Origin of the sequence: Demequina aurantiaca, assembly GCF_050598105.1 — a bacterium.
GTDB lineage: Bacteria > Actinomycetota > Actinomycetes > Actinomycetales > Demequinaceae > Demequina > Demequina aurantiaca_A.
In genome coordinates this window covers 1-230686 of record NZ_CP192436.1, presented here as the reverse complement: position 1 = coordinate 230686, position 230686 = coordinate 1, and the positions used below count along the sequence as shown (strand labels likewise).

The 230686-nt window shown below is 66.9% G+C and carries 196 protein-coding genes, 6 tRNA genes and 1 pseudogene (1 of these 203 cut by a window edge); 83 read left to right on the top strand and 120 right to left on the bottom strand.

The features are described from left to right. From ACQU6B_RS01015 to ACQU6B_RS00995, 5 genes are all read right to left on the bottom strand, one after another. Window positions 1-25 carry the beginning of a hypothetical protein gene (locus ACQU6B_RS01015; protein ID WP_430868191.1) on the bottom strand. It extends 413 nt beyond the left edge of the window, so only the first 25 of its 438 coding nucleotides appear in the window; the start codon lies at window positions 23-25; its stop codon lies beyond the left edge, outside the window. Window positions 26-71: 46 nt separating this feature from the next. Beyond that, window positions 72-1013 carry a carbohydrate ABC transporter permease gene (locus ACQU6B_RS01010; protein ID WP_430868190.1) on the bottom strand — a complete coding sequence of 314 codons (942 nt, stop codon included), beginning with the start codon at window positions 1011-1013 and terminating at the stop codon, window positions 72-74. Continuing rightward, window positions 1013-2041: a carbohydrate ABC transporter permease gene (locus tag ACQU6B_RS01005; RefSeq protein WP_430868189.1), complete on the bottom strand. Its 1029-nt coding sequence runs from the start codon at window positions 2039-2041 to the stop codon at window positions 1013-1015. The genes ACQU6B_RS01010 and ACQU6B_RS01005 overlap by 1 nt, the downstream gene beginning before the upstream one ends. Before the next feature lie 145 nt (window positions 2042-2186). Then, window positions 2187-3434 (bottom strand): ABC transporter substrate-binding protein, encoded by a 1248-nt coding sequence (locus ACQU6B_RS01000; RefSeq protein ID WP_430868188.1) that lies wholly within the window; start codon window positions 3432-3434, stop codon window positions 2187-2189. Window positions 3435-3832: 398 nt separating this feature from the next. Next, window positions 3833-4684 (bottom strand): glycoside hydrolase family 6 protein, encoded by an 852-nt coding sequence (locus ACQU6B_RS00995; protein ID WP_430868187.1) that lies wholly within the window; start codon window positions 4682-4684, stop codon window positions 3833-3835. On the opposite strand from ACQU6B_RS00995, the gene ACQU6B_RS00990 reads away from it, so the two are divergent. Beyond that, window positions 4683-4967, top strand: coding sequence for a hypothetical protein (locus tag ACQU6B_RS00990; protein ID WP_430868186.1), 285 nt, complete (start codon window positions 4683-4685; stop codon window positions 4965-4967). The genes ACQU6B_RS00995 and ACQU6B_RS00990 overlap by 2 nt on opposite strands. Before the next feature lie 8 nt (window positions 4968-4975). On the opposite strand, the gene ACQU6B_RS00985 is transcribed toward ACQU6B_RS00990, so the two are convergent. From ACQU6B_RS00985 to ACQU6B_RS00975, 3 genes are all read right to left on the bottom strand, one after another. Further along, window positions 4976-5467, bottom strand: coding sequence for a sterol carrier family protein (locus ACQU6B_RS00985; RefSeq protein ID WP_430868185.1), 492 nt, complete (start codon window positions 5465-5467; stop codon window positions 4976-4978). Window positions 5468-5659: 192 nt separating this feature from the next. Further along, window positions 5660-8005 (bottom strand): phosphoribosylformylglycinamidine synthase subunit PurL, encoded by a 2346-nt coding sequence (gene purL / locus ACQU6B_RS00980; RefSeq protein WP_430868184.1) that lies wholly within the window; start codon window positions 8003-8005, stop codon window positions 5660-5662. Between the two features lie 268 nt (window positions 8006-8273). Beyond that, window positions 8274-8708: a hypothetical protein gene (locus ACQU6B_RS00975; RefSeq protein WP_430868183.1), complete on the bottom strand. Its 435-nt coding sequence runs from the start codon at window positions 8706-8708 to the stop codon at window positions 8274-8276. A gap of 196 nt (window positions 8709-8904) precedes the next feature. Here ACQU6B_RS00975 and ACQU6B_RS00970 point away from each other — a divergent pair, with 196 nt between their 5' ends. The 8 genes from ACQU6B_RS00970 to ACQU6B_RS00935 all read left to right on the top strand — a co-directional run bounded on the left by ACQU6B_RS00970 (window position 8905) and on the right by ACQU6B_RS00935 (window position 18378). Then, window positions 8905-9792: a sensor histidine kinase gene (locus tag ACQU6B_RS00970; protein ID WP_430868182.1), complete on the top strand. Its 888-nt coding sequence runs from the start codon at window positions 8905-8907 to the stop codon at window positions 9790-9792. After that, window positions 9789-10292 (top strand): phosphoribosyltransferase, encoded by a 504-nt coding sequence (locus tag ACQU6B_RS00965; protein WP_430868181.1) that lies wholly within the window; start codon window positions 9789-9791, stop codon window positions 10290-10292. The genes ACQU6B_RS00970 and ACQU6B_RS00965 overlap by 4 nt, the downstream gene beginning before the upstream one ends. Before the next feature lie 61 nt (window positions 10293-10353). Continuing rightward, entirely contained in the window at window positions 10354-10950 is a 597-nt protein-coding gene (locus tag ACQU6B_RS00960) for a response regulator (RefSeq protein ID WP_430869256.1), read from the top strand. Between the two features lie 85 nt (window positions 10951-11035). Further along, entirely contained in the window at window positions 11036-11803 is a 768-nt protein-coding gene (locus ACQU6B_RS00955) for an ABC transporter ATP-binding protein (protein WP_430868180.1), read from the top strand. Further along, on the top strand, window positions 11800-13785 hold the full coding sequence (locus tag ACQU6B_RS00950; RefSeq protein WP_430868179.1) for an FtsX-like permease family protein: 1986 nt from the start codon (window positions 11800-11802) through the stop codon (window positions 13783-13785). The genes ACQU6B_RS00955 and ACQU6B_RS00950 overlap by 4 nt, the downstream gene beginning before the upstream one ends. After that, window positions 13782-15788: an FtsX-like permease family protein gene (locus ACQU6B_RS00945; RefSeq protein WP_430868178.1), complete on the top strand. Its 2007-nt coding sequence runs from the start codon at window positions 13782-13784 to the stop codon at window positions 15786-15788. The genes ACQU6B_RS00950 and ACQU6B_RS00945 overlap by 4 nt, the downstream gene beginning before the upstream one ends. Then, on the top strand, window positions 15785-17887 hold the full coding sequence (locus ACQU6B_RS00940; protein ID WP_430868177.1) for an FtsX-like permease family protein: 2103 nt from the start codon (window positions 15785-15787) through the stop codon (window positions 17885-17887). Before ACQU6B_RS00945 ends, ACQU6B_RS00940 begins: the two co-directional genes overlap by 4 nt. 68 nt (window positions 17888-17955) lie before the next feature. After that, on the top strand, window positions 17956-18378 hold the full coding sequence (locus ACQU6B_RS00935) for a rhodanese-like domain-containing protein (protein WP_430868176.1): 423 nt from the start codon (window positions 17956-17958) through the stop codon (window positions 18376-18378). Window positions 18379-18522: 144 nt separating this feature from the next. On the opposite strand, the gene ACQU6B_RS00930 is transcribed toward ACQU6B_RS00935, so the two are convergent. Then, a complete protein-coding gene (locus ACQU6B_RS00930; protein ID WP_430868175.1) occupies window positions 18523-19242 on the bottom strand; it encodes a hypothetical protein in 720 nt (239 codons plus the stop codon). 293 nt (window positions 19243-19535) lie between these two features. On the opposite strand from ACQU6B_RS00930, the gene ACQU6B_RS00925 reads away from it, so the two are divergent. From ACQU6B_RS00925 to ACQU6B_RS00910, 4 genes are all read left to right on the top strand, one after another. Continuing rightward, window positions 19536-22772, top strand: a complete 3237-nt coding sequence (locus tag ACQU6B_RS00925) for a lamin tail domain-containing protein (protein ID WP_430868174.1) — start codon at window positions 19536-19538, stop codon at window positions 22770-22772. A gap of 170 nt (window positions 22773-22942) precedes the next feature. Beyond that, window positions 22943-24166, top strand: coding sequence for an O-succinylhomoserine sulfhydrylase (gene metZ / locus ACQU6B_RS00920; RefSeq protein WP_430868173.1), 1224 nt, complete (start codon window positions 22943-22945; stop codon window positions 24164-24166). Window positions 24167-24183: 17 nt separating this feature from the next. Beyond that, window positions 24184-24774 (top strand): hypothetical protein, encoded by a 591-nt coding sequence (locus tag ACQU6B_RS00915; protein WP_430868172.1) that lies wholly within the window; start codon window positions 24184-24186, stop codon window positions 24772-24774. Between the two features lie 83 nt (window positions 24775-24857). Continuing rightward, window positions 24858-25961 (top strand): PrsW family intramembrane metalloprotease, encoded by a 1104-nt coding sequence (locus tag ACQU6B_RS00910; protein WP_430868171.1) that lies wholly within the window; start codon window positions 24858-24860, stop codon window positions 25959-25961. On the opposite strand, the gene ACQU6B_RS00905 is transcribed toward ACQU6B_RS00910, so the two are convergent. The 5 genes from ACQU6B_RS00905 to ACQU6B_RS00885 all read right to left on the bottom strand — a co-directional run bounded on the left by ACQU6B_RS00905 (window position 25958) and on the right by ACQU6B_RS00885 (window position 32280). Next, a complete protein-coding gene (locus tag ACQU6B_RS00905) occupies window positions 25958-28306 on the bottom strand; it encodes a heavy metal translocating P-type ATPase (RefSeq protein WP_430868170.1) in 2349 nt (782 codons plus the stop codon). The genes ACQU6B_RS00910 and ACQU6B_RS00905 overlap by 4 nt on opposite strands. Before the next feature lie 8 nt (window positions 28307-28314). Further along, window positions 28315-28545 carry a heavy-metal-associated domain-containing protein gene (locus tag ACQU6B_RS00900; protein WP_430868169.1) on the bottom strand — a complete coding sequence of 77 codons (231 nt, stop codon included), beginning with the start codon at window positions 28543-28545 and terminating at the stop codon, window positions 28315-28317. A gap of 53 nt (window positions 28546-28598) precedes the next feature. Further along, window positions 28599-30017 (bottom strand): Re/Si-specific NAD(P)(+) transhydrogenase subunit beta, encoded by a 1419-nt coding sequence (pntB, locus tag ACQU6B_RS00895; RefSeq protein WP_430868168.1) that lies wholly within the window; start codon window positions 30015-30017, stop codon window positions 28599-28601. A 4-nt stretch (window positions 30018-30021) separates the two neighbouring features. After that, window positions 30022-31581 carry a Re/Si-specific NAD(P)(+) transhydrogenase subunit alpha gene (locus ACQU6B_RS00890; RefSeq protein WP_430868167.1) on the bottom strand — a complete coding sequence of 520 codons (1560 nt, stop codon included), beginning with the start codon at window positions 31579-31581 and terminating at the stop codon, window positions 30022-30024. Window positions 31582-31836: 255 nt separating this feature from the next. Beyond that, window positions 31837-32280: a heavy metal-responsive transcriptional regulator gene (locus ACQU6B_RS00885; protein WP_430868166.1), complete on the bottom strand. Its 444-nt coding sequence runs from the start codon at window positions 32278-32280 to the stop codon at window positions 31837-31839. A gap of 103 nt (window positions 32281-32383) precedes the next feature. On the opposite strand from ACQU6B_RS00885, the gene ACQU6B_RS00880 reads away from it, so the two are divergent. Continuing rightward, a complete protein-coding gene (locus tag ACQU6B_RS00880; RefSeq protein WP_430868165.1) occupies window positions 32384-33088 on the top strand; it encodes an aspartate/glutamate racemase family protein in 705 nt (234 codons plus the stop codon). 23 nt (window positions 33089-33111) lie between these two features. Here ACQU6B_RS00880 and ACQU6B_RS00875 read toward each other — a convergent pair whose 3' ends face one another. Both ACQU6B_RS00875 and ACQU6B_RS00870 read right to left on the bottom strand, forming a co-directional pair. Next, a complete protein-coding gene (locus ACQU6B_RS00875) occupies window positions 33112-34122 on the bottom strand; it encodes a GNAT family N-acetyltransferase (RefSeq protein ID WP_430868164.1) in 1011 nt (336 codons plus the stop codon). A 56-nt stretch (window positions 34123-34178) separates the two neighbouring features. Beyond that, complete coding sequence (locus tag ACQU6B_RS00870) at window positions 34179-34712, bottom strand: ferritin (protein ID WP_430868163.1); 534 nt, start codon at window positions 34710-34712, stop codon at window positions 34179-34181. Between the two features lie 161 nt (window positions 34713-34873). Here ACQU6B_RS00870 and ACQU6B_RS00865 point away from each other — a divergent pair, with 161 nt between their 5' ends. Both ACQU6B_RS00865 and ACQU6B_RS00860 read left to right on the top strand, forming a co-directional pair. After that, entirely contained in the window at window positions 34874-35902 is a 1029-nt protein-coding gene (locus ACQU6B_RS00865) for an LLM class flavin-dependent oxidoreductase (protein ID WP_430868162.1), read from the top strand. A 60-nt stretch (window positions 35903-35962) separates the two neighbouring features. After that, complete coding sequence (locus ACQU6B_RS00860; protein ID WP_430868161.1) at window positions 35963-36439, top strand: GNAT family N-acetyltransferase; 477 nt, start codon at window positions 35963-35965, stop codon at window positions 36437-36439. On the opposite strand, the gene ACQU6B_RS00855 is transcribed toward ACQU6B_RS00860, so the two are convergent. From ACQU6B_RS00855 to ACQU6B_RS00835, 5 genes are all read right to left on the bottom strand, one after another. Beyond that, window positions 36429-36752 carry an antibiotic biosynthesis monooxygenase family protein gene (locus ACQU6B_RS00855; protein WP_430868160.1) on the bottom strand — a complete coding sequence of 108 codons (324 nt, stop codon included), beginning with the start codon at window positions 36750-36752 and terminating at the stop codon, window positions 36429-36431. The genes ACQU6B_RS00860 and ACQU6B_RS00855 overlap by 11 nt on opposite strands. A gap of 13 nt (window positions 36753-36765) precedes the next feature. Further along, a complete protein-coding gene (gene purQ / locus ACQU6B_RS00850) occupies window positions 36766-37470 on the bottom strand; it encodes a phosphoribosylformylglycinamidine synthase subunit PurQ (protein WP_430868159.1) in 705 nt (234 codons plus the stop codon). Beyond that, entirely contained in the window at window positions 37471-37722 is a 252-nt protein-coding gene (gene purS / locus ACQU6B_RS00845) for a phosphoribosylformylglycinamidine synthase subunit PurS (RefSeq protein WP_430868158.1), read from the bottom strand. It abuts the gene before it with no gap. A 77-nt stretch (window positions 37723-37799) separates the two neighbouring features. Next, a complete protein-coding gene (locus tag ACQU6B_RS00840; RefSeq protein ID WP_430868157.1) occupies window positions 37800-38321 on the bottom strand; it encodes a hypothetical protein in 522 nt (173 codons plus the stop codon). A 394-nt stretch (window positions 38322-38715) separates the two neighbouring features. Next, a complete protein-coding gene (locus ACQU6B_RS00835) occupies window positions 38716-39201 on the bottom strand; it encodes a MarR family winged helix-turn-helix transcriptional regulator (RefSeq protein ID WP_430868156.1) in 486 nt (161 codons plus the stop codon). Between the two features lie 132 nt (window positions 39202-39333). Between ACQU6B_RS00835 and ACQU6B_RS00830 the strand changes: the two genes are divergently transcribed. Both ACQU6B_RS00830 and ACQU6B_RS00825 read left to right on the top strand, forming a co-directional pair. Next, on the top strand, window positions 39334-40125 hold the full coding sequence (locus ACQU6B_RS00830; protein WP_430868155.1) for an SDR family NAD(P)-dependent oxidoreductase: 792 nt from the start codon (window positions 39334-39336) through the stop codon (window positions 40123-40125). A gap of 99 nt (window positions 40126-40224) precedes the next feature. Continuing rightward, window positions 40225-40818 (top strand): hypothetical protein, encoded by a 594-nt coding sequence (locus ACQU6B_RS00825; RefSeq protein WP_430868154.1) that lies wholly within the window; start codon window positions 40225-40227, stop codon window positions 40816-40818. On the opposite strand, the gene ACQU6B_RS00820 is transcribed toward ACQU6B_RS00825, so the two are convergent. The 9 genes from ACQU6B_RS00820 to ACQU6B_RS00780 form a co-directional block, all read right to left on the bottom strand. Beyond that, complete coding sequence (locus ACQU6B_RS00820) at window positions 40815-41708, bottom strand: phosphoribosylaminoimidazolesuccinocarboxamide synthase (RefSeq protein WP_430868153.1); 894 nt, start codon at window positions 41706-41708, stop codon at window positions 40815-40817. The genes ACQU6B_RS00825 and ACQU6B_RS00820 overlap by 4 nt on opposite strands. 2 nt (window positions 41709-41710) lie before the next feature. Beyond that, on the bottom strand, window positions 41711-42973 hold the full coding sequence (gene purD / locus ACQU6B_RS00815) for a phosphoribosylamine--glycine ligase (RefSeq protein WP_430868152.1): 1263 nt from the start codon (window positions 42971-42973) through the stop codon (window positions 41711-41713). A gap of 92 nt (window positions 42974-43065) precedes the next feature. Further along, window positions 43066-50043 (bottom strand): DUF5979 domain-containing protein, encoded by a 6978-nt coding sequence (locus ACQU6B_RS00810; RefSeq protein WP_430868151.1) that lies wholly within the window; start codon window positions 50041-50043, stop codon window positions 43066-43068. A 218-nt stretch (window positions 50044-50261) separates the two neighbouring features. Then, window positions 50262-51560, bottom strand: coding sequence for an adenylosuccinate synthase (locus ACQU6B_RS00805; protein WP_430868150.1), 1299 nt, complete (start codon window positions 51558-51560; stop codon window positions 50262-50264). 145 nt (window positions 51561-51705) lie between these two features. Then, window positions 51706-52725, bottom strand: coding sequence for a class II fructose-bisphosphate aldolase (fbaA, locus tag ACQU6B_RS00800; protein WP_430868149.1), 1020 nt, complete (start codon window positions 52723-52725; stop codon window positions 51706-51708). A gap of 88 nt (window positions 52726-52813) precedes the next feature. Continuing rightward, window positions 52814-54085, bottom strand: coding sequence for an RNA polymerase sigma factor (locus tag ACQU6B_RS00795; RefSeq protein ID WP_430868148.1), 1272 nt, complete (start codon window positions 54083-54085; stop codon window positions 52814-52816). A 44-nt stretch (window positions 54086-54129) separates the two neighbouring features. Further along, on the bottom strand, window positions 54130-54489 hold the full coding sequence (locus ACQU6B_RS00790) for a YciI family protein (RefSeq protein WP_430868147.1): 360 nt from the start codon (window positions 54487-54489) through the stop codon (window positions 54130-54132). Between the two features lie 133 nt (window positions 54490-54622). Then, complete coding sequence (locus tag ACQU6B_RS00785) at window positions 54623-55030, bottom strand: hypothetical protein (RefSeq protein WP_430868146.1); 408 nt, start codon at window positions 55028-55030, stop codon at window positions 54623-54625. Window positions 55031-55094: 64 nt separating this feature from the next. After that, window positions 55095-55700 carry a TrmH family RNA methyltransferase gene (locus tag ACQU6B_RS00780; RefSeq protein ID WP_430869255.1) on the bottom strand — a complete coding sequence of 202 codons (606 nt, stop codon included), beginning with the start codon at window positions 55698-55700 and terminating at the stop codon, window positions 55095-55097. A gap of 122 nt (window positions 55701-55822) precedes the next feature. Here ACQU6B_RS00780 and ACQU6B_RS00775 point away from each other — a divergent pair, with 122 nt between their 5' ends. Beyond that, on the top strand, window positions 55823-56524 hold the full coding sequence (locus tag ACQU6B_RS00775; protein ID WP_430868145.1) for a VTT domain-containing protein: 702 nt from the start codon (window positions 55823-55825) through the stop codon (window positions 56522-56524). A 33-nt stretch (window positions 56525-56557) separates the two neighbouring features. Here the strand turns inward: ACQU6B_RS00775 and ACQU6B_RS00770 are convergent, their stop codons facing one another. The 5 genes from ACQU6B_RS00770 to ACQU6B_RS00750 all read right to left on the bottom strand — a co-directional run bounded on the left by ACQU6B_RS00770 (window position 56558) and on the right by ACQU6B_RS00750 (window position 60288). Then, window positions 56558-57265: a hypothetical protein gene (locus ACQU6B_RS00770; protein WP_430868144.1), complete on the bottom strand. Its 708-nt coding sequence runs from the start codon at window positions 57263-57265 to the stop codon at window positions 56558-56560. A 44-nt stretch (window positions 57266-57309) separates the two neighbouring features. After that, window positions 57310-57870 (bottom strand): LemA family protein, encoded by a 561-nt coding sequence (locus ACQU6B_RS00765; RefSeq protein ID WP_430868143.1) that lies wholly within the window; start codon window positions 57868-57870, stop codon window positions 57310-57312. 99 nt (window positions 57871-57969) lie between these two features. Further along, entirely contained in the window at window positions 57970-58875 is a 906-nt protein-coding gene (locus tag ACQU6B_RS00760) for a hypothetical protein (protein ID WP_430868142.1), read from the bottom strand. A gap of 43 nt (window positions 58876-58918) precedes the next feature. Further along, window positions 58919-59485, bottom strand: a complete 567-nt coding sequence (gene pyrE / locus ACQU6B_RS00755; protein WP_430868141.1) for an orotate phosphoribosyltransferase — start codon at window positions 59483-59485, stop codon at window positions 58919-58921. A gap of 44 nt (window positions 59486-59529) precedes the next feature. Further along, the gene (locus tag ACQU6B_RS00750) at window positions 59530-60288 is read right to left on the bottom strand and encodes an SDR family NAD(P)-dependent oxidoreductase (protein WP_430868140.1); all 759 of its coding nucleotides are present in this window, start codon (window positions 60286-60288) and stop codon (window positions 59530-59532) included. Between the two features lie 53 nt (window positions 60289-60341). Between ACQU6B_RS00750 and ACQU6B_RS00745 the strand changes: the two genes are divergently transcribed. Together ACQU6B_RS00745 and ACQU6B_RS00740 are read left to right on the top strand one after the other, a co-directional pair. After that, complete coding sequence (locus ACQU6B_RS00745; RefSeq protein WP_430868139.1) at window positions 60342-61145, top strand: exodeoxyribonuclease III; 804 nt, start codon at window positions 60342-60344, stop codon at window positions 61143-61145. Further along, window positions 61142-61906, top strand: coding sequence for a hypothetical protein (locus ACQU6B_RS00740; RefSeq protein WP_430868138.1), 765 nt, complete (start codon window positions 61142-61144; stop codon window positions 61904-61906). Before ACQU6B_RS00745 ends, ACQU6B_RS00740 begins: the two co-directional genes overlap by 4 nt. A 28-nt stretch (window positions 61907-61934) precedes the next feature. Here the strand turns inward: ACQU6B_RS00740 and ACQU6B_RS00735 are convergent, their stop codons facing one another. Further along, window positions 61935-62618 (bottom strand): hypothetical protein, encoded by a 684-nt coding sequence (locus ACQU6B_RS00735; RefSeq protein ID WP_430868137.1) that lies wholly within the window; start codon window positions 62616-62618, stop codon window positions 61935-61937. Between the two features lie 189 nt (window positions 62619-62807). Between ACQU6B_RS00735 and ACQU6B_RS00730 the strand changes: the two genes are divergently transcribed. Genes ACQU6B_RS00730 through ACQU6B_RS00720 form a run of 3 tightly spaced genes read left to right on the top strand, consistent with a single transcriptional unit; the run spans window position 62808 to window position 65754 of the window. Next, entirely contained in the window at window positions 62808-63452 is a 645-nt protein-coding gene (locus ACQU6B_RS00730; protein ID WP_430868136.1) for a response regulator transcription factor, read from the top strand. Then, window positions 63449-64687: a sensor histidine kinase gene (locus tag ACQU6B_RS00725; protein WP_430868135.1), complete on the top strand. Its 1239-nt coding sequence runs from the start codon at window positions 63449-63451 to the stop codon at window positions 64685-64687. The genes ACQU6B_RS00730 and ACQU6B_RS00725 overlap by 4 nt, the downstream gene beginning before the upstream one ends. Further along, window positions 64684-65754 carry a hypothetical protein gene (locus tag ACQU6B_RS00720; protein WP_430868134.1) on the top strand — a complete coding sequence of 357 codons (1071 nt, stop codon included), beginning with the start codon at window positions 64684-64686 and terminating at the stop codon, window positions 65752-65754. The genes ACQU6B_RS00725 and ACQU6B_RS00720 overlap by 4 nt, the downstream gene beginning before the upstream one ends. A 107-nt stretch (window positions 65755-65861) precedes the next feature. Here the strand turns inward: ACQU6B_RS00720 and ACQU6B_RS00715 are convergent, their stop codons facing one another. From ACQU6B_RS00715 to ACQU6B_RS00700, 4 genes are all read right to left on the bottom strand, one after another. Continuing rightward, entirely contained in the window at window positions 65862-66254 is a 393-nt protein-coding gene (locus ACQU6B_RS00715; protein WP_430868133.1) for a PLD nuclease N-terminal domain-containing protein, read from the bottom strand. A gap of 104 nt (window positions 66255-66358) precedes the next feature. Beyond that, window positions 66359-67300, bottom strand: coding sequence for an aldose 1-epimerase family protein (locus ACQU6B_RS00710; RefSeq protein WP_430868132.1), 942 nt, complete (start codon window positions 67298-67300; stop codon window positions 66359-66361). Window positions 67301-67372: 72 nt separating this feature from the next. Further along, window positions 67373-68062 carry a haloacid dehalogenase type II gene (locus ACQU6B_RS00705; protein ID WP_430868131.1) on the bottom strand — a complete coding sequence of 230 codons (690 nt, stop codon included), beginning with the start codon at window positions 68060-68062 and terminating at the stop codon, window positions 67373-67375. A gap of 62 nt (window positions 68063-68124) precedes the next feature. Further along, window positions 68125-68730 carry a TetR/AcrR family transcriptional regulator gene (locus ACQU6B_RS00700; RefSeq protein ID WP_430868130.1) on the bottom strand — a complete coding sequence of 202 codons (606 nt, stop codon included), beginning with the start codon at window positions 68728-68730 and terminating at the stop codon, window positions 68125-68127. A gap of 136 nt (window positions 68731-68866) precedes the next feature. Here ACQU6B_RS00700 and ACQU6B_RS00695 point away from each other — a divergent pair, with 136 nt between their 5' ends. Then, window positions 68867-69430 (top strand): carboxymuconolactone decarboxylase family protein, encoded by a 564-nt coding sequence (locus ACQU6B_RS00695; protein ID WP_430868129.1) that lies wholly within the window; start codon window positions 68867-68869, stop codon window positions 69428-69430. An 89-nt stretch (window positions 69431-69519) separates the two neighbouring features. Here the strand turns inward: ACQU6B_RS00695 and ACQU6B_RS00690 are convergent, their stop codons facing one another. The 13 genes from ACQU6B_RS00690 to ACQU6B_RS00630 form a co-directional block, all read right to left on the bottom strand. Further along, window positions 69520-75069, bottom strand: coding sequence for an SdrD B-like domain-containing protein (locus tag ACQU6B_RS00690; RefSeq protein ID WP_430868128.1), 5550 nt, complete (start codon window positions 75067-75069; stop codon window positions 69520-69522). Window positions 75070-75180: 111 nt separating this feature from the next. Then, window positions 75181-77679 (bottom strand): LuxR C-terminal-related transcriptional regulator, encoded by a 2499-nt coding sequence (locus ACQU6B_RS00685; RefSeq protein ID WP_430868127.1) that lies wholly within the window; start codon window positions 77677-77679, stop codon window positions 75181-75183. Between the two features lie 153 nt (window positions 77680-77832). After that, window positions 77833-78771 carry a DUF1214 domain-containing protein gene (locus ACQU6B_RS00680; RefSeq protein WP_430868126.1) on the bottom strand — a complete coding sequence of 313 codons (939 nt, stop codon included), beginning with the start codon at window positions 78769-78771 and terminating at the stop codon, window positions 77833-77835. A gap of 174 nt (window positions 78772-78945) precedes the next feature. Further along, window positions 78946-79018, bottom strand: a tRNA-Arg gene (locus ACQU6B_RS00675). Window positions 79019-79122: 104 nt separating this feature from the next. After that, window positions 79123-80946 (bottom strand): glycoside hydrolase family 15 protein, encoded by a 1824-nt coding sequence (locus ACQU6B_RS00670; RefSeq protein WP_430868125.1) that lies wholly within the window; start codon window positions 80944-80946, stop codon window positions 79123-79125. A 78-nt stretch (window positions 80947-81024) separates the two neighbouring features. After that, window positions 81025-81498 carry a hypothetical protein gene (locus ACQU6B_RS00665; protein ID WP_430868124.1) on the bottom strand — a complete coding sequence of 158 codons (474 nt, stop codon included), beginning with the start codon at window positions 81496-81498 and terminating at the stop codon, window positions 81025-81027. Between the two features lie 191 nt (window positions 81499-81689). Further along, window positions 81690-81781 (bottom strand) — tRNA-Ser (locus ACQU6B_RS00660). Between the two features lie 61 nt (window positions 81782-81842). Continuing rightward, window positions 81843-81930: transfer RNA gene (locus ACQU6B_RS00655), tRNA-Ser, on the bottom strand. 72 nt (window positions 81931-82002) lie between these two features. Further along, window positions 82003-82434: a PIN domain-containing protein gene (locus tag ACQU6B_RS00650; RefSeq protein WP_430868123.1), complete on the bottom strand. Its 432-nt coding sequence runs from the start codon at window positions 82432-82434 to the stop codon at window positions 82003-82005. Between the two features lie 76 nt (window positions 82435-82510). Then, window positions 82511-83113 carry a GTP-binding protein gene (locus ACQU6B_RS00645; protein ID WP_430868122.1) on the bottom strand — a complete coding sequence of 201 codons (603 nt, stop codon included), beginning with the start codon at window positions 83111-83113 and terminating at the stop codon, window positions 82511-82513. Next, window positions 83094-83480: a DUF742 domain-containing protein gene (locus ACQU6B_RS00640; protein WP_430868121.1), complete on the bottom strand. Its 387-nt coding sequence runs from the start codon at window positions 83478-83480 to the stop codon at window positions 83094-83096. The genes ACQU6B_RS00645 and ACQU6B_RS00640 overlap by 20 nt, the downstream gene beginning before the upstream one ends. Window positions 83481-83501: 21 nt before the next feature. Then, complete coding sequence (locus ACQU6B_RS00635) at window positions 83502-83942, bottom strand: roadblock/LC7 domain-containing protein (RefSeq protein WP_061963129.1); 441 nt, start codon at window positions 83940-83942, stop codon at window positions 83502-83504. Between the two features lie 63 nt (window positions 83943-84005). Continuing rightward, window positions 84006-88664, bottom strand: coding sequence for an ATP-binding protein (locus ACQU6B_RS00630; protein WP_430868120.1), 4659 nt, complete (start codon window positions 88662-88664; stop codon window positions 84006-84008). Window positions 88665-88848: 184 nt separating this feature from the next. On the opposite strand from ACQU6B_RS00630, the gene ACQU6B_RS00625 reads away from it, so the two are divergent. Continuing rightward, a complete protein-coding gene (locus ACQU6B_RS00625) occupies window positions 88849-89805 on the top strand; it encodes an NAD(P)H-quinone oxidoreductase (RefSeq protein WP_430868119.1) in 957 nt (318 codons plus the stop codon). Here ACQU6B_RS00625 and ACQU6B_RS00620 read toward each other — a convergent pair. The 4 genes from ACQU6B_RS00620 to serS all read right to left on the bottom strand — a co-directional run bounded on the left by ACQU6B_RS00620 (window position 89802) and on the right by serS (window position 94199). Next, window positions 89802-91082: an MFS transporter gene (locus ACQU6B_RS00620; RefSeq protein WP_430868118.1), complete on the bottom strand. Its 1281-nt coding sequence runs from the start codon at window positions 91080-91082 to the stop codon at window positions 89802-89804. The two genes, ACQU6B_RS00625 and ACQU6B_RS00620, sit on opposite strands and share 4 nt — an antisense overlap. Then, complete coding sequence (locus ACQU6B_RS00615) at window positions 91079-91939, bottom strand: HAD family hydrolase (RefSeq protein WP_430868117.1); 861 nt, start codon at window positions 91937-91939, stop codon at window positions 91079-91081. Before ACQU6B_RS00615 ends, ACQU6B_RS00620 begins: the two co-directional genes overlap by 4 nt. Window positions 91940-92055: 116 nt before the next feature. Then, complete coding sequence (locus tag ACQU6B_RS00610; RefSeq protein ID WP_430868116.1) at window positions 92056-92916, bottom strand: HAD family hydrolase; 861 nt, start codon at window positions 92914-92916, stop codon at window positions 92056-92058. An 11-nt stretch (window positions 92917-92927) separates the two neighbouring features. Then, entirely contained in the window at window positions 92928-94199 is a 1272-nt protein-coding gene (serS, locus tag ACQU6B_RS00605; protein WP_430868115.1) for a serine--tRNA ligase, read from the bottom strand. A gap of 36 nt (window positions 94200-94235) precedes the next feature. On the opposite strand from serS, the gene ACQU6B_RS00600 reads away from it, so the two are divergent. After that, a complete protein-coding gene (locus tag ACQU6B_RS00600) occupies window positions 94236-95504 on the top strand; it encodes a diacylglycerol/lipid kinase family protein (protein ID WP_430868114.1) in 1269 nt (422 codons plus the stop codon). A gap of 17 nt (window positions 95505-95521) precedes the next feature. Here the strand turns inward: ACQU6B_RS00600 and pheA are convergent, their stop codons facing one another. Further along, window positions 95522-96469, bottom strand: a complete 948-nt coding sequence (pheA, locus tag ACQU6B_RS00595) for a prephenate dehydratase (RefSeq protein WP_430868113.1) — start codon at window positions 96467-96469, stop codon at window positions 95522-95524. Beyond that, on the bottom strand, window positions 96466-97587 hold the full coding sequence (locus ACQU6B_RS00590) for a glycosyltransferase (protein ID WP_430868112.1): 1122 nt from the start codon (window positions 97585-97587) through the stop codon (window positions 96466-96468). Before ACQU6B_RS00590 ends, pheA begins: the two co-directional genes overlap by 4 nt. Before the next feature lie 143 nt (window positions 97588-97730). Between ACQU6B_RS00590 and pgm the strand changes: the two genes are divergently transcribed. From pgm to ACQU6B_RS00560, 6 genes are all read left to right on the top strand, one after another. Beyond that, the gene (pgm, locus tag ACQU6B_RS00585) at window positions 97731-99407 is read left to right on the top strand and encodes a phosphoglucomutase (alpha-D-glucose-1,6-bisphosphate-dependent) (RefSeq protein WP_430868111.1); all 1677 of its coding nucleotides are present in this window, start codon (window positions 97731-97733) and stop codon (window positions 99405-99407) included. 79 nt (window positions 99408-99486) lie between these two features. Continuing rightward, window positions 99487-100218, top strand: a complete 732-nt coding sequence (locus ACQU6B_RS00580; RefSeq protein WP_430868110.1) for an LppM family (lipo)protein — start codon at window positions 99487-99489, stop codon at window positions 100216-100218. Continuing rightward, window positions 100215-101099, top strand: coding sequence for an LppM family (lipo)protein (locus tag ACQU6B_RS00575; RefSeq protein ID WP_430868109.1), 885 nt, complete (start codon window positions 100215-100217; stop codon window positions 101097-101099). The genes ACQU6B_RS00580 and ACQU6B_RS00575 overlap by 4 nt, the downstream gene beginning before the upstream one ends. Window positions 101100-101117: 18 nt before the next feature. Continuing rightward, complete coding sequence (locus tag ACQU6B_RS00570; RefSeq protein ID WP_430868108.1) at window positions 101118-102401, top strand: MFS transporter; 1284 nt, start codon at window positions 101118-101120, stop codon at window positions 102399-102401. 40 nt (window positions 102402-102441) lie between these two features. Further along, a complete protein-coding gene (locus ACQU6B_RS00565) occupies window positions 102442-103227 on the top strand; it encodes a phosphotransferase (RefSeq protein ID WP_430868107.1) in 786 nt (261 codons plus the stop codon). 9 nt (window positions 103228-103236) lie between these two features. Next, a complete protein-coding gene (locus tag ACQU6B_RS00560) occupies window positions 103237-104088 on the top strand; it encodes an ATP-grasp domain-containing protein (RefSeq protein WP_430868106.1) in 852 nt (283 codons plus the stop codon). A gap of 19 nt (window positions 104089-104107) precedes the next feature. Here the strand turns inward: ACQU6B_RS00560 and ACQU6B_RS00555 are convergent, their stop codons facing one another. Further along, window positions 104108-104683 carry a GNAT family N-acetyltransferase gene (locus ACQU6B_RS00555; protein ID WP_430868105.1) on the bottom strand — a complete coding sequence of 192 codons (576 nt, stop codon included), beginning with the start codon at window positions 104681-104683 and terminating at the stop codon, window positions 104108-104110. Between the two features lie 128 nt (window positions 104684-104811). On the opposite strand from ACQU6B_RS00555, the gene ACQU6B_RS00550 reads away from it, so the two are divergent. Then, the gene (locus ACQU6B_RS00550; RefSeq protein WP_430868104.1) at window positions 104812-105312 is read left to right on the top strand and encodes an SRPBCC domain-containing protein; all 501 of its coding nucleotides are present in this window, start codon (window positions 104812-104814) and stop codon (window positions 105310-105312) included. Between the two features lie 28 nt (window positions 105313-105340). Here ACQU6B_RS00550 and ACQU6B_RS00545 read toward each other — a convergent pair whose 3' ends face one another. Then, window positions 105341-105625, bottom strand: a complete 285-nt coding sequence (locus ACQU6B_RS00545; protein ID WP_430868103.1) for a putative quinol monooxygenase — start codon at window positions 105623-105625, stop codon at window positions 105341-105343. Between the two features lie 111 nt (window positions 105626-105736). Here ACQU6B_RS00545 and ACQU6B_RS00540 point away from each other — a divergent pair, with 111 nt between their 5' ends. From ACQU6B_RS00540 to ACQU6B_RS00515, 6 genes are all read left to right on the top strand, one after another. Continuing rightward, window positions 105737-106912 carry a MalY/PatB family protein gene (locus ACQU6B_RS00540; RefSeq protein WP_430868102.1) on the top strand — a complete coding sequence of 392 codons (1176 nt, stop codon included), beginning with the start codon at window positions 105737-105739 and terminating at the stop codon, window positions 106910-106912. Between the two features lie 46 nt (window positions 106913-106958). Then, entirely contained in the window at window positions 106959-107579 is a 621-nt protein-coding gene (locus tag ACQU6B_RS00535) for a hypothetical protein (protein WP_430868101.1), read from the top strand. A 101-nt stretch (window positions 107580-107680) separates the two neighbouring features. Next, on the top strand, window positions 107681-108328 hold the full coding sequence (locus ACQU6B_RS00530) for a copper chaperone PCu(A)C (RefSeq protein WP_430868100.1): 648 nt from the start codon (window positions 107681-107683) through the stop codon (window positions 108326-108328). Between the two features lie 3 nt (window positions 108329-108331). Beyond that, window positions 108332-109585: a Dyp-type peroxidase gene (locus ACQU6B_RS00525; protein WP_430868099.1), complete on the top strand. Its 1254-nt coding sequence runs from the start codon at window positions 108332-108334 to the stop codon at window positions 109583-109585. 55 nt (window positions 109586-109640) lie between these two features. Then, entirely contained in the window at window positions 109641-111323 is a 1683-nt protein-coding gene (locus ACQU6B_RS00520; protein ID WP_430868098.1) for an ABC-F family ATP-binding cassette domain-containing protein, read from the top strand. A gap of 67 nt (window positions 111324-111390) precedes the next feature. Then, window positions 111391-111951 carry a GNAT family N-acetyltransferase gene (locus tag ACQU6B_RS00515; RefSeq protein WP_430868097.1) on the top strand — a complete coding sequence of 187 codons (561 nt, stop codon included), beginning with the start codon at window positions 111391-111393 and terminating at the stop codon, window positions 111949-111951. On the opposite strand, the gene ACQU6B_RS00510 is transcribed toward ACQU6B_RS00515, so the two are convergent. Both ACQU6B_RS00510 and ACQU6B_RS00505 read right to left on the bottom strand, forming a co-directional pair. Further along, window positions 111940-113010: a P1 family peptidase gene (locus ACQU6B_RS00510; RefSeq protein ID WP_430868096.1), complete on the bottom strand. Its 1071-nt coding sequence runs from the start codon at window positions 113008-113010 to the stop codon at window positions 111940-111942. The genes ACQU6B_RS00515 and ACQU6B_RS00510 overlap by 12 nt on opposite strands. Next, window positions 113007-113645, bottom strand: coding sequence for a class I SAM-dependent methyltransferase (locus ACQU6B_RS00505; RefSeq protein WP_430868095.1), 639 nt, complete (start codon window positions 113643-113645; stop codon window positions 113007-113009). Before ACQU6B_RS00505 ends, ACQU6B_RS00510 begins: the two co-directional genes overlap by 4 nt. Window positions 113646-113736: 91 nt before the next feature. Here ACQU6B_RS00505 and ACQU6B_RS00500 point away from each other — a divergent pair, with 91 nt between their 5' ends. The 7 genes from ACQU6B_RS00500 (at window position 113737) to ACQU6B_RS00470 (ending at window position 128476) form a co-directional block, all read left to right on the top strand. After that, window positions 113737-113901 (top strand): hypothetical protein, encoded by a 165-nt coding sequence (locus ACQU6B_RS00500; protein ID WP_430868094.1) that lies wholly within the window; start codon window positions 113737-113739, stop codon window positions 113899-113901. 62 nt (window positions 113902-113963) lie between these two features. Further along, window positions 113964-114869 carry a phosphotransferase gene (locus ACQU6B_RS00495; RefSeq protein WP_430868093.1) on the top strand — a complete coding sequence of 302 codons (906 nt, stop codon included), beginning with the start codon at window positions 113964-113966 and terminating at the stop codon, window positions 114867-114869. 34 nt (window positions 114870-114903) lie between these two features. Continuing rightward, window positions 114904-115383, top strand: a complete 480-nt coding sequence (locus ACQU6B_RS00490) for a cation:proton antiporter regulatory subunit (protein ID WP_430868092.1) — start codon at window positions 114904-114906, stop codon at window positions 115381-115383. Window positions 115384-115387: 4 nt separating this feature from the next. Continuing rightward, a complete protein-coding gene (locus tag ACQU6B_RS00485; protein WP_430868091.1) occupies window positions 115388-116650 on the top strand; it encodes a cation:proton antiporter in 1263 nt (420 codons plus the stop codon). Window positions 116651-116763: 113 nt separating this feature from the next. Continuing rightward, entirely contained in the window at window positions 116764-124932 is an 8169-nt protein-coding gene (locus ACQU6B_RS00480) for a hypothetical protein (RefSeq protein ID WP_430869254.1), read from the top strand. 105 nt (window positions 124933-125037) lie between these two features. Further along, the gene (locus ACQU6B_RS00475; protein ID WP_430868090.1) at window positions 125038-128007 is read left to right on the top strand and encodes a fibronectin type III domain-containing protein; all 2970 of its coding nucleotides are present in this window, start codon (window positions 125038-125040) and stop codon (window positions 128005-128007) included. Window positions 128008-128080: 73 nt separating this feature from the next. Continuing rightward, a complete protein-coding gene (locus ACQU6B_RS00470) occupies window positions 128081-128476 on the top strand; it encodes a hypothetical protein (RefSeq protein WP_430868089.1) in 396 nt (131 codons plus the stop codon). Between the two features lie 83 nt (window positions 128477-128559). Here the strand turns inward: ACQU6B_RS00470 and ACQU6B_RS00465 are convergent, their stop codons facing one another. Then, a complete protein-coding gene (locus ACQU6B_RS00465; RefSeq protein WP_430868088.1) occupies window positions 128560-129093 on the bottom strand; it encodes a hypothetical protein in 534 nt (177 codons plus the stop codon). Window positions 129094-129149: 56 nt separating this feature from the next. Between ACQU6B_RS00465 and ACQU6B_RS00460 the strand changes: the two genes are divergently transcribed. Next, complete coding sequence (locus tag ACQU6B_RS00460) at window positions 129150-129653, top strand: GNAT family N-acetyltransferase (protein WP_430868087.1); 504 nt, start codon at window positions 129150-129152, stop codon at window positions 129651-129653. A gap of 60 nt (window positions 129654-129713) precedes the next feature. On the opposite strand, the pseudogene ACQU6B_RS00455 reads toward ACQU6B_RS00460, so the two are convergent. Continuing rightward, window positions 129714-130199: pseudogene (locus ACQU6B_RS00455) on the bottom strand (5-methyltetrahydropteroyltriglutamate--homocysteine S-methyltransferase); the annotation flags it as partial. A gap of 303 nt (window positions 130200-130502) precedes the next feature. Between ACQU6B_RS00455 and ACQU6B_RS00450 the strand changes: the two are divergent. Beyond that, window positions 130503-130802, top strand: coding sequence for a hypothetical protein (locus tag ACQU6B_RS00450; RefSeq protein ID WP_430868086.1), 300 nt, complete (start codon window positions 130503-130505; stop codon window positions 130800-130802). 28 nt (window positions 130803-130830) lie between these two features. Here ACQU6B_RS00450 and ACQU6B_RS00445 read toward each other — a convergent pair whose 3' ends face one another. The 4 genes from ACQU6B_RS00445 to ACQU6B_RS00430 all read right to left on the bottom strand — a co-directional run bounded on the left by ACQU6B_RS00445 (window position 130831) and on the right by ACQU6B_RS00430 (window position 135228). Further along, entirely contained in the window at window positions 130831-131379 is a 549-nt protein-coding gene (locus ACQU6B_RS00445; RefSeq protein ID WP_430868085.1) for a hypothetical protein, read from the bottom strand. A 332-nt stretch (window positions 131380-131711) separates the two neighbouring features. After that, window positions 131712-132119 (bottom strand): hypothetical protein, encoded by a 408-nt coding sequence (locus tag ACQU6B_RS00440; RefSeq protein ID WP_430868084.1) that lies wholly within the window; start codon window positions 132117-132119, stop codon window positions 131712-131714. A 170-nt stretch (window positions 132120-132289) separates the two neighbouring features. Then, on the bottom strand, window positions 132290-134617 hold the full coding sequence (metE, locus tag ACQU6B_RS00435) for a 5-methyltetrahydropteroyltriglutamate--homocysteine S-methyltransferase (protein WP_430868083.1): 2328 nt from the start codon (window positions 134615-134617) through the stop codon (window positions 132290-132292). A 191-nt stretch (window positions 134618-134808) separates the two neighbouring features. Then, the gene (locus tag ACQU6B_RS00430; RefSeq protein ID WP_430868082.1) at window positions 134809-135228 is read right to left on the bottom strand and encodes an OsmC family protein; all 420 of its coding nucleotides are present in this window, start codon (window positions 135226-135228) and stop codon (window positions 134809-134811) included. A 196-nt stretch (window positions 135229-135424) separates the two neighbouring features. Between ACQU6B_RS00430 and ACQU6B_RS00425 the strand changes: the two genes are divergently transcribed. Then, window positions 135425-135601, top strand: coding sequence for a hypothetical protein (locus ACQU6B_RS00425; RefSeq protein WP_430868081.1), 177 nt, complete (start codon window positions 135425-135427; stop codon window positions 135599-135601). A 50-nt stretch (window positions 135602-135651) separates the two neighbouring features. Here ACQU6B_RS00425 and ACQU6B_RS00420 read toward each other — a convergent pair whose 3' ends face one another. Further along, window positions 135652-136536, bottom strand: a complete 885-nt coding sequence (locus ACQU6B_RS00420; RefSeq protein WP_430868080.1) for a methylenetetrahydrofolate reductase — start codon at window positions 136534-136536, stop codon at window positions 135652-135654. A 139-nt stretch (window positions 136537-136675) separates the two neighbouring features. On the opposite strand from ACQU6B_RS00420, the gene ACQU6B_RS00415 reads away from it, so the two are divergent. Beyond that, window positions 136676-137245 carry a DNA-3-methyladenine glycosylase I gene (locus tag ACQU6B_RS00415; RefSeq protein WP_430868079.1) on the top strand — a complete coding sequence of 190 codons (570 nt, stop codon included), beginning with the start codon at window positions 136676-136678 and terminating at the stop codon, window positions 137243-137245. 13 nt (window positions 137246-137258) lie between these two features. Here the strand turns inward: ACQU6B_RS00415 and ACQU6B_RS00410 are convergent, their stop codons facing one another. The 15 genes from ACQU6B_RS00410 to ACQU6B_RS00340 form a co-directional block, all read right to left on the bottom strand. Further along, a complete protein-coding gene (locus tag ACQU6B_RS00410) occupies window positions 137259-137777 on the bottom strand; it encodes a (deoxy)nucleoside triphosphate pyrophosphohydrolase (protein WP_430868078.1) in 519 nt (172 codons plus the stop codon). A gap of 9 nt (window positions 137778-137786) precedes the next feature. Continuing rightward, window positions 137787-138170, bottom strand: a complete 384-nt coding sequence (gene gcvH, locus ACQU6B_RS00405) for a glycine cleavage system protein GcvH (RefSeq protein ID WP_430868077.1) — start codon at window positions 138168-138170, stop codon at window positions 137787-137789. A gap of 86 nt (window positions 138171-138256) precedes the next feature. Then, complete coding sequence (gene gcvT / locus ACQU6B_RS00400; RefSeq protein WP_430868076.1) at window positions 138257-139381, bottom strand: glycine cleavage system aminomethyltransferase GcvT; 1125 nt, start codon at window positions 139379-139381, stop codon at window positions 138257-138259. Between the two features lie 99 nt (window positions 139382-139480). After that, the gene (locus tag ACQU6B_RS00395) at window positions 139481-140146 is read right to left on the bottom strand and encodes a hypothetical protein (protein ID WP_430869253.1); all 666 of its coding nucleotides are present in this window, start codon (window positions 140144-140146) and stop codon (window positions 139481-139483) included. 44 nt (window positions 140147-140190) lie between these two features. Further along, complete coding sequence (locus ACQU6B_RS00390) at window positions 140191-140922, bottom strand: hypothetical protein (protein ID WP_430868075.1); 732 nt, start codon at window positions 140920-140922, stop codon at window positions 140191-140193. After that, on the bottom strand, window positions 140919-141743 hold the full coding sequence (locus ACQU6B_RS00385) for a PP2C family protein-serine/threonine phosphatase (RefSeq protein ID WP_430868074.1): 825 nt from the start codon (window positions 141741-141743) through the stop codon (window positions 140919-140921). The genes ACQU6B_RS00390 and ACQU6B_RS00385 overlap by 4 nt, the downstream gene beginning before the upstream one ends. A 5-nt stretch (window positions 141744-141748) precedes the next feature. After that, a complete protein-coding gene (locus ACQU6B_RS00380) occupies window positions 141749-143482 on the bottom strand; it encodes an FHA domain-containing protein (protein ID WP_430868073.1) in 1734 nt (577 codons plus the stop codon). After that, complete coding sequence (locus ACQU6B_RS00375; protein ID WP_430868072.1) at window positions 143479-146133, bottom strand: transglutaminase domain-containing protein; 2655 nt, start codon at window positions 146131-146133, stop codon at window positions 143479-143481. The genes ACQU6B_RS00380 and ACQU6B_RS00375 overlap by 4 nt, the downstream gene beginning before the upstream one ends. Beyond that, window positions 146130-147443 (bottom strand): DUF58 domain-containing protein, encoded by a 1314-nt coding sequence (locus tag ACQU6B_RS00370; protein ID WP_430868071.1) that lies wholly within the window; start codon window positions 147441-147443, stop codon window positions 146130-146132. The genes ACQU6B_RS00375 and ACQU6B_RS00370 overlap by 4 nt, the downstream gene beginning before the upstream one ends. A 74-nt stretch (window positions 147444-147517) precedes the next feature. Next, a complete protein-coding gene (locus ACQU6B_RS00365) occupies window positions 147518-148483 on the bottom strand; it encodes an AAA family ATPase (protein ID WP_430868070.1) in 966 nt (321 codons plus the stop codon). A gap of 65 nt (window positions 148484-148548) precedes the next feature. Further along, window positions 148549-154566 (bottom strand): Ig-like domain-containing protein, encoded by a 6018-nt coding sequence (locus ACQU6B_RS00360; protein ID WP_430868069.1) that lies wholly within the window; start codon window positions 154564-154566, stop codon window positions 148549-148551. A 3-nt stretch (window positions 154567-154569) separates the two neighbouring features. Next, window positions 154570-155685: a serine/threonine-protein kinase gene (locus ACQU6B_RS00355; protein ID WP_430868068.1), complete on the bottom strand. Its 1116-nt coding sequence runs from the start codon at window positions 155683-155685 to the stop codon at window positions 154570-154572. 172 nt (window positions 155686-155857) lie between these two features. Further along, window positions 155858-158731, bottom strand: coding sequence for an aminomethyl-transferring glycine dehydrogenase (gene gcvP, locus ACQU6B_RS00350; protein ID WP_430868067.1), 2874 nt, complete (start codon window positions 158729-158731; stop codon window positions 155858-155860). A 107-nt stretch (window positions 158732-158838) separates the two neighbouring features. Further along, entirely contained in the window at window positions 158839-161148 is a 2310-nt protein-coding gene (locus ACQU6B_RS00345; protein WP_430868066.1) for a 5'-nucleotidase C-terminal domain-containing protein, read from the bottom strand. Between the two features lie 631 nt (window positions 161149-161779). Then, window positions 161780-162226 carry a hypothetical protein gene (locus ACQU6B_RS00340; protein ID WP_430868065.1) on the bottom strand — a complete coding sequence of 149 codons (447 nt, stop codon included), beginning with the start codon at window positions 162224-162226 and terminating at the stop codon, window positions 161780-161782. A gap of 213 nt (window positions 162227-162439) precedes the next feature. Between ACQU6B_RS00340 and ACQU6B_RS00335 the strand changes: the two genes are divergently transcribed. Genes ACQU6B_RS00335 through ACQU6B_RS00320 form a run of 4 tightly spaced genes read left to right on the top strand, consistent with a single transcriptional unit; the run spans window position 162440 to window position 166838 of the window. Next, on the top strand, window positions 162440-163447 hold the full coding sequence (locus ACQU6B_RS00335) for a glycosyltransferase family 2 protein (protein ID WP_430868064.1): 1008 nt from the start codon (window positions 162440-162442) through the stop codon (window positions 163445-163447). Then, window positions 163444-164589 (top strand): nitroreductase family protein, encoded by a 1146-nt coding sequence (locus ACQU6B_RS00330; protein ID WP_430868063.1) that lies wholly within the window; start codon window positions 163444-163446, stop codon window positions 164587-164589. The genes ACQU6B_RS00335 and ACQU6B_RS00330 overlap by 4 nt, the downstream gene beginning before the upstream one ends. A 3-nt stretch (window positions 164590-164592) precedes the next feature. Continuing rightward, window positions 164593-165606 carry a lysylphosphatidylglycerol synthase domain-containing protein gene (locus ACQU6B_RS00325; protein ID WP_430868062.1) on the top strand — a complete coding sequence of 338 codons (1014 nt, stop codon included), beginning with the start codon at window positions 164593-164595 and terminating at the stop codon, window positions 165604-165606. Further along, window positions 165603-166838 carry a polysaccharide pyruvyl transferase family protein gene (locus ACQU6B_RS00320; RefSeq protein ID WP_430868061.1) on the top strand — a complete coding sequence of 412 codons (1236 nt, stop codon included), beginning with the start codon at window positions 165603-165605 and terminating at the stop codon, window positions 166836-166838. The genes ACQU6B_RS00325 and ACQU6B_RS00320 overlap by 4 nt, the downstream gene beginning before the upstream one ends. Window positions 166839-166864: 26 nt before the next feature. Here ACQU6B_RS00320 and ACQU6B_RS00315 read toward each other — a convergent pair whose 3' ends face one another. After that, a complete protein-coding gene (locus ACQU6B_RS00315; RefSeq protein WP_430868060.1) occupies window positions 166865-167236 on the bottom strand; it encodes an RNA-binding S4 domain-containing protein in 372 nt (123 codons plus the stop codon). A 37-nt stretch (window positions 167237-167273) separates the two neighbouring features. Between ACQU6B_RS00315 and ACQU6B_RS00310 the strand changes: the two genes are divergently transcribed. The 4 genes from ACQU6B_RS00310 (at window position 167274) to ACQU6B_RS00295 (ending at window position 169841) form a co-directional block, all read left to right on the top strand. Next, entirely contained in the window at window positions 167274-167921 is a 648-nt protein-coding gene (locus tag ACQU6B_RS00310) for a hypothetical protein (RefSeq protein ID WP_430868059.1), read from the top strand. 95 nt (window positions 167922-168016) lie between these two features. After that, window positions 168017-168298, top strand: a complete 282-nt coding sequence (locus ACQU6B_RS00305) for a YchJ family protein (protein ID WP_430868058.1) — start codon at window positions 168017-168019, stop codon at window positions 168296-168298. Between the two features lie 77 nt (window positions 168299-168375). Next, window positions 168376-169599, top strand: a complete 1224-nt coding sequence (locus ACQU6B_RS00300; RefSeq protein WP_430868057.1) for an inorganic phosphate transporter — start codon at window positions 168376-168378, stop codon at window positions 169597-169599. A 5-nt stretch (window positions 169600-169604) separates the two neighbouring features. Beyond that, the gene (locus ACQU6B_RS00295) at window positions 169605-169841 is read left to right on the top strand and encodes a hypothetical protein (protein ID WP_430868056.1); all 237 of its coding nucleotides are present in this window, start codon (window positions 169605-169607) and stop codon (window positions 169839-169841) included. Between the two features lie 34 nt (window positions 169842-169875). Here ACQU6B_RS00295 and ACQU6B_RS00290 read toward each other — a convergent pair whose 3' ends face one another. The 3 genes from ACQU6B_RS00290 to ACQU6B_RS00280 are packed head-to-tail and all read right to left on the bottom strand — an operon-like array spanning window position 169876 to window position 173356. After that, window positions 169876-171156 (bottom strand): AGE family epimerase/isomerase, encoded by a 1281-nt coding sequence (locus ACQU6B_RS00290; RefSeq protein ID WP_430868055.1) that lies wholly within the window; start codon window positions 171154-171156, stop codon window positions 169876-169878. 32 nt (window positions 171157-171188) lie between these two features. After that, a complete protein-coding gene (locus ACQU6B_RS00285; protein WP_430868054.1) occupies window positions 171189-172658 on the bottom strand; it encodes a mannitol dehydrogenase family protein in 1470 nt (489 codons plus the stop codon). Then, window positions 172655-173356 (bottom strand): nucleoside/nucleotide kinase family protein, encoded by a 702-nt coding sequence (locus ACQU6B_RS00280; protein ID WP_430868053.1) that lies wholly within the window; start codon window positions 173354-173356, stop codon window positions 172655-172657. The genes ACQU6B_RS00285 and ACQU6B_RS00280 overlap by 4 nt, the downstream gene beginning before the upstream one ends. A gap of 176 nt (window positions 173357-173532) precedes the next feature. Between ACQU6B_RS00280 and ACQU6B_RS00275 the strand changes: the two genes are divergently transcribed. Together ACQU6B_RS00275 and ACQU6B_RS00270 are read left to right on the top strand one after the other, a co-directional pair. Beyond that, entirely contained in the window at window positions 173533-174261 is a 729-nt protein-coding gene (locus ACQU6B_RS00275; RefSeq protein WP_430868052.1) for an SDR family oxidoreductase, read from the top strand. A 76-nt stretch (window positions 174262-174337) separates the two neighbouring features. Further along, window positions 174338-175327 (top strand): LacI family DNA-binding transcriptional regulator, encoded by a 990-nt coding sequence (locus ACQU6B_RS00270; RefSeq protein ID WP_430868051.1) that lies wholly within the window; start codon window positions 174338-174340, stop codon window positions 175325-175327. A 35-nt stretch (window positions 175328-175362) separates the two neighbouring features. Here ACQU6B_RS00270 and ACQU6B_RS00265 read toward each other — a convergent pair whose 3' ends face one another. From ACQU6B_RS00265 to ACQU6B_RS00235, 7 genes are all read right to left on the bottom strand, one after another. Further along, window positions 175363-176253, bottom strand: coding sequence for a hypothetical protein (locus ACQU6B_RS00265; RefSeq protein WP_430868050.1), 891 nt, complete (start codon window positions 176251-176253; stop codon window positions 175363-175365). 50 nt (window positions 176254-176303) lie between these two features. Beyond that, window positions 176304-177668 carry an FGGY family carbohydrate kinase gene (locus tag ACQU6B_RS00260; protein WP_430868049.1) on the bottom strand — a complete coding sequence of 455 codons (1365 nt, stop codon included), beginning with the start codon at window positions 177666-177668 and terminating at the stop codon, window positions 176304-176306. Window positions 177669-177786: 118 nt separating this feature from the next. Further along, window positions 177787-178812 (bottom strand): ABC transporter substrate-binding protein, encoded by a 1026-nt coding sequence (locus tag ACQU6B_RS00255; RefSeq protein ID WP_430868048.1) that lies wholly within the window; start codon window positions 178810-178812, stop codon window positions 177787-177789. 2 nt (window positions 178813-178814) lie between these two features. After that, a complete protein-coding gene (locus ACQU6B_RS00250; RefSeq protein ID WP_430868047.1) occupies window positions 178815-179930 on the bottom strand; it encodes an ABC transporter permease in 1116 nt (371 codons plus the stop codon). Then, window positions 179927-180691, bottom strand: coding sequence for an ATP-binding cassette domain-containing protein (locus ACQU6B_RS00245; RefSeq protein WP_430868046.1), 765 nt, complete (start codon window positions 180689-180691; stop codon window positions 179927-179929). Before ACQU6B_RS00245 ends, ACQU6B_RS00250 begins: the two co-directional genes overlap by 4 nt. Before the next feature lie 65 nt (window positions 180692-180756). Continuing rightward, window positions 180757-181812, bottom strand: coding sequence for a LacI family DNA-binding transcriptional regulator (locus ACQU6B_RS00240; RefSeq protein WP_430868045.1), 1056 nt, complete (start codon window positions 181810-181812; stop codon window positions 180757-180759). A 271-nt stretch (window positions 181813-182083) separates the two neighbouring features. Next, the gene (locus ACQU6B_RS00235) at window positions 182084-182653 is read right to left on the bottom strand and encodes an AAA family ATPase (protein ID WP_430868044.1); all 570 of its coding nucleotides are present in this window, start codon (window positions 182651-182653) and stop codon (window positions 182084-182086) included. Window positions 182654-182781: 128 nt separating this feature from the next. Between ACQU6B_RS00235 and ACQU6B_RS00230 the strand changes: the two genes are divergently transcribed. Beyond that, the gene (locus ACQU6B_RS00230) at window positions 182782-183315 is read left to right on the top strand and encodes a type 1 glutamine amidotransferase domain-containing protein (RefSeq protein WP_430868043.1); all 534 of its coding nucleotides are present in this window, start codon (window positions 182782-182784) and stop codon (window positions 183313-183315) included. A gap of 32 nt (window positions 183316-183347) precedes the next feature. Here ACQU6B_RS00230 and uvrA read toward each other — a convergent pair whose 3' ends face one another. The 3 genes from uvrA to ACQU6B_RS00215 all read right to left on the bottom strand — a co-directional run bounded on the left by uvrA (window position 183348) and on the right by ACQU6B_RS00215 (window position 187525). Beyond that, window positions 183348-185807, bottom strand: coding sequence for an excinuclease ABC subunit UvrA (uvrA, locus tag ACQU6B_RS00225; protein WP_430868042.1), 2460 nt, complete (start codon window positions 185805-185807; stop codon window positions 183348-183350). Between the two features lie 125 nt (window positions 185808-185932). Next, complete coding sequence (locus ACQU6B_RS00220) at window positions 185933-187300, bottom strand: amidohydrolase family protein (RefSeq protein WP_430868041.1); 1368 nt, start codon at window positions 187298-187300, stop codon at window positions 185933-185935. Between the two features lie 141 nt (window positions 187301-187441). After that, window positions 187442-187525 (bottom strand) — tRNA-Leu (locus tag ACQU6B_RS00215). A gap of 46 nt (window positions 187526-187571) precedes the next feature. On the opposite strand from ACQU6B_RS00215, the gene ACQU6B_RS00210 reads away from it, so the two are divergent. The 13 genes from ACQU6B_RS00210 to ACQU6B_RS00150 all read left to right on the top strand — a co-directional run bounded on the left by ACQU6B_RS00210 (window position 187572) and on the right by ACQU6B_RS00150 (window position 201381). Beyond that, on the top strand, window positions 187572-188279 hold the full coding sequence (locus tag ACQU6B_RS00210; protein WP_430868040.1) for an FhaA domain-containing protein: 708 nt from the start codon (window positions 187572-187574) through the stop codon (window positions 188277-188279). Between the two features lie 3 nt (window positions 188280-188282). Then, window positions 188283-188804 (top strand): FHA domain-containing protein FhaB/FipA, encoded by a 522-nt coding sequence (locus ACQU6B_RS00205; protein WP_430868039.1) that lies wholly within the window; start codon window positions 188283-188285, stop codon window positions 188802-188804. Between the two features lies 1 nt (window position 188805). Beyond that, complete coding sequence (locus ACQU6B_RS00200) at window positions 188806-190011, top strand: PP2C family protein-serine/threonine phosphatase (protein WP_430868038.1); 1206 nt, start codon at window positions 188806-188808, stop codon at window positions 190009-190011. Further along, entirely contained in the window at window positions 190011-191354 is a 1344-nt protein-coding gene (locus ACQU6B_RS00195) for an FtsW/RodA/SpoVE family cell cycle protein (protein ID WP_430868037.1), read from the top strand. Before ACQU6B_RS00200 ends, ACQU6B_RS00195 begins: the two co-directional genes overlap by 1 nt. After that, entirely contained in the window at window positions 191355-192827 is a 1473-nt protein-coding gene (locus ACQU6B_RS00190; protein ID WP_430868036.1) for a peptidoglycan D,D-transpeptidase FtsI family protein, read from the top strand. It begins immediately after the preceding gene. Then, on the top strand, window positions 192827-193804 hold the full coding sequence (locus tag ACQU6B_RS00185; RefSeq protein ID WP_430868035.1) for a serine/threonine-protein kinase: 978 nt from the start codon (window positions 192827-192829) through the stop codon (window positions 193802-193804). The genes ACQU6B_RS00190 and ACQU6B_RS00185 overlap by 1 nt, the downstream gene beginning before the upstream one ends. Before the next feature lie 64 nt (window positions 193805-193868). Continuing rightward, a complete protein-coding gene (gene pknB, locus ACQU6B_RS00180; protein WP_430868034.1) occupies window positions 193869-195983 on the top strand; it encodes a Stk1 family PASTA domain-containing Ser/Thr kinase in 2115 nt (704 codons plus the stop codon). A 130-nt stretch (window positions 195984-196113) separates the two neighbouring features. Further along, window positions 196114-197196, top strand: a complete 1083-nt coding sequence (locus ACQU6B_RS00175) for a polyprenyl synthetase family protein (protein WP_430868033.1) — start codon at window positions 196114-196116, stop codon at window positions 197194-197196. After that, the gene (locus ACQU6B_RS00170) at window positions 197193-198092 is read left to right on the top strand and encodes a phytoene/squalene synthase family protein (RefSeq protein ID WP_430868032.1); all 900 of its coding nucleotides are present in this window, start codon (window positions 197193-197195) and stop codon (window positions 198090-198092) included. The genes ACQU6B_RS00175 and ACQU6B_RS00170 overlap by 4 nt, the downstream gene beginning before the upstream one ends. Further along, the gene (crtI, locus tag ACQU6B_RS00165) at window positions 198082-199812 is read left to right on the top strand and encodes a phytoene desaturase family protein (protein ID WP_430868031.1); all 1731 of its coding nucleotides are present in this window, start codon (window positions 198082-198084) and stop codon (window positions 199810-199812) included. Before ACQU6B_RS00170 ends, crtI begins: the two co-directional genes overlap by 11 nt. After that, window positions 199809-200138 (top strand): lycopene cyclase domain-containing protein, encoded by a 330-nt coding sequence (locus ACQU6B_RS00160; RefSeq protein WP_430868030.1) that lies wholly within the window; start codon window positions 199809-199811, stop codon window positions 200136-200138. Before crtI ends, ACQU6B_RS00160 begins: the two co-directional genes overlap by 4 nt. Beyond that, complete coding sequence (locus tag ACQU6B_RS00155) at window positions 200135-200506, top strand: lycopene cyclase domain-containing protein (protein ID WP_430868029.1); 372 nt, start codon at window positions 200135-200137, stop codon at window positions 200504-200506. Before ACQU6B_RS00160 ends, ACQU6B_RS00155 begins: the two co-directional genes overlap by 4 nt. Further along, on the top strand, window positions 200503-201381 hold the full coding sequence (locus ACQU6B_RS00150; protein WP_430868028.1) for a prenyltransferase: 879 nt from the start codon (window positions 200503-200505) through the stop codon (window positions 201379-201381). The genes ACQU6B_RS00155 and ACQU6B_RS00150 overlap by 4 nt, the downstream gene beginning before the upstream one ends. A 36-nt stretch (window positions 201382-201417) precedes the next feature. On the opposite strand, the gene ACQU6B_RS00145 is transcribed toward ACQU6B_RS00150, so the two are convergent. The 3 genes from ACQU6B_RS00145 to ACQU6B_RS00135 are packed head-to-tail and all read right to left on the bottom strand — an operon-like array spanning window position 201418 to window position 202987. Beyond that, on the bottom strand, window positions 201418-202044 hold the full coding sequence (locus ACQU6B_RS00145; protein ID WP_430868027.1) for an aminodeoxychorismate/anthranilate synthase component II: 627 nt from the start codon (window positions 202042-202044) through the stop codon (window positions 201418-201420). Next, window positions 202041-202214: a hypothetical protein gene (locus tag ACQU6B_RS00140; protein WP_430868026.1), complete on the bottom strand. Its 174-nt coding sequence runs from the start codon at window positions 202212-202214 to the stop codon at window positions 202041-202043. The genes ACQU6B_RS00145 and ACQU6B_RS00140 overlap by 4 nt, the downstream gene beginning before the upstream one ends. Continuing rightward, window positions 202211-202987 carry a class E sortase gene (locus ACQU6B_RS00135; RefSeq protein ID WP_430868025.1) on the bottom strand — a complete coding sequence of 259 codons (777 nt, stop codon included), beginning with the start codon at window positions 202985-202987 and terminating at the stop codon, window positions 202211-202213. Before ACQU6B_RS00135 ends, ACQU6B_RS00140 begins: the two co-directional genes overlap by 4 nt. A gap of 178 nt (window positions 202988-203165) precedes the next feature. Between ACQU6B_RS00135 and ACQU6B_RS00130 the strand changes: the two genes are divergently transcribed. After that, on the top strand, window positions 203166-203414 hold the full coding sequence (locus ACQU6B_RS00130; RefSeq protein ID WP_430868024.1) for a cell division protein CrgA: 249 nt from the start codon (window positions 203166-203168) through the stop codon (window positions 203412-203414). 106 nt (window positions 203415-203520) lie between these two features. Here ACQU6B_RS00130 and ACQU6B_RS00125 read toward each other — a convergent pair whose 3' ends face one another. Further along, on the bottom strand, window positions 203521-204378 hold the full coding sequence (locus ACQU6B_RS00125) for a rhomboid family intramembrane serine protease (RefSeq protein WP_430868023.1): 858 nt from the start codon (window positions 204376-204378) through the stop codon (window positions 203521-203523). Window positions 204379-204385: 7 nt separating this feature from the next. Next, window positions 204386-204925, bottom strand: coding sequence for a peptidylprolyl isomerase (locus ACQU6B_RS00120; protein ID WP_430868022.1), 540 nt, complete (start codon window positions 204923-204925; stop codon window positions 204386-204388). A gap of 113 nt (window positions 204926-205038) precedes the next feature. Between ACQU6B_RS00120 and ACQU6B_RS00115 the strand changes: the two genes are divergently transcribed. Further along, window positions 205039-206094 carry a hypothetical protein gene (locus ACQU6B_RS00115; protein WP_430868021.1) on the top strand — a complete coding sequence of 352 codons (1056 nt, stop codon included), beginning with the start codon at window positions 205039-205041 and terminating at the stop codon, window positions 206092-206094. Between the two features lie 196 nt (window positions 206095-206290). Beyond that, window positions 206291-206824, top strand: a complete 534-nt coding sequence (locus ACQU6B_RS00110) for a PH domain-containing protein (RefSeq protein ID WP_430868020.1) — start codon at window positions 206291-206293, stop codon at window positions 206822-206824. 4 nt (window positions 206825-206828) lie between these two features. Here the strand turns inward: ACQU6B_RS00110 and ACQU6B_RS00105 are convergent, their stop codons facing one another. Beyond that, window positions 206829-207383 carry a TetR/AcrR family transcriptional regulator gene (locus ACQU6B_RS00105; protein WP_430868019.1) on the bottom strand — a complete coding sequence of 185 codons (555 nt, stop codon included), beginning with the start codon at window positions 207381-207383 and terminating at the stop codon, window positions 206829-206831. Window positions 207384-207521: 138 nt separating this feature from the next. Between ACQU6B_RS00105 and ACQU6B_RS00100 the strand changes: the two genes are divergently transcribed. Beyond that, window positions 207522-208391, top strand: a complete 870-nt coding sequence (locus tag ACQU6B_RS00100; protein ID WP_430868018.1) for a hypothetical protein — start codon at window positions 207522-207524, stop codon at window positions 208389-208391. Window positions 208392-208518: 127 nt separating this feature from the next. On the opposite strand, the gene ACQU6B_RS00095 is transcribed toward ACQU6B_RS00100, so the two are convergent. The 5 genes from ACQU6B_RS00095 to ACQU6B_RS00075 form a co-directional block, all read right to left on the bottom strand. Continuing rightward, window positions 208519-208594, bottom strand: a tRNA-Ala gene (locus ACQU6B_RS00095). Between the two features lie 54 nt (window positions 208595-208648). Then, window positions 208649-208762 carry a DLW-39 family protein gene (locus ACQU6B_RS00090; RefSeq protein WP_430868017.1) on the bottom strand — a complete coding sequence of 38 codons (114 nt, stop codon included), beginning with the start codon at window positions 208760-208762 and terminating at the stop codon, window positions 208649-208651. Between the two features lie 12 nt (window positions 208763-208774). Then, window positions 208775-208848, bottom strand: a tRNA-Ile gene (locus ACQU6B_RS00085). An 86-nt stretch (window positions 208849-208934) separates the two neighbouring features. Continuing rightward, complete coding sequence (locus ACQU6B_RS00080; RefSeq protein ID WP_430868016.1) at window positions 208935-209717, bottom strand: DUF3566 domain-containing protein; 783 nt, start codon at window positions 209715-209717, stop codon at window positions 208935-208937. 93 nt (window positions 209718-209810) lie between these two features. Then, entirely contained in the window at window positions 209811-211424 is a 1614-nt protein-coding gene (locus ACQU6B_RS00075) for a SulP family inorganic anion transporter (protein ID WP_430868015.1), read from the bottom strand. A gap of 298 nt (window positions 211425-211722) precedes the next feature. On the opposite strand from ACQU6B_RS00075, the gene ACQU6B_RS00070 reads away from it, so the two are divergent. After that, window positions 211723-212421 (top strand): hypothetical protein, encoded by a 699-nt coding sequence (locus ACQU6B_RS00070; protein ID WP_430868014.1) that lies wholly within the window; start codon window positions 211723-211725, stop codon window positions 212419-212421. 97 nt (window positions 212422-212518) lie between these two features. Here the strand turns inward: ACQU6B_RS00070 and ACQU6B_RS00065 are convergent, their stop codons facing one another. Beyond that, a complete protein-coding gene (locus tag ACQU6B_RS00065) occupies window positions 212519-214030 on the bottom strand; it encodes a catalase (RefSeq protein ID WP_430868013.1) in 1512 nt (503 codons plus the stop codon). Between the two features lies 1 nt (window position 214031). Beyond that, a complete protein-coding gene (locus tag ACQU6B_RS00060; RefSeq protein WP_430868012.1) occupies window positions 214032-214529 on the bottom strand; it encodes a Fur family transcriptional regulator in 498 nt (165 codons plus the stop codon). A 129-nt stretch (window positions 214530-214658) separates the two neighbouring features. On the opposite strand from ACQU6B_RS00060, the gene ACQU6B_RS00055 reads away from it, so the two are divergent. Continuing rightward, a complete protein-coding gene (locus tag ACQU6B_RS00055) occupies window positions 214659-217160 on the top strand; it encodes an FAD-dependent oxidoreductase (protein ID WP_430868011.1) in 2502 nt (833 codons plus the stop codon). An 18-nt stretch (window positions 217161-217178) separates the two neighbouring features. On the opposite strand, the gene ACQU6B_RS00050 is transcribed toward ACQU6B_RS00055, so the two are convergent. After that, window positions 217179-217949: a glycerophosphodiester phosphodiesterase gene (locus ACQU6B_RS00050; protein WP_430868010.1), complete on the bottom strand. Its 771-nt coding sequence runs from the start codon at window positions 217947-217949 to the stop codon at window positions 217179-217181. A gap of 31 nt (window positions 217950-217980) precedes the next feature. Then, window positions 217981-218970 (bottom strand): serine aminopeptidase domain-containing protein, encoded by a 990-nt coding sequence (locus ACQU6B_RS00045; protein ID WP_430868009.1) that lies wholly within the window; start codon window positions 218968-218970, stop codon window positions 217981-217983. An 81-nt stretch (window positions 218971-219051) separates the two neighbouring features. Here ACQU6B_RS00045 and ACQU6B_RS00040 point away from each other — a divergent pair, with 81 nt between their 5' ends. Then, window positions 219052-220458 (top strand): MFS transporter, encoded by a 1407-nt coding sequence (locus ACQU6B_RS00040; protein WP_430868008.1) that lies wholly within the window; start codon window positions 219052-219054, stop codon window positions 220456-220458. A gap of 98 nt (window positions 220459-220556) precedes the next feature. Here the strand turns inward: ACQU6B_RS00040 and gyrA are convergent, their stop codons facing one another. From gyrA to dnaN, 5 genes are all read right to left on the bottom strand, one after another. Further along, the gene (gyrA, locus tag ACQU6B_RS00035; protein ID WP_430868007.1) at window positions 220557-223301 is read right to left on the bottom strand and encodes a DNA gyrase subunit A; all 2745 of its coding nucleotides are present in this window, start codon (window positions 223299-223301) and stop codon (window positions 220557-220559) included. Beyond that, entirely contained in the window at window positions 223291-225282 is a 1992-nt protein-coding gene (gyrB, locus tag ACQU6B_RS00030) for a DNA topoisomerase (ATP-hydrolyzing) subunit B (protein WP_430868006.1), read from the bottom strand. The genes gyrA and gyrB overlap by 11 nt, the downstream gene beginning before the upstream one ends. Window positions 225283-225418: 136 nt before the next feature. Then, a complete protein-coding gene (locus ACQU6B_RS00025; RefSeq protein ID WP_430868005.1) occupies window positions 225419-225997 on the bottom strand; it encodes a DUF721 domain-containing protein in 579 nt (192 codons plus the stop codon). Then, on the bottom strand, window positions 225969-227177 hold the full coding sequence (gene recF / locus ACQU6B_RS00020; protein WP_430868004.1) for a DNA replication/repair protein RecF: 1209 nt from the start codon (window positions 227175-227177) through the stop codon (window positions 225969-225971). Before recF ends, ACQU6B_RS00025 begins: the two co-directional genes overlap by 29 nt. A 10-nt stretch (window positions 227178-227187) precedes the next feature. Further along, window positions 227188-228315, bottom strand: a complete 1128-nt coding sequence (gene dnaN, locus ACQU6B_RS00015; protein WP_430868003.1) for a DNA polymerase III subunit beta — start codon at window positions 228313-228315, stop codon at window positions 227188-227190. A gap of 460 nt (window positions 228316-228775) precedes the next feature. On the opposite strand from dnaN, the gene ACQU6B_RS00010 reads away from it, so the two are divergent. Then, complete coding sequence (locus ACQU6B_RS00010) at window positions 228776-229294, top strand: tetratricopeptide repeat protein (protein WP_430868002.1); 519 nt, start codon at window positions 228776-228778, stop codon at window positions 229292-229294. A gap of 6 nt (window positions 229295-229300) precedes the next feature. Here the strand turns inward: ACQU6B_RS00010 and dnaA are convergent, their stop codons facing one another. After that, complete coding sequence (dnaA, locus tag ACQU6B_RS00005; RefSeq protein WP_430868001.1) at window positions 229301-230686, bottom strand: chromosomal replication initiator protein DnaA; 1386 nt, start codon at window positions 230684-230686, stop codon at window positions 229301-229303.

Sequence of the window (230686 nt, the reverse complement as noted above, 5' to 3'; positions counted from 1 at the left end):
GGTCTGGGGTGGGGGCGTCACTCACGGGTCAAGTCTAGGCGGTGGACCCGCCAAGCGAAGAACCGCAAGCGTCACCCCTTCGTCGATCCCGCCAGGAGTCCCCTGACGAAGTACCGCTGGAGGCTGAAGAACACGATCAGCGGGATGATCATCGAGATGAACGCCGCCGGCGGGACCAGGTAGGCGTACTGCCCATAGTCTCCGGCGAGGTTCGAGATCGGATACGTCATCGTGTAGGTATTCGCGGAACCGAAAACGGCCGACACCAGCAGGTCGTTCCACACCCATAGGAACTGGAAGATCGCGAGCGAGGCGACGGCCGGGAGCGACAGCGGGAAGATGATCTTGAAGAAGACCTGGGTGTGGCTCGCACCGTCCACCCGTGCGGCCTCGAGGACCTCCCGAGGTATATGAGAGACGAAGTTGTGTAACAGGAAGACAGCCAGTGGCAGCGCAAATATCGTGTGCGCTATCCAGACCCCGGGGAACTGCCCCGCGACCCCCAGGTTCTCGGGGCCGAGGAGGCGAAGTAGCGGGATCAGGGCCAGTTGCAGCGGCACCACCTGGAGCGCGAAGATCAGCACGAACAGGAAGCTCGAACCGCGGAATGGGATCCACGCGAAGGCGTAGGCGGCCATCAGCGCGAGCGCGATAGGGAACACCACCGACGGGACCGTCACCACTATGGAGTTGAACACGTACTCGAGCAGCGGCGGCGAGTTAGCGCTGTCCCCGAACGAGTCGAACAGGACCGTGTTGAAGTTTTCGAACGTCAGGTCTCCGTTCGCCATGACGCTCCACCACGGGTCGGTCCGGTAGAGGTCCCCCGGCACCAGCGAGTTCATGAAGAGCGCGACCGACGGGATGGTCCACAGGACCGCGATGATGATCCCGGCCGCGGTGGCCCACGGCGAGGTCAGGCGTTGCTTAGCGCGCTTGGCCGCGTTGCGGCGCTCGGCCTTTCCCAGGATCTTGGCCTCGGCGGGCTGCTGAGGAGGCGTCGTGATGCTCATCAGTGGTTCTCCTTCACCTTGTTGAGGGATCGCACGTTGTAGATCACGACGGGGATCACGAACACGAACAGGATGACGGCGAGCGCGGCGCCGAGCGCTTCCCGTCCCTCCACAAAGCTGAGGACGTACATGCGGTTCGCCACCACGTCAGTGTCGTCGCGCCCCTGAGTGACGGTGCGGACAATGTCATAGACCTTGAGGGCCATGATCGTGATCGTCGTCAACACCACCACGATGGTGCTGCGGATTGAGGGAATGGTGATCGACCAGAAACGCTGCCAGGCGCTCGCTCCGTCTAGGGACGCCGCCTCGTTCAACTCTATGGGCACGCCCTTGATAGCCGCGGACAGGATGACCATGGCGAACCCGACTTGGATCCACACCAGGATCACGATCAGCCAGAACGTGTTCCAGGGGTCGTCCGCCAAGAAGTTATAGGGCTCACCGCCAAAGAAGACCTTGAGCGCGTTGAGCATTCCCGTCTGCTGGCCAACCTGGTTGTAGTCGTACATGATGTTGCCCCAGATGACCGAGGCTCCCACCAGGGAGATCGCCATGGGCATGAACACCAGGGACTTGAGAACCTTCTCGCCCTTGGCGCGGTCGATGAACACGGCGTAGCCAAGGCCAATGCCGGTAGAAAGGATCGGCACCAGAATCATCCACACGAAGGTGTTGAGGACGGTGCGCACGGTGCTCGGATCCGTGAATGCGAAACGGTAGTTCTCGAGCCCGATGAACTGCATCGTCGTCGTGTAGATACCCGTATCGGGGTCGGGCGCGTCGGTGATGGAGTTAAAGGAGATCCAAAAAGTATCTAGCGCGGGGTAGACAAGGCCGATGCCCAGCAGGATCAGCACGGGCGAGATCAGCACGACCAGCTGCAGCTTGTCGCGGCCGCGACCCTTCACCAGGTCCGCGCCGTACATGATCAGCATGATCACCGTGATGAACACCACGATGGCGATCGCGCCCATCAGGAGGTTCTGACCCTGGGCGGCCCAGAACTGCGCATCCAGTCCAGACATCGGCAGCCCCCGCGGGGCCCCGCTTAGTACCTCAGTCGACAACACTGTCGACTCCTTTCGTCACATCACCCGGGTTCACTCATTTCAGCAACGCGGTTGGGCCCCCTGTGTCAGGGAGCCCAACCGGTCATTTACTGCTGATGGATCACGGCCACGAGTTGTCGATATTGGTCAATACCGTGTCAAGCGACGTGCCGCTCACATAGTCGTTCATTCCGGTCCAGAAGGATGAAGCACCCACCACTGCGGGCATCAGGTCAGATGCGTCGAAGCGGAAGAGGGTGTCGTCGCCCTGCAGGATCTCGATTGATGCCTGTCCGATGGGAGAGCTGGCGTTGGCCGGGTCGAGACCCTTGTTCGCCGAGATCACGCCGCCGATCGAGACACGCTCGTTCGCCCACGTGTCCGAGGAGAGGAACGCCTGCAGCGCTTCGGTCTCGGGGCTGTCGTTGAACGCGGCGACGAACTCGCCGCCTCCGGTGACTGCCGCCGGGTCCCCGTCGGCCACGTTCGGCGTCAGGAATGCCCAGATGTCGCCATCTTCAGCCACGGTGGTGCCTGCCGGCCACTGTGCCTCGTAGAACGAAGCCTGGTGGTGAAGCGAGCACGAGCCCTCAAGGATCTGGAGGCCAGCCTCTTGGAAGGAGGTGTCGACGATGGAGGCCGAGTCGCCCAGGCCGCCATTCACGTAGTCCGGGTTGAGTGCGATGTCACCGAACGACTCGAAGGCCGCGGTGATCTCGGGGGAAGTGAAGTCTAGATCCCCGTTAACCCACTGGTCGTAGGCGTCGGGGCCAGCCTGGCGAAGGACGAGGTCCTCGATCCAGTCAGTGCCGGCCCATCCCGTAGCGGTTCCCGATTCAAAACCGATGCACCAGGGCTTGTAGTTGGGGCCCGCGCCACCGGTCTCGGCCATCGTCGCCGTGAGAGTCATGAGCTCGTCCCAGGTGGTGGGGACCTCGTAACCGTTTTCCGCGAAGTCAGTAGGCGAGTACCAGACCCAGCCCTTGACGGACGCCATGAGCGGCGCCGCGTAGAAGGTAGTCCCGACCGTTCCGTAGTTCTTCCAGTCCTCGGACCAGAACTCGTCGACATTCGCGACAACCGACTCCGGCGCGGCGACGACCGCACCCGTGCCAACTACGCGCTGGAGGAGCCCGGGCTGCGGAATGATCGCGAGGTCGGGGGCGTTGCCGCCCTCAATTCGAATATTGATCTCGGTCTCGAACTCGTCCGAGCCGTTGTAGGTGACCGCGATTCCGGTGCACTCCTCGAAGGGGACGAGCGACTCCGAGAGCTGCTCTGACTCGACGCCGGAGATGGTGCCGTAGAGCTCCAGTTCGCTGCCTTCGAATGTGCCGTAGTCGCCGTAGTCCTCGCACCCTGCAGCCATCGCGTCTCCACCATCGCTGGTGGAAGCGCTTGCACCCGCGTCCGGATCGGTACTCGGGTCGGTGCCATCGCTTGATCCGCAACCAGCAATAAGTAGCCCTGAAACCGCGGCGACCGCGACTAGGCTCAATGAGCGTCTTTTCATGTGCAACATGCCTCCTCTTCGTTGAGTTGGACCTCGCCGCTACCCCGATGGAATCTCGGTAAGGCGGGCAAGCGCGATGTGCACGTCGGTGGGGGCCGACTACGCAAGCCATTGCATTCACCGTATGGAACTACGGGTCCCCTGGCAACCGCTCTGGCCCGATTGTCCAAATCGTTACGCAATTAGGACAAAAACCACGCGCGCAGTCAATGGCCCTGATGATCGCTCAAATGTCGCCGCGCGTTGCGCGTTCGCTACTGCCCGTTGCGGGCCAACTCGAGGGCGATCTCTTCCCACCACGCGCCTGCGGCGGGGCCGCCGTTGCACGTGCCGTCCGACTCCCCCGGCACCTTTGTCCAGACCGTGGCTATCATGCGGTCGCCGCCGAATACGGTGGGGTCTTCGCCGATGGCGCGGCCCCGCGGGTTGCACCACTCGCCGTTGGATCCGTTGCCGTTGCGCGACGTGTCCACCAGGTACGGCAGGCCGACGCCCGCGCTCACCTGGTCAGCCCAGGCCTGCTCGTCAGACGTCGAGTTGTAGTTCGAGGTGTTCGTCGCGAAGCCGGTGAGGTTCTCCGCACCCACCTTGCCGATCCGGGAGACTGCCTCGTCGGCACTGAGCCAGGTGGAGTGGCCCACGTCCAAGAACACCTTTGCCCCGGCATCGCTCAGTGCCTTGGCTGCGCCCGCGAGCAGGCCGACGCGGTCGCCCTGTCCGTCGCAGTCCCCGAGCTGGGGCAGAGCGTCCGGCTCCAGAATCACCCAGGCGTCGCTGCCCGCGACTGCGTTGCCGACGTTCGTCGCGAAGTCGATGTACTGCTCCTGAGGGAGCCCGCCGGCGCTGTAGAGCCCGCAGTCCCGACCCGGGATCGCGTACAGCACGAACACCGGGATCTGGCCGGCGGCCTTGGCTGCGGCCGCTACGGAGGCGGCCTCCGCTACGTCGCCGTCGCCGCCAATCCAGGTTGCCGTGGGCTGGTCGGCCAGCACCTTGAGAAGCGCGGCATCGTCGACGCGTCCCGCTTCCACCAGTTGCTGATACTCCCTGTCGGCCTTCTTTGGCGCGTTGAAGAACGTAGCCGATGCTTGGCTGTCGTTGGGCATGGTGACCTCCGTGGGAGTGGGTGCGGGTGTGTGCGATGGCTCGGTGGGCGGAGGCGAGGCGCTGACCGCCGCGGGATTCGGCGACGGCGCGGTTGCGCTGGGGTTCGCACCTGGAGACGCCGAGCACGAGGCGAGTGCCAAGGCCGCGACGACTACTCCGGCGGCCAGGCCCATCGAACGCAAGCGTGACGCGCGGGGCCGGGTCGCAGTGTGGTCGCGCCCAATGCTCGTCGTGCTGTCGCTGCTGGCCCGGTCGCTGCTGGACGGACCGTTCAGGTGCTGATTCGGCATCTACGCCCCCTTCAAAGGCAGCAAGTCGGAAAGATTGGCGCGCTCGCCCGACGCGCTGACATCGCCCGATGCGAGGGCCTCGTCCCAGGGACGCCGGCCGGTCACTACCTCGAGCCAGGTCTGGGGGGACATCTCAACTACTCCGGGCGGCGTGCCGCGGGTGTGGCGGGGCCCCTCGATGCACTGCGTGGCCCCAAATGGCGGCACCCGCACCTCGAGCGCCTGGCCGGGGGCGCGAGCGTTGAGCTCCTCGAGCGTGAAGCGCACCGCTGTCGCCACCGTGTTGCGGTCCGGCGAGGCGGACTGAGCGTTTCGCTCGGCTGGCGTTGCGCGTGGCTGGTCCGGCGCTCGTGGTCGGTCCTGCGCTCGTAGCTGGTCCTGAGCACCTGGCTGATCCTCCACACCGTGCGGCGTGGAGCCGCGCTGGGCGTCGAGCCATGCGGCGAGCGCGGCGCGGCCATCCACAGTGGCAATCCTTCGGCGCGAGGGCATGCTCCTAGCGTGGCACACCCGATTGCCCGACACGACACCTTTGAGAGTGATATTCGTAACGTTATGACTGCGTCAGATGACTGGGGCGGCAAAGTCGCCAGCGTGAGAAAAGAGACCAGCAGGATGCACTGGACTCAAGAAGCGTGCGAAATCGGACCCATAGCGCGACTCGGTGGGCAGCGATCCGGACGGCTAGCCGAAGTGGTGCAGGAGCGGGCCCTCCCAGGCGATGCCGAGCTCCGCGAGCGGCAGCGTGAACTGGTCCTGGACATCCAGCACCGCGCCGGCGCCGTCCGCTTCCAGCCCGTGCGGCGCCTCCTCGGTCACGCCGAGCCGGATCGCGGGAACGCCGCGGGCCTCGAGCATCGACACGAAGCGCGCTTCCTCGTTGCGTGGCAGCGCGACCAGCACGCGGCCCTGCGACTCGGAAAGCATCGCCTGCGCGGGCGTGACCCCGTCGCGCTCGCAGATCTCGTCGAGCACCACGCGGGCGCCGACGCCGTAGCGCAGGGCGCCGTAGCTCAGTGCCGCGGCCAGGCCGCCCTCGGAGACGTCGCGGGCCGCGTCGATCAGGCCGTCGCGCGAGGCGGACACCATGACCTCCGCGAGCACGCGCTCCTTCTCAAGATCCACGACGGGAGGCATTCCGCCCAGGTGGCCGCTCAGCGAGGCGAACTGCGAGCCGTTCAGCTCCGCGCGAGTCTCGCCCAGCAGGTACAGCAGCTGTCCGCCCTCGCGCCAGCCGGAGGGCGTCACGCGCTCGACGGTGTCGAGCACGCCCAGGATTCCCACGATTGCGGTGGGGTTGATCGACGAGTCGATCTTGCCCGGCTCGCCGGTGCCGTTGTACAGCGACACGTTGCCGCCGGTCACCGGCACGCCGAGCGTCTGGCACGCGTCGGCGAGGCCGCGGATGGCCTCCACGAACTGCCACATCGCGTCGGGGTCCTCGGGCGAACCAAAGTTGAGTCCGTCGGTCACCGCGAGCGGCACGGCCCCGGCGATGGCCACGCCGCGGTAGGCCGCCGCGATGGACTGCTGCGCGCCCGCGTACGGGTCGAGCTTGGTGTAGCGGTCGTTGGAGCGGGTCGCGATCGCGACGCCGCGACCGGTCGCCTCGTCCACGCGCACCACACCGACGGTGTCGGGGCGGGCCTGCGCGGTGTTGCCCTGGACGTAGCGGTCGTACTGGCCGTAGATCCACTCGCGCGACGACATGTTGACGCTGCCGATCAGCTCAAGAACCGTGGCGCGCAACTCGTCGCCGGTGGCCGGAAGCTCAAGCGAGGCAGCATCGTCCGCCTGCAGGCCGTCCATCCACGCGGGGCGCGCGAAGGGACGATCGTAGACGGGGCCGTCGTGGGCGACGGTCCGGGGGTCGACGTCGACGATCCGCTCGCCGTGGTGATCGATGGTCAGGCGGCCGGAGTCGTTGACCTCGCCCACCACGGAGGACTCGATGTCCCACTTGGCTGCGATCGCCATGAACGCGTCGAGCTTGTCGGGCGTGACGACCGCCATCATGCGCTCCTGCGACTCTGACATGAGGATCTCGCCGGCGTTGAGCGAGGGGTCGCGCAGCAGCACGTCGTCGAGCCACACGTGCATGCCGCCCGAACCATTGGAGGCCAATTCAGACGTCGCGCAGGAGATTCCCGCGGCGCCCAGGTCCTGGATGCCCTGCACCACGTCGGCCGCGAAGAGCTCGAGGCAGCACTCGATGAGCACCTTCTCCATGAAGGGGTCGCCCACCTGGACGGACGGGCGCTTGGTCGGCACGCCGTCCTCGAAGGTCTCCGAGGCGAGGATCGATGCCCCGCCGATGCCGTCGCCGCCGGTTCGTGCGCCGAATAGAACGACCTTGTTGCCCACGCCCTCGGCGGAGGCAAGGTGAATGTCCTCGTGCTTCATGACGCCGACGCAGAGCGCGTTGACCAGGGGGTTGCCCTGGTAGCAGGAGTCGAAGATTGCGCCGCCGCCGATGTTGGGCAGGCCCAGCGAGTTGCCGTAGCCACCCACGCCGCTGACCACGCCGTGGACCACTCGGGGGGTGTCGGGGTGGTCAATCTTTCCAAAGCGCAGCTCGTCCATGATGGCCACGGGGCGCGCGCCCATCGCGAGGATGTCGCGGACGATGCCGCCCACGCCGGTCGCGGCGCCCTGGTGGGGCTCGACGTAGCTGGGGTGGTTGTGGCTCTCGACCTTGAAGGTCACCGCCCAGTTGTCGCCGATGTCGACGACGCCGGCGTTCTCGCCGATGCCGACCATGAGGGACTTCTTCATCTCCTCGGTGGTCTTCTCGCCGAACTGGCGCAGGTGATTCTTGGAGGACTTGTAGGAGCAGTGCTCCGACCACATCACGGAGTACATGGCGAGCTCGGCGGCCGTGGGACGGCGTCCCAGCAGCTCCACGATCGACGCGTACTCGTCTGGCTTGAGGCCAAGAGCCGCGAAGGGCATCTCCTGGTCGGGGTTCGCGGCGGCGTTATCCACCGTGTCCAGGTGGGCGTTGGGCGATGCGGGCGCTTCGGAGCTCATGGGTTCCCTCGTGAGTGCGGGCGTTCAGGGGGTCTAGGGCAAGAGTACCGGGCGCGCGCGTTCTCAACGGCTATCAACCAAAACGTGAACCTCACGCAGGGGCACAGCCCAGAATCAACCATGCGGTGAACGCAGGGCGCGTGGACGCGGACTGGTCGGCGCAGCAGGTGGGGGTGGGGACTAGCCGGCGCGGCGGGTGGGGACTAGCCGGCGCGGCGGGTGGGGACTGGTCCGCGCAGCGGTGGGATGGGTGTGGCGCAGCGGGTGATCAGGCCAGAATCTCGTCGACGGCCGCCCGCGCGCCCTGGAGCAGGTCGTCCCAGTCGGAACCCGCGGCCCGCAGGTGCAAGCGGTCGCTCCCCTCCCACTCACAAGCGCTGACGCCAGGCATGCGTGCCACCGCATCGGAGAGTCGCTCGAGCCCGTCGGAGCCAAGGACTGCCGGTGCGCTCGGGGCTATCCACAGCACGTGCGAGTAGCCGGAACGGCGGGAGGTTCCGCAGTCGATGACGACTGACGCCGCGGCGCCCGCCGACTTGGCGTGTTCGGAAAGGCTCTGTCCGGGGTGGCGGCCGGGAAGCCCCGAGCCGCTAGGCGCTGCGCTCTGTTTGGCAGGCGTGAATTCGCTTGCGTGCTCGCCCAGTTGCTGGGCGAGGTCCTCGAGCGCGCCTGGGCGCGGTTCGTGTGCCGGCTGCGTTGCCATGATGCGTCCCGCCTTACCTGTCCTGGTGTCGCCTTGAGTCAATTCCACCATTTATCTTGTTTCTACTCTAAATGTCCGATTCCACTCCTATCAATCTGTCGGCACATTGATACCCCAGTATGAATTTCTCGCCCGGCGCCGCCTGTGGGCCAACGTCGCGAGCGCGAGGGCCTGCCCATCGTCCTACAGTGACCACATGGAGTTGCTGGCGTGGGTGATCGCGGGTGGTGCGGCGCTGACGGCCGTTTACCTGGCTCGACGCCTGCGTGGTGCCGTGCGGCGGGCGGAAGAACTCGAGCGCGAACTCGACGTCGACAAGGCCGCGGACCGGGCCCTCGCCGCGGCCGAGGAACGCGCAAGAATCGCACGCGAGATGCACGACGTGGTGGCCCACACCCTGTCGGTGATGGTCGCGCAGGCGGACGGCGGGCTCTTCGCCGGGGCCAACGACCCCAAGCAGGCGCAGCGGGCCCTAGAGACGATCGCGGACGTGGGCCGATCCGCGTTGACGGAGATGCGCTCCCTGCTCGGAGTACTCCGCGAGAGTAATTCCGACACCGCCATGGGGCCGCAGCCCGGCCTCGCCGACGTCCCCACGCTGGTCGCGGGCATGCGCGAGGGCGGCCTCGCGGTGTCGTTTGTCACCACCGGCACCCCGCACCCGCTGCCCATCGGCGCTGGGTTGGCGGTCTACCGGATCGTCCAGGAGGCCCTCACCAACGTCCTCAAACACGCGGGCCCGTCGGTCACCACATTCGTCCAGCTCCAATGGGAGGACGATGCCGTGACGGTCACCATCAGCGACGACGGCCGTGGCGCGGCCGCGCGCAGCGACGGTAAGGGCAGCGGCCTCGAAGGCATGCGCGAGCGCACCACCGTTTTCAGCGGCACCCTTGACGCGGGGCCAAAGGCCGGCGGCGGCTACCTGGTCCGCGCACGACTGCCGCTCGGCACTGGCATCGGCGGGTTGCGAACCGCCCTGCCGAGCGTGGCCCCGGGGCGTCAGCCTTCACGTCAGCCAGATCAGGACCCGCCGCCCAGTTCTTTGCCCGAAAATCTCAACCCCATCGAGGAGACACCATGACCGACACCACTGCCGTAGCAACCGAGCGCGAGATCCTGACGTGGCAGGCGTTCGGGGACGCCTCCCGCGAGATCGCCCAGGCGGTCGTGGACTCGGGCTTCGAGCCCGACATCGTGGTCGCCGTCGCCCGCGGCGGGCTGCCGGTGGGCGGCGCGGTGGCGTACGCGCTCGGCACCAAGGGAGTGGGCACCCTCAACGTCGAGTTCTACACGGGCGTCGACGAAAGGCTCCCCGCCCCGGTGCTGCTCCCACCGCTGCTGGACACCGACGCGATGAGCGGCCTCAAGGCGCTCGTGGTTGACGACGTCGCCGACACCGGTGAGACGCTGGCGCTCGTCAAGGCCCTGATGGACCTGCACTGCAAGGAGGTACGCACCGCCGTGCTCTACGCCAAGCCTCGCTCGATCATCGACCCCGACTACGTGTGGAAGCGCACCGATCTGTGGATCACGTTCCCCTGGTCCGCCCTGCCCCCCGTCACCCCTACCGCCCAGGCATAGCGTCGTGAGCATCCGCGTCGCGATAGTCGACGACCAGCAACTGATCCGCGCCGGCTTCGGGATGGTCGTGGACAGCCAACCGGACATGGAGGTGGTCGCGGAGGCCGGCGACGGCGCCGAGGCCGTGGCGGTGCTGGCGACGACCCCAGCCGACGTAGTGCTCATGGACGTGCGCATGCCCGGCCAGGACGGCATCGGCGCGTGCGCTGAGGTCACGGCGACGTCCGATGCGCGGGTGATCATCCTGACCACGTTCGACCTGGACGAGTACGTGGTCGCCGCCATCAAGGCGGGCGCGAGCGGATTCCTCCTCAAGGACGCGCCTCCCCAGGAGCTGCTCAGCGCGATCCGCACTGTGCACGCGGGCGACGCCGTGATCGCGCCATCGTCGACGCGCAGGTTACTCACGCGCCTGGCCGGGTCGCTGCCGGAGCCCACCGACGGCGCGGGCCTCGAGTGCCTTACCGACCGCGAGCGCGAGGTGCTGCTGTTGATGGCGCGCGGGCACTCCAACCAGGAGATCTGCAAAGAGCTGTTCCTCGCGGAGCCCACCGTGAAGTCGCACGTGGGCCGGGTGCTGTCCAAGTTGGGCGCGCGTGACCGCGTGCAGGCCGTCGTGATCGCGTACGAGACCGGGCTCGTGCGCCCTCAGGGTTAGGGGAAGGCGAGATACCTGGGTATCGGGCGAATTCCAGACCACGGGCCGATGCCCCGGGCGGGGTTGCGTCGCTAGCGTGAGCGGTATGGATGACACCACCGCATCACCGGTCGCCCCCGAGGGCAACGCGCTCACGGCGCGCGGACTCACCAAGACCTACGGGTCAGGGGATGCCTCGGTCACGGCGGTCGACCACGTCGACCTCGACATCCCGGCAGGTGTGCTGACCGCCGTCATGGGGCCCTCCGGCTCTGGCAAGACCACGCTGGTTCACCTGCTCGCGGGCCTCGACCGCCCCGACAGCGGCGACGTGTGGGTGGGCCAAGACCAGATCACCGCGCTCAAGGACAAGCAACTCGCCAAGGTACGCGGGCGCATCGTCGGGTTCGTGTTCCAGGGCTTCAACTTGTTGCAGACCATGAGCGCTCGGGACAACATCCTGCTACCGCTGCGGCTCAACGGGATCGAGCGGGACGACGCGTGGCTGGACTCGCTGGTGGACATGCTCGGCATCGGCCGCGAGCTGGACCGCAAGCCCTTCGAGATGTCCGGCGGCCAGCAGCAGCGCGTGGCCATCGCCCGCGCCCTGATCACGAGGCCGCAGGTGGTGCTCGCCGACGAGCCCACGGGAAACCTGGACACGCACGCGAGCGCGGAGATCCTCTCGCACCTGCGCCAGAGCTGCCGCGAACTAGGCCAGTCGGTGGTGATGGTCACGCACGACCCGACCGCGGCATCGTACGCGGGCAGGGTGTTGCTGTTCGCGAACGGCCGCGTCGACGGCCACATCACCGACCCGACGCCCGATGCGGTGCTGGCCGGCCTCGACGCCCTGGCCGGGGTGCAGCGATGAGACGGCTCGCGGCGATCCTAGCCGGGGTGGTGGCGCTGGGAGTCATGTGCTTGAGCCTGCCTTGGGACTCGTTCACCTGCCAACCGCCGGCGTGCAGCCAAAATTCGTTCAGCCAGATCTGGATGGGATTTGGGCCGATGCTGGCGGTGTTCCTGTTTTACGCCCTGGTGCCAGGCATCATTTTGACCTCGATCCTGGTGGGAGTGCTGCGCCTGCGCAATGCCGCAAGCCCTCAGGACACTGCGGTGCGGTCAGCCTTGGGAGAGACGCGGTCCCAGTCCGTTCGCGGCGCAGCCAAGCGCGGGCTCGCGGATGCGAGTGTCTGGGTGGGAGGCGCGTTCGTCATCACTGGAGTCGCTCATCTAGTCATGATCGCGAGCACGGGGGCTTATCCACTCACGCAGGATGGCGGACTGTGGCTGACCCGGCTCTCGGACGCCCTTGCCGCGGCGGCGTGCCTGGTGCTCGCCCACGTGATCGATGCCGCTAGAAGGCCCCGCACTCCAGTGGACCAACTTCGTCCCGAAGACGCGGAGCCCCGCGAACGGCGCGTGTCGCTGGCCCGACGGTCCGTGATCCTCGTGGTGGCGGCCGCCTGCGCCCTGGGCGTCCTGGTGGGAACCAATATGGCCTTCGCCGGCGGAAACCAGGTGGCACCGGCATCCACCTTTGTGGTGACGACCATCGCGGTCTGGGTGTTCACCCTTTCAGTGATCGCCTTCGCTTGGCTCGTCCTCTTTCCCCTTGCCCGCGACAGTGGCCCACGGCTGGTGGGCTGGGCCGGTCGCGCGGCAGAGCGTTCCGGAGCGCAGGAAGTCAGCGCCGTCCTCCATGTCCGGTCCAGCACGCGGTGGATGGCGGCCACCCGCGTACTCACCGTTCTCGCCGGGCTGGCGTTCCTCTTTGGCATTTCCGCTCAGTCGCAGCCCAACGCGGCTCACGCCGCCTATACGCCGATCGCCGTGGGCGTGCCGGTGGGCGCCGCTGTCAATACGGGAAACGATGACGAATCGAAAGACACTGAGGCGTGCACCACCGACTGCGAAAGTGTTGAGGCGAAACTCGCGGACGTCGAGGGTGTGGGGGCGGTTGTGCCGGCCGCGAGCGTTGGGGTCAACGACGGTATCAACTGGACGCGCGTCGCCCTCGTGGATCCCGCGGACCTCGACGGAGTCGACGACGTAATGGCCGACCAACTACGCGACGAGCCCTCGGTTGCGCTCGTCCACACTTACGAGACGTATCTCGATGTCGATACTTTCGACAGCTTGGGGGTGCAGGTCACCGGGATGCGCTCGCTACCGGCCGATGCGCCACGCACCATTTTGAATCGCGCGTGGGTTGAGGCGCAGGAAGGGGCACTTGATTCAGACTATTTCTATGTCTACGCGACCCAGGGCTCGAGCGTGCAGCAGACGGCGGATGCCGTCCACGTCACAGGCGCCGGGAGCGGCAAGTACGGGTTCGAATATGGCGGCGACACCGAGTGGTACGGCCCGGGCCAAGGCGGCGGTAGCGAGGTTCTTGACTCTGGCGACGCATCGCTGTTGATCCTGTGGATGATCGTCGGGGTATTGGTGATAGCGCCAATCGCGGCAGTCGCGGCGGCCGGAGTCGTGCGTCGGCGTCGCGATGACGCGACGCTCGCCGCTCTCGGCGCGTCCGTCAAGGCGCTGCGAATCTCGATCGTGGTCGAGTCTGTCGTCACCGGCGCGGCCGCACTGGCCGCTGGCCTGCTGGGCGGAGCACTGACCACCATGGCGCTAAGCATCAGTTTTGGTGCACTGTCTGGACTGTCCGGAATGTCGACCAACTACGTCCTCGGGGACGCCTTTGGCACGGTGATGTGGGGAGTCCTGCTCGCCGGTTTCGCGCTCGGGACCCTCGTGTTCGCCTTGGTGTCGTGGATCGCGTCGCGTGCGCTCAAGAAACTCTCCCCGGTAGAGGCGCTACGCCCCGCCGAGGAAGGGGCACTGCGATGAAGTGGGCGGCGTTCGTCACGATCGGCATCGCGACGACACTGGTCGCCCTTGTCGCGGGCCCGCTATGGGCAGCTCCTGTCGACTCGAACAACCCGCTAATTCCACCTTTCTACGATCTGCTGTTTCTGGCGATCTACCTGGTGCCCTGGTTCTTCATTGCGGGGCTGATTGCGCTGCTCTTCCTGAGGCTGGATCTGGCAGGAAAGCGACAAGGGATCGCCACCCGTATGGCGCTCGGCGAGCAACGCTCGACAATTCTGCGTAAGGCAACGCGAGAAGGTATTCGGTTCGGCGTGATCGCCGCCGGGTCGGGCGTGGCCGTGGGTTTGATATCTTCACAGGTCCTCGCCGGCGAAGGCCTACAAGGTGGTGAAGGGAAGCTCTCCGTGTCCGCCCTGTTAAGTAGCCTGCTCGTCTTCGTGGTCGCAGTCGCCACGGCGGCTCTGGTCAGCCTCCTGGCGATCGCTGCTGTCACGCGCGGCACGCCCGACCAGGTGGATGCAGCGGCGCTCGGTGCGCGCGTCATTGCCACCAACCCCTCCCGCAAGCGAGTCGTAGCGGAGCGGGTGGGGTGGATCACGTATGCGATCGCCTTCGTCCTTGCGACAATCAACAGGCTGGTGCCCCTAGACAACTGGGCGTTGCTCAATCTGAGCGAACCCGGTTGGCTGATGGTCCTCAAGAACCTGGCGCTCACCATCGCGCTTGTCGGGACTCTCTGGATGATCTTCCTGGTGAGCAAACGGCTCGTCGTGCGCGCCGTCCGCTGGGCCGCCGAGTTGCTGGAGGCAGGCAATTCCCGCGGGGGACGGTCGATTGCTGCCGATGGCCTGGCTCGCCCGTCAGACTCGCGTGTCCTCACGCTGAGTGTGTGCGCCATCGTTTCGCTAATCGTCGCCGTCTCGGTCGCGGGAGCGGGTCACGCTCAATCGCTAAGTTCGGCGGGAGCCGCCGCCAATCCGGAGGCTTTCCTGTTCTCCATCGACGTCGGAGAAGGCGTCGCACAGCCGCCCGGGTTCACTCAAGTTTCACTGGATGCCGACGCACTCGCCGCTCTGGTGGCGGATCCGCGCGTCGCCGTGGTTCCCATCTCGTTGTTCTACTCCGACCCTCTCGACGTCGCCTACCTGGGCCCTGACAGGAGCACCCACGATTCCCCGCAGAACCTGACGCTGGCCACCGACATCACGGCCAGCGATGCCGTCGCTCCGAACGCTCTGCGAACACTGGGCATGACCGGCGGGGTTGTGGTTGACGGACAGGATGCCTTGCTCGACGCCTACGACGGTGCCGGCGGCTACGGGGGCGTCTCCGCCCTCAGTGTTGAAGGCCAAGGCACTTCCGTCTACAGGATCGGCGCGCCGTTGCAGTTCACCGCGATGGACCGCTCGTGGGCGACGGAAATCTGGGGAGACGCCCCGATTAGCGCCGCCGGGCTGTTCCTCGCTGATGGGCTCCCGGCGCAGCCCAGTGCCATGGACATCGCTCGCGAGTACTTTCCCGAGGGAACTGCCTGGGGTTATGTCGGAGGGACCTACGGCTGGGGAACGACGTACGTGGGTATCAGCTTCGTGCTGGTAGCGATGACCATCGCCGTCGTGCTCATTGTTAGCGCGACACTCACCTCAGTCAGACTCCGCCGCAAGGACATCGCGACTTTCGCGGCCCTGGGCGCGAGCCCATCGGCGCTCCGGGCGGCCCCCGTGTGGGAAGCGAGCGCCCTTGCCGCATCGTCCTTTGTCACCGGCTCCGCCGTGGGCGTGGCGGTGTCCATCGTGGCTACCAACACGTTCCTGCTCAAGCCGGGCGCGCCAATCCAGGCGAGTGAGATCCTGTGGCACGCCTGGAGCGATCTAATCGCCGTCCCGTGGGGTTCGCTCGTTCTCGCGGGCGTCGCCACGACCGTGGTTGCAGCCCTTGTCGCGGCGGTGTTCGCCGCATCGATGGTGGGCAACACGCCGGTCGAAGAGCTCCGCGCCGCCGACAAGGAAGGTGTCCGATGATCTGGCAACTGGCCCGCGAGCAGCTTCGCTCGCAGCGGCGCTACCTAATCTGGACAGCCGCTCTCCTCACAGTCACCATGGCTCTCGCGTCCTTCTGGGCATTCTCGTACGCCACCCAGATCAAGGCCGACCAGGCTTACGCGCACGTCAGTGGCGACGACCGCGAATGGCACGGCGAAGTGTTGGTCGTCTCAGATCCCAAAAACGTCAGCGACGTGCACTACAGCGCCGATGGCACCGTCAGCGAGCTCAACACTGCTCTCACCTCGGCGTTTGACAACGGCTCGGACGTTCTCGCGCGCACAGACATAGACGTCGTTCTTGACACCCCAAACACCCACACTGGTGACGGTTACTATTACGCGCCAACGGTCTCCGCGCTGACTGGCGACGTGGACTGGGACGCGATCCTGGCTGAGGGTGCTGCGCCTCAGCAGGGCGAGGTGGTGATCAGCGCCGAGTTCGCGTCACAGCGTGACGTCAGGATCGGTGATTCCGTTCCGCTCTATGCAGTACTGGGCGAGGCCAGCGCCGACCCCGTTGCTCAACTGACCGTCTCGGGACTGGCGTACTCGCCGGTTCGTGGAACGAGTTTTGCGAACTGGACAGTTGGAAACTATGTTGCCTGGGAAGACGCAGCATCCATCGCCGAGACCGCGAATGACATCGCCTACCAGTCGACGGTAGATGGCTACGGACCCGGCTACTACTCTCCGGACGCGTCGATCTTCGTGTCGCTCGACTGGAACCAGGGCGATCCAGCCGTCGACGCGCTCGTTTACGCAAACGGGTCGACCACTCAGGGCACGCTCAGCTATGAGCGAAGCAGCAACGCCACCTACTACGCCCTGGTCGCTGGGGTCGCGATGCTGCTCGGCCTCGTCGCCATGGCCTTCGCGGTGGGTCGCTCGCAGGCGCAGGCCCGCATGACATGGGTCGCGACGGCGCGCACCCTCGGTGCGTCGCGCCGCACCATTGCCGCGGCCACGCTCGCTGAGACCCTGGTCGTGGGCCTCGTCGCCTCGGTCGTCGGCATCACCCTGGGCTACCTGGGCACCGCGCTCACCCTGGCTCAGGCCCGCTCTACCGTCGTGGAACCGGCGCTGCCGACCACCGTCAATGCGACGTGGGAACTCGTGGCGCTACTCCTCGCCTTCGGCATGCTGGTCGCCGGCATCGTCGGAATCATCCCCGCTTTCTGGGCCTCCCGCATCAGCCCCGTCGCGGCGCTCAAGCCCGTCGCGGATGTCAACGAGGCGCAGGCCTCGCGCAAGGTCAACCCGCGATACGCCACGCTCACGTGGTTTGTGGCCACCATCGCCCTCGCTCTGATCCGCTGGATTGCTGCGGACGCCTCATTACTCAAAGCGCTAGAAATCCTGCTCGCAATCGTGGTCGCAGTGCTGACCTTTGTGGTCCTGCTGGAAGCGCTGCGCTGGGCCATGCCGCGCATCGGCAGCCGTCTTGCGAGTTCGAGCAGACCCTGGGCGCTCGCGGCCGGAGACTCGCTGGTCGCACGCCCGCGCCAGGCCGCGATCCCGGCCTTCATCATCGCGCTCGGCGTCGCGGTGCTGACCACCCTCACCATGTCCACCTGGGCCAGCGGGTACCTCACCTTGCTGGCCTACGGCACCGGCGACCCCGCACTGACCATATGGGAGGATTCCCCACTCCAGACGCTGAGTGTGTTCGTGCCCATCACCTACGTGATTGTTGCGCTAATCACCATCGCGATTTGGGCGGCCTACCACCGCTCTAGCGCGGCCGATGCTGCCACCAGGGAGGCGCTAGGCCTCACCAAGGTGAGCAACTGCATCGCGGCCGGGGTGGGCTACGCGCTGCCGCTGCTCGCAGGGATAGTTGCCGGATGGTGCCTGGGTGTGTTCGCGTTCGCATGGTTCGTTCCGGGATTGACCAACCTCGACGTCAGCGATCCGCTCGACCTTTCCGAGCGACTCGGTGCCGTGGCGTCGTCACTGTGGCCGGTCGCGTTAGTTTTGCTCGCCGGCGCGGCGACCGTAGCCATCGGCGCCGTCGCCGTGAGCCTATCCACCTCGCGCGCCGCGACACCCATCCGTCAACTCCAGGAGACCCATTAACGGCCTACCGTGGCGGCGACCCTGCCCCTAGACTGGAGCGAGCATCGGCCGCCCGAAAGGATCCCAAAGTGAGCAACTACGCCGGAGACATCACGCCCCAGGAGGCGTGGGACATCCTCACCACCAACCCGGACGCGCGCCTCGTGGACGTGCGCACCGATGCGGAGTGGCGCTTCGTGGGCGTTCCCGACACGGCGTCCACCGGCAACGAACCGCTGTTCATCGAGTGGGTCAACTACCCCGAGGGTGAGCGCAACTATCAGTTCGCCGCGCAGCTCAAGGAGCAGGGCATCGAGGCCGGCACCGATGCGCCGATCATCTTCCTGTGCCGCTCGGGCCAGCGCTCAATCGGCGCGGCAGTCGCTGCGACCGATGCCGGAATCGGCCCGGCGTACAACATCCTCGAGGGCTTCGAGGGAGCGACGAATGACGAGGGTCACCGCGGCTGGCAGGGCTGGCGCGCGGCCGGTCTCCCCTGGCGTCAGGGCTAACCCTCACGCCACCTGCGGCGCTATCGCGCGACTGCACGACCTAACGGCGACGCGCCAGAAGCGTTCTACGCGACGCGACCCTCCTGCTCAAGGGGGATTCACGCGTCCGGGCGGCAAAATCGGTTCGCCGCCCGGAACCGGCTTCTAGCCGAGGGGCGTAGTCCACGTACGGGCGTAGGCGCGAGCACTCTCGACCGCCGCGCGGCGTGCCCGCAGCGCATCGGCGTCGGTGACGTCGTGCGTGGTGGTCTCGGCGTCGACCGATGTCGTGAGTCCCTGCAGCGCCTGCAGGCCCTGAACCGCGTTGGCCTTGCTCGCGGCGGATAGTCCGCCCTCGGCCAGCTCGTGAAGCTCGCGGTCGAGTTCCAGAATGCGCGGGCGCGCCGCCTGCCACAACGACGACGCCTCGGCGGCGGTCGGCTTTGACAGGACCTGGGGGATCAGCGAGTCCTCGACCCAGGAGAGCTCGGACTTCGTCTGCGCCAGGCGTCCCTCCCAGGCGTGACGGATGGAACGCTTGCGCAGCAGCACGCCGATGATGACGATCAGGAAGACACCCAGTAGGGCCCAGGGCCACCACACGGTCGTCGACTCATCCGCCGGCTCGCTCTCCGTCTCGGCGGGGGCGGGGTCAGCCGTGACCGTCTCGGCGGGTGCGGGGTCCGCCGTCACCGTCTCCGCCGGGGCGGGGGCCGTGGTCTCCTCGGGGGCGGGAGCGGTCGTCTCCTCCGGCGCCGCGGACCTGCTGATCTCGGGCAAGCGCGAGCCATCGATCTCGGGCAGGTTGCCATTGCAACCCGCGAGGCCCAGCGCCAGAGCGGCACCCACAGTCAAGGTCACGATCGGACGGATGAAAAGTTTCACAGGGTTCCCCTTCGCGGGATCGTTGTTGCGAATGACGCCGAGCCTAGCGGACGGCCCGCAGAGATCCCCTCGTGAGGCCCGCGTGCCGAGCACAAGGGGCGCGCAACGGGTCGACAACTGGCCCTGGCGGACCCGCGGCGAAGGCCTCGCGGACGCCACCGATACACGCACATATAAGCGCCAAACAGGAAGCGTCACCCGATCCTCACCCGGCGTTCATCCGATGTTTGCCCTGGCTCGCTAGGTTCGGTCGCGTCGACCCACCCCACGCTGAGTAACTACAGGAGTAGCGCATGCGCACTGGCCAGAATTCAACGAAATGGTGGGCCACGCTCGTGGTCACCGCCGTCGGAGTGACCCTTGCGGCACCCGCCGCTCAGGCCGCCGAGGCCCCCGCGGCCCCGAGCGTCGAGGACGCCCTCGTGATCAACGAGACCCAGTCCTCCGACCCCAGCGATGGCCCGGACTGGATCGAGCTCACCAACACCTCCGACCAGCCGGTCGACCCCAACGGCGTAGTAGTCCTCGACAACAAGGACACCGACCCCTACACGATCACGGGTAAGGACCCCATCGCCCCAGGCGGGCACCTGCTCCTGAGCAAGGACGCCGACTTTGGGTTCGGCCTGGGCAAGGGCGACTCCGTGCGCCTCTTCAGCGCCAGCACCACAGACTTCTCCGGCACCACCCCCTTCGACGCCACGACCTGGCCCGCCGACACCCACACCGACCCCTCCTGGGGCCGCTGCCCCGACGGCACCGGCGAGTTCGCGATGACCGGAGCCGCCACCCCCGGCGCCACCAACGACTGCTCGGAGCCCACCCCTGAGGTCGTCTTGGTCGAGGACGCCCTCGTGATCAACGAGACCCAGTCCTCCGACCCTAGCGACGCCCCGGACTGGATCGAGCTCACCAACACCTCCGACCAGCCGGTCGACCCCAACGGCGTAGTAGTCCTCGACAACAAGGACACCGACCCCTACACGATCACGGGTAAGGACCCCATCGCCCCAGGCGGGCACCTGCTCCTGAGCAAGGACGCCGACTTTGGGTTCGGCCTGGGCAAGGGCGACTCCGTGCGCCTCTTCAGCGCCAGCACCACAGACTTCTCCGGCACCACCCCCTTCGACGCCACGACCTGGCCCGCCGACACCCACACCGACCCCTCCTGGGGCCGCTGCCCCGACGGCACCGGCGAGTTCGCGATGACCGGAGCCGCCACCCCCGGCGCCACCAACGACTGCGTCGTAACCGAGCCCGAGCCGGGCACCGGCGGCATCATCGTCATCAACGAGGTCGAGTCCAACGGCGACGACACCGACTGGGTCGAGGTCATGAACATCGGCACCGACTCCGCGGACATCTCCGGCTACGTGATGATGGACAACAAGGACCGCGACGCGTACACGCTGCCCCAGGGCAGCATCGTTCCCGCCGGCAGCGTGTTCGTCATCGACCAGGAGACCACCGCATCGGCCGGCTTCACGTTCGGCCTGGGCGACCCCGACGAGGTGCGCCTGTTCGCCGCCGACGGCACCAGCCCCGTCGCGAACTTCGCCTACGACAGCCACGCCGCCGTCACCTGGGCACGCTGCCCCAACGGCACCGGAGACTTCGTCGACTCGAGCGTCTCCACCAAGGGCGAGCTCAACGACTGCTCCACCCCCATCCGCATCAACGAGATCGAGTCCAGCGACGCCAACGACGGTGCGGACTGGATCGAGCTGATCAACATCAGCGACGCCCCCGTGGACATCACGGGCCTCATCCTGAGCGACAACAAGGATGAAGACGTATTCTCCATCCCCGCGACCCCGGCGCTCGCCGCGGGCGCCATCGTCGTGTTCGAGCGCACCGACGACTCGGCCACGGGCTTCGACTACGGCCTGGGCGGCGGCGACAACGTGCGCCTGTTCGAGTCCGACGGGGTCACGCTGATCGACTCCTACGAATGGAACGAGCACGCCGCGACCACGTTCGGCCGATGCCCCGACGGCACCGGCGAGTTCGTCGCCACCGCGCAGCCCACCCCCGGGGCGGCCAACATCTGCGCGGGCATCGTGAACGCGCAGGCCTGGCCCGGCGGCGCCGACGTCTCGACCGTTGACGCGATGGACACCTACGCCGGCGACATGAGCGGCATCGACTACGACGCATCGACCGGCTCGCTGTGGGCGGTGCAGAACGGCGACGGTCTGCTCTACCGGATCGTTCAGGACGGCTCAGGAAACTGGGTCCCCGACGCCACCGATGGTTGGGCCGACGGCAAGACGCTGCGTTACCCCGGCGGCACCGGAACTGTCGACGCCGAGGGCGTCACTGTCACCGGAGCCGGCGCCTCCGCTGGCGTGTACGTCTCCTCGGAGCGCAACAACGACTCCAGCAGCACCAGCCGACCCTCGGTGCTGAAGTACGACGTCAGCGGCTCGGGGACCACCCTCACCGCATCGACCGAATGGAACCTCGCGGCCGACTTCCCCGGAATCGGCGCGAACGCGGGCATGGAGGGCATCACCTACATCCCCGACTCGTGGCTCACCGCGCGGGGCTTCCTCGACCAGAACACGTCCACCGCGTACTCCCCGGCGGACTACGCGGGCCACGGCGACGGCCTCTTCTTTGTGAGCATCGAGGGCACGGCGGGCGTGTACGCCTACGCACTCATGACCGGCGGCGCGTTCGAGCGCGTGGCCGAGCTGGACCTGTCCTCGCTGAGCTTCAGCAACGTGGCGGACGTGCAGTTCGACGCGGACCGCGACCTGCTCTGGGTGGTCTGCGATGACGCCTGCGACGGGCGCATCGCGACGTTCGAGCTCTCCGGTGAGGGAGACAGCGCGGGCGTATTCACCGCATCGGCGCTCTACGAGCGTCCCGCGGGCATGGCGAACGTCGCGAACGAGGGCTTCGCCATCGCCGATGCGGCGACCTGCACCGACGGGTCCGTCGCCACGTTCTACGTTGACGACGCCAACACCGACGGCTTCTCGATCCGCACCGGCACTCTCGATTGTGCGGGCGGCACGGACGGTGGCACTGATGGCGGCGACTCGGGCTCCGGCGACGGCGGCGACGCCGGCGCAGGCGAGGGCGACGGCGGCGAGGCGACCGGCCCCGGTCAGTCGCTCGAATGCGTCGTGACCGCTCCGGCATCCGCGACGCCGGGCCAGGCCATCGCGGTCACGGTGGACCCGGACTGCTCGGGTTCGACGGTGTCCGTGTACATGTTCTCGGAGCCCACGTTCGTCGGCACGTTCGCCGTCCCGGCCAACGGTGTGGTGTCGTTCACGGTGCCCGCGTCACTGCCTGCCGGTACGCACACCATCGTGCTGCAGCTCGCCGACGGCACCGTAGTGGGTTCGACGACCATCACCCTGACCGAGGTGGCGCCCGCGGGCGACACGGTGACGGTAGCGACGGGAGAACTGTCAGACACGGGCGCCCCCGTCGACGGCACCATCCTGCTCACAGTGATGCTGCTGCTCTCCGGCGCGGCGCTGGTGCTGGCGCGTCGCAAGGCCGCCAGCGTCTAACCCTCACCACAACCCTCTGCCTACGTCCGCACCGTAAATCGCATCCGGCCCGCTCCTGAGGAGCACGGCCGAAACAGAAACACTGCGATTCACGGTGCGGACGTGGTGGGGTTGGGCGGCGGCGCCGAGCGCTCCCCCGCAGGCACGGCCCTCGCGGCTACTCTTGGGGCATGACCAATGAAGATGCCGCTCGCTCGTACGGACCCGACACGCTCGCCCTCCACACGGGCATTCACCGCTCCGAGGCCAACGAGATGTCCGAGGGCCTGTACCTCACGCAGGGCTACGCCTACGACTCCGCTGAGCAGGCCGCCGCAGCCTTCGCCGGCGACATCGACGTCTACATGTACTCGCGTTACGCCAACCCCACGGTCACGGCCTTCCAGGAGCGGCTCGCCGCGATCGAGGGCGCCCCCGCGTGCTTCGCGACCTCGACCGGCATGGCCGCCGTGTTCGTGTCCCTGGCGTCGGTGCTCAAGCAGGGTGACCGCCTGGTGGCGGGACGCGCGCTGTTCGGCTCCAGCATCCAGGTGTTCACCAACTACTTCGAGAACTGGGGCATCACCGTCGACTACGTCGACGCCCACGACAATGACGACTGGGCGCGCGCGCTCGCGACTCCCGCCAAGGTGGTCTTCGTCGAGTCCCCCTCCAACCCCATGCAGGACGTCGTCGACATCTCCGCCGTCGCCGTCCTCGCCAAGGCCGCCGGGGCCCTCTTCGTGGTCGACAACGTTTTCGCCACCGCCATAGGCCAGAAGCCACTCGAGCTGGGCGCCGATGCGGTGGTCTACTCCGCGACCAAGCACATCGACGGCCAGGGCCGGGTGCTGGGCGGCGCCATCCTGGGCTCGGACGAGTACGTCAACGGCCCCGTCAAGCAGATGATCCGGCAGATGGGCGCGACCATGTCGCCGTTCAATGCGTGGGTCCTGCTGAAGTCCCTCGAGACCCTCAGCGTGCGCGTGAAGGCGCAGAGCGCATCGGCCGCGGATCTGGCCGCGTGGCTGGACACCCACCCCAAGGTGGCCGTGGCGCGCTACCCGCTGCTGCCGTCGCACCCGCAGTACGAGCTGGCTAGGTCGCAGATGACGCTGGGCGGCACCCTCGTCACGATCGACGTCGCCCTGCCCGAGGGCACCGACCCGGCCGGTCCCGAGGCACGCGCCGCGGCCTTCCGGTTCATGAACGCGCTCGACCTGTTCGAGGTGTCGAACAACCTGGGCGACGCGAAGTCGATCTCCACTCACCCGGCGACCACCACTCACAACAAGCTCACGCCGGCCGCGCGCGCCGCGGTCGGCATGTCCGAGGCCACCGTCCGCCTCAGCGTCGGCCTCGAGGAGCTCGAGGACCTTCGCGCTGACCTCGAGCGCGCCCTCGCGACGGTCTGAGCAGCGACAGGATTCCCATGGCGGCCGCCCACCAACGACGAAGCGCCGTCCCGTTGTCGGTCGCGCTGCTGAATAAGCAGTCGATAGGTGGCGCCGCCGCGATCCTGCTGTGCGCCCTCTTCTTCATCGTCGTGGTTCCGGCCATCAACGACTCCGTGCAGGGCGAGGACCTGACGGTCGGCACTTCGCTCGCGGTGGGAGAGGACCTCTCGGTCAACCCTCCACCCGGGTGGGTGCTGGACGAGGACCCCACTGCCGACTCCACCATCCTCATCAACAGCGGCGCGCAGATGGTCATCACCCCCGCCACCGACGCGTTCACGACCGTCGCGGACCAGATCACCACGATGGCGACCTCCCTCGCGGATGACCCGGACAACTCATGGGTGGTGACCCCTCCCACCACCTTCGTCACCACCGCGGGAGACCCGGGCGCCACCGTCACCGCGCAGTCCAAGGAGTCGGCCACGCAGATCTGGATCGTCTCCAACGGCGATCTCCAGACCACCCTGGTCCTCTCTTCCCCCCTCGCCGTGTGGGACGGCGTCGTCGACAGCGCCAACGCGATCGCGGCCTCGGTGAACTTCAACGGCGGGCAGCTCCCGTGAGCCGGCGCTCCCGGAGGGCCACGCCGCCACCTCCCACGATCCGGCGCTCGCCGCGCACGAGGTCCTTCGCCGACACCCATTCGATGGTGTTCTGGGTCTTTGTCCTGCTGTCCGGGTACGGCCTGATCCAGATCCAGCCGCTGCTGATGCGCGGTCTCCAGACGTACCCCGCCGCGGGCATGCTCGCGGCGATCCTGTGGGCCCTCTACGTGCTGACCTTCGCAGTGCTGGTCTACCGCCTGGAACTCTTCGAGCGACGCTCCGCCGTCACCGTGGTCGGCGCACTGGTGTGGGGCGCCGTGGTGTGCGCCGGCATCGGCGTGGTGGCGGCCCCCGCCATGCACGGCATCGTCGCGTCATGGCTTGGCGAGGGGTCGGCGTGGATCACGGCGGTGTCCGCGCCGCTGATCGAGGAGCCGATCAAGCTGCTGGGAGTGGTGGCCCTGGCGCTCATCCCCGGGGCACGCGTGCGCAGCGCGGCCGACGGCCTGTTCTACGGCGCGATCATCGGCCTCGGCTTCATGGTGGTAGAGAACTACCTGTACACGATGCAGGCGGCCACGGCATCGGACGGCAACTTCGACACGGTGTTCCAGCTGGTGATCCTGCGCGGGATTGTCACGGGGCTGTGGAGCCACGCGACGCTCACCGCCATAGCCGGCGCGGGGGTGGGGTACTTCTTCAACTCCACCAAGTCGCGCGGCATTCGCTGGGGGGTGATGCTCGGCGGCCTGGGCGTCGCGATGCTGCTCCACGCCTTCTTCGACTCGCCCCTGCTCGACACCAACGTCTACGCCGCGACCATCGTCAAGGGCATCCCGGTGTTCATCCTGCTGCTGCTCGTGCTGCGGATAGTCCACACCCGCGAGCGCGAGATCCTGGCCCACATCGCGCGCGAGACCGTCCCGGATCACCTGGTCAGCCCGCTCGACTTCGCGCTGCTGTCCAACCGCAGCGTCAGGCGCAACGTGCGCACCTCGGCTCGCAAGAGCCTGGGGCTGGCCGGCGCCTACTCGATGCGCCAGCTGCAGCAAGCCCAACTCGCGCTGCTCAGCGCCGCCCACGAGGACGGCATGGATTCGGATCGCGCGGACGATGCGACGGCCCTGGTCCTCGCGTCGCAGGCCGCGTTGGCACAGTTGCGTGCGGACGCGGCCGGCGACCCGCTCGAGAACGCCGCGCCCTAGCCCCGGTAGCCGGAGAAGCCGCGCAACCGCAGCGAGTTGCCCACCACGAACAGGCTCGACCCGCCCATGGCCGCGGCCGCGATCATCGGGTTGAGGATGCCGAAGGCGGCCAGCGGAATCGCCGCCGCGTTGTAGGCGAAGGCCCAGAACAGGTTGCCCCGAATGGTGCCGAGCGTGCGGCGCGAGAGCGCGATCGCGTCCGCGGCGGCCAGCAGGTCGCCGGAGACGATGGTGAGGTCCGAGGCCTCGCGCGCCACGTCGGTGCCGGTACCCACCGCGATTCCGAGGTCGGCCTGCGCGAGCGCGGGGGCGTCGTTGATGCCGTCGCCCACCATCGCGACGCGCTTACCGTCCGCCTGGAGCCTCTTGATGACGTCCGCCTTATCCCCGGGCAGGACCTGGGCGATCACCTCGTCGATGCCGACCTGAGCGGCGACTGCGCGTGCGGCCCGCTCGTTGTCGCCGGTGAGCAACACGACGTCGAGTCCCAGCTCGCGGAACGCCGCAATCGCGTCTCGCGACGTGGGCTTCACGGTGTCACTCACCGCGATGACGGCCTCCGCCGCCACCCCCACTGAGATCTCCACGAGGGAGGCGCCCTGGCCGGATCGCACCGGGGAGCGGCCCGCGAAGACGGCGGTGCGACCCGCTGCCTCCAGAGCGACGGCCGCCTCCTCGAGCTCGCTGTCGATGGAGTCGAACAGGCTGCGCGAGCCCACCCTGACGTCGGACGGGGCCCTGTCCGCGCACTCGTTGCCCATGCCGGTGGACTCCTTCGATCCCGCCACCGTGACGCTCACGCCTTGGCCAGCCATGCTCCGGAAGTTCTTCACCGGACGATGCGCGGCGGTGAGGGCCGCGATAGCTACCCCGACCGGGTGCTCCGAGCGCTTCTCGGCGGAGGCGACGGCCTCGATGAGGAACCGCCGAGCCTCGTCGTCGAATCCCGGTGCCACTACCTCGACGACCGACATCTTGCCCTCGGTCACGGTGCCGGTCTTGTCGAGCACGATGGTGCTGACGGAGCGGGTGTCCTCGAGCGCCTCGGGCCCTCGCACCAGCACGCCCAGTTGGGCGCCGCGGCCGGTGCCCACCATGATGGCGAGCGGTGTGGCGAGCCCCAGCGCGCAGGGGCAGCTGATGATGAGGACGGCGACGGCCGCGGTGAACGCCGCGTTGACGTCTCCGGTGATCGCGATCCACAGGAACAGGGTCACCAGCGCGATCGCGAGTACTACCGGCACAAAGATGCGCGAGATTCGGTCCGCGAGGCGCTGCACGCGCGCCCGACCGTTCTGCGCGTCGTCGACCATCTGGGCAATCTGGGCGAGCATGGTCTCGCTGCCCACCTTGGTCGCCTCGACGGTCAGGGCGCCGTCCGTCGCGACGGTTCCGCCGACCACCTCGGCACCTACCTCGACGCGCACGGGCACGGACTCGCCGGTCACGAGGCTGGCATCGACCGATGCCCCGCCCTCGACGACGGTGCCGTCGGTGGCGATGGTCTCGCCCGGTCGCGTCACGAACCGCATGCCGACCTCGAGTTCCTCGCGCGAGATCTCGGTCCCGTCCTCGAGGCGCGCTGTCGCGGACTGGCGCGAGCTGAGGGCGCGGATCGCGTCCCCGGCGCGCAGGGTGGAGCGGGTCTCGAGCCACTTGCCGAGCAGGATCAGCGAGATGATCACGCCCGCGGTCTCGTAGTACACATGGCCGCCCTCGAGCGCGGCGATGCCGGCGGCCCCGCCGAGCAGGACAACGGTGGACCAGACCCACGCGGCGCCCGTTCCCATCGTGACCAGGGTGTCCATGTTGGTGGCGCCGTGGCGCGCGCTCATGGCCGCGCTGCGATGGAACGGCCACGCGGAGTAGAACATGACGGGGGTCGCCAGCGCGAAGGCCGCCCACTCCCACCCGGCGAACTGCCACGCGGGGATCATCGAGATCAGCAGCAGCGGCACGCTGAGAGTCACGGCGACGATCAGCCTGCGCTTGTAGTCCGCGATGCGCGCGGCATCGGCGTTCATGTGCGCGGCGTGCTCGTCGCCCATCAAGTCGTGGTGCTTGCCGTCGGCGCCGTCGTGTTCACCGGACGCGGCGGCAGGAGTGAGGACCTGGTAGCCGAGCGACTCGATGGTCGCGCGCATCGACTCTTCGAGCGCGGCGCGGTCCATCGAGCCGTCGGCTTTGACCGTGGCCCGCCTGGTCGCGTAGTTCACGGTCGCGTCGGTGGTGCCGGGCAGCTTGGCGAGCCCGCCCTGAATGCTGGCGGCGCAACTCGAGCAGGTCATCCCGTCGACTGACAGGTTGATCGCGACGGCCTCGTGGGTGTCAGGTGCGGTTGCCACGGCGGACCCTAACTCGCGACGGTGTAGCCGGAGGCGGTGACGGCGTCGTCGATCGAGAACTCGAGGTCGTCGGTCGCGACGGTGCCGTCCGGGTGCACCTGCACTCGGCCGCTCGCGACGTCGATGTCCGCGGACGCGACGCCCGGGGTTTGGACGAGCGCGGTGCGCACGGTGTTCGCGCATCCCTCGCAGGTCATCCCGGTGACGCTGATGGTGATCGTGTTCGCTGATGTAGTCATGACACCAACATAAACCTTACAGCGCGCTGGAATGTCAAGCCCGGCCTGGGAAGTCAGGCGCGCGCCGCCAGCTTGTCGCCCGTCTTGGCGGGCATGGCCCCCAGGATCGCCTCGACCTGGGTCTTCGCGTCGCCGAACAGCATCGAGGTGTTGTCCTTGAAGAACAGCGGGTTCTGGACGCCCGCGTAGCCCGTGGCCATGGAGCGCTTGAACACCACCACCTGCGACGCCTTCCACACCTCGAGCACCGGCATGCCCGCGATGGGCGAGTTCGGGTCGTCCAGGGCGGCCGGGTTCACGGTGTCGTTGGCGCCGATCACCAGCACCACGTCGGTGTCCTTGAAGTCCGGGTTGACCTCGTCGAGCTCGAGCACCAGGTCGTAGGGCACCTTGGCCTCGGCGAGCAGCACGTTCATGTGGCCCGGGAGTCGGCCGGCCACGGGGTGCACGGCGAACCTGACCACCACGCCGTTGGCTCGCAGTCGCTCCACGAGTTCGGCCACGGGGTACTGGGCCTTGGCGACGGCCATGCCGTAGCCGGGGGCGATGACGACGGATCGCGCACCCATCAGCATCTCGACCGTGTCGGAGACGGAGGTCTCCGTGTGTTCGCCCTCGACAGCATCGGCCGCTGGGGCGTCGCCGCCCCCGCCAAAGCCGCCCAGGATGACGGACAGGAACTTGCGGTTCATGGCCTTGCACATGACGTAGGAAAGGAACGCGCCGGACGAGCCCACGAGCGCGCCCACCACAATCAGCAGGTTGTTGCCGAGCATGAATCCGGCGGCGGCCGCGGCCCAGCCGGAGTACGAGTTGAGCATCGAGATTACTACCGGCATGTCGCCGCCGCCGATCGCGGCGACCAGGTGCACGCCCACCGCGAGCGCGATGACGGTCATGATGAGCAGCGGCACGATCGAGGCGGTGCTCAGGAACCACACCAGCATTCCCGCCGATGCGGCCAGGGCGCCCAGGTTCAGAGCGTGGCGGCCGGGCAGCATGAGCGGGCTCGACTTCACGCGCGCCGACAGCTTGAGGTACGCCACGATCGAGCCGGTCAGCGTGATGGCGCCGATGAAGACGCCCAGGAACACCTCGGTGAGGTGCATCGCGTCGCGGCCCTCGGTGAGGAACGAGTTGAAGCCGATCAGCACCGCGGCGGCGCCCACAAAGCTGTGGAGCACCGCGATGAGCTCGGGCATCTGCGTCATCTCTACAGAGCGCGCGCGATGGGTGCCGACGACCGCGCCGATGAGCAGCACGCCCACGATCAGCGCGAGCGTCACCCCCGCATTGCGCTCGGAGCGCTCCAAGGCCAGGGCGATGGTCGCGCCGATGGCCACCACCATGCCGACCATGCCGAGGAGGTTGCCGCGCCTGGCGGTGGCCTGCTTGGACAGGCCCGCGAGGGATAGCACGAATAGGACGGCGGCGGCGAGGTAGGCCACCTGTGCGACAGAGACGATGGTCATGTCGTCAGGCCCCCTTCTGGAACATGCCGAGCATGCGGTACGTGACGAGGAACCCGCCGAAGACGTTGATGCTGGCGAGTGCGGCCGCGACGAAAGCGAGCGACGTCACGACCATGCTGGACGAGCCCAGCTGCAGCAGGGCGCCAATCAGGATGATGCCGGAGATCGCGTTGGTCTGGCTCATGAGCGGGGTGTGCAGCGAGTGGCTCACGTTGGAGACCACGTAGTAGCCGATGAACACCGCGAGGACGAATACCGTGAAGGCCGCGAGAAACACCGGAGAGGAGAACGCGAGCGCGACGCCAAGGGCGACCGCGCCGATGCCCGCCAGCCACGCGGTGCGACGCTTCTTGGCGACGGCCGCCGCCTGCGCATCGGCCTCGCGCTGCGCCAGGACGGCTGGGTCGACCGCGGGGGCCGCCGCGGCCGGAGCCGCCGCCGATACCTGGATGGCGGGAGGTGGCCACAACACGTCGCCGTCGTGGGTCAGCGTCATCCCGCGCAGCACCTGGTCGTCCAGGTTGAGGACGGCCTGGCCGTCCTTGCCGGGGGTGAGCAGCTTCATGAGGTTGACGATGTTCGTGCCGAAGAGCTGCGAGGTGTGACGGGGCATGCGGCTGGGCAGGTTGGTCCAGCCCAGGATGATCACGCCGTTGTCGGTGACGACGCGCTCGCCCGGGACGGTCAGTTCGCAGTTGCCGCCGCCCGATGCGGCGAGGTCGACGATGACGGAGCCTGGCTTCATGGCCGCGACCATGCCGGCGGTGATGGTGGTGGGGGCGCTGCCGCGCACCAGCGCCGTGGTGATGACGATGTCCGCGCCCGCGGACTCCTGCGCGTAGAGCTCCTGCGTGAGGCGCTCCTGGTCCTCGGTCAGCGCGCTCGCGTAGCCGTCGGCGGATACCTCCTGCTGAGCGGCCTCCGCCTGGACGAACACGGCGCCCATGGACTCGATTTGTTCGCCGGCCTCGGGCCGGACGTCGAACGCACGCACCCTGGCACCCAGCGACACCGCGCCGCCGATGGCCGCGAGGCCCGCGACGCCGCCGCCGATGACAAACACCGTGGCGGGATCGGTCTTGCCCGCGGCGGTGACCTGGCCCGCGAACATCGCGCCGTAGTTCTCCGCGGCCTCGATGACGGACCGGTAGCCCGCCACATTGGACATCGTGGACAGCACGTCCAGGGACTGGGCTCGCGAGATTCGCGGGACCGCGTCGAGCGCGAGCGAGGTGACCCCCGCGCGCTGCAGGCTGGCGATGAGTTCCGGGCTCGAGTGCGGCGCCATGGTCGAGACGACGACGGTGCCGGGGCCGATGCCCGCCAGTTGCGTCTGGGTGGGGGCGTGAACCGAGGTGACGATGTCGCCGTCCCAGGCAGACTCCGTCGCCACGATGCTCGCGCCCGCGGCCACGTACTCGGCGTCGGGGATGCTGGCGGCCTCGCCGGCGCCGGCCTCGATCGCGACCTCGTAGCCGAGCTTGACTAGCTGCTCGACCGTGCGCGGGGTCGCGGCGACGAGCCGCTCACCGTCGCGGGTCTCACGGGGGACTGAGATCCTCATGCTTGACGCACACCCTTTAAATTACGGTCTGGATAGGTCACGGGCCGCGCGCTACGCTGCGTGCTCTCGCACCTGTCGGCCCTCTGTTCCGAGCGTAGCCGCCCGGGACGCCCTGTTCGACAGGACTATGGTCCCCCGGATGGGCAGCTACAAGGGGTCTGCGCACCCGTCTCCCCGGCCACCATCACCGGTCGCAAAGGGGCCCGCGCTACTCGTGCGCGAGGCGCTGCCCTCTGTCCACGGGAGCGCCCGCCCCTACGAAACGGCCGAGGCAATCTCGGCCGGCACGCCGTCAGTCAGCGCGCCGCTGGTCAATACCTGGCACGCGTTCGGGTCGGTGCAGTCGGCCGGATTCATGCTCCCGGCGCGACGCGACAGCGCCGTCAACTCGCCCTTGGCCGCGAGCAGGCTCGCGATCTGCGCATCAATATCGGTAAGGTGGCGATTGACGAGCGCGCGCGTGTGCTGGCACGTGGACTCGCCGTCGTCCTTCATCCTGAGAATCTGGCCGGCCTCCGCGAGAGTCAGCCCGGACGCCTGGGCATCCCGGATGAACCGCAGGCGGTCGAGCGCGGCGTCCGAGTAGTCCCGATAGCCGGAGGCCGTGCGCTCCGGCGCGAGCATCAGCCCGATGCTCTCGTAATACCTCACCGTCTTAGCCGTCACGTTGCCTGCGTCTGCGAGTTCACCGATTCTCATGCGCTCAGCCTACGCGCCATCCTTCCATTGCGCTAGAAGGTTGTCGCTCGGGGTGCCACCCCAGCCCGCGGTGGCCCCCGACCATCCAGCTAGGGTAAAAAGCATGCGCACCTCACCCCGTCGACTCGGCCTCCTGGGAGGCATCACCTGGCACAGCTCCATCGAGATGGAGCGCGCGCTCAACGACGGCGTCAACGCCGCGCTTGGCGGCAGCAGCTCGGCAGACCTGCTGGTCCGCTCGTACAACTTCCAGCACATCGCCGATGCGCAGTCCGCCGGCGACTGGGAGGGGCTTGGCCGGCAGTTCGCCGCCGATGCGGTGGCGCTACAGGCCGCCGGCGCCGAGGCGATCATGATCTGCGCCAACACCATGCATAAGGTAGCGCCGGCCGTCGAGGCCGCGATCGACGTGCCGCTGATTCACATGCTCGACGCCACCGCCGACGCGATCCTGGCCGCCGGGCTGAACACCGTCGCGCTGCTGGGCACCGGCTACACGATGCGCGACCCGTTCTATCGCGACCACATGGCCGCCCGCGGCATCACGACCATCGCGCCCGCGGAGCCAGCGTTGAGCGAATTGCACGAGTTGATCTACGGCTCGCTGGCCAAGGGCGTCGTCCCGCCCGGAGCCCGCGAGCAAGTGCTGGAAATCTTCGCGCCGCTGTTCGACCAGGGTGCGCAGGGCATGATCTCGGGGTGCACCGAGATCCCCATGGTCGTCACGCAGGGCGACCTCGAGGTGCCCTACTTCGACTCGGCGCAGTTGCACGTGGAGGCCGCGCTCAGGTTCTCCCTGGCGGACTAGCCCCGGCCGCGACGGTGGTGGAGCTAGGCCCAGCCGGCCGCGTCGAGGACGTCGCCCGCAGCCTCGGCGCTCGTGCGCTCCTCCGTCGAGATCACCGCGTCATCAAGGTCGAGCTCGTCGAGCGAGTCACTTAGTTCCACCGTGCGGGCGAGCGCCCAATCGCGCCACTTGCCCTCCGGCTCGCGCACGGAGACCCGCGCCTCGCGAACCTCCTGCGAAGCGTCCACCCGGATGATGCTCACATCCGCGGGTCCTGCCGCACTTGCGAACGCCGTCGCGTAACGCGCGCGGTCCTCGGGGTCTTCCACGACGCGGGCGATCACCATGAGCCCGTAACCCCGCGCCCGGTAGTTGGGCGCCATGGCCGCAAGGTTGTCGAACAGCAGCGCCTGATTGAAGGGATCCTCCGCATGGGAAGGCTCCGCCTGGCACAGGTAGTCGCCGTCGATGAAGGCCGCTCGTGAGCCGCGCGCCATCAGGGCATCGAAGACCGCCGCGGCGGTCGTGGTTTTCCCGGCGCCGATGGTGCCGTTGACTACCAGCACCCGCGTGGGCAGGTCCTTCGCGAAGCACACGGTGGTCTCGTACTCGGCGTACTCCCCGTACGGCTCGATCTGGTGATAGCCGATGGCGCCGTAGAGTGCCATCGCGGCGACCTGCTCGGTGCCGGTGCCCAGCACCACGCTGGTGGCGCCGGACCGGCGTGCCTCGGACTCCACGGCGCCCATCATGACGCGCGAGTAGCCGCGGCGGCGGTACTCCGGGCGCACAAAGAGTCGCTTGGCCTCGATGGAGCCCAGAGGCAACTCGTCGTCGGGCCACTGGAGCACCGAGGACGCCACGCCCTCGCCGTCCTCGGCGCTGCCCACGAACGACCCGAACACCGTCGTCGCGTCAATCTTGCGGGCGAACGAGTCCTCCTCGTCCGGCTCCAGTTCCTCGTCGATGTAGAGCGCTCGCAACTCGGCCTGCTGTTGCGTCCACAAACCGACTGCCACTGCATCGTCCGTGTGGACGCGACGAATAGAGATCATGGCGCGATCCTACTGGGCGATCACGTCGACCCCAAGGAGACGGTGGGGCGGTGCGCCTAGAGCGCGCCGCCCGCGGCACCAGGAGCGTCGGCGTCCACACCCGCGTCGCCCACCTGCTCGCGTGCCACGAAGTTCTCGATGTCGAACAGGTTGCCGCTGGCGCGACGCGCCACGGTGAGCAGCGTCGACATGGAAGCGACCTCCTCGACCTGCTCCTTGAGGAACCACAGCAGGAACTGCTCGCTCAGCACGTCACCCTCGGCGCGAGCCGCGGCGAACAGCGCCTCGATCTGGGCGGTCACCTGCTTCTCCTGCGCGAGCGCGAGCTCGATCGGCTCGGTCACCGACAGGAACTGATTCCGGGGCGCCTTGCCCGCGGGGATTTCCACCTTGATGTCCCGGTCGAGCATGTACTGCACCAGCATCATCGCGTGATTGCGCTCTTCCAGAGACTGACGGTAGAAGTGCGCGGCCAGCTGCGGCAGGTCCTCTGAGTCAAAGTAGACCGCGATGGCGATGTACTGGGTGTGCGCGTCGATCTCGTTGCCCACCTGAGCGCGGAGCAGTGATTCAAAGTTGTCTGTAGTCATGTGCCCAGCCTAGGCGTGGCGGGCCCTGTGCGCTAGCAAGGGAAGGCTCCTCTCAGTGAGGCGCGCCTTGCCGGACCGGCGTGGAAGTGGCGGGGAATGCCGCGCCCGCCGAGCGCGTTGAGAGGACTAGTAGACGCATCAACAACTTACGGGGCGACAGCATGAAGAACTTTGGATTCCTTTCCTTTGGACACTGGTCGGCCGCGCCCGGCTCCAGGACTCGCGACGCGGGCGAGACCGTGCGCGACACGATCGACCTCGCGGTGGCGGCGGAGGAGGCCGGCCTCGACGGCGCATGGATCCGGGCGCACCACTACGAGCAGAACCTGTCCTCCCCGTTCCCGCTGCTGGCCGCCATGGCGGCGCGCACCTCGCGCATCGAGCTCGGCACGGGCGTGATCAACATGCGCTACGAGAACCCGCTGTACATGGCCGAGCTCGCGGCGACCGCCGACTTGGTCTCGTCAGGACGGCTGCAGCTCGGCGTCTCGCGCGGTTCCCCCGAGCCCGCCGCCGATGGTCCGGGCAGCTTCGGCTACCCGCTTCCCGCGGGCAAGCTGCCCGTCGAGGATGCGGCGGAGCGCATCGCGCTGTTCCGTCGCGCTATCGCGGGCGAAGGAATCGCCGAGCCGGGCGCCAGCGCGCACGTGCTCCCCGGGCAACGCCTTCCCATCACGCCGCAGTCCCCCGGCCTGTCCGAGCGCATCTGGTACGGCGCCGGTAATATCGACAGCGCCAAGCGAGTCGGCTCACTTGGTATGAACCTGATGTCGTCGACCCTGATCCTCGAGGCCACTGGCGAGCCGCTCGGCACGGTGCAGGCCCGCCAGATCGCCGCCTACCGAGACGCCTGGGCCGAGGCCGGCCACGCCGGCACGCCGCGGGTCTCCGTCAGTCGCTCGATCATGCCCATCTTCGACGACCAGACGGAGCGCTACTTTGGCAGCATGCTCGCGCGGGAGGAGATTGGCGGCAACGAGGACCAGATCGGCTACATCGACAACTCCAAGGGCACCTTCGGCAAGACCTACGTTGGCGCGCCGGACAAGATCGTGGCGGAGCTCCTGAAGGACGAGGCCGTCATGGCGGCGGACACCATCCTGGTCACCGTGCCTAACCAACTGGGCGCGGAGTTCAACTCGCGCACGTTCGAGGTCCTGGCACGCGACATCAAGCCCGCACTCGGCTAGCGAGGCTCGAGCGCCAGCAGGAGACCCCCTCAAGCCCCCGGCAATGAGTAGGATTCGCGAGTGACCCTGAGCCTGCGCGCCTGCTCCGACAATGACCTGGAGTGGATCGTCGAGCTGCGAGCCGTCGTTTTACGAGCCGACCTCGAGCGGGTCGGCCGCTTCGACCCGATCCGCGTTCGCCAGTGGATGCGCAACGGTTTTAGGGCGGCGGATACCCAGGTGATCGTCCTGGACGGCGCTGACATTGGGTCGATCGCCGTGCGACGCGAAACGGATGCCCGCTGGCTCGAGTACTTCTACATCGCGCCCGAGTTCCAAGGCATGGGGTTTGGCAGCCAGGTACTCGAGCAGGTATTGGCCGCGCAGGAATCCTCGCCTCTCCGGCTCAACGTACTTCGGGGCAGTCGTGCACAGCGGCTTTACGAACGTCACCACTTCACGCTCGACCCGGAGGTCGACACGGACGATGTGCACCTCCATATGACGTACCGTCCGCCCGGAAGTCCAGCGCTGACGGGAGGCGACGCTAGGAAGTAGCCGACCCCTGCATCGGCGCGCCGTAGTGGAGAACCTGCGGCAGTGGCTCGTAGAAGTGGTGGAGCAGCAGCGTCCACTCCCGGTAGTCGTCGCTGCCGCGGAAGCCCTGCTCGTGCGCCTCGACCGACTCCCACTCGACGGACAGCAGGTACGTCGCGGGGTTCTCAATCCCCCGTCGCAACGTGTGCGAGATGTAGCCGTCGGCCCGCATGATCAGCGGCTCCGCCGTGGCGAAGGCCGCCTCGAAGGAACCCTCGAAGCCGGGTCGCACCGGCAGCACCACCGATTCGACGATCCTGGAGTCGGGGCTCATTCGCGGCAATCCGTTAGGCGTTGGCCAGCAGGCTAGAGATCGCGCTGGTGAAGAACGCGAGGCCGTCGGTACCCGCGCGGCCCTGTTCCACCGAGTCGGGGCCAAAGCCGCGCTCGACGGCGTGCTCGGGGTGCGGCATCAGGCCCACGACGTTGCCGCGGGCGTTAGTGATGCCGGCGATGTCGCGGCGCGAGCCATTCGGATTCCAGCCCACGTAGCGGAACGCGACGCGGCCCTCGGCCTCGAGCTCGTCGAGCGTGTGCTCGTCGGCCACGTACTGGCCGTCCTGGTTCTTGAGCGGCACGATGATGTCCTGGCCAGCCTCGTAATCGCGCGTCCAGTCGGTGTCCGCGTTCTCGACGCGCAGCGTCTGGTCGCGGCAGATGAAGTGCAGGTGCTCGTTCTTGATCATCGAGCCCGGCAGCAGGTGGACCTCGGTCAGCACCTGGAAGCCGTTGCAGATGCCCAGCACCGGCATGCCGCCGTTGGCGGCGTCAACAATCTTCTCGGTGATGGGAGAGAACCGCGAGATGGCGCCCGCGCGCAGGTAGTCACCGTAGCTGAACCCGCCCGGCAACACGATCGCGTCGACGTCCTTGAGGTCCGCCTCCGAGTGGAAGAGGGAGACCGGCTCGGCGCCCGCGAGGCGCACCGCTCGCGCGGCGTCCCGGTCGTCCAGCGTGCCGGGGAACGTGACGACGCCGATGCGCGCGGTCATCTAGCTCTCCTCGACGGCGACCGAGACGACGTCTTCGATGACCGGGTTGGACAGCATCGTCTCCGCGGCCTCTCGCGCCTTGGCGAGCACCTCATCGGTCACCTCGCCGTCCACGGTGAGTTCGAATCGTTTGCCCTGGCGAACCTCGGCGAACTGATCGAATCCCAGACGTGGGAGAGCTGCGCCAACTGCCTTGCCCTGCGGGTCAAGGATCTCGGGCTTGGGCATCACATGTACGACGATGGTGGCCATGGGGGAAGTCTAGCGCCAGGAGTGCAGACCGAGCACACGAGGTCAGAGCGGGCCACCACAATCAGTTGCCACACGCGTCAGCATGCCCAGTTGTAGATGATTCTCTCGTCGGTGAGCCAGGTCTCAAGGTCGCCGCTATCCGATCGGAAGTACGCGACGCCGTTGTCGTAGACAGTCACGGTACCGAGGTCGTCGCCCGGGCCGGGCTCGACCACGTGCGGAACCGAGCCGCCTCGCGAATATCCTCGTCCTCCAACTGACACCAAGCGAAGGTCGTTGCTCGGGGGCGAACCCGCCGCGGCATCGTCCGCGCCACCGGAAGGCGCATCGCTGCCCAACGGGAAGGCATCGGAGTCGGGGACGAAGGGGTACCACCCAGCCCCATCGAGTAACAACGGCTCATTGCCGCACGCGGGGTAGTACTCGACGCCGGCGATGGTGGTGACGACCTCGCCGGGTGCGGTCGCGTTGATCTCGTAGGGTTCGTTGATATGCGCGCCGGATGTCTCCTCCTGCGCGCACCCTGCCAGCGCGAAGGCGCACAGCGCGCCCACTAGGGACGCCATTGACAAGGCTCGCGTTCGCGTGCGGATACTCATGAAACAACAACGTACAGGCGCACCCGAATCGTTGGGGCACACAGATGAAAGACCCCGCTGCTCGCACGAGGCAACGACGCACAGGTGTGACACCCCCGGGCGGACGCCACGCTTGCCGCGACCGCAACTCCACAGGAGGCACCCGGTCCCGGCCAGTCTCCCGATGCCAGGGCCAGCGGCGTCGGAAAGTCGGCGGCGTCATCGGGCACGAACGAGTACCACGTGGTGCCGTCTAGCGTCAGCGTCTCGTTGCCGCAGGCAGGACAAAAATCGACGTCCTCGACAATGTTCAGTGAGGGCCGAGAGCGAGGGCTGCCAGTGCCGCAGTCTTTCTCAAGTAGGTCACACGTATAGGACGTCCGCGGAACGAAAAAGGTTGGGGTGGCGAGGCGCCCTAGGTTGCCCGCCAAGAACCATCGGCGCGGATGGCGGCCGTCACGCGAGTGCTGATGTCGTGCAATTGCCGGACCTGCGCCTTGGTCAGCGAGTCAAACACCAGCCGGTTCACCATTTCAACGTGACCAGGCGTGGCCTGAACGACCGTCTCGCGGCCAAGGTCCGTAAGGTGCGCAAGCGTGTACCTACCGTCGCTCGGGTCGGCGGTGCGCGTCACCCATCCCCTGCCTTCCAGGCGCGCGACAGCGCGCGACAGTCGTGAAAGCGAACTGTTCGAGTAGCCCGCGAGGACGCTCATGCGAAGCGTGCCGTCGGGTGCGTCCGCTAGGGCATAGAGGATTCCATACTCGAAGTGCGTGAGGTCGGAGTCTCGCAGCATCTGTACATCAAGTGCGGCCGGCAACCACTCGAGAAGGGTCGCCAAGGCGGCCCACGACCTAAGTTCCTCATCGCCCAGCCCCGCGGGGCGTGTCGCATCTGCCATAGGAACAGCGTACGGGAACGTGGACGACTTGACGACGGGATTGACTTTCTCAAGAAAGTGACACAGACTCACTTTCACTTGACTGAGCAAGTAAAACACAACCCACACCCCTACGCGAGGACAGCGAAATCTATGGACATGAACTTGAAGGGCAAGAAGGCTTTCATCAGCGGCTCGACCCAAGGCATCGGCTTTGAGATCGCCCAGGCGCTGATTGCCGAGGGCGCCTCTGTCACAATTAATGGGCGCAACGAGTCCCGCGTGGAGAACGCCGCGGCGCGTCTGCGCGCTACGGCACCCGGATCGACTGTCTCCGGAATCGCAGCAGACTTCGCGGACCACGCACAGGTCACCGGCCTTCTCGCGCAGTTGGAAGAGGTCGACATTCTGGTAAACAATGTCGGCCTATTCGACCTCGCCCAGTTTCAAGACACGACGAACGACGATTGGCAACGCTACTGGGACGTCAACGTCATGAGCGGCGTCCGGCTCTCGCGCCAGGTCATGACCGGGATGCTCACCAGGAATTGGGGTCGGATCATCTTTATTGGCAGCGAATCCGGCGTCAATGTGCCCGCAGACATGATCCACTACGGGGCAACGAAGGCAGCGCTACTCGGCATGAGCAACGGCCTCGCAAAGCTCACTCGCGGAACCGAAGTCACGGTGAACACCATTCTGGGTGGCCCCACGTATTCCGACGGTGTCGCGAGCACCATCAGCCGCATCGCCGCGGCCCAGGGCATCGCGACGGACGACCTGAAAGCGGCCATCATCGGCGGCAATCAGACTTCCCTATTGGAGCGATTCATCAGCCCGCGAGAGATCGCGAACCTCGCGCTCTACCTCGCGAGCCCGCTTTCCTCGGCGACCAATGGAGCGGCGCTCCGCGCCGACGGCGGAGTGCTCACGGGGACCTTGTGAGATGACCGCTGTCACCTCACGCGCGCGGGGTCGCTGGATGGCCCTCAAAAGGTTGGGTCGCCCATTAAGGGCGTTGAATATTGCGGCACAATGGTGCGCATGACCGTCCCCCGCGCGGATACGCCACCACTTATTGCTCACGCCAACCCCGGCTTAGCGGAGTTGCTGACTCGCGACCTCAGACGCACCCAGTTCGTCGCGGTTCTCGCCACGCTCGCCACGGCGGTCGTGCTCGTTCTAGCCTTTTCCGACCGAGGCGCCGACGCGCTGGCCCTCCTCGCCCTACCGCTGGGGTTCGTGGCCCTATTCCAGGTCAAAATCTGGGAAACTATCGTGGCGAGGCGGCGGCAAAGCCAGGCAGGAACCCGGGTGCTGACCCTCGATGCGAGCGGCCTCACTTCGGAGTTCACTCCAGGAGCGTTCACCCTGCCGTGGGAAGCGATCAGCGGCATCACGACCACGCACAAGGGCGCGTTCACGATCGCGACGTTCGTAGTGGTTCCTGGCACCACACCCGAGACACCCGGGGTCTCCTCCGCACTGAACCCGGCCGAATTCCGCCGCGTTGTGTCCAAGGGCCTCCTGCTGGGTTCCGCTGCGACCAATGTTCCGATGGACGCGATCCTCGAGTCTGCCGCGGGCTTTACTCAAGGCCGGCTCACTGTTGAATCCGAGCGGAACGCAGCGAACTAGCTCTTGGCGAGCCTGTCGTACGCCTCGAGGTAGCGCTGGCGGGTCTTCTCCACGATGTCCTGCGGCAGTTCCGGCGGGGCCACGTCGCCGGACTTGTCCCAGCCCGATGCCGGGGACGTCAGCCAGTCGCGCACGAATTGCTTGTCGTAGCTTGGCTGCGCAGTGCCCGGCTTCCAGGTGTCCGCAGGCCAGAAGCGGCTCGAGTCGGGAGTCAGCACCTCGTCGCCGATCACGATCTGGCCCGCCGCGTTGCGGCCAAACTCGAACTTGGTATCCGCGAGGATCACGCCGCGCGTCGCTGCGATCTCGTGGGCACGCGCGTAGACCTTCAGCGTGATCTCGCGCAGCGCCTCGGCGTCGACGGGGCCGATGCTGTCCGCCACCGCGCTAAAGCTCACGTTCTCGTCATGGTCGCCGACGGCGGCCTTGGTGGCAGGGGTGAAGATGGGGGTGGGCAGTCGCGAGCCGTCGACCAGGCCATCGGGCAGCGGCACGCCGCATACCTGGCCGTTGTCGCGATACTCGATCAGCCCCGAGCCGGTCAGGTACCCGCGCGCCACGCACTCGACCGGGAACATGTCCAGGCGCTGGCAGATCATGCCGCGCCCGGCGACCTCGGCGGGCACCGGCGACTCAACCGTGTGGTTGGGGACGATGTCGCGGATCTGGTCGAACCACCACAGGCTCAGGGCCGTCAGGATCTCACCCTTGCCGGGGATGACGGTGGGCAGCACCCAGTCGTACGCGCTGATGCGGTCCGAGGCGACCACGAGCACCACGTCGCCGCGCGGGTGCGGCTCGAGGGGCTCGTAGAGGTCGCGAACCTTGCCGGAGTAGATGTGTCGCCAGCCCGGGACCGCGGGCGGCGTCGGCAGGGTGATCTCGCCCATGGCTACTTTCCTTCCGCCGCGGCAAGCGCGATGTCGGTGCGGTGGTGCGAGCCAGGCAACTCGATCGCGGCCACCCCGGCGTACGCGCGGGCGCGGGCCTCGGCCAAGTCTGCCCCACAACCGACGACGGAGAGCACGCGGCCACCGTTGGACACGAGCGCGCCGTGGGGGTCGAACGTCGTACCCGCGTGGAGCACGTGAACGTCCTCTAATTCCTCCGCGGCGTCGACGCCGGTGATGGGGTCACCCTTGCGAGGCTCGGCCGGGTAGTCCTGCGCGGCAATGACCACGGTGACCGCCGACTCCGCGCGCCACGCGAGCCGGGGAAGTTCGGGGAGTCGGCCCAGCGCCGCAGCCATCAACACCGTCGCCAAAGGGGTCTCGAGCCGCGCGAGCACCACCTGAGTCTCGGGGTCGCCAAAGCGGGCGTTGAATTCGATGACGCGCACGCCGCGCGAGGTCATGGCGAGGCCACAGTAGAGCACCCCCTGGAAGGGCGTGCCGCGGCGGGCCATCTCGTCGACCGTGGGCTGCGCGACCGTGCGCACCACCTCGTCCACGAGGTCCGCGGGAGCCCAGGGCAGCGGGCTGTAGGCGCCCATGCCGCCGGTGTTGAGTCCCTCGTCGCCGTCGTAAGCGCGCTTAAAGTCCTGCGCCGGCTGCAGCGGGACCACGTTGGTGCCGTCGCAGATCACGAACAGGCTGACCTCGGGGCCGTCCAGGAATTCCTCGATGACCACCCGGCCGCCCGAGCCCAGAATCGCCGCGCCATGCGCATCCGCCTCCGCGCGGTCGTTGGTCACCACGACGCCCTTGCCCGCTGCCAGCCCGTCATCCTTGACCACGTGCGGGGCGCCGAACTCGTCGAGAGCTGCGGCGAGCTCCGCGCGGTCGGTGCAGACGCGAGCGCCGGCCGTCGGCACGTTGGCCGCGTTCATGACTTCCTTGGCAAAGGCCTTGGACCCCTCCAGCATCGCTGCCGCGGCGCCGGGCCCGAAGCAGGGGATGCCCGCCTTACGGACCGCATCGGCGACGCCCTTCACGAGGGGAGCCTCGGGTCCCACGATCACCAGGTCCGCGCGCACCTGAGCGGCCAGCGAAGCAACCGATACGCCATCGTCCGGGTCCGTGGTGTGCAGCGTCGCAATCCGGCCGATGCCGGGGTTGCCCGGGGCGGCGTGGAGCTCGGTGACTGCAGGGTCCAGGTGGAGGGAGCGGGCAATTGCATGCTCGCGGGCTCCCCCGCCGACGATGAGGATGATCACGCGTGCGAGTCTACCGACAGGCGCTGGTCGCGCATCTCATTGGTGAGCGCCGGGCGGTACCCAAGTCTGGGTACCGCCCGCGCGAACCTTCGCTAAACGTCGCCGCGGCGACGACGCGAGATGACCATCAAGAACCCGAGTGCCATGAGCGCCAACGCGGCCAAGGCCATCGCTGCGATTCCCTCCGGTCCGGTCAAGGACAGACCGCCGTCAGATCCGGCGCCAGATTCAGGGGTGTTGAACCGGTTCGTCAGGGTCACATCGACCGACGTGGTCGTGTCGGTGACCGCGGCGCTTGCGCCAGTACCGGTTCCTGAGCCCTGCTCGACGCCATCCACGGCAACTAGCCACGACGTCGAAGCCGCGTCGCCGGTGCCGGTTTCAGTGACACTGCAGTCCGCTCCGATGGGCAACGGCCCAAAGGACTGATCAGTGCCCGCTACTAAAGTGAACTCCTGGTCGAGCAACACCGAGTCGTTGTACACGCACTGGATCGAGAAGTCGAAGCCAGTCTTGGTTTGGGACTCAGCGCCGGGGCCAGCAAGTTCCTTTGACACCTTCACGAGCGTCGCGGCAAAGTTGTTCGTGAACATGAGGTCGACAGGGTTAACGGTGCCGAGGATGCTTACCTCGGCGCCGGTACCCGTACCCGAGCCCTGCTCCACACCGTCGACTGACGTAGTCCATTCAGTTGACTTTGCGCCGCCTGTGCCCGTCTCAGTGACGTCGCAGTCAGTTCCCGCCGGCAACGGCCCGAAGGCCTGTTCCGCTCCAGCGATTAGTGAGAACTCCTGGTCGAGCAGCACCGAGTCGTTGAACACGCACTGCACCGTGAAGTCGAAGCTGGTGTCAGTTTCGAACTCCTTACCGGGTCCGGCGAGCGCCTTCGACACCGTCATCATGGTCGAGTCGAACCCGTTGGTGAAGGTGGCCACGACCTCGGGCTCCTCGCCACCCTGCGGGCCGACTGCGACGCTAGCGCTGCCGTCGCCGTTGTCCGTGACGCCGGGACCCGAAATGGTGACGGAGTCGGCGGATGCACTGTCGACCTCGGTAACCACACACGTGGAGCCAACCGGAATCGCGTTTTCGGGAGCCGCGTAGGTGCCCCCGTCGACTAGCGAGAAGAGCTGGCGGGGCTGATCGTCCGCAAACAACACGGTCTGCCCCAGCGACGTAGTGCACCCGAGCGAGTAGTCAAATGGCCCGAAGACGGCGCCCGAGACCTCCGACTGGACGGTCTTCGTGACCGACATACCGGAGAACTGGTAGTCGTTGCCGATCTCCACGCTCTGCGCGACGGGGATGTTTCCCCCAACGGCGACAGCAGTGTCGACGGTGACCTCGGCCCGGTCTCCAGTGCGGGAGGTCTCGCCGAACTCGCCGACGTCACCCTGCTCGCTCACGTCGCACACGGATCCCAACGGGATCCCGTCGATGCGATGCGAGTAAATGTTATCCGCGTTGAGCGTGACGACAGCCTGGTCGCCCAAGTCAAGGCCGACGCCCTCGATGGTGCAGCTGACGTCCATGAGGAAGTCGGCGGGTGCGTACTGAGTAGCGGGGCCCGTCAGGTCCTTGGCGACCGAGATAGCGCCGACGGCAAGGTGCACTCCGACACGGGCTGGCGCAATCTTCTTGAAGGCCTGCGAGGTTGTATCCAGGTACTTCACGCCAAACTGGTTCCACGCGTAAGAGTCGAAGGCTGGCACCTTCGTGCCTGCTCCCTCAGTGTTCTCATCCGTGGCGGGTAGGTTGACGGTCTGGTAAGTGACGTCCACGAACTGTCCAGGCGCCAGCATCCCGGCTTGACTGTTTTCAAACGAGACAGCGATGCGCAGGCCGGTGATTGTCGACCAATCGGTGGCGGAGTCGGCGACAGTCCACTCCTCACCGTTCTGCTCGCATACCGGGTGATTCGCCAGGTCCGACCACGTCCCCACGCAAGGGGACGCGGAGGTGGTGATCTCGAAGACCACCGTCGCGCCGGCGGGGGCAGTCACCAAGGGAGCCGCCGTAAGCTCCGGTCGGTACGAAGATCCTCGATTGGTGCCCGAGATGTAGAACGTGTCTCCCGGAGCCGGAAGAGCATCGAACACAGTCAGCTCGGTCACACCGGTGGTGCCGGCGTTCTGAGTGCGCAGCACCCAATCGTCGGTGCCGCCAATCACGCTGTTCGCCAAGCACGGCGAGCGGTAGTACTGCCCACCGGTCGCCGACAGGCTTTGCTGACACACGAAGCCGGGCAGAATCGGGACAGTTGCGCCAGAAACAGCACCCCGCACGCCCTTCACCGTGTAGAGGTTGGGGCCGACATTGGGCGTGACGTAGTCGGTGGTGCCACACGTAGTCGGGTCATTCCCGAATGCGTCAGTAGTGCTCCCACCGGACTGGATGTTGCCGCAAGACTCCAGCGTCTGAGCGGTGTTCACTGTGAACTCGTTCGTGGCTCGCTGGCCCGAGGTGAGTCCGGGCTGGAGCTCCAACTGGATACGAATGCTGAACGATTCACCGGGTGCCATCGTGCGGTCACCCTGTGGCCAGGTGAAGACCAGATCGGTTCCGTCGATGGTGAAGCTCTCCGGTTCGGGCAGCATGCCCGCAGGATCCGCCGTGTAGATAGGGTCCTCGCTGCCGAGGTAAACCAGCGATGCGGGCAATACGTCACGCAGCTCGTCAATCGTGAGGAAGCCAGTTCCGGAGTTGGTGAAGGTCAGGTCCCAGGGGGCCTCCTCGCCAGCGTTCATGGAGTGCACGCCGTTATTGGCCAACTTGTTGACCTTGATCTCGAAAGTACCGAGGCTCAAACCGATCTGCGCAGACGCGGAGCGCTCTACCGAGCTCTCGTCTGCACTCCTGATGCTAATGGCGGTAACGGTATTGTCCACCGAGCCCGAGAGAATCACTTTCTCAGCGTCATCACGGTAGGTATCGCGCAACTGCACGGTGAACTTGGACGTCGTGGTCCACGTTGGCTTCGAGTCGTCGGGCGAGAAGAACCCGCCGCCGTCCTTGGTGAAGACGAGGCGCAGGCCCTCGATTTGGTCGTAGTCGGCCTCGGGAACGGGAACGGTCGCATTGGCGATCGAGGTGACCGCGCTGTCCTTCCACTGATAAGCCCCGGCGGTGCCGTAGGGACCATAGACGGAAACCGTCACACGGTCCGCGCCAGCCGGCGCCGTGATGGTGCCCAGGCCACTGAAATCGAACTCGTTCCAGAAGTCCGGCGACGTGGTGGTGTCGTCGGTCAACCGCACCTCTGCCGGCGACAGGCTGCTGACAGGGCTAGTCCCCTGGTTTGCGACCAAGGTAACGGTCACCTCGTCGTCACGCGTGGGCTCGGTCAGCGCCGAGGGGCTGACCGACTTGGTCACGCCCACGTTGATGTCGCCACCGGTCAGCTTCGCGGTCGCGGTATCCACGTCACCCGTCTGGGTGGCAGGAGCGAGGATGGGGTCGTAGGACTGCGCGAACACGCGGTTAGGGACGTCCACCTTGTCGTTCGCCTTCAATACCTGCGGCTCGCCGGACACCCTGAAGGTAGTCCGCACGCGGGTGGAGAGCTCCACCTTCAGATTGTTCGCCGATGTGATGGTGCCGCCGGTGGTCGCGGGGTCGGTTCCCTGGAACGTCACCGAGATGCCCACGACGTCGGCGAGATCGGCGTCGCTCATGGCGTTTACGGCCGTCGCGGTGCTCTGCGTCGTGGTGTACACGCCGCCGTTGTAGCGCAACAGCCAGACCACGGACTTGGTCAGGTCAACCTGATTGGCGATGGATGCCGAGATGGCGACCTTCTCCAGGTTCATGCGATCGAATGGGTTTCCGCGGGCGTCGTCCGTCAGCCAGTCGGTACCTGGCGCCGCCGAGAAGGGATCCGCGAGCGGGGTGGTACTGGGACCCTCGCACACGTCATCAGTGTCCTCAGACGTACACACCGGCGGGTCCATCACGCGAACGTATGATGCACGCGAGACGGAGTTACTCTTCGCGGTGACGGTGTACTTGAACGTCGGGTAACTGCTCGCTGACGAGCCCTCGATCGGCACGTACCTCACCGTCGTGGGGTCGACGGTCTTTGCCACCGTCACCCCCGGTACGCCGTCCAGGAGCAGGATCGTGTCATTATCAGTGGCGTTCTTGGTAGGCGTGCCGCCGACGGGGCCCGCTGCGAGCAGAACGGAGTTGGAGACGAGGCCCTTGTCGGTGGCGTTGTAGACCATGTTGCCGGTCACGAAGTTATTGCCAACGCGAGTCTTGTCACGCAAAGTCCAACCCAGGTTGAACGTGCGGTTCGGGCTGCTGGCACCCACGCCGGTCCCGGGCAGCGGTGCGTAAGGGTCAAAGGAGGACCCCTCGGTCTGCGCGGCCTGGCGGGCTGCGGTGTTCTCGACCAGCGTCACTCGGACGCCAGTAGTGCTGGCGGTCTGCGCGGTCGTGAGGGTGTGTCCCACGAACCTGCCGGATGAGTTGATCCATCCTCCCGTGGGCACGGACACCGCCGTCCACGTGGTGCCGTTGAACAGTTCGACCGCCGTGATGGTGTCGTACTTGAGGTACCAACCGTTGCTGAACGGACTCGAGCTCGAACTGATCGCGGAGATCACCCGGAGGTCGAACGCGTTAAACACTGTCGCCGCGACGTTGGTGGAATCGATTGGATCGGTGATGGTGACCTGGCCGAAGCCCTCAGTGACCTTCCAATTGAGGTTGGTCGATGGGGTGGCGCCAGACTGCGCAGAGACCGTCGTCTGGGCCCACTGCTTATCAATGCCCACGGTGCCGCCGGGGCCGCCGCCGCCCGAGTACGTCACGATGCTGGCGCTGCTATTAGCGGAGGCAGTTCCCTGAACGGGCGTGCCGGGTACCGTGGCGCCGCTGCCCTTGGTGCTGGCGTCATTCCGGTACTGCACTGCCGTGCCGGGGGTGGTCGTGACGTTGCCACCCGAGCGGAGCGTGCTCCGAGCTGTCGAGACCACGTAGGGGGTCACCGTGGTGTTGTCGGCGAAGCCCGTGGCGTTGTCGAACGTAAACCTCACGCCGGTCACGTCGTTCAGCGCGGTGCCGGTGCCGGCGAGTTCCGCGGTGATCTGCGCGCTCGTGAGTTCGACTTGCTGGGGTGACGTGCTTGCAGGGAAGCTTCCGATGGTCAACCAGTTACCGGCGGCGTCGCGAGCCTCGACCTTGAGGCTGCTGTTCGCGGGAATCTGCGTGCCCGGAATCGACTGCAGGTTAAAGGCGTTCCAGAATTTATTAGAGGTAGCCGGGCGTACTCCAAATGAATCCTCGACGATTATCTGCTTCGCGGTGACGTAGTCGGAGGTGGTGGTCAGTTTGGAGACAAGCTTTGTGACGACGCGGTCGCCCGGCTGTACCACCGCGGACGGCAGCACCGACTTGCTCAGCGTCACCTTGATCGCGGGGGTCACCAGCGTCAAGTTGGCGAACGCCTTCGCGCTGGCCTCGTTGCCGTTGGGCGCAATCACCTTGACGTCGACGCTATTGGTGGTCAGCAGCGTGGTGCCAGTGACGATCGCGCTCTCGGTGGAGTTGATCTTGAACTTCGCCGTAGCTGACGAAGCAGAGGCGATTGCGCCATCGGCGGACGTGTAGACGATGTCGAAGCCGGAGATCTTGAATGCCGGGGTGGCGGGAGTCTCGGTCTCGAGGAACGGAACCGTCACGTCAGCACCGCCGGCGAGGGGGTGGAAGATGACGGCGGCCGATGCTGCGGTCGCGGGCCAGGTCGGAGGGGTGGTGAAGCCGCCGAAGGTCACCTTGTCGGTGAAGTAACCGAGGTCCGACAACTGCAGCGTGTTGACGCCCACATCGGACGTGTTGGTGCCCACGAGCGTGGCGACGGCGGTGTCACCCGCGGCGATGGTGCTCGGCGAGATGCTCTTACTAGCGCCCGCAGCAACCTTGGCAGGGTTGACCGTGTAGGGGGCGTTGGCGGTAGTGGAGACGGGGTTGTGACCGGTCGCGGTGAGAGTGGCCGAGGCAATGTTCGTGACGCTGTGCGACGCCTTCGACAGGTCAACACCAGTGTTGCGGTGGGTCGCACGCTGCTTGAGGCCCACAGAAACATCCGCAGCCGCGGACGGGGCAATCGTGCCGGTGTAGGTCAAGCGCAAGCCGCCCACATCGCCGGCCGCAACGCCAGCGGGAAGCACGGGCGTAGCGCCAGCCGTACCGGAAACCCAGTTCCACGTGCCGGGGGTTCCTGCCGTGAAGACATACGCGTCCACTCGTACCGCGGTGGCTCCGGTAGGCATCGAGGAAGTGAGCCCGGTGAAGTCAGTGATGACGAAGGGGTTGTTCGAGGTCAGCGTGGTGGCGTTCGCCGCGGCCACGGACGGTTCCTGGACGACGAGAGTGTTGGCGGCGATGTTCGAGGTATTCGTCGCCTTCAACGCCACGGTCGAGGCCGAGTCCACCACGAAGGACTGGGGTGAGGGCTTCCAGGTCTTGGCGAGGCCAACAGAGACCGTCTCTGCAACCGTGACCTTGACGGTCGCCGTCGCTTGGTCGTCCTTAGAATTCGTCGCCGTGGTGTACGCCGTGTTGTCTGCCGTGACAGTGCCAACGGGCATCTGGGCAGGCACCTTGAGCTTAAGAGTGACGGTGAAGGTACGACCGTTGCTCAGACCGATGCCTGAGGGGGCGGCGACATCGCCGGTGAAGTCAACAATAAGGGTGGTGTCCGCGGTGACAACGGTGGGCTGCGTGCTGGTGACGGTTCCGCCCACATCCCACGTGACATTGCGCGGCACGGTGGCTGCGCTGGGGTTGTACGCGGCGCTGACCAACTGAAAGCCGTCGAGCTCCGCGGGCAGGGGGTCCCGGAGCTGGGCATCGAGGCACGACGCCTCCGAGCAGTTCACATCGATTTGGTACGTGAACTCTTCGCCTGGCGCGGGAGTCGGCTTGTCAACCGCCTTCGTGACGGAAAGATACTGGGGATCGCCTTGAGCGGCCATCGCGGGTGCTGCCACGAAGGCGCTCGCAAGCGCTAGTACGGAGACAAGGAGTGCGGCGGTAAAAGCGCGCGCGGACGTAGCAATCTTCACGTGTGATCTATCCCTCAATAGATGGAAATACCACGTGCCGTGCCCCGTGTAACACCTCAGCCGGGGACCACAACACATGTCTGGTGCGCCACCGAGACCCCAACGTGGGGCGAGTGACTTAGATCACACTACGACACGGCTGCGCGGTGTCCAAAATGTCCGTGTCGGGGCCAGGTGCCGCGGAGGCGACGCCTGGCCCAGGAGGGGAAGGAGGAGGGCTATTCGCCGCGGGCGTGAATCAGGTCGTTGACCTCGATGGTCTGCTCGCGGTCCGGGCCAACCCCAATGGAGCTGATCCGGCAACCGGACATGGCCTCGAGCGCACGGACGTAGTTCTGCGCATTCGCGGGAAGCTCGTCGAACGAGCGGCATGCGGAGATATCCTCGGTCCAGCCGGGGAACTCCTCCCAAATGGGCTTGGCAGCGGCGAACGCGGCCTGATCCTGCGGCAAGTCGTCGTAGCGCACGCCGTCCACGTCATACGCGACGCACACGGGAATGGTCTCCCAGCCGGTGAGCACATCGAGCTTGGTGAGCACGAAGTCGGTCAGGCCGTTGATACGGGCCGAGTAGCGCGCGATGACCGCGTCGTACCAGCCGCAGCGGCGCACGCGCCCCGTGGTCACCCCAAACTCGCCGCCAATGGTCTGCAGTTTGATGCCGTCCTCGTCGAACAGCTCGGTGGGCATGGGGCCCTCGCCCACTCGGGTCGTGTAGGCCTTGACGATTCCGATCACGGAGTCGATGCGGGTGGGGCCAACGCCGGAGCCGGTGCACGCGCCGCCCGCCGTCGCGTTGGAGGACGTGACGAACGGATAGGTGCCGTGGTCGACGTCCAGCATGGTGGCCTGGCCGCCCTCGAACAGGACGGTCTCGCCTCGGTCGAGCGCGTTATTGAGCACCAGGGACGTGTCCGTCACCATCGGCGCGAGGCGCTCACGGTACTGAAGGAGTTCCTCGACTACCTCGTCGACCTCGATCGCGCGGCGGTTGTAGACCTTAACGAGCAGGTGATTCTTCTGCTCGAGGGCGCCCTGGATCTTGTCGCGCAGGACCTGCTCGTCGAACAGGTCTCCCATGCGGATGCCCACGCGGTTGATCTTGTCGGCGTAGGCCGGGCCGATTCCGCGCCCGGTAGTGCCGATCTTGCGCGAGCCGAGGAAGCGTTCGGTGACGTTGTCCAAGGTGCGCGCGTAAGGCGCGATGATGTGGGCCGCGTTCGAGACCAGCAGCTTGGAGGTGTCCACCCCGCGCTCCTCGATGGCGTCGAGCTCCTGGAACAGCACGGAGATGTCGACCACGACGCCATTGCCGATCACCGGCGTGACGCCGGGCGACAGAATTCCGGAGGGCAGCAGGTGCAGCGCGAACTTCTGGTCGCCAATCACCACGGTGTGACCGGCGTTGTTGCCGCCGTTGAACTTCACCACGTAGTCAACGCGGGAGCCCAAGACGTCAGTCGCCTTGCCCTTGCCTTCATCGCCCCACTGGGCACCAACAATAACTACTCCGGGCACGAGGCCCTCCCCTCACCCGAGAACAATGCTCGGGGCTTGGTAGACGTGAGCGTCCGCCCACGTCCCTAGTGCGTGTCTATCTTACGGTGACGTGCGAAAGCCCCCGGCGTCGGTACGACTCCGGGGGCTTTCGCCACAGTCGTACTTAGATCTTCTTGCCGGCGGAACCGAGCTGCTGGCAGGCCTCGACGATGCGGGCCGCCATTCCTGCCTCGGCTGCCTTGCCCCAGGCGCGAGGGTCGTAGGCCTTCTTGTTGCCCCACTCGCCGTCGATCTTGAGGACGCCGTCGTAGTTCTTCATCATGTGGTCAACAACGGGACGCGTGTACGCGTACTGCGTGTCAGTGTCGATGTTCATCTTGATGACGCCGTAGCTGACTGCTTCAGCGATCTCAGCCGCGGTCGAGCCGGAGCCACCGTGGAATACCAGGTCGAACGGCTTGTCCTTGCCGACCTTCGCGCCGACCTCGGACTGGATGGTGCCGAGCAGTTCCGGGCGCAGCTTGACCGAGCCGGGCTTGTAGGCGCCGTGCACGTTGCCAAAGGTGAGGGCCGTCATGTAGCGGCCCTTCTCGCCAAGGCCGAGCGCCTCGACGGTCGCGAGACCGTCTTCGGTGGTCGTGTAGAGCTTGTCGTTGATCTCGGCCGCGTGGCCGTCTTCCTCGCCACCGACAACACCGATCTCGATTTCGAGGATGGTCTTGGCCGCGACTGAAAGCTCGAGGAGTTCCTGCGCGAGCGACAGGTTCTCGCCCATCGGCACGGAGGAACCGTCCCACATGTGCGACTGGAAGATCGGCTCTCCGCCGTTCTTCACGCGATCGGTGGAGGCGGCCAGTAGCGGACGCAACCAGCTGTCGACGTAGGTCGCGTGGCAGTGGTCGGTGTGCAGCGCGATGGTGACGCCGTAGCTGTCAGCGACTTCGCGGGCGAAGGCTGCGAGCGCGAGCGATCCGACGACCTGGTCCTTGATGGTCGCTCCGGAGGCGTACTGTCCGCCGCCAACCGAGACCTGGATGATGCCGTCGGACTCTGCCTCGGCAAATCCCTGGATAGCCGCGGTGATGCTGGAGGACGAGGTGATGTTGATCGCGGGGAACGCGTAGGAGCCAGCCTTGGCGGCGTCCAGCATCGCGTTGTAAGAGTCGGGATTGGCGAGAGCCATTTTTATCTCCTGAAGTAAGGGGGCAATGATCCGAGCCCCATTCTGTCAGAAATCGCGCCCAAAAGGCACCGGACCTTGGTCCCGCGACTCAAGTCTCGGTCTCAAGAAGCCGCGCGGCAACGAAGGCAAGCTCAGACGGGTTGTGGGTGAGCGAGGCCGCTCTGCGCCAATGCGCGCCGGCCTCGGCATCCCGCCCAAGGCGCGCCAACAGGTGCGCCCGGGCGGCATGCAACAGGTGATAGTTGTCGAGCCCCTCGATCGCCTCCAGCGCGTCAAGGCCCGCCTGCGGCCCATCCGCCTCGGCCACCGCCACCGCGCGGTTAAGTTCAGCGACCGCCCCCGGCGTCATGGTGAGCAATAGGTCGTAATAGCGGACGATGCGCGCCCAGTCCGGTTGGTCGCGCGTGTGCTCCGCGGCAATCATCGCCTGAACCTGCCACGGACCCATGCGCCGCTGCGCCAAGGCGAGCGACAAGGCCGCGTACCCCCGCGCGACCATCGTGCGATCCCACAGCGCCCGGTCCTGGTCATCGAGGCGCACCAGCACCCCGTCAGCGTCGGCGCGTGCGCGCTCACGCGAGCGATGAAACAACTCGACGGCGAGCAATCCCCCGAGTTCCGGCTCGTCCGGCAACGCATCGGCCGCCGTCGCTGTGAGCCGAATGGCCTGGTCCGCGAGCTCCGTGCGCGTCAGCGTTCCCGCGGCCTCGGTATGAGCGAGGTAGCCCTCGTTAAAAATCAACGCGAGTGCGGCGGTCAGCACCGCGGCGCGCTCGGAAAGGTCGGCCGGAATCGTCAGCGGGATGCCCGCATCGCGGATCTTGCGCTTGGCCCGCACGATTCGTTGGGCCACGGTGGCCTCCGGCACCAGGTACGCCGCCGCGATCTCGGCGGTCGTGAGGCCGCCCGCCAGCCGCAGGGTCAGCGCCACCTGGACGTCGGGCGCCAGCGCCGGGTGGCAGCACAGCAGCATCAGGCGCAGCTGCTCGTCGCCGACCGTCGAGTACTCGGCGATCAGGAGCGCAGCCTGTACCTCGTCTGGGCCGTTGGTGCCGTCGCGACCGACGCTACCATTCGCATCGTCGACCACGCCGGCGCCCAGCACGCGGGCTTGCGCAGAGACGCGTTGCGCCGATGCCTTCTCGCGCCGCAGTCGGTCGATGCCCGCGTTGCGCGCGACGGTGTAGACCCAGGCCGCCGGATTGTCAGGGACTCCTGACGCGTCCCACGCGGTCGCGGCGCGCAGGTACGCCTCCTGCAGGCACTCCTCCGCCTGGTCGATGCCGCCCACGCGGTCCGCGAGGAGTGCGAGCAGGCGCCCGCCCTCCTCGCGTGCCACTCGCGTCAGTTGGGCGTCCACCGCGGAGTCCTCCCCCGCGCGCTCGCCGTCGCGTGGCGTAAGTGTCAGCTCTCCGGTCCCGTCGGCATGATGGGGCGCACCTCGACCGCGCCGGTGCCCACAGGGAGCTTCTTGGCCCATCCGATGGCGTCGTCCAGCGTGTCCACGTCAATCTCGTAGTAGCCACCCAGGTGCTCCTTGAGCTCCACAAACGGCCCGTCGACGATGGTCGTCGCACCGTCCACGTGGCGCACGGTGGTCGCGGTGTCCGCCGGCAGGAGTGCCTCGCCGCCAACGTAGGCGCCGGCCTTCTCGAGTTCCTCGGTGTAGGCCGTCCAGGCGTCCATGTACGCGCCAAAGTCGTCGTCGCCGGGTGCGGGCGACGGGAGCGTGGGGTCCGAGGCAATAATCAGCAGGTACTTCATGGCATGTCCTCCGTAGTGGCGAGCCCGGGCCCATCCCGGGTCTCACTGGTATGACGCAACGGCCGCCTTGGATCGACAGCCCTATTCATTTTTCTTTGAAGCACGAGTTTTTTGGTCGAGGCCGCGCGGCGACTTATGTGGAGACGGCTGCAGGGACCGGTTCCTGCGCTCTGCGCCTCAGCACCCAGATGGCGAGGGCCCAGGTGGGCGCGGATCCGATGGCCGCGAGGGCCAGGGCGGCGACGGCACCCACGGGTTCCGCTAGGAAGAATGCGGGCAGGAAGCAGGCCGAGAATACGATCAGGCCCGCGAGCGCCGAGAAGACTCGATAGCGGAACGGGTGGTCAGGCCACTGGTGATACGCGATGACCTGCAGCACCGCCCAGACCAAGAGCGTCACAGTCCCAGCCTGGTCAAATTCGGAGGTGACATTGAGGAAGATCAGGACGGCGGCCGCACCCGCCTGAACAAAGGGGAAGTAGCGCCACTGGCTCTGGAACCGCGCGCTCGATGGCGACCCGTCGACGGGGACAGCAGACATCACGAGCCTCCATGAGTGGAACGAATCCACGCCTGTCAGCGCAGACCACGGCAAGAACGGACCGCTAGTCGGTGTGGCCCGCGCTCACATCCCCATGGTGGCGCACCCACGAGTGCATCGCAATAGCAGCCGCGGCGCCCGCGTTGATGGACCGGGTGGAGCCGTACTGCGCGATGGCGAGCGTCGCATCGGCCGCCTCCCGCACCGCGTCGGTCAGGCCTACGCTCTCTTGGCCAAAGACCAGCACGCAGCGGCGGGGCAGATCGTACGTCTCGATGGGCACGGAGCCGGGCAGGTTGTCGATGCCGATGACCGCCAGCCCCTCGCCGTGCGCCCACGCCACGAACTCCTCGACGGTGGGGTGGTGGCGAACGTGCTGGTAGCGGTCGGTGACCATCGCGCCGCGCCGGTTCCAGCGGCGCTTGCCCACAATGTGGACCTCGTGCGCCATGAAGGCGTTCGCGGTGCGGACCACGGAACCGATGTTGAAGTCGTGCTGCCAGTTCTCTATCGCCACGTGAAACACGTGCCGGCGGGCGTCGAGATCCGCGACTATCGCGTCATGGTTCCAGTACCGGTAGCGGTCCACCACGTTGCGGCGGTCTCCCTCGCGCAGGAGCTCCGGGTCCCACTGGGGTCCCTCCGGCAGCGGGCCCTCCCAGGGCCCCACTCCATAGTCGAGTACAGCTTCGCGGTCGGGCGCCGCTTCGGACGCCCCGCCCTTGGGCTCTAGGGCATCGCCGCTCGCCGCATCGGCCGCATTAAATTCGCTCACCCACGTAGAGTATCCGCGTGACCTTCGCCGCCGCGCTCGCCGCCATGCCGCTGCCCACCCTCGGGCCCGACTGGCTCGACCCAGATTTCCTCATCAACGGCTTCCTGGACCGTTGGGGACCGTGGGCCGTGTTCGCGATCTGCATGGTCATCATCATCGAGACCGGCCTGTTGTTCCCCTTCCTACCGGGCGACTCGCTGCTTTTCACCGTCGGGCTGTTCGTGGGAACCGGCGCGATCGACCTACCCATCTGGGTCGCGGCCCTCGCCATGGGCGCCGCCGCGTTCGTCGGCGACCAGATCGGGTTTGGCATCGGCCACTTCGCGGGGCCGCGAATATTCCGGCGGCCAAACTCCCGACTCTTCAAGCAGGAGTACGCGGATCAGACGGAGAAGTTCTTCGACAAGTACGGCCCGCGCGCGATCATCCTCGCGCGATTCGTGCCGTTTGTGCGCACGTACATCCCGGTTGCGGCCGGCGTGGGGCGCATGGGTTGGGCACACTTCGCGCGCTACAACCTCATTGGCGCACTGCTGTGGGGAGTGGGCGTCACGCTGCTCGGCTACTGGCTGGGCGGGTTCCCCATCGTGGCGGACAACATCGAGGTCGCGCTCATCCTGGTGGTGTTCGTGTCGCTCTTGCCCATCATCTTCGAGGCGATCAAGCACCGCGTCGAGGTGCGGCGTGCCGCTGCGGTCATCGTCGAAGAGCTGGACTGACGCTAACCGGACCGGTGACCGCCCGTGACCGAACTAGTACTGCTGGTCAGTGAAGAGGAACTTGGGCATCTGGTCGAGGAATCCGTAAAGCCCGCCCACCACGCCCTCAAGGTCGGTCAAATTGGTGTGCCCCTTCGAGTACGTCATGAGCAGGCGACCCTCGATCACGAGGCTCCGGCCCGCCCACCCGGGCGCGAGCATGAAGTCGATCAGCGCGGGGGTCAGCACGGCGTGTCCGATGCGCTCGTCTGCGCACCACACCTTCCACCGCTCGTTGAAGTGGTGTGACTCCACTTCGAGGTCCTTAGCGCCCATCTTGGCGAAGAATCGCTGAAAGGCGCCATCCGCGGTGAGCCGCATGGTCGGTACCGACGCCGGCATCGGAATCCAGGCGACCTGGTAGGGGTGCACCTGGGTCTGCGTCTGGCCCTGGCCGTTGGTGGTCTGCGTCTCGAAGCGGTACGCGAAGGTCTCGAACGGACGCCCGCCTACCGCGCCCCACACCACGTCCAACGCGCGACGGTTGTTCCCCAGGCCAAACGGGTTGCTCACGAACAGCTGAGCGCGCTCGTTGTACTCCGGGAGGTACCCGTACCCACGCGCGGTGACATACGACGCGAGCGCCGCCCGCCGCGCCTTCTCACGTTTGTGCCGGTGGATCGCAAACCAGATCGCGCCACCGATAGCCGCAACGCTCAACAGCACAATCATGACGAACACCAGAGCGAAGATTGCCTCCATCAGCTCTGCCTTACGCGATTACCCGAAGGCATGGTCGGGGGCAGTTAGAACTGGACGTCGGGAGCCTGGCGCGCGGCGGCGTCCTCGGTCTCGAAGTACTCCTCGCGATGGAAGCCGAACATGCTCGCGATGATGGTGGTGGGGAAGGTCTCGACCTTGGTGTTGATCTCGCGCACGTTCGCGTTGTAGAAGCGGCGTCCTGCAGCCACGCGGTCCTCGGTGTTGGTCAGCTCGCGCTGAAGCTCGAGGAAGTTCGTGTTTGCCTTGAGGTCGGGGTACGCCTCGGCGACCGCGAACAGGCGGCCTAGCGCCTGCGTCAGCACGTTCTCCTGCTGGGCCTGCTGGCCGGGCGTCGAGCCCGGAGCGGCGGCGATGGTGCGCGCCTGGGTGACGTCCTCGAGCGTGGTCTTCTCGTGTGACGCGTAGCCCTTGACGGTCTCGACAAGGTTGGGGATCAGGTCGTGGCGACGCTGCAGTTCAACGTCGATCTGGCGCCAGGCCTCTTGCACGAGGTTGCGCAGCCGGACCAGGCCGTTGTAGGCGCTGATTGCCCACACCACGGCGATGACCAGAATCACCGCGAGCGCGATAAAGAAGAATTCCATTTGAGCTGTCTCCCTAGATGAGTAACTAGTGCCGATGCTAGTGCCCCGGGCCCCGCGGCGCGAAGTAGCTCCGGGGGTGAGCCAGGCGGAGCACCCTCGCTAGACGCGCGGGTTGTCGTCGTCCTCGACGCCGATGCCGGTGTACTGGCCGGAGGTGAGTACCCCTGGGGTCGTGGCCCAGTCGGGCCCCACTAGCGGGCGGTGGTGTTCGCCGTCCGGAAGGTACTTTCCGTGCCGCGAGGCGAGGCCGCGCTCGGTGTATTCACGCAACACGTGGTCGGGAATCCGGCGCGCGATAGCGGTCAGTACCCCGAGCCGGGTAGCAAGCCCCTCCACCCCCACGCGGCCGGACTGCCACGTCATGACCGCCCCGCCCTCGATGCGGATCATGGCACCCTCCGCGTCGGGCTGAATGAGCCGCTCTAGCATCCGCGGGTCCAGCACGTCGTGGGCGTACTTGCGGTCCGCCGCACGGACACGCCACCGCCTGTTAAACGCCTCCGACTCGAAGTCGATGTCCATCGCGCCCACCGTCTTGGCCACCCGCTGCGCCAGCGACTCGGGGATCAACTCGAGGCGAGGGAGGTTGACGGGGAGCTCGACCAGCGTCACCTGGAAGGGATGCTTGCGCTTGTCCGCAGGCTCGTCGCCGCCGGTCTCGTAGACGTGAGTAAAGGTCGCGCACTCGAGCCCGTTCAGCTTGCCGCGCAGGACGTCGAGCTGCTGACGGTCGCCGCCTACTGCGAACGGAGCGCTCGCGAACCGGGAGTTGTACTCGGTGGTGCGCGGGGCGAAGTCCCAGCCGTGAAGCAAGGCGAACTCGGCGTACTCGCTGCGGTGACGGTGCGCGTGGACGGCCTCAAAGATCCAGACCGCGGCGCCGAACACCCCCGCCGCGACCACCCACCAGATCGACTGGCCCGCCACGAACAGAATGGCGGACACCGCAAACAGGGCCACGGACGCCAACCTCGCGACCCTTCTGAGACTCAGCGTCTGACGCATCCGCTCACCCTAGCGCTCGCGGTGTCCATGGGGAAAGAGCCATTTAGGCCAGACCCAGGTCCTCGAGGCCGTAAAGGTACAGGTAGGGCAGCCCTTCCGCCTCGATGCGCTCGCGCGAGCCGGTGTCGCGGTCCACGATCACCGCAACGGCCACCACGATCGCGCCCTCGGCGCGCAGTGCCTCGACGGCGGTCAGCACGGAGCCGCCGGTGGTCGAGGTGTCCTCGACCGCGACGACCTTGCGGCCCACCACGCTGGGGCCCTCAATCCGCCGCTGCAGGCCGTGCGCCTTGTTTTCCTTGCGCACCACGAACGAGTCGAGCTCGAGGCCGCGCGAGGCCGCCGCGTGCATGAGCGCGGTCGCGACCGGGTCGGCGCCGAGCGTGAGTCCGCCCACTGCGTCGATCTCCGCCGGCCCAAAACCCTGCTCCTCGAGCTGATCCAGGAGCAGGTGACCGACGAGCGGCCCGGCCCTGTGATGCAACGTGATGCGACGCAGGTCGACGTAGTAGTCGGCCTCCTTGCCGGAAGCGAGCGTGATGCGACCGTGCACGACGGCAAGGTCCTTAATGAGGTCGCGAAGCTCCTCGCGGGGGGTGCCAGTTGTCATGACGCCAGCCTAGCGGCGTGCGGCTTTGCCTCTGGCGCCCCGCGTTACGGCCGCCCGCCGCGGGCCCGCGTCACGGACTTGGGCATCAGGCGTAGCAGTCCCGATGCGGCGAAGTAGCGCGCGGATGGCGTCACCACCACCTGCTTGCGACGCACGCCCGCGAGCGCCGCCGTCACTACCGTGTCCGCAGTGAGCCAAGCGACGTTCGGGTAGTCGCTCTTCATGTGCTCGAGCGACTCGGAATCGTGGAACTCGGTGCGAACCAGGCCCGGCACCACTGCCGTGGCGGTCACACCGGTGCCCTTAAGATCTCCGGCGAGCCCCTCTGTGAAGTCGAGGATCCACCTCTTGTGGGCGGCGTAGGTCGAATTCGCCAGGTAGGCGGCGATCGACGAGATGTTGACGATCGCGCCGTGTCCGCGCGTCGCCATCGCCTTGGCCGCGGCGTGGGACAGCTGCAGGGTTGCGGTCACCATCACGTCGAGTACCGCGCGCTCAGCCTCCCACGTGGTGTCCAGGAATCCCTCGCCCAGGCCGAAGCCTGCGTTGTTCACCACCATGCTCACAGGGCGATCCGCGTCGGCGATGCGCGCTTCGACGATGTCACGCCCCGTCTGCGTAGACAGATCGGCGGGAAGCACCTCGGCGCCCACCCCGGTCGCAGAGCGAATCACGTCCGCGAGTTCGCTTAGCCTGTCCGCAGAACGGGCGACCAGGACCACGTCGTGCCCCGCGGTCGCCAACTGCCACGCGAATTCCTCGCCCAATCCGGCCGATGCGCCGGTCACCAAAGCTGTTGCCATAGTTCGAGGCTACGCGACGCATCGGCGCGGGCGCGCTCCGGTAGCGTGGAGTCATGCGCCTAGCCACCTGGAATGTGAATTCGATCCGTGCCCGTCAGGAACGGGTGGTGGACTGGCTGCAACGGTCGCAGACCGACGTGCTCGCGATGCAGGAGATCAAATGCAAGCCCGAGCAGTTCCCGCTCCAGGCATTTACGGACGCCGGCTACGAGGTCGCCGTCCACGGCCTCAATCAGTGGAACGGCGTGGCCATCGCCTCCCGGGTCGGCCTCGAAGACGTGCAGGACCACTTCGAGAATCAGCCCGGATTCGGCAAGCCGGGACAGGACGTGGTTGTCGAGGCACGCGCACTTGGCGCGACGTGCGGCGGCGTCCGCGTGTGGAGCCTGTACGTGCCCAACGGCCGCGGCGTCGCCGACCCGCACTACGCCTACAAGCTGGCCTTCCTGCGCGAGCTTCGCGCCGCCGCGACCACCTGGGCTGACGTGCCCACCGCCCTCGTCGGCGACTTCAACGTCGCGCCGCGCACCGAGGACATCTGGTCCGAGGCGGACGCGGATGCGGCCACCCACGTCACCCCGGAGGCCCGCGAGGCGTTTCACGCGTTCGAGGCGGCCGGCTTCGAGGAGCTCTCGCGCCGCTACCTCCCCGAGCCCAACACCTACACGTTCTGGGACTACAAGCAGCTGCGATTCCCCAAGGCCGAGGGCCTGCGCATCGACTTCATCTATGGCTCCCAGTCTCTCGCCGAGCGCGCCGTCGACGTGAGCATCGTGCGCGCGGAACGCAAGGGAAAGGGACCCTCCGACCACGTCCCGGTAGTGCTCGACATTGACGAGGCGGGCGCGCCGCTGTGACGAACGGCTCCCCTCCCGCAGGGGACGGCTCCGCCGCCGAGCCCGAACACGCAGGCGCCGCCGCCCACGGCTACGACTTCGCGCCGCCACCATTGCCCGGGACCGCTGCCCGGGACACCACTGCCGATGCGGGGGTCGCGCAGGCGGGGCCCGCCGCGCAAGGCGCGACCATCAGGAGCGGGGACCGGCCGCCGGCAGGGCGTCCCGGGCGCACACGGCGCGGTCGCCGTGGCCGAGCCAACGGCCGGTGGGTCTTCGTCACGATGATCGCCGCGATCGCCCTGATTGTGGGGGGAATCGGATGGGCGGCGGTGCTGGACCACAGGTCGTCCGGAGTGAAGCCAGCGGAGCTTGGCGTGACGGGCACGCTTCACACCGGTCAGGTGGTCAGCGGCATGTGCATCAAGGACGCCCCCGCTGCCGACTCCACTGGGCCCGTTGAAGTGGTGCGATGCTCAGACCCCCACCACGCCGAGGCGCTGGTGAGCTACACGTTCACGTCCGGGGAGTGGCCCGGCACCGAGCAGGCCCGCGCCGCCGTCTTGACGTTTTGCGCGGCTCAACTCGACCCTGCGGTCAGCGGACTGCCGCCCTCCCCCGACGCCCCCGAGTTCGAGTGGCTGGCATGGGTGCCCTCCGCCCAGACCTGGAATCTCGGTGATCGTACAGGCGTGTGCGTCGTGACGACGGAGCGCCCCGTTGCCGGTTCGTACGGAGCGGGTACGGCCCACGACGCGACGGCCGACGCGGTGATCGGCTAGCCCGACCACCTGCTCGCCGCGAAGGCCGTCAGTGCCTGCTCAGCGTTCGGAAGTCGCCGGAACGGCCCGTGAGGTGCCTGGCCGCGTTATCGCATATCGGCATGGACGAGCCACGCGAAGAGATGGCCGCGATCAGCACAGGGTCACCTGACGTCGCGAGCCAGTCCAAGACGGCCGAGGGGGTCGCCGGGTTGGCTGCCACCGCGGCTCTAAGCGCCGGGTACTCGTACGCAAGATCCGCGAGTTCCGTGGCACTCGTGTGCGGGTTGTGGGCGTGAGCCCTAGCCGCAGCCTCGTCCACCGACCACTCGTACACCGGATGGCGAGTCGGACGCATGACAATGCTGGGGCCGGGGGGAATCCCTGGCAGCGAGGCGGCCCGCGGCCGCTCGATCACGGGAGTCACCACTGGGGTCGCATCCTCGACTGGTGGCTCACTCGCCGCTGGCGCCTCTTCCCTGAACGCGTCACGCAAGACGAGCGCGATCACGGCTGCGGGAACCACTGGCAGTAGCCACACCAAGGGCGGGTACTCGACGTACTCGACATTGACAAGGAGCGCTGCCGCCACGAGGCAGATCACCGCGGCGGAGGCAAACAGTGCGTACGAGGCGGGTGACAGTCGCGCCCGCGTGGTTCGGCCGAGCAGCACTACAACGGCGAACAGAATGCCGGTTGCGAGGAGTGCAATCTCCCCTGTAGTCCAGTACATCTGGCCTCTCCCAATAGCGACGTCGCCAGCACCGCGCGAAACGGTACTCCCCTCAGCGGCGGCACCCTCAAGTACCGCACTCTCGAGCCTGCCACCGCCGGTCTCGTCCGTAAAGCCCCCCAAAAGGGGGTAATTGAGTCCGAGTGTCCGCCGCCCCCACTACTCTGTTGAGCAGGGGGAGGGCACTATATGAGTTCAACGCAGAAGACAATCGCCTTGGTCGAGGATCACGCGCTGATCGCGCTGGGGTTCCGGGACCTCATCGCGACCGCGGACGACCTACGCCTGGTGGGCATGGTGGAGACCGTGGCTGAGCTCGACGGGCTGGGTGAAAGCGTCGAGTTGGTGGTGTTGGACCTCCGACTGGCCGACGGCTCTATGCCCGAGGACAACGTCCGAGCCGTGCACGCGCGCGGGGCCCACGTGCTGGTGTACACCGGCGCCGAGGACCGTCGGATGATTCAATCCGCCGCCCGTTCCGGAGCCCTGGGCTTGATCCGAAAGTCCGCGGACCCGGAGACCCTGCTCGATGCGATCCGTACCGCGGCGCACGGCCGCGAGGTGTTCGGCGTCGACTGGGCCGCTGCGATCGACTCCGACACTCAACTGCCGGACGCCAAGCTGAGTGCTCGCGAACAGGAAATCCTGTCGCTCTACGCCTCCGGGGAGACCGCCACATCGGTGGCCTCGATCGCGCAGCTGTCGCGGGACACGGTCGCCGACTATGTCAGCCGGATTCGCCGTAAATACGCGAATGTCGGTCGCCCCGCCACCACGCGGATCGATCTCTACAAACGAGCCCTCGAGGATGGCCTGCTCGAGGGCCCCGCATGACGGCAGAAGCGGCAGCGCCGGCTAGCGAGTCAGTGGGTAGTTTGACGCCGCGGGCGGAAATGGTCACTCATGAGGCCCGCCACCGCATGCAGCGAATGCTGTTCTTCGCGTCCGGCATTGGCGCGATCGTGTTCGGTGCCCTGCTCCTCACCGGTGGTGGCGGAATTATTAGCCAGATGGAGCAACTGGCTCCCATCTACGCGTGGGCGTCGTTGTCTGTGGTGATCCTGCTCCCGGCGTCCTTCGTCGTACTCCCGTTCGTGCTGCCGATTCGGGCGATGTACGCGCTCGCCGCGACGGTGTCCATAGGGTTCGTCGTGGCGGAGCTGCTATGGGTGCCCGCAATGCTGCCGGAGTTCTTGTCGCACGACGCGTCACCCTGGCTTCAGGGCGTGACGGCCATGGCCGCGACCATCACCGCCGTTCGCTGGCAGGGGCGATGGGTGTGGGCCTACGCACTCGCCACCGGGCCCATCGTCGCCGTCAACCAGATACTGGCCCGCAAAGACTCGACGCTCGATGCTGTTCTCGACGGACTCGGCGGCATGGTCTTCTCCCTCATCCTCATGGGTGTCGCCATGGCAGTAGTCATGGCCGCCGACCGGCAGGACCGCGTCGCGGGGCGCGCCCGCACGCAGGCGTCCCACGAGGCCGTCCGACGGTCGAGGGACCGCGAGCAGACCCGAATCAACGCGATCGTCCATGACGACGTGATGTCGGTTCTCCTGACCGCAGGCAGGCTAGACCCGGCGGACGGCCTAGTCGAACAGGCGGCGCGTGCACTCGGGGCCATTAGCGCGATCACTGAGGACCAGACCGAGAGGGCGTTCTATAGCCCGGAGGAGTTTACGGCGGCGCTGCGCTCCACGGTCAACGACGCCATCGGCGCCGTCGACTTCTCGTTCTCGCTGCGCGACTCCACCCCAATTCCACCTGTCGTCGTCGCCGCGACCACAGAAGCACTCGGAGAGGCCATGCGAAACAGCGCACGCTACGCGGGGGCGGGCGACGTGCCCGTGACTCGCCAGGTCCATGTAGACGTGAGCTCCGCCGGCATCGAGGTGGTGGCGCGCGACACAGGGTGCGGATTCTCACCTCGCGCCGTTGGGCCGCGTCGCCTCGGCATCCGAGTCAGCATCATGGAGCGCATGGAGTCCATCCCGCGAGGCAAGGCCTCAGTGGAGTCGCATCCCGGTTCCGGCACCACGGTCACGCTGTCGTGGAGCCGCTCATGACGTCGCACGCGGCCAACGGAAGAGAATTCTTCGCGCCCGCCGATATCGCCTCGACCCCCACGGACGTCAGCGAACTGCTGCGACTCGAGGCGGTGCCTGCGCGAGTCGTCCTATTCCTGTTCATCGCGTCGAATGTAGTTTTCACCCTCGCGACGCTCGACCGCATGGCCGCCCCGTGGCCTTCGTTCGTGGCGCTCGCGCTGATCAGCGCCGGTGCGCTGATCGTGATGCGGCCGCACGCGGACCCGCTACCGTGGCCCAGCACCATCGCGGTCATCGGGGCGGTGTGCGGCAGCGCCCTCGTGATCTCCTGGTACCTTCCCGACACTGGCGACCTGGGACGCGAGTCGTGGCACCTGGGTGCTGCGACGTGGCTGCTGTTCTTCCTGGCGCTACGGCGTCGCGCCCTGATTGCCTGGCTGGGAATGGCGCTGCTCACCGCCATCACCACCATCTGGGCGCTGAGCGTGGGGCTCTCGCCGATGTTCGTGCTGGGCCTGGTGCAGATGCACATGGCCATCTTGCTGGTGGCCACGCTCTTCGCCACGAGCCTGCGTCGTACCGCACGCACCATCAACACCCTCACCGCGCGCTCCATCGATGCGGCTGTCGCGACGGCGGCCGCCGATGCCGGTCTTGAGATTCGTCGCCTGCGCGCCGCCGAGTTGGCGGCCCTCGCGGTGCCACACCTCGAGCGCATCGCCTCCGGCGCTCCGCTCACGGACGCCGACCGCCGGGTATTTCAGACGGTGGAGGCGGAGGTTCGAGACAGCGTGCGCGGCCGCTCGCTTACGTTGCCGAGCATCTCGGCCGCTGCCCGTGACGCGCGTGCTCGCGGCGTCACGGTCAACCTGTTGGACGACCGCGGCGCGCCGCTTCCGTCCGGGGATGCCATGCGTCGGCTGGGTGCCAGCGTCACTGAGGCCCTAGAGCAGACTCAGTGCGGAACGGTGACCGCGCGGATGCTCCCCGAGGGCCGCGAAGTCGCCGTGACCGTGGTCTCTGGCGCCGACGACGCTCCCCGCCGCGTCTCGCTCGACGAGTTCGGCATCGTCATCACTCTCTAGGTGTCGGTTTCCGCTATCGCGCGAACGGCTCTACTCGGTGTCACAACGCAAAAAAGCGGGTGGCCCCGTTGGGGACACCCGCTTCTCGCGACGTGGATACGTCAGGCTTAGGCGAGTGCCTTTGCCTTGAGCTTGTCGAACTCGGCCTGGTTGATTGCGCCAGCCTCGAGGAGTGCGTGAGCCGACTTGATGTCAGCTGCGGCGCCGGTGCCCTCGGACACGAGTGAACGCGTGTACTCGACCTGCGCGGTGTGCATCGCCTGTGCGTCTGCGATGTTGCGCTCGGTCATGCCCTTGCCGCGTGCGATGAGGTAGATCAGCGCACCAAGAACCGGAAGGAAGATGACGAAGATGACCCAGAGGGTCTTGCCGCCGCCGCCGAGGCTAGCGTCGCGGAAGATGTCCATCAGAATGCGCACAACGAGCATGATGAACAGCACGAAGACAAAGATCCAGAGCGTGTACAGAAGCACGTTCACGAAGTCACTGAGAAAATCCATTACTACCCCTTAGAGAAAATGTTGTAGGTCGCCGATCTTGACGCACCTCTAGGTATCGTACTGGGAATCCCGCACGTTTCGCTCAGTTAAACCGACCACATCGTCTAGATATTTTGTTGGAACTCAACACCCCAGCTGAGCTCCCAAGTGTCCCCGGCGGCGACCATATGAAGCTCCTCCCCGGAGGCGAGCGCGTTAGGGGGTGCCGTCGTGGGCTCCAGCGCCAGCGCCCACACCGTTCCCTTCTCGGTGGGGAACTGGTCCGTGTTGAAGATCTGGGCGTGCGCGAAGTTGCTGTCGCCCCACACCGTGACACAGCGACCGTCTGGGGCCGTCGCGGTCATCGCGCGCGTTCCGTCGTCGCGTTGCGGGATGTCGGTGTACGCCGTATCGAGGTCGACGTCGCCCACCCGCCGGCCGCCGCTCAGGTCGAAGCGCGTACCGGCGACGGGCTCGGCGCCCGTCGGGTTCAGCCGGTCGTCGACCACAATCCTGGTCGCCCCACCAAAGGTCACCACCAGGTCCTCGGTCGGCACATCGCCGATGCAGGGGAACGGGTGCGAGCCGACGGCGACAGGGGCGGGCGTGGCTGAGGCGTTGGTGATGCGGTGCGTGATTGAGATGCCGGCGTCGGTCAGGACGTACTCCGTGACCACGCTCAGCTCCCACGGGTAGCCGTCACTCGCCGGGATGGTGGCGCGCAGAATCACCGACTCCGCGCTACGCGCCAACACCTCGTGAGGCAGCTTCAGCAAGAAGCCGTGGATGGCGTTGTTCAACTCCGGCTCGTTCACGGGCAGCTGACGAACGACGCCTTCGTGCGTCCACGCACCGTCGCGCACCCGGTTGGGCCACGGGATCAGAATCTGACCCGCGCAGTAGGCCACCTCGGCGTCCTCGGCGAAGCCCTGAACGATGTTGAGCCCGTCCACTTTCAGCACGCGCAGACCTGCGCCCACGCTGGTGACAGTGGCGGTGACGGTGGAGTCGCCTACGCGACGCTCGAGGTTGATCTGCTCGCCCGTGGGGCTGACGTCGTTGTTCATAATGACTACTGAACCACATCTAGGCCCAGGCAACGCGCCTAGGCGGGTGTGATGTCGCCGAGCTTCCAGGGGCTACGCCTCGCGCGCCGCGAGGGCCAGGTCGATGCCCGCGAGGTCATTCAGCGAGGCCACCGTGACGGTCGGCCGGGTGAAGTGCGCAGGATATGACCCGCCCCCTCGGTTGATCCACACCGTGGACAGGCCCGCCGCGGCGGCCCCGTGGATGTCCCACGGATGAACGGCCACGAGGTACGCCGGCCCCTGCGTGCCGGTTCGCGAAACGGCGTCGGCGTACGAGCCCAGGGTCGGCTTCCAGAGAGAGTGTCCCTGGACGGTCAGCAGTTGGTCGATAGCGTCGAGCGCACCCGCCTCCCTCAGCAGACGCTCCGCGACGTCGGTGGGGCCGTTGGACAGCGTGAGGAGCCGATGCCCGGCGCGGCTAAGCGCGTGCAGGCCCTCCGGGACGTCGGGGTGCAAACCGACTGTTCCGAACGCCGCCATGACGGAATCGACAGCGTCGTCGAGAGTCCCCGCGAGTTGGGCGCCGCTCAGTAGGTCCCTCGCGTTGTTGGTGGCTATCGCGCCGAAGGGGGTCTCGCCGCCCGCCGCCGCCAATGCGAAGCCGTCCCGCAAGACTGTCGCAAACCAGGTTGCCGCCAGCGACCTCGCAGCGCCGACCTCCTCGAAGGCGTCGGCAACCGTGCTGAGATCGGACAGCGTCTCGTTTACGTCGAAGAAGATCGTCACCGTCTGTGTGTCCACTTTGAACTCCGCCTCCTGGTTATTGGTCGCCGCATCGGGCGACCCACTGGCTTCCCGTCGCGTCACCACGTGTCGACGGTAACGCGCATCGCCGTCACGTACCTGGAAATCTCGTCCGCATCGGCCCCGGAACGCATGATGACGTGCAACCCGAGCAGGAAGCACGTGAAGAGGTCCGTGCGCGCCTGCGCGAGAGCCTGGTTGGGCCCGCCCTCGGCAACGACGTGTCCGACCAGGGTCGACATCTGCTCTCGCATCTGACGCCGGTAGTCGGCGGAGAAGTCGTAGCCAGGTAGCGAGCCGCGCAACTCGTTGGAGGCCATCACCATGAGGCAACCGTCTCTTCCGTGCTCGGAGATCGCGTCGGCCTCGAAGAGGTCGAGGAACCGGTGGACTCCAGCGACCCCCGGCCCTGCCTGCTCGATCATGCTTGCGAACATCGCCATCCGCTCAGCGAGATAGCGGCGCAGCACTATGGCGAAGAGCTCCTCCTTGGAGCCGAAGGTCCGGTAGAGGCTGGGCTTGTGCACGCCGCTGGCCTCCACGATGTCCGTCATGGACGTCTGGCTGTAGCCCTGACGCCAAAAGAGCGCCGTCAGTTGAGACAGCACCTCCTCATCATTGAAGAGCCGCGGACGGCCGATCACGGAACTCAAAGTCTCACTCATGTGGCCATCCTACGTCCGCAAAGTCGATTTTGTAACCTATCGGTATCAAACTGCCCACGACTATGCTACCGTTTGGTACAGAACGAGGCGTCCTGGTCCCCGGGCACGCCCACCGGCCACTAATAGAGGAGCGAAGATGACTGACTTTCCACGCTACGACGAGACCAACGCCCCCGAGGCTTCGCGAGCACTACTCGAGGGTTCGAAGAAGAAGAACGGGCGAATCCCCGGACTACACGCAACCATGGCGGAGGCTCCCGGCCTGCTCGAGGGATACCTTCACCTTCACCAGCTGGTCCTCGACTCGAGTTTCGACAAGGACGAGGTAACCGTGCTCTGGCAGACGGTCAACGTCGAGCACGAGTGCCACTACTGCGTGCCGGCTCACACTGGCATCGCCAAGGGCATGAAGGTCGACGACGCGATCACCAACGCGCTGCGGGACGAGACCCCCCTGCCTACCGCGCACCTCGAGGCGCTGCGCACGTTCACCCTCGCGATGGTCCGGTCCCGCGGCAACGTCGAGGACGCCGCTGTGCAGACCTTCCTCGACGCCGGCTACACCAAGCGCCAGGTGCTGGAGGTCATCCTCGGCATCTCGCAGAAGGTGATGTCCAACTACACCAATCACCTCGCGCAGACCCCGGTCGACCCGCCCTTCGAGCCGTTCGTCTGGCACGCAAAGTCGCCTTCTGCCTAACCGCCTCCGCCGCACCGCACCGCACCGGAGTATCTGCTGAGGGATTTTCCTCCGGTACGATGCGGCGGCGACAAGCGGCGGCCTCGCGGCTAGCCGCGGCGACGACGCATCGCCACGAGGACGATGCCCGCCAAGAGCAGCGCGGCGGCTACGCCCAGCGCCCGGGATGTCTCCGCGCCCGTGGAGGACAGCGCCCCGTTCGTCGTCGATGGTCCGGCTGGATCAGGGGTGACTGGAACGGGAATGGCTGAGGGCTCATCGGCCTCGATGAGCACGAAGCCCGCGTCGACCGTGGGGTCGATGTAGCTGCCGTCCGCGACACTCTGCAGTCCCAACGCGTTGTACTCGGAGGCGCTCATCAGTGCGTCGGAGTCACCCCGGGACGGGTAGGTGATCCGCACTGTCCCCGAGGAGAAGGACCCGTCGGGCGCCGCCTCCCGGCCGATGTCGGAGTCGACATCGGCTCGACCCTTCAGGGGAACGGTGGGCGAATACAGTGCGCGCTGCGCCTCCGTCAGGTGGAAGCTCACCGTGTACGTGCCGGGGTAGAGGCCCTCGAAGACGTAGTATCCAGCGTCGTCAGTCGTGGTGCTGCTAAGCACGGTGCCGTCGAGCCTGTGCAGGGTCACTCCTACCCCCGCGAGGCCGGGTTCCGACTCGTCCTGCACTCCATTGCTGTTGACGTCGACCCAGGCTCGGTCGCCCAGCGCGAGCGCGGGATCGGGATTCGAGATCGCCACGCCAGCCTTGAGCGGCGCGGTACGAAAGTAGCTGTACCTGAAGTCCTCGGCCGCATCGAGCGGATTCGTGACCGTCTGCGCCCACCCACCGAACGAGTTCCAGGCGGGTGCGTCGTCCAGGGGTGCGCCGGCAGGCAACTCCTCCGGGTTCTGGGTGCGAAAGGAGATCTTGACGGACTCGGACGGCTGTAGCAGGGCATCGTCCGGGTAGGTCACCTCGAACTTCAAGGCGGTGACGGTCGCGAGCACCGCGGCGTCGTCCTTGACGGAATCCCAGTCAGTCCGCCAGTTCAAGCAGTCAGGACTGAACGGGTCTTCGTTCGCTTCGTCACCGCTCAGGACGCACGAGCCGTCCGCGGCGGTTTGGTAGGAAATGGCGAGCGTTCCCTGCGTGGCGCTGAGCCATTCCACGTCGATTCCCGCGAGCAGGGTCGGAGTGAAGGTGCTGCCTCGCTGGAGGTGCGACAGCCCCGTGGTGATGCCCACGTCGCCGGGGGTCGGCAACACGTCCACGGCGACCAGGGACTTGGTGGGCAAGTTGCCCGCGTTCGTCAACCAGAGCCTCCACTCCTCGGTGCCACCGGGCTGGGTCTGCACCACGCATGGGGTGCGCTGCCACTCGGACAGCGCGCCGCTCAGATAGTCGGCCTCGTCACCCTGGCAGATTCCGGTGATGCCGGTGAGTTCCTCTCCGGCGTCGGTGTCGACCACCTCCCGGACGTACTTGGTAAACCAGTACCCCTGGGCCACCGGCACCTGAATCTGCGCGACGGCGGGACCCACCGAATCCTGCCCCAACTCGTCAACGTAGGTGAGGTCGTACGAGTTTTCGAAGTCGCCCGGTGCGTGTCCCGCCCGGACCGTCAACGGCACGGTGACGGCGTAGGTCTCTCCTGGCCACACCGTGTCCGCCTCCGGCAGCGCGATGCTGACGGTGTCGCTGCCATCGGTGCAACCCTGGTCGTAGGTCACCACCGCGTCGGCGAGATCCGTCGTGACTCCGGGTGCGTCAGTTCCCCCTGTGCCAAGCGTAATCGCGCTCACCTCGGGGTCATAGATCACGTCGGGCTGTCCCGCGACGCAGGCGATGGTGTCGGTAAGCACCAAGTCGCGCACCGCGGTCGTGCCGGTATTGCGCAGCGTCAGCACGAAGTTGGACCCCGCGCCGGCGGGCAGCGTCTGGTCAAGCGGCGTCTTTGTGATGGTCACGTCACTCGTTCGCGAGGTGACACTGAAGGACGCCGATGCGCTGTCGGTGGCCTGGTTGCCCTGCGCGTTGACGGCGGCCACCTCCACCGTGTTGGTGATCGCGGTGCCGTCCGGAATCGGCTCACCACTCGCGCGGAACGTGGGACGCAGGTCGAATGCCAACTGGAGCTTCTGTCCGTAGCCCGACAAGTTGGAGGAGCTCGTGGACATATCCGGGAGGCGTGACGATCCGTCCGCCGTCCAGAACTTCACACGGACACCCTCGACGGCGTCGAACGACTGCCCGGCGGGCGCGAGCGTTGCTCCGGCAGGTACCGCCTGGAATGCACTCCCCTGAGGCACGTCCCAGCCATCGGACGGTGCGTCCTCGGGAAGCAGCCACGCGTTCCCAATGCGGTACTCGACGCCGAACCTGACGTCGACGCTGGAGCCGGAGGGCTCTCCCACTACCCCGGTGAGCCCAGCCAGGTCGAAGATGTCCCAGAAGGCCGGGGTGATATCCGTGAGCTCGTAGCTAATGGGGTTGCTGTACGAGTCCGCGTCGGGGGCGGTGGCCGTAGCGGTGAACTTGTTCGCCCCCAGCACCATCGTGGTCGTTGGGCCGGCGCCTGACGACAAGATCGTGGCGGTGTCCGGCGACAGCGACTTGATGGCCTGCACGCTGACCTCCTGGGTCGAGAGCGCGCGGATCTCCAGCGAGTCGAGCGCGGCGGCTGCAGCCGAATACTCTCCGTACTCGGCGGCCGCGCTCACGACGTTGTCTACTGTCAGCGGGTTGTCAGTAAGGTCGATCGGGTCGATTGCCGCGCCGCTGAGACGCACCTCGCGGACCGCAGTGGCGAACCCGGCGTTGAGCGGCTCCCCCGTGTTAATGCCGCCTGCGGCCCCCGCGACGTCAAAGGCAACGCTGACCACGTCGGTGTGGGTCGCGAGGAATGCATTCACTTGCGCCATCACTGAGGCAATATTGGCCGCTCGGTCGCCACCCGCGGCGGGAACGATGGTCGTCGCGGCGGCACCAGACGGCGTCAGCGTGGCGCTCAGCGTGGCGGCATCGGCCGACTCAGGCACAGTCATGTCGCTGAGAGTCACCAACTGAATCGCGTCGAAGGGGTTCGACTGGGCGACGGTGGCGCCGTCCACCAGCTGGGCGCCGATTGCGGGCTCCTGGAGCGTCAGCGAGTCCACGGGGATCTCGTGCTTCGAGTCGTTCTGCACCCCAATGCGCAGGCCGAACGTGGGATAGTCGCCGCTGTTGGGCACCCACAGGGGCACCTCCAGCGCACGGGAACCGGGCGCGTCGGAGGACGTCCACGTCTTGGACGTCTCGACCGCGATGACGGTGTCGCCGCCGGGGCCCGGGCCATCGGTGGTCGTGATGTCGTCGGAGTCCGCCACCCGGTCACCCACCACCTCTGTGCCGTCGGCGGGATTGGTGCCGGACGCCTGCGAGACGGCCAGGTTCCGGAAGACCGCCGGCGGGTTGGCCGTGGCGGCGGTCCACTCGACGAGCGTGCGATACCGCTGCGACTCGTCCAGCGGGGTGCCATCGGAGCGCACGTAGGTCACGCGCACACCATCAACCGCGGTTGCGAACGTGGTGGCCGGTATCGCGCCAGTCACACTGCCCAGACCACTGGGCGTGGACCACGACCCACCGACGAGGACCTCTACTGAGGCCCGCACCCCGGCGGGCAGCGCCGATGCCGTGAGCCCGGTGGGGCGGAAGGACGAGTCCCAGACGCTGGTACCGGTGGTTGGCGGGGTGTTGATCGAGTCCTCGATGGTCAGGGTGTTGACCGGCACATTGGACAACGGTGACCCGTCGATGGCGTCGAGTCGCGACGTCAGCACCGACACGAAGGTGGCCCCCGCGTCGACCGAGGTGTTCGCCGGAGTGATCGCCTTGTCGGTGCGACTCTCGACATGCGGAGTCACGATGTTCACCTCGTCGATCGCCGGCGCCGCGATCGCAGACGCGGATCCAGCAAGGACCTCACCGTCGGCACTATTGCGCGCCGTGGTGGCGTCCGGACCGGCGAGGAGGGCATACGGCATGGCGCTGACGGCGGAGGCCGTCAGGTTGCCGGTGAAGTTGACGGAGAATCCCAAGACGGTGCGACCCGCATCGGGCTCCGGGAACGTGATCTGCGCGGGCGACGTCGCGAGGTCCGCGCTAAACGTGCCGGACTCTGCGGTGGCACCGTCTCCGTCGTCCGCGTAGGTGTACGTGACGGTGGCCCCCGTCGCCCCACTCGGGACCACTCCTGCACGGCTGAGCGTGTTCGAGCCGTCAGTGCCGAAGCCTACGAACGTCACTCCCTGCGCCGCGAAGTCGTAGGTCGCGGGGTCCACTGCTGCGTCGCGCTGCGCCGGGTCGCTCACCGTCAGCGAGTCCAGCGGCACGTTACCAATGCTCCGCACCGTGGCCCGGGCACCGAAGGCCTCGCCCGTGACGATCACGGCGTCGCTCGCGAGCTCGCCACCGCTCGCGGACGTGTACACCTTGGTCGCGCGGGCGGATAGAACGGGCGGCTCGACAGTGATTGAGTCGCTCGATTCCGTCGTTTCCTCACCGAAGCCCGTGGTGGCGACTGTCGCCGATGCCGTATTGGTCACCGGGGATTGGTCCGCGGTCAAGGTCGCGCGCTGGGCCATCGAGAAGGACAGCACCGCGTGCTCTTCCGCAGCGATCACGTCGACCCCAGACGAGTGCGAAACGGTTGCCGTGACGCCCACCACGTCGGCGAGAGTCTTTCCCGCGCTGGCGAGCGCGGTGGCGACGGCGGCTTCGTCAGGCAGGCTGGCCGACGCCGGGAACGTCTCGCTTGTGCCGCCTTGAAGTGCTAACGAAACAGTCACCTGGTCGGCGCTGGCGGGCATTGTAAATCCGGTAAAGGCCACGAACGAGAACTCGTCGAATGCGGCGCTCCCGGCGGCGGGGTCCGTGATGACCAGCGCCTGAGCGGGAAGGTTCGAGGTGTGAGAGGCGTCGAGGCTGACTCCCACGAGGCCTGCGGCACCCGCCACCACCACGTCCTCGCTCCAGGTCTTGGTCAGGTGCGGCTGAAGGACGGGTACGAACTCGATGCGAGCGGTATCGGTCGATGAGTCGTCCTGGACGAACTCGTCAGAGGACGCGAGGGTCGCCGTATTCGGGACCTCCTGACCGCCGGCGGGGATCTGACTCGTGGCGGGGAGCTTCGCGGTAAGCGAGAAGGTCATGCCGTGGCCGCTGGCGAGTCCCTTCTTCCCAGGGAAGCCGCTGCTGACGTCGTTGAATACTGCCGTCAGCGTCTGCCCGTTGGCTGCCGATGGCTCGGTGACCGTGGGTGCCGGCCATACCCCGTCGGAGACATAGTTGACGCTACCCGGCACGTATTCGAACGGCGCCGGGATGACGTCGGTCAGTGCGGTGTCCCAGCAATAGATGGTGTCCGACTGGCAGTTGACAGTAATGCTCCAGTTCACTTCCCCGCCGGACTGCACCACCTTGCCCGTTGGCGAGGTCACCACCTTCGCCACCTCGAGGAGGGCTCGCACCTCAGCGGGCGACTCGACGGCCGCAGCGCCCGATGCGGTCGCAAGGGTGAGGCAGAGCAGCATCGCGACGGTGGAGACGATGCGCGCACGCAGACGGGCGGCGGCGGGCCGCGCCGGGCGCGCTGAGGACAGAAGTGTGGCAGGCATGACCTCATTGAAGCGCCGAGCGGCGCCGGAATTCCCCTGGCTATGGGTGAAGTCGGGGGTGAAATTGTCCGCTCAATGTCCCGTAAAACGGTAAAATAGGACAATCCGAAGTCAGGACAGCAGGCCACGCCTCGCGGCTGCCGCGATGGCCTCGGACCGACTCGACACACCAAGCTTGCGGTACACCGCCTTCAACTGGGAACGCACCGTGTTCGCGGAGACAAACAGAGCGTGCGCGGCGGCCTCTACTGAGGCGCCGTCCGCGACCGCCCGCAGCGCGGCCAGCTCGCGTGGGGTCAGCGACTCCAGCATCGACGGAGGCGGGTAGACGGCTACAGGAAGGAGTTCCCACTCCACCTCACCCCCACCCTGCGTCACTGCCGACCGGGCTGCGTCGTCAATCAGCGACCACGCCCGTTCCAGGCGATAGGACTCGATCAGTTCTTCCGTCCGCGCCCCCGCGTCGGCCGCGCCCCCGTGTTCGTCTAGCATCGCGCAGCACATCAGATGCAGCACGGAGGCGTGTGCCCGCGCGCCAGGCCCCACGTGGCTGGCCCACTTGGCTCCCACCGCCTGGTCGAGCGCCGCGGTGACGTCGCCGAGCGCATATTGCGCGTGCGCGCGCATGACCCGCACGGTGGGCTGAGGGGGAAGGCGCTCGAGGACGGTCGCGGCGTGGCCCGGTTGCCCCAACGTCAAGCGCACCTCGGCCTCCGCCAGGCCGGAGAATAGGCTCGCCATGCCGGGTTCCCGCGTGGTTGACGAGTGGGACTTTTGCTGTCGCACCACTTCATCGAGCATGCTCAGAGCCGACCCGCTCGCTTGCGCGACGAGCACGCGGGCGTAGAGAGTGACGGCCCAGTACTCATCCTGGTCCGCGACCTTCGAGGGATCAATCAGGTGCTGACGGGCGATGTCGGGGTGGCCCTCCAGCACCTCCACCAAGGCTGCGGCCACGTTCTCCGCGACCATCGCGATACGCGTCCACCGGCCGCGCGGCTTGCGCAGGTCCTTGCCGCGCTCGAGCCAGGCGCGAGCACCCGGAACATCTCCGTCGAGCGCATCCATCAATGCCAGGCAGCCCACCGCGTTGCGCGGCACAAAGTCTACGCGCGAGGCCGGCCCCAGCTCGTAAGAGATCTCGAAATCCGCCCGCGCCCTGACGTCGTCGCCTGCGAGCTGCGCCGTGATGCCCCACTGCAGGAAGAGTCCCGGCCCAAAGTCCTTCAGCTTGCTGATCACCGCACCGCCGCTTAGCCATCGAGCGCGCATCGCATCCGCAATCGACACCGCCTCGGCGAAGTCCCCGCCGCGTCTCGCGCGGACCATCCTCCATAGGTCGAAGGTGGTGACGTCCCGGGACGACTGGGCCGGGCGCGAGGTCTCCGCGCCTTCCAGGCCATGCATGGCGGGGTGCGCCGGCACCAGGCCCTGGGTGTGCCACGACCGATCGTGCCCCCCTAGCGATTCCGCGCTGATGGCCACCTCCAGTCCCGCTTGCAGACCGAGGCGCGACTCTCGAAGGCTTGCGGGCAAGGCGCTCAGTGCCCACGTCGCGGTCGTATTGTGGCTGATGTACAACTCTGACCAGTGACGCTCGAACACCTCGACGGCCAGATCCCAGTTCTGCGCCTCGACTGCGTGATACAGAGCGATGTCGGGGACCGCGTCCACGTCCAGCCACTCTACGAGCCGGGCGTGTTCCACTGCTAGCGCCTCGCTGTCTTGCTGCATTCGGCGCCGGAGCAACCGCGCTCGGACGGCCGGCACCAGCACCAGCCGGGCATCGGCCCCCGCTCCCCGGACCGTAGCGATCTGGGCCCCCACCGCTGCGTCGACGATCTCCAGGAAACCACTCTCTCCGGCCGAAAGAAGGCCAAGCACGCCTCTGTCCACCCAGGTGGACGCCGCGGTCGCCTCCAGCACCTCCCTGATCCAGGGCTCGAGGCCGGTGAGCACCTCGTTGTCGAGGTACGCGTCCAACGCGTCCACCAGCGAATCGCGGTCCCTCGCGTCCACGGAGATCAGCATCGCTGCCGCCAGCGGCCACCCCAGCGCCAACCGGTGCACGTCGATCGGCTCTACTTCGCGGGATCGGACGCCCCTCAGCGCAACCAGCCCTTCGACCTCTTCGCGCCCCATTGCGAGCTGCTCGCTGTCGACGAGGAGCCCGTCCAAGGCCGCGGCCATGTACTCGGGGATCGCACGCGGGTCGGAGGTGATCAGCACTACGCGGCAGTTCAGCGCCTCGAGCAATTGCCTCACCGACGCGTGCAGCGGTAGCCCCTCGAGGGGTCGGGCACCCTCGATGACCACCGTCTCCAGCGCCGCGACCCTTGGATCCACCGCGAGCTCGGCGAGGACACTGCGGACCGCGTCGTCGTCCAGGCCGGACAGTGACAGCCACGCGCTTCGCTCGCGCCGGGCTGGCTCCGCCGCCAACCATTGCGCCACCACAGTTGCCTTGCCGTAGCCCGCGGGGGCGCAAACCACGGCGAGCCGCGTGCCGGAGTCCAACAGGGCGGAAACCGCGGGTCGCCGCAGGGATAGCGTCGGCACCCGGGGATGCCGGTCCAGCCGTAGCGCTGATCGATCAACGGATGCAGGCAATTGTCCCCCCTTGGGCGAGATTCTCACTGAAACGACTGTTCGCGCCCGAATCTGGCGCGCGATGTAGACACGAGTCTGCTGACGTTCCTGGGCGTGCGCCTAGAGGCTCGGGGCGAGACCCCCGGAGCGCGAGCTCGGGAACCGCAGTTCCGATTAGGCCTCGATGGAGGGGAACTTCCAGGAGCCATCCAGGATCTCCGCCCGGGGGCGGTACAGGCGCACCACGTAGTTCCATCCCTCCATGATCGGCAGGGTATTCGCCTCACCCGCGCCGCCGCCGAAACGGACCGTCACCGAGCCGTCTTCATTCGACTTTGCGACCACGCTGTTGACGCTGTAGACACCTTGCGGGTTGTCCTGGAAGTAGCCGGCGCCGTTGTACAGCGAGATCGACCAGAAGCCGTCAACCGGCACCTCCTGGACTGTCAACGTGTACTCGCCAACCGGCAGTTCTGGGGTGACGTTGACATAGACGGCCTGCTCGACGGGAAGGCCCCCCCAGCCCATAGCGGTGCCGATCAGGTGCCGCGTTGGGTCGACCTCTCCCCGCTTGCCGAACATCCGCTCGCTGCCACCGAGCCACTTGCCCAGCTCCAACAGCGCGGAGCGGGTGGCGTCGAGTGAGGCCACGTCGTAATCCGGCATCTCGAACGGGCGGGCGGTACCACCATCGATCACCAACGCGTCCTGCAACGCATTAACAATCGCCACGTCCTCGGCATCCTCCGGGTCGATGAGGACCCGCGCGAGTAGCGCAACGTACTCGGTCCCGAACTCGGCGGTGGTCAGCTCGTAGGTTCCGGGCTCGCTGAACGTGCGGCTGACGTAGTGATCCTGGTCAATGACCATCACCGTCACGTACCTGCCCGCGCCATCGGGCACCGTCAAGGTCGCGCCACCCGTGAGGTCCAGCACCGCCATGCTGTACAGCGTGTCGCGGTTCATGCGAATGATGGTCTGCTGGTCCACAGGGGTGGGGGTCCTCAGGTGATTCCACTTGCCTACACCGCCGGCCTGCTGGGCGATTCCCGCGAACATGCGGTCGCTCTCCGCTCGCGTGAAGTTATCGACATTGACACTAATAGCGCTCATGATTCCTCTTTCGATGCGGCACGGCTGGGTCTACGTAGACCCTACTTGCATCGCCGGCGACAGGGGGCGGCGCACGCCGGGTGGGCACGGCGGCGGTGTCGGGTGCCCGAGAAATATCGGGTGTCCTAGAAATAGGAGAGGCCCTCCCGCTGGCGGGAGGGCCTCTCTGTACTGTGCGCCCGGAGGGATTCGAACCCCCAACCTTCTGATCCGTAGTCAGATGCTCTATCCGTTGAGCTACGGGCGCGCCGGCCGCTAGGCCGAGTCACGAGTATACAGGCTTGCAGACTCGTGTTTGCACTCGCAGGCCAGTGGCGTTACATCCGGTGCCTGTGGGGCAAGTTCGTGAGCCTAGGAAGACTCGGCGCGGTGGATAGCCCAGGCTGCGTTGACGAGGCCCACATGGCTAAATGCCTGCGGAAAGTTGCCCAGCAGTTCACCAGTACCTGAATCGACCTCCTCGGCAAGCAGACCGACGTCGTTCACATAGCAAAGCACTGTGTCGAACACGGCGCGGGCCTCGTCGATACGCCCCTCGTCGGCCAAGACCTGAGCCAGCCAGAAGGTGCACAGCAGGAAGGTGCCCTCATCGCCTGCGAGCCCGTCCACACCTGACTCGGTTTCGTACCGGTAAACGAGCCCACGCGCATCGGTGAGGCGGCGAATAATGGCGTCCACGGTCGACACCATCCGGGGATCGGAGGCTGGCAGGAAGCCGACGATGGGCATCATCAGCGCCGCGGCGTCGAGGTGAGGGGAATCGAATGCCTGCGTGAAAGCCTCCGCCTCCTCGCTCCACCCGCGTGTGAGGATGGCCGCGCGGATGATAGAAGCTACCGATGACCACTCCTCAACTCGGTGGGCGGCGTGTAGTTGATCCGCGAGTTTGATCGCTCGGTCGAGAGCAACCCAGCACATGAGTTTCGAGTACAAGAAGTGTCGCGGCTCACCCCGAACCTCCCAAATACCATTGTCGGGCTGTTCCCACTGACGTGCGGCGGTATCCGCCAACGCAACTAAGAATTCGCGCGTGGCTGGCTCGATCTCGCCGAGTTGCTCGCGAAGCAGGTAGGCGGCGTCGAGGAGCTCACCGTAAACGTCTAGCTGAGGTTGGTTCCAGGCACCGTTTCCTACTCTGACCGGGGCGCTCTGGCGCCACCCTGACAGCTGCGGGAGCAAGTACTCGGTTAAGTCATGCTCGCCCCCGATGCCGAACATAATCTGAAGGTGGCGGTCGGGGCGAGAGTGCGCAGCCGCCGCGGTCATGAAGCCAAAGAATTCATGTGCCTCGTCGGGGCAGGCCGCTACCCACTGCGCCTGCATGGTGAAGCTCGCGTCGCGCACCCAGGAGTACCGGTAGTCCCAGTTGCGAGCACCGCCAACCTGTTCCGGCAGGGACGTTGTGGCTGCGGCGACGATAGCGCCCGTGGGTTGATAGCTCAGGGCCTGCAGAACGCGCCCTGAGTGCCGAACTAGGTCCTGCCAAGGGCCGACATAGCTCTGATGCATATCGGACCAACTCCGCCAGCTCCCAATGGTCGCGTCCAGCGCCGCCTTGATCTCCCCCCTGCTGTACGCGGGTGCAAGTGGTTCGCCGAGCGGGGTCCGTTGCAAAGCAAAATACTGATCCTCGCCAGCATCCAGGGCGAACTGGACCGATATCGCACCGTTCCTGGGTGCGGCGTCGATCGTCTCCGGCATCGACAAAGTGAGTTGGCCCGATCCCCCCGTACTCACAAAGCCGCGGTCGACTTCGCTGAAGACGGGGACTACCAAGCCGTACTCAGGGCGCGGCCGATAGGTCATCTCGACCACGACACGACCGGTGGTGCAACGCACACCCCTGAGCAGGGTGTGCGGGGCGCGCTCACCCAGGCGATGCGGATCCGACGAGGGCCCCAGCTCCATGGCATCAAGGAGTTCTATGTCGCCCGTTGCCGTGTGGAAAGTGGTGCGAAGAACCATCGTGCCGTCGACATACTCGCGCGTTGACGTTGCTGTCTCAGTGGTCTGGATTGACCAGTGCCCTGCGTCGTCGTCCAATATTGACGCGAAGACGGATGCGCTGTCGAACCGTGGGAAACAAAGCCACGAGACTGTCCCGTCCCGAGTCACTAGTGCGGCAGAGTGCCGGTCCGACAGGAGGCCGTGGTCGGCGATAGGGGTTGCGCTCATGCTCACACTCCGAGGCTTAGTTGTTCTCCGACGTGGGCACCACTTCGGGTGCCCCCACTACCTACACGCGGAATCTTCCTAGCGACTCTTGAGGACGCGCACCGCGACCAGACCCAGAATAACCCCGTAGATCAAGTGCCCCATAAGAGAGAACATGTTGGTGCTGTCCAGATTGAACAGCGGCATGTCCATCATCAGGGGCATGATCAGCAGCGGACCGAGGATCCACCACACCGCGCCGTAGGCCAGACCGACGACTGCTCCGCGGCCATATGAGCTGAGCAGTCGGTTGCCAAACAACACCGTCAGGCCCAGCCCGATCATGACCGAGATCATGAGATGCAATCCGAAGCCCACAACTGGGGAGGACGAGTCAACCATGGAGGCGAGTGTCGGGAGCATGCCCATCATGGCCATGAGCATCCCAAAGACCACACCACCCGCTAATCCACCGAGCACTCCGGCAAGGACACGCCGCCCGAACGAGGCGGAGAGGGTGCCGGGATGCTGCGCATCAGCCTGCGAAACCGAGGATACGGATGAATCTGACATGAGAGCGAACCCTTCATCATTGAGGATCGAGCTATTCCTCACACGATAAGAGCCTCCGGTAAGCGTGGTCTGCGATCTCGGACACACAAGACACTGAATCGCCCCACCAACAACAAAGCCCCTCCCAATGGAGGGGCCAAGTAGCGCAAATGTCGGGAATCATCTGTCAAATGAATCCCGACACATCACAATGGCGGAGACGGTGGGATTTGAACCCACGGACGGATTGCTCCGTCACATCCTTAGCAGGGATGCGCACTAGGCCGGACTATGCGACGTCTCCTCGCGAGAACACAGACTACCCGCCAAAGCGGGTACTTACCAAAGCGTCCGTGTACTGCTAGCGGAGAGTGCGGGATTCGAACCCGCGGAGGCGGGTTACGCCTCAACAGTTTTCAAGACTGTCACCTTCGGCCGCTCGGTCAACTCTCCTGGGTGTGGCGCCCAAAAGCGCCACCGTGCGATTATGCCAGGTCGCGGGCCCGGCGCGTTCCCCCGACCCCGCTACGGCCTTGCGGTGCCGTTGTGCCAGCCCGGGTAAAGGCCCGGCGAGATCACCTTGAGCTCGTAAAGATCCGCCACCCGAGCGAGGTCGCCGTCGTACGTGGCGATCGTGTCGATGGCACTGTGAGCAACCGCCGCGCCCAGGTGCAGCGCGGCGAACGGCTTGAGCACCACTGACGCGTGCGTAGACACCGACACATTCTCATCGGAGAAGCGAATCACCGGCATCTTGGCCCGCACCTGCTCAACCACGTCGAAAGCCTGGGTCTTAGACTCCCGCGGGAACAGCTCAGCGGCCTGACGCAGCTCGGTCAACCCAAGTTGCGTGGTGGCGAGGGCGTCGATGCGAGGCACCGCCCACTCGTTCCACTCGTCGAAATACCGCACTCCCGGCAGGAAGCGGATCAGCGCGGTGCCATCGACATAAATCACAGGTCACACACTATCCCTGTACCGGGCTACGGGCGCACACGGTTGATCCGTGAAGCCCGTAGCCCCGCACGAACTGTTAGTCGTTCTTGAGACGCTTCATCGCGAGCTGCACGACCGCGATCAAGGCCTGCTTGGTGGCGGCCTTCTCGCGCGCGTCCGTGTACATGATGGGGGTCGTGGGCGACAGACCGAGCGCTTCGCGTACGTCCTCGAGCTGGTGACGGGCGACCCCGTCGAAGCAGTTGACGCACACCACGAACGGGATGCCCTTGCCCTCGAAGTAGTCGACCGCGGGGAAGCACTGGTCCAGGCGTTCTGTGTCGACCAGCACGGCCGCACCAATAGCGCCGCGCACCAGGTCATCCCACATGAACAGGAACCGGTCCTGACCAGGCGTTCCGAACAGGTAGAGCCACAGCGAACCCGGCAGCGCGATGCGGCCAAAGTCCATCGCGACCGTCGTGGTGGTCTTGCGGTCCGTGACCCCACCAGCATCGTCGACGCCAACGGAGTGCTCCGTCATGGCGGCTTCGGTGTTGAGGGGATCGATGTCGGAGATCGAGCCGATGAAGGTGGTCTTGCCTACGGCAAATCCACCCGCAATCACGATCTTGACAACGGTAGGGGCTGCGATCGGAGCGCTGGGCGCCACCGTCGCTTCAGAGGGCTGCGATGCCATCGAGGACACTCTCCAGGAGACTCAAGGAAACTCGGCCGGACTCGTCGTGCGTAGATGCGTCGCTCGCCGTTCCGCCGGTGTGAATTTTCAGATGATTTTGATCGGCAAGATCCGTCACGAGCACCCGGACCACACCAAGCGGAAGCCTGGTGTGAGCCGAGAGTTCAGCCACGGATTGGTACTGCCCCGCAGCGAGCTGCAGGATCTTCTTTTTCTCCGGGGTCAGACCCCGCAAAACCTGAGAGTCGGACAACGCCTCGACGAGGGCCTCCATCGGGAGGTCGACGCTCGCGGCGCTAATCCGGCCGCCCGTGACGGCATAAGGGCGCACTGTGTACGCCTCTTCATCCTCATATTCGGGTGCCATCGTAGAGTCCGTCATAGTGCCCTAGGCGCGCGTGGCGCCATCCGTGGGCAGGTTCTGACGCATCTCGGTGATCAGTTGCGGCGTGAGCGCGTTTTCTGTGCGCGACACCAGCAGGGTCATTTCGTAGCCCACGAGGCCCACGTCGCAAGTGGAGTCAGCCGCAACGGCCAAGACAGAGCCGTTGGAGACGCTCATCAGGAAAAGGAACAGCTCGTCCATCTCGATGATGGACTGGCGAACCTCACCCGCTTGGAGCTGACGCGCTGCGCCACGGGTCAGGGAAGCCATACCGGAAACAACCGCGGCTAGCGTGTCGCCACCTGTTCGGTCCAGGTTCTTCGACATCGCCATGAGCAGACCGTCAGCGCTAACGACTAGCGTGTGGCGAGTGCCGGGAACGGTCTGGACAAAGTTGTCCAGAAGCCATCCAAAGTTGGTGGCTTCAGTACTGAGCGCGGTCACTGCTCCTCCTTGAGGTTGCTGCCCCGGGTCCGGAGCTGTAGTTCACTGTTGTTGGTCATACTCTCATTCCTTCGTCTCAGTCGTCGCCTGAGACCGCTCGAACTCGGCCGCATCAGAACGTGCACGCGCGGTGCCTGAATAGAAACTGCTGAACCGCGAGCGGACGTCGTCTGCGTTGCGTTCGCGCGGCGCGACCACAACTTCCTCCTCGATGGGAGTGACTTCGACGGGAGGCGCATCGGCCGTCCGTCGCTTCTGGAGGCCAGCGCGCGTCTTCTCCACCTTGGGGCGTGACGAGGACAGGGAGCTGAACTCGCTAAACGCGCTCGACAGATCCGATCCGCCCGTGGGTTCAGAGTCCAAGTCCACCTTGGGGCTGTACGACGTCTGAACGTCCGGCGCGGCGGCCTGAAGTGCGCTGGCACCCGCGGCCTCCCAACCGGTGGGGCTCGCCAGTTCATCGGGCGAGAAGCCCTGCTCTCTGGGCGCACTCTCGCCGCGCGGCGTGAAAAACCCAGTCGCGACCGGCGCCACTGGCGCAGGTACCGCAGCCTGCTCAGCCACCGGCTCGGGATCACTCTCGGGCTGGCGCTGGGGCCAGGAGGTGTCCGGCACGCTCTGGTCCGCGGGCTCGTGGAGCGAGACTCGGGTGGGCGCAAACGAGGTCGGCGCCGGCTCGGCTTTAGGAAGGGCCTCGACGATGGGCGTGAACGACTGTCCACTGGGTGCGGGTTCGGGCTCGACAACCGGCACGTGGGCGGGTTGCGCTCCTGCGCCTGCACCGTCGTGGGTCGGCGCGAAGCCCCTAGTGGCCGCTCCGGGCTGCTGCGTAGGCGTCGGGGAGTAGGGCTGGGTGGTGGGCGCGAAGGGCGACGGCGCCGCCGGGGCGCCAGAGGCCGCATCAGCTGCCGCCGTCTCCGCGTCCTTCTTCCCGCGTCCGAATAGGCGAGAGAAGAAGTTTGGCTTCTCGTCGTCACTACCCGCCATCAACTCGTCCATGCTCGGAGTCGCTGTCAGCGCGGCCAGCTCCGCCGGGCTGAGGTCACCTGCCGGCGCTGCCGGGGCTGGCGCCTGCTGGAACGCCGTAGCACCTGTGGCGACGGCCGGAGCCGACTCCGTGAACGTCGGACCGGTCTCGAGCGAGACCTCCTCGACGCCGTAAGGCTGGGCAGGCGCAGCGTCGTACTGGGGTGCAGCGTCGTACTGGGGCGCCGCGTCGTACTGGGGCGCCGCGTCGTACTGGGGCGCCGCGTCGTACTGGGGCGCCGCCTCGTACTGGGGCGCCGCCTCGTACTGAGGCGCCGCGTCGTACTGAGGCGCCGCGTCGTACTGAGGTGCATCTTCCTGCTCCGCCGAGTACTGCTGGGGAGCCGCGGGTGGCGCGCCCCACTGGGGAGCCGCGTCGGGCGTATCGTCCTCTTCGAGCATCGGAACGATCATCGGGCCCTCGTCGACCACAGGCTCCTCCGGGGCCGGGGCCTCCGGGGCGTCGTCCTCGAGCGTCGGGATGGTCCACTCGTCCTGCGACGGCTGGGCAGCCTGGGCCGTGGGCTCCTGGTCCTGTGCTGCACGAACCGGCAGCTCAGTCGCCGCTTCGACGGCGGGCGCGCTGTGGTGCTGCGCGCCGTCGTCGAACTTGGGCATGGCGAAGCTTGGGCGGGCGTCCGCGGCCGGCGTGGCTGCTTCGGCGAACTGATCGTCCTCGAGCATCGGGACCGGCGGCATGGCGTCGGGAGTGTGCTGCGCGACTGGGTCCGGAGCGGAAAGAGCTGCCGGGGCATCGGGCAGCACGCCTCGGCGAGCCGCCTGACCCATCGACTCTGCTTCGGGGTCTACTGCGGCAGATGCGTCCTGCTCCGACTCCTTGCGGGACCGGAAGCCACGGAACATCGAGGCCCGCTCCTCAGCGGTCTGCGGCGCGATCTCTTCGGGGGAGACAGACGGCTTGAAGCCGCTTGCGGTGTCCGCGTCGAGCGCGCTCAGCTGGTCTTGCGTCGCACGCGCCGGGAGGCCAATGATCTTGGAACGCTCCTCGTCGCTGGTGACGCTCGACTCGGGCGCGGAGCGGCGCCGGCGGGCGGGCAGCCCTGAGGCAGTCATCCCTCCCGACAGTGATGCGGCATCGACAGCCGTGGCCGCTGGCGCGGCGGCGGCATCGGCCGCAATCAGGTCGTCAACCGACGGCTCGGCGGAAGCCTCCGCACTCGGTTGCGCGGCGGGCGACGGCTCGGCCGGCGCATCGGCGATCCGGCCGGAAAGGCTCGCGCCGGCCTGTACTGCCGCTGGCTGGTACGCCGGGGCGCCCGGGCGCTTGGTCGCGTCTGGCTCGGTCGTGGAGTCCATTACCTCGTCGGCAAGGGTGTGTCCCACGAGCGCTGCGGGGGCGTGCAGGTTGGTGTCGGCCACGCCCTCGGTGACGCGTGCGACCGGCTCCTGAACGCGGTCGTCGAACAGCGACGGCGGCATGGTGACGGTGGCGAGCGTGCCAGCGCCCTCCTTGGACTGGATTACGACGCGGGCGCCAACGCGGCGGGCAATGCGCCCGACCACGAACAGGCCCAGTCGCTGCGCTCCGAGGATCTCCGACGCGGCGGTCGAGGCCACGCGGTTGTTGGCCTCTTGGAGCTCGTGAGTCGACATACCGATGCCGGAGTCCTCGACCTCCACGACGATGTTGCCGTCGCGCGTCGACGTGCGAACAACCACCGGGCTGCCGGGGTCGGAGAACACGGTGGCGTTCTCGAGTAGCTCAGCAAACAGGTGTGCGGCGGTCAGTGCGGAGTGACCAACCATGGCGGGGTCCGCGTCGAGCTCGAGCTGGACCCGCTCATAGAGCTCAATCTCGGACGACGCCGTACGAATAACGTCAGCCAGCGGCATCGGGCGGCGCAAGCGTCGACCGGTGTCAATGCCTGCGAGCACGAGCAGCGACTCAGAGTTACGACGCATTCGCGTTGCCAGGTGGTCGAGCGCGAAGAGTCGCGTCAGCGTGGACGGGTCGTCCTCGGTCCGCTCCATCTCATCGATGGAGGACAGCTGACGGTTCAGGAGCACCTGGTCACGGCGGGCGACGTTAACGAACATCTCCGAGATCGAACCACGAAGAGCGGCCTGCTCACCTGCGATGGCGAGCGTCGCCGCGTTAACGCCGTTGAACGCCTCGGCCAGTCGGCCAATCTCGTCATTCGACTCGACGGGGATCTGGACCTCGGATACGTCGACCTGCTGGCCGGGTACCGCGACGCGCTCCACCATGCGGGGAAGCTCCTGACGGACGGCGGTAGCCGTGGTGGTCAGGCGGCGAAGCGGGCCGATGATGCGGCGGGCGATCGAGAGTGCGATGAAGATCGTGGCCGCCACCACGAGCACGGCGCCGACGATCGTCAGGATCGTCTGCAAGATGGTGGACTGCAACGCGTCCGATGACGTGGTCTGCGCGTCCTCCCAGAGCGAGTCGCGGATCGGGATCTGCGCGTCGAGCTCGAGGTCAACCTGGCCTGGCCAGTCGCTACCGCGCTCACTGACGAGCGAGGTGTCGAGCCCGGAGGCGATATTTGTGCGGATCGACTCGAATGACCACGTGTCGCCGGAGGCGGCATTAGCCGAGGCTCCGAACGGCGGCACCGGCTCGGTGACGCCAAGCGGGTCGACCGTGTCCTGCGCGTTAGTCAACGCGATGTCCGATAGTGCGACCAGCGTGCGCTGGTACGTCGAGGATCCGGGAAGGAAGTAACCGGCGCGTAGCAGCGTGTCGGTGTACACCTCTTCAGCCCGGATGCGCTCGACGAGGATGTCCATCGAGTTGTAGGCACGGAGCTGGCCTGCGAGCGTACGGTCGGAGGCCACGTTTGCGACGTCGGAAGACAACTTGACGATGGGCTCGAGGGTGTCGCCATAGTAATTTGACAGCACCGCGACAGAAACGCTGCTGTTCACGACCTGGGTGCGCACGTTCGGCAGCTGCGCGAGCTGCTCCGCGGCCTCCGTCACGGTGAGCAAGACCGGCTGGTTCAGTTCGCTGTCGGCGATGTTGTCCGTCGCGGTGACGTAGGCGTCCTCGGAGGCATCGCTGACGGGCAGCGCGGCGATCAACGCTTCCTGCAGGGGAACTGGGTTCGTCAGGTATTCCTGGGTCTTGTCGCCCTCGAACTTGACGGCGAAGGAGAGTCGGGCAAGGTTGCTTCGCAGGCCTGCCGACGACGGCGTGGCCTCGCTGATGGCGTCGATCTCCTCGCCGATGGCTGCGTAGCTGTCGGCGGTTGCCTGGACCTCGTCGGTGCTGGGGAAGGTGGGCCATTCGCCGAGTTCGTTGTCGGTTATGTTGATCGATCGAAGAGTCTCGAGGAAGACGTCCGGCTGCGTGCGGTTGAGCGCCGCGTTAACCTCCGCCAGGGACTTTTCGCCCTCGGGGGTGGGGTTCGCTGCGACAGCTTCGTCGAGACCGGTCAGCGCATCGTCAGTTGACGACTCAGCGTCGCCGCGCTTATCGTCCCCATCGTTGACCGCATCGACGTAATTCACGGAGAGGTTGCGCTCTGCCTGGAGGTCGGCCTCAAAGGCGCGGCTCGCGTCGAGCACGCTGAGCAGCTGCTCCACGTTCCGGGCACTATTCAAAGACTGGGTCGCGTTCAAGGTCACGACGCCAACGGCGAGCAGGAGCACAAGGATAGGCACTGCTACTACCGCGAGGATCTTTCCTCGAATGTTCAGCCTCTGGAGCATGGAACCTCTCCCTCATGGACGTCCGCGAATACGGTCGCCGCTTACCTTGCACACAACGGTGCGTGCGATCCTCACGGTTATCGGCCACTGTGGCGCAAACATGAGCGCACACAAGCGCTGTGTTTAGTGAGACGCTTGAGTGACGGCACTATGACGCGACGGACGTGGGTGATTTTTGGTGCAGGTGGCAAGTTTGCCCTATTTTGGGGCTCCTGAGGTATTCGCCCTGGTTGATACCCCCGCTCCGATCGCGGGGGCACGCGAAGTCGTGATCACTGTCGCGGCGGCAGGAATCAACCGTGCCGATGTGCTTCAACGACAGGGCAACTACCCTCCCCCGGCCGATGCGCCCGACTGGCCCGGTCTCGAGGTTTCGGGTCGCGTGGCGTCAGTCGGAGCCGACGTCACTCGCTGGGCACCCGGCGATCGCGTGTGCGCGCTACTCGGCGGCGGCGGCTACGCGGAAGTGGTGGCGGTGCACGAGGACCTGGTCCTGAGCGCGCCCGCGGGAGTCGACCTTATCGACGCAGCCGGTCTGGTCGAGACCGCCTGCACCGTGTGGTCAAACCTGGATGCGGCGTCGGCCCGGCGGGGCGAGACCCTCCTCGTGCACGGCGGCGCGGGCGGCATCGGCACCATGGCCATCCAATGGGCTCGGTGCCTCGGAATGCGCGTCATCGCGACCGCGGGTAGCGCGCAGCGCGCGCAGGCGTGCCTGGACCTCGGCGCGGACCACGCTATCGACTACACGAGCGAGGACTTCGAGCACACGGTGAACCAGCTGGGCGGCGCGGACGTGATCCTCGACGTGGTGGGTGCCGCGTACCTCGAGCGCAACCTGGCGGCGCTGCGACCCGACGGCCGTCTCGTGGTGATCGGTCTTCAGCAGGGCGCCACGGCCACCATCAACCTGGGCACGCTGCTGGGAAAGCGCCTGAGCGTCATCGGCACGTCGCTGCGCTCGCGCCCGCACGCCCAGAAGGCGCAGATAGTGCAGGGGGTCACGCGCGACCTGTGGCCCCGGATCCCGACGGACATCCGCCCGGTCACGCATGCGCGATACGCACTCGCCGACGTCTCCACCGCTCATCGCGATCTCGAGGCTGGCGGCGTGCTCGGCAAGTTGCTGCTGGTGCCCTAGCCCCCTACGACGACGGCTGGCCTGCGCCTCGACACGATCAGCAGGTAACCGAGCGGGATCAGCAGGCAGATTCCAACGATCGATAGCCCGGCGTAGCCCACCAGGGCGAGTACCAGTCCGGAGCCCGCGCCAGCCGTGGCGCCAGCCAGCCCCATCAAGAGGTCAGACGTCCCTTGCACATCCGTGTTGCTCACCCGTGCGTCGCCCAGGTGAGCTCCCGCCGACAGCAGGGTGGATCCGGCGATGATGCATGCGGACCAGCCCAGCCCAATGACGAGCAGGCCCCAGGTGATCCACTGCTGCGCCGCCGAGTGGGCCATCCGGTCGTCGGCGAATCCGGCCATCATGGTGGCCAAGGCCCCAACGGCAAGGAGCGCGGCCCCGAGCGAGATGACCCGGGTGGCTCCCCATCGGTCCGTCGCCCAACCGAACACGGGACTCATGGCGTACATCCCGGCGACGTGAATGCTGATCACGAGACCGATGAACGTGAGGCTGGAGCCGTGGCCGTGGAGGTGCACCGCGCTCATGGCCATGATTCCCACCATGACCGCGTGGCCGGTCGCGAGCGCCACCAGGCCTATCAGGCCCTCCCTGCGCGACACCACGGCGGCGAGCGTCACCCGGATAGACGCCGGCACGCGAGGCGCGCCTATGGGTCCTCTGCCTCGCAGCCCAAGGCGGAGTATCGCCACCGCCGCCAGCAACGCGGCGACGGTCAGCACCCACGGCCCGGCCAGGTCCGGCAGGCCCAGTCGGTCGGCGACCGTCGCGCCGAACTCGATCAGGTTGGGGCCGAGCACTGCGCCCGCGGTGGAGGCCCACACCACGATCGACAGGTTGCGGCCACGATGGTGAGGCTCGACGCTGTCGGTCGCGGCGTAGCGCGCCTGCAGTCCCACGGCGGTGCCGCCGCCGACCAGCAAGGCTCCCAGGAGCAGCACAGCGAAACTTGAGTAGGCCGCGGCGACGATGATGGTGCCCGACCCCGTCGCCGCTATCAGTAGCCCGGTAGTCAGCGCGACCCGACGTCCGGCGCGCGCGGCGAGGCGCGCCAGCGGGACGGCGAGCACGGCGGCGCCCAGCACCATCGCAGTGGTGGGTAGCCCGCTGAGGGAAGTCCGCCCGGTAATGTCCTCCGCCAGCAGGCCGCCTACCGCTAGCCCCGCGGCGACGCCGACCGACGTGAAGAGCTGAGAAGATCCCAGTACCGCTGTGCGGCGACGCCTAGCCTCCCCGCCAATAAAGACGGGGACCGCAGGCGTTGAGTCGGTCACAACACCGCGAGACGCTTCGGGTCGATCATCGGCAACAGCACGTCGAGCACGCCGTCGTCCTCGACGCTCGGCACCACCCGGTCTGCCGTCGCGCGGACCGGCTCGAGCGCGTTGCCCATGGCGGCGGACCTGCCGGCCCACTTCAGCATCTCGATGTCGTTGTTGCCGTCCCCCACCGCGACCGTGTGGTCGGGGTAGACGCCCAACTGGCGGCGCAGGGTCTCCAGCGCGGACGCCTTGCTCACTCCGGGAGGCGTGAGGTCCAGCCAGGCGCTGTAGCCCACGGCGTACGTCACGTCGCTGAGGCCGATGCGGTGAACCAGGTCGTCAAAGTGGCTCACGTCCGCGCCGGGGGCGCGGATCACCACGCGGGTGCACTCCTCCTCGTAGAGCTCCTCGAAGGTATCCACGACGCGCTGACGTCCCACCAGCTCTCCCATGGGGAACTCCTGGCTGACGCGAAAGCCAACGCCCAGGTCCTCGACTGCGAAGAACGCGTCCGGCATCTCGTCACGAATGAGCTCGAGGGCGGCGCGGGGGTTGAAGGTGACCTTCTCGATGATGTCGTAGCCGCCGGGCGACGCGGGGTTGAGCCGAATGGTCACCGCGCCGTTGGAGCACACTGCCCAGCCCCTACGGATGCCCAGCGTCTGCGCCACCGGCAGGGTCGCGACGATGTTTCGACCGGTCGCGAGGATGACGTGGTTGCGGCACATGCGGACCTTCTCCACCGCGTCCACGACGGCGGGCGAGATGGAACCACCCCAGTGCATCAGCGTGCCGTCAATGTCGAGGCCGATCAACTGCCACGAGGAGTCATCGAGCGGCGGATTCATGGCACGGTCTTCATCGGTCATGCCTAGACCCTATGACGGCGCCCTGACTCGTGCGAACACCGACATCTGACGCTTAGGTAAACACGCTGATGCCCGCTACCCGTCGATGAGTGCCAGAAAGTTAGCTTTCCGGCCACTTAACGACTGCTGGGACGCGAAGCGGCTGCGAGAACCGCGTCGAGCACAGTGGCGACTCCGTCCGCCTCGATGGACCCGGTGACCATGTCCGCCTGAGCCTTCACCTCATCGGGCGCCTGGCCCATGGCCACCGCAGTGCCCGCCCACTCGAACATCGGGAAATCATTGGTGCCGTCCCCCACCGCGACAGTGTTGCAAGCCGGCACGTCGTACTTGAGGTGCAGCGACTCGAGCGCATACGCCTTGGTCACCCCCGGCGCGGCGACGTCAATCCACCCGATTCCGAGGTCCGTGTACGCGTGGGTCTGGATCTCAAGGTGCTCAACCGTCGCGTGGAGTTCTTTTCCCCCCGCCGATGCGCAGCTCACCATGAGGGCGGAGGCGGCGGCGGCATCGCCGTCCGTGAGCGGCCGATGACTTCCGGACACGGAGCCCTCGGCGAACGGCGCACCGATCGCGTAGCCCACACCCACGTCCTCGACGCCGTAGCAAATGTCCGGGTGCGCAGCGAGCAGGGCCGCGATCGTGGCGCGGGCGTCGAATGACTCGCGCGCCACCACCTCGAAGTCCTGACCGTCGGACGCCGTACGTATGGTGACGGCGCCATTGGAGCACGCCAAGTCCACATCGCCCCAGCGCTCCTGGCGCGCGAGCCACATCGCGGACGTCACCTGGCGTCCGGTCGCGAACACCACGTGAATCCCCGCCGCGCGGGCCCGCGCGAGCGCATCCGCGACAGCGGGGGTCACCGTGCCCGGGGCTCGAACTTCAGCGCCAAGGGGCTGAGATGCACACGTATCGTCGATGTCGAGCGCGACCAGCACCGGGGCGGACGGATCGAACTCAAAGGCAATGTCCACCCCGGTCACGTTTACGCGACCGGCTCAAGCACCTCGAGGCCGCCCAAGTAGGGCCGCAGCACGGGAGGCACGTACACGGAGCCGTCGGCCTGCTGGTGGTTCTCGAGCAGCGCCACAATCCACCGCGTGGTACCGATGGTGCCGTTCACGGTCGCGACGGCCTGGGTGCCGCTCTCGCCGCGCTCGCGGATTCCCAGGCGGCGCGCCTGGTAGGTGGTGCAGTTGGAGGTAGAGGTGACTTCCATCCAGCGCTCCTGGCTAGGCAGCCATGCCTCGCAGTCGAACTTACGCGCCGCGCTCTGGCCCAGGTCACCCGCCGCGGTATCGATCACGCGGTACGGCAGTTCGAGCGCGTTGAGCATGGACTCCTCGACGGCGAGGAACTTCGCGTGCTCGGCGGCCGCCTCGGCAGCCGTGACATAGCTGAACATCTCCACCTTGTGGAACTGGTGGACGCGAATGATCCCGCGGGTGTCGCGGCCGGCGGATCCCGCTTCGCGCCGGTAGCACGCACTCCAGCCGGCGTAGCGGATCGGGCCGTCTGAGAGGTCGAGGATCTCATCAGAGTGGTAGCCGGCGAGCGCCACCTCGGAGGTCCCCACTAGGTAGAGCTCGTCCTTGTCGAGGTAGTAGATCTCGTCCGCGTGGTTGCCCAAGAATCCGGTGCCGGCCATCGTCTCCGGCTTCACCAGGGTGGGTGTGATCATGGGGCTGAAGCCCGCATCCTGGGCGGCCGCCATCGCCGCGTTCAGGATCGCTAGTTCGAGCCGCGCACCAATCCCGGTGAGGAAGTAGAAGCGCGCGCCGGAGACCTTCGCGCCGCGCTCCATGTCGATCGCCTTGAGGCCCTCGCCAATGGCAAGGTGGTCCTGCACGTCGATGCCCTCGGCGGCGAAGTCGCGCGCCTGCCCCTCGTGCCGCAGCACGGTGAAGTTATCCTCGCCGCCGGAGGGCACTCCTACATCGGGGATATTTCCCAATGAGCGCGCCAGCTCTATTGCGCGGGCCCCGGCGGCGTCCGCCACGGCCTGCAGTTCCTTGACCTCGCCCGCGATTGCCTTGGCGCTGGTCAGCGCTGCCTGCTTCTCGTCGCCCTTGGCCTGCGCGACGGTCTTGCCCAGCGCCTTCTGCTCGGCGCGCTTGGCCTCGAAGGACGCGAGCGCAGTGCGGTTTTCCGCATCGGCCGCAAGAACGGCGTCGACGATGGCGGGGTCTTCGCCGCGCGAAACCTGGCTAGCCCTCACTACATCGGGGTCATGGCGGAGCAGTTTCAGGTCGATCATGCAGGTAAGTCTAACGTCGGGGAATAGGCTGGAGGCATGATCGCTATCATTCTGGGTTCCTTGGGGCTGCTGCTAGGCCTCATCGCCCTCGTGATGAGCATCGCGACAACCCGCCACCTTGGCAAGCGCGATCCGAGCGCCGTGCCCCCCAGGGTGCGCAAACTACTGGGCATCAAGTCACGGCCCACGCACCACCTCGAGCAGTCCGGCACCCCGTCCGCCGGACGCGAGCGCCTCGCCTTTGTCGCGAATCCCACCAAGAACGGCATCTCCGAGCTGCGCGAGCTGTCGATGCGCGCCTGCTCCGCCCGCTACATGCCGGAGCCGCGGTGGTACTTCACCACGAAAGAGGATCCCGGCGAAGGTCAGGCCCGTCAGGCCATCGCGGACGGCGCCGATGTAGTGGTCGCCGTGGGTGGCGACGGAACGGTCCGTGCGGTGGCCGCGGCGGTAGCCGGGACCGAGACGTCCCTGGGCATCCTGCCGATGGGCACCGGAAACCTCTTCGCCCGCAACGCCAACCTGCCCCTCACGGACGCCCCCGCGCAGATGCGCACCGTCATCGAAGGCGACGAGGTCGCGATCGACGTGGTCTGGCTCGACGTTGAGCGCGAGCACAACTCGGCGGCGCCGCCCGAGCGTCACATCTGCCTGGTGATCGCGGGGGCCGGCTTCGACGCCGAGATGGTGGCCGGGACGGACGACAAGCTCAAGCACAGGATCGGCTGGTTCGCCTACTTCCTCGCCGCGATCAAGTTCACCGCCGATGCGCGGATGGAGGCGTCGGTGTCCGTCGACAACTCCAAGCCCGTCAGCAGCCAGATGCGCACGGTGATGATCGCGAACGTCGGCAGCCTCCCCGGCGGCCTCAAGCTGATCCCCGACGCGTCCGTCACCGACGGGTTGCTCGACGTGGCGACGCTGGACGCGCGCGCTGGCGTGGTCGGGTGGACCGACCTGTTCGGCACCGTCGTGGCACAGGGCGCCGGCGTCAAGCAGCCCGAGGTCCTCAAGGCCTACCGCACCTCGCGAATCGACCTCGCGCGCGGCAAGTGTGTCGAGATCCAGATGAAGGTGGCCCAGAAGATTCAGGTCGACGGCGAGTCGCTCGGTACCGCCACGGGACTTCGCGCCGAGGTCGCGCACGGCGCGCTCAAACTGCGGGTCCGCAAGGGCGACAAGGCCTTCACCATCCCACCCGAGGCGGACACGGACGCCAACGCGAACCTCGAGGTCGACCTCGACCTTGAGCTCGGTATCGAGGCAACCCCGGCGACCACGTCAGCCGACGAGCCGGCAAAGTAGGCGCGGGCGCCCACCAACTACTCGGCTTCGCGCAACCCCTGGACCCAGGCACGCGCGGACTCAAAGTCGGTGTTCGACGTGCCCGGCGCGACCTGCGTGATGGACGCATTCGCCGTGGGGTACGAGCCGAGGAACACCACGCGCGGGCACGTGCGCTTGAGGCCGATGAGCACCTCGGACATGCGCTCATCCGCGATGTGGCCCAGGGCGTCCATCGAGAACGAGTACTCGCCCGGACGCTCTCCGATGGGCCGTGACTCGATGCGCGACAGGTTCACCCCGCGGGCCGCGAACTGCTCGAGCATCTCCAGGAGCGCTCCGGAACGATCCGTGGGCAGGTGCACCACCAGAGTGGTCTTGTCGGCCCCGGTGGGCGCGGGCAGCGCGGCGGGCCTGCCGACTCGCACAAAGCGGGTCGCCGCATTGGGGTTGTCGGCGACGCCGTTGGCGACGACGTCGAGCCCAAAGCGGGCACCCGTACCGGGGGGCGCCAGGGCCGCCTCGAAACCTACCTCTGCTAGCGACAGCGATTCATCGGCCAGGCGCGTCGGCGCCGCGGCATTCGACGATGCCGGCACAAAGGTCACCTCGGGCAGCTCGCGGTGTGCCCAGCGGCGGCACTGCGCCCACCCGTGGGAGTGGCAACTGATGCGCTCGATGTCGCCCATCTGGGTTCCGCGACGCGCGACGAGTTCGAACTCGATCGGCAGCACCAGCTCTCCCAGAATCACCAGCGGCGAACCCACTGCGAGCGTGTCGAGCGTCGCGGTGACCCCGCCCTCGACCGTATTCTCGATCGCCACGACGGCGAAGTCCGCGGTGCCGTCGCGCACGGAACCCAGCGCGGTCAGCACGTCGACACACGGGACGTCTTCGACCTCAAGGTCGCCGACGATGCGGCGCAACGCGAGTTCCGTAAAGGTCCCCGCGGGGCCTAGGTACGCGTAGCGGGGCAGGTCGGTCACTGTGGCTCCTTCGACGGCGCGCGCTTGGCTTGAGGCGCAGCCTTTTTGGGCGTCGCTACCTTGTCGGGCGCGGCTGGCTTGATCTTTGGGGACGCGTTCGCGGGCGCAAGGGTCTTCTTTGTCCTGGAGCTGGCACGCTTCTTTGTTGCGGGAACCTTCTTGCTGGAGGCAGGCTCGGCCTCAAGGGTTGATTCGCCAGGGGCAACGCTCTCGCCTGCTGCCGCATCGGCGCTCTGATCGGCCCCGTCCGGCGCAGTTCCCCCGAAGGGAAGTCTGTCTACTACGGCGCCAGTGGTCGTCGACAGCAGCGCGCGCGCTCTGCGCGCAGCGATAGCCATCTGCACGTCGCGGAGGCGCACTAGCCGCTGCGCCGTAGTGCGCTTCGCCTTGCGGATTGGCTTGTGCAAGATCTCGCACTCCACCTCCGACACGAGCAGGCCGGCGTGCAGCACGTCCAGCGTCATTCCCGCCTCGAGCCCGTCGCCGCGGGCGAGCGGGATGGCCGCCTCGAACGCCTCGCGCGTGAGGCACCGGACGCGGCTGAGCGGCTGACGTGGCACCCAGTTGGAGGCGCGTTCGATGGCCTTGCGGGCGGCGGAGGAGGAAACCCCGGCGGCGGTCTTGCCCCCGGCGGTCAGGCCGATGGCCAGGTCCGTCACGGACTCTGTCACCGCGGGAATGAGTGGTGCTGCGCCGATCGCGTAGTTTCCTAGCGCGCCGTCGAGCAGCAATAGCGCGCGGGGCGGCCGGCCCGGGAGGTCGCGCATGGCCACGACCGACGCGCCTGTCTCGATGGCCTCGGTACGCCCTCGGTTATGTGAGTGCCGAACGACGACCGCGCCAGCCTTGCGCGCTAGGTCCTGGGTGTTGTCGGTGGAGCCGTCGTCCACCACGAGGACGAGGTCGACACCCGGTATGGCACGCGCCGCGCGCACGGTGGCGGCGATTCGGCGTGCCTGGTCGTGGGCCACGATCAGTGCCGCCACCGAGGTCTCGGTGGGCGCCTCAGCGGCGTTCGCCTTTGCCTTGGTGGACCTGCGTCGTCGCTGGGTAGCGCCCGTTTTTGGCGCGCCACCTGCCACGGCGGGGGACGCATCGGGGTCGGCGGGGTTTTCCACGTGCTCAGCCTACCGAGCGAAGGTGCCAGGTCAACCTCGATTTTGCCTGTTCCTTGCTTTTTCGTGACCTTTTGCGGGCGACTTTCGCGCCGTCGCCATTAATGCATTGCCGTGGACGCGTCTCAGGTGGAAGAGTAGGAGTCATGCACCCACGCGCCGGAACAGTTGCCCTGCCTGAAGACCTCATCGATACTGACGACCTCATCGGCCAGTATTACGACTTGGTCCCGGACCCCGCCATCGCGTCCCAGCGCGTCGCGTTTGGCACCTCCGGGCATCGCGGCAGCGCATTCGATACCGCGTTCAACGAGGCGCACATCGTGGCCACCACCGCCGCGATCGTCGAGTACCGGCGCCGTCAGGGGATCGACGGCCCCCTGTACATCGGCAAGGACACCCACGCACTTTCGGGGCCTGCGCAGGAGACCGCGCTCGAGGTACTCGCCGCGGCGGAGGTGCGCGTGCGCATCGACAGCCGTGGCGGCTTCACCCCCACTCCCGCGGTCTCGCTCGCGATCCTGGTCGCGAACGGCGCGGTCGACGAGGCGGGCCTGCGCACGTCTGGCAAGGGCCTGGCCGACGGCATCGTGGTGACGCCCTCCCACAACCCGCCGCGTGACGGCGGCTTCAAGTACAACCCCCCGCACGGCGGCCCGGCCGACACCGATGCGACCTCCTGGATCGCGAATCGAGCCAACGAGATCCTCGCCGGCGAATGGCGCCAGGTGCCGCGCATGCAGTACGCCAAGGCACGCAAGGCTGAGACCACCGAGGGCTTCGACTTCCTCAAGCTCTACCTGGACCACTTGCCGTCCGTGATCGACCTCGACGCGATCCGCAACGCCGACGTGCGCATCGGCGCGGACCCGCTCGGCGGCGCCGCGGTGGACTACTGGGGAGCGATCGGCGAGGAGCACAAGCTCAACCTCACCGTGGTCAACCCCAAGGTCGACCCCCGCTGGGCCTTCATGACGCTGGACTGGGACGGCAAGATCCGCATGGACTGCTCGTCGCCGTACGCGATGGCCTCGCTGCGCGAGATGATGGCCGGCGGGGACGCCCCGTACGACATCGCCACCGGAAACGACGCGGACAGCGACCGCCACGGCATCGTGACGCGCGACGGCGGCCTGATGAATCCCAACCACTTCCTCGCCGCCTCCATCGCCTACCTTTACGGCGGAGCTCGCCCGCAGTGGCCCTCCGGCGCGAAGATCGGCAAGACCCTGGTGTCCTCCAGCCTGATCGACCGGGTGGGCAAGAGCATCGGCCGCGAGGTCGTCGAGGTGCCGGTGGGCTTCAAGTGGTTCGTGCCCGGGCTGCTGTCCGGCGAGGTCGCCTTTGGCGGGGAAGAGTCCGCTGGCGCCAGCTTCCTGCGCCGCGACGGACGCGTCTGGACCACTGACAAGGACGGCCTGATCCTCGCGCTGTTGGCCTCGGAGATCACCGCGACCACGGGGGCCTCGCCGTCCACCCTGCACCGCTCACTCACCAACGAGCTTGGCGAGAGCTGGTACGCGCGCGTCGACGCCCCCGCCACCCCGGCGCAGAAGTCCACCCTCGCGAAGCTCTCCCCGGAGCAGGTCAGCGCGACCACCCTCGCGGGCCAGCCCATCCAGGACAAGCTCACCAGCGCGCCCGGCAACGGGGCCGCCATCGGCGGGCTCAAGGTGACGACGGCGGATTCGTGGTTCGCCGCGCGCCCCTCGGGCACTGAGGACGTGTACAAGATCTACGCGGAGAGCTTTGTAAGCGAGTCGCATCTCGCGGAGGTTCAGGCGGAGGCCAAGGACGTAGTATCCGAGGCGCTCGAGGGCTAGCCCTCGGAGGGGTTCTCGCGGCTCCCGATTCAACCGGCACGCCACGCTCGCGAAACGCCGACTGTGGGACAGTGTGTACATGAGGACCCCACTGCGTTTTGCCGCGCTCGCCACGATTGTGGTGGTCGCGCTGACGGGCTGCGTGCGGGTTCAGATTGACCTCACGCTCACGCCAGAAGAGACGGTGGACGGCACCATGGTGCTGGCCCTTCAGGAGGGGATCGGCGAGCTCCTCGACACCACCGACGCCCAGGCCGCTGAGCAGCTATTCGGCGAGACGGCCCAGAGCCTCGACGAGGCGTCAATCACCAAGTACAGCGAGGACGGCTACGTGGGGCAGAAGGTCAGCTTCCAGGGCCAACCGATGGGCAATTTCGCCCTGGACGCGGGCGACTTCACCATCTCGCGCGACGGCGACAACTACGTCGTGAACGGCCCGGTCGACCCCGCGCTCGCGGCGAATGGCGCGAACATCTCCGACGCGGCTCAGATGTGGCTGAGCGTGACGTTCCCCGGCGCTGTCTACGAGCACAATGGGTCCCTGGAAGGCAGGACTGTCACCTGGGACCTGACCCAGGCCCCCGCCGAGATCCACGCGGTGGGTGCCGCGCAGGCGACGAGCGAGACGCCCGGCTGGCTGCCCGCGGCCATCGGAATCGCGCTGATACTTGCCGTGGCGGTGGTGCTCGTCATCGCGCTCAGACGCCGCGAGCCGCGGGCGACCAGCACGCCGAGCCGCGTCTACACCGCCACCCCCAGCAATCCTCAGCCCTCGCTCAACGCGACCTCAAAGGAAAAGAATCAATCATGAAAGCCCCAGCCGCAAAACTCCTGGCCGTCGCCGCGATCACAGCCGTCGCCCTGTCCGGGTGCGTGCGCATCCAGGCCGACACGGCCATCGGGTCCGACGACACGTTCTCGCAGCACGTGATTGTCGCCTTTACCGATGCAGTGGCCTCCCAGGTGGGCGAACAGGCGGGGCTGAACGTGGACGACCTCACCGACTCGCTCGCGGATAGCCAGGAGTTCACCGACCTGCAGGACAAGTATCCGGGCAAGGTCACCCTCGAGGACTACTCCGACGAGGACCTGCACGGAGTGGAACTCACCATCACCGACCTGCCACTCAGCGAGTTCAACGGGGCGGCGTCGCAGGTCACCGCGGGCGTTGGCGCGACGGCGAGCATCGACCACGTCGACGGCGAATACATCGTCACCATGGCGGCCGCAGACGGCGGCGAGGGCGCCCCGGGCGTGGGCGACGGAGCGCTGGGCGGTATCGACCTCGACGCGCTCGGGCTCAGCGGCGCGAACGTGGCCGCGCTGGGAAGCGCGATCGAGTTTGAGGTCAGCTACACGTTCCCCGGCTTGGTGACCGAGGCGAGCGCCGGCGACATCAACGGCAACACCGTGACACTCGGGGTGGCCGACGTCGTCGGCGGCAGCGACATCCGCATCGTCGGGGGCGACTCCAAGCAGATCGATTGGTGGCCGTTCATCAAGTGGGCGTTGGTCATCGGCGCGTTCGCGTCAGTGATTGGCGGGGCCACCATGCTGGTCCGCCAGGACAAGCGGCGCCAGCGGAGCAACACCCTGCCTCCACCCGTCCTGGACGGCGCGCCCCGCGGGGACGATGCCACGGCTCCGGCGGCCCCCGAAGACAAGCCAGACGCAGGGTCTCCACAGCCCTAAAGGTGAGAACATGAGCGGGTGCTATCCACCTACTCAGCGATCCTGAAACTCCCGGGCGCGAAGGCCTTCGCTTTTGCCGGCCTGCTGTCGCGCCTGCCCATCTCGATGTTCAACATCTCGGTGATCCTGATGGTTCAGATTCAGTACAACAGCTACGAGATGGCGGGACGGGTCGCGGCCATCGGCGTCCTGGTGTGGGCCCTGCAGACCATCCCGACCGCGCGCCTGACCGACCGCTTCGGCCAGGCCGCCGTGATGTGGCCTCTCACCGTGCTGCACGTCACCGGGGCTGTCATCGCCATCTGGACGGCCATGACGCACGGTCCCGAGTGGATGCTGTGGGTGGCTGTGGTGCTCGCGTCGCTGTCAGGGCCGCTCGGCTCGCTGACCCGCGCGCGGTGGTCACACATCCTGGAGTCCGACGACGACATTCACACCGCCTTCGCGCTCGAGGGGGTCCTGGACGAGATTCTGTTCATCGCAGGACCGGCGCTCGCGACCATCCTGGCGACGGCCGTGTGGGCCCCGTTGGGAATCGTCGTCTCCGCGACCGCCATGGTGATCGGCATCGCGATCCTGCTGCCCCAGCGCAGCACTCAGCCGCCCACGCGCAAGGAGACCGGCGGCACCGGGCTCGGCATCCGCGTGCCTCCGGCGATCGTGGCCGTGACGTTGATCGCGCTCGGAATCGGCGCGATGTTCGGGTCCTTCGACATCTCGACCGTCGCCTTCGCGGACGAGCAGGGCCACAAGGCCTGGGCCGGCCTGCTCCTGGGGATTGTGTCCGCCGGGTCCTTCATGGGCGGGCTGTTCTATGGCTCGCGACGCTGGAAGACGCCGCTGTGGAAGCGCACGGTGCTCGGCGCGCTCGCGCTCGGAATCGGCTTCACGGCCATGAGCCTGTCGCCCAACCTCATCGTGTTCGCCATCGTCGGCTTTGTTGCTGGATCCACGATCGCGCCGTCCCTCACCAATACCGACACGGTGGTGCAGCGGGTCGTCAAGCGCGACCAGATCACCGAAGGGATGGCGTGGGTGCGCATCGGTATGGGTACCGGGGTGGCGCTCGGGGCGTGGCTCGCGGGGGTCCTGATCGAGCAGTCGGGCGCGCACGCCGGCCTCTACACGTCGGCCGGGGCCGGGCTCGCGGCGTTCGGGATTGCCGTGCTCACCATCCCGATGCTGCGCAACGGCACCGAGCGCCAGGACGGAGACCCCGCCGCGCGGGACGCTCCCCCGCCCCACGACGCTCACTCGATCGACGAGTTCGTGGAGCAGCCGCCGTTGGTCCCCAAGGTCTAGGCCCCATGGTCGATGGCCGGCCCGCGGGTAAAGTGTCGCAATGACCTCCGCCGAGATTCCCCTAGCCGGCGGGAATGTGAACGATGCGGTGGTCCGCGTGGGGGAAACGGTGCACCGCGCCGCGAGCCCCCAGAGTGCGACCATCCAGCGCCTGCTGCACCACCTTCGCGAGCGCGGGGTGGAGTGGGTGCCCGAACCCCTCGGCTTCGACGACGAGGGACGGGAGGTGCTCGGCTTCATCGCGGGCGAGGTGGCTCACGGGGAGCCCGACTTCCGCTCCAACACTCTCCTTCTCACCGACGTCGCCCGCGCGCTGCGCCAGTGGCACGATGCCACGGTGAGCTTCCCGCGAGAGCCCGGTGACGTGTGGATCGCGCACGACGCGGTGGCTAACCCCGAGGTAGTCGCCCACAACGACTTCGCGCCCTACAACCACGTGTTTCGCGCCGGTCGTTTCGTCGGCGCGATCGACTTTGACGTCTGCTACCCCGCGAGCCGCGAGTGGGACCTGGCCTGGACGCTCTACCGCTACGTGTACCTTCCCGAATTCGCGCCACTGGCACCGGCCGCGGGGGGCTCGTCGCCGGGCGAGTGGCCCGACCTCACCGATCTGCAGGCGGCCACGATCGAGGCGAACTGCGCGCCTGCCGCCGCCACCTTCATGGGCGCCTATGGTTCGGCGCCCGCCGGCGTGCTCGGCGCGATGCCCGCGCGGCTGCGTTCGATGGCAGCGTGGTGCGCGGGCCAGGACTCCGCGGCGCATCGGGCCTGGGGGCACATGTACGCGGCGCACGCGCGGTGGATCGAGGCGCTGCCGGGCAACTAGGCTCGGCTCATGAACCCTCGCATCGCCCTCGTGACCACACGCGACCTGCCAGTTCCCGACGCGGACGAGGTGATGCTGTTGCCTCACCTGCCCGAGGCCGAGCTGGTGTGCTGGGACGATCCGGATGTGGACTGGGCCAACTACGAGGCCGTGGTCATTCGGTCCACGTGGAACTACCACGACAACCTCGACGCGTTCCTGCTGTGGGCCGAGCGGGTCTCGCACGTCACGTCGCTGTACAACTCGCTCGAGACCATTAAGTGGAACACCGACAAGCGGTACCTCGCGGACCTCGCGGGGCGCGGCTTTCCCGTGGTGCCCACCACGTTCGTTGACCCAGGCGAGGAGATCCCGGACGACGTCGTGGTCCCGCTCGACGGTCACCTGGTGGTCAAGCCGTCCGTGGGCGCGGGCTCCAACGGCGCCAAGCTTTTCAACGGGGACGAGGCGGCCGCGCGGGCACACCTGGCCAGCCTGCACGCAGCGGGCAAGACGGCCATGATCCAGCCGTACCTCTCACAGATTGACGAGGTCGGTGAGACCGCGCTGATGTACGTGGGCGGCCAGTTCTCGCACGCCGCCCGCAAGGCCGCGATTCTCTCGCGCAATATGTCCTGGGAGACAGGAATTTATGCTGACGAGAAGGTCACCGGAACGCACCCCTCGGCCGCCGAGCGGGAGTTGGCCGACCGCATCGTCGAGTCGTTGCCTGCGCTCGCGTACACGCGGGTGGACCTGCTGCCGACTCCGGACGGGCCCGTAGTCCTCGAGCTCGAACTCACCGAGCCGAGCCTGTTCCTGGGACTCAGCGAGGGTGCCCCCGAACGCGCTGCCGCGGCCTTCCGCGCGCTACTCGACTGACAACCGCGCCCGCCTGCGGCTAGTCGTTTAGCCGGAAGTCCATCCGTGTCTGACGTATCGCGTGACCGTCCATCGCCTCAATGCGCCGATGCGTGGACTGGGTCCAACCCTGACGCCTGAAGAACGCGGTGGCGCGGTCGTTGCCGTCCACTACCCACGCGTGCACGACGCCACATTCACTGACCGTCAACTGCCTGGTGACCCGGCGCAGGAGCTTGCGACCGACCCCCTGCTGCCAGTGCTGGGAGGCCACATACAGGACGGCCAACTCTCCGTCCGGACGCGGCTCCCCCGACTGGTCCGGGGCCGTCGCCGATGCCTCGGCGGGGGAGGCAGTCACCCCGGCGTTCGCGAAACCGATGATGATCCCGTGCTGCACCGCCACCAGTCGCACCGCCCCGGGCGGCTTTGGTGCCGCCAACGCCGCCTCCAGCTGCTTTTGCCGCGCTGACACCGAGATACCGGCGAGAAGCTCACTCGGCAACACGCCTTCGTAGGCCACCAGCCAGGACTCGACGAGCACCTGGGCGATTCCCCTGGCGTCCGCCACCGTGGGCTCGCGAAGCGTTACTCGAGATCGTCGCATCAGACTCATAGGGCCAGGGTACGGCGCGGTCGCTTGACCCGCACCACGCCATGCCAGCACTCTAGGGTGCACACGGTACTCACCCGTGGGGTCAGCCTTCAGTCGCGTCGCCATGTGAGACAAGCCAAGGGGCCCTCATGATCGAACTCAGCATCCACATCGTCGAGGAACCGCCGCAGGTTATCGTCACCGAGCGGATGCCGTACCCCCTGGAAAAGGTGTGGCTAGTCCACACCGACGAGCTCTACCTGAAGGCGTGGTGGGCTCCCGACGGCTACACGAACACCTGGGCCGAGACGAACCCTCAACCTGGGGGCAATTGGCGAATGCTGCAACGGGACCCCGAGGGCAACGAGTTCAGCATGTACGGGCGCTACGACGAGGTGGAGCGCCATCGCCGGATAGTGCAGACCCGCACCTCGGAGATCTTCCCCGACGCACCCACCACCCTGACTCTCGAGTTCTCAGCGATCCCGGGAGGTACGCAGGTGGTCACCACCGAGGACTTCCTGACCCCGTTTAACCTCCGCGGCTTCCAGGCCCTGGGAGGAATCGACCGGCTGAGGGGCGCGAGTGCGAGGTTGGATGCGCTCCTCGCTCAGATGACGCCGCCGGCCGGGGAGGATTGGTCCAGCTAGCGGCACTCCCCGCAGCCGCCCTCGGGTTTTAGCGAAGAGTGTGCGGCTCGGTCTCTACGCGCGTGCCAAACCCGAGCACGACCGGCTTGGCATCGGCGATCGCGGCCCTGACGTGGTCTAGCTCCAGCGAGGCTGCATGCGCCTGGGCGCTGTCCCATACCTCGGTGACCCACACCAGGCTGGGGTCCTCAGCATCGGCCGCGACGACGTAGCTGACGCAACCGGGCAGGTCCACCGAACCGCGCTCGAGCGCGCTTAGCAGCGTGTCCCTGTTCTCCGGCAGTACCAAGATGCTCCCAATAAGCCCGTACATCAGCGCCTCCGTCATAGGTTTTCAGAATGATTACGTCCACGATAACCAGCATCCACGCCAACTCCGCGACCCCTTGCGCGGACGATGCGGAGTGAATGCCACACTGGAAGCATGACAGTTCCCGCCTCGCCGCGCCCCAATCCCCTGACGATTCCCACGCTCGCCGCTCTCCAGGCGCGCGAGAGCGCCAAGTGGGGTCGCTTCGAACCTGACGTGTTGCCGCTCTACGTCGCGGAGATGGACGTCGAGTTCGCCCCGCCCGTGCGCGATGCGCTGGCCAAGGCGATCGCCACGGGAGACGTGGGCTACCGCACCGGCACCGCGTACGAGGAGTCGCTGGTGACGTTCGCTCGCGAGCGCTGGGACTGGCCGTCGCTCGCGGTCGAACACATCGTCGGCGTCCCCGACGTGATCACGGGCTACGTCGACGCGATCACCCTGGTGACCGAGCCCGGCGACGCGGTGATCATCAACCCCCCGGCCTACCCGCCGTTCTTCTCGTTCGTCGAGGGGGCTGGGCGACGCGTCGAAGAGTCGCCGCTCACCGCGGACTTTCGCATTGACCTGGCCGACCTTGAGGCCGCGTTCCAGCGCGCGACCGCGGGCGGCCGGCCCGCGGCGTACCTGCTCTGCAACCCGCACAACCCCACCGGAACCCTGCACACTCGGGCCGAACTGGAGTCCGTCGCCGCCCTCGCCGCGCGCTACGGCGTGCGCGTAGTCGCCGATGAGATCCACGCCCCGCTCGTGTACAGCGATGCCACGTACACGCCTTACCTGACGGTCGACTCTGAGCGGGCGGACGCCTTCTCGCTGATGTCCGCCTCCAAGGCGTGGAACCTCGCGGGGATCCCCGCCGCGCTCCTCGTGGCCGGTGAGGGCGCGATGGAGGATCTCGCGCGCTACAAGTCGGTGCCGCGCCACGGACCGAGCCAGCTGGGGGCGCTCGCCCAGACCGCCGCCTACACGCAGGGCGGGCCGTGGCTCGATGACCTACTCGCCGGCCTGGACGCGAACCGTCACCTGCTGGGAGCGTTGCTCAAGGAGCACCTTCCCGAGGTGGCGTACACCTGGCCCGAATCCACGTACCTCGCGTGGCTCGACTTCAGCGCGTACGACCTGGGCGGCGAGGACCCCTCGGAGTTCCTGCACCGCGAGGCGCGGGTCATGCTCAACTCAGGGCCCATGTTCCGCCTGGGCGGTGCCGGACACGCACGCATCAACTTCGCGACGTCGCCGGCGATCCTCACCGAGGCCATCGAGCGGATCGCGCGCGCCCTTCGCTAATTGTGGCAATCTTCCACAATTGCGAGAGTAGTGGAATACTCGGCGTATGCCCATGCCGATGACTGCCCTGAGCAGACTCGGTCGCGCCGTCACGGGCGCGGCACTCGCGACTTTTGTCGCCCTCGCCTCGCACGTCATCGCGGGCGGAGTGATGCCGTCGACGCCGGGCATTGCGGTGCCACTCTTGATCTCCGCCGCCGTCTGCTTTCAACTGGCGGGCAAGGAACTCTCGCTGTGGCGTATTTGCGTCGCGGTGCTCGCCAGCCAGTGGCTCTTTCACCAGCTCTTCATGCTCGGCGCGGGCGACGTGGGGTTGAACACCACCGGCGGCATTCACGCCGGACACGATGTCGGCTCGATTACCGTTAGCGGGGGTGCTCACGCCTTTTCTGGCGGCGGTATGACCTTCTCGCACGCCATCGCCGCGCTCGTGACAATCGCAGCGATCTTCAAAGCCGAGCAGCTGTTTGCCGCACTCGCCACGGTCGCCTCCTGGGTGCAGGTCTCTATCCGCGCAGCCGTGCTGTCCAGGCTGCACCACCTGTCCGCGACCCCAAAGGTCGTCGCCTGTGCCACTGAGATTCCCTCTTGGCGCCGCACCGCGACTCCTCTAGACGCGGCATCTTCGCCCATCTCCGGGCGCGGGCCTCCTCTTCTCGCCGGTTAACAGCAACCACCCCGCGCCCTCAGGGGCGCTCCTTTCGCCGCGCCCCAGCGGCAACTCCACCGAAATTTGTGGCGCCCACGCGCGCCAAGAAAAGAGTCCCAATGTTCATCTCCGCCCCACGCACGTCCAAGGTCGTCCGGCTTGCCGCCCTCGCCGCCGTCTCCGCCTTCGCGCTGAGCGCGTGCTCCACCTCAACTGACACGACCGAGTCTGACTCGGCAACCATTAATGACCCGTGGGTCAAAACGGTGGACACCGGCATGACTGCCGCTTTCGGCGTTCTCAACAACGCCTCCGACGAACCGGTAACGGTGGTGTCGGCCTCAAGCGACGCGGCGCCGACTATCGAACTCCACGCCACTAGCGCCGACGCCGATGGCTCGATGTCGATGTCCCCTGTCGATGGCGGCCTAGTGATCCCGGCCGGTGGCTCCCTCAACCTCGAGCCCGGCGGATTCCACATCATGTTTCTCGACGTCACCGAGCCCATCGTCGCTGGCGACGAGGTCACCGTCACCCTGACCTTCTCCGACGACTCGACCATGGACTTCACGGCCACGGCCAAGGATTTCACCGGCGCCAATGAGGACTACGACGGCGGCGACTCTATGGACATGGACCACGGCGACGAGGACCACGACCACGACCACGACCACGACCACGACCACGACGAGATGGACCACGACGACACGGACCATGACCACACGAGCCCGAGCGCCGAGGCAATGGACATGGAAAGTGACTCCTAAGCGATGACTGACGCTCGACCAGAAGGCGACGCCGCCGCCGGCAAGGGTCGAGGCGCGAGCCGGCGGGGGTTCCTCTTCGGAGGGGCCGCCGCCGGAGCCGGCGTGGCGGCGGGGTTGGCCCTGAGCCGCACCCCCGCCCTGGCTGCGCCTGCCTCGCCCGACTCGACCGGACTTAACGGTTCCCGCGCCGTCAACTTCTACGGCGCACACCAGGCCGGGGTGGAGACGCCCGTCGCGTCCTACGTCACCTTCCTGGCGCTGGACCTGCACCCCGAGGTGGATGCCGACGGCCTGCGCAGGCTCATGCGGCTGTGGAGCGACGATGCGGCGCGGCTGATGGCAGGCACGCCGGCGTTGGCTGACACAGAGCCACAGCTGGCCGAGGACCCAGCGGGGCTGACCTTTACTTTCGGATTTGGGCCCGGCGCCCTCGACCGGGTGGACGACTCGCGACGTCCCTCGTGGCTCAAGCCGCTACCCGCCTTTGACATCGATGCGCTCGAGGATCAGTGGACGGGCGGCGACCTCGTCGTCGTGGTGTCCGCGGACGATCAGGTGCCGATGGCCCACGCGACCCGCATGATCCTGAAGGATGGCCGAGGGTTCGCCTCCCTGCGATGGCGTCAGGATGGCTTCCGCCGCGCCTACGGGTCGCAGCCAGGCGGCACCACGATGCGCAACCTCTTCGGCCAGGTGGATGGCACTTCCAATCCTCAGCGCGGCACGCCGGACTTCGCCGACGTCGTGTGGGCGGCGGGCGACGACTGGATGACCGGTGGCACTTCGCTAGTGCTGCGTCGGATTGACCTGGCCATGGAAACCTGGGACGAGGTGGGCACGCAGGGTCGCGAGAACGCTGTCGGGCGGACCGTCGCTACCGGCGCCCCGCTGACAGGAACCGCGGAGACCGATGAGCCGGACTTCGACGCACAGGGCCCTAACGGCTTTCCGGTGATCTCCGACGTGTCGCACGTTCGCCGTGCCCATCACGACTTCACCGGGGCGAGGATCTTTCGCCGCGGTTATAACTACGACCTAACCCCCCTTCCGGGGGCGAGCGAATCCGTCGTGTCGAACACCGGGTTGCTTTTCGCCTCGTACCAGGCCGACGTCGACGCGCAATTTGTGCCCATCCAGAGGGCGCTCGCGGACGCAGATTTACTAAACGTCTGGACCACGCCCATCGGCTCCGCGGTATTCGCCATCCCACCGGGCTGCGACGAGGGTGGCTACGTCGGCCAGGGGCTGTTGGAGTAGGGGTCCCGCGGTCCGCAGCCACTGTTCCTCGCGCTGACCCCGTACCCTTTCCCAGGTGGGCCACCTTCAGATCAGCGACGTTTCCTTTTCCCTCGACGACGGGCGCATGCTTCTGCGTGACGTCACCCTCAAAGTGGGCGAGGGCGAAGTCGTCGCGCTCGTGGGACCCAACGGCACCGGCAAGACCACGCTGACTCGCATCGCGCGCAGCGACCTGAACCCTCACGAGGGCAGCGTCGCCATTACCGGCTCGCTGGGCGTGATGACCCAGTTCATCGGCTCCGTCCGCGACGAGTCAACCGTGGCCGACCTCCTGCTCTCCGTCGCCCCTCCTAAGCTGCGCGCGCTCGCCGAGCGGGCGTCGCAGAGCGAGGCTCGCATGTACGAGACGGGCGCGGAGAAAGACCAGATGGCGTACGCCGATGCCGTCATCGCCTGGGGCGACGCCGGAGGGTACGAGCTCGAGACCCTTTGGGACGTCTGCACGGTATCCGCGATGGGAGTCTCCTTCGACGCCGCCCGCGATCGCACCGTGTCGACGCTGTCCGGCGGCGAGCAGAAGCGGCTGGTGCTGGAGGCGCTGATGCGCGACGACCACGACGTGCTGATCCTCGACGAGCCGGACAACTACCTCGATGTTCCCGGCAAGCTGTGGCTCGAGGAGCAGCTGCGCACCTCGAAGAAGTCGATCCTGCTGGTCAGCCACGATCGCGAACTCCTCAAGAATGCGGCGACCAAGGTCGCCACGCTCGAGCGCAACTCGCACGGCAACACCCTGTGGATTCACTCCGGGGGCTGGGGCACGTACCGCGAGGGTCGTGAGGCTCGGATCGCGCGCATGGAGGAGGACCTGCGGCGGTGGGACGAGGAGCACGCGCGCATCCGGGACCTGGTGCGCACCATGCAGGCCCGCGCCGCCAGCAGCCCCGACATGGCGAACCGCTACCAGGCGGCCAAAACCAAGCTGCGCAAGTTCGAGGAGGCTGGCAAGCCCGAGCCGATTCCTCTGCCGCAGTCGGTCAACATGAAGCTGCGCGGGGGTCGCACCGCCAAGCGCGCCGTCGTCATCGAAGACCTGGAACTGACCGGGTTGATGAGCGCGTTCAGCACCGAGATTTGGTACGGCGACCGCGTCGCGCTGTTGGGCTCGAACGGGTCCGGCAAGTCCCACTTCCTGCGCCTGCTCGCGGCGGGTGGCTCCGACCCCGACCTCGAGCACCAGCCGGTGGGGGACGTGGTCCCCGGGTCCGTCAAGCACACCGGCCACGTCTCGCTCGGCTCCCGTGTCCGTCCGGGTTGGTTCGCGCAGACTCACTCCCACCCCGAGTGGCAGGGCAAGACGCTGCTGGACCTGCTGCACCGCGGCGACGCCCACCGCAAGGGACTCGACCGCTCCGCCGCGGAAAGCGTGCTCGACCGTTACGGCCTTGGAGCCGGCTCCGAGCAGAAGTTCGAGAGCCTGTCCGGAGGGCAGCAGGCACGCTTCCAGGTGCTCCTGCTGGAGCTCGCGGGCGCCACCATGTTGCTCCTCGACGAGCCCACCGACAACCTCGACCTCGAGTCGGCGGAATCCCTCGAGAGCGCACTCATGTCCTTTGACGGCGCGGTGATCGCCGTCACGCACGACCGCTGGTTCGCTGCCAACTTCGAGCGATTCCTCATTTTTGGGGAGGACGGCAACGTGGTGGAGAGCGCCGAACCCCGGTGGGACGTCGCACGCGTCGATCGCGACCGCTAGCGCCTAAACCGGGCCGGCCCACCGCGTGCACGGGGCGGCGCACCACGGCTCGCGGCATACTGGAGACATGGCATTCTCACCGATCACCACCGGCCGACTCACGCTACGGGCAATGGGACCGGATGACGCCGCCGACCTCGCCGACCGCCGCAGCGACCCCGCGACTGCGAGATACCAGGCCTGGGTGGTTCCGTACTCCCTCGCCAATGCCGAGGCGCTGATCGATGGAATGACGGCGCGCGGAGACGTCGCTCCCGGCGAGTGGTTCCTGCTGGCGGTCGAACGGACCAAGGACGGGCGCGTGGTGGGCGACGTTGGCATCAGGCTGTCCGAGGACAGCCACACCGCCGAGGTGGGCTACACCCTTCATCCCTGGGCGCGCGGCCACTACTTCAGCACCGAGGCCACCGGCGCGGTCTGCGACTACGTGGTGGACGTACTTGGCGTCCACCGCATCGAGGCGACGACGGATCCGCACAACGTACCTTCGGTGCGCGTGCTGGGCCGGCTCGGTTTTGTCCATGAGGGCACCCGGCGCGAGTCGTACTGGGTAGGCGATCGCATCGCCGACGACGCCATGTACGGCCTGCTCGCTCGCGAGTGGAAACTGCGTCAGTCAGCGAGCTGACTGGCCAATCGGGTAGTCCGCCGCGCCCGGCACCACGCCGCCGTAGGCACCCTCGACCTGCACCGTCGTCGCGCTCCGGCACGCGTCGTAGATGCTCTCCTGCACCGCCCGTGCCGCCGCATGCCCGATGAGGTCCACCTGCAGGTGGATGTCGGTCGCGGACTCCTTGAAGAACTGCGCGGTTGAGTTCAGCGGGTCGCGCAGCTGCCCGTTCGAGAACACGAATACGGTGTCCCCGTCTCCGGCGGTGTGGACCGGGTTGATGGCGCGCACCTGCCCGTGCGTCGCGAAGTGCGCGACCTTCTCATAGTGCTCGAGCGCGCCCAGGTCAACGTTGATCCCCACCACCGTGATGGTGGTGTTGTGCTCGCTGCGACCTGCGTCGGCGCGCGTGAGGAAGTCACTGAGTTCCTCGTAGCTCGAGAAGTCGCCGTGCTCGTCGCGGTTGCCAGCCAAGATCTGGCCCGATGGCAGGACTACGTTGCCCACCGCGTTAACCACGGACATCGCGCACACGATGATTCCGCCGCCAACGTCCACCCGCGCAGAGCCCACTCCGCCCTTCATGGCCGGGTTCGACGCACCAAGGTCAAGCCACCTGTACTTACCGACCGACGCCCCGGTGCCCGCGCCCACGTTGCCGCTTGCCACGGGATCCGACGACGCGTTCGCGTAGGCCTCCCGGCCGTAGTCCGCGCTAAAGGGCGCGACCTCCATGCCGAGGTCGTAGATCGCAGCGCCGGACACCGACGGATTAATGATCGCGCCCGCGGCACCCGACTTCGCGCCCAAGCCGTCCGCGCGCATCGCCTCCATCATTCCCGCGCCCGCGAGCAGGCCCGTGCTCGAGCCCCCGGCGATGAAGAGGCCTCCCACGCCGTAATCGGTGTGCCCCCCACGCAGTCCTTCGAGGTTGAACCCGCCTGCGCCACCGCCGTAGGCCTTGACCGCGGTGGAGAAGGGCCTGTCGAAGACCACCGCGGTGCAACCCGTGAGCGCGGCGGGGTGAGTAGCGTGGCCCACTCGCACTCCGTCGAGGGCCGTCAGCGTGTTGTTCACGCGGCGGGCTTGGTCCAGGTCAGGGTGTACCGGTACAGCAGGTGGTCCTTGAGCTCGCAGCCGGGCATGACCGCGCGGGCGGCCTCGCTCACGTCGTCGAACGTGTGCGGCGGCGGCCATACGCTCGGGGTGTCGTGATCCCACCAACCGCGCCAAAGCCGCTGGGCCTTGTCGGCGAACGAGGCGCCAATCTCCCGCGGCATCGTCTTCATGGTGCCCTTCGCCGCGCCGACGACGAGCACGATGCCGCCGGGGGCGACCAGTTCCTTGATACGGGTGAGCCCCTCGACGATGTCCAGATTGTGCAGCACCGAGATTGCACTCACGACGTCGTAGGACGCGGTAGGCAGCGGGTACGTGAGAGCGTCACCCCCGATGTAGTCGATCCCGGCCGTATCCTGGGCGAGCGCCCGTTCCAGCGTGGGGCCGTCCGCGTCGATCGCCGTGACGGCAAGCCTTCGGGACGCGAGTTCGCGCGCGAACATGCCCTCGCCGCAGCCGATGTCGAGCGCCGTCTTGGCTGACTCGGGAATCAGCTCCACCAGCCGCTTCTGGTAGTGAATGGAGTAGTTCCACCGGCGGTCGTCATCGACAACCTTCTTGGGTGCGTCAGCCTTCTCGATTTCGTCGCTCATAAGCCCATTGTTGCGCACGCTCGTGCGCTGACATACATTGCGACTCATACCCTCACGCATACTGGGTAGGTCATTCACAAAGGAGCCGTCCGTGCGCCGTCGCGCCATCCGCTGGATCATCATCGCTATCGCCGTTCCCATCGTTGCGAACCTGCTCCACAAGACCGCCGAGCGAGTCGAACAGAGGCAGGGACCCCAGTCGAAGGCGGCCAAGGGACTCAAGGTCGCGGGCAGCGCGGTCCGCTTCGTGAAGTAGCTCTCTCAATACAGCGATCGCTGTTGGTCGAAACGTTTCTCGCGGGCGACTAATCTGAGGCAATGCAACCTCAGGCGCGCCCAGACGGGGCCGTACCGCACGACCTCCCCGACGCTCAGTTGCGCGCCCTCATTGACGAGCAGTTTCCTCACTTCTCGGATCGTGAACTGGGGCGTAGATACGCGATCGCCGAGCATTTTGCGGTACGCGTCGGCGACGACATCGGCGCCGTCTTCCCGCGCTATAGCGACGGCGACGAATTCTACGAGCGTGCCGCAGCATTGATCCGGCCGCGCGCCCCAGGCTGGACTTTTCCGGCGAGCTACCCCGTCGCTACCGGCATACCTAGTCAGGGGTTCCCATATCACTGGTTCGTAGTCGAGTGGAAGGCCGGTTCCACAGCAGGATTCGTGCCCCTCGACTCGGGGTCAGTGGCTCCGCTGGCGAAGGCTCTCGCTGAGATACACGTCATCGCCCCGGCCGATTCTCCACTGAACCCCAGAACGAGCGTGTCGCTGCCTCGTTTGTACCCGCACTTTCAGACGCTGCTGGCGTCCGCAACCGAGTCGGAGGGGCTGGTGAGACACGAGATCGACAGTGACGCCGTGCGCGACCGCTTTCAACGCGGGGCCCGTGCACCCATGAACATCGATCCCACCTGGACCCACGGAACCCTCGAGCCTCGCTCGGTGATCTCTGACCATGGCCGCTTCGGGGGGATCCTGGCATGGCATCACTACGGCAGTGGCGACCCCGCGGCGGACCTGGCCTGCGCCTCCAACCTCTTACCCCTCGAGCATCACGAGTCCTTCTTCGACGCCTACGGAGCACTCTGTCCCGCGACCCGCGCCCGCATCGGCGCGTTCCAAGTTTTTTCAGCCCTCCGGCACGTCGCGGTGGACGACCCTTTCGCCATGCGTATGGCCTGGGATCGGCTCATAGAAATGGGTCTCGCAGTCGAGGCGTAGCGCACGAGCGTCTCGCGCGTGGAACAGTAGTGCCATGGAACTCTTCGAGACACCGCTGCCTGGCGTGGGCGTTCGCTATGAATTCACGGCCGAAGGCGGCGACCACGTAGGCGTCGTCGTGCGCCGCGACGGCAAGCGCGACATCGCGCTCTACGACCGCGAGGACCCGGACTCGTGCCGCGGCACCATCGAGCTGTCCGAGGGCGACGCGAGCAAAGTTGCCGAGCTGCTCGGCGGCACCAACATCACCGCCCGCCTTGAGGAACTCAAGCACAACGTCGAGGGTCTCGCGATCGAGTGGGTCACCATGCCGGATGCCGGGGGGCTGTCGGGCAAGACCATCGGCGACGGTCGGATCCGCACGGAGACGTCCGCCTCCGTGGTCGCCGTCATCCGCGGCGACGCAGCGTTTCCGGGCCCGGAGCCGACCTTTGGACTAGTGCCGGGAGACACGGTCCTCGTCATGGGCAGCGCCGACGCAGTTCGCAAGGCCACTCAGATCCTGATCGGCTAGACCCATGACTCCCCTCGCCGCGCCGATGCTGGGCTTGCCCTTGCCGATGGCTGCGGCGGGAGAGACCGGCGACGTGCTCATCGAGCTCGGTGTGATCCTGATAGTGCTCGCGCTGGTGGGCAGGCTGGCCGCGCGCATCGGCATCCCGTCCATCCCGCTGTACCTCCTGGCCGGCCTGCTGATGGGGGATGGCGGCTTGCTTCCGATCTCCGCCGGCGAGGAGTTCCTCGAGATAGGTGCGCAGATCGGGGTCGTACTCCTCCTGCTGCTGTTGGGCCTGGAGTACTCACCCAAGGACCTCCAGGACGGTATGAAGTCCAACTGGCGCGCCGGACTGCTCGACCTGGTCGCCAACGGCGTCCCGGGCGTCGCCGTCGGTCTGATCATGGGCTGGTCCTTCACCGCCTCGCTATTGCTGGGCGGCGTCACCTACATCTCTTCGTCGGGCATCATCGCGCGCCTGCTCGACGACTTTGACCGCATGGCCAACCGCGAGACACCTGTGATCCTCAGCCTGCTGGTGATGGAGGACATCGTGATGGCGGTCTTCCTGCCACTCATGGCGGTGGCGCTGGTCGGCGCGACGCTCATGCAGGGCGCGATCGCGGCGGCCATCGCGATCGGGCTGGTCGCGACCGCGTTCCTGGTCTCCCTGCGCTTCTCCAAGCACGTCAACAAGATGGTGCACTCGCACTCACGCGAATTGCTGTTGCTAGGGGTACTGGGGCTCACGTTCCTGGTCGCCGGTCTCGCGGAGGCCGTCCAGGTCTCCGCCGCGGTGGGAGCCTTCCTCCTGGGACTCACCCTGTCGGGACAGGTCGCCGATGACGTACGCGGCCTGCTGCCACCCTTGCGTGACGTGTTCGGCGGACTCTTCTTCGTATTCTTTGGCATTGGCATCGACCCGCGCGACCTCCTGCCCGTGCTCCTGCCCGCCATCGGGCTCGCGATCATCACTGCGGTGACCAAGATCTCGACCGGAGTCTGGGCGGCCTCCCGCGCCGGCATCGGACCCAAGGGCCAATGGCGAACCGGGCTATCCCTGGTGCCGCGCGGGGAGTTCTCCATCGTCATCGCCGGGCTGGGCGTTGCCGCTGGCGCACAGGTCCAACTCGGACCGCTGGCCGCAGCCTATGTGCTGATCCTGGCCTTCGCCGGGTCAATCGCGATGCGTTTCGCGGATCGAATACCGTCTCCGATCAGGGCCAAGAGAGTCGTGCCAACAAATACACTTGCGGGCGATGCGGGGGACAAAGTAACTCCCTAGCAGGCACGTTGCCCTGGCGCCGCGGGACGCGGGCCAAACGTCCCCATTTCGCCCCGCAAAGCGCATGTTACCGTCGTCAATTACCCACTAATTGAAGGCTCCACAACGTGAAGATGACAATGGGCGGTGCCGCTCTCTACAGCCAAACCCGAACCCTCCGTTGGGGATCCAGCCTTTTGATCGCGGCTCTCGTCGCGATGACCCTCACCGCCACAGTGGCGGCGGGTCCGGCCGCGGCGGCCAGCCCGAGCGTTGCCGTCGAGATCACTGGGGCCGACGAACTACTGGCCGGAGAGACCTCCACCTTCACCGTCAGCGCTAGCAACCCCAGCGCTTCCGACGATGGCTTCAACCTCGGGGTGTACGTGGACGTGCCCGTGGGAGTCGCCTTCGTGAGCTCCGGGATGGGCACCCCGGTCATCTACGACTCGGCCAGCGACATCACACCACCTTTGGCCGCCGGCACCGTGCGTTGGGTTTGGGAAGACGTCTCGGATCTGCCCGCGACTGGCGTGTTCTCCGACACCGTCACAGTGTCGCCCAATCCCGTCACGTTCCCCGTGGGATCGAGTTTCACGGTAACCGGCAACGCCGCCCTGAGCGGCGACCCGACGTATCTGCCGGTCTTTGGCGGATCCACCGGCTCTGGCGGACAGGGCGCGCAGGACGCGACCGTCCTCGCCACCCCCGCGCCCTTCACGACCGACCTTATTTCGCTTGAAGTGACCAAGTCCGAGCCCAGCCCAGAGTCCGAGTTGCTCCGTGGCGTCCACGACCAGACGACGGTGTACTCGATCACCGTGCGCAACACCAGCGAGGGTCCGAACAACGACACCGTGCTCGTCGACTACCTCCCCGCGGGGCTAGAGTTCCTGGGCTGCGGCGAAGTCGACAATTCGTTGCCTGCCACCGGCTCGTCCGAGGCCTACGACCCCGAATACGACGGCGCACCGTCCCTCGCGGGCACTGCCGCAGTGCCCGCAGACTGTGACGTGCCCGCCAGCGTTACGACCATCGTCGCGGATGCCACCCTCGCCGCGGATCACGGCCTGGACGAAGGCAGTGTGTACACCCGCGTCCAGTGGGACCTTGGCACGCTTGCCGGGTCCGCGGAGCGCACGGTTAGCTACGCCGCCGGCATCCCGCTCAGCGAGAACACCATGGAGTTTCTGGACGGCGACGGTTCGTCCTATACCCCTGATGCCACTGGGCAGCAGGCCTCGAATCTGGATAACAACTCGGGTGCCTCCACCCGCCAAGGCGGCGAGTCGACCCCCCAGGACGGTTACGGCCTGACCAACGTGGCGGTCGCGACCTCGACCTTCGACGGCCCGGTGTCCTCCGGTACCTCTCGTGACATCTCCGCGAGCGGAAGCAACACGGTCACCGCGATGGATCTCGCCGTGGTGAAGTCGATCACGTCGCCCGCGGACGCCATCTTCGAGGTTGGCGAGGTCACCACCTACACGCTGACAATGCGCACCAGCGAGTACATGGATGCGTCCGAGATTGTGCTGACCGACACCATCCCCAACGGGCTGTGCCCGCTACTGCCCTCGGGCTCGGGATCCGGGTGCGACGCACCCGGATCGGTGACCAACGGCGCGATTGACTCGGCGACCGCCAACCCCGACGGCAGTCACACCTTGGTCCTTATCCCGACCTCAGGGGCGCTCGCCGCGAACTCGCAACTCAGCCTCACCTACCAGGCACTTAACCGGGACTCCTACGTCACCGGCGGCGACCTGAACCCCACCACTTCCGGCGACGGCTTCACCAACGAGGTGGAGATCACGGGCACCACCAACGGGGTCGCGGCGCTGGCGTCCACCTCTCCGGCATTGGATCCCAGCTACATAGACCCGCTGCTGGTCACTGACGACTCTGCCTCTACTCTCAGCACCGACCACACGACCATCAGCAAGCGCGTGATGCCGCGCGACGAGGTTCAAACGGACCTAGGTGCTGGAGTCGACCCCTGCACCGCCGGCACATTCCCCGAGATCCTCGAAGGGGCACCCGCCGAACCCGACTTCCGGATGGGCGACACCGTCTGCTTCGAGCTGCGTGTCAACTTCCCCTCAAGCATCGACGCGCGCAATCCGATCGCCGCGGATTTCCTGCCGGCCGGGCTCAGCTACGTCGGACAGGCGATCACCGCCGAGAGCACCGCGGTCATCGCCTCCTCGACGGCCACCACCAGCCGCTTCTCGTGGGAACTTGGCACGGCTGGCGCCGACGGCGACCTCTACGTCGAACGCGGCGCCGTCTTCGTCGCGCACGTGTGGGCAACCGTCGTCGAACCCTCGAACGGCGAGGAGCTCGACAAGGCCGCCAACCTCATGAAGTACCGCCAGGAAAACGTGGATGGAGACCTCTTCTTCCTGCGAGACGAAGCGGCCATCGAGGTCACCCCGGAACTCCAACTCGTCAAGGGCGTGCAGTCCATCGAGCCGGTCGTGGGGGCCACGACATCCACCCGCGACGCGCAGTCCGAGGACAACGGGGACGGAACCGTGTTTGGGTCCAACCGAGACGGCATCGAAGTCACGGAAGGCGAGGAGGTCACGTACCGCGTCGACCTATCCGGCGCGCCCTTCGAGGTCTCGAACGTTACCGTGTGGGACCTGCTCCCCGTCGGTATTAGCAAGGCTGACGTCAGTGATTACACAGGGGCCGTCGTGTACGACCCGAGCGACTCCGGCCAGCCCGGCTACCCGAGCGGACTGTCCACCGCGGACAAGACCCGTTCCGTCATCGTGTGGACCGGTACGACTGTTCCCGTGGGCGGCGCGACGCTGAACTACGTCGTCACGATACCCACGCCCACGTCGGTGGGTACGGCGCTCGAGAACACCGCCTCAATCATCAACTATTCAGCCGGCATCAACTCGTCCACGACCGAGACGCAGGAGTACATTCCCGCGGGATCGCTCAATGCGGACCCGGCCGTCACCCCCAACACCGACGGCGCCGGCACGCGCGACGACTCGGACGTCTTCCTGCCTAGCCCGAGCATCATTAAGGAACGCACGAGTCCCGAGGCAGACAACAATAAACTCAACGAGGTTGTGCCCGGCGAGTACGCCACCTTCACGTACGCCGTCACCATTCCGGCGCACACCTCCGTCTTTGGCGCGACCTTGAGTGACGCATTCGTCGGTTCCGGAAATTGGTCGATCGGCACCAACAACCCGGCGACGGCAACACTCGATGGCGGCGCTCTTCCGGCTGGGTTCACGCTCGACGTCTCCAACGGCACGTTGACCTTCCCTGCCGAATACACCAACGCCACGGCGAACGCCCAGGTGTTCGAGGTGACCCTTGAGGCAGCGATCGAGTCAACTTCGGACTGGACGCACTCCCCGGGTACTGCCCGTCGAGACACGGCAACGTTCGCGGGCACGGGATTCTCCAGCCTTTCCGACAACGCGAACGTGCGCCTCATCGAGCCCGATCCCGCCGTCACCAAGACGGTTGACCAGGAGACTGTGACGGCAGGCCAGACCGTGGAGTACACCCTCACGGCAAACAACACCGAGGGCCGCCCCACCTCGTTCGACACCGTGGTCACCGACTGTGTACCCACGGGCCTCGCTAACGTGACGGTGAGTGAGCCACTGACCGGCGTAGTCGTCGACCCCAACCCCGCGCCCGGCGGCTGCGAAGGCACCCTCATCACCTGGACCATCGGTGATCTCGAGGGCGACGCCGAGACGGAACTCAACCCAACGCTGAAGTACACCGCAAGCGTCGGCACGGATGCCGCGGGTGGCGAGGAATACGTCAACACCGCCACCATCACCGGTTACTCCCTGAAGGTGGACGACGCCGTTCCCGCTCCGGCTGGCGCAGGCCGTAGGGAGTACACCCGCGACGACGACGCGACAGTCATGGTGTTGGGCGAGAGCCTGACCAAGACCGTCGACGAAGACACCGCGACCATCGGCGAGGCTCGGTACTACACGCTCACCTTGGACATCCCGGCAGACGTCAACTTCTACGACGCAGCGATCATCGACGACGTGCCCGCAGGCATGAGCATCGACGACGTGACCTTCACGTGCGAGTACGCGGATGTCTCCGACTGCCTGAGCACGCTTGAGGCTCCCGGGACCGCACTGACACCATCAGGCACCCTGCACGGCTGGTGGATGGGCGACGTCCTGGCCGACCCGCTGGAGCGCACGATCACCGTGAAGTACAGGGGCACCGTACTCAACGACGAGCTGAGCGACGAGACTCCTGTCAACGAGGCGGGCGACATCCTCACCAACACCGCCAACGGCGTCTGGAACAGCACGAGCGTGCTGGACACCCAGCCCGAGGACGCCGGCTACCCCCATGACCTGCAGACCGACGATGCCGACGCGGTAGTCACCGTGGTGGAGCCCGCCATCGAGATCGCCAAATCGGTCAATGACGAGGACAGCGACACCGTCGAACCCGGTACGCCCTTCAGCTACAAGCTCACGGTGACGAACTCCGGCGACTCGGACGCACACTCGGTGACCGTCAAGGACGCAGTCCCCACCGGGGTGAAGGTCAGCTCCATCTCCGATGGCGGCTCGATTACCGGCAGCGACCCCGTCACCGGGGGCGGCACTATCGAGTGGACCCTTCCCGTGGTCGCCAATGGGACCCCCAAGGAGCTGACGTACGAGGGCACCTTCGCGGCCTCGATCAACCTGGCCGATGCGGCGCTCACCAACAACGCCGACGTGCCGACGTATTACTCGCTTCCCGCCGGCAATGACGAACGTCGCGAGTACACCGAGGACCCCAAGGCCGATGCCGTGGTCACCCCGCTGTTTCCCGGCCCCGTCGTGACCAAAGCTCCCACCGGCGCCGTCGCCTACATCGGCGAGGCGCACACGTTCACTCTCGAACTCAAGAACGAGGGCAACGGCACGGGCACCAACGTGACGCTCGAGGACGTGCTCCCCGCGGGCTTCGCCTATGTGGCCGGTTCCGCGGTCATCACCCCGGGCGACGACCTCGACCCCGACGTCACGAGCCAGACCCTCACCTGGTCGACACTCGACGACATCGCGGCGGGCGCCACCACCACCATCACCTACCAGGCCGTTCCGAGCGAAACCTACGACTGGGACGCGACCAATACCGGCGCCGGCATCTCGCACACCAACTCGGCCACTCTGACGATGGACGACACGTCCGACGCCCCCGCCAACGCCGCCGGGACGTTTGTCGACGACGCGGAAGCCGCTGTTTCGATCCACCGCGCGGACCTCTCGGTCCAGAAGTCGCACGACCCCGACACGGATCCAGTCGCGGGAGCGGAACACACGTGGACAGTGACGGTCACCAACGCCGAGGGTAGCGATCCCGCGGTCGGTCCTATCGTGATCCAGGACACCCTCCCCGCAGGAGTCACCTTTGAGAGCATCGTGGACGAGGACGAGTGGACCGTCACCGGGCCCGTCGCGGGCCTGCTGACGCTGACGTACGACGGGGCGGACCCGCTCGCCGCGGGCGACTCACTGTCGGTCGACATCACGGTGACGTTCGCAGACGACGCGTCCCAGGGCGACAGCGCCACGAACACTGCCTGTGCCGACTCGCGCACCTTCGAGACAGTGACGGACAACAACTGCGACACCGACGAGGACACCATCGAGGTGCTCGCCGACCTCGAACTCACCAAGAACGCGACCTCGACCGGCTACGTCGCCGGCGAGCAGATTGAATGGCAGCTCGACGTCACCAACAACGGTCCGTCAGTGTCGCGCTCCCCCATCACCATCACCGACACCCTGCCCACCACGGTGGAATGGGACACCGTGTCCGGAAGCGGAACGGACTGGCTGTGTGACGCCGTCGACCTGTTGACGGGCACGTTCTCCTGCACATGGACCTCCGCCACCCCGCTGGGGGTCGGCGACGACCTGCCCGCGCTGACGCTCGACGCGATCGTCAAGAGCAGCACCACTACCAATGTGACCAATTCCGCCACGGTGTTCCCCACCACCGAGGACCCCGATACCGACAACAACACTGACTTCGCGACCACTGGCGGCGTCGACAGCGAGGCCGACCTCGGCATCGTCAAGTCGATCGCCTTGGACGCGGACGACGCGCCGATCGACCTAGTCGCGGGTGGCTCGGGCCGCTACCGCCTCACCGTCACGAACAACGGTCCGTCGGATGCCCTGGGCGTGGTTGTCCAGGACACTCTCCCCACCGGGCTTTCCTACGCCGGCGGGGTGACGTCGAGCTCCGGTGACACCTGGGTCTGCCTCGAGGACAGCGGAGATGCGCAACTGGTCAACTGCGAACTCACGAGCGGTTTAGGCACCCTCGTGGCGGACGACTCCACGTGGCTCGAGTTCGACGTGACGGTCGACTCCGACGTGACCGGCACCGTCGAAAACTCGGCGACGGTCGGCTCCGATACGGAGGACGTCCACCCTGACAACAACACGGACACCATCCAGACCGACCCGTTCGTCCAGACCAACGTGCAGTTGGCCAAGACTCACGACTCCGACGTGGTCTACCGCGTAGGCGACGAGGTCACCTTCACGTTGACGGTGACCAACTCCGGCAACGCCGACGCGAGCGACGTCGTCATCACGGACGCGATCCCCGCCGGCACCACTTATGTAGGTCTCGAGAATGCCGACGGCTGGACCGCGACCGGGCCCGACGCCGGCGGCATCCTCACCCTGACGCTGGACGATCCACTCCCCGCGGGCGCCTCCAACAGCACCGCATCCGTAGATGTGGTGCTGGAGCTGACGACGGACGCCGTCCCCACGGTGACTAACGTGGCCGACGTCACTACCTCCACGGACGAGACCTCCAGCGAGGACAACCAGGCGACCGACCAGGTCACCGTCGCTAGCCCGGACCTGGAGATCACCAAGTCCGCAAGCGAGCCAGTAGTAAAGGGCGACGAGGTCTTCGCGTATACGCTCCAGGTCCTCAACGCCGATGCCGCGGCCTACGCCGACGACGTGACCGTGATCGACGTCCTCGACGAAGATCTCGCGCTAGTCACCGACCCCGCAGACATCGGGGGCGCCGACTGGGCGTGTGAACTCACCGGCGCGGACGGCGACGGATTCGGCGGGACCCTGACGTGCGAGCTCGACACCCTGGCGGCCGGCGCTGCCGCCACCGCCATCACGTTCGATGTCCGGGTGTCCACGGACATCTCCAAGGACCAGATTCCCAACACCGCGACCGTAGCGAGCGACGACGAGCACCCGACCAACGTCGACGGCTCTAACTCGGACACGGCCGATGTGAACGCGCTGTGGATCGACTTCTCCGGTGAGTCCATCTGCCGTGCGGACGTCCCCGTCATGGACTACACCCTGGACGCGCACAACTCGGCCAGCGGCCTGCCCGTCACGCTGACTTGGTACGCGGACACCGACGGCGATCAGGTTGCCGACGGCCCCGCCATCTCCGTCCAGACGCTCAACGACCCGACCGCGGCCGGAGAGCAGACCGGCAGCGTGCTGTGGCCCGGTGCGGCTGTCGACCAGAACGGCGTGGGCATCGCGTGGCCCGGATGGCGCACGGTTGAAGCCGGGGAGACTCCGGTGTGGCAGAACCAGATCGCCGATCCCACGCTGGCGACCTACCCACTCCGGGAAGGCGCTCTCGTGACCGTCACGGTCAACGCCCAGACCACCGTGGTCCACGACTTCCCGCCGATGTCATCCGAGACCCCCGGCTGCGAAACCCCTCGCCCGGTGCTTCTCGACATCGACAAGAGCATCGACAGCAGCACAGCGATTCGCGGAGAGTCCGTGACGTACACCCTCGCGGTCACCAACACGGGCTACGGAGCGACCGACGGCGTCGTGCTCACCGACCCGATCGCCAGCAACCTCAGGGTCACCGACGTCTCTCCCGAGTTGTCCACGGACCCGACCGTCGCGAACTGGCGCGAGTGCACCGTCACCGGCACCGACTCAGACGGGTTCGGCGGTGTCGTGACCTGCGAGCTGGACGGCTGGTTCGGCTACGGCCAGACCGCGCCTGACGTGCTGATCACCGCGCAGACTCTCGACGAAGGCGGGCCGCGAGTCACCACCAATGTCGCGACCGTCACCTGGACCGACCCGTATTCGCCGGCAACCCCAACACAGTCGCTCAGCGACGATGCTTCGCTAGGCGTGGTCCTCACGCCCGCGCAGATACTCGCCATGACGGGCATCAGCCCCGCCGGCATGCTGTGGGCCATGCTCGGGCTGCTCGGCGCGGGTGGCGCGCTGCTGCTGATCCGCCGCCACCACTCCGGGTGACTGCCTGAGTTCCGCCAGTCCTGAGGTGAATCGTTGCGCACGTCACGCAGGAACGTTGCTACTACCAGGTAGATATGTGGACCTTAAAGTCCGTATGCTCGGGTCATGGTCACATCGCTGAGGACGTTCCCTGCCCGTTTCCACTTGCCGAGCGGCGCGCGTCAGCGACTTGCGGTTGGCGTCACTCAGCGCGCACGGGCGGCCGCCCTTGTGGCCATCGCGATGCTGGTGGCAGTCGCTGCGCCCGCCATGGCAGCGCCCGTCAACACCGTCACCGACACCATCACCATAGGCGACTACCCGTACGGCGTGGCGGTCAGCCCCAACGGCACCACCGCCTACGTCACCAACAGCGGTGACGACACCGTCAGCGTGATCAACACCGCCACCAACACCGTCACCGACACCATCACCGTAGGCGACTACCCGTACGGCGTGGCGGTCAGCCCCGACGGCACCACCGCCTACGTCACCAACAGCGGTGACGACACCGTCAGCGTGATCAACACCGCGACCAACACCGCCACCCACACCATCCCCGTAGAAGACCGCCCGTCAGGCGTGGCGGTCAGCCCCGACGGCACCACCGCCTATATCGCCAACCAGTGGGGCGACACCGTCAGCGTGATCAACACCGCGACCAACACCGTCACCCACACCATCCCCGTAGAAAACCGCCCGCGAGGTGTCGCGGTCAGCCCCGACAGCACCACCGCCTACGTCACCAACCACTTTGACGACACCGTCAGCGTGATCAACACCGCGACCAACACCGTCACCGCCAACATCGCCGTAGGCGACGGCCCGGACGGTGTGGCAGTCAGCCCCAACGGCACCACCGCCTATGTCGCCAACCAGTGGGGCGACACCGTCAGCGTGATCAACACCGCCACCAACACCGTCACCCACACCATCCCCGTAGGCGACAGCCCGCAAGGTGTGGCGGTCAGCCCCGACAGCACCACCGCCTACGTCACCAACAACGATGACGACACCGTCAGCGTGATCGACACCGCGACCGACACCGTCACCGCCACCATCACCGTAGGCGACTACCCGTTCGGTGTGGCAGTCAGCCCCAACGGCACCACCGCCTACGTCACCAACAACGATGACGACACCGTCAGCGTTCTCGAGTTCCGTTCGGTGCCTGGCGCCCCGACGGCCGTGTCGGCCTCGGCGGGCGAGTCCTCACTGTTCGTCACCTGGGCCGCCCCGGCGGATGACGGAGGCAACTCCATCACCGGGTACACGGTCTCCGTGTCCGACGGCGCCGCCGTCGTCGATTACCCCGCCGGTGGCAACACCACCGGCCGTAGCATCGGCAACCTCGCCAACGGCACCGATTACACCGTGAGCGTCACCGCCACAAACGCCCAGGGTGACAGTCTCTCCTCGGCCTCTGCGACCGGCACCCCGCTCGACGCCCGCTCGCCCAACACCGTCATGGACACCATCACCGTCGGAGACCGCCCGTACGGCGTGGCCTTCAGTCCCGACGGCACCACCGCCTACGTCGCCAACGTGAATAGCGACAACGTCGGCGTGATCGACACCGCGACCAACACCGTCACCGCCACCATCACCGTCGGAAGCTCCCCGTACGGCGTGGCCTTCAGTCCCGACGGCACCACCGCCTACGTCACCAACCTCAATGACGACAACGTCAGCGTGATCGACACAGCCACCACCACCGTGACCCACACGATCACCGTCGGAAGCTCCCCGTACGGCGTGGCCTTCAGTCCCGACGGCACCACCGCCTACGTCACCAACGCCATTGACGACAGCGTCAGCGTGATCGACACCGCGACCTCCACCGTTACCGCCACCATCGCCGTCGGAGCCGGCCCGTTCGGTGTGGCGGTCAGTCCCGACGGCACCACCTCCTACGTCACCAACACCACGGACGACACCGTCAGCGTGATCGACACCGCGACCAACACCGTCACCGCCACCCTCACCGTCGGAAACCGCCCGTACGGTGTGGCCATCAGCCCCGACGGCACCACCGCCTACGTCGTCAACTTATCGGACAGCTCGGTCAGCGTGATCGACACAGCCACCACCACCGTGACCCACACGATCGCCGTTGGAATCACCCCGTTCGGTGTGGCGGTCAGCCCCGACGGCACCACCGCCTACGTCACCAACCTCAGTGACGACACCGTCAGTGTGATCGACACCGCGACCAACACCGTCACCGCCACCCTCACCGTCGGAGAAGGCCCGTTCGGTGTGGCGGTCAGCCCCGACGGCACCACCGCCTACGTCACCAACACCACGGGCGACACCGTGAGCGTGATCGAGTTCCGCTCTGTCCCTGACGCACCTGAAAACTTGGCGGTGGATGCCGGCAACGGCAAGACCGATCTCACCTGGGATACCCCGGCCTTCGACGGCGGGTCGGCCGTCACCGACTACGTCATCGAATACCGGGAGACCGGTGGGACGTGGGCCACATTCGCGGACGGCACCTCAGCCGCGACCTCAGCAACGGTGACCGGACTCACCAACGGCACCACCTACGAGTTCCGCGTCAGCGCCGAGAACACCACCGGCATCGGCGCCGCGTCGAATGTCGCGACGGCCACGCCCGTCACGTTGCCCGCCTCCCCCGCCGCGCTCACCGCGGCGGCTGGCGGCAACGAGGCCGATCTCACCTGGGACGCCCCCGCCTTCGACGGCGGGTCCACCGTCACCGACTACGTCATCGAATACCGGGAGACCGACGGCACCTGGATGACGTTCGCGGACGGCACCTCAGCCGCAACCTCAGCAACGGTGACGGGACTCACCAACGGCACCACCTACGAGTTCCGCGTCAGCGCCGAGAACCCCATCGGCACCGGCGCCGCGTCGAATGTCGCGACGGCCACGCCGACCGCTGCTCCCGGTACCCCCGCTGCTCCCGGTACCCCCGCTGCTCCCTCCGACGGTGCCGCCGCCGCAGATCCGGGTGGCGACCTCAGCGACACCGGCTCTGACATCGTTTCTTACGCACTCGTCGCCACGCTGCTCGCGCTCGCCGGCCTGGGACTGGCGCTAGGTGCGCGGACGGGCCGCGTGTCGTAGGCTGAACCAAGGCGTGCCACCTCACTTAGAACCGCGATGATGGCGTCAAACGGAACTCATCTGAGGAGCACAAATGCGAGCTTGGCTCATCGTTGCATCCGTCGTGGCACTGGCGGGGTGCTCCGCCTCGGCGGATACCGTAACCGTCACCGAGACGCCCGCGCCCATCGTGATCACCGCCACTCCAGACCCGATCTCCATGCTTTCCCAGGACTGCCAGGATGCGCTCGGGGTCGCGGGGGATGTCGTTCAGTCGAGCGGCGCGCTGGCTGACATGCAGGACGAGGTGGTGACTGCCGTACAGGACACCATCACGGCCGCCCGGGACCTGGACATCGCGTCGTTGCTCGAGTCGACGGCGCAACTGAATACCCTGGCCAACGAGATTGACGTCGACGGCCTCACCGCGCAGATCGACGACTTCGTGGCCGCGAGCCAGACCTGCACCGGCGGCGCCGGCGACGGCTAGCGGGACCGGCTAGGAGCGCGACCCCGGCTCGGCGACCGCTCGGCGACTGCTCGGCCACCGCTCGACGATGCAGCCGCGTGCCGCTAGCCCGCGCAGTTTGCGTTGTAGCTCGCGCCGATCGCGGCCTGCTCGCTCAGCACCTGCGCGGAGCCGCCCGTGAGCTTCGTGTACGCGGTGAACTCCCCCTCGGGGACGGGCGTTCCGTACGCCAGCAGGTTCGATGCGGCGGCGTTCACGTCCTCGTAGTACTTCAGCGCGGCAATCGGGTCGCCGTAGGGAGACTCCGCGTAGCCGTCGAGCGCATGCAACTGGACCAGGGAATCCGTGAAACCGTCGGTGTCGAACGGAACGCTGCCGTCGTTGATCGCGTCCACGGCGGCCTGGTCATTGAGCTGCGACAACGCCTGCACCCCGTAGCTGAAGTCCAGCAGGTTCTGCTGCGAGATCGCGGCGCAGTCAACCACCCCGTCAGGAACGCCCGCGCCCGTGGAATTGCCCACCGGGCTCTGGTCGGCAAAGGGGTCCCCTCCCATTCCTGGCCCGCGCGCCGAGGGGCTCGACGAGCACCCCGCCAGCAGCAGCGGGACGACCAAGGCGAGCGCGATTAACTTCTTCATAGGGCAACGGTAGCGCGCGCATCTGGAGTAGCGGTATCTGGGTAGACAATAGACCCATGATTCGCAACGCAACCCCGGCTGATGCCGTCGCCATCGCTGCCCTCTACGACTACTACGTCCGTGAAACCGTGATCACGTTCGAGCTGGATCCGGTACCCGCAGAGGAGATCGCGCGACGCATCACATCGGTGCAGGAGTTGAACCTGCCGTGGCTGGTAACGGAGGAGGACGGCGAGGTGGTGGGCTTCGCTTATGCGTCTCCGTACCGCCCGCGCGCAGCTTACGTGCACTCTGTGGAGGTGTCGATCTACCTGCGTCACGGAATTCAGGGCCGAGGGGTGGGTGGCGCGCTCTACCGCGAGTTGCTCGCGAGGCTGCGTGAACTTCCAGTGCACCTAGCGCTCTCCCTCGTCGCCCTTCCGAACGATGCGTCGGTTGCGCTTCACGAGCGGCTTGGCTTCACGTTCGCGGGCACCTTCACCGAGGTAGGTCGCAAGTTCGATCAATGGATCGACGTGGGCCACTGGCAGCTACCGTTGAGCCACGAGATCACGTCGTAACGCACAACGGCCCGGCTCCCCAAAGGGGAACCGGGCCGTTGTGTCTAGCGAATCTGTCGGTTACGCGGAGCGCACAGCCTTGGTCGCCTCGAGCATGTGCTCGAGCGACTCGTCGGTCTCGGCGTAGCCGCGGGTCTTGAGGCCGCAGTCGGGGTTGACCCACAGCTGCTTGCCGGGGATGGAGTCCTTGGCCAGCTGCAGCAGCTCGGTGACTTCCTGGATCGACGGCACGCGAGGCGAGTGAATGTCCCACACGCCGGGGCCGATCTGGCGCTCGTAGCCGTGCTGCTTAATGGCCGGGAGCACCTCCATGCGCGAGCGGGCTGCCTCGATCGAGGTCACGTCGGCGTCGAGGCCGTCGATCGCGTCGATGATCTCGCCGAACTCCGAATAGCACAGGTGCGTGTGGACCTGGGTGTCGTCCTTAGCTCCGGCCGTGGACAGCAGGAACGAGTTCACGGACCAGTCCAGGTACGAGCGCTGGTCGGCCTTCTTCAGGGGAAGCAGCTCGCGCAGCGCGGGCTCGTCCACCTGGATTATGCCAATGCTGTGGCCCGCTCGGGTGGCAAAGAGTCGGGGGCCAATCGGGCCGGCCACGCGTGTGTCTCTGCGTTCAGCAGTCCCTCTTCCCGAGTCTGTAGCCCCAACCATGCTGCGCAAGTGAGCATAGAAGCGGTCGAGCACCCACATCGTGTGTCCCAAAGAACCGCAGCCGTCATCCGACGTAGAGTTGGGAATTCGAGAACGGGAGGCCAAATGCACTTTCTATCAAAGCAGCCAAGCCTGAGTGCATGGTGTGCGTTGATCGTGGCGATAGCGCTTGCGCTACTACCGAGTACCGCAACAGGTATGAAGATCTACTCCGCCGACGGAGCGAAACTTGCGTGCTTGGAGTACGCCGACTCCCCAGACGACGCGGCACTTATGGGAATGAGTCCAGAAACCGCCTACCGTTTCCTGACAGCAGACGCGGTACTGATGGGTGGTTACGTGAACTGCAGGTACCACGACAGGAGCGGTGAGGTTCTTTGGGTGTCGCGCGTGCAGGCAATGCACCTCGCCGGTGTCGCTGCCTGCTACATCTCCTCGCTTGCGCTCTTCACTTTGGCGATCGGAGCGAGACGAAGCCACGGGACGCCGCGGCGATAGTTCAGCGCTACCACCGCGGCGCGGCTCACTACTCTGACCAGCACCCGTTGGAAACTAGGTTTGGTTGCTGAGTGACCTGCGCAGCCATGCTGTTTGTTTCCTGTTGGGTGAAGATGCAGTTGGGCGCAGTCCAGCCGCGGCTCTTGTTCAGCGCTAGGAGTGCTTTGCCACCTGGCCCAGGAAAACCTCTAAACGTATTGAGATCCATGCAACTCGTGTGTGGATCTTGAGAGAGATTGTTGCAATCATTCGAAACTGCCTGGTAATACGAGCTCATTGTGCTTGTCTCCGCCGTACCGCGTGGCGTGACAATGAGCGTCTGAATTGTGTCGTAGCCCGAGGTGACGGGAAGATTATGGGGGTACCCGATACCGATCGCGAGTGCATTGCGTGAACATGGGTCGCTGGCGTCCGCCCAGTCGATATAGGCTCCGTAGTCCTTCAGGCCGAGAGTGTCTCCCGGTACCATCACGGTCCATGAATTTACGTCATGAATCCCCCAGAACTCTTCCACCTCGTTGGTCGGACACCCTGGATGTGACCCCTGGAGATCGTCATTGAACAGCGAGACTTCCATCTCGATCCCCCAATCCGAAGGCATCGCCGTGGTCCGTGAGCCTGTAAATGTGTCGCCAGTCCAGCTACTCGTCATCAGCACGACGGCATTGCCGTTGTAGTCCTCGACAGCAGCTATTTGCGTGTTACTTGGTGCCCACTCTTCAGGAGGAGCGGAATATGAAGACCGCGAATTCCCAGTAGGAGCTTGTGCTTTGCTTGAGATTACTGCCTTTTGAAGTTCATCTGCGGTCAGTGAACCTTTCGGCGGGTCCAGCGGAGATGGCGAGATCTCAGGTAGAGCTTTCGAAGCCTCGTACAGGCGCTGGGCAAAGTCCCCGTTTCCGTTAGCGTCTAAAATGTTAGTGCCAGAACGAGGCGTGCCCGGGGAGAAAAGATAATTCCCACTATCGCGGGCGAGGTGCCTGTATACGCGCTGAAGTCATCGTGATAGTCCGCACTTGAGTAGGTGGCCGAAGGGTAGAACTCTCCTTCAATTCCTGGCTGAGTCTGTCGGTATCCGATGGCGTCGACGCCCTCATCTTTAGCGATCACGACCGCAGCTGAAAGCGTAGTTGGGTGAGCGAACGAGAGGATCTCGTTTTTGCCAGTAGACCGGTTATCGCGGCTCTCGGCCCCGGTTGCAATGGCTTCGTTGGGTGAATCGTCAGCAATGGCGACTGGGATACAGACCAGTCCCATCACAGCAGCCAACGACACGACGGACACAACCCTTGGTCCAGGCTTGGCCTTGCTTCTCATCCGCATACAGTTCCCCCTAGGGTCTTGTTGGAGCAGTTCCTTTTGGAACTTCGTTTCGAGGCTATTTGCCCTACTTTGGCCTGTCAACGCGAGCCCATTGGAGCGCGCAACGCAGAACGGCCCGGCTCCCCAAAGGGGAACCGAGCCGCCGTGTCTAGCGAATCTGTCGGTTACGCGGAGCGCACAGCCTTGGTCGCCTCGAGCATGTGCTCGAGCGACTCGTTGGTCTCGGCGTAGCCGCGGGTCTTGAGGCCGCAGTCGGGGTTGACCCACAGCTGCTTGCCGGGGATGGAGTCCTTGGCCAGCTGCAGCAGCTCGGTGACTTCCTGGATCGACGGCACACGGGGAGAGTGGATGTCCCACACGCCCGGTCCAATCTGGCGCTCGTAGCCGTGCTGCTTGATGGCCGGGAGCACCTCCATGCGCGAGCGGGCTGCCTCGATCGAGGTCACGTCGGCGTCGAGGCCGTCGATCGCGTCGATGATCTCGCCGAACTCGGAGTAGCACAGGTGCGTGTGGACCTGGGTGTCGTCCTTAGCTCCGGCCGTGGACAGCAGGAACGAGTTCACGGACCAGTCCAGATACGAGCGCTGGTCGGCCTTCTTCAGGGGAAGCAGCTCGCGCAGAGCGGGCTCGTCCACCTGGATGATGCCGATTCCGGCAGCCTCGAGGTCGGCGATCTCCTGGCGCAGGGCCAGGCCCACCTGGTTGGCGGTGGTGGCCAGCGGCTGGTCGTCGCGGACGAAAGACCACGCCAGGATGGTGACGGGACCGGTAAGCATGCCCTTGACCGGCTTGGAAGACAGCGACTGCGCGTACTCGGCCCAGCGCACGGTCATCGGCTCGGGACGCGCGACGTCGCCCCAGAGGATCGACGGGCGCGTGCAACGAGATCCGTAGGACTGCACCCAGCCGTTCTTGGTGACGTCGAAGCCCTCGAGGAGCTCCGCGAAGTACTGCACCATGTCGTTGCGCTCCGCCTCGCCGTGAACCAGGACGTCGAGTCCCAGGTCCTCCTGAAGCTTCACGACCGCAGCGATCTCGGCCTTCATCGCCGCCTCGTAGCCGGCGTCGTCGAGCTCGCCCTTGGCCCACGCGGCGCGAGCCTTGCGGATCTCGGGGGTCTGCGGGAACGAGCCGATCGTGGTGGTGGCCAGCTCGGGCAGGTTGAAGCGGTCAGCCTGTGCCGCCTCGCGAACCGAGTAGGCGCTGCGCTGGAAGTCCGCGGGGGACACTCCGGCGAGAGCCTCGCGAACGTCGGCACGGTTGGTACCGGGGTGAGCCGCACGCGAAGCGAGGGCGGTGCGAGCCTCGGACAGTGCACCGGAGACGGTGCCCTCACCCGCAGCGCGAGCCTGTGCCAGCGTGGAGATCTCGCCGATCTTCTCGTCGGCGAAGGCGAGCCAGGCCACGAGCTCGGCACCCAGGTGCTCCTCACCCTGCAGGGTGTGAGGCACGTGGACCAGCGAGGTCGAGGTCGAGACGGTGACGGTTCCACCCAGCGACTCGAGCGCCTCGGCCTTGGCCAGCGCCTCGTCCAGGTTGGTGCGCCAGATGTTGTGACCATCCACGACTCCCGCGACAACGGTCTTGCCGCGCAGGTCCACGCTTGCGGGGACGGAGCCGCGGATCAGGTCCAGGCCAATCGCCTCGACGTCCGTGGCGGCGAGCACGGGGAGTGCGTCGTCGAGCGACGCGTACGGTGCGGCCACGAACAGCGCGGGGCGGTTCTGGGCACCGGACAGTGCGTCGTAGACCTTGGTCGCGTTGGCCAGGACCTCGGCGCGGTCCGCGTCGGTGTCGGCGACCAGGATGGGCTCGTCGATCTGAACCCATTCGGCGCCGGCGTCCGCGAAGGCCGCCAGCAACTCAACGTAGATGGCGAGCAGGTCGTCGAGGCGGTCGATCGGCTGGTAGCCGCTCGGCGCATCGTCCGATGCCTTGGCCAGGTACAGGAACGTGAGCGGGCCGGTGATCACCGGGCGCGTCACGAAGCCGTCGTTCTTGGCCTCGACGAACTCGTCGACCCAGCGGGTCGAGTTCAGCTGGAACTCGGTCTCGGGGCCGATCTCGGGAACCAGGTAGTGGTAGTTGGTGTCGAACCACTTGGTCATCTCGAGCGGCGCCTTGTCGCCCACGCCACGCGCAATGGTGGAGTAGCCGGCCAGGTCAACCGAGCCATCGGCCGCACGCAGGTTGTTGAAGCGGGTGGGCACGGCGCCAAAGGTCACGCAGGCGTCAAGCACGTGGTCGTAGAACGAGAAGTTCGACGGGATAGACGAGTCGGTGCGGCCAAGGCCGAGCGCTGCGAGTCGCGTGCGGTTCTCGCCGCGGAGCGAGGCGGCGGACGCCTCAAGGTCGGCAGCCGTCGAGGCGCCCTTCCAGAACGACTCGAGCGCCTTCTTCAGCTCGCGCATTCGGCCGATGCGAGGGTAACCAAGAATGGTGCCGCCGGGGAAGGCGGTCGCAGGGGCAGAGGCGTTCTTGAGTTCGGACATAGTTCCTCGAGGGGTATCGGGTGCGCGGCGGGCTCGCCATTGCGCTTGGTCGACGCGTACGTTGCGCCGATGCTGTGGTCGAGATTCTAGCGTGTCGGGAGCGTGTGAGCCAACGGCGCAGTGCTAGGAGACGACCGTGCCGCCGTTTAGCGGGGGCACCACCCAATATTTGGAATCCAGACGCCGGGGCGTCAGACCTCGCGGAACTCCACCGGAACGCCGGCCTCGACCGTGCGCGACACGGTGCACGTCTTCTCCCGCGAGCTCTTGAGTGCGGCGCCCACCCGGGCACGGGCCTTGTCGCCGTCGGCGCCCTCGGGGAACAGCAGATCCCACTCGACCACGATGTTCTCCAGGATCGCCCCGCCGTCGTGGGTGGCCTTGTCCGCCGACGCGGTGACGTTGAAACGGTCGGGCTGAACGCGGCGCGACGTCATCGCGTCGAGGTCGATGCTCGAGCAGCCAGCGATCGCGGCGAGCATCAGCTCGACCGGGGACAGCATTCCTTCACCCTGGCCGAACGTGAGTGAGTCGCCCGCGGCGTTCGTCGCCACGTAGACGCCCTCGGACTCGCGGGTCATGGTCACCTTGCGCGTGGAGTCATTAGTCATGGGCCAATCATCGCACGCGGCCCGGTGCGAAACTGGGGAGTTCTCCCCATTGTTCGCGCAGGGCGATTGCTCTACGTTGAAATGACAAGGCGACCTGAGGGGGCATTAAATGCTGGATGAGGGATACAACCCATACGCAGCTGGTGCCGACGCAGGCGCCCCGCGGTACGCCCGTCGGGTAAGCACGGCAGGTAGCGTGAGCGTCCTTCGCCCCGCTCAGGAGGCCGGACAGTCGTCTCCCAAGCCGGGTGCAAGCGTCAAGGCGCCCACCACCCCCGCGGAGATCCGCAACTTCGACTTCGCCGCGGCGCTCTTTAACGACGCGAACGCGTGGCGCGAGTTGGCTCGCACCATCGCAAGCGACGCAGCCTAGTCCCTCAAAGCGGCCAGACCTTCGCAGCGGCTGCCGGGCAATCCTGCTGCCTAGCGGCCCAGCTTCAGCTGGTCGACCAGCGCGAGCGCGGCCTCGTGCTTGTTGAACGTGTAGATGTGGACGCCCGGGGCGCCCGACTCCAGCAGCTCATTCGCGAGGTCCGCGGCTGCGGTGACGCCCACGCGCAGAGCGGAGGCGGGATCTCCCGCCGTGTCCAGCGCGTTGATCAGTGATGCCGGCGCCGCGACGCCGGTGAGCTGCTCGAGGCGATTCGCGCGCGTGGCCGTCAGCAGTGGGATGATCCCCGGCAGAATTGGCAGGCCGATACCCTCGGCCTTCGCGTCCCGGTCCAGCGCGCGCCACTGCTGCGCGTCGTAGAACACCTGAGTAACGGCGAAGTCCGCGCCGGCGTCCTGCTTGGCCTTCAGCACATCCAGGCCCTGCTGGCGCCACTGCTCGGCCGCGTGCGCTGCGGGGAACGCCGTCACGCCGACGGATACGTTGTCGACTCCGTTTGCCTGCGCGACCTCGCGGATGAGTTCCACCAGCTGGGACGCATACAAGAGTCCGTCGGGGTGGGGCTGCCAGTTGGGCTGGCCCTCTGGCGGGTCGCCGCGCAGCGCGAGGAAGTCGAGTACGCCCTCGCCCATGAACTCCTCGATCACCGCGGTGACCTCGGCGCGCGACTGGTCGACGCAGGTCAGGTGGGCGAGCGGCGGGATGGTGTGCTCGACCGCCAACCGCTCCACCACTCCCCTGCTGGTGTGCCGGGTCGCCCCCGAGGCGCCGTACGTGATGGAGGCGAAGTTGGGGTCGGTCTGGGCCAGCCGCGCGATGGTCTCCCACAGCGCTGCGGCGGAAGCCTCGGAGCGCGGGGGGAACAGCTCGTAGCTGAGCGTGGGCGCTGGGGCGTTGAGGAGGTCGCGAATCGTCATAGCGTGGCAAGACTACTGGGGGTCCGCGCCGCGATGCCAACCCAAGGACTGATGTCCACAGACCGCTGTCCAGCTACGCCGGCCTCCGATCCCGCCGGCCGGCGCGAAAAACGCGCGCGAATCGCGCGACACTAGAGCGATGATCACCGAGACGAACGACCTGATCCGCTGCTTCGGAGCCGGCGACGCTGACTACGAGGCCTACCACGACCACGAGTGGGGCCACGAGATCCGCGGCGACGGGCCGATGCTGGAGAGGATGGTCCTCGAGGGCTTCCAGTCAGGGTTGTCGTGGGTGACCATTCTGCGCAAGCGCGACAACTTTCGCGCCGCGTTCGCGGACTTCGACCCCCCGGCACTCGCCGCCTTTGGCGAGGACGACGTCGAGCGCCTAATGCAGGACGCCGGCATCGTGCGCAACCGACGCAAGATCGAGGCCGCGATCACCAACGCGCAGGCGACCGTGGCCCTGCGAGAGCGAGGCGGGTCGCTGAGCGACCTGGTTTGGTCGCACGCACCGGCTCCGCGCTCGCACCCGCCGGCGTCGTGGGAGGACGTCCCGGCGTCCACCGACGAGTCGAAGGCGCTCACCAAGGCGCTCAAGGCCGAGGGCTTCGTGTTCGTGGGACCCACCACGATGTACGCGCTGATGCAGGCGGTGGGGATGGTCGACGATCACATCGCCGGGTGCATCGTGCTGAAGAACTAGTGGTGTTGCAGAACTAGCAGTAGGCGCGTCGGTGGCGCGCCTTGGCGTCCTCGAGGAACGCATTCACGATGCGCTCGTCCGCGGGAATCCAGGCGACGTCGTGCCAGCCTCCCGGCTCGAGCCAGCGCAACTCGTCATGATCCTCGAGCGGCCTAGGTTCCGGTGCCGACCCGTCGGCGGCGGTCTTGAGGGTGGCCCACCACACTCGCATGACCAGGCGCGCTCCCCGCGCGTCGTCCGCGGGCCGGATCATCCACACCGGTTGGTCGCAGTGCGCGGCCAGCCCCGCCCCGTCGTCCGGGCCGAGCACCTCGTCGCCGAGCTCAACCTCGACCCCCAGCTCCTCGCGCAGCTCGCGCCGCAGGGCGTCCTCGGGGGATTCCCCCGGCTCGACCTTGCCGCCGGGGAACTCCCACAGGCCCGCGTACTCGGGCGGTGAGGTGCGCCGCGCGGCAAACAGGAGTCGCGGAACGCCCAAGTCGTCGGTGATGGCGGCCGCGACTACCAGCTTCGCGGCGGGGACTGACTGCACCGGCACTGACTAAGAGGTCAGCGCGGAGTACGCCTCGGAACCCATGAGTTCCGTGGGCTCCGCAGACAGCTCTACCTTGAAGATCCAGCCGGCGCCGTAGGCGTCCGCGTTGATGGACTCCGGGGCGGACTCGAGCGCGTCGTTGATCTCCGTCACCTTGCCGGTCACGGGAGAGAACAGTTCGCTCACGGCCTTGGTGGATTCCAGTTCGCCGCACACCTGGCCGGCGGTGACGGTGTCGCCGACCGCGGGCGGCTCGGCGTAGACGATGTCTCCGAGCGCATCGGCCGCGTGGGCCGTAATGCCGACGGTGACGACCGCGCCAACCGCGGGGTCTCCGGAGACCCATTCGTGCTCGGCGGAATACTGCAGTTCATCGGGGATGTTCGCCATGACTGGTGGACCTTTCGGGTGTCGCGTTGACCTGCGGGTTAATGGTGCGTTGCAAACTGAGACTGATCTCGCGGCGGCGTGAGTCGCTAGCTCTCGCGCTTATAAAACGGTAGCGCGGTCACAGTCATTTCCTCGCGTCGACCGCGCACGTCGATGCCAACAACCGTCCCGGGCTCCGCCATGGAGACCGGCACGTAGGCCATCGCGATGGGCTGACCCAGAGTCGGCGACGGCACCCCGGACGTCACGACGCCCACTTGGTTGCCCTCGGCATCGGTCACCGGATAGCCGGTGCGCGCGGACCGCCGCCCGGCGCCCACCAAACCCACCAGCTGCCTAGCCACTCCGGCCTCCTTGGCCGCGGCGAGCGCCTCACGACCGACAAAGTCCCCGCGCGGGTTGGCCTCAGTCCCGAAGGCGATGATGCGGCCCAGCCCGGCCTCGAAGGGCGTGGTGCTCTCGTTCAATTCCTGACCGTACAGAGGCATACCTGCCTCGAGGCGGAGGCTGTCGCGAGACGACAGCCCCGCGGGAATCATGCCGAGCGCCGTCCCGCGGTCCAGGGCGAGCTGCCAAACGGCGCTGGCCTGGTCCGCGGCCACGAACAGCTCGAAGCCGTCCTCGCCCGTGTACCCGGTGCGCGCGGCGAAGGCGTGGATCCCGCCCTCAATCAGCACGTTCGAACCGGAGTAGTACTTCATCGCCTCGATGTCGTCCGCGCCCAATTCGCACATGGCACCCGTGATCTGCGCAGAGAGCGGCCCCTGCACCGCGATCAGCGCGATCTCGTGGGATACGTCCTCGACGGTCGCGTCGTAGGAGCCCAACCGCGCGCGCAGCTCGGTCACGACGCGGTCCTTGTTTGAAGCGTTCGCGACAATGAAGAAGTGATCCCAGTCGCGCCGGTAGATCACCAGGTCGTCGATCACGCCGCCCGCCTCGTTGCACAGCATCGTGTACTTGGCGCCCCAGAGCTTGACCGCACTGACGCGACCAGCGAGCGCGTAGTCCAGGAAGTCCGCGGCGTCGGGGCCCCGCACCGCGAGCTCGCCCATGTGGGACAGGTCGAACAGCCCAGCGGCGGTGCGAACGGCCGTGTGCTCCGCGATATCGCCGGAGTACCTGACCGGCATCTGCCATCCGGCGAAGTCGACCAGGGTGGCCTCGAGCGCCACGTGTTCGTCATGAAGAGGAGAGCGCAAGGTAGTCACACAACCAACCTACGGGACGCGGGCACGCGTAGCGACACGTACGCCCCGCTACGGACACAAACGTCCGCCAACTCCGGCGTCAACCGGCCGATGCTCGGGCTAGTGGGGCGCGTCGCGCTCGCCCACGCGGTCAAGGAGTTCGAGGTCGGCAGCGGAGACGAGCCGCGCGAGTACGGCGTACTCCACCAGGCGAGCCTTGCGCAGCGAGGCAAGGTTTCCCGCGCCGCCGCGCAGCCCCTCGACGCCTCCGCGGTCGAGCTTCTCGCACACCGCATCGAGCTTGCGATTGAACGTGGTGACGGGCCAACCCAGCCGCTCTGCCGCGACCGCGGAGGTCGGGACCGAGGTGAGGCCGTGGCCGGAGTTCAGCAGCATCGGCTCCGCGAGCGCGACCACCAGCAACTTCTGACTCTCCGTCAGCGCGAGGGGCACCCGAGTGGCATCCCCCGCCACCGCGTCGGACGGGTCGGCGGGGCTGAGCAGCGACCCCCGGCAGGCGATGACGACCTCGTAGGTGGTGGGGCCGGCCGTGAACATCAGGCGCAGGCGCGGGAACACCAGCGGCAGCCGCGCGCCGGGGCCGAGCAGCGCCTGGAACTCGCCCTGATCCGTGGCGACGGAGACCGGGATGCTCTGCCCGATGTTGGCCACCCACCACACGCCCGACTCCGCGGACACCTGCAGGAGTTGGCGGTGCAGGTAAGGGTTGTCATCGACCACGAGATCCGCGGCGCGACCCATGGTCACGGTGTCGCCGGCGTCCATCTGGTGCACCACGTCCCCGAACTCGATCGACAGTTCCGATGCGGTCACAGCAGGCCCCCTAGCAAGACGATGATCCCGATCACGGCAGCCGTGCCGAGCACCAGCACGCCGATGCCTACGGCGACGGCTTTGGTTACCGCGGCTCGATGCGCGGCCTCGCGCCGGCGCTGCGCGTCGATGGGCATCAGCATTGCCGTTGCGCTCGGCGCGGCACGCGGCGCGTCTAGCTGCTCCTCGAAAGCCTGCGGCGCCAGCGGCAGCGGGGTGGGCATCTCCCGCGGGCGGTAGGCCTCGGTGCGAGCCCCGAACCCGCCCTCGCGGGCATGCATCGCGGCCGGCGACTCGCCTGGCGGAAACGCGACGGGGATGCGGTTGCCCGCGTCGAAGGGCGGGTGCGCGGCGCGGGTGGCGTCCGGGTCCGTGGTCAACGAGGTGAAGTCGCGCGGCACGGCGGTGACCACGTCGCGCTCGGAGACGTCGTTGTTGTGGTGCACCCCAGGGGCAGTCTCCCTGCGTCGCGACGCCATTTGGGTCACGTCCGGGTCGGGATCGACCGCTGCCTGTCGCCGAGTCGCCAGTACGGTCGCGTCATCGTGCACGTCGTCGTCCGCGTCATCCGGAGCTTCCGCCGGGGTCCGCCGCCGAGTCGCCAACTGAGTGGCGTCGTCCGGCTCCGGAGACGAGTCGGGCTCAGCACCCGCGTTGCGCGAGGACAGCCTGGTGGTCTCGTCGGGCTCTGCCTCCGCGGCAAAGTCCTCGGGGCTCCCCGTCGTCACGACTCGCCCCTGCGCCGCTTGGTCACCGTGGTGTCGTGCTCGTGAGGCTCGTCCTCCGGCCAGCGCCGCCACGGGTTCGCCTCCGCCTGAACGGGAGTGGTGGCATTCATCGCGTCGGCCACCACCGCGGTGACGTTGTCCGCGGCACCCGCGTAGATTGCGGCGTCGACAAGCCTGCGCGCGGCATCCCCCGGGCCACCAGCCAGGGCGGCGATGCTCGCAATCTGCGCGTCGTTCAGCGCCTTCATGAGCCCGTCGCTCGCGACGATGAGGCGCGTGCCCGGACGTGCGGGGACCAGCCAGGCGTCGCACCCGGGGATCTCGTCCCCGATAGCCCGGGTGATGATGTTGCGTTCCGGGTGGACCAACGCCTGTTCGGGGGTGATCCTGCCCGCGTCCACGAGCTCCTGCACGCGCGAGTGGTCCACGGTGACCTGCCTCAGCACCCCGCCGTCCAGCGCGTACACGCGCGAGTCGCCAACGTTGACGACGAACCACCACGGGTGACCGTCGTGAGTCACCGCGACCGCGCCGGTCAGCGTCGCGCCCGACTCGCCGCCCACGCGCGCCGATACCTCCGCAACGCCGAATCGAGCCCGATGCACCGCATCGGTCACGTCCTCAGGAACCACTGATGACGATCCGCGCAGCGCGCCGAATGCCTCGACGACCGCGGCGCTGGCGGCGGCACCCGCCAGATGCCCACCCATGCCGTCCGACACGACGTAGACCGGCGCCTCGGCGATGAAGGCGTCCTCATTCGCCTTGCGCTGCCCCGTCGCGGTCGCACCCGCGCCGACGCACCAAGCGGACTCCGTCACGGCGCTCACGCTCGTCCGCTGCCCTGGTTGACGATCCTGGCCTCGAGGTCCCCCAGCAGCAGCACGCCGTCGACGGGTGCCTCCGTGCCCGGCGAGACCTCGACCTCGACGCCATCGGCGCCGCGCACGAACGTGCCGTTGGTCGAGCCCACGTCGGTCACCAGCCACGCGCCGTCCACCAGCCGAAGCTTGGCGTGCTGCTTGGACATCGTTCGCGTCGTGTCATCGACGCCCACGTGGGAGGCACGCGCGGTGCCAGCAGCCGAGCGGCCGATGGTGATCTGGTCCTCGGGCAACGGGTAGCTGTCGCCACCGTCGACCTCGAGTACCCACACGTCACGCCTGCGCTTGGTGATCACCGTGTGGTCGTCGGCGTCGTCCTGAACCGGCTCGGTGGTGACTTCCGCCGGCTCGTCTGACGCCGAGCTCGCTCCCATCGGCGGCGTGGAGTCGGCGACGCGGGTGACCGCGGCGGCCCGGGTTGGCTCCGCCCACGACCTCGCGTCGGCAGCAGTCGCGGCTGGCGGGATGACCGGAGGAATCACGGGTACCTGCGGAAGCGTCCCAGTGATGTACGGCGACACCGGCGCCGGATTCGGGTTGACCGACGGCAGCGGAATGGTCGGCGGGTGGCCGGTTCCAGGCTCGTCCGCCGCGTCCCTGGAAGCCCGCGGAACCGCGTAGGGCGACACCGGCATCGGCGGGACCTTCGCTGCGGGCTCGGCGTTCGGCAAAGGGGTCGGGGTCGCTGACGACGGGGGTGTCGACGTGGGAGCGGGGGCGGGTGCCACGACGGGTGCCGTGGCGGGAGCCAGTTCCTCCGCGTCGGCGATGGCCCGTGCCTCGCGCCGGGTAGGGACCTGGCTCGCGGGCTCCGCAGCAGCTTCCGCTGTCGGTGCAGGTGCAGGTTCAGGTGACGGCTTCAGTTCAGGTGCAAGTGTCGGCGTCCGCGCGGGTTCAGGCACCCGTTCAGGCGTCGGTTCAGGCGCGGGCGTCGGTTCAGGTTCAGGTTCAGGTGTCGACGTTGGTGTCGGCGCATTCCTCAGGGGCGCCGCGGGCCATGAACCCGCCGCCCCAAAGGGCCGGTCGTCGAAGACGTTTGTGGCACCGGGCTGTGCCTCGGAGCCGGCCATGAACGGCGACGGCGGCCGTCCGTCCCCGAAGATGCTTGTTGTCGCGACAACCGACTCCACTGCGGCAACATTCTCGGCGGGCGCATCGGCGGAGGCGCTGTGCCCTGCGCCGGCGGACGCCGCGCGGCCGATGGCGTCGGACGGGATGGGCGTCCCGATCTTCGCCCAGCCCACAATCGCGGCCCACAGGTTCGGGCTGAGCGCGGCCAGTACGACCCACCCGCTGGCAATGTTGAGCCTCATGCCGATGGTGCCCGCGCCAATGATCCAGAACACCCACCCGACCAGGGCCCCCAGCACGAACAAGCCTGCACCGGCCAGGGTGAGCCAACCGGTGAGGGCGGTGACGTCGTCGCCCTGCACTCCGCGCAGCGCGAGCCCCACCAGGAGGACCGCGATGCCGACCGCGGAGACGGTGCGCGCCACCAGCACGGCGATGCGAGACGTGCGTCCGGCCTCGGCGGCCGCGACCCAGCGCACCACCGGGATCCACGCCTGCCTACTGGCCATCCCCATCTTGGACAGCACTGATCCCAGCGCTAGCCCCATCCACACGATCGACACGAGGGTGACGAACAGGACGTAGGTAAAGGGGAACCAACTCATGACTTCTTCTTTCGCTTGTGCGACCGCCGCGATGAGCCGGCCGTTGACCGACCGTTGCTCGCAGTGACCACCGTATGCTCTGCGCGCACTCCCACGCCGGAGCGCCACCGCTGCGGCCGACTACTGTCTGCGGAATTCGCCTGGGATGCCGGGTCTGTTTTCAGGGTGCTCCAGATTGACCGCATCGACAACCTCATCCGGATGCGCCCCCACCACGACCTACGGCGCAGGAGTTCGGCCCTGTCCTCGGCCACGAGGACCCAGTGCCGGTCCGCGGCGGCCCGATCCATCGGGGCGTCGCCGAACGTTGCGAGATCGGCGAGATTCGCGAGCGCGACGCCGTGGGTCGTGGCGTACGCGCGAGCCACCTCGGTGCGGGTCGCCAGGCGCAACGGCGGCAACCCCGCGTCCACGGCATCGTCGACGTACTCGTCCCATCCGCTGTGAACGGCGTCGCGCGGCTCCCCGCGACGGCGGCGACTGCGTCGCGCGGCCTTCCACAACAGAATCGCCAGGACGGGGCCGAGCAGGATTAGCGACGCAAGCACCGCGATCCCAGCGATCCGCAATGCGGGCTCCAACCAGAGCCATCCCGTCTCCGACTCCTGCGGCTCCGGTGCATCGTCGTCCGTCTGCCCGCGCTGGGTCAGTGGCGGCACGATCGCCTCGGCCCGCTCGGGGTCCAACGCGGAGGCGAACTCGGGATCCTTCTGATTCGCTACCTCCGGGGCAATCGGGCTCTGGTGCTGTGGAGTGACGTCTATGGGCACCCATACCCCCTCGTCGGACTGCACTTCGGTCCACACGCTCATGTTCTCGCCGCGGCACTCGCCGGCGGCACACGCCGGCGCCGTCCAGCCCAGGTCATCGGTCTCAATCAGGCGCGCGCCAATCACCACCCGGGAGGGGAAGCCCATCTCTGACGCGAGCATCGCGACCGCCGCGGAGAACTGCTCGTCGTCACCCACACCGGCGACGAGTTGCTCGTCGCCGACGGCGCCGACCTCGCCCTCGCGCTCGTTGAGTTGCTGAAAGAGTCGGTCAATCCGATCAAAGGAGTGGCCCGAGGAGGACGGAGCGAAGCTGTAGTCTCCGAGCGCGCTCTGCCACGAACTGGTCTCGCCGTCCGGCTGCTCGTCGAGCGCATGAGAGAGATATCCGCGTGCACGCAGCCGGTTGACGAGTTCGGTCAACCCGGCCGCATCCGCGCTCACGTCCTGTTGCGCGACCCACTGGCGCAGCGACTCGGGAATCAGCTCGGGGTCGATTGTCGACACTCCGGGCGGCGAGCCGAGGTCGGCGAGCGCGGGCATCGCGGCCGGCAGCACGCCCTCGACTCGGTACGCATCCCCCGACAGGAGTCCGCCGTCCGCGACCATCACGCCCGCATCCGCGGAAGCCAGGTAATAGAAGCCGTCGGTGAGGGTCGCCTGACGCGGGCCCTCGAAGTCGACCGACCCGAGCTCCCCGACGAGCGGCACCCAGATGCCCGATTGCACGCCGATGGCGACGTTAGTCACCACATCCTGGGTCTCTCCCTCAACCTCGACGTGGCTAGGCACGCGCTGGAAACGCGCGACGGCCGCTCCCTGGGGATCCGCGGCGCTGAACTCCTCGCCGTCAAAATAGGGCAACGTGGCGAGGCGCACGCGCTCAGGAGTGCCCGCCTCGACGCTCACCGTAAACAGCACCGCCTCGAAGGCATCGTCGCCAAAGTACTCGCGGTACGAGCTGAGCGGGCCCACCTTGGTCTCCACCACCAGCCGGGGGTCAAGGGCGGAACGAATGACCTCGCGCGGGGTGCTCTGGGCGATGGGCGCGGCGACAATCACGGACATCGCGACGGCCACGGCGACCATCGCGAGTGCGGCGGTCCCCCCCGCTAGGCGGCTGGCGTGGGACGACGTGGCCAGCCGCACTCCACCGGCTCCGAACGCGGCCGCGATCGCGACGCGCCGGGCGTGCCAGGCCCGCCAGCCGAACCAGGACAGGATCACTCCGAACGCGAAGATTCCGACGAGAAACTCGCGGGAGGCGTAGGTCCCGAAGGGCGCCCAGGGCAGCGGCAACGCGCGCACCGACGGGCCTATCGCGATCGCGATGATGACCAGGGTGCTCGCCGTCACGGCGGCCATCGGCCACCACCGCTTGGCGCGTATCGCCACCCAGGCGGACGTGGCGGTGCCGGCTAGCAACAACGCGAAGACCGGCACGATGGTGGTGCCGTAGTCCCCGAGCGGCAACGGCAGGGTGACGATGTCCTTCCACCCGAGTACGGGTCCGCGCAGCAGGTCGAGGCCGGCGTCCGCCAGGGCGTTTCCACTGCCGCGGGCCCCGGGGATCACCGAAGTGATGCCCGCCACCACGTAGATGAGTACGGCGAGTATCACGACCCGGGACGCGCCCCACTTGAGTCGCTCGCACACGACGGCGGCGGCGGCGCCTGCCACGATCGCCGTTCCCGCGACCAACGCATATCGCGCGGAGCCATAGACGGGGAGCAAGGCCCAGGCCGCGACGCCCGATGCCGCCATCATGAAGGCCGCATTGGTGAGCACGAACCAGACCGAACTGCGCGCGGCGGGGCGGGCCATCCGCGGTCCCAGGGTGCTGGGCCCGGCGGCCCCCGGCAGGTGCTTCTTGTTGCTCATCTCGATGCGCCTCGCGCGAGAAGCTGGCGCAGGTCGTCCAGAACCCCCAGGCTCAGCAGCCGCATGCGGCCCACCGAGTGGACGGAGGGCTCCGACTCCGGGTCGCAGATGACCGCGGCGACGGCCACCTCGGCGGGAAACGCGAGCGCCGCGGACTGGAGCTGCGTCAGGGTCGCGGTCGAGCCGGTCACGAGGAACGCGAGGGACGTGTCCGACGTCGAATCCGCGAGCATGCGCGTGACCGTTGGGAGTCCGATGACCGCGCCGCTGGCCTCCACGCCCGACAAGTCGTCGAGGAGCGCGCGGGGCGTCGTCACGCGCAGTTGGCGCAGGGACCGCACCGATGCGCGGGCGAACTCGGGCACCTCGCCGCTTACCAGCACTTGCACGTCGCGCCCGTCGCGCAAGGCGCGGACCCCGAGCGAGCCCACCGCGCTGACGGCCATCTCGAATTCGGTCTCCGTCGCGTATGACTCCACGTTGAGGTCGAGCACAGCGGAGATGGTGGACCGTCGAGTCTCCTCGAACTGTCGGACCATCAACGTGCCCGTCTTGGCCGTCGACTTCCAGTGGATCTGCCGCTGCGCGTCGCCGCGCGCGTACTCCCGGACCGCGTGAAAGGAGATGTCCTCGTTGGTGATGGTCTTGGTGGCGCGCCCCTCGAGGTCGCGGATGAAGCCCATCGAGGTGCTCGGGATGGCAATCGTCACTGGGTGGATGAACAGCGTGCTGACGTCGGCCCAGTGAAACTCACGGGTGAGCAGTCGCAACGGATCAGAGCGCGCGGTGGTCGCCGGCCCCACATCAATCACGCCGCGGCGCGCGGCCGGGATGACGATCTTCTCGCGGTGCTCGTGGCCGCGCCGCAGCAGCGGGACGTGGAAGTCGATGAGCCCCTCTCCCACGGGGATGTCGATGCGGCCGGGAAGCGCCAGCCGCGAGTGTGGGTTGCGCACGACGATTTCCCCCGCCGCGTCCTGACCCGCCACCACCGCGTCGTGACCGAGCCCAAAGTCGACCTCGTACGACTCCTTTCCCACCAGGAACGGCACGGCGATCACCAGCAGGATCAGCGCGATCAGCCCCGAGATCAGTAGTTCCGACCAGCCCCACACCAGGCCCACAGTGAGCCCGGCCAGCGCCCAGGCGGCGGCGAGCCACCCCGCTGGGGTGACGACCGCCGCGAGCACACCCCCGGTCCGACGCGTCGACGACCGGATACGTCGACCCAGGCGCAGCGTCGCCAGCCCGAGCGACACCCACCTGCCGCCCGATGCACCGCTGACCTGGGTGCGCGTCGTGTTCCCCATGCGGGTGTAGCCCGTGCGGGAGTAAGACGTGCGCGTGGCGCTCGTCCTGGAGGTTTTTGAGGAGTGGTCGCGGCTCAACCGAGATCCCTCTGCGACGGCGGGGGCGTGTCCAGCAGAATCTGGCCGATGATCGCCGTCGCCGTGACGCCGTCAAACTCGGCCTCGGGGTCGAGGATCAGGCGGTGCGCAAGGATCGGCTCCGCGAGCATCTTGACGTCGTCGGGCGTGACGTAGGTGCGGCCGTGCGCCAGGGCCCAGGTGCGCGCCGCCTTCGCAAGCGCCATCGCGCCACGCACGCTGACGCCGAGCCGCACCTGGGTTGCGTTGCGCGTCGCGTCGACGATGCGGGCGATGTAGTCGAGCACGAGTGGGTTTTGGTAGACCTCGCGAGCGAGCCCGGCCATCGCGACGATGGTCTGCAACTCCACCAGGGGCGGCACCACTACCTTCTGGTTGCGCGTCGACTCCAGGATTCTCAGCGTCGCCCCGTGGTCGGGGTAGCCCAACGAGGTCCTCATCATGAAGCGGTCGAGCTGCGCCTCCGGCAGCGAGTACGTGCCTGCCTGCTCCACGGGATTCTGGGTGGCGATCACCATGAAAGGCATTCCGACCTTGCGCGACACCCCGTCCACGGTGACCTGCGCCTCCTCCATGACCTCGAGCAGCGCGGACTGCGTCTTGGGGCTCGCCCGGTTGATCTCGTCGGCCAGCACCACATTCGCGAAGATCGGGCCCTGGTGGAATTCGAAGGTGCCGCGCTTCTGGTCGAACACGGTGATCCCCGTGACGTCGCCAGGCAGCAGGTCAGGCGTGAACTGAATGCGGGTGCCGACTCCCTTGACCGTCTGCGCCATCGCGCGGGCCAGGGACGTCTTGCCCGTTCCGGGAACGTCCTCAAGGAGCAGGTGCCCCTCCGAGATCATCGCGCAGAAGGCCAACTCGACCACTTGGCGCTTACCCAATACTGCGAGCTCCACGTTCTCCACGAGCGCGTTGAACGTGGAGGTAAACCAGCTGGCCTGGGCTTCGGTGACGGTCATTACTAAGTCCTCGGTTCGTGGGTGTGGGGCTGTGGTCAGTGCAGTGATGACGCCTGCCGGGCCGACTACGGCGACGGGCTGGGCTCAGGAGTGGGCGTGGGTTCGGGCTCCGGCGGCGCGACCAGGTCGGTACACGCCAGCGACATCGTCACATCCGCGACCGCGGCGAGTTGGTTCTTGAAAGACACCGTGAGCCTCGCCGCGCGCATGTCCCACTTCACGGCCGTGGGGACGCCGTTCTGGTCAAGCCAGGTGGGCGCGCTCACGTCGTAGTCGTTCGCGTTCGCGGCAACCACGACGTTGGTGGTTTCAGCGTTCACCTTGCAGGAGTCGTACGTGATGCTGGTCCGATACTCCGGGTACCCGGTGTCCGCGGTGACCACCGCTCCCTGCGTCGAGCAGGGGTTGTCGGTGGTGACAAAACGAATGCAGTTGTAGGCCTTGACCTGGGGCGCGGCTCCGATCGGCAGGGCGAAGCTGTCCACGGGAGCACCGGTTCCCACGGAGAAGTACTTGGTGAAGAACGGCGCGGTTGAGACACGGGGGGCGGCGGTCACCACCGTCTCGCAGTAGAGCTTGCCGCCGCTCAGGCTCGGGCTGCAGTCGTCGCTGATGCGGTATCCGCGCGTCACAACCGGAGCACCCGGATCCTTAAAGGTGTAGACGTCGGTGACCTTGGTGTCCGCGGAACCGTAGACGACCGTGTCGTAGCGGCTCTCGGCGCAAACGCTGAAGTTCTTCTTGTCGTTCGGGGTGACGCTCACGGTCACGATGCCCTTACCCCCGCTCGCCTGTACCGTCTCCGTGCACTGGCCCTCGGGACCCACGCCTACCCAGGTGACGGATCCGTCCCCAGCGGACGGCGTCCTCACGGTGAAGGTGACTTGCGAGCCGTCGCCGTTTGACGCCCAGTCGCTGTCCGTAATTTGGGGAGCGGCAACGCCGTTGGCAGTCAAGGTGATGGCCGCTCCCTGCACCTGACCACCCGCCACCGGCGGCAGGTCCAGTCCCGTGACCGGAACGATGGTGACCTGCTGGGCCTGGTTGCTGCCGACGTCGAGGTTGGGAATGGTCACCCGGCTCTGGCCGCTGACGTTCACCACCCGGGTCTCGCCGTTGGGGCTCGACACGTTCAGCTCCCTGGTGGAGGCGTCGCGCACGTTCAGGGTGATGTCCACCTGCTTACCCGCGTTGAGCGGCGTGGCCTTGGTGGGGATCCAGGCGGCGTCGGTGGGCGCCGCGGGCGGCGCGTACGACCAGGCCTGCGCGCTCACGGCGGACTTGGACTCCCCGACCGCGTTCACGGTCTTGGCCGTGTAGGTCTGCTTGTCGCCATTGGTGAGCCCCGCGATCTGCGGGCATACCCCCTTCGCGTCGCACGTCGCGACCTTGGACGTGCCGCGGTAGACCGAGTAGCCCTGGACCCTTGGGTACGACGAGGACGCGCTGCCCGCGCTCACCGCGAGGGTCGCGGTGCCGTCGCCGAAGGAAACCTGCCTCAGCTCCGCGGGCGCCGCCGGGTAGCCCTGCAAGTCGATCGAGATGGTCCCCTGTCGGTCGGAGCCGCTCACCCGGCCCTGCGCGTCGCGCACGGAGAACACCGCGTCGCACACCGCACCGGGGGTCTCTCCGGTCCAGGTCGCTGTGATCGCGGTCGCGCCTGAGGCGGCGAACGTGACCGAGGAGCACTCGCTTGCGCCCTTGACGTCCACGATCTCGAGCGGCGTTCCCGGCAGCGGGTTCACCTCACCGCTCGCACCGATGACGGATACGGTGCAGGACGAGCCGTTGGCCTGCGAGCACTGCTTCACCACGGTGGCGCCCTTGGGCAACTGGGACGGCGCGGGCCCCACCTTGAGAGCAAGAGACACCGCAGGCGTGTCCGCGTCCGACTGCAGCGCGACGGTAACGGTGTCCACCTTGCCGGGGACGGCCTTGTCCTTCGCCGTGACAGTCACGGTTTCGCCTGTAGTCGTCACTTCGAACTGTTCCCCGGAATAGCTGGTCGAGAACGTGACTGGGCGCGTCGCCGAACCCGTGGGCCAGGTCACCATCTTGCCCAGGTCGAACTCGGCGGAGTCTCCGGGCGAGACCTCGAGAGCGGCCCCGGTCAGAATGGGCTGGGGCTCCTCGGCGATGATCACGATGGGGACAGGAATCACTGTCCAGGAGTCCTGGTCCGAGAGCTTCACGGATACCACGCACGTGTCGGAGTACGGGTCTCCCATTCCCGCCGCGTAACGCAGCGTCGTCCCCGTCACCAGGACGCAGCTGGCTTCACCTCGGGCACCACTAGCGGAGATAGAGTCCGGGTCCACTTCCAACATCGCGCCGTCTGGCAGGGCCACGAGTTCCGCGATGTCGAAGTCGACAGACTCCCCCTCATTAACCTCGGGAGGAGTGAACACTTCGCGCAATGAGAGCCGGAGGCCGTCCGGTCCGGGCACGGACAGGAATCCGTAGCTGGTGACGTCCTCGCCGCTGAAGTTCGCGCCGTCCACCTGGAAGGGGATCAGCCGCGACTCGTCCGGGAGCGGCCCCGAGACCCGGTTTCCGGACACTGTGACGTCCGCGGGCGCGCCCCACAGCGACAAGGTGAGCTGGCCTGCGTCGCCACTACCCCAGGCGACCTTGCCGGTCAGGACGTCGACGCCATCGGCGAAGGTCTCGCGGTTCTCCTGGGTCAGGACGGAGTCGGCGACGATGGGCACGTCTGCAATGGGCTCCCGTACGGCCTTGAGGATGATGCGCCCGATGGCGGTGCTGCCGCCGTCGTTGCGCACGGTGTAAACGTACGAATACGTGCCGGGCTCCTCTCCCACCTGCATGGTCACGGCGCCGTCGGTGGGCGCTCCCACGAGGTGGCTTGAGAGCTCCGCGTACTCGGCAGTGCCGAGGTTGGCGTCGGGCGACACGTCGATCAACTCGAGTTCCCCGCCGGCCAGGTCGATGTCGTTCGCGGTGGGGGTGACGACCACGCGACGATCCACGCCCACCTGCACCTGGACGTAGTCGGTGTAGGTCACGGGGCTGGGATCGAGGTCGTCCGCGAGCACCCCGATGTACGCGGTCGCCGTGGCATCCAATCCGCGCTCGTCCGTGACGGAGAACTCGAACGAATCCTGGCCGCTGTAGCCACTCCCGCTCGCGTAGACCATCTTGGTGCCGTCCGCTGACACGGTCGCGTTGCCGTGCACCGGCTGAGTGACGATCCCGGACAGGGTGACGGTGTCGCCGTCTGGGTCGATGCCGGTCCCGTCAAACGCCAGCCGCACGGTCTCTCCGCTCGCGACTCGACCCTGCACGTCGCGCGGCGTTGGCGGCGCGTTCGTGTCGTTCGCGAGAACGGTCACCACGACCGATGCGTCGTCCCGCTGGGCCGGGTATCCAAGTACGTAGGTGGAGTACGAGATGACGTACGTGCCAGCCTGTTGCGGCGCCAGGTACCGGATACGCGGGCCCGCGGGAAAGGAAAGTCCCGAGCCGGCATCGGCCGTAACCGAGCCGGGGTCCAGGGCGATCACATTGCCCGCTGGCCCCACGTCGTTCGCGAGGACGGAGATGTCGGCCTGCGCGCCAACCCGCACCGTGATCGAGTCGTCCACCGCGAGCGGGGCCGACGGCACGTCGGAGTCAAGGAGCACCACGGTCACCTCGCCGCGCACCGTCGCCGCGGGGCGCCCAGTGCCGTCGGACGCGGTGTAGGAAACCACGCCCAGAAGCCCGGGCTGGGCATCGGCCGTCGCTCCGGAGAGCCGCAACGCACTGTGCCCCACCACGTCTGCGGCGAGCGTCGCACCGTCCTCCGGGGCCGTCGTCACGTCGCTCAGCAGCAGCACGTGGCCGCCCGGATTGGAGATGGCGGAGAGGACGTCGACCGTGACGTCCTCCTTGGCGCGCACGAAGGCCGTCAGCGGAACCGTGGAGAGCCGCTCGTCCGCGGGGTCGATCACGGTGACTCGCGCCTTGCCGCGCGCCTCGGCCACGCCGTCCGTCACGGTGTAGTCCACGACGAAGGAACCCGACTCTTCGGACTCGAACGTGAAGCCGATGAGCCCCTGGGCGACGTCGACCTGAGCCGGCGAATCCGGGCCCAGCGACGCCTCCGTCACTTGCAGGGGGCCGCGCGCTCCTGTGACGTGGTCGGCAACCTCGAGGGTCACGCGGACATCCTCGGTGACCGTCGCGGCGAGGTCCTTGGCCACCAGCGCCGGCTCGCCGAGCACGGTGACCGTCATGGTCTTGGACGCGGTCGCCCCGCGACTGTCCGACACCACTACCTCGATGGGGACGCCGCCGACCTCGGTCGAGCTCGCATTGGAGTGCTGGAAAACCACGTTTCCCTCGGGAGACGCCGCCACCACTCCGGGCGCCGAGGACGTCGTCGCCGACTGGACGTAGATGGGATCACCCTCGGGATCCACCCAGCCCGCCAGCGCATCGGCGGACACCGTGCCCCCCGGACTGACCTCAGGCGCCGGCCACTCGGCTAGGCAGTCCTCGGTGCCGCACCACATCGGCGCCGTGTTCTGGCTGAGGTCCTTGACCGATAGCGTGACCGTCGCGGGCTCCGACTGGAGCCCGTCCGACGCGGTGCCGTCCGTCACCACGTACGTGAAGATCGCGCTCCCCGTTGCTTCGGGGAGGACGTCGACCACCAGCGACTGATCGTCGTCGGAGACGCTCACGATGCCGAAAGCCGGGTCGAGGGGAAGCAGCTCGCCGGGCACCACCGTCAAGATGTCCTCATTCGCATCGTGGTCGTTGAGCAGCGCGGGCAGGATGATCTGTCGTCCCGCGCGCACCCCAAAGGCGTCGTCCTCCGCGATAGGAGCGCGCGGATCGCTCACCTGATCCGCGGTCTCCTGGTCCGTCGCGGCTACTACGTCTTGCTCGTCCGGGACCCACTGCTGCGATGACCTCACGAGCGTTCCCGCCGGAACGTTCCAGACCCATCCGGTCCGGGTCTCGTTAAGGATGAGCCGCGAGCCGTTCGAGCGAAGCTGGGGCGAGCGCTCCTCACCGAGCGGACCCCCGCCGGTCGATTCGTCGCCGTAGTCGAGTGCGGCCTGCTTGCCGGTCGAGTCCCACACCGTGCCGGGTCCGGGGCCGGCGGGAAGCCACGCCCCCACCATCACGCCGTCGTCCTCGGCGGGGGCTGCCGGCTCGCCCAGCGAGACGTCGGTGGACCCGAAGATGCGGACGGCGGCAGAGCCGTCGAGGGGCACGGCGACGATGCCGAACTCGTCGGCGATGTAGGCCGCGTCGGCGTCGGCGCCCGGGCGCTGCAACAGCGCACCGATCTCGACGCCGGTGACCACGGGAGCTTCGCCGCCACGTCTCCACAGCTGGCCGCTGTCCGTGTCGAGCAGCACCCAGTCGTCGCCCACCATGCTCATCTGGACTTGATCCCCGGCGGGCGGTCCCGGCACCACGTCGAACCCGTCGAAGGCCGCGCCGTCGACACTGCCGCGTATGACGTTGCCGTCCGTCGCCGAGAACGCGGCGACGTCTCCGTCCACTCCAACGGCCATCGCATCGGCGCGGTACTGGGGGCGGTCCACGCCCTCCTCCACCTGCACGTCGGCGTACGGATCCAGCACGGACGGCGATACTGCCGTGCCGTCGGAGACGCGACCCACGAGCACGTCCCCGGAGTCCGTCAGGTAGCCGACGGTGTCGCTGGCAAAGGTGACGGAGTCGGTTCCCGCGGGAGTCGCGACGGTGGCCTCGCCGGACGCCTCGTCGATGTCCGCCGGGCGGGCCGTCTGCACCTGAGTAACAGAGGACAAATTCTGGGAGAACACCAGCAGCGAGTCGCCAAACTGAGCGAGGTCGCTCGGCTCGGCCACGCCCTTGACGGTGTCTACCTCGCCCAGCTGCGTGTTGACCCGCCCAAAGCGCTGCCCGGACGCGCTCTGCAGAGCCCACACCGCGGCATCGTCCGCGTGGACCTCCTGCTCGTCCACCCCGGGCGCGACCACCACACCAACCGCCACCGCGACTATCGCGACCGCGCCCACGACGCGCCGCACGTTGCGCCGGCGCGCGGCGGTGACCCTTCCGACATCCACGTTTGACATGTGCTAGCCCAACACCGAGAGAACCGCGCCGGCCACCACGCCGAGCAGGACGACGCCGCCGACCAGGGCGCCGATGATGACGCCCTTACCCACGCGGTTGGCCTGGGCGTCGCGCAGCGTTCCCGTGCCCGCGCTGGACGAGGTCCCCGACCCGCGGCGCAGGCGCTGGGAGGCCACCGGGACCGTGCTGCGCGTGGGGCCGCGCGGCGAGTCGTCCGGCGCGGCGATGGCTGAGGCCTGCGCCCATTCGTCGGTGGGAATCTCCATGGGCGTGACGGGCAGGCCCAACGACTGCTCCACCCACTGCAGTGCCTGGCCGAACGCGGCGGCGGTGGGGTAGCGGTCGCCTGGAATGCGGCGCATTCCACCCTCCAGCACTCCCTCGAGTTCGCGCGGGGACTCCGGACGCCCGGTGGGCGTGTACTTGGCCTTAGCGATGCGCGTCTTGAGCGCGTTCTCGTCGGCGCGACCGGGGCCCGCGACGTCGAACGGACTGCGCTGAGCGAGCAGCGTGTACACCGTGGCCGCGAGCGCCCACACCTCGGTCGCGATGGTCCCGGTGCTGCGGTGTTCCACCAGCTCCGGCGCGCTCCAGGGAGGCGACATCGCGATGGTCTCGGTGTCGCCAGACGCGACGGCCGATGCGACGCCAAAGTCAGACAGCACGGGGTGGCCAAACGACGTGACGAGAATGTTTGACGGCTTGATGTCGCGATGTAGCAGCCCGGCGCGGTGCGCGGCCTCGACCGCGGAGGCGATCTTGACCCCGATGGACAGCACCTCGGCCACCGGAATCTTCTCGTTGCGGTAGCGATTAGTCAGCGACGTGGGGCAGTACTCCATGACGATGTACGGGCGTCCGTCGGAGGACACCGACGCCTCGTAGACCGTCAAGATGGACGGATGCGAGCTGAGCGACGCCATGATGTCGGCCTCCGCCGCGAGCGCGCGTGCCGACGCATCATCCTGAACCTTGCTGAGCAGGACCTTGACCGCGACGAGGCGGCGCGGCATGTTCTGCTGAAACAGGAAGACGTCCGCGAATCCGCCCGAACCCAGCGGCCGCACATACGTATACCCAGGTAATAGGGGTGGTGTCAGGGACTGCCGCCTGGCCATGCAACCCCCCAATGCTCGCCTTTGGACCACTTAGATGAGACGGGGCGCATTGTCTGGCCCCAACATACCCAGCGTCAGAATAACTTGACGCGCGGCCCGCACAAAGCGCTTCAACGCAAGTGTGACGAGTTCGACGCGCGGCGGCGAGGAAGCCGCGTATTGCCACCTACCGCTACGAGGGGTCCGAGTAGTCCTCGAGCGGCGGGCAGGCGCACACCAGGTTGCGGTCGCCATGGGCGTTGTCGATACGGCGTACCGGCGCCCAGTACTTGTCGCGTCGCAGACCGGCGACGGGGAACGCGGCCTGCTCGCGGGAGTACTGCTGGGCCCACGAGTCGCTCACCACCATGTCCGCGGTGTGAGGCGCGTGGCGCAGCGGCGAGTCCTCGGCGGCAATGGTGCCCGCCTCGACGTCCGCGATCTCCGCGCGGATGGTGATCATCGCGTCGATGAAACGGTCGATCTCGCCCTTGTCCTCGGACTCCGTGGGCTCGACCATCAAGGTGCCGACCACTGGAAAGGACATGGTGGGCGCGTGGATGCCAAAGTCGATCAGCCGCTTCGCGACGTCCTCGGCCGTGACGCCGGTCGCCTTAGTCAGCGGACGCAGGTCCAGGATGCACTCGTGCGCGACGAGCCCGCCGGGGCCGCGGTACAGGACCGGGAAATGCTCGTCGAGGCGCGCCGCGACGTAGTTGGCAGCCAGAACGGCGGCCTGGGTCGCATAGGTCAGGCCGTCGTGGCCCATCATCGCGATGTACGCCCAGGAGATGGGCAGGATTCCCGCGGAGCCGTAGGGAGCGCCGGACACCGCTGCGCCCCCGCGCTCGAGCTCGCCGGGGGTCAGGATGCTGGAGCGCACCTCGGGGAGGAACGGCACCAGGTGCTCGGCCACCGCGACGGGGCCTACGCCGGGGCCGCCGCCGCCGTGAGGGATGCAGAAGGTCTTGTGCAGGTTCAGGTGCGAGACGTCTCCGCCGAAGTGACCGGGCTTGGCCAGCCCCACGAGCGCGTTCAGATTGGCGCCGTCGATGTACACCTGGCCGCCGGCATCGTGCACCGCGGCGCACACCTCGCCCACGTGCTCTTCGTAAACGCCGTGAGTGGACGGGTAGGTCAGCATGATCGCGCTGATGCGGGCCTCGTGAGCGGCCAGCTTGGCGTGCAGGTCGACCAGGTCGATCTCGCCGTCCTCCGCCGTCGCGACCACCACGACGCGCAGGCCGGCCAGCACGGCCGATGCGGCGTTGGTGCCGTGCGCCGAGGCGGGGATCAGGCACACGTCGCGCTCGGACTCGCCCAGGGAGGCGTGGTACGCGTGGATGGCCAGGAGGCCGGCGTACTCGCCGCGGGACCCGGCGTTGGGCTGAACGGACACCGCGGCGTAGCCGGTGATTTCCGCGAGCCAGCCCTCGAGCTGCGCGATCATGTCGCGGTAGCCGCCGGTTTGCTCGGAGGGGGCGAACGGGTGAATGCTCGCGAAGCCGGGCCAGCTGATGGGAGCCATCTCCACGGCCGAGTTGAGCTTCATGGTGCACGAGCCCAGGGGAATCATGGTCCGGTCCAGCGCGAGGTCGCGGTCCGCCAGCTTGCGCATGTAGCGCATGAGCGACGTCTCGCTGCGGTGGGCGTGGAAGATCGGGTGCGTCAGGTAGTCGGAGGAGCGACGCATCTCGAGTGGAATCTTGACCGACGGGCCCGAGTACACGGTGCGCTCCGGCTGGCGGTCCAGCACCGCGGCGACGATGTCGGTGAGGATGTCCACGGTGGTGAGCTCGTCGCACGCGATGGAGACAGCGTTCGCGTCGACCTTGTGGATGTTGATGCCGCGCGCGGCGGCGCGCACCACGATCGAGTCGGCGCCGCGCGGCACCTCGACCACGATCGTGTCGTAGAACTCCGCGTGGCGGATGTTGATGCCCCGCGCTATCAACGCGTCGGCGAGGGTCGCGGCCATGGTGTGAACGCGCAGCGCGATCTCACGCAGGCCGTCCGGGCCGTGATAGACCGCGTACATCGACGCGACAATCGCGAGGAGCGCCTGGGCGGTACAGATGTTGGACGTGGCCTTGTCGCGGCGGATGTGCTGCTCGCGGGTCTGCAGCGCCAGGCGATACGCGGTGTGGCCGTCGGCGTCGACGGATACCCCCACCAGGCGTCCGGGGAGCTGACGCTCGAGTCCCTTGGTGACAGCCATGTACGCGGCGTGCGGGCCACCAAAGAACAGGGGGACGCCAAAGCGCTGAGTCGAGCCGACGGCGATGTCCGCGCCCAGCTCGCCGGGCGCCTTGATCACGCACAGCGACAGGATGTCGGCCGCCATCGTGACGAGCCCGCCGGCGGCGTGGGCCGCCTCGATGAGGTGACGGACGTCGCGCACCTGACCGGACGCGCCGGGCTGCTGGATGACCAGGCCGACCAGGTCATCGGGGGCTCGCCAGGCTTCGTCGAGGGTCTCGACGCGCATCGGCAGGCGGATAGCGTCGGCCTGGGCCTTGACCACCGCGATGGTCTGCGGGAAGCACTCGGCGTCCAGGACGATGACGCCGCCTTCCTTGCCCTTGACCGCACGGCGCATCAGCAGCATCGCCTCGGAGACGGCGGTGGCCTCGTCGAGTAAGGAGGCGCCCGCGACCGGCAGTCCGGCGAGGTCGGAGACCATGGTCTGGAAGTTGAGCATGGCCTCGAGGCGGCCCTGCGAGATCTCCGCCTGGTACGGCGTGTAAGCCGTGTACCAGGCCGGGTTCTCGAGGATGTTGCGCTTGATGACCATCGGGGTGATGGTGTCGGAGTACCCCTGACCGATCATCTGGACCTGCACCTGGTTGCGCTGGGCGAAGCCCTGCAGCGCCCCGAGCACCTCCTGCTCGGTCAGCGCATCGGGCAACACCAGCACGTCGTCGCCGCGAATCGAGTCGGGCACGGCGGCGTCCACCAGGCTCGCAAGAGAATGGTGACCCACGGCGTCGAGCATCTGCGCGATCGAGTCGGAGTCTGGGCCTACATGGCGGTCGGAGAACGAAGTCACCGACCCATTGTGTCGCATCTAGCCCGGTCACGATAGACGTCGGGTGATTAAGTAGACACGAACGCCCGGCTCCGTGGTTCGGAGCCGGGCGTCGCGGGCTGTGATTAGCTCACCGCCAGTTGTTGCTACTTGACCTCACACTGGTTGCCATTGAGCGAGAACGCGGCGGGATCGACGGGGTTACTGCCCGCGCCGATGAAGCCGAATGTCACCGAGCCACCCGACCGGATGGTCGAGTTCCACGACAGGTTCTTCACCTGCACGGACGCGTCCTTCTGGGACACCGCCCCCGCCCACAGGTTCGCAACTCGCTCGCCCTGGGTAAAGTCCCACGCCACGTCCCAGCCCTTGACGGACTTGTCGGTGTCGTTGGTCACCGTGACCTGCGAGATGAAGCCGTTCGGCCAGGTGCCGTGGATCGTGTAGTCGACGGTGCACATCGCGGGCGCTGGCGCGGCCCCGATCGTGACCGGGATGCGGACCACGGTGCCGGTCTGCTTGCCCGTCACCTCGATGACGGTGTCACCCTCGGACAGCTTGGGCACCGTGAACTCGACGTGAGCGGTGCCCTGCTCGTCGTAGCCGTCACTCTGCTGTTCGTTGGTGACCGCGAACGTGCCACGGTTCTTGCCGCCGATGCTGACCTTGACCTTCTTGTCCAGCGTGTCGCCGGGGCCGGTCATCATGAGCGAGCTGAGGTCGAACGACACCGTGTCGCCCTTGACCAGCGGCTCGTCGGACAGGCCCGTCACGCCTACCGCGTGCTGGGTCGGGTCGGTCTCGAGGGTGCCGTTGTCGTCGAGGTAGTCGACCATCGCCTGCAGGTCCACTCGCCCCGAGTCGGCGACGTTCGCGCCATCGGCAAAGGTCGAGAAGTTGTCGCCTCCCGCGGCGAGGAACGAGTTCGCCGTCACCGTGAAGGTGTCGTCGGACCCGATGAGGTCGCCGTCCAGGTACATGTTCTCGATCCGGTCGCCCGCCTGCGCCGCGGGGTCATAGGTATACGTGAAGCCGGTCGAGGTGCCCAGGCGCAGGAACGGTCGTGACGAACCCTCGGGCTGCCACTGCTCCTCCAACACGTCGCCGATCTGTTCACCCGTCAGCGTCATGGTCACCAGGGTGTTGGCGAACGGCTGTACGTCGGCCGCCTGCTTGAAGGTCACGTCGCTCGGGTACTTCTTGCGCGCGCCGGCCGCCTCGCCGAGCAGGTCTGCCCGCAGTCCGCCGGGGTTCATGAACGCGATCTGCGCGTCGTTGCCCTGCGTCGCCCACAACTGGACGTCCGCGACCACGTTGCCGAGTGTCGACTCCGCGCCACGCGCCGAGCCGGGGGTTCCGCCCGCGACCGATGCGCGGTACAGCGGTGCGTCAATCTGACCGATGACCACGGCGCCCAGGGGTGCGGCGGCGTCCTCGGCCGCCTGCACGATGCCGGCCACCTCCGCATCGGCGGGGTACGCGCCGAACAGCGGGATAATCGAGGTCTCGAGTCCCACCACGTCGCCGTTGGCATTCAGCGTGAACAGCAGCTGGTTGAGGTTGATGCCGTACTGGCCGGCGGACACGACGGGGCGCTCGGTGATGGTGCGGCCTGCGTCCTCCCAGCCGGGAACCGGAACGCGGTGGTCGTACGCCAGGTGGGTGTGGCCGGAGATGATCGCGTCCACGTCGTCGCTGACGTTGGTCACGATGTCCCCGAAGTCGCTGTTGGGGTCGACCGCATCGGCGTAATCCGTGCTGGTCGCGCCCTCGTGCACCAGCAGCACCACCAGGTCAGCGCCGTCTGCCTTGAGCTGCGCGGCCGAGCGGTTGGCCGCTACGTAGGGCTCCTCGATGGTGAGGCCCTCGATGCCGGCCGGGCTGACCAGCTCGTCGAGCTGGTCGGTGACCGCGCCCACGAAGCCGACCGTCACGCCGTCGAAGTTCTCGGTCCAGGTCTCCGGCAAAGCCGGGTCGCCCGCCGCGTCGCGGACGTTCGCGCCCAGGTACTGCCACTGCGCGCCGCCGAAGGGGTTGGTGTCTGCGTCGTAGGGCGCCATCACGCGGTTCACCAGGTCGTCGTAGCCCTGGTCGAACTCGTGGTTGCCCACCGCGGACACGTCCAGGTCCATCGCGTTGAGCGCGTCGATGGTGGGCTTGTCCTGCTGAACAAAGCTCTCGAACGTCGAGGCGCCAATCAGGTCGCCGGCCGCCGCGAACACGGAGTCAGGATGGTCTGCCTCGAGCGCGTCGACCGCGCCGGCGAGGACCGCCGCTCCCGCAGCGCCGGAGAACTCGTCCGGCAGTATTCTTCCGTGGAAGTCGTTGATGCCCAGGATCTGCACTGTGGTGTCGTCCTCTGCCGCTTGCGCCGGGGTGATGGCGACAGCCGCGAGGCCGAAGATGGCCGTCGCTGTGGCGACGCCTCTCACGGCCGTGGGTAGCACTGATGTCATGGTTTGTCCCTTTCGTGTGGGTTTGGTCACTTGTGACGCTAACCCGGCCCGCGCATCGGCGCATCTCGAAACGCGCGCCGTTGCCGGTTGGAAACCAACGTTTCACCCGTGCGTCACACCGCGCGCACTCCCGTCGCTGCTGGCATCAGCGCCATCGGCCTACCTGCGAGACATCGCCGTCAGGAGCATCGCGAGGTCACGGTGTTGGCGCCTGGGAACATAGCAAGCTTCGCCAGACAGGAGTATGCGACCCGACAAAACTCCCCGGCGGCCGATCTGGATGTCCTCGACTGGACCTCCCGGTCGCCCAGACACCTCGGCTCCCCCGCCCACGAAAGGCAAAGGCACAGAAACCCATCTCGCTTCGGTGACGCCCACCAGCGACAATCGTCCATGCCGTGCGAGGACTCGATAGGTGCCAGGGAACGCCAGGATCTCGAGCAACACGTGCCCGGCGGTGAGAACGTGGGCCGCCGCCGCTGATGTGGCGCGAGTGGCAGCGAAGGCCGCCACTACTCCTGGCGCGGGCCAGTCTGACCTTCCGCCGGCCGCTCGCTTCGCGAGCCGCGACGGAATCTCAATATTGACGTTCTCGTCGGAATCGGTGCTTCGATTCACAGCGGCCACTTAGTCACGAGCGCTCCGATTCACAGAACGCGGCGATCTGGGCCATCCCCTCGGCGCGCGTCGTTCGCACTGGCCATGCGTCGTGATCAATCGGATCTCCGTCGATGATCCAGCTGCCCGGGCCGTCGATGTCCTCGACGTCCACACCAGCCCCAAAGTCGGTTGTCAGCACGTAGACTCCTTCAAAGTCTGCGATTTCGGTTGGATACCCTGCCTCGAATGGATCGATCACGGGCAATTGATCCGTTAGTAATCCCTCGGACAGCAGTTCCGAAGTGATCAAGAAATCAAAGACCTGGTTCTCCGTCACTGGAGACTCCGGGTCGCCCTGCCGAACAACCCAAGATTCGGTCGAAACATCGCCGGCTAGGGCAACGACGTATACGACGGTCTCGCCGGCACAGACTGGAAAGGAAATCTCCAGGTCACCGGCTTCATCCCAAGTCGCCATGAGCGGCATTGGGTCAGGGAGGTACGTGCATCCCGCCGTGCTGAGAACGGCACAGATCGCCAACAGCGCCGCGCCTGAACGTGAAACCGCTCGCATCCGTTGCACCCGCCCGCCCTCTTGGGATCTATTCGACGTCCTTATGTTCGAGAGTAGACGCACGTCCGCGCAACGCGCAGTAATAGAACTAAGCACCACCCCAGATACCCTGGACCCGTGAAGGTCGTCATCCAGGTTCCCTGCCTCAACGAGGAGTCCACGCTCGCGAGCGTGCTAGAAGGCTTGCCCACGCACATCGAGGGCGTGGACCAGATCGAGGTTGTGATCATCGACGACGGCTCGTCCGACCGCACCGTCGAGGTGGCGCGCGAGCACGGCGTGACGCACATCGTCAGCCACGCGCGCAACATGGGGCTAGCACGTTCCTTCCGTGATGGAGTCGAATACGCCCTCAGCATCGGCGCGGACATCGTGGTCAATACCGACGGCGACAACCAGTACCCCGGCGACCGCATCGGCGACCTGGTAGCCCCCATCGTCGCTGGCAAAGCAGACATCGTGATGGGTGACCGGCAGACGCACACCATCGCGCACTTCTCGCCGTTCAAGAAGACGATGCAGCGGTTCGGGTCGTGGGTCGTGAACCGGGCGGCGGGCACCAAGCTTCCCGATGCGGCCAGCGGCTTCCGCGCCTACTCCCGGTACTCGCTCTACCGCCTCAACATCGTGACGCAGTTCAGCTACACCATGGAGACCATCATCCAGGCGGGCAACAAGCGCCTCGCGATCGTCTCCGTGCCCATCGATACCAACCCCAAGACGCGCGAGTCGCGCCTGTTCTCCAACGTGTTCGAGCACATGCTCAAGTCGGGTCAGGCGATCCTGCGCTCGTACACGATGTTCCGGCCATGGACCCTGTTCGCCAGCATCGCCGTGGTGTTCGGGCTGATCGGCCTGTTCCCCTTCGTGCGGTTCCTGGTGCTGCGGATCGCCGGCAACGACGGCAACCACATTCAGTCGCTGATCTTCGGCTCGGCGATGCTCGTAGTCGCGGTGCTCGCCCTCGCGCTCGGCGTGCTGTCCGACCTCATGCGCGCCAATCGCATCCTGCACGAGGAGACCCTCGAGCGACTGCGCGAAATCCAGTACGGCCCCTCGCGCATCGCCGAGCACTACCGCCCGGCGGGCAGCGCCACCACCCTCTCGGAGGGCGACGACCGATGATCGGCAAGCTCAAGAAGATCGCGAAGAACGCCCTCGCGGTGCCCGTGATCCGCAAGACCTATAACGGCGCCAACCGGGCGGTGCTCGAACTGGGCGGGTCCTCGCGCATCGGCGCCACGATCTACTCCATCCCCGGATTCTTCACCCAGAACCGCGAGCAGTGGGCGGTCCTGTCGGGCCGCCGCGCGTACTACAAGAACCTCGGCAAGGACCGCTCCACCCACGTCGAGCTGCGCCGCAACGTGCACCGCCTCGAGAAGGGCATCCTGATGCAGCCCCGCCGCGACGTCTTCGCGCGGGACTACATCGAGGAGACGGTCGAGTTCTACGCCGTGGCCATGAAGCGCCCGGCCACGGTGTCCCACCTGGACGCCGGCGAGATGCAGTGGGCGCACGACGTGCTGACCGAGTACTTCTCGATCGTGACGGGCGACGATGCGTCGGTGGCCCGCTCCCGCGCGGCCTTCGAGGCCCTGCCCGCCTACGGCACGCCCGCCGCGGTCCATCCGTACCCCCAGGGTGACCTGCCCAAGACGGACATCACCTACGAGCAGATCCTGCAGCTCGCCGAATCGCGTCGGTCCGTCCGCTGGTTCCAGGACCGCCCCGTGGAGCGCGAGCTGATCGACAAGGCGCTGCTGGTGGCGCGCCAGTCGCCGTCCGCGTGCAACCGACTTCCGTACGAATACCTGGTGTTCGACGACCCGGAGACCGTGCAGCAGGTGGCCGGCATCCCGTTCGGCGCGACCGGCTACGCGGACCAGATCCCCACGGTCATCGTCATCAAGGGCGACCTGTCCAACTACTTCTCCCCGCGCGACCGCCACGTGCCGTACATCGACGCGTCGCTCGCGACCATGGGCTTCATCTACGCGCTCGAGACGCTCGGACTGAGCTCGTCGTGCATCAACTGGCCCGACTTCGAGCCGCTCGAGGGCCGCATGGCCAAGACGCTGCGCCTGCAGCCGCACGAGCGCGTGATCATGCTGCTCGCGGTGGGCTACGCGCAGCCCGATGCGCTGGTCGCGTACTCCAAGAAGAAGTCGCTGGACAACCTGCGCACCTTTGACCGGGACACCGTGGCGAGGGCCCCCAAGTCCGGCCCCGCCACCAAGGGCGCCGGCGAAGGCAGCTTCGACTAGCTGATGGCAAACCGCAAGCGGCTCCTGCGGACCGGCCTGGGCGTGGCCGTCATCGGCGTGGTCGCGTACTTCTTCGCCACCGCCCTCGCCGACAACTGGGGGGCCATCCAGGACGCCGAGCTGTCCTGGGGCTGGTGGGCGCCCGCCGCGCTCGTGCTGTTCGTGGTGGCCGTGGGCATCTCCGGCTGGCTGTGGGGACGCATCGTCGCGGTGCTCTCGCAGCAGCACCTGCCCGCCAAGGAGGCCGTCCGGGTTCACTTCTCGGCCTGGCTGCTGAAGTACATCCCCGGCCAGGCCGGCTTCGTGGTCAACAAGGTCGCGTGGGGCAAGCGACGCGGACTCTCGCGCCTGCTCGTGCTGATCTCGGTGGTCTACGAGAACGCCTTCCTGCTGCTGGGCTCCACGGTGCCGATGCTCGCGATCCTGCTGGTGTCGCGGGCGGGCAATGGCGACGTCACCCACGTGGTCTGGTTCGCGGTCGCGGCCGTCCTGCCGCTCATCGTGCTGCTTCACCCGAGCGTGTTCCACCGCATCGTCAACCGCCTGGCCCGGCGCACCATGAAGCGCGACGTGCCGCCGGAGTTCTTCCTGCCGAGCAAGGCCGTGTGGAAGTACCAGCTCGCGTTCCTGCTGCCCCGCCTGGTCAACGGCATCGGCGTCGTGGCGATCTCCGTGGCCGTGGCGGACGCCGCGCCCACCTCGTGGCTGCCGCTGGTAGCCGCGTACGCGATCGCCGGCGCCGTGGGCATCCTCGCGGTGTTCGTGCCCAGCGGCCTGGGCGTGCGGGAATCGGTGTTCGTGCTGTTCGCCGCCCCGTACCTTGGGGTGGAGCAGGCCATCATCGTGTCGCTGGCCGCGCGCGTGCTCGCCACCGTGGCCGACCTCCTCATCGCGGGTGCGTACGGCCTGCTGACCGCGAGCGCTAGGCGACGCGGAGAAGCCGCGGCCCCGGCGGCCGCCCCGGAACTCGAAGACGATGACTCACCTATAACTGAAAAGGACGTGCGGGAAGCATGAAGGTAGCAATTATTGGCTCGGCGCTGTCGGGCAACAAGGGCGCGGCGGCGATGCTCGAGAGCGCGGTCCACCACCTCACCGAGCGCCACCCCGACGTGCAGATCTCGCACCTCAGCATGTATCCGCGCTCGGACGCGGAGCTCAACAACCACTCCAACGTGACCGTCATGGATGCCTCGCCGCTGCGCCTGGGCGTGCTGATCAACGGCGGCGCCCTCGCCTGGCGCGTGCTGCCCTTCGCTCGCGAGTCGATCGAGTCGGGGGTGCCTGAGGTGGGTGCCCTCGCCCAGGCCGACGTGCTGCTCGACCAGGGCGGCATTACGTTCGTCGACGGGCGCACCAAGTTCCTGATCTACAACGTCGCCTCCATCCTGCCGGCGCTGTTCGTGCGCACGCCCGTGGTGAAGTGCGCGCAGGCGCTCGGCCCGTTCAAGACCGCCGCGAACCGCGCCCTGGCCAAGGCGCTGCTGCCACGCATGGCCGCCATCGTGTCCCGCGGCGCCGTCACCCAGGAGCACCTGGACGGGCTCGGGCTGACCAACACCGTCGCGGGCGCCGACCTCGCGTTCACGCTCGACGTCACCCCGGCCGATGCCGCGGCGGCCGACGCGAAGGTCGACGCCTCGTTCTTCGCCGCCGGGGACGTCGTAGGAGTGTCCCCCTCGCAGGTGCTGCGCGCCGCGGCCGAGGGGCGCGGGGAGGACTATGTGCAGCAGATCGTCGACCAGATCGACTATCTCACCGAGACGATGGGCCGCCCGGTCTACCTGGTCGCGCACTCGACGCGCCCCAACGAGAAGACCCACAACAATGACCTCCCGGTGTGCCGCCTGATCCACGAGCGGGTCGCCTCGCCCGAGCGGGTACTCTTCCCCGACGGCGAGCTGTCGTCGCAGGAGCTCCGCTCTCTGATCGGCCGCTGTGACCTGTTCGTCGCGTCGCGGTTCCACGCGATGGTCAGCTCGCTCGCGACCGGCGTGCCCACCCTGGTACTGGGCTGGTCGCACAAGTACCGCGAGGTGCTGGACATGTTCGACCTGGCGTCCTGGGCGCTGCCCGCCGACGGCGTCGACCAGGCGACGTTCGAGGCGCGCGTGTCCGAGCTGGACGCGGGCAAGGCTCAGGTCCGGGCCACGCTCGCGGACCGCTTCCCCGCGGTGCGCGCCAAGGCCATGGAGCAGCTCGACGTGATTGACCAGGTTGCAGGCCAGAAGCCAGCCAACCTCGACTAACTCACGTTCGTGGCGGTGGCGTCCCGCTAGCCGCGGCCGCGGAGCTTGTCGATCTGCCTGCGTTCGCGCTTGGTGGGCCGACCCGCGCCTCGGTCGCGTTGGCCCGCGAGCGCCACGTGCTCCTTGGGCGGCGGCTTGGGGCTGTGGTCGATGTACGCCATCACGGCCACCGGCGCCCCCACGCGCTTGGACAGCAACCGCGTCACCTCGACGATGCGCACGGTTTCCCCGCCACGCACCTCGACTCGGTCTCCCGGCACCACCGTGGCGGAGGCCTTGGCGCGCTCGCCGTTGAGCCGCACGTGACCGGCACGACAGGCAGTCGTCGCTCTTGAGCGGGTCTTGGCGAGGCGCACCGCCCACACCCATGCGTCGATCCGCACACTTGACCGCTCCATGTACTGAGGGTACGGCGCGAGCCGTAGGCTGGCGTACATGCAGATAACGGGCGAAGTAATCCTTCAGACCATCGGGTGGGTCGGCTCCCTCCTCATCATTTGGTCGCTCATGCAGTCGCGCGTGCTGCGCTTCCGGTGGATGAACTTCGCCGGCGCCGTGGTCGCGACCGCCTTCAACGGCATCATCGGGATCTGGCCGTTCGCGTTCATGAACTTCGTGATCGCCATCATCGACGCCTACTGGCTGCGCCGGATCTATCGCGAGCGCCACGATGCCGCCGTCTACACGGTGCTCACGCTCGAGCCCAGCGACCCGTTCCTCCAGCACTTCCTAGGAATTCACGCCGACGACATCACGCGCCACCAGCCGGACTTCGACCCGCTGGCACCCACCGACGGCAGCGAGCGCTCGACGTTCCTCGTGGCCCACGGCGACGAGGCCATCGGCGTGGTCGCGGTCCGCCACCAAGGCGAGGGCATCGGCGCCGTCGAACTCGACTGGGTGAAGCCGCGCTTCCGCGACTTCGCGCCCGGGGAGTTCGTCTACCGCACCCCCGGTGCCCTGACCGAGGCCGGCTTCTCGCTGCTCGAGCTGAAGAACCACGACGCGCTCGACCCCATCTACCTAGAGAAGATGGGCTTTATCAAGGGCGACGCGAATTGGGTGCGGGAACTCACTCCCTGATGGTCGCCTGCCCCTGCGGCTCCACACTCGGGTTCTCACAGTGTTGCCGGCCACTCCTGCGCGGCGAGCGCCCGGCGCCCACCGCCGAGGCGCTCATGCGTTCCCGCTACACGGCTTACGTGCGCCGGGACGCGCCGTACCTGATGCGCACGTGGCATCCCCGCACCCGCCCCGTCCAGCTCGACCTTGACGGCGCAGGGTGGCGCGGGCTCGAGATTCTGTCGACGAGCAAGGGCCAGGCGGCCGATGCGACGGGCGTCGTCTCGTTCGTCGCGCACTACGGGAATGGTGCCGGAGAATCGGGCGCCATGCGGGAGACCAGCCGGTTCGTGATCCTCGACGGCGCTTGGGTCTACGTCGACGGCGACGTGCGCTGAGTATTAGCTCGGCGCCTCGCCGGATGGGTGACCATGTACCTACAACGTGACCCCGGAGTCGAGACACGATGGAGTACGTGACCGATCCGATTCTCCTCGTGCTCGTCGTAGCGACCGCCCTCGCGTTCGACTTCACGAACGGGTTTCACGACACGGGCAACGCGATGGCGACCTCGATCGCCACCCGCGCGCTCAAGCCCAAGCACGCGGTCGGGCTGTCGGCCGTTCTCAACCTGCTGGGCGCCTTCCTGTCCCTCACGGTGGCCGCGACCATCGCGACCGGAATCGTCAACTCGGGCGTCGTCACGCTGGAGGTGGTGCTGGCGGGTCTCGTCGGCGGCATCGTCTGGAACCTCATCACGTGGTTCTTTGGCATCCCCTCCTCCTCCTCGCACGCCCTCGTTGGCGGCATCGTCGGAGCCGTCATCGCCGCGGCCGGCACCAGCGGGGTGCTGTGGTCGGGTCTGGTGGGCAAGGTCCTCCTGCCCGCCCTCATCGCGCCCGTCGTGGCCATCGCCGTCGCATCGGTCGGCACGTGGCTGGTGCTGCGCATCACCAGGGACGTGAAGGAAGACACGAACGACAGGCTCTTCCGCTGGGGGCAGATCGGCTCGGCGTCCCTCGTCTCCCTCGCCCACGGCACCAACGACGCGCAGAAGTCCATGGGCATCATCCTGCTCGCTCTCATCGCCGCCGGGGCGGTCCCGTCGGACTCGGGCGTGCCGCTCTGGGTAGTGCTGAGTTGTGCCCTCGCCATGTCGATCGGCACCTACATCGGCGGCTGGAGGGTCATCCGCACGCTCGGGAAGGGCCTCGTCGAACTGTCCTCGCGCCAGGGCATGGCCGCCGAGACATCCTCCGCTGCGATCATCCTCGCGTCGAGCCACTTCGGCTTCTCGTTGTCCACCACGCACGTCGCCACGGGTTCAATCCTGGGGTCAGGCGTGGGCAAGAAGGACGCCAAGGTGCGCTGGTCCGTGGCCGGGCGCATGTTCGCCGCGTGGATGATCACGGTGCCCTCCGCCGCCGCGGTGGGCGCGGTGTGCTTCTTCATCGAGGACGCTATTGGCGGCAACCTAGGTCCCTACATCGTGTTCGGCCTGCTCGTGGTGGTCTCCACCTTCATCTTCCTGCGCTCTCGCCTGACCAAGGTGGACTCGAAGAACGTCAACGACGACTGGGAGTCCGCTGCGGACAACGAGTCCGTGGTCGCGCAGTCGGTCGTCGAGCACGACCCGTCGCTGCTGCGCATCAAGAACAAGCGCCGCAAGAAGAAGAAGAGCAAGAGCGGGGCTGAGTAGGGACGATGTCGGATTACTTCGAACTTGACGCAATCGCCAACATCGTGGTGGTTGGCCTGCTCTTTGGCGCGGGCCTGCCCGCTCTCTTCGCGTTGGGCGTGCGCGCGCTGGCCGGACCAGGTGCTCGCCGTCCCGACGGCACCGTAGCGCTAGCTCGCCGCGTGACGGCCGGCGCGTGCTTCACGGTCATCATTGTTGCCGTGGCGGGGGCGATCATCTACATCGCCGCCGGCGGGCACTGACTCATTTCCCGCCGGCTGGGCAATAAGCGCCCTGCTAGGTGTCGAGCAGGCCCCTGCCGACGGCCGATGCCAGGGTTGGCGCCAGCGGCAGGCGTGGGATGAGCGCCGCCTGAGCGGCGTGATAGACATCCGACTTACCCGCCCAGACGGTGTACGAGGGCTTGTTGTCCGGCCCCAACTCGTGAATCCAGGATCCCGAGCCGTCGAGGAAGTACGTGGCGGCGTGGTCCCACCAGGCCGCGTACCAACGGGCGTAGCCGTCGTCGCCGGTCACGCGCCAGAGCGCGGCCGCGGCGCCCAGCGCCTCGGTCACGACCCAGTGCATCCGCTCGCGCACCACGGGAACACCGTCAAAGTCGTTCGTGTAGACAAAGCCGTCCGCGCCGTCGGCCGCCCAGCTGTCGGCCACCGCGGTCTCGAAGAGCAGGCTCGCGCCGTCCAGTAGCCAGGCGAGCTCCTGCTCGGTATTGCCCGCCTCGAGCTCAGCTGCCCGCGCGTGCAGGGCCAGCCGCGCCCACTCGAAGGCGTGGCCACCGGTGGCACCGAAGGGCCGGAAGGGGTGAGCCTTGTCGTCCTCGTTGAAGCGCGGTAGGGGCTCCCAGGTCGCGGAGAAGTGCTCCGGGATGCGCCAGCTCTGTTCCTTTGCGTAACCAAAGACGCGCTTCAGGACCCGCAGGGCTCGCGAGCGCCAGGCCGGGTCCCCGGTGGCGTCCGCCACCGCGAGATACGCCTCGACGGTGTGCATGTTGGCGTTGACTCCCCGGTAAGACTCGCTCTCAGTCCACGCCTCATCCCAACCCTCGAGTGCCATGCCCTCGTCCTCGCACCAGAACCGGTCCAGGTGCACCGCCATCGCCTCCTGCAAAAGCAGGTCCGCGCCCGGGCGGGCCGCGACCGTCGCCGACGACGTCGCGAGCAGGACGAACGCGTGCGCGTAGGCCTGCTTGGAGCGGTCCACCGGCCCGTCCGTGTTGATGCTGGAGAACCATCCACCGTTCACGGTGTCAGCGAAGTTGTCCCGCAGGGATTCCAGCCCATGATCGACCAAGGGCGCGCAACCCGGTCGGCCCAACAAGGTGCCGAGGCTGTACGAGTGGATCATTCGGCACGTGACGTAAAGCTCGGAGAAGTCCGCCGGCTGCGACGGCGCGACCTTGCCGTCGGCGTCGAGGTTTCCGAACCCGGTGCTGATGGAGCTCGCGGCGCCAAAGTTCAACAGACCGTCGAAGTGGCCTTCGAGCCAGCGGGCGTGGGCGGGGGTTCCGAGCCAGTTGATCGGCTTCACGTTAGAAATAGCAGTCTCCTCGTCGCGCATCCCTGCGCCTTGATGGTTTTCCATCGCCGCGCTCATCGCGCGGCGGCCAACAGCGAGGCCAGCGCCGAGCGCACCCCGTGTTCACGAATATCGGTGCGCGCACGCCAGTAGGCGGCGCGCAGTTCTGCGTCCTGTCCAACGGTGCCGAAGACCGCGCCCACGTCGAGGAGCGCCCCGGCATCGCCGGACTCTTCTCGCGCGGCGGCCGCCAGCAACTCGTCGCGTCGCCCGTCCGTGATGTCCGCGCCCTGGTTGGCCAGCGCCTCGGCGAGCCAAACGCTCCACGCGGCCAGCGCGAAGACCCCGTAGGGGCCGGGCTCGCCGGGCTGGCGGTCTGCGATCACCGGCACGAGGAACTTGGGTAGCCGGTCCGACGAGCTGACGACCTGCCGCGCGAGGGTGTCGCGCACCGCCTGCGATCCGAACCGCTCGATGAGGGTCAGGCAGTACTGGTCGAGGTCCACCCCGGGAACCGGGAGCAGGGTCACGCGCGCCTCGCGCATCCAGCCCGCGAGCAGCGCCACAATCTGCGGGTCGTGGCAGGCGTCGTCGACCCAGGTGAATCCCAGTAGCAACGACGGGTAGCTCATCACCTGATGTGACGCGTTGAGCAGGCGCAACTTCATCAACTCGTAGGGCTCGACGTCGGTGACCATCTGGACGCCCGCGGCCTCCCAGTCCGGCCGACCCGTGGGGAAGTTGTCCTCGAGCACCCACTGCAGGAAGGATTCCGCTCGCACCGGCCAGCGGTCCTCTACCCCGATGTCCCTCGCGACGCTACTGCGCACGTCCTCAGTCGTACCGGGGGTGATACGGTCCACCATCGAGTTGGGGAAGGCCACGTTCTGCGCGATCCACTGGGCGAGATCGGCGTCGATGGCCTCGGCGACCGCCAATAGGGCCTTCCGCGCGACGCTCCCGTTGTGCTGCACGTTGTCGCAGGACAACACCGTGAACGGCGCCGCTGACTGCGCGCGCCTGCGGCGCAGGGCCTCCGTGATCATCCCGAACGCGCTGGTGGGCACGCTCGCGCCCGCCATGTCGGCGCGAGTGGCGTCGTCGACGGGAGAGAAGGTGCCCGTGGCATCGTCGATCCCGTAGCCACCCTCGGTGATGGTGAGCGAGACGATGCGAACCGCCGGGTCCGCCATCTGCTCGAGTACGGCCTCGGTGTCGTCGGGCGCGTGCAGGTAGCGCACGATGCTGCCCACCGCGCGGACCTCGCGCTGGGCGCGGGGGTCGACGGTCGTCAGGGTGTAGAGGCCGTCCTGGGGGACGAGCGCGTCGCGCGTGACTGAGTCCGCCGGGCGTACCCCCACTCCGCAGATCCCCCACTGGGGGTCGGCGCCCAACAGTCGATCCACGTACAGCGCCTCGTGGGAACGGTGGAACGCGCCTACACCGATGTGGACGATGCCCACCTTCACCGCGGCGCGGTCGTAGTCCGGAAGCAGCACGTGCGGCGCGAGGTGCTGCAGCGCATCACTGGAGAGCATGGTCATGACGTTTCCTTATGGTCTTGCCGGTCGGGGGCACTTGCCTCACCAGCCGGGGCTTCCCGCAGCTGGACAATCAGGTCGGCTCGCTCACGCAAGCGGGCGACGCCCACACCGTTGGGCAGGTCTACATTCGCAACCCAGTCGCGCGCCGCGGCGGGCGAGTCCCCGTGGCCCACCCTGCGCGCCACCAGCCTTATCTCGATTTCGTGCGCGTCGAGGTCGACGTACCAGACCTCATCCAGCGCGTCGCGGACCTCCGCCCAGCCGCCCTCCGTTGAGAGCAGGTAGTTGCCCTCGGTCACGACCAGCGGGGTGGTGGCCGGGACGCGCTGGGCGCTGCCGATCGACTCCTCGAGGTCGCGATCGAACCGGGGCGCGTAGACGTCCTCCTCGCGGTCGCGTATCCGTCGCAACAGCGCCACGTAGCCCGCGACGTCGAACGTGTCAAGGGCTCCTTTTCGGTCCCTGCGTCCCATCTCCTCGAGAAGCTCGTTGGACAGGTGGAACCCATCCATCGGCACCACGACCACATCGGCGCCTAACGCGGCGACCAGCGCCTGCGTCAGAGTCGACTTGCCGGCGCCCGGCGGGCCGGTGATTCCCAGCATCGTGCGCCCGGGTCGGCTCAGAAAGTCGCGCGCGCGCGCCTCAAGCTCCGCGAGGGTCATCTCGACAACCCGGTCGCTACTCGTCTCTGGCATCGTCGCCTCTCTAAAAGCCCATATCTCAGGTCGCTACAGGTTCGAGGTTACGCATCCATGACATCGATGTCAAAGACATGATGACACCGATGTCATTATCGGCTAGCCTGTGGATCAAGACGGCGCTGTCCCGGGACAAGGGCGGGCCAGCTACAACGACGTAGAAAGGCACTACCGTGACCGACTTTAAGCAGCGACCCATTCTGGTAACCGGAGCCTCGGGGGGCATCGGGGCCGCCATCGTCCGCCACCTTGTCGCGGCGAATGCCGACGTCATCGCCAGTGGACGCACCGCCGAAAGCCTCGAGGAGATCAGCGCAAGCACCGGCTGCCGAACCCTCGCGTTCGACCTCTCCTCCGAGGCGGAGATCGCCCAGGCCCTCGGCGACCTCGACGTGTGGGGCGTCGTGAACTGCGGGGGTTATGGCGGCGAGATCGCCACTCCCATGGAGACGGACATCGACGTCTTCGACAAGGTCATGTCCGTGAACGCCAGGGGCACACTGCTGGTCACCAAGTACACGTCCCGCTCGATGATCCGACTCGGCAACGGCGGGGCCATCGTCAACATCTCCAGCCAGGCCTCGCTCGTGGCCCTCGCCAACCACATTTCCTACGGCTCGTCCAAGGCCGCGGTCGACAACATCACCCGGGTGAGCGCGCTGGAGCTTGGCAAGTACAACATCCGCGTCAACAGCGTGAACCCGACCGTCGTCATGACGGAGATGTCCGAGTTCTACTGGGGACGCCCCGAAATCGGCGAGCCGTTCCTCGCGCAGATGCCGCTGGGACGTTGGGCTACCCAAGACGAGATCGCCGCACCGGTAGTGTTCCTACTAAGCGACGATGCATCGATGATCTCTGGGGCACACCTGCCGATCGATGGCGGCTACACCGCCGTCTAATACGACGGGTAGTCGGCCCCTGAAGTCGGCGGGCATCGGCGAGATGTTTTCGAGATAGCCGAGGAGGCCGAACGCGATGGTGAGCATGCGCGACGTGGCGCGCGCGGCGGACGTGTCAATTAAGACCGTCTCCCGCGTCCACACCGGGGACCCTCAGGTGGCCCCGGAGACCCGGGAGCGCGTCGAGCGGGCCATTAGCGAACTCGGCTACGTCCCCAACGGCCTCGCGGCGACCTTCCGTCAGGGCCGCTCTCCCGTGATCGGCATCGCGGTGCCCGACCTCTGCGACCCCTTCTTCGCCGCGCTCGTGCAGGGACTCGACGCCGTGGCAGCGGACAACCACCTCATTACTGTGGTCGCGTCCATCGCGGACAAGGATCTGGAGAGGGAGCGCGTCGAGGCGCTACTCAGCCGTCGGCTGCAAGGGTTCGTCCTCGCGCCCACGAGCTTGGACCAGGCCTATCTGGCCCCCTGGAGTAAGCAGCTGCCCATCGTGTTCGTCGACCGACCGCCCGTGAACGTCACGGCGGACCTGGTGGAGTCCGACGACAAGCGCGGGGCGCACACCGCCGTGAGCCACCTGATCGAGCTGGGGCACCGGAGAGTGGTGTTCCTCAGCGACAGCATCATGGTCTCGACCACAAAGGCCCGGCTCGAGGGCTACCGGTCCGCGCTGCACGAAGCGGGGATCGGGCCCGATGCGGCGCTCGAGTTGTTCGTCGACTCCAATCCGGCGGCGGTCGGCGCGGCCCTCGACGGGCTGCTCGCGCTTCCCCAGCCCCCCACGGCGATCTTCGCGGCGAATCCCAGGTCCGCCATGGCGCTGGCGCCGGCGCTTCGAGACCGGCAGTTCGCGGTGGTCAGCTTCGGAGACTTTCCGCTTGCGGATGCCCTGTATCCGGCAATCTCGGCGATGCACCAGGACCCGCGGAGGGTGGGGGAGCTCGCCGCACAGCGCATCCTCGATCGCATCGCGCGGCCCGACGGCGACTTCCCTCGCCGCGTCGAGGTGCCCACAAAGCTGATCGTGCGCGAGTCGAGCGTGCGGGCGTCCCCGAGCGCTTAGCAGCACCCCGAGACGCCCGCAGGCACGAAGACCTTCTACTTGACGCGGTCGACCGCGTCCTGAAGCTCGCGCAGGCGCGGAACCGCACGGTTGGTCAGCAGGTCCGCACGCACGTCGTGGTTCACGGACAGGCTGTCCTTCCACAACGAGCGACCCGCCATGGCTCCACTGGCGCCGTTGGCGACCGCGGTACGAACCTGGCCGATGAACGTGGTGTGGTCGACGCCAGCCGACAGCACTGCCCACGGCACGCCCTCCGCTGCGGTCGTGACGGCTGCACAGGCCTCGGCGGAGCCGGGGTACTGGAGCTTGAGGACCTTCGCGCCGCACTCGACGGACACGCGGGTGGCGCCGGCGACGAGCTCGGGCAGCTTGGCCGCGTACTCCTCTTCGCTTTCGCCGTCGAGGCGGTACGCGAGGATCTCCACGATCAGCAGCAGGCCGGCGGCCTCGCAGGCCGAGACCAGTTCCTTGATTTCCTGGCCAACGCGCGAGGCGGCGTCCTGGCGATCGGAACGCATGTACCAAAGCATCTTCGCGACGTCTCCACCAAGGTCGAGAACGGTCTGCGGCGTCACGCCGGGCACGAAGCGCGTGAAGCGTAGGCCATCGACCTCTTCGAAGCCGGACGCGTCCATGCCGACGACCAGTGCCGTGTCGCGGGACAGTACGCCGTTGTCGGGGATCGCGGGCAGTGCGACCTCGGGGTCGAGCAGGATCGCCGACGCCTCGTTGCCGAGGTAGCGGACCAGGTCGGCCTTCGCAGCAGCGAGCTCCTCGAACGTGACGGCTCCGTCGGGGCCATCGGTCATGACGGCCTTCATGCCGTTGCGCTGGTCCGCGGCAACGATGAGCATGTTGCCTGCGTCGGTCGAGATTGCCGCCATTGCGCGCTTCTCTCGGGTGTTGAGTTCATTCCTAGCCATGGTGTTCTCCATTTAGTAGTGGGGTCTTTTTGCGTCGCGCAAAACTGTCGTTAGAGCGACCTAGCTGCAGTGGCGTCTACCAGGGCGCTTGCCGCCATGGCCGCACCAAATGCGGTGTCCTGAGAGCGGGTAGACACTCGCAGGTTGGGTAAGACTTGGGACCTGGCCTCGCGGACACTCGACATCGCCGACCATCCGCCGGACAGCAGGGTCGACGTGGCCGGGGCGACCTCGCGGTTCATCGCCTCGAGCAGGATCGCGATCTCGTCGTTGCCGTGCAGGAGGATCGCGCGGAAGGCCTCCGCCTGCGTCACGCCGTCCGCCGGAATCGTGAGGCTCAGTACGCCGTCGTCGTTGCGTGCGCCGCGGACGATGACCGACCCCTCGGGAAGGTGCCCCCCGGGAGCCAGCGCGCAGACCTGCCGGTCCAGCCGATCACGGCTCTCGGCATCATCGATCCCGAACAACTGCAGCCCGCGCCTCATCAGAAGCCCGGTCTTCACCCCCGCGACCAGCACAAACTGGCCGTCCACGACGTGGCGCACGCAGTTGATCAGGTAAGCAGCGAGGCGTTCGCGGGCCTCCCGTGACGGGGGCTCCTCGAGTACGCGCAGGATCACCTCGGCGGTGCCCATCGACACCTGATACTGGCTGCCGGGGATGGTTCCCCCCGACACCGCCGCCACCAGGTGGTCGTGGCCGGCGACCGTGACGGCCGCGTCGCGGAATGCGGTCGGCAGCCAATCCCCGGTCGCGGAACCGAGGAAGGCTCCCGCGCCCACCAGCGGAGGAACAAAGTCTTCGTTCACGCCGAGGTACGCGAGCATCTCCGGCCACGCCTCGCCGGTGTCCTGGTCGAGCAGCCCGGTGCGCGATGCCAACGACAGCTCCGCTGCGGGCTCGGCTCCCAAGGCCATCGCCACGAACTCAGGAAGGTTGAGCCAGCGCAGTCCCGTGAGGTCGAGGCCGTGGTCGCGCAGGTACAGGATCTTGGCGACCGAGACCTGGGCGCCCAGGGGCAGGCCGGTGCGTCCCGCGAAGTCGGCCTGCAACTCCTGGGGCATCGCCGCCACCTGCTCGGTGCCGCGCGGATCGAACCAGGCAAAGGCTGGTGCCACTGCCGCTGCGTTGGCATCGATCAGGAAGCCGGTCTCGCCCATCCCGGAGACCGCGACGGAGGCGATGCGTGCGTCGGGGTCGGCGGTGTGCTCGACGACCGCATCGGCCGCGTGTCGCAGTAGTGAGCCGATCGCCGTGATCAACGCCGCCGACTCCAGCTGAGTAGTCCCGCCAGGGCCGATGACCCACGGGGTGGGGACCTGCTCGACAGTGAGCTCTTCGCCCGTCTCGTCCAGGACGAGGATCTTGACGCCGGTGCTGCCCAAATCGAGGCCTGCTACAAAGCGTGCGGACACAGTGGCCCCTTCCATTGATGGTGTGAAAGCTTGTGTGGGGGGGGTCGGGGCTCGCGCCGCGCCGACCCGGTGACCCTCCCGGCTTTGAGCCGGGAGAGCCACCGTCGATCGCAGTGAACTAGCAGGTGGACGCGTACAGCGCCGCCTGGCCTTCTTCTGAGTCGAGGTTTTCCTTGGTGATGATGGTGAAGCCGGTCTGGATCATCGGCTCAGTTGCTTCGCCGCGAAGTGCTGCCACGGCCTGCTGTACTCCCTGGTAACCGATCTGGTAGGGCTGCTGAGCGATGAGCGCCTGAACGGTGCCGTCCTCAAGAGCCGAGACCTGTGCGGGGCCGGCGTCGAAGCCGACAACCTGCACCTCGCCAGCAACGCCAGCCTGCTCGATGCCGGTTGCGGCACCCTCAGCGCTGAAGATGTTGGTCGCGAAGATTGCCTTCAGGTCGGGGTAACGCTGGAGCGTCGAGGTCACGATCTCGGCAGCCTTGGCAGGCTCGTTCTTGGCGTACTGCACACCTACGTACTCGAAGTTCGGGTCCGCAGCTGCAGCTTCCTCGAAGCCCTGAACGCGAGCGTCCGAGGTCGAGATGCCGGGCTGGTTGTCGATGACCAGGACCTGGCCGCCCTCAGGCACCATTTCCTGGATTGCCGCGAACGCTGCCGCGCCGCCGCCAACGTTGTCGGAAGCGATCTCCGACACTGCGAAGGACGGGTCCTCAACGGTGGTGTCCACCAGGACGACCTTGCTCTCCTTGGCCGCCTCTTCGAGAGGGCGCTGGAGTGCGGAAATGTCGTTCGGCGCGATCAGGATCGCGTCGGGGCTGGTGGCCATGACCGAGGTGACGATGGGCTGCTGCAGTGCGGGGTCCCACTTCTGGCCACCCTGGACACTGACGTCGATCCCACCGATCTCCTCGGCAGCGGCGAGGACGCCACACTCCATGGAGATGTAGAAGTTGTCGCCGATGACGCCCTGGATGAAGGCGACGCTCAACTCTTCGTTGGCGTTTGCGGTGGCTTCACTCGTGCTTGCCTCCCCGGTTGCGGAGGCGCTTGAATCGGACTCGCTCGACGTTGAGCAAGCAGCTAGCGTGAACGCCATGGCGGCAGCTATCGAGGCTACCTTAATGGTGGTTACGTGACGCATGTCTAACTTTCCTTTCGGTTGTTGTGTGTACTGCGTTTGCGGTGGAAAATCCGTTTGTAGAGAGACTCTCTGGTAGTGCCGCGAGAGTTCGCGGCTCTTCGCGTCTGGTCGATGTAGACGGCGCCAACGAGGAACGCCCCGACGACCACCTGCTGCCAGTAGGGCTCGACGCCCAGAATCACGAAGCCGTTGCGCAGCGTGGCCGGGATGAAGAGGCCGACGAGCGTGCCGAAGACCGTTCCGATTCCGCCGAACAAGCTGGTGCCACCGATGACTACGCCGGCGATCACGTCGAGGTTCGTCAGGCTGTGTCCCGCGATAGTCGTGGAGCGGAAGAACGACAGGTTCAGCACGCCGGCGAGGCCAGCGAGAAGACCGGCGAGCGCGTAGACCTTGATGAGCTGGCGGTCCACGTTGATTCCGACCCGGCGGCAGGCCTCGGCGTTCGAGCCAACGGCGGAGGTGCGCAGCCCGAACCTGGTGTGGTTCAGCAGGATGATGCCGAAGATCACGACGGTGGTAGCGATGATGACGAGGCTAGGGACGCCGAACAGGCTTCCGAAACCGACGGAGTCAACCAGCACCTCGGGGGCGGCACGCAGGTCGATACCGCTGGTGAGGACCTGGGACAGGCCCAGCGCCGCGCCGAACGTACCCAGCGTGACGATCATGGCTGGCACCTTGGCCTTCGCGACCAGGAACCCGTTGAGGAGGCCCCAACAGAGTCCGGAGATGAGCGCCGCCAGGATTCCGGCCACGGCCACGAACCAGCCCTCGCCGTCGCCAAGACTCTCCATCACCATGGAGCCGACCACGCCGCTGAACACGAGGACCGAGCCCATTGAGAGGTCGATTCCTCCCGTCACGATGATGAAGGTCGTTCCCACGCCTAGGATCGCGAGGATCGACACGCTGATCGCGATGTTGCGGAAGTTGGCGATGTCGAGGAACGCTCCCGGGCTCAGCACCGAGAAGATCGTCACGATCGCGAGCCACACCAACACAATCTGCATGGCCTGCGACTTGAGCACATGGCCCAGTCGGGCACCAAGCGGCTGGCGGATCACACTGTCTTCGGTCTCGCGGCCGTTAACCGCGGCTTCTGTTTGAAGGCTCACGCTGCTTCCCTTCCATCTAGCGCGCCGGTCATTGCACCGACCAGCTCTTCGACGTTTGTCTTTTTGGCGTCCATGACTGCCACGCGCTTGCCGTGACGCAGGACGTGAACGCGGTCCGCGACATCGAGCACGTGCGGCATGGAGTGGCTGATGAGCACGACTGCGATGCCCTTGTCGCGGATGCGACGGATGAGGTCCATCACGCCCTTGGTCTGTACTACTCCGAGCGCGGCGGTGGGCTCGTCGAGGAAGATGACCTCACTCGCCCACGCCGCGGCGCGTGCCACTGCGATGGCCTGGCGCTGTCCACCGGACATGCCGCCCACCGGGCCGGAGAAGTCGCGCACGGTGGCGCCCAGCGCGGAGAACGCTGCCCTGCCCTGGTTGCGCATCTCGGTGCGCTGCATGAAGCCGAGCGTGCCGAGGAAGCCGGACTTCATCATCTCGCGGCCCAGGTACATGTTCTGGATGGGGTTCAAGTGGTTCGCGAGCGCGAGGTCCTGAAACACGGTCTCGATGCCGCGCCGACGTGCGTCAGTGGGGTTGTCGAGGTTGATGGGCTCACCGTTGAACAGGATCTGGCCGGAGTTGGCCTGGTCCGCGCCGGAGAGGATGCGGACCAGCGTCGACTTGCCGGCGCCGTTGTCGCCGATGAGTGCGGAGATCTCGCCCGGACGGACGTCAAAGTTGGCGCCTTCCAACGCACGCACGGAGCCGTAGGTCCGGACGATGTCGCGGGCTTCATAGATAGGTGTTGTCATCGTTGACCCCTTCCTGAGGTAGTTGCAGCACTGGTCATTTCCATTCCCTTATCGATTCGCCAGAGTCAGTCCGTGTCGGATGCCACGGCAGCAGTAAATTGTGGCGCCGCGGTGTACGGCGGAAGTTCTCCCGAGCCACGGACGATCAGGCCCGCCGGCACGACGATGGGGTCCGTAGACACCTCCGCGTCGCCCGGCTGCAGCCGCGCGAGCATCGTGTCCGCGGTGATCTCGCCCAGGCGGCGCGGCGAGTGATCGATCACGGTGACCGCGGGGGTGAGGCTCTCCGCCATCGGGAAGTCGCCGAACGACAGAAACGCGGTGTCCGTGCGCCCCGCCATGTGCAGCGCGGGGACCACACCGAGCGACAGGCGCGTGTTGGTCGCGATCAGCGCGGTGGGCGGGCTGTCGAGCGCGAACAGGTCGGTGAGCGCGTCGCGCACGAAGCGCTCGTCGGGGCAGTCGTCCCGCACCAAGTCGCTGTCCATGGCGAGACCCGCGTCCGCCATGCCGCGGCGGAACCCGGCGTGACGGTCGCGCGTCGTGGGCACGTTCTGCGAGTCGCTCAGGATGCCGATGCGGCGGTGCCCGTGGCTGATGAGGTGCTGCGTCGCGAGGCGAGTCAGTTCGAAGTCGTCCGACACCACCGACTGCGAGCCCGCGTGCTGGCCCACCCGGTCAACGAACACGACCGGCAGATTGCCCAGCCGCAAGCCCACGAGGCTGTCCTCGGTGGTCGGCATGACGATCACGCCGGCGCATCGGCGCTGCTGGAAGTCCTGCACGATCACCCGCTCGCGGTCAACGTCGCGGTGGCTGGAGGTGATGAGCACCTGATAGCCGGCGTCGGAGAGGCGGGATTCGATGCTGGCGACGAGCGCCGCGACGAAGACGTCGCCGATGTTCTCGACGACCACCCCCACGCTGCGGTCGCGGCCGGCGCGAAGGGTGCGGGCGGCGGGATCCGGGCGGTAGTCGAGCGCGCTCATCGCGGCGAGGACCTTGGCGCGAGTCAGCGGCGCGACGCCGGGGGCGTCGTTGAGGACCCTGGAAGCGGTCTTGATCGAGACGGACGCCATCTGGGCGACGTCGCGAAGGATGGGTTCGTTGCGGCCGGTCATGACACGGCTCCCGCGGCCCGAACGACGGCCACGATGGCGGGTGATGTTGATGTGTGAGCGCTCGCAAGCTGCATTAAAATCACCCTCCTCGTTGAGGTATGTCATCGTTGTCATGGGGACTGCGGTTCCCATTCTGTGGCTCGATGACACCGTTGTCAAGCCATCATTGACATCGGTGTCATCTTCGTTACCAAGCCGTGACAGAGCGCCCCTAGGCGACCCCGCGCGGGCGCGAGCTCAGCCGCGCGGCTGGGCCCGCGGTGTCGAAACGTTACGTGCTGGGGGCGTCTAGCGCGGCGGCAATACGCGCCGCCTGCGCGTCCGCGGCGAGCGTGCCGTCCACCTCGTGGTGGGGCGCCACCGGCGCCTCGAGGTTGAGAGTTGCCAGGTAACTGGCGGTATCACTGATTTTTCCCGCGTCGCGGGCCGCGCCTCGCGAGACCAGCCGTTCCACGATCACGTCCGGGTGCAGCCGGATCCAGACCATCCGCACGCCGCCGCCCGCGTCGGCCAGCCGGGCCTCGAGTCGCTCCCACGCCGCCGGGTCAGCCCGCTCTGACGTGAAGGGCGCGATCAAAATCACGGAAACTCCCGAGCGCAGACAGTCGCAGGCCACCTGGAGCAGGCACTCGTAACGCGCGTCTCGGGTGAGCGCGGCGACACGCGGGTCGCCATAGTCGGCGGCACCGGTGACGCCCGCGATCACGTCGACCAGGGGATTGGTCATCGAGTCCTGGTCGAGCACCGCTGCGCCGGTGATGCGCGCAAGTTCGGCCGCGGTGGTCGACTTACCCGACGCCGGGGCGCCGGTCATGAGAATCGCCAATGGGGAGTCGGTCACATCCGTACCCTAGCCGCACCGCCTGGGACGACCCAATGGACAAGGCGCCCAGTTGGGCCGCGGAATGAGGACGGCGTGGGAGTGGTTACCCCAATGAAAGTAACCAGCCACTAGGACGGGAGTACCGCATGTCAGCGCTCATCATCAGCACCAACTACGGCACCGAGCAGGACGAGCTCACAAGCCCCCTCAACGCCTTGAAGTCAGCGGGAATCGCTGTCTCCATCGCCTCCCCGTCCCTGGACCCCATCCAGACCCTGGTGGGCGACAAGGACCCCGGCGAGACCCTCCTGCCGGACGTGGAGATGTCCTCCGTCGACACGGAAGACTTTGACGTCCTGGTCATCCCCGGCGGAACCATCAATGCGGACAACCTCCGCACCGACGACACAGCGGTCTCGTTAGTCAAGAGCTTCGTGGCGGCGGGTAAGACCATCGCCGCGATTTGTCACGCGCCGTGGATCCTCACCGAGGCCGGCGCGGCGGCGGGCAAGACGCTCACCTCGTACCCGTCCCTCGCCACCGACCTCAAGAACGCTGGTGCGACGTGGAACGACGTTGAGCTTCAGAAGTGCGAGGAGCTCGGCTGGACGTTGCTCACCTCGCGTTCGCCAAAGGATCTCGACGCCTTTAGCGCCGCCGTCGTAGACGCCGCGAAGTAGAAGTCACCGCGCCATCCAAGAACCCTCCGCGCTCACGCGGGGGGTTCTTGGCGTTGGAGCCAGGTGGCGAGGTGGACGGCGGTGGGACCGCGCCCGCTTGCGATGTTGGCCGGAGTGCCTGCGGCGATCACCTTGCCGCCCCGGTCTCCCCCGCCTGGACCCAGGTCAATGACCCAGTCGGCGTCCGTAATGGCCGCGAGGTCGTGTTCCACCAGAACCACCGTGTTGCCTGCGTCGACAAGTCGCTGCAATTGATCCAACAACAGTCGAATGTCCGCGGGGTGCAAGCCAGCGGTCGGCTCGTCCAGCAGGTAAAGCGAGTGCCCGCGGCTCGCTCGCTGCAGCTCGGTCGCCAGCTTGATGCGCTGCGCCTCGCCGCCGCTGAGTTCGGTGGCCGGCTGGCCGAGCCTGAGGTAGCCAAGACCCACGTCGCGTAGTGCCTGGATGCTCCGCGCGGCGGCCGGGACGTCGAAAAAGAAGTCGGCAGCCGCATCGACCGTCATCTCCAGCACATCGGCGATCGAGTGGCCGCGGTACTTCACCTCTAGAGTCGGCTCGTTATAGCGCGCGCCGTGGCACGTGTCGCACGGCGCGTAGGTGCCGGGCAGGAACATCAACTCGATGGAGACGAAGCCCTCACCCTTGCACTCCTCGCAGCGGCCGCCCGCCACGTTGAACGAGAATCGACCCGCGTTATACCCCCGGTTCTTCGCTTCGTCAGTGGAGGCAAACACCTTGCGCACCACGTCAAAGAGTCCCGTATACGTCGCTAGATTGGACCGCGGCGTGCGGCCAATAGGGCGCTGATCGACCACCACCAGACGGTCGAGCGACTCGACTCCCGACGCCGCTTTTACGTCGACGTCCAGCACGACCTCTTCCGGGTCGTCAGGTTGCGTGCGTAGGTGGCCCCTCACCACGTGAGCCAGGGCCTGCGTCACGAGGGTGGACTTACCCGATCCGGATACTCCCGTGACCGCCGTCATCACGCGTAGGGGGAACTCGGCCGACACGTCGTCGAGGTTGTGCCTGGAGACCCCGCTGAGCCGTAGCCAGTCCTCGGGCGTGCGCAGTTCCCTGCGTCGTGGTGCCTGCTGGGGGAAAAGGTACTTCGCGGTCACCGACTCCTTGACCTCTCGCAAACCGTCCACGGGACCCGAATAGACCACGTGCCCGCCGCCCTCGCCCGCGCCTGGACCGATGTCCACGATCCAGTCCGCCCGGCGCACCACGTCCAGGTCGTGCTCCACCACGAACAGCGTGTTGCCGGAATCTTTGAGCCGGTCCAACACATCGAGGAGCGGCTGAGCGTCGGCGGGATGCAGCCCGGCGGAGGGCTCATCCAGTACGTAGACCACGCCAAACAGCCCGGAGCGCAGCTGCGTCGCGATGCGCAAGCGTTGGGACTCGCCTCCAGAAAGCGTGGTGGAGTTGCGACCCAAGCTCAGGTACCCCAGGCCGAGACTCAGCAGTTCATCAACCCGTCCCACAACATCCGCTGCGATGCGCTGCGCCGCCTCGCCGGCCTCGCCCGACGCCTGGCTTACGCCCGCGTCGACGTTGTTGCGCAACGCGGCGGCGAGATCAGACAGCGGCACATCGTTCATCTGGGAGATGGTGCGCCCGGCGAATGTGACGGCACGCGCCTCCGGACGCAGCCCGGTTCCCTCGCAGTCGGGGCAGTCGATGCTGCGCACAAACCGAAGCGCGCGCTCGCGCATGCGCTCGCTCTGCGACTGCGCCAACACGTGCATCACATGTTGGCGGGCGCTCCAGAATTTTCCGTAGTAGCCATGGTCAACGCGCCCCTCCTCGGGCTCGACCATGACCGACGGCTGCTCCTCGGTGTAGAGAAGCCAGTCGCGGTCCCGCTGCGGGAGTTGCTTCCACGGCGTGTCGAGGTCGATACCCAGCCCGCGCACGATGCTGCGGAGGTTTGCGCCCTGCCAGGCCCCTGGCCACGCCGCGATCGCGCCGTCCCGAATGCTTAAGGCTCGATCCGGGACCAAGAGCTCCTCGGTGACGTCGTGCACCGTCCCGAGCCCATGGCACCGGGGGCACGCCCCCGCCACGGTGTTGGGGGAGAAGGCCTCCGCGGCGAGGTGCTTAGCGCCTTCCGGGTACGTGCCAGCACGGGAGTAGAGCATCCTCAGCAAGTTGGACAGAGTGGTGATTGTTCCCACGGAGGAGCGGGAACTTGGCGCGCCACGGCGTTGCTGCAGTGCAACCGCAGGGGGAAGCCCGGAGATCTCGTCGACATCGGGTGTGCCGACCTGATTGAGAAGCCGCCGCGCGTACGGCGCAACCGAGTCGAAGTAGCGTCGCTGAGCCTCTGCATAGAGCGTGCCGAAGGCGAGCGACGACTTGCCCGATCCGGATACTCCCGTGAAGGCCACAATCGAGTCGCGAGGGATGTCGATATCGAACCCTTTGAGGTTGTGCTCTCGGGCTCCGCGAACCCTGACCCAACCGTCTACGTCGTGCTCCGACATGCATCCACCGCCCTCTCGCTCACCGATCCCTGGTCTCGCACCGCGCGTGATGTGAGACACGAAGGTGACAGCGTCGTGAAGAGGCGATCTATTCCGAAATCGCCCTCTCGTGGGCGCTCGCCGGGCTAGGTCATCAGCCCGGTCTGCTCGCCGGCCTGCTGAAGATAAGCGGAACGACGGTCAAAGAGACCGGGCACCAGCTCCCTCACTCGCGCGATCAGGTCCGGCATGCTCGCCGTCGTGAGCTCTCCGTCGTCGACCAGGACCTTGCCGGCGACCATGGTCAGCGACACATCGCCGCCGCGCACCGCGTGAACCAGGTTGTGGTGAATGTTGAGGTAGTGCCCGGTGGGTATCAGCGGGGTCATGCGCGGCGTGTCGGTGCGCACGGCGATCAGGTCCGCCTGCTTGCCTACCTCGAGCGATCCGAGTCGATCCCCTTGGCCGATCGCCCGCGCCCCGCCCCAGGTCGCCATCTCCAGCACCTGCCACGAGTCCATCGCCGCGGCGTCCATCTTGCGCAGCTTGCCCATCAGAGACGCGACCTTCATCTCCTCGAACATGTCCAGGTTGTTGTTCTCCTTCTCGCCGTCGGTGCCGAGCCCGACCGCGATCCCCGCACCCAGCATCTCGCTTACCGGCGCGAAGCCGCTCGCCAGCTTCATGTTGCTCACCGGGTTATGGGAGACGCTGCCCCCGCGCTGCGCGAGCAGGGAGATCTCCGCCTCGTCTAGCCAGACCGCGTGCGCGATCATGGTGCGGGGGACGTCAAAGAAGCCCAGCGAATCGAGCGCGTGCATGGGACGCTTGCCCGTCCGTTCACGGAACAGAGTGACGTCCAGTTCGGACTCGCTGCAGTGCGTGTAGAGGCCGGTGTCGTACTGCTGCGCGAGCCGAATCGCCCGCTTCTGCCCCTCCGCATCGGCATAGAAGGGGTGCTCTAGTCCCACCCACGGCATGATGCGACCGTCCGCGGCCCCTGACCACTCCTGCAGCATTCTCTCGTTGTCGTCGAGCGTGTCAAAGTAGTCGTAGTCGGGGTGTTCCCCCACGTAATTGACCGTAACGAGGCGGTTTCCCAGGGCCGATGCGGCGCGCGCGGAGCCGTCCATATAGCGCCACATGTCCACGACGGTGGTGGTTCCGGACAGGAGACCTTCGGCGTAGCAGAGCCACGACGCCGCCTCCGCGTCCTCCGGGAGGAGCACGCGGTGCATCGGGTCTATGTGAAGTCGTAGCCACTCCCACACCGGCAGCGCCTCGGCGGTGCCGCGCAACATCCCCGAGTGGTGGTGGGCGTTGACTAGCCCCGGCATCAAGACATGATCGGGCAGGTGGCGGGAGGGTGCGCCTGGATACTCTGCGGCGAGCGTCTCGGTCGGCCCGACGGCAACGATCACGCCGTCGTCGATCGCGACCCCCGCATCGGTCAATACCTCGCGGTTGCCGGTCATCGGCACCACAATGTCCGCTGTCAGTATGTGCACGGCCATGGTCGCGTCCTCCTCGTTAGGAGGCCAAGTTGACCATGGGGAGATTTCCAGCGAGTTTCCGTCTCCACCGCAGCCAAGGGGGCTGTAACCCAGCCCGGAAAACAAGAAAGCCCCGGTCCGAAGACCAGGGCTTTCCACTTGTGCGCGAGGGGGGACTTGAACCCCCACGTCCTTTCGAACACACGGACCTGAACCGTGCGCGTCTGCCAATTCCGCCACTCGCGCGCGCCGAGAAACTGTAACACGATTTCCACCCATATACGATGTCACCATGGGCGTACTAGACCGGTTCGAGAAGGGCGTGGAGAACGCTGTGCAAACGGCGTTCGCAAAGTCGTTCAAGTCCGGCGTCAAGCCGGTGGAACTCGCGAGCGCCCTCAAGCGCGAGTCGGACGCGCGCGCAGCGGTCGTTGACCGCAATAGAACTGTCACCCCCAACGAGTACTCGGTGTCCCTATCCCCCACGGATCACGCCACCGTCACGAGCTGGGGAGAGGACGCTCTCGAACACGAACTCAAGGACTCCCTGCAGGAGCACGCGGAGCGCCAGCGCTACAGCTTTGTCGGTACGGTCTCCGTCGAGTTCAAGCAGGACGAGTCGCTCGCTACCGGGCGGTACGCCGTGATGTCGCGCACCACGCGCGGCCCCGCGGCCCCTGTCACCTCCCGCGACCCGCAGTCCCGCTATCCCTTGTTGGACGTCGACGGCACCCGCTACAACCTCACGGGCGCGGACACCACGGTGGGCCGCGGGTCCGAGGCGGACATCGTCGTGGACGATTCCGGCGTCTCAAGGCAGCACATTCGCTTCGAAGTCACCCCCGATGGCACCATCCTCACGGATTTGGGCTCAACAAACGGTACGTTCGTGGAAGACCAACGAATTAACGAGGTGACGCTGCTAGACGGCAACGCCATCACGATAGGCCGGACCACCATCATGTACTGGGATGGGATTGCCGCGGACGGAGAAGACTAGGCGATGAGCCAAATCTCGATCACGCTCCTGCGCCTGGGGTTTCTGATCCTTCTTTGGGCCCTGGTCCTGTCGGCGATCGGGGTGCTCCGCGCAGACCTCTATGGCACGCGCGTCACGTCTCGCGGCAAGGGAATGTCCCAGCGCCGTCGCGAGGCGGCACGAGCGGAGAAGATGGCCAGCCCGGCCCGCGCAGGCACCGGCGTCCGCGCCGGAGGCATGATGGCCAAGGAGGCCGTGGCCGCCCACCTGGCCGTGACCTCGGGGCCCCTCAAGGGCACGACGATCCCGCTCGGCAGCGCCCCCGTCCTCATCGGCCGTGCGGCCACCTGCACCGTGGTCATCGACGACGACTACTGCTCCTCGCGCCACTGCCGCGTGTATCCGGACAACGGCCAGTGGATGGTGGAGGACCTCGGCTCCACGAACGGCACGTTCCTCTCCAACCAGCGCGTGGACGACCCGGTTCCCTTCCACATGGGCGACCGGCTCCTGCTGGGTGCCACGGCGATCGAATTGCGGTCCTGACATGTTCCTAGGGATCAACTTCGCGGCACGCTCCGACGTGGGACTGGTGCGGGCGAACAACCAGGACTCCGCGTTCGCGGGTCCTCACCTGCTGCTGGTCGCGGACGGCATGGGCGGCGCGGCGGGCGGCGACATCGCCTCCTCGATCGTGATTGGCCGGCTGGCGGAACTCGACGCCGAGTCGCTGGGCCCGGACGAGGCGCTCGACGAACTCAAGGACGCTATCGCGGACGCCCACGCCGAGATCGTCCAACGCGCCAAGAACGACCCCGAGCTTTCTGGGCTCGGAACGACTGTCACCGCGTTGCTCCGGTCGGGCTCCTCGCTCGCCATGGCGCACATCGGCGACTCGCGCGCCTACCTGCTGCGCGACGGCGAGTTCGACCAGGTCACCACCGACCACAGCTTTGTTCAGCACCTCGTCGACACCGGCCGGCTGTCGGTCGCCGACGCGGAGAACCACCCCAAGCGATCAATGTTGCTGCGAGTACTCGGCGACATCGACGCCGACGTGCCCGTCGACATCTCAGTGCGCGAGACGCGTCCCGGCGACCGCTGGATGCTGTGCTCGGACGGTCTCTCCGGTGTGGTCAGTCGCGACACGATGCATCGGACCATGCTCGAGGTAGAGCACCCTGCGGATTGCGCCGATGCGCTGGTGGGCTTGGCGCTCGCGGCGGGGGCTCCCGACAACGTTACGTGCATCATCGGCGACATCGTGGACATCGACGCCTCCCCCGACGGCGTGGGTCCCGCGACTGCCTCGCAGATCGTGGGTTCCGCCGCGCGCGACCGCAACCGTCCCTCGCAAGGCGGCCAGGGTGCCGCCGGCAAGGCAGCCAAACTGTCCGAGCGCGCCGACCCCGAGGACGACGAGGAGCCATCTTCGTGGGCCACTAGGTGGCAGATGCTTAGGCCGTGGATGTTGCCCACCATTGCCCTGCTGGCTGTGATCGCTGCGGCCTGGGGAGGCTACGCGTGGAGCCAGACCCAGTACTACGTCGGCGAGAACGACGGCCAGGTCGCCATCTATAGGGGAATCCCCGGCGAGGTGGGACCACTCAACCTGCACACGGTTGTCACGGACACCACCGTCTCGCTCGAGGATCTCGCCCCGTTTGAACGGGACCGGATCGTCTCCACAATTCGAGTGGATTCGGTTGCCGACGCCTACGAGGTCGTTGGCACGCTCGAGGCGGATCAGTAGTGGCTACAGTCGCCGACATCCGGGTGCATCAGGGCCGGCGGTCGGAGATTGCTCTTCTTTCGATCGCGGTCATGATTGCCGTGCTCGCGCGCGGGCTGGTCGACTACCACGCGGACGTCCTGGAACTGAGGTCGCTCGGGTTCTACGCCCTAGCCGCCGTTGGTCTGGCCACTACCGCTCACCTCGTGCTGCGTCGGTACGCGCCGGCGGCGGACACGGTGCTGCTGCCCGCGGTCTTCGCGCTGAACGGTATTGGCCTCGCGATGATTCGGCGCATCGACTTCGCGTACGCGTCGCGCGGGCGCGACACCACCTTCGGTAGCGTCCAGCTCGGTTGGGCCATTCTCGGCATCGCGCTGATGATCGCCGTCCTGCTCCTGGTTCGCGACCACCGCGTGCTGCGCCGCTACACCTACACGGCTGGCCTCATCGGACTCGTCGGCATCATGTTGCCGCTCATGCCGGTGATCGGCACGGAGATCAACGGGGCGCGGATCTGGATCCACATCTTTGGGCGGTCTCTGCAACCCGCCGAGTTCGCCAAGATCGCGCTCGTCATATTCTTCGCGGGCTACCTGGTCAGCAACCGCGACACGTTGGCTCTGGCAGGCCCCAAGTTCCTTGGCATTCGCTTTCCCCGCCCGCGCGACATGGGTCCGCTCCTGCTGGTGTGGGCCGCGTCGATGCTCGTTCAGGTGTATGAGCGCGACCTGGGCACCTCGCTGCTGTTCTTTGGGATCTTCCTCGCGATGCTCTACGTCGCGACCGAGCGCATCAGCTGGGTAGTCGTCGGCCTCGGCATGTTCGCGGCCGGGGCTGCGCTCGCCGGCACCGTCTTCGCGCACGTGCAGTCGCGCTACGACGCCTGGCTGCACGCGCTCGATCCCGCCGTCTACGCGTCGGGCACATCTGAGCAATTGGTGCGCGGGCTCTTCGGAATGGCGTCCGGGGGGCTGCTGGGAACGGGCCTGGGCGAAGGTCGCCCAGACTTGGTCCCCTACGCGGAGTCCGACTTCATCATCTCCTCGCTCGGGGAGGAGCTGGGACTCACCGGCCTGATGGCCATCCTCACGCTCTACGTGATCATCGTCCAGCGCGCAATGCGCACCGCCATCGGCGTGCGCGACGGCTTCGGCAAGCTACTCGCGACGGGGCTGGGCTTCTCGCTAGCCCTCCAGGTCTTCATCGTCGTCGGCGGCGTCACCCGGGTCATCCCGCTGACCGGCCTGACCACCCCGTTCCTCGCCTACGGAGGTTCGTCGATGCTCGCGAATTGGATAATCGTGGGGCTGCTGCTGCGCATCTCCGACCAGGCCCGCCGCCCAGCGCTGGAGGTGTCGTAGATGAACGAGCCAGTCCGGCGCCTGAGCGTCGTCATCCTCATCATGTTCCTAGGGCTCATGGGGGCCGCCTCCTACATCCAGGTGATCACGGCGAACAGCCTCAACGCCGACAACCGCAATGTGCGCACGCTCTACCGCGAGTACGGCACGTTCCGCGGGCCCCTCATCGTCGGAGGCGAGGCGGTCGTGACCTCGGTCCCGGTCGACGACCCCTTTAATTACCAGCGCACCTACCAGGATGGCCCGCTCTACGCTGCCGCCACGGGCTACTACTCGATCGTCTACGGCCGGTCCGCCCTGGAGCAGACGGAGAACTCGCTGCTCAACGGCTCGGACGACGCGTTGTTCTGGAACCGCCTTGGCGACCTGTTCGCGGGACGCGAGCAGGAGGGCGCCTCTGTCTCCATGACGCTGGACTCGACGCTTCAGCAGGTCGCGACCGATCAACTTGGCGACCAGGTGGGCGCAGTGGTCGCGCTCGACCCCCGCACCGGCGAGATCCTCGCGATGGTGACCTCCCCCACCTACGACCCGGCGCTACTCGCGGGCCACAACAGCGCGCAGGTGAACGAGAACTACCAGGAGTTGCTGAACGACCCGGGTGAGCCGCTGGTTAACCGCGCCATCGCCGGGGACACCTACCCGCCGGGTTCCGTCTTCAAGCTGGTGGTGACCGCCGCGGCACTCGAGTCGGGCTACTCCGCGGACACGGAGCTCTACGCCCCCCAGGAGCTCGACCTGCCGGGAACGTCCGCGACCATGACCAACTACGCGGACGAGAAGTGCTCTGCTAACGACACGACGACCCTTGCGGACGCGCTCAGGGTGTCCTGCAATACCGCGTTCGCGAACCTCGGCATGTCCCTGGGCTGGGACGTGATCGAGCGCAAGGCAAAGGAGTTCGGCTGGACTAGCCAGATCGACGTACCGCTTCGCGCCGCGGTCTCTGGCCTGCCCGATGATCCCGATGCGGCCCAGACCGCGATGGCGTCGATCGGCCAGTACGACGTCCGGTCGACTCCACTGCAGATGGCCATGGTCACGGCCGCCATCGCCAACGACGGCACCCTAATGAACCCCTACCTCGTCAAGACAGTGCGCGCGCCGGACCTGCGCGTGATCCAGCAGACCGAGCCCTCCGAATACGGGCAGCCGATGACCCGCACCGATGCCGCCTCCCTCACCGCCATGATGGTGGACGTGGTCGACAACGGCTCCGGCCGGGCCGCCGCCATTCCTGGCGTCGAGGTCGCGGGCAAGACCGGCACCGCCGAGACCGGCCTCGACACTCCTCCTCACAACTGGTTTGTTGGCTTCGCGCCCGCGGGCAACCCCACCATCGCGATCGCCGTCCTGGTGGAGAACGGCGGCGACCGCGGCTCCGCGGGGCAGGAGGCGACCGGCGGCATCGTCGCGGCCCCCATCGCCAAGGCCGTCATGGAGGCGGCCCTCGCCCAGGACGGAGACGGCTAATGGGCGCACTCCAACCAGGCACCACGCTGGGCGGGCGCTACGTGCTGCGCTCCCTCCTCGCCGTGGGCGGCATGGGCGAAGTGTGGCGCGGCGCTGACAGCGAGCTGGACCGCGAGGTGGCGGTCAAGGTCCTCAAGGACGGGGCCGCGAAGAACGACACCTTCCTGCGGCGCTTCCGCAACGAGGCCAAGAACGCGGCCGGCCTGCGTCACCCGAACATCGCCCAGGTCTACGACTACGGCGAGGTGGATGGCACGCCGTATCTGGTAATGGAACTGGTCGAGGGCGAACCGCTGTCGACCATCCTGGAACGCGAGCGCATCCTCGATGAACGGCGGCTGGTGACCATCCTGCGGCACACCTGCAACGGCGTTCAGGCGGCCCACGACGCCGGCGTCATGCACCGTGACGTCAAGCCGGGCAACCTGCTGGTGCAGGAGCATGACCTAGTCAAGGTCACCGACTTTGGGGTCTCGCGCGGAACCGGCCAGACCACCCTCACGGCCACCGGCATGGTGATGGGAACCGCCCAGTACCTCGCGCCCGAGTTAGCCCTGGGCAAGGCGGCGACCCCCGCATCGGACCTCTACGCTCTGGGCATCATCGCGTACGAGTCGGTGGTGGGTCGACGCCCGTTCACGGCCGCGACCGCGGTCGATATCGCGATCGCCCAGGTCAACGACGTCGTGCCTCCGCTACCCGCGAGCGTGAGCCCCCAGATGGCCAAGGTGATCATGAACCTGCTCGAGAAGAACCCCCGCAAGCGGTTCAAGAGCGCGGCCGAGCTCGAGCGTCACCTCGCCAATTTCAGCGCCCCCGCACCATCGCTCGACCCGCTCGCCCAAGCCCCGAGCGCGCAGGCGCCCGATACCTTGGTCCCTGGCTCGGAACCCCAGGCGCCGACCCGTGCGATGCCTCCGAGCATCGCGCCAAGAAGCTACCGACCTCACCCAGATCGCGCCCCAGGGCAGCGGTAATGGGCAATAGTGCGACAATGTTCGCGAGAACTCGAACCCTGAGCCAGGGACGTTAGGAATAGACATGAACGACGAACCGAAGATCCTCGCCGGTCGCTACGAAGTCGGCGACCTCATCGGCCGCGGTGGCATGGCTGAGGTGCACATCGGGTACGACACCCGCCTCGGGCGAACTGTCGCTATCAAGATCCTGCGTCCTGACCTGGCTCGCGACCCCTCCTTCCAGACGCGCTTCCGCCGCGAGGCGCAGTCCGCGGCCGGCCTCAATCACCCCACCATCGTCGCGGTCTACGACACCGGCGAGGACACCATCGTCGGTGCGGGGGGAAGCCCGCAGGCGGTCCCGTTCATCGTCATGGAGTACGTCGAGGGACACACCGTTCGCGACATCCTTAAGGGTGACGTCGCGGCGCCGATCGACGAGGCCGTCGACATCGTCGCCGGCGTCCTGAACGCGCTCGAGTACTCGCACCACGCGGGCCTCGTGCACCGCGACATCAAGCCCGCCAACGTCATGCTGACCCCCACCGGCGCGGTCAAGGTGATGGACTTCGGCATCGCCCGCGCACTGGCCGATGCTGGCAACACGATGACCCAGACGCAGGCCGTCGTCGGCACGGCGCAGTACCTTTCCCCCGAGCAGGCCCGCGGCGAGAACGTCGACGCGCGCTCCGACCTGTACTCGACCGGCTGCCTGCTCTTCGAGCTCCTCACCGGACGCCCGCCGTTCATCGGCGACTCCCCCGTGTCGGTGGCCTACCAGCACGTGCGCGAAGCGCCGCCCAAGCCCTCGGACTTCGCCTCCGACGTGCCTCCCGAGCTCGACGCGGTGGTGCTGCACTCGCTCGCGAAGAACCGCGACGAACGCTACGGCTCCGCCCAGGAGTTCCTCACCGACCTGCGCGGCGTGATGGCGGGCGCGCAGCCCATCGGCGGCATGCCGTTCGGCTCGGCCGCGGCCGGAGCCGGCGTTGCCGGCGTGGCTGCCGCGGCTGCCATGAACGGCATGACCCCCGAAGAGATCGCCGACCTACCCACGCAGCAGATGCCCGCGACTCCCGCCGGGCCCGAGACCAGCGCGACCGCGATCATGCCCGCCTCCGGACCCGCAGGCGGACCGGCGGCAGCGCCCTGGGCGAGCGTCGGAGCCGCCACCGGCGAGCCGACGCCCATGAGTGGCACCCTGATGGTTGACGACGAGCTGGACGCGGAGGAGGAGCGCCGCGCCAAGCGCAACCGCTACCTGCTTCTTGGCGGAGCCGCCCTGCTGGCCGTCGCGCTCATCGTCGCGCTCATCGTGTTTGCCACCAGGGGACCCTCGGAGCCCGAGATCACCACTGTCGCGTTGCCAGACCTCACCGCCATGACCCAGGCGGAGGCGGAGACCGCGCTCCTCGACCTGGGCCTCACGGGGGACTTCCAGCTCGAGGCGAGCGAGGACGTGCCTGTCGATGTCGTGATTCGTAGCGAGCCCGTCGCGGGGACCGAGGTTGACGAGGGCTCGACCGTCGACGTCTTTGTCTCCAGCGGCCCCGGTTCGGCGACCGTCCCAAGCGTGCGCGGTAAGACTGAGGAGGACGCTACTGCTCAGCTCGAGCTTGCCGGGCTGGTCGTCGGGGAAGTCATCGAGGAGGACAGCAAGGACTTCGACGAGGGCCGCGTCATCGAGACCAACCCCGCCGAGGGCACCGAAGTGCAGGTTGGCGACTCCGTCACTCTGTACGTGTCCACCGGCATGGTTCAGCTGCCCAACCTGATCGGCCTGCAGGAGGACGATGCGCGTCAGCAGCTGACCGACGTGGGGCTCATCCCGTCTGTCACCGACCGGGAGGACGACTCCAAGCCAGCTGGCGAGGTCCTCGAGCAGAACCCCGGTTCCGGCGAGATTGCCCGGGGATCCTCGGTCGAACTCGTTGTCGCGACCGCGCCCAGCACGGTGACCGTTCCCAACGTCATCGGCCAGAGCCGCGGCGACGCGGAGCAGGCGCTCGGCGACGTCGGCCTCAAATCGACCGCCACCGAGGTCATCACCGAGGAAGAGGGCCAGGACGGCAAGGTGCTGACTCAGAACCCGTCCGGGAACACCGACGTCAAGCCGGGCACCAACGTGGCAATCGGCGTCGGCAAGTACGTGGAGCCCGAGCCGGAACCGTCGGTGACCCCGACCCCGGCGCCCTAATCGCGACCCGCGGGCGCCTACGTGACTCGTAGGCGCCCGCGCACCGCGAGGCGCACGCCACGCCACGCCGCGCCGCAACAAAAAACCCGCGGGTATGCATTTGGTCAAGTCCGTTGTTTAGACTGGCGTGATGACTCGAGTGGACACCGCTGACACCCTCCATCAGTTCGTGGAGACGCACCTGGGCGATGTTGCGAGCACGCTCGACGACTACGTCACGGCGGCGATGTGTGAGATCCCCGCGGCCGGTGCCGACTACCGTTCCCTCTGGCAGTCGCTGGGCGGACAGTTCGACGGCGGCAAGAACCTGCGCCCCTCACTGACGCTCGCTGCGTACGCCGGGCTCGGCGGCGACGACCCAGCCGCCGTCGTGCCGGTGGCCGCCGCCATGGAGATGCTCCACACGGCGATGCTGGTGCACGACGACATCCTCGATCACGATGAGGTCAGGCGCGGACGCCCCAACGTGGCAGGCACCCGACGCGCCGCACTCTCTCAATCCGGGCTTAGCCCCGCGCAGGTTGAGGACCACGTGCAGGCCGCCGCGCTGCTCGGGGGAGACCTGGCGCTGTCGTCTGCCTACGACCTCATCTCGCGGGCGTCGCTCCCGGCCCACCACCGCATCGCGTGCCTCGACCTGATCACCGGCGCCATTCGCGCCACCATCGCGGGCGAACTTCTCGACATGTACGCGAACGTCACGCCTCCGCGCGACGCCAACTCGCTGCTCATCGCGGAGCTCAAGACCGCCACCTACACGTTCGTCGTTCCCCTGCACGCGGGAGCGCAACTCGCCGGGGCCGACCCCACGATGGTGGGTCACCTCGACAAGATCGGCACGGGACTCGGGCTCAGCTTCCAGCTTGTCGACGACGACCTGGGAGTCTTCGGCGACCCCGTAGTGACCGGCAAGTCAGTGCTCTCCGACCTGCGGGCGGGCAAGCGCACGGAGCTGCTGCGACAAGGCTTCGAGCTCGCGAACCCCGCCGGGCTCGGCATCCTCACCCGCGGCATCGGCAACCCCGACCTCGACGAGGCGGGTGCGGCGGATATTCGCACCGTGCTCGAGGACTGCGGGGCACGCACCAAGGCCTTGCGGGTCGCGCGCCAGCATGCGCGAACAGCGCGGAGGCTCTCGTCTGAGCGTGTGTCGGCGCCACTGTCCGGGTACTTGGGCCAGCTCATCGACCTGCTCGAGGCCCGCACGTCATGAGCGGTCCGAGGCGTCGAACCCTCGACGACAACGCCACCTCGCTCGACCTGTACGACAGCGCCGCCCAGGCGGCCGCGGCCCAGGTCATCCGCAGCTACTCGACGTCGTTCGGGTTGGGCGCTCGGATGCTCCCCAAGCCCATGCGCCGCCACATCGAGTCGGTCTACGCCATGGTGCGCGTGGCGGACGAGGTGGTCGACACCTACCGCGGCGACGATGCGGACGACGTGCTCGATGCCTTCGAGGCCGGAGTCCTGGCCGCCATGGGCGGCCGATTCTCGACCGACGTCGTGGCGCACGCCTTCGGCGTGACCGCCCGCGCAGTGGGAATCACCAGGGCACAGACGGACCCCTTCTTCGCCTCCATGCGCGCCGACCTCACCGTGACCGAACACGACGACGAGTCCTTCGCCCTCTACGTCTACGGCTCCGCGGAGGTCGTGGGCGAGATGTGCCTCGCGGTGTTCCTCAACACGGGCGCCGGACCGACGCCGCTACCTGCCGTGGCCAGCGCGGGGGCCCGCAGGCTCGGCGCCGCGTACCAAAAGGTCAACTTCCTGCGAGACCTCGGCACCGATGGCGGCGAGCTGGGCCGGTCCTACTTTCCCGGCATCGCCGTTGACACGCTCACCAACGAGCAGTTGGCGGCACTCGTGGCGGACTGCCGCGCGGACATCGAGGCCGCCCGCGCGTGCCTGCCGGCCCTGCCGCGCCGGGCGGGCGTAGCGGTGTCGACCACCATAGATATCTACACCAGGCTGCTCGACAACATCGCCGCACTTGACGCAGCGGAACTCGCCGGAAGGCGCGTGCGCGTCCCAAACACCACTAAGGCGGTGTTCGCGGCCCGCAACTCGTGGAACTCGCGCCGATCAGGAGCACAGAATGCCCAGTAAGCCACTTCGCGTCGTAGTAATCGGCGGCGGAATAGGCGGGCTCGCGACCGCCGCGCTGCTCGCGCGCGGCGGGGCCGAGGTCACGCTGGTCGAACAGAACGCGCAGCTCGGGGGTCGCGCAGGCAGGCTCGAGGTCGACGGATTCACGTTCGACACCGGCCCCAGTTGGTACCTCATGCCCGAGGCCTTCACGCAGTTCTACGCCCTCATGGGACGGGACGTGAACCAGGAGCTGGACCTGATCGACCTCGACCCGCGCTACCGCGTCTACTTCGAGGGCGACAGCGAGACCGCACCCGGCGAGCAGGTCGACGTGTCTGCTGATGCCGACGCGAACTACGCGCTGTTCAACTCTCTCAGCCCGGGCGACGGCGACGCCATGCGCGAATACGCGGCTGAGTCGAAGGAACTCTACGACCTGGCGCTCGAGCGGTTCCTGTACACGACCTTCGAGCGACCCACCGCGGTCGCCAGCACGGCCGTCACGCGATCCCTGCCAAAGCTGTCGCGCCTGCTGACGCGCTCGCTAGGCGCCAAGGTCGCGTCCTCGGTCAAGGATGCTCGGCTGCGCCAGATCCTCGGCTTCCACGCCGTGTTCCTGGGTTCCTCGCCCAGTCGCGCCCCGTCGCTGTTCTCCTTGATGAGCCACCTCGACCTCACCGACGGCGTGCGTTACCCCCGCGGCGGAATGTACGCGCTCATCGAGTCGATCGAGAAGATGGCCATCGCCGAGGGCGTGCAGGTGCGTACCTCTACTCGCGCGCGCCGCATCCTGGTCGAGCCGAACGGCATCGCAAGCGGCGTCTCGCTCGAGGGTGGCGAGGTGCTGGCGGCGGACATCGTGGTCAGCGGCGCGGACATGCACCACACCGAGACCGAACTGATCGCCCCCGCGCACCAGTGGCAGCCCGAGGCCAAGTGGTCGGGCCGCCAGCCCGGCATTAGCGCGCTGCTCGTGATGGCGGGCGTCGAGGGCCCATTGCCCGAGCTCGAGCACCACACCCTGTTCTTCACCAAGGATTGGGACGCCAACTTCGAGCAGATCGTCGGCAAGGGCGAGCTCACTCCTCCCTTCCCGGCCTCGATTTACGCCGCGCGCGTGAGTGCGACCAACCCGGACGCGGCTCCGGCCGGTCACGAGAATCTCGTCCTGCTGGTCCCGTTCCCCGCGGACCCCACCCTCGGGGCGACGGAGCGCAGCCGCGAGGATTTGCACGAGGCCGCCGCGGCGTACCTGCAGCAGGTCGCTGACTGGGCGGGCGTCCCCGACCTGGTCGAACGCACCACCATCTACAACGTCACTACCCCGTCCGACTTCGCGACGGAACTCAACGCCTGGCGCGGGTCCGCACTGGGCCTGGAGCACACGCTCCGCCAGTCCGCGATGTTCCGACCAGCCAACGTCTCCTCCACCATCCCCAATCTGTTGTACACCGGCTCGTCCACCACCCCCGGAATCGGCCTGCCGATGTGCCTCATCAGCGCGGAGCTGGTCGCCAAGCGGCTGCTCGGCGCCACCGGCGTGGAGCCGCTGCAGACTCCCGCTCCGGTGGGGTTCCTGCGACGGTCGCGACGCAGGGACGTGCTCGGAACCATCGTCCGCCAGGGGAATCTGCCCTCCGTCGTTCGCGAGCAGGAGTCGGAATCAGAGCCGCCCTCCGCCCCCAGTTCTTCGTCGCGCGGCGGGCTTCGCTGGCGTCGCGCGGGCCGCCAAAAATGACCAGTTGGCTCTACCTGATCGGGCTGCTGGTCGGGCTCGCCGGGCTGGGGACCCTCGACTGGAGGTACCGAGTCGCGTTGTTCTCGCAGCCGCGCCGCGCGCTGGTGACCGTGGGCATCGGCGTGGTGTTCTTCCTGGTGTGGGACCTGATCGGCGTGGGCCTCGGCATCTTCTTCGTGGGTAGCGCGCCGTACCTCACCGGGATAATGGTCGCCCCAGAAGTGCCGCTCGAGGAGCTGCTGTTCCTCACGCTGCTCTGCTACCAAACCCTGCTGCTGTGGCTCGCCTTCAGCCGCCGCTCTGCTCGCCAGGAGACGTCCCGATGACCTACGTGCTCCTCTCCCTCGCCGTCCTCGCCCTGATCGCGCTCGTGACGTTCCCCACTCTGAGGCGACTGCCCGGCAGGCCGTTGGCGATGACCGCGCTCGTCTTGGTGGCGCTGACCGCGGTGTTCGACAATGTGATTGTGGGACTCGACATCGTGGCGTACGACGATGCGCTCATCAGCGGCGTGATCCTCTGGCACGCGCCCATCGAGGACTTCGCCTACGCGCTCGGCGCGGTCATGCTCGTACCTGCGGTGTGGACCTGGTTGGGACGCCGCAACCCCGCGGCCTCCGCAACTGCTGACGAGCAGACGGCTTCCGACCCGCATCGGGCGCCGCAGCAAGACCCCCAGGGAGGAGCGCGATGATCCGCTCAATCGTCAAGGCGTCGCGCCCCATCAGCTGGGTTAACACCGCGTTCCCCTTCGCCGCGGCCTATCTCATGGTCACGCACCAGGTCGACGCACTGTTCATCGTCGGCACGCTGTTCTTCCTGATCCCCTACAACCTGCTCATGTACGGCATCAACGACGTGTTCGACTACGAGTCGGACCTGGCCAACCCCCGCAAGGGTGGCATCGAGGGCGACGTTATCCGCGACCGCGAGCGCGCTCGACGCGTCCATCGGGGCATCCTGATCGCGTGCGCCGTCACCGTGATCCCGCCGCTGGTGTGGCTGCTGTTCCAGGGCTCCGGCGCGGCCGCGGTCACGCTGCTCCTGGTGGTCTTCGGGGTCATTGCCTACTCGGCGCCACGGCTGCGCTTCAAGGAACGGCCGTTCCTCGACTCCCTCACGTCCGCCCTGCACTTCGCAGGACCTCTAATCTACGCGCTGGTACTCACCGGCGCCCCACTTACGGGAGCCGGGGTGTGGCCCATCTGGGCCGCCTTCGTCGCGTGGGGCATGGCCAGCCACGCTTTCGGCGCCGTGCAGGACGTGCGAGCGGACCGCGAGGGCGGCATCGGCTCCATCGCCACGGTGATGGGCGCCCGCGTGACCGTGTGGTTCGCGCTCGCCATGTACGTGCTCGCCGCCGCGCTACTGCTGTTCCTGCCCTGGCCCGGCATCCTGGCCGCGGTGCTGCCCCTAATCTACGCGGCGTCCGTCGCGCGATTCCTGGGTGTCACCGACGAAACCTGCGAAGACGCCAATCGCGGATGGAAGACGTTCCTGTGGCTCAACCAGCCCGTCGGCTTCCTGGTCACCCTGCTGTTGATTGCGGTCTACAACGGCTGGATGTAGCGACCCGGTTCACCCGCGACGGTGTGACGACGCGCGCTACTTGCGCACGAGCGGGGTGAGGCCGGCGGACCGCGCCTCGGCGTCGGGCATCCCGCACACCTCGAGCCAGTTGGCCAGCAGCCGGTGGCCGCCCTCGGTCAGCACCGACTCGGGGTGGAACTGGACGCCGTGCAGGGGCAGCGTCGTGTGGCGCAGGCCCATGATCAGGCCGTTCTCCGTGCGTGCCGTCACGATGAGCTCGGCGGAGACGGTCCCCTCCTCAACGGCGAGCGAGTGATAGCGCGTCGCGGTGAACGGCGACGGCAGGCCGACCAACACCGAGTCCTGCTCGTGAAGGACGCCCGACGTCTTGCCGTGCATCAGTTCGGGCGCGTGGCTGACCACCCCGCCGTAGACCTCGGCTAGCGCTTGGTGCCCAAGGCAAATCCCCAGCATCGGCGTGCCGGAGGTCGCGCAGTCGCGGATGACGTCGTTGGATGCGCCCGCGTCCGCCGGCGTGCCCGGTCCGGGGGACACCAGCACGCCGTCGTAGTCGGAGATGGGACCGGCGGTCGCAACGGCGTCGTTGCGCACCACCACCGTTTCAGCGCCCATCTGACGCAGGTAGCCCACGATCGTGTAGACGAACGAGTCGTAATTGTCGATCACGAGGATGCGAGTCATGGTGCCTGCCCCTGTTCGATGTTCTGGTCCTGAATACCAAACTCTACTGAAACCCATGGAAACACGAACTCGAAGAGCGCCCACACGATCGCGCCAATCAGGATGACCAGCAACAGCGCCTTCACCAGCGTCGGTCCCGGAAGGATTCGCCACACGGCAGGAAATATCACGATGCTTCTCCCAAGATTTCCGCCGGCAGGCCCGCATCGTGCGGAGCCCAGTACTCGAGCGTGCCGTGCGTGACCCAACGCTCCGCCGCCGAGAACATCGGGTGGCACGTAGTCAGGGTGATGTAGTGATTGTCTGGCGCGGCGCCGGGCTTTCCCGGTACCGGGGCGATGACCTCAACTTGGCTGGGCTGCACAATCTCCCATTCGGTGACCCGGTACACGTACCAGGCCTCCTCGGTCTCGATCACGAGCGCGTCGCCCTCTTGGAGGTCGGCGATCTTGTTGAACGGCTTGCCGTAGGTGGTGCGGTGCGCACTGATCGCGAAGTTGCCCAGCGCGCCCGGCATGCCAGTGCCGGGGTAGTGGCCGATGCCGAGCGTGTCGAGCACGTCTGCGCGAGTCACACCTTCGGAGATGGGCTTGACGTAGTCGCTGCCCCAGCGCGGCACGTGCATCGTCGCGAACGTGGTGGCGAACGCGGGCTCGTCCATCACCGGCGCCGTGTCGGGGGAGAACTTGAGGTTATCCGGGATGACCGTCACGCCGTCGCCCTCTTCAGACTGGATGGGCGCGACCCAGTCGAGGCTCTCGACCACCTCTTGCTGCGTGTTGTTGGCCTCGATGTCCGTGTAGAACAGCTGCCACACCACGTAGAGACCCAGCACCACGCCCGCGATGATCAGCAGCTCGCCCAGCATTCCCACCGCGGCGGCCCACGCTGGCTGAGATCGCGGCGCGGCGTGCGACCGCGGCCGCTGATCAAGAGTGGTCATAGTGCCACCTAGGTTACGGGACTGGGCCGTCCCGGCGAAACATCCTCGTATTTAGCCGGGGACATCGCGCCGATGCGACGGGCCGCGGGCCTTGAACGTGCCCAGACGCGAGGGTAGGTACGCTATAGCCAGACCCAAGCCCGCCGAAGGCGGCATATCTACCTCACTGGAGTGCAACGTGGCCGTCTCAAAGAAGCGTCAGAACAAGAACCACACGATTGAGCACGACCCGGCCGCGAGCCCAGCCCAGAACCCCTCGTGGCTCGTCCCGACCGCGGTGAGCCTGCTCGTCATCGGTCCGGCTTGGATCGTCGTCTACTACATCGCGGCAGCCAACTACCCGATCCCAGGCATTGGCAACTGGAACATGGTCATCGGCTTCGGCTTCCTCGCCGCTGCAATGGTGCTGCTCACCCGCTGGAAGTAGTTTCACCGAGCGAGTTACACCCGTGTAGTTATCCCCGGCTGTGGACAGCGGTGGGGATAACTACACCAGTGTTATTCACAGGAGCGCGCCGATGCGCCGAGCGGGCCTAGCTTCCGGACAGCCGAGCCTTCTCGCGCTTGTCGACGCCGCGCAGCATGAGCAGCATGGTGAGTGCGCCCACGACGGCCCCGCCTAGGTGGCCCTGCCATGACATGTTCGGTACTACGAACCCGAGGACCAGCCAGATTCCCGCCGACGCGACCAGGGACTGGAAGGGCAGGTTCAGTCTCTTGAGGACGATCGCGTAGGCCGCGATGAGGCCGAAGATCGCGCCCGAGGCACCTGCATGCGCCCCTCCTGATGCGAGGAGCATCACAGCCAAACTGCCGCCAAGCAACGAAATCAAATAGAGCGCGGCGTACCGCAGTCGGCCCATGATGGGCTCGAGTTGGGTGCCAAACTGCCAAAGCACGAACATGTTCATGCCCACGTGAAGCCACCCGAAGTGGACAAAACCCGAGGTAATCCAGCGGTACCACTGGTCGCCATCGCCGAGCCACTCCTGGCCAAACTCCGCGTCGTACCCGGGGGACAGCACGAAGTACCCCTTCCACCCGGCCTCAAGAAGTAACGGGGCAAGCACAAACACCGCGACGTTCAGGCCGATCAGCACGTACGTGACGATGGGCGGCCCCTGTGCGGCGGTGAAGCCGAGTCGCGAGCGCAAGGGGCGCTGGGCCTTCTTGGCCGCATTGACGCAGTCGACGCACTGGATGCCTACCGATGCGGGGCGCTGGCACTCGGGGCACGTGGGCCGGTCGCAGCGCTGGCACCGAACGTACGAGACCCGGTCGGGGTGGCGGGGGCAGACCGGCGGAGCGCCAGTGGCGCTGCCGATCTGCCCGTCGCCGTCAAACCCTGAGCCTCCATTGGAGGAGCCGCCGGCCCCTGCATCGGACGCCATTTGTTTCCTAGTCCTCGATGGTGACGCCGTTGATCACGACGTCTTCACGGGGACGGTCGCGGCCGTCGACGGGGGTCGAGCCGATCTTGTCGACGACGGCCTTGGACTCGTCGTCCACGACCTTGCCGAAGATGGTGTGGTTCGCGTTCAGGTGGGGCGTGGCGCCCAACGTGATGAAGAACTGCGAGCCGTTGGTTCCCGAGGCCTGACCCGTGACGGGATTGGGGCGCTTGCCCGCGTTCGCCATCGCGAGGATGTAGGGCTCGGAGAACTGGTTCTCCGCGTGGATCTCGTCGTCAAAGTTGTAGCCCGGGCCACCGGTACCGGTGCCGAGCGGGCAACCGCCCTGAATCATGAAGCCACCAATGACGCGGTGAAAGACCGTACCTGCGTAGAAGGGGTCGTTACGGGTCTCGCCCGTCTTGGCGTCCTTCCACTCCTTGGTGCCGTTCGCGAGCCCAGTGAAGTTCTCCACTGTGCGGGGCGCGAGGTTGGCGTAGAGCTCGACCCGGATGTCACCGGCTGACGTCTGAATAGTTGCAATCATGCTGGTTATTGTTCCATGCCACTCGCATCTGCGCACGCAAGGTGGCATTATGGATAGTTGGGAGAGCCCCACAGACTTCGGAGGGCAACATGGGCAAGCGTTCAGCAAAGAGCATGACTGACAGCATCGACACCGCAAAGTACCTGGCACAGGCTGAGGAAGCCGCCAAGCAGGCGAAGATCGCGGCCAAGCAGGCTTCGGTCGCAGCCAAGAAGGCCGGCAACCGCGCAGCCGAATGGGCTGGACCGCAGGTTGACGCCGCCGTTCAGTGGGGCACTCCTCGCGCCAAGCACGTCTACCACGCAGGCGCCAAGAAGGCTCAGCCGTACGTCGAGCGTGCGGGAGCGAAGGCGTCCGACTGGACGTCCATCGCTCACGCTGCGATCGTCGGCGCCGCGATTCCCGCCGTGATGGCGGCGGTCGAGGACGCTGCACACGAGGACGACGAGCGCAGTAACTCGTGGCTCAAGGTTGTCATCCCCGTCGCTATCGCCGCCGCAGCTGGCGCAGCGCTCGTTGTCTGGGCCCGCCGCGAGCCGGCCCGTGACGACTGGGCAGGAGAGGACGAGGAGTGGGAGTTCTCATCGGACGCCGGCTTCAAGGACACCCTGCGCCACAACGTGAACAAGGCCGCTGACTCCGCGACCAGCGCTGCTAAGAAGGCCGTTGGCGCCGCGAGCGACGCCGCTTCCTCGGCTGCCTCCACCGCCGGAGACGTTCTCAACGACAAGACAGGCCCCGCGGTCGCCAAGTTCAAGGAGACCGCCCTTCCCGCCGCCGACCGCGTGCGTTCCACCACCGTCACCGAGGCCAAGAAGGTCGCCGACAAGGCGGGCCCCGCGTTCTCGAAGGTGAAGGAGACCGCGGTGACTGAGGCCAGGAAGGTCACTGACGCCGCCGGCACCAGCGCAAACAAGGTCCGGGACTCCGCCGTGGGTGAGGCCAAGAAGGTTCGCGAAGGGGTGGACGAGGCTCGTCAGCGTGCCACCGCGGAGGTCGTCAGCACGTTCGACGACGCCGAGGACGTCTGGCAGGACGAGACCGAGTCGGGCGAGGTTCCGACCGTGACCAAGGCCGCGGCCAAGACGCCCGCAGCCAAGAAGCCGGCGGCTCGCAAGCCTGCAGCCAAGAAGCCCGCTCCGAACGCGAGCGGCACCACCGAGAAGTAAAGGCCAGCGCGTTGACCGCGCTCGCTAGTTGAAACGCGAAGGAGCCCCGGCCGGATGGCCGGGGCTCCTTTGTGTGCGCGCGGCGACCGTCGCGCCTGCTCGCTACCCGAATCGATCCGCCCGGCGAGGTACGGCATCCGCTACGCTGACGAGCACACCAATGCACCGCATTGATCACTAGCCGGGGGTAGTCGCCGTGGGATATCCAAAGGACAACCTGGTCGACGGCGAGCGCATCGTCATTCACCGCCACCCGCACTGGAAGGCGCTCATCGCGCCCGTGTTCTTCATCATTGCGATCACCGCCCTCGTCACGGCTGCGTGGACCTGGGCCAACTCGCAGAACTGGAGCGACGGCGCTGAGCTCGCTGTGATGATCATCTTGGGTGTCCTGTGGCTCGCGGTGGCCATCTGGCTCTTCTTAGCGCCCGTCATCAGCTGGGCGACCACCCACTTTGTCGTCACCAACCGCCGCGTGATGTACCGCACCGGGATCATCACCCGCAGCGGCATCGACATCCCCGTGAACCGCATCAACACCGTCCAGTTCCGCCACGGCCTGATAGACCGCATGTTCCGCACCGGCACGCTCATCATCGAATCCGCTTCCGACGACCCGTTGTCGTTCGACGACATCCCCCGTGTGGAGCAGGTGCACTCGTTGCTGTACCAAGAGGTCTCGGACGCTCACGACGATGACGATGCGGGCGAGGCACCGCGCAACTCCTAAGGGACTACGGCTGCCTGGGGCGTAGCCCCACCTGCGCCAGGTCTAGCGCGCGCGTCGCGGCCTCCGGACCGGCGAGACCGGCCGGGCTGTTCAGGACCCCGAACACCATGCCGACCACCATCAGGAGGTCATCCACGGTGAGATCAGCGCGCACCGTCCCGGCCGCCTGGCTGATGCGTAGCGGCCCGGTGAACAGCGCGATGGACCGCTGCCACAGGGGATCCAGGTAGGTCTGCCCTGGGCCGTCCGCGAAGATCAGGCCGAACAGCCCGGGGATGCGCCCCTGCTCCGCTGTGACTGCTGACAGCAAGGTGAGCACGATCTCCGGGTTGTCGCCCTCGAGTCTCACCAGCTCCTCGTAGCGCGCCAGGCGGTCCTCGTACAGCGCCGCTGCCAACGCGAACCGATTGGGGAAGTGGCGGTACAGGGTGCCGCGTCCCACGCCGGCGCGCTCCGCGATGCGCTGGAGCGGGACGTCAACGGACTCTGCCGCAAACACCTCCTCGGCAGCGCGCAGAATCCCCGCGTGATTGCTCCGGGCGTCGCTGCGTTTTTTCATGGCGATCCATTCTAAGACAGGGCCAAGGTCCCGACTCTGGATTCGGGAAACGTGGCAGGCTCAAACTTAACGGACACTGATGCCCGTTTAAGGAGGGGCCGCATCGTTGCGGTAATCCAAAAAGATAAGGAACTTGTCATGGATCTGCCATGGTGGTCATACGCCATCTCAATGCCGCTCTACTTTGTCTTCCTCCTGTGGGTGGTCGACTACTTCCGTAAGCACCCCAAGGCCTCCGCCTACTTCTGGATTGCAACTCTGCTGACGTTCCCGCTGTGGATCATTACCGGCGGCGTCGACGGGTGGTTCCGTTGGTTCAAGATTCTCTCGGTGATCCTGCCCACCATCGTCGTGGGGCTGGCTCGCCTGAGCATGTATGAGAACCGCACCGGCCGTTTCTGGAACGTCGTCAAGAAGCCCGGCTTCGTGTGGTTCTTCTACGGCATCCTGTTCCTCAATATTGCCGAAGCCACAGTCAAGGACATCCAGCTGGGCAACTATCCCAACGCGATCGTTGGCCTCATCCTGTGCGCGACCATCCCCTTTGTGCCCAAATACTGGAAGATCGAGCGGACCGGCGGGGCGGACCTGATCGCGTACACCACCATCGGCTGGAACCTTCTCTACACCTCCTGGAATGCGGCCTTCGTCTACGCCGAGGCACCCAAGTACTTCGCCTCGAGTGTGATCATATTGCTGGCGGCGGAGATCTACCCGCTCATCAAGAAGCGCCCCGAGCTCTACGTCATGGCTCGGGTGTACACGCTCGCCACACACCTCCTGCTGCGCGCGTGCCTCGACTTCTTCCCCAACGTCATGGACGCCTCAAGCTGGCACAACGAGAGCGTCATGAAGTGGTGGGGGATCGCGAACCTCGTGGGTGCCGTGCCGTTCCTGTTCTGGTACATGTGGCAGCTCGACTCCGGCAAGGCGGCCAGGAGCTTTCGTCACGGCAGGGATCCCGCTGACGACACTCCCGCGGTTGAACGCGAGCCCGCCTCGGGTTAGGCACCAGCGCCCCACACTCAGCGCCGTTCGTCAGGGTTCAGGTGACCCCGGCGGGCGGCGCTTTACTTTGCGCCGGCATCGTCCAAAAAGAAAACCCCGGCAGACACTCTCGTGTCTACCGGGGTGGTGGTGGAGCCTGGGGGAATCGAACCCCCGACCTCCTGCTTGCAAAGCAGGCGCTCTACCAATTGAGCTAAGGCCCCGAGTGAGCGGATCGGTTGAATCAACCGCCTCCGTTCAATCAGCTACTGCATCTATCAAATCCTGCGGTGAACATCATCCCACAAGTCTCGGTTCGTGTTGTCCGCGATCCAGCTATAGATCACCGCACCCGCCACGAAGGCGATACCTAGAAACACCAACTTCTTCATGTTTCACCTCTGTGGGCCCAGGAGGACTTGAACCTCCGACCTCTTCGTTATCAGCGAAGCGCTCTAACCGCCTGAGCTATGGGCCCTGATGCCGCGTTTACCGCGGCGACCTAGGATACCCCACGAGAGCGCGCTGACTCAAACTCGCGCCCAACCTGGGGCTATTTAGGTCTTAGTCGTCGGTCAGGGTGACGTAAACGCCACCCACAACCGAAGACACGATGTTGTACAAAAACGCGCCGATGGTGGTCAGTGCGCTGAGCAAAACCACGTTGATGATAGACAGCAGGATGGTCGCGGACATCACCTTGCGGAGGCTGGTGAACTGCAGGAGGTCAACCTCACCGGTGGTGAAGAGCTTCACGATCCAGTCGTTGATCATGACGAACACGCCCATTTGATTCAACATGGACCAGAGCACGAACACCGCGACAACCATCATGATGCCTATGGCGACCGACAGCAGGAAACCCATCTTGAGCGCGGACCACGGGTCAATGCGCGAAAGCAGCACGCGGGCCTTGCGCGGCCCGCCCTTCGCGCGAGACGCCGTGACGTCGTCGCCCTCGGTGAGCGACTCCTTCGCCTTGTTCGCGTAGTCCTTGAGCTTGCCCATGCCGGCACCTACGGCCCCGGCCGCCCCTGCGGAAAATGATCCGCCGGGAGTGGTCTGCTGCGCAGTTGGCAGCGGGTTCGCACCCGTGACGGGGTGAGTACCGGTGATGGGGTGGACACCCGTGACGGGCTGCGAGGTGGTCGCGGCGGGCTGGCCCGTCGCGTACTGAGCAGAGGCGGGTGGGCGCACCGAGGATCGCCGCGGCACACTACCGGTAATGGGGGCATTGCCAGCGGTGGGGACGGCACCCGAAACGGGCGCAGCCTGCTGCTCAGCGTCGTCGTTCACCGGCGCAAAAACGCTGGGGCTCGACGGGTTGGCGCGGTCATCCGCGTTCATATGGCTCCTCTGATGGGCGCGCGTGGGCGCGTACGTCGTTGTCTATGTTACTTGAGCGCACGATGGTCGTCATCTGATCGCGCCCCGAGCGTGCTAGTGCCCGCCGCCCAGGTGACCCGACATGCGGCCATGGATCCGCAGCGACTCTTCGTCCAGCCCCTGGATGTCCACGCTCTTGCCGTGGTTCTCGTACTTGTAGACAATGCTGTCGAGGGTCGCGACCGTCGAGGCATCCCAGACGTGAGACTGCGTCATATCGATCACAATCTTGACCGGGTCACCCGCGTAGTCGAACTGGCTGAAGAGGTCGTTGGACGATGCGAAGAACAGCTCTCCCGTGACGGTGTAGCGACGGGTGTCGTCCTCGACGGGACCGCCGACGACGGTCGCCAGGTGCGCGACACGTCGCGCGAACAGGATGCTGGCCAGCAGCACCCCGGCGACCACGCCGTAGGCGAGGTTGTGCGTCACGACCACCACGATCACGGTCACGAGCATGACCGACGTCTCCGACTTGGGAAGTCGCTTGATGGTGTTCCAGCGCATCGAGTGCCAGTCGAAGGTCGCCCAGGCCACAAAGATCATGACGGCGACCAGCGCGGCCATGGGGATGCTCGCGACGACATCGCCTAGCGCGAGAATCAGAATCAGCAGGAAGACACCCGCCATGAAGGTGGACAGGCGAGTGCGGGCCCGACCGACCTTGACGTTGATCATGGTCTGGCCGATCATGGCGCAACCACCCATGCCACCAAAGAAGCCGGTGATGATGTTCGCGGCGCCCTGGCCCCAAGCCTCGCGGGTCTTGTCAGAGTGCGAATCGGTGACGTCGTCGACGAGCTTGGCGGTCATCAGGGATTCGAGTAGTCCCACAGCGGCCATGCCGAGTGCGAACGGGAAGATGATCTGGAGCGTCTCCATGTTTAGCGGCACGTCGGGGAAGAGCAGCGACGGCAGCCCCTGGGGCAGCGCGCCCTCGTCTCCGACGGTCGGAACCGAGATCGCGAAGATCGAGGTGACCAGCGTGATCCCGACAATGGCGATCAGCGGAGCGGGCACCACCTTGGTGAGCTTGGGGAAGAACGCGATGATGGCCAGGCCCGCGATGACCAGCGGGTACACCACCCAGGGCACGTCGCGCAGGTGGGGCACCTGCGACATGAAGATCAGAATCGCGAGGGCGTTGACGAACCCGATCATCACCGAGCGCGGGATGAACCGCATCAGCTTGGCGACTCCGAGCACCGCGAAGAGGACCTGGATCACGCCTCCCAGGATCACGGCGGCGATCAGGTAGTCGAGTCCATACTCGCGAGACAGGGGAGCGAGCACGAGCGCCACCGCCGCGGTCGCTGCGGAGATCATGGCGGGGCGGCCACCCAGGAAGGCGATGGAGATCGCCATAGTGAACGACGCAAACAGGCCGACGCGGGGGTCGACACCAGCGATGATCGAGAAGCTAATGGCCTCCGGGATGAGCGCGAGTGCGACGACCAGTCCTGACAGGATCTCGGTCCGCGCGATGCGTGGGCTCAGCCAGTCCGGGCGTCCCCAGGTCTTGGGCTGCGTGATACGGCCCCAGGCGTTCGTCACCTCGGGCACGCCGGTGGGCGTCCGCTGCTCTGAGATGGTCTGGACGGGGGCGTCGCCCGCGGAGTCGGGGGTTGGATTCTGCTGGGGCTCGTTGCTGTCGCTTTTGCTGCTCATGTGTTTCCTCACGGCGGCGAGAGCGGGCCTCGCCTCATAATCTGCGCCTCCCTCAACGGGGTGAGGCGCTCTTGTTTCATCAGCCGATGCGCTTGGGCCGCGTCCCGGCGGCGCAGGCGTCAGCCAGCGCATAAAAGTGGGTGGTGGCCAACCATGGCCAAGCACAAGGGTACCCGACGGCATTTTTGGGCCCCGTTGGCGGCCACGCACGCCCGCGGTCGGGGAGCCCCGAAGCGCGCGAAAGCGACATACCCGACACAATGGAAATGCCGGAGACGCCTCACTAAGGAGTAGTCCCATGAATCGCGACGCAATCAACGCGCCCCACCCCAACCAAAGGAGAATCATGCCTCGGCACGCCGCAAAAGCCACCCTCGCCGCACTCAGCATCTTTGCCTTAGGCGCCCTTGGCGGGTGTTCGTCCGGCACCGAGGAAGAGTCGACGGATGAGGCTCCAGTCGAGGAGACGTCCGCTCCCGCGCCCGCGGGCGACGATGGCGCCGCGGAGGATCCTGCGGCCGACGACGAGGCTCCCGAGGAGGCCCCTGCCAGCGACGTGACGCGGTACGCCGTAGGCGACACCTTCACCTCCGGCGACCAGGTCCTCGGCGTGTTCGACGTCACCTACATGGGCCTCGCGGAGTTTGGCAGCTTGGATGACGGCGACATCACCTGCTACGCGGTACTAGTCGAGGCGACGCTCACGGAAATGCCCACGGTCGACCTGGATCCGCAATTTGGGGGCGTGACAGTCGAAGCGCTCGATGCCTCCGGAAATGAACTCGCCGCTAGCTTCGGCAACGAATGCGACGACTCGATGCTCGCGGAGAACGGCTACCCCACCGAGTTTGACGTCGAGTGGGTTGAAGGCGTGCCTACTGCGTTCACTACCGCCAAGCTCACCGTGGCGGTAGCGGACACCGACAGCGTTGACAGCGTGAACATCGACTCCCTGGGTGGGTATGTGCTCGATTTCGAGGTCGTCGGCACCTGGTAATCCGCCCAGCCGCGGCAGATGCACGCGAAAGGGCCGGGCACCATCGCTGGTACCCGGCCCTCTTGGCTTCCGGCGCCGTGGCGCCGGGTCGCGTTACTTAAGCGTCGATCGGCTCCGCGGACGTGCCGGGCTCGCCCGCCTCGACCGGCGCCTCGCCCGCGAGGTTCGCTCGCAAGGCTCCGCCCAGTCCCGCGTCCACGCTGGTCCAGTACTGGATAGCGCGCTCACGGATCTCGGGCGTGACGACCGCTCCGACGTGACCGGTGATCTGGTCGAGCAGGCTCTGCTTCTCGGCGTCGTTGAACACGTCGCGGTAGAGCGTGCCCGCCTGGCCGAAGTCGTCGTCCTCGGCGTGCAGGGTCGCCGCGGCGCGAGTCATCTCGCCGTCGGTCTCCCATCCACCGGACTCGGCTGCGCGAGCGGGGTCCGCGTGCGCACCGCCGCGCGAGTTGGGCGCGTACACGGGGGAGTCAGCTGACGCGAAGTGGTGGCGCATCGAGCCGTCCTTCGAGTAGGAGTGGCCCGACGCATCGGCGTTCTTGGGGGCGTTGACGGGAACCTCGGCGTGGTTGGTGCCCACGCGGTAGCGGTGAGCATCCGCGTAGCTGAAGATGCGAGCGAGCAGCATCTTGTCCGGGCTGGGGCCGATGCCGGGGACAAAGTTGGACGGCGCAAACGTTGCCTGCTCGATCTCGCCGAAGTAGTTCTCCGGGTTGCGGTTGAGCTCCATGGTGCCCACCTTGATGCGCGGGTAGTCCGCCTGCGGCCAGACCTTGGTCAGGTCGAAGGGGTTGAAGCGATAGTCCTTGGCGTCCGCGTACGGCATGACCTGGATGTGGAGCGTCCACTTGGGGAAGTCGCCGTCCTCGATGTGCGAGTACAGGTCGCGGATGTGGTGGTCGGCGTCCGAGCCGGCCAGCTGCGAGGCCTCGTCGCCGGTCATGTTGTGGACGCCCTGCTCGGAGATGAAGTGGTACTTGACCCAGAAGCGCTCACCCTCAGCGTTGATCCACTGGTAGGTGTGCGAACCGTAGCCGTTCATCTCGCGCCACGAGCGCGGCAGTCCGCGGTCGCCCATCAGCCAGGTCACCTGGTGCGCGGACTCGGGAGACAGGCTCCAAAAGTCCCACTGCATGTCGTTGTCGCGCAGGTGGTTGCCGGGAAGGCGCTTCTGCGAGTGGATGAAGTCGGGGAACTTGATGCCGTCGCGGATGAAGAAGACGGGGGTGTTGTTTCCCACGAGGTCGTAGTTGCCCTCGGTCGTGTAGAACTTCAGCGCGAATCCGCGCGGGTCGCGCCATGTGTCGGGGGAGCCGTGCTCACCCGCGACGGTGGAGAAGCGCGCCAGCATGTCGGTCTGAACTCCGGGCTGGAACAGCGCTGCACGCGTGTACTGCGACACATCCTCCGTGACGGTCAGGGTGCCAAAGGCGCCGCCGCCCTTGGCGTGCACGACGCGCTCCGGGACACGCTCGCGGTTGAACTGCGCGAGCTTCTCCACGAGGTAGTGATCGGTCAGCGCGATCGGTCCGTCCTGGCCGACGCTGAGCGAGTGCTCGTCCGAGGCGACCGGCGCGCCCGCGTTGTTGGTGGTGAACTTTTCGGTCATATCACTGCTCCTGTTGAATTGACTCTGATGAAGGTGAAACTGGGTTCGAGGACTGTCGACACGTGCCGCACAGCCCCCAGAACGTGACCTCGGCCTCGACAATCGCGAATCCCTTCCCGTCGGAGGGGGTGAGGCAGGGCGCGTGGCCCGTCGCGCAGTCGACGTCAGCTACCGTCCCGCACTTGGTGCAGATCACGTGGTGGTGGTTGTCCCCCACGCGAAGCTCAAAGAGCCCCGGCTGCCCGGCGGGTTCGATGCGGCGGGCGAGCCCGGCCGTCACGAGGTCCCCGAGCACGTTGTAGACGGCCTGCCTCGAGGTGTGGGGAAGCGACTTGCTGGCCTCCGCGAACACCGAGTCGGCGCCGGAGTGCGGCATCCTCCCGAGCGCCTCGAGAACCACCCGTCGCGAGTCCGTCACCCGTAGCCCCGCGTCGCGCAACGCCGCTGCGGTATCGATCGCGACGAGCGACGATGCGGCGGCAGGGGTCTTGTTGATCACGCCACAACGCTATTGGGTTGTTTTGACCTTGTCAAAACAAATACGCCAGGACTGGTGACCTTAGTCCCGAGTAATGGCCTCGCGCCTACATACGCTGGAGACATAGCCATATACCCCTGGAGGTATCTCATGAAACTCATCGTCGTCGGCGGCGTAGCCGCAGGAGCATCAGTAGCAGCGAGGGCGCGACGCCTGGACGAGCAGGCGGAAATAGTCGTCTTCGAGCGCGGGCACCACGTTTCCTTCGCCAACTGCGGTCTTCCTTACCACGTAGGCGAGGTCATCGCCGATCGCTCCCGCCTGCTGCTGCAGACCCCCGAGAGCCTGCGTGAGTCCCTGAACATCGACGTGCGCATCGGCACCGAGGTGCTGTCCATCGACCGCGCGGCCAAGACCGTCACGGTGCGCGAGGTAGACGGCGGCAAGGAGTACACCGAGTCCTACGACAAGTTGGCGCTCTGCATGGGGGCCGAGGCGCTGCGCCCGCCGCTACCGGGGATCGACAACCCGGCCGTCGAGGTGCTGCGACGCATCGGCGATATGGACAAGATCAAGACGCGACTAGACGCGGCGATCACCGCGCAGAAGGACGGCAAGCGCGGCATCGTGCGCGCCGTGGTCGTGGGTGCCGGCTACATCGGCCTCGAGATGGCGGAGAACCTGCACCACCGCGGCGTCAAGGTGGACGTGGTCGAGATGTCCGACCAGATCCTGCCCCCGGTCGACCACGAGATCGCCACCCCGGTGGAACAGCACCTCACCACGCGCGGCATCGGCCTGCACCTGTCCACGGCGGCCGCGGCCTTCCAGCCGCTCTCCGACTCTGACGGCGCCGACCGCGTCACCGTGGAACTCAACTCGGGCATCAACATCCCCGCGGACCTGGTGGTTCTGGCCGCCGGCGTCCGCCCATCGGTGGGGCTCGCAAAGCAGGCCGGCATCGAGCTAGGGGAGCACGGCGGCATCAAGGTCGACACCCACATGCGCACCTCTGACCCAGACATCTACGCGGCCGGCGACGCCGTCGAAACCCTGCACCCCGTACTCCCCGGGTCCTACCTGGCGCCGCTCGCCGGACCGGCGAACCGCGAGGCACGCGTCGCCGCGGAGAACATCTGCGGGCGTGCCACCGAGTACCAGTCCACCCAGGGCACCAGCATCGTCAAGGTCTTCGACATGGTGGCCGGAGGCACCGGGGCCACCTCGCGCCAACTCGATGCCGCGGGGGTGGAGTACCGCGTGGTCCACCTCCACCCCTCGGGCCACGCCGGGTACTACCCCGGCACCGCGATGATGCACATCAAGGTGCTGTTCTCGCCGACCGACGGCACGCTACTGGGCGCACAGGCGTGCGGCTTCGACGGCGTCGACAAGCGCATCGACCTGTTCGCCATGGCCATCCGGGCCGGCCTCACCGTTCACGACCTGGAGGAGCAGGAACTCGCCTACGCGCCCCCGTTCGGATCCGCCAAGGACCCCATCAACATGGCCGGGTTCGTGGCCTCGAACGTCCTGCTCGGCGACCTCAAACTCTGGTACTCCGAGGACTTCCCCGCCGCTGTGGACGGCGCGCGGCTCGTGGATGTGCGCGGCCCCGAGGAATATGACATCTGGCACCTTCCGGGCGCCGAATGCGTGCCGCTCGGAACCCTGCGCGAGGCCATCAAGGACTGGGACCGCGCCAGGCCGGTGCGCCTGTACTGCGCGGTGGGCTTCCGCTCATACCTCGCGTACCGGATCCTGGTGCAGAACGGCTTCACGGACGTCAGCACCCTGTCCGGCGGCTCCACCACGTTCAAGCACGTGCACGACACGGAGAAGGCCGAGTACGAGGCGCAGCCTCCCATGGAGAACTACGCGGAGAAGATCTCCGTGGCCTCCGCAGTGGCGGCCGCGACGGGTCAGCTCACCGACCTCGACTGCACCGGGCTCGCCTGCCCTGGCCCGATCATGCGCCTCTCCGGCGCGATGAAGGCGGCCAAGACTGGCGACGAGGTCCGGGTGACCGTGTCCGATCCGGGCTTCGCGCTCGACGCGCCAGCGTGGGCCTCCAAGAACGGCCACACCCTGGTCGAGATGACACCCAAGGGGCCCGGCTACGTCGCGACGTTCCGCAAGGGCGGCGTGCACCCGATGTCCGTCGGGGGCGGCAAGCCCGCCGGTAACAAGCTGTCAATGGTGGTGTTCTCCGGCGACCTGGACAAGCAGATCGCCGCGTTCATCATCGCCAACGGCGCGCTGGCCATGGGCCAAGAGGTGTCGATGTTCTTCACCTTCTGGGGCCTCAACGGGCTGCGCAAGTCCGACCCGCCCAAGCGTCAGAAGAAGATGATGGACAAGATGTTCGGCGCCATGATGCCGCGGGGGGCCACCAAGCTGACCCTGTCTGAGATGCACATGATGGGCGCGGGAACCTCGATGATCAAGGGCGTCATGAAGCAGCACAATGTGCCGACCCTGCCAGACATGATCGCCGGCGCGCAGGAGGGCGGCGCCCGCCTGCTGGGCTGCACCATGACGATGGACCTACTGGGGATGACTCAGTCGGACCTGCTAGACGGCGTCGAGCTGGCCGGGGTGGCGACGTTCCTGGGCGAGGCTCAGGAGTCCGGCACCTCGCTGTTCATCTAGGCCGGCAGGACCACGCCCCTAGCCCCACTGTCCGCGTGCTTGCAGCACGGACTTGAGGAGATCGGCGCGGTCGCTGACGATGCCATCCACGCCAAGGTCCAGCAGCTCCGTCATCTCGGCCGGGTCGTTGATGGTCCACACGTGGATCTGTCGCCCCACCGCGTGAGCGGAGTCGATCTGGCGCTGGTGAAGCAGCTTCACGCGGCCCCTGCGCCACGGGATCTGGAGCGCATCGACCTCACCCAGGGTGATCTCGGGATCGGCCCCGAGCCACGAGCCGAGCAACCAGCCCACCGCCTCGCGCTGACCGGCCGGGGAAGCCACCGGCCGGCTCAGGAGCTTGAGGGTCTTGCGACGCCGGTCCGCGGAGAACGAACCCACGCACACGCGGTCGTGCGACTTGGTCTTCTCGATCACCTTGGCCACGGGCTCGATGGCGGACTCGCCCTTGACGTCGATGTTCACCCTGACGTCGGGCCAGGTCCCGAGCACGTCCTCGAGCGCGGGCACCGGCTCGATGCCGCCGATGCGGGCCACCTTGACGGAGTCCCAGCCGCGATTCTCTACGGCGCCGGTGGCGTCAGTGGTGCGGTCTAGCGTCGCGTCGTGCAGCGCCACCGCCACTCCGTCCCGCGTGCCGTGCGCGTCGGTCTCCAAGTAGCGATAGCCCAGGTCCACGGCGGCCTGAAAGGCCTTCATGGAATTCTCGAGGCCGTCCAGGGAGAAGCCCCGGTGCGCGAGCGCGATCGGATTGCCGCCGTTGTCGAAGTACGGGTGTCGAAGGTCCATCCCACCACCGTAAGTCACGAACGCGCGGGGACTACGGCAAAACTGTGGTGAGCCACTCACCAACCGCGTCGAGGTACACCTGCCGCGGTCCCGGCGCGGAGAGCGAGACGTCGTGCATGGCCCCCGCGACCTCGAGCATGGTCACGTTGGAGCCCAGGCCGGGTCCGTAGCGACGGATGGCGTCAACGTCGACCACCGTGTCCTGCGAGTCGACCCGGGGATTGTCGAACTTGTCCGGCCCGCTCGAGTCCGCGTGAGCGAGCAACACCGGAACCTGAATCTTTAGGCCGCGAGCGACTCGGCGACGGGCTGACACCGTCGCCCCGAGCCATCCCGCCGTCGCGGGCTCCCCCGTCGACTTCTTCCACGCCGAGTCGAACGTCCAGCCGCCGCCATCGTCCGCAAGCAGCCGACGCGTGTAGACCGTGGGGGCCGGGTCCATCACCAGGCGAGGGGCAATCCTGCCGATCACCGGCGTCGCCTCGATCCCCACGGCCTTCCAGCCCTTGAGGCGCAGTCCGAACAGTGGGCTGTTGAGGATCACGCCCGCAAGGTTGGGGTGTGAGACGTCGTTGGCCCAGATGGCCGCACCCAGGGCGCCGGTCGAGTGCGAGTGCACGATCACGGGCAGGTCGCCAGCGTCGGCGACCGCGGCATCGATAGCCGCCGTGATGTCGTCACCCACCTCCCAGATACGCGTGAAGTGGTGCGCGGTGTCGCCCGGTTGCAGCGACCTGCCCGCCCGGCGCATGTCGACGGCGTAGAAGGCCAGCCCGTCCGCGACCAGCGCATCGGCGAGGTGAGTGTGGAAGAAGTAGTCGTTGCGTCCGTGAACGTGCAGCGCGATGGCGCGGGGCGTCGCGGGCTGATCGCGACGGCGCACCAGGGTACGAGCGGCGCCCCGGCTGTCGCGGGGCCGAGTGGCCGGGGCCAGCGCGGCCACCTCGTACCCGTCGAGGACGTCGGCCTGCCATTCCAGCTCGGCGGGGACGTTGTTCGAGGCGGCTTCGTTCTTGTCCATTTTCCGATCGTATCGGTCAAAGACCAGCCGGTTAGCGCGTTTGCTACCTGTTCGTAACCCCGTACCGGCACACTAGGTCGTATGACGGAAGCGCCGACGCCACCGCCCCTCGACGTAGTGGGCATCCCGAAACTCATCAAAGAGCCGGATGTGCCTCGTAAGAGAGTCATCGCCTGGGCGCTCTGGGACTGGGCGACGCAGCCCTTCAACTCGGTCATCATCACCTTTGTCTTTGTTGCGCTGTACCTGGCTAGCGACGCCTTCATTGATCCCGCGGTCGCGGCGCTCGGTAAAGGCGATCCCGCCTACGAGTCCGCCATCGCTACCTTGACCACGCACCTGGGATTGGCGATGACGCTCGCAGGCGTGCTCGTCGCGCTCGTGGCACCGGTCCTCGGCCAGCGCGCCGATGCCACTGGGCGTCGCAAGGCTTGGTTGGGATTCAGCACCGGAGTCCTGGTGCTGTGCATGTTCGCTTTGTTCTTTGTGCAAGCCAGCCCGCCCTACTTCTTGCTGGGCGTCTCGGTGATTGCGATCGGCGCCGTCTTCAACGAGATAGCGAGCGTTAACTACAACGCGATGCTGGTCCAGGTCAGCACCCCCAAGAGCGTCGGGCGAGTGTCCGGACTCGGCTGGGGCCTGGGCTACGTTGGCGGCATCATCGCCCTGGTGGCCGTCGTGGTCCTCGACGGGCTTGACTGGTTTGGCCTCGACACCTCAAACGGAATGACCTATCGCCTCATCGCGGTGGGGTGCGCGATCTGGACGCTCCTGTTCGCGTGGCCCATCTTCGCCTACGTACCGGAGGCTCCGGCCTCGGACCGCGAGAAGGTGGGGTTCTTCCGCGGCTACGCCGTCTTGGTTCAGGACCTCAAGGAGTTGTGGCGCAACGCGCGCAGCACTCTGTGGTTCCTCATCGCGTCCGCGGTCTACCGCGACGGGCTCGCCGGAGTGTTTGCGTTTGGCGCGATCATCGCCGCCGTGTCGTTCGGCTTTGAGGACACCGAGGTCATTATCTTCGGTATCGCCGCCAACCTGATCGCTGGAGTCTCCACGATTGTCGCGGGGCTATTCGACGACCGCTTTGGTCCGCGCCCCGTCATCCTTGTTGCCTTGGGAGGAATCGTGACTGGCGGCCTCGCTGTAGTCGCGTTCCACGCCTCAGGCACGGCGGTGTTCTGGGTGTTCGGCCTCATGCTCACGGCCTTTGTGGGTCCGGCGCAGGCCGCGTCCCGTTCACTACTTGCACGCGTCAGCCCCAACGGGCGCGAGAGCGAGATCTTCGGCCTCTACGCCACCACTGGCCGAGCCGCCTCGTTCTTGGCACCGGGAATGTGGACCCTCACGATCGCAATCACCGGCGCCACCATCTGGGGCGTGCTCGGAATCGTCGCTGTGGTGTTGGCCGGCATGATCATGCTGTTCTTCGTGCGCGTCCCCGGTACCGGTGGGCGGCGCGCCGCGGTCGAGGCCGCGGCTCCCCAGTAGCTCCGGCTCCGACGGCGCAGCACCCGAAACACTAAAGCCCGGGCGCCTCAACGTTCGAGGGGCCCGGGCTTTCGCGTCATTCAGCTATCTGGGGTCGTTCAGCCTTCGGGCGTCGCTCCGTTATCCGGAGTTGCCGCATCCTCAGCCGTCGCCGCTTCCGTAGGAGCGGATTGTGCTGCGGGTGCGGCGGCGTCCGCGGTAGCGGACTCGCTGGCCGCAGTTGCGGTCTCCGCGGCCGCCTCACCCTCGGCTTCGTCGTCGCCCGAGAGCTTGCGCTCCACGTTGCGTGCGATGCCGATGATCCGGTCGCCCTTCGCGGGCTTCGCGAACGTGACGCCCATGGTGTTCTTGCCTCGCGCGTCGACCTGGTCCACGCTCGAGCGCAGCACCTTGCCCGACTGCATGATGACCAGCACCTCGTCGCCCTCGTCCACCAACAGCGCGCCGACTAGGTCGCCGCGTTCCTCGGTGAGCTTGGCTACCTTCACGCCAAGGCCGCCACGGTGCTTCGCGGTCCAGGCCGATGCGGCGGTTCGCTTGGCGAACCCGTGCTCGGTGACCACGAACGAGTAGGGGCCATCGGTGTCGGTGACTGCGGGTGCGTCAGCACTGTCGCCGTCTGCCACGTCAGCCGCCTCGGGAACGCCCGCAGCAACCACGTCCATTGCCAGCAGCTCGTCTTCGTCGCGGAAGCTCATGCCCTTGACGCCGGAGGTCGCCCGTCCGGTGGGACGCAGCTCCCCGTCGTGAGCGTTGAAGCGCAGCGACTGGCCCTTGCGGGAGACCAGCATGAGGTCGTCCTCGTTCGAGACCAAGCGCGCCGCCACGAGTTCGTCGGGACGCATCTCGCCGTCCTCGCCCTCGACGTCGCGCAGGTTGATCGCGATCAAGCCGCGCGAGCGGTTGGAGTCGTAATCCTCCAGGCGGCTCTTCTTGACCAGGCCGCGCTTGGTGGCGAGCACCAGGAACGGCTTGTCCGTGTACTTCTTGAGCGCCAGGACCTGGGCGATCTCCTCGCCGGGCTGGAACTCAAGCAGGTTCGCCACGTGCTGGCCCTTGGAGTCGCGGCCGCCCTCGGGCAGGTCGTAGCCCTTGGCGCGGTACACGCGGCCCATGTTCGTGAAGAACAGCAGCCAATGGTGCGTCGTGGTGACCATGAAGGTGTCAACCATGTCGTCGCTGCGCAGGGTCGCACCGCGGATTCCCTTGCCGCCGCGCTTCTGCGCACGGTACTGGTCCGAGCGGGTGCGCTTGGCATAGCCACCTGAGGTGATGGTGATCACCACCTCCTCCTCGGCAATGAGGTCCTCCATGTCGACCTCGCCGTCGAACAACGAGATCTCGGTGCGGCGGTCGTCGCCGTACTTGCGGACGATCTCGCCGAGCTCCTCGCCGATGATCGCGCGCTGGCGGTTCGGGGATTCGAGGATCGAGTTGAGATCCTTGATCTCACTCATGAGCGCCTCGTACTGCTTGGTGATCGACTGCTGCTCGAGGGCGGCCAGCCTGCGAAGCTGCAGGTTGAGGATCGCGGTCGCCTGGACCTCGTCCACGTCGAGCAGCTCCATCAGCCCTGTGCGCGCCTCGTCCACGGTGGGCGAGCGCCGGATGAGGGCGATGACCTCGTCGATCGCGTCGAGCGCCTTGAGGTAACCCTGAAGGATGTGCGCCTCGCGCTCCGCTTCGCGTAGGCGATAGCGAGTGCGACGGACGATGACCTCGAGCTGGTGGGTGACCCAGTGACGGACAAACCCGTCGAGCGCGAGCGTGCGCGGCACGCCGTCGACGATCGCGAGCATGTTGCAGCCGAACGATTCCTGCAGCTGCGTGTGCTTGTAGAGGTTGTTGAGGACCACCTTGGCGACCGCGTCGCGCTTGAGCACGACGACTAGTCGCTGTCCGGTTCGACCGGAGGTCTCGTCGCGGAGGTCGGCGATGCCCTGGACCTTGCCGTCCTTGACCAGCTCAGCAATCTTGATCGCCAGGTTGTCGCGGTTGGCCTGGTACGGGAGCTCGGTGATGACCAGGCACATGCGGCCCTGGATCTCCTCGATGTTGACCACCGCGCGCATCGTGACCGAGCCACGACCGGTGCGGTAGGCCTCCTCGATTCCGCGGCGGCCAAGGATGGTGGCGCCGGTCGGGAAGTCCGGTCCCTTGATGCGCTCGATGAGCGCCTCGAGCAACTCCTCACGCGTCGCGTCCGGGTTGTCGAGGGACCACTGCACACCCTCGGCGACCTCGCGGAGGTTGTGCGGCGGGATGTTCGTCGCCATACCGACTGCGATTCCGGACGAGCCGTTGACCAGCAGGTTGGGGAAGCGCGCGGGAAGCACGACGGGCTCCTGGGTACGGCCGTCGTAGTTGTCCTGGAAGTCGACGGTGTCCTTGTCGATCTCGCGGACCAGCTCGAGCGCCAGCGGGGCCATCTTGCACTCGGTGTACCGCGAGGCGGCGGCGCCGTCGTTTCCGGAGGAACCGAAGTTGCCCTGGCCGTCGATCAGCGGGTAACGCAGCGCCCACGGCTGGACCAGGCGGACCATCGCATCGTAAATTGCCGAGTCGCCGTGGGGGTGGAACTTACCCATGACGTCGCCGACCACGCGCGAGCACTTCGAGTAGGCGCGATCCGGGCGGTAGCCGCCGTCGAACATTGCGTACATGACGCGCCGGTGGACGGGCTTGAGTCCGTCGCGGACGTCGGGGAGGGCGCGTCCCACAATGACCGACATGGCGTAGTCCAGGTAGGACCGCTGCATCTCGGTATTGAGGTCCACTGCCTCAATGGTTCCGTGGTTTACGACCCGCTCAGAAATGCCGGGGGTAATGGGATTAGATGTCAAGGAACCTCACGTCCTTCGCGTTGCGCTGGATAAAGTTACGGCGTGCCTCGACGTCGTCTCCCATCAGGGTGACGAACACCTCCTCGGCAGCCGCTGCGTCATCCATGGTGACTTTCAGGAGCGTGCGGGTCTCGGGGTCCATGGTGGTAACCCGAAGTTCCTCGTCGTTCATCTCACCCAGACCCTTGTAGCGCTGGATGCCGTTCTCCTTGGGAATCTTCTTGCCGTTCTTGATGCCGTCCTCGATGCGGGCGTCACGCTCACGGTCCGAGTACACGTACTCGTGGTCCGCGTTGCTCCACTTGAGCTTGAACAGCGGCGGCTGGGCCAGATACACGTAGCCGGCCTCAATCAGCGGGCGCATGTAGCGGAACAGCAGCGTCAGCAGCAGCGTCGCGATGTGCTGACCGTCGACGTCGGCATCCGCCATCAGCACGATCTTGTGATAGCGAGCCTTGTCGATGTCGAAGTCCTCGCCGATGCCCGCGCCGAACGCAGTGATCAGGGCCTGGACCTCGTTGTTGCCCAGTGCTCGGTCAAGGCGGGCGCGTTCAACGTTGAGGATCTTGCCGCGAATGGGAAGGATCGCCTGGTTGTGGGGCTCGCGACCCGCGCCGGCGCTGCCGCCTGCGGAGTCACCCTCGACAATGAAGATCTCGCACTCTTCCGGGTTCTTAGACTGGCAGTCCTTGAGCTTTCCGGGCATTCCGCCGGACTCGAGCAGACCCTTGCGGCGCGTGGCCTCGCGGGCCTTGCGCGCCGCCATGCGGGCCTGGGATGCCTGCATCGCCTTGCGGATGACCTCGCGGCCCTCGTTCGGGTGGCCGTCGAACCAGTCCGTGAGCAGCTCGTGGACGATCTTCTGCACGAACGTCTTGGCGATGGTGTTGCCGAGCTTGGTCTTGGTCTGGCCCTCGAACTGCGGCTCGGCCAACTTCACCGAGATCACGGCAGTGAGTCCCTCGCGGACGTCGTCACCCGTGAGGTTGTCGTCCTTGTCCTTCAGGATTCCCTTTTCGCGCGCGTAGCGATTCACCAGCGACGTCATCGCAGCGCGGAAGCCCTCCTCGTGCGCACCGCCCTCGGTGGTCGCGATGGTGTTCGCGTACGTGAAGACGGATTCCGAATAGGCGTTGGTCCACTGCATCGCGAGCTCAGCGGAGATCTGCTTGTCGGGGCTCTCCTGCTCGAAGCTGATGACGTCGGGGTGAACGAGGTCAGCCTTCTTGGTCGCGTTGAGGTGCTTGACGTAGTCGACCAGGCCGCCCTCGTACATGTACTCGACCGAACGCTGGACCTGATTACCGTCCTCGTCCTCTTCCATGTGATCCGGGCGCTCGTCGGTGAGCGAGATGGCCAGGCCCTTGTTCAGGAAGGCCATCTGCTGGAAGCGGGCGCGCAGGGTTTCAAAGTCGTAATCGGTGGTCTCGAAGATGGTGTCGTCCGCCCAGAACGTCTGCTGCGTTCCGGTTTCCTCGGTCGCCTCACCCTTGACGAGCGTGCCCTGCGGCTTACCGCCCTCGGCAAAGGTCTGGCGCCACACGTTGCCCTGGCGCCGGACGACGGTCTCTACCTTGGAACTCAGCGCGTTCACGACGGAGATACCCACGCCGTGCAGACCGCCCGAGACCGCGTAGCCGCTGCCGCCAAACTTTCCGCCCGCGTGCAGGATGGTCATGACGACCTCGACGGTCGGCTTGCCCTCCGTCGGGTGAATGTCGACGGGGATACCGCGGCCGTTGTCGGTGGTGCGCACGCCGCCATCAGCCAAAAGGGTGACGGTGATCGTGTCGCAATAGCCGGCCAGAGCCTCGTCAACGGAGTTGTCTACGACCTCGTAAACAAGGTGGTGAAGACCACGCTCTCCGGTTGATCCGATGTACATACCCGGTCGCTTGCGGACTGCTTCGAGGCCCTCGAGGACCGTGATATCTCCGGCACCGTATGCAGGCCTGTCAGCCTGGGCGTCATTCTCGGCCACAAATTCCCCTTTTAAGCGAATGTCGCACGCCTCGACGGCACGCATGGTAACTCGCTCAATTCTAGCGCGTTTTAGGCCGGGTTTTGTGTGATTTTCGGCTATCTGTGAAGAACGGGTGGCCCTTGAGAAACTGGCGCTATCCGTAGGTGTCGCGAGGCCCGCGGCCCGGAACGGTGCGCGGACCCTTCTTCCACGAGCGCGTCGTGGGGCCAACGACCTTGATCTCGCGGACGATGTCGCGGCCAAACTCCTCGTTGATGCGATGTCTGATCTGGCCGGACATGATCGCCAACTGAGTGGCCCACGCGGTGGACTTCGCCTTCACCGTCAGGATCCCCTCGTCAAAGCCGAGCGGCTCGCAGTGATCGGCGATCTGGTCACCCACCACCTCACGCCAACGCCCGGTCACCCCGGACACCTCCAGCTGCTCCGTCCATCCCATGCGGCGCATCAGGGTGTCCACGGCGTCGCTCATCGCGAGGGGGTCGCGCCCGCCGCTAAAGGGTTGGCTTGATCGGCGCTTGGATTCGCGCTTGACGATCGCCGCCGTAGGGGAGGTCCGATACGCGCCGCGCTGCTTGGCCGAGGCGCGCGCCCTCGCCATCGCCTCGCGCGCAAGGTCGGCTCCCTCCTTACGGTTGGGAGTTTCGGATGCCGCCGGCTCGCCGATGGGCACCTCGTCGCCTTCAGTCATCGTCGCCGTCCGGCTCTTCACCAGTCGATGCCACGGCCGGCTCTGACGTGCGCGAGAGCGTGCCGCCGGCCACCTGGATGACGTCACCAGCCAGTGCGGAGGGAACATCCTCGGCCACGGCAGCAGTAATCAGTACCTGGCTCGCGTCCACGAGGCGCGCGGCCAAGGCAGCTCGGCGCCCGGCATCCAGCTCCGCGAAGACGTCGTCCAGTATGAGGATCGGTTCGCCGTCCGCGGCGGAGTCCGGGCCGTCGTCTGCGGTCAGGAGGTCATACGAACCGAGCCTCAGGGCGAGCGCGCACGACCAGCTCTCGCCGTGACTCGCGTACCCCTTTGCTGGCATCGCTCCCAGCCTGATCTCAAGATCATCCCGGTGGGGACCCGCGAGCGTCACCCCTCGGTCGATCTCCTTGGGCCGTAACTGACGCAACCGCTCGAGCAGCCGTTCACCGATTTCGGCGGCCGATGCGGCGGGCGGCAGGGGATCATCAATCGCGTCGCGGCCCTCGCCGCGGTCCAGGGAGGTCGAGTAGGAGACCACACAGTCGCCCCCATCTGGCGCGACATCCGCGTACGCGGTCGCCACAAAGGGCGCGAGCATGGTGACGGCACGCCGGCGCGCGGCAACTATTCGCCCACCCAGCTCGGCCAGCTTCTCGTCCCAGATATCCAGCATCGTCAGGTCGCCGCGCGCGTTTCTCGCGGTCTTCAGCATGCTGGAACGCTGCTTGAGCACCCTGTCGTAGTCAGACATGTCTCCCGCAAGTGGCGGCTGGAGAGCGACGCAGAGTTCGTCCATGAAGGTGCGGCGGCCACCCGGATCACCCTTGACCAGAGCGAGGTCCTCGGGTGCGAAGACCACGGTGCGCACGATTCCCACCAGGTCGCGCGGCCTCGCGTTTCCTCGATTGAGACGGGCGGTGTTGGCCTTGCCGGCCACCAGGGTGACCTCTATCGAAAGCGACCGACCGGCCTTATCAACCCGGGCTCCGACGACCGCCCGCTGCGAGCCGAACCGAATAAGCGGCGCATCGGTCGCTACGCGGTGGCTCGACAGAGTCGAAAGGTAGCGAACCGCCTCCACGACGTTGGTCTTGCCCTGCCCGTTGCGCCCTACCAGGGTGGTGACCCCGGGGCCGAACTGCACATCGACCGACTCGTAGGAGCGAAAGTCGTTGAGCTGGAGGTGCGTGACGCGCATCTGCGCTCAGTCAGGAGGCGATGCGGATGGGCACCAGCAGGTAACGGAATTCGGATGCGATGGTCCCGCCCGGCTTGTCGAGCCCCACGAACTCCACCGGCTTGGTGTCCTGCGTGAAGCCCAGCTGCACGTAGTCGGAGCCCAAAGCGTTGAGGCCGTCCAGGAGGAACGCCGGGTTGAACGCGACCACGATCGGCTCGCCATTCAGAGTGCATTCGAGCGCCTCGGAGGCCTGGGCGTCATCGGTCTGACCGGCGTCGAGGGTGACTTCTCCCTCGGTGAAGGCGAGTCGCACCGACGAGTTTCGCTCGGCGACGAGGGCCACGCGCTTGGTTGCCTCGATCAGATCCGAAGTCTTCACGACGGCCGTGATGGGGCTCTCGTCCGGGAACAAGCGACGCACCTGAGGGTAGTCGCCGTCCATCAGGAGCGAGGTGGTCACTAGCCCACCCGCCTCAAAGCCGACCAGGTCGACGCCCTGCCCGGCGCTCAAGGCGACGGTGACATCGCCCGCGCTGAGGGACTTGGCGGTCTCGTTGAGGGTCTTCGCGCGGATGAGGGCTACAGCTGAGGCATCTGGCGCCGATGGCTTCCAACTCAACTCACGCAGCGCTAGGCGGTAGCGGTCGGTGGCGAGCAGCGAGATATTCGAGCCGTCGATCTCCATCCGCACGCCGGTAAGGATGGGGAGCGTCTCGTCGCGAGACGCGGCAGACGTGACCTGACTAACGGCGCGCTGGAACTCGGTGCCGTCAATAGTGCCGGACTGCGCGGGGAACTCCGGAAGCGTGGGGTACTGGTCAACCGGCATGGTCGCGAGGGTGAAGCGGGCCGCGCCACACGTCACCGCGACCTTGGTGCCGTCGAGAACGAACTGCACGGGCTTGTGAGGAAGCGCGTTCGCGATCTCACGCAGCAGTCGACCGGAAACGAGAACCTCGCCGGGCGTCTCCACATCGGCGGCAAACTCGCTGCGAGCGGAGACCTCGTAGTCGAAGCTCGCGAGCCTCACGGTGCCGGTGTCGTCGGCAACGATGCGTACGCCAGCTAGGACCGGAACGGGTGGTCGCGCCGGAACGGCGCGCGAAGTCCAAGCAACAGCATCTGCAAGTACGTCGCGGTCGACGGAAAACTTCATTGAACACTCCTCATGTCTGTCGCACAGACTACGCCAACCGCGGGTCAAAATGACAAGGGTTGGCTCCATGTCACTCGAGAGGTCTGACATGACCTCGACTGTTGGGGCGCGGAATCCCAATGAAGGACCAGTAGAAATCTAAGAGAAGAAGATAGGTAGTAGTCATAGGGGCACGGGAAACTGTGGAGATCTGTCGTTATCGCTGGTAAATGACAAGACTGGGTTGTGTACGGATTCGGGATAGAAGTTCGCATGACGCCAGAGGGCCTGTGAACCGCGTGACGGTCGTTAACAGGATTTGTGATTCGTCCACATTGTGTCCACTGGGGACCGAGCCTGCGTCCACGGGTATCCACAGCGTTATTAACAATTGTGCAAGACGTCCGAACTACATCAAACTGCATGGAAGTCCGTTTTTGGTTCTGGTGCGGCGCTGGGAAAAATTCGCGAGAATGTTCGTATGCAGACCCCTTGGGACGACCTGATTGATGGATTTTGGACCGACTTTGATGAGTCACGACCCGCCGCGATGCTGTCCCAGATGAGTTCTCTGGCGGAGCAGCACCCCGGTAATGATGGGGCTGCTCTGTACGAGTCGGCTGCTGTCCATGACTCGACGGGCGGTACATCTCAGGCGATCGATCTCTACCGCTTGGCCCTGGAGGCCGGGCTCGATGGCGCGCGCAGGCCGCGGGCGCTGCTGCAGCTGGCAAGCTCCTTGCGGGCCGAGGGCCGGCTGGAGGAGTGTCTCGCCGTGCTCGACGACTCCTCATCCAGCGGCGAGGAGGCAGCTGCCGTCATCGGCGAGGCGGGCTCGGTAGTGCGCGCACTGGCGCTGCATGACCTGGGACGTCACGACGATGCGCTGCGCGTCGCGCTGTTGGCGCTGGCTCGGGAGTTACCCCTGTATCAGCGCTCGATGACCGCCTACGCGAATGCCCTCGTCACCCATCAGGAGCGGGCGGAGACTTCTAGATAGTCTGAGTTAGCCGCGGGACTGCTGCTTGATGCGGGCGTGGATCTCGTTGACCTGGTTATACATCTGTCGACGCTGCGCGATCTGGCCTTCGACCTTCTTGACCGCGTACATGACCGTGGTGTGGTCCTTGCCGCCAAAGTGGTCGCCGATTTTAGGAAGCGATAGATCGGTGAGTTGGCGGCACAGGTACATCGCGATCTGGCGCGCGGTGACGTACACGCGACTGCGGCTCGTCCCCGTGACCTCTTCGATGGTGATGCCGAAGTACTCAGCGGTGATCGAAATGATGGTGGACGCCGTGATCTCTGAGTCGTCGTCGGAGATTAGATCCTTGAGGACCACCTGAGCCAGGCTGAGGTCGACGGCCTGCTTATTGAGAGCGGCGAACGCGGTCACGCGAATCAATGCACCCTCGAGCTCACGGATGTTGCTCGTGATGTTCGATCCGATGTATTCAAGGACATCCCCGGGGGCCTGCACGTCGTCGGCCTGAGCCTTCTTGCGAAGGATCGCGATGCGAGTCTCGAGGTCAGGCGGCTGCACGTCCGTCATGAGGCCCCACTCGAATCGAGTGCGCATGCGCTCCTCGATCCCGTCGAGGTTGCGGGGGCTCACATCCGAGGTGATGACCACGTGCTTTCCCGCGTTATGCAGAGCGTTGAAAGTGTGGAAAAACTCCTCGAGCGTCTGCTCCTTGCCCTGCAGGAACTGAATGTCGTCAACCAGCAGCACGTCCACCTCGCGGTACTGACGCTTGAAGCTGAGCGAACGGTCATCGCGAATCGAGTTGATGAAGTCGTTGGTGAACTCCTCGGAGTTCACGTAGCGGACCCGGGTCTCTGGCTTGAGATGGCGCGTGTAGTGGCCAATCGCGTGGAGCAAGTGCGTCTTACCTAGGCCGGAGTCTCCGTAGATGAACAGTGGGTTGTAGGTCTTACCCGGAGACTCGGCGACGGCCAAAGCGGCGGCGTGCGCGAAGCGGTTTGACGATCCGATAACGAAGGTGTCGAACGTATACCTGGGGTTTAGGTGAGGATCCTCTACCGGAGCCGCCTTGCGCGGGGGTCGAGGAGTGTGGTGCTCGCCATCGTTTTGGGCGTACGCCGGGCTGGGAGGACGGATCGACGCGTCGACGGTGACGGCGATTCGAATGTCGTGACCGATGACCTCGCTGAGCGCTTCGGTGAGCGGACCCCTGATCGTCGACTCCACCTTGTTCTTGGTGAACTCCTCCGCGACGGCGAGGAAGACATTGCCCTCGACAACCGCGAGCGGCTTGATGAGGCGCAAAAAGGAACGGTTCTGGGGCGATAGCGCGTCGTCCTCGCGCAGTAGATCTACCGCCTGGGACCAGACTTGATCAATGGTCTGCGTCAAGTCATCCGATGCCAC

Coding starts and splice junctions, on each gene's coding strand:
- ACQU6B_RS00615 (WP_430868117.1), bottom strand. CDS start 91,939: ATGACCGATGAAGACCGTGCCATGAATCCGCCGCTCGATGACTCCTCG.
- ACQU6B_RS01010 (WP_430868190.1), bottom strand. CDS start 1,013: ATGAGCATCACGACGCCTCCTCAGCAGCCCGCCGAGGCCAAGATCCTG.
- ACQU6B_RS00545 (WP_430868103.1), bottom strand. CDS start 105,625: ATGTACGGGCTTATTGGGAGCATCTTGGTACTGCCGGAGAACAGGGAC.
- ACQU6B_RS00065 (WP_430868013.1), bottom strand. CDS start 214,030: ATGACCGAAAAGTTCACCACCAACAACGCGGGCGCGCCGGTCGCCTCG.
- ACQU6B_RS00765 (WP_430868143.1), bottom strand. CDS start 57,870: ATGGAATTCTTCTTTATCGCGCTCGCGGTGATTCTGGTCATCGCCGTG.
- ACQU6B_RS00340 (WP_430868065.1), bottom strand. CDS start 162,226: ATGGCGACTTGGGATGAAGCCGGTGACCTGGAGATTTCCTTTCCAGTC.
- ACQU6B_RS00155 (WP_430868029.1), top strand. CDS start 200,135: ATGACCTACGTGCTCCTCTCCCTCGCCGTCCTCGCCCTGATCGCGCTC.
- ACQU6B_RS00940 (WP_430868177.1), top strand. CDS start 15,785: ATGATCTGGCAACTGGCCCGCGAGCAGCTTCGCTCGCAGCGGCGCTAC.
- ACQU6B_RS00830 (WP_430868155.1), top strand. CDS start 39,334: ATGGACATGAACTTGAAGGGCAAGAAGGCTTTCATCAGCGGCTCGACC.
- ACQU6B_RS00205 (WP_430868039.1), top strand. CDS start 188,283: ATGAGCCAAATCTCGATCACGCTCCTGCGCCTGGGGTTTCTGATCCTT.
- ACQU6B_RS00750 (WP_430868140.1), bottom strand. CDS start 60,288: ATGGCAACAGCTTTGGTGACCGGCGCATCGGCCGGATTGGGCGAGGAA.
- ACQU6B_RS00875 (WP_430868164.1), bottom strand. CDS start 34,122: ATGATCTCTATTCGTCGCGTCCACACGGACGATGCAGTGGCAGTCGGT.
- ACQU6B_RS00430 (WP_430868082.1), bottom strand. CDS start 135,228: ATGACTAATGACTCCACGCGCAAGGTGACCATGACCCGCGAGTCCGAG.
- ACQU6B_RS00505 (WP_430868095.1), bottom strand. CDS start 113,645: ATGAGCGACGAAATCGAGAAGGCTGACGCACCCAAGAAGGTTGTCGAT.
- ACQU6B_RS00290 (WP_430868055.1), bottom strand. CDS start 171,156: ATGCGCGACGAGGAGACTGCTATTTCTAACGTGAAGCCGATCAACTGG.
- gcvP (WP_430868067.1), bottom strand. CDS start 158,731: ATGCGACACAATGGGTCGGTGACTTCGTTCTCCGACCGCCATGTAGGC.
- ACQU6B_RS00200 (WP_430868038.1), top strand. CDS start 188,806: ATGTTCCTAGGGATCAACTTCGCGGCACGCTCCGACGTGGGACTGGTG.
- ACQU6B_RS00525 (WP_430868099.1), top strand. CDS start 108,332: ATGACTGACGCTCGACCAGAAGGCGACGCCGCCGCCGGCAAGGGTCGA.
- ACQU6B_RS00415 (WP_430868079.1), top strand. CDS start 136,676: ATGATCACCGAGACGAACGACCTGATCCGCTGCTTCGGAGCCGGCGAC.
- ACQU6B_RS00835 (WP_430868156.1), bottom strand. CDS start 39,201: ATGGCAGATGCGACACGCCCCGCGGGGCTGGGCGATGAGGAACTTAGG.
- ACQU6B_RS00475 (WP_430868090.1), top strand. CDS start 125,038: ATGGTCACATCGCTGAGGACGTTCCCTGCCCGTTTCCACTTGCCGAGC.
- purQ (WP_430868159.1), bottom strand. CDS start 37,470: ATGACCGCGCGCATCGGCGTCGTCACGTTCCCCGGCACGCTGGACGAC.
- ACQU6B_RS00240 (WP_430868045.1), bottom strand. CDS start 181,812: ATGACCGGCCGCAACGAACCCATCCTTCGCGACGTCGCCCAGATGGCG.
- ACQU6B_RS00280 (WP_430868053.1), bottom strand. CDS start 173,356: ATGCCAGAGACGAGTAGCGACCGGGTTGTCGAGATGACCCTCGCGGAG.
- dnaN (WP_430868003.1), bottom strand. CDS start 228,315: ATGAAGTTTTCCGTCGACCGCGACGTACTTGCAGATGCTGTTGCTTGG.
- ACQU6B_RS00160 (WP_430868030.1), top strand. CDS start 199,809: ATGACCAGTTGGCTCTACCTGATCGGGCTGCTGGTCGGGCTCGCCGGG.
- ACQU6B_RS00080 (WP_430868016.1), bottom strand. CDS start 209,717: ATGAACGCGGATGACCGCGCCAACCCGTCGAGCCCCAGCGTTTTTGCG.
- ACQU6B_RS00305 (WP_430868058.1), top strand. CDS start 168,017: ATGCGTTCCCGCTACACGGCTTACGTGCGCCGGGACGCGCCGTACCTG.
- ACQU6B_RS00670 (WP_430868125.1), bottom strand. CDS start 80,946: ATGAGCGCAACCCCTATCGCCGACCACGGCCTCCTGTCGGACCGGCAC.
- ACQU6B_RS00530 (WP_430868100.1), top strand. CDS start 107,681: ATGTTCATCTCCGCCCCACGCACGTCCAAGGTCGTCCGGCTTGCCGCC.
- ACQU6B_RS00515 (WP_430868097.1), top strand. CDS start 111,391: ATGGCATTCTCACCGATCACCACCGGCCGACTCACGCTACGGGCAATG.
- ACQU6B_RS00045 (WP_430868009.1), bottom strand. CDS start 218,970: ATGGACAAGAACGAAGCCGCCTCGAACAACGTCCCCGCCGAGCTGGAA.
- ACQU6B_RS00575 (WP_430868109.1), top strand. CDS start 100,215: ATGAAAGCCCCAGCCGCAAAACTCCTGGCCGTCGCCGCGATCACAGCC.
- ACQU6B_RS00355 (WP_430868068.1), bottom strand. CDS start 155,685: ATGGCCAGGCGGCAGTCCCTGACACCACCCCTATTACCTGGGTATACG.
- ACQU6B_RS00090 (WP_430868017.1), bottom strand. CDS start 208,762: ATGAAGAAGTTGGTGTTTCTAGGTATCGCCTTCGTGGCGGGTGCGGTG.
- ACQU6B_RS00420 (WP_430868080.1), bottom strand. CDS start 136,536: ATGACGATTCGCGACCTCCTCAACGCCCCAGCGCCCACGCTCAGCTAC.
- ACQU6B_RS00460 (WP_430868087.1), top strand. CDS start 129,150: ATGATTCGCAACGCAACCCCGGCTGATGCCGTCGCCATCGCTGCCCTC.
- ACQU6B_RS00480 (WP_430869254.1), top strand. CDS start 116,764: ATGACAATGGGCGGTGCCGCTCTCTACAGCCAAACCCGAACCCTCCGT.
- ACQU6B_RS00665 (WP_430868124.1), bottom strand. CDS start 81,498: ATGTCAGATTCATCCGTATCCTCGGTTTCGCAGGCTGATGCGCAGCAT.
- ACQU6B_RS00865 (WP_430868162.1), top strand. CDS start 34,874: ATGAAGAACTTTGGATTCCTTTCCTTTGGACACTGGTCGGCCGCGCCC.
- ACQU6B_RS00915 (WP_430868172.1), top strand. CDS start 24,184: ATGGCGGCCGCCCACCAACGACGAAGCGCCGTCCCGTTGTCGGTCGCG.
- ACQU6B_RS01000 (WP_430868188.1), bottom strand. CDS start 3,434: ATGGCTGCAGGGTGCGAGGACTACGGCGACTACGGCACATTCGAAGGC.
- ACQU6B_RS00970 (WP_430868182.1), top strand. CDS start 8,905: ATGGAGTTGCTGGCGTGGGTGATCGCGGGTGGTGCGGCGCTGACGGCC.
- ACQU6B_RS00105 (WP_430868019.1), bottom strand. CDS start 207,383: ATGAAAAAACGCAGCGACGCCCGGAGCAATCACGCGGGGATTCTGCGC.
- metZ (WP_430868173.1), top strand. CDS start 22,943: ATGACCAATGAAGATGCCGCTCGCTCGTACGGACCCGACACGCTCGCC.
- ACQU6B_RS00990 (WP_430868186.1), top strand. CDS start 4,683: ATGGTGACCTCCGTGGGAGTGGGTGCGGGTGTGTGCGATGGCTCGGTG.
- ACQU6B_RS00690 (WP_430868128.1), bottom strand. CDS start 75,069: ATGCCTGCCACACTTCTGTCCTCAGCGCGCCCGGCGCGGCCCGCCGCC.
- recF (WP_430868004.1), bottom strand. CDS start 227,177: ATGCGCGTCACGCACCTCCAGCTCAACGACTTTCGCTCCTACGAGTCG.
- ACQU6B_RS00445 (WP_430868085.1), bottom strand. CDS start 131,379: ATGGAAGTCTCGCTGTTCAATGACGATCTCCAGGGGTCACATCCAGGG.
- ACQU6B_RS00790 (WP_430868147.1), bottom strand. CDS start 54,489: ATGAAGTACCTGCTGATTATTGCCTCGGACCCCACGCTCCCGTCGCCC.
- ACQU6B_RS00695 (WP_430868129.1), top strand. CDS start 68,867: ATGACTGACTTTCCACGCTACGACGAGACCAACGCCCCCGAGGCTTCG.
- ACQU6B_RS00490 (WP_430868092.1), top strand. CDS start 114,904: ATGGAACTCTTCGAGACACCGCTGCCTGGCGTGGGCGTTCGCTATGAA.
- ACQU6B_RS00900 (WP_430868169.1), bottom strand. CDS start 28,545: ATGACTACATCAGCGAACACGATCACCATCAGCGTCACCGGGATGACC.
- ACQU6B_RS00945 (WP_430868178.1), top strand. CDS start 13,782: ATGAAGTGGGCGGCGTTCGTCACGATCGGCATCGCGACGACACTGGTC.
- ACQU6B_RS00375 (WP_430868072.1), bottom strand. CDS start 146,133: ATGAGCAACAAGAAGCACCTGCCGGGGGCCGCCGGGCCCAGCACCCTG.
- ACQU6B_RS00995 (WP_430868187.1), bottom strand. CDS start 4,684: ATGCCCAACGACAGCCAAGCATCGGCTACGTTCTTCAACGCGCCAAAG.
- ACQU6B_RS00070 (WP_430868014.1), top strand. CDS start 211,723: ATGAATCGCGACGCAATCAACGCGCCCCACCCCAACCAAAGGAGAATC.
- ACQU6B_RS00725 (WP_430868135.1), top strand. CDS start 63,449: ATGACGGCAGAAGCGGCAGCGCCGGCTAGCGAGTCAGTGGGTAGTTTG.
- gcvH (WP_430868077.1), bottom strand. CDS start 138,170: ATGGCGAACATCCCCGATGAACTGCAGTATTCCGCCGAGCACGAATGG.
- ACQU6B_RS00710 (WP_430868132.1), bottom strand. CDS start 67,300: ATGAACAACGACGTCAGCCCCACGGGCGAGCAGATCAACCTCGAGCGT.
- ACQU6B_RS00820 (WP_430868153.1), bottom strand. CDS start 41,708: ATGGGCGAGATCACCCTGCCGACGCCGCCCGCGGTCCCGGGCTGGCGA.
- ACQU6B_RS00295 (WP_430868056.1), top strand. CDS start 169,605: ATGTCGGATTACTTCGAACTTGACGCAATCGCCAACATCGTGGTGGTT.
- ACQU6B_RS00785 (WP_430868146.1), bottom strand. CDS start 55,030: ATGTCTGCTGTCCCCGTCGACGGGTCGCCATCGAGCGCGCGGTTCCAG.
- ACQU6B_RS00720 (WP_430868134.1), top strand. CDS start 64,684: ATGACGTCGCACGCGGCCAACGGAAGAGAATTCTTCGCGCCCGCCGAT.
- ACQU6B_RS00270 (WP_430868051.1), top strand. CDS start 174,338: ATGGTGAGCATGCGCGACGTGGCGCGCGCGGCGGACGTGTCAATTAAG.
- ACQU6B_RS00495 (WP_430868093.1), top strand. CDS start 113,964: ATGCAACCTCAGGCGCGCCCAGACGGGGCCGTACCGCACGACCTCCCC.
- ACQU6B_RS00230 (WP_430868043.1), top strand. CDS start 182,782: ATGTCAGCGCTCATCATCAGCACCAACTACGGCACCGAGCAGGACGAG.
- uvrA (WP_430868042.1), bottom strand. CDS start 185,807: ATGTCGGAGCACGACGTAGACGGTTGGGTCAGGGTTCGCGGAGCCCGA.
- ACQU6B_RS00345 (WP_430868066.1), bottom strand. CDS start 161,148: ATGACATCAGTGCTACCCACGGCCGTGAGAGGCGTCGCCACAGCGACG.
- ACQU6B_RS00220 (WP_430868041.1), bottom strand. CDS start 187,300: ATGGCCGTGCACATACTGACAGCGGACATTGTGGTGCCGATGACCGGC.
- ACQU6B_RS00210 (WP_430868040.1), top strand. CDS start 187,572: ATGGGCGTACTAGACCGGTTCGAGAAGGGCGTGGAGAACGCTGTGCAA.
- ACQU6B_RS01005 (WP_430868189.1), bottom strand. CDS start 2,041: ATGTCTGGACTGGATGCGCAGTTCTGGGCCGCCCAGGGTCAGAACCTC.
- ACQU6B_RS00960 (WP_430869256.1), top strand. CDS start 10,354: ATGGTCGTGGACAGCCAACCGGACATGGAGGTGGTCGCGGAGGCCGGC.
- ACQU6B_RS00600 (WP_430868114.1), top strand. CDS start 94,236: ATGATCGCTATCATTCTGGGTTCCTTGGGGCTGCTGCTAGGCCTCATC.
- ACQU6B_RS00310 (WP_430868059.1), top strand. CDS start 167,274: ATGCAGATAACGGGCGAAGTAATCCTTCAGACCATCGGGTGGGTCGGC.
- ACQU6B_RS00880 (WP_430868165.1), top strand. CDS start 32,384: ATGCGCACCTCACCCCGTCGACTCGGCCTCCTGGGAGGCATCACCTGG.
- ACQU6B_RS00735 (WP_430868137.1), bottom strand. CDS start 62,618: ATGTACTGGACTACAGGGGAGATTGCACTCCTCGCAACCGGCATTCTG.
- ACQU6B_RS00255 (WP_430868048.1), bottom strand. CDS start 178,812: ATGCGTCACGTAACCACCATTAAGGTAGCCTCGATAGCTGCCGCCATG.
- ACQU6B_RS00925 (WP_430868174.1), top strand. CDS start 19,536: ATGCGCACTGGCCAGAATTCAACGAAATGGTGGGCCACGCTCGTGGTC.
- ACQU6B_RS00560 (WP_430868106.1), top strand. CDS start 103,237: ATGAACCCTCGCATCGCCCTCGTGACCACACGCGACCTGCCAGTTCCC.
- ACQU6B_RS00485 (WP_430868091.1), top strand. CDS start 115,388: ATGACTCCCCTCGCCGCGCCGATGCTGGGCTTGCCCTTGCCGATGGCT.
- ACQU6B_RS00125 (WP_430868023.1), bottom strand. CDS start 204,378: ATGGCGTCCGATGCAGGGGCCGGCGGCTCCTCCAATGGAGGCTCAGGG.
- pknB (WP_430868034.1), top strand. CDS start 193,869: ATGAACGACGAACCGAAGATCCTCGCCGGTCGCTACGAAGTCGGCGAC.
- ACQU6B_RS00265 (WP_430868050.1), bottom strand. CDS start 176,253: ATGGCTAGGAATGAACTCAACACCCGAGAGAAGCGCGCAATGGCGGCA.
- pgm (WP_430868111.1), top strand. CDS start 97,731: ATGCACCCACGCGCCGGAACAGTTGCCCTGCCTGAAGACCTCATCGAT.
- ACQU6B_RS00700 (WP_430868130.1), bottom strand. CDS start 68,730: ATGAGTGAGACTTTGAGTTCCGTGATCGGCCGTCCGCGGCTCTTCAAT.
- ACQU6B_RS00555 (WP_430868105.1), bottom strand. CDS start 104,683: ATGAGTCTGATGCGACGATCTCGAGTAACGCTTCGCGAGCCCACGGTG.
- ACQU6B_RS00580 (WP_430868110.1), top strand. CDS start 99,487: ATGAGGACCCCACTGCGTTTTGCCGCGCTCGCCACGATTGTGGTGGTC.
- ACQU6B_RS00550 (WP_430868104.1), top strand. CDS start 104,812: ATGATCGAACTCAGCATCCACATCGTCGAGGAACCGCCGCAGGTTATC.
- ACQU6B_RS00885 (WP_430868166.1), bottom strand. CDS start 32,280: ATGAGAATCGGTGAACTCGCAGACGCAGGCAACGTGACGGCTAAGACG.
- ACQU6B_RS00010 (WP_430868002.1), top strand. CDS start 228,776: ATGCAGACCCCTTGGGACGACCTGATTGATGGATTTTGGACCGACTTT.
- ACQU6B_RS00380 (WP_430868073.1), bottom strand. CDS start 143,482: ATGAGTTGGTTCCCCTTTACCTACGTCCTGTTCGTCACCCTCGTGTCG.
- ACQU6B_RS00245 (WP_430868046.1), bottom strand. CDS start 180,691: ATGACAACACCTATCTATGAAGCCCGCGACATCGTCCGGACCTACGGC.
- ACQU6B_RS00910 (WP_430868171.1), top strand. CDS start 24,858: ATGGTGTTCTGGGTCTTTGTCCTGCTGTCCGGGTACGGCCTGATCCAG.
- ACQU6B_RS00855 (WP_430868160.1), bottom strand. CDS start 36,752: ATGAGCCCCGACTCCAGGATCGTCGAATCGGTGGTGCTGCCGGTGCGA.
- ACQU6B_RS00955 (WP_430868180.1), top strand. CDS start 11,036: ATGGATGACACCACCGCATCACCGGTCGCCCCCGAGGGCAACGCGCTC.
- serS (WP_430868115.1), bottom strand. CDS start 94,199: ATGATCGACCTGAAACTGCTCCGCCATGACCCCGATGTAGTGAGGGCT.
- ACQU6B_RS00055 (WP_430868011.1), top strand. CDS start 214,659: ATGAAACTCATCGTCGTCGGCGGCGTAGCCGCAGGAGCATCAGTAGCA.
- ACQU6B_RS00465 (WP_430868088.1), bottom strand. CDS start 129,093: ATGAAGAAGTTAATCGCGCTCGCCTTGGTCGTCCCGCTGCTGCTGGCG.
- ACQU6B_RS00370 (WP_430868071.1), bottom strand. CDS start 147,443: ATGGGGAACACGACGCGCACCCAGGTCAGCGGTGCATCGGGCGGCAGG.
- ACQU6B_RS00325 (WP_430868062.1), top strand. CDS start 164,593: ATGGCAAACCGCAAGCGGCTCCTGCGGACCGGCCTGGGCGTGGCCGTC.
- ACQU6B_RS00965 (WP_430868181.1), top strand. CDS start 9,789: ATGACCGACACCACTGCCGTAGCAACCGAGCGCGAGATCCTGACGTGG.
- purS (WP_430868158.1), bottom strand. CDS start 37,722: ATGGCCACCATCGTCGTACATGTGATGCCCAAGCCCGAGATCCTTGAC.
- ACQU6B_RS00770 (WP_430868144.1), bottom strand. CDS start 57,265: ATGGAGGCAATCTTCGCTCTGGTGTTCGTCATGATTGTGCTGTTGAGC.
- ACQU6B_RS00360 (WP_430868069.1), bottom strand. CDS start 154,566: ATGTCAAACGTGGATGTCGGAAGGGTCACCGCCGCGCGCCGGCGCAAC.
- ACQU6B_RS00870 (WP_430868163.1), bottom strand. CDS start 34,712: ATGACTACAGACAACTTTGAATCACTGCTCCGCGCTCAGGTGGGCAAC.
- ACQU6B_RS00630 (WP_430868120.1), bottom strand. CDS start 88,664: ATGCTCCAGAGGCTGAACATTCGAGGAAAGATCCTCGCGGTAGTAGCA.
- ACQU6B_RS00745 (WP_430868139.1), top strand. CDS start 60,342: ATGCGCCTAGCCACCTGGAATGTGAATTCGATCCGTGCCCGTCAGGAA.
- pyrE (WP_430868141.1), bottom strand. CDS start 59,485: ATGACAACTGGCACCCCCCGCGAGGAGCTTCGCGACCTCATTAAGGAC.
- ACQU6B_RS00185 (WP_430868035.1), top strand. CDS start 192,827: ATGGGCGCACTCCAACCAGGCACCACGCTGGGCGGGCGCTACGTGCTG.
- ACQU6B_RS00330 (WP_430868063.1), top strand. CDS start 163,444: ATGATCGGCAAGCTCAAGAAGATCGCGAAGAACGCCCTCGCGGTGCCC.
- purL (WP_430868184.1), bottom strand. CDS start 8,005: ATGAGCTCCGAAGCGCCCGCATCGCCCAACGCCCACCTGGACACGGTG.
- ACQU6B_RS00145 (WP_430868027.1), bottom strand. CDS start 202,044: ATGACTCGCATCCTCGTGATCGACAATTACGACTCGTTCGTCTACACG.
- ACQU6B_RS00050 (WP_430868010.1), bottom strand. CDS start 217,949: ATGGACCTTCGACACCCGTACTTCGACAACGGCGGCAATCCGATCGCG.
- fbaA (WP_430868149.1), bottom strand. CDS start 52,725: ATGGCTCTCGCCAATCCCGACTCTTACAACGCGATGCTGGACGCCGCC.
- ACQU6B_RS00450 (WP_430868086.1), top strand. CDS start 130,503: ATGAAGATCTACTCCGCCGACGGAGCGAAACTTGCGTGCTTGGAGTAC.
- ACQU6B_RS00190 (WP_430868036.1), top strand. CDS start 191,355: ATGAACGAGCCAGTCCGGCGCCTGAGCGTCGTCATCCTCATCATGTTC.
- ACQU6B_RS00825 (WP_430868154.1), top strand. CDS start 40,225: ATGACCGTCCCCCGCGCGGATACGCCACCACTTATTGCTCACGCCAAC.
- ACQU6B_RS00440 (WP_430868084.1), bottom strand. CDS start 132,119: ATGAGAAGCAAGGCCAAGCCTGGACCAAGGGTTGTGTCCGTCGTGTCG.
- ACQU6B_RS00760 (WP_430868142.1), bottom strand. CDS start 58,875: ATGCGTCAGACGCTGAGTCTCAGAAGGGTCGCGAGGTTGGCGTCCGTG.
- ACQU6B_RS00680 (WP_430868126.1), bottom strand. CDS start 78,771: ATGAGCGCTATTAGTGTCAATGTCGATAACTTCACGCGAGCGGAGAGC.
- ACQU6B_RS00730 (WP_430868136.1), top strand. CDS start 62,808: ATGAGTTCAACGCAGAAGACAATCGCCTTGGTCGAGGATCACGCGCTG.
- ACQU6B_RS00135 (WP_430868025.1), bottom strand. CDS start 202,987: ATGACCACTCTTGATCAGCGGCCGCGGTCGCACGCCGCGCCGCGATCT.
- ACQU6B_RS00640 (WP_430868121.1), bottom strand. CDS start 83,480: ATGGCACCCGAATATGAGGATGAAGAGGCGTACACAGTGCGCCCTTAT.
- ACQU6B_RS00075 (WP_430868015.1), bottom strand. CDS start 211,424: ATGAGCAGCAAAAGCGACAGCAACGAGCCCCAGCAGAATCCAACCCCC.
- ACQU6B_RS00540 (WP_430868102.1), top strand. CDS start 105,737: ATGACAGTTCCCGCCTCGCCGCGCCCCAATCCCCTGACGATTCCCACG.
- ACQU6B_RS00170 (WP_430868032.1), top strand. CDS start 197,193: ATGAGCGGTCCGAGGCGTCGAACCCTCGACGACAACGCCACCTCGCTC.
- ACQU6B_RS00175 (WP_430868033.1), top strand. CDS start 196,114: ATGACTCGAGTGGACACCGCTGACACCCTCCATCAGTTCGTGGAGACG.
- ACQU6B_RS00565 (WP_430868107.1), top strand. CDS start 102,442: ATGACCTCCGCCGAGATTCCCCTAGCCGGCGGGAATGTGAACGATGCG.
- ACQU6B_RS00890 (WP_430868167.1), bottom strand. CDS start 31,581: ATGAGGATCTCAGTCCCCCGTGAGACCCGCGACGGTGAGCGGCTCGTC.
- ACQU6B_RS00285 (WP_430868054.1), bottom strand. CDS start 172,658: ATGACCATGCTCTCCAGTGATGCGCTGCAGCACCTCGCGCCGCACGTG.
- ACQU6B_RS00040 (WP_430868008.1), top strand. CDS start 219,052: ATGACGGAAGCGCCGACGCCACCGCCCCTCGACGTAGTGGGCATCCCG.
- ACQU6B_RS00535 (WP_430868101.1), top strand. CDS start 106,959: ATGCCCATGCCGATGACTGCCCTGAGCAGACTCGGTCGCGCCGTCACG.
- ACQU6B_RS00950 (WP_430868179.1), top strand. CDS start 11,800: ATGAGACGGCTCGCGGCGATCCTAGCCGGGGTGGTGGCGCTGGGAGTC.
- pntB (WP_430868168.1), bottom strand. CDS start 30,017: ATGACCATCGTCTCTGTCGCACAGGTGGCCTACCTCGCCGCCGCCGTC.
- ACQU6B_RS00840 (WP_430868157.1), bottom strand. CDS start 38,321: ATGAGTATCCGCACGCGAACGCGAGCCTTGTCAATGGCGTCCCTAGTG.
- ACQU6B_RS00470 (WP_430868089.1), top strand. CDS start 128,081: ATGCGAGCTTGGCTCATCGTTGCATCCGTCGTGGCACTGGCGGGGTGC.
- ACQU6B_RS00115 (WP_430868021.1), top strand. CDS start 205,039: ATGACTGACAGCATCGACACCGCAAAGTACCTGGCACAGGCTGAGGAA.
- ACQU6B_RS00645 (WP_430868122.1), bottom strand. CDS start 83,113: ATGGCATCGCAGCCCTCTGAAGCGACGGTGGCGCCCAGCGCTCCGATC.
- ACQU6B_RS00985 (WP_430868185.1), bottom strand. CDS start 5,467: ATGCCCTCGCGCCGAAGGATTGCCACTGTGGATGGCCGCGCCGCGCTC.
- crtI (WP_430868031.1), top strand. CDS start 198,082: ATGCCCAGTAAGCCACTTCGCGTCGTAGTAATCGGCGGCGGAATAGGC.
- ACQU6B_RS00315 (WP_430868060.1), bottom strand. CDS start 167,236: ATGGAGCGGTCAAGTGTGCGGATCGACGCATGGGTGTGGGCGGTGCGC.
- ACQU6B_RS00975 (WP_430868183.1), bottom strand. CDS start 8,708: ATGGCAACGCAGCCGGCACACGAACCGCGCCCAGGCGCGCTCGAGGAC.
- ACQU6B_RS00100 (WP_430868018.1), top strand. CDS start 207,522: ATGGATCTGCCATGGTGGTCATACGCCATCTCAATGCCGCTCTACTTT.
- ACQU6B_RS00365 (WP_430868070.1), bottom strand. CDS start 148,483: ATGACCGTCACCGAAGCCCAGGCCAGCTGGTTTACCTCCACGTTCAAC.
- ACQU6B_RS00120 (WP_430868022.1), bottom strand. CDS start 204,925: ATGATTGCAACTATTCAGACGTCAGCCGGTGACATCCGGGTCGAGCTC.
- ACQU6B_RS00150 (WP_430868028.1), top strand. CDS start 200,503: ATGATCCGCTCAATCGTCAAGGCGTCGCGCCCCATCAGCTGGGTTAAC.
- ACQU6B_RS00395 (WP_430869253.1), bottom strand. CDS start 140,146: ATGGACGCCGGCGACACCGTGACCATGGGTCGCGCCGCGGATCTCGTG.
- ACQU6B_RS00715 (WP_430868133.1), bottom strand. CDS start 66,254: ATGGATTTTCTCAGTGACTTCGTGAACGTGCTTCTGTACACGCTCTGG.
- ACQU6B_RS00320 (WP_430868061.1), top strand. CDS start 165,603: ATGAAGGTAGCAATTATTGGCTCGGCGCTGTCGGGCAACAAGGGCGCG.
- metE (WP_430868083.1), bottom strand. CDS start 134,617: ATGTCCGAACTCAAGAACGCCTCTGCCCCTGCGACCGCCTTCCCCGGC.